We start from the raw sequence: 230686 nt of genomic DNA on the forward strand, positions 1-230686 counted from the left end.
TTTCGCAGGACTTCACGGTCTTTGGTGGTAGCTTGGGCGAAGTCCATGCGGAGAAGATCTGCAAGATCATGGATATGGCAATGAAGAACGGCGCACCCGTGATCGGATTGAACGATTCAGGTGGCGCACGCATTCAAGAAGGTGTTGTCTCGCTGGCAGGTTATGGTGAGATCTTTTTACGAAATACAATGGCATCAGGTGTCATTCCACAGATCAGCGTCATTATGGGACCCTGCGCCGGCGGCGCGGTCTACTCCCCTGCCCTGACAGACTTTATCTTTATGACACGCGATTCTTCATATATGTTCGTGACAGGACCCGACATCGTCAAAGCCGCAACGCACGAAGAAGTGGACTTTGAAGGCTTGGGCGGCGCGTCCATCCATGCAGAGAAATCAGGCGTTTGTCATATCGCCGCAGACAGCGAACAGGATACGTTGTACCTCGTTCGCAAGTTGTTATCCTTCCTCCCCCAAAACAACATGGAAGATGCTCCCTTCGTGAACAGCGGAGATGATCCACTACGAACGGAAGATGCACTGAACACGATCATCCCTGATGATGCGAATAAACCTTACGACATGCGAGAAGTGATCAGCATGGTGGTCGATAAAGGCGAGTTCATGGAAATACAGGAAGGATATGCGGGCAATATTCTGATCGGGTTTGCGCGTTTGGGCGGACACACTGTCGGCATTGTGGCGAACCAACCCGATGTATTGGCTGGCGTACTGGACATAAAATCCTCTGAAAAAGCGGGACGTTTCATCCGTTTTTGTGATGCGTTCAACATCGCAGTTGTGACATTTGTAGACACGCCCGGATACCTACCGGGCACCGATCAGGAACATCACGGCGTCATCCGTCGTGGCGCGAAGTTGTTGTATGCCTACTGCGAAGCGACCGTTCCCAAGTTGACTGTCATCACACGCAAGGCTTATGGCGGCGCGTATCTGGTAATGAGCAGTAAGCACCTCCGCGGTGATTTGAACCTAGCATGGCCCAGCGCGGAAATTGCCGTGATGGGACCTGACGGTGCAGTGGGCAAGGTCTTCAGCAAAGAACTGAAGTCTGCTCGCAACCCCGATGCAAAGAAAAAGGAATTGATCGAAGAGTACCGCGAAAAATTCGCCAACCCCTACGTGGCGGCAGAACGCGGTTACATTGACGATGTTATCGAGCCAAAGGAAACACGTCCGCGCTTGATCAATGCGTTGGAGATGTTGAGCAACAAACGCGATTCGAATCCCGCCAAGAAGCACGGGAATATTCCGTTGTAATTCCGTAGGGAACGGCAGCTGCCGTTCCCTACAAAGGTGACATTATGTTCAAAAAAGTATTGGTAGCAAACCGAGGAGAGATTGCCGTACGCATCATCCGTGCGTGCCGCGAGTTGGGAATCGAAACTGTCGCTGTATATTCTGAGGCAGACAGGCACGCGCTTCACGTCCGTTATGCAGACGAGGCATATTTATTGGGCCCTGCCCCGTCACGCGAATCGTACTTGCGTGCAGATAAGATCTTGGATATCGCAAAGAAATCAGGAGCCGATGCTATTCACCCCGGCTACGGCTTCCTCGCAGAACGCGAAGATTTTTCAGCCGCATGCGAGGAGAATAAAATCGCTTTTATTGGTCCGAAGCCATCAGCGATTGCGGCCATGGGCGATAAGATGACCGCTCGCAATACAGTTGCCGCGGCAGGAGTACCCGTAGTGCCGGGCACCGAAGGCGAAGCTGGGCTTCCCGATAATGAATTGCTCGCCATTGCACCTCAGATCGGTTTCCCGTTGCTGATCAAAGCTACAGCGGGTGGCGGTGGAAAAGGCATGAGGGAGGTAAAGTCCATTGAGGAGATGCCAGCCCTTTTACAGTCCGCGAGGCGTGAAGCGGAATCCGCTTTTGGGGATGGCAATGTCTATCTCGAGAAGTTGGTCGAAGGCGCGCGTCACATCGAGATCCAAATATTGGCAGACTCACACGGCAACGTCATCCACTTGGGCGAACGTGAATGTTCGTTGCAACGCAGGCATCAAAAACTTTTGGAAGAAGCACCTTCCTCTGAATTGGATGAGGAACTGCGCAATCGCATGGGCACAGTGGCCGTTAAAGCCGCACAGGCAGTGAATTATGTCAACGCGGGCACAATCGAGTTCCTGCTCGATAAAGACCGCAACTTTTACTTTCTTGAAATGAACACCCGCTTGCAGGTGGAACATCCTGTGACCGAAATGGTGACAGGCATCGACATCGTGAAGGAACAGATCCGCATCGCACGCGGACGTGCCCTAACCTACAAACAAGAAGATGTGAAGTTCAATGGCCATGCCATTGAATGCCGCATCAACGCTGAAGATCCCTACAACGGGTTCATGCCATCCACGGGGCGCATCACACACAGCCTGCTCCCCACCGGCCCCGGTGTTCGTGTGGATACGGGCGTGTACCCTGGCTTCGAGATCACGCCATTCTATGACCCGATGATCGCCAAGTTGATCGTGTGGGGTGAGACGCGCGCACAAGCCATTCTGCGTATGCGTCGCGCTCTTGAAGAATATCGCATCGTCGGCGTACGCACGAACATCCCCTTCCATCAAACCATGATGGACTCACATCGCTTCATGGCGGGACAATACGATACACGCTTCGTGGAAGAACGTTTCTCCATGGAAGAAGCTGAGGAATATCGCAAGAACCACGAAGAGGTCGCCGCGATCCTTGCCACATTGGTAGCACATCGCACAACAGAACGTTCCGCACAGATCGTACAACGCAACGAGCGCGATACCAGCAACTGGAAATGGGTCGGACGCTGGGAAAGAATGCACAGGTAACCGCATGAAATATATAACAACGATCAACGACAAGGAGTTTCTCGTTGAGGTGCTTGACGATCATCATGTAAGCATCAACGGAAAAACCTATCAAGTCGATTTTGAAGCTGTGAGCGGACAACCCGTCTACTCCTTGATACTCGATGGCAAATCACATGAAGCCTATGTGCGCGAAGGTGACGATGCCTGGCAGGTTTTACTGCGCGGCCGTTTGTATCCTGCCAAGGTGGAAGATGAACGCGAGAAACGCCTGCGCGTGGCGGCCGGTGGCGGCGTGGCCGAGGGCGGCGAGTATCATCTCAAAGCGCCCATGCCCGGACTCGTAGTGGCCATCCCCGTTGAAGAAGGTCAAGAGATCAAGAAGGGGCAAGTATTGCTTATTCTTGAATCCATGAAGATGCAGAACGAATTGAAATCCCCACGCGATGGTGTTGTCAACCGAATCAAGGTCAAGGCGGGGGAAAGTGTCGAACAAAAACAAGCACTGTTGAGCGTACACTAACATGCAAGAGATCGAAGCCAAATTTTATGTTTTAGATTTGGATCGGATCAGGATGCGTCTCCAATCTTTGGAGGCGCTTTTGATTCAAGAACGTGTGCTCGAGACGAATATCCGCTTCGACCTACCCGACGGCGGCCTCCGTTCCGAGGGACGTGTACTACGCCTCAGGCAGGATACCGAAGCCAAACTCACCTACAAAGGCCCCAGTTCCACCGATCAGGGAGTACTAAGCCACACTGAAATCGAATTCAATGTGGGAGATTACGATAAAGCAAAAGCGTTTATAGAAGCACTGGGGTATCAGAAACTTTTTTACTACGAAAAGTATAGAACGACATATGAGCTCCATCAGACTTCCGAAGTCTTTGTGGAGCACCCCCGAAACGGAGTGGAGGGGGCTGAGACTTCGGAAGTCTTACACGTCATGCTCGATGAGCTCCCTTACGGGAATTTTGTCGAGATCGAGGGAGAAGGTGTCGAGTCCATTCGCGCCGTTGCCAACAAGCTCAATCTAAATTGGGACACTGCCGCTCCAATCAGCTACCATTTGTTATTCACACGCTTATGCGCGAAACATCCTGAACTTGATCCAAGTGATTTATCTTTTTCCGCACTCAAGGGATTGGAAATCTCCGCCGAAGATCTATCTATCCGCGCGGCGAATGGGTGATTCTGTCAAACATTGTCAATACGTTGGAATGGTTGTATAGTTCGAATGGGAATTCCGCATATATAGGATTAGATCTACTATCTATTCAGAAAGTTTGTTCATATGAAAATAACACAAGAAGAAATTGACAAGTTACTTACTGAAAGCAAGCGATCCCCGTTGGTTCTGAAAGGGTATGACCTGACCGAAACTAACCTGGCCGGAGCAAATCTAATCTATGCGGATTTGTCAGACTCTGAATTAACAGGCGTTAATTTGGTGGGAGCTAATTTGACAGGCGCCAAACTGCTAGGGGCAGAGTTAAGTGAAGTCAAATTGACTGGAGTCAATCTGGTGCAAGCTGATTTGACCAGCGCTATCTTAGTAGGAGCTGATTTGATGGGTGCAATTCTTGTTAAAGCCATCATGAATAACGCTAAATTGCTAGGAGCTGATTTGACAGCAGCAAGAATAACAGGGGCCAGATTAACTTACGCAAACTTAATACACACTGTTCTATTGGCATCTGATTTGAGTTTTGCCGATTTGAATCATTCTGAGTTAATTTGCGCCAATCTGACAGCGGCGAATATGACAGGAGCTAACTTGGAGAACTCTAATTTGGCAGAAGCAATTCTGAACGAAAGTAGACTGGCATCAGCTAGTTTGTATTCAGCAAAATTAATCAAGGCCAGCCTGTTGTGGACTGATGCTCGTTATGCTACTCTGATCGAGGCAAATCTATCAGAAGCTGACTTGAGAGGAGTTAGATACAATGATGAGACAAAATGGCCTGATGGGTTTGATCCAATTACTGCGGGAGCGATTCACACAGAATATTAGAACGGGAAGAACTTCAATAGGAAAGTATTAGGTCAAGCCACCGCCCAACAAAGTACGCAACTGACGTGTGGGAGTCGGCGGCATTTACAAGCATTTTGGGCTTCGAGTTTTTACTGCATATCAAAAATTGTCCGCGCCACCCAAACGCCGCTAACGCAAACCGTTCAGCATGAACGGCGGGGTAATTTGGGGCTCATCTTTAATAGAACCATCAGGTAATTCATGAACAACAACATCGAACTTATGAATCTATATTGGACAACGGCTGGCATCTACCCCGGTCGCGGCAAGATCAGTCGCTTTGATTTCAGGGACAGGGTGGAAATCTCTGCGAAAGCAGGCTTCAAAGGTATCGGCATCTGGCATACTGATCTGGAGCACATCACCCAATCGCTTACTCTCAAAGAAATGAAGAAGATACTCGATGACAACGGCATGAAACACGTCGAGTTGGAGTTTCTCAACGATTGGTTTCTCGAAGGTGCGCGCAAATCTGAAGCGGACAGTCGTAAGAAAAGACTATTTGAGGCGGCTGAAATCCTGCATGCCAAACATGTCAAGATCGGGGATTTTTACAACTCAATTTGCCCCATGCCACGTTTGGTCGAGTCCTTTGCGGGGTTGTGTGCCGAGGCAGAAAAGTATGGCACATCCATCGGCTTTGAGATCATGGAATGTGCTGTAGTCAACAACATCAAAGATGCGATCACAATGGTAGAAACCGCCGGGGCAAAAAACGGCGGGATCATCATTGATATCTATCAGGTGACCAAGCTTGGGATCACATATGAGGAGATCAGCCGCATCCCGGTCAACTATTTGACAAACGTCGAGTTGAACGATGGCTTCCTCCCCACCAACCCCAAGTACGATCCCCACAATCGAAACTTCTGCGGGGATGGCGAATACGATATCAAAGGCTTCATCCAATGCATACACGGTATGGGATACACCGGTCCTTGGGCGGTGGAAGTCATTGCGGAGGGACTGTCTGCCCTACCCTTGCGAGAGATGAGCACAAGAGCGTTTAATAGCACAATAGCTGAGTTCGCTAGCTAAAACCAAAACGGAGATACCCTAGAATGAAAATTGCCTGTTTCAGCGTCGCCGCCATGGATTTCTTCCCCCAACAGAACAAATACTTTGCGGGCGGAAATTCTCTTAATCAAGCAGTCCGCTTCCACCAAATGGGATACCAAAGCGCATTCGTCGGTCCACTGGGAACCGATGAAGCTGGGGACCAAATCGCCGCGTTAATGGAATCGGAAGGGATTGATACATCTCACGCCTATCGCGTCAACGGACAAACTGCCAGCAACAAGATCATCCACGATGATATGGGCGAACGGTATGGCATTGAAGGTGCATGGGAAGGCGGTGTATACGAGACATTTCAATTGTCAGAAACAGACTGGGACTACATCAAAGATTTTGATGTTTGGTCCACACATGCAAACGGTCCCTGCTATTTGAGCGCGCTGGAGCGAAAAAGCGCATCCCAATTCATGAGCGTGGACTTTTTGCATCTCAAGGATTATGACCTGTTGGAAAAGAGTCTACGTGTTATAGATATTGCCTACTTCGGGGGAACCATGGACATGGCAGATGATCTGGCTCGAATTGCAAAAAACAATCGCGGCATAGTGATCCTCACACTGGGGGCTGAGGGCAGTATCGCTTTTGAAGGTGGCAAAAAATACACACAAAAAGCGTTGCCAATGGACAAGGTCATTGATACTACCGGCTGCGGGGATGCATTTCAATCTGCATTTACTGCATCGTATATTAAGACAAAAGACATTCAAGCAGCACTTTTGGCAGGGGCCGAATTGGGGAGAATAGCCGCGTCCAGTTTTGGTGGAATTCCCTGGAAATCATAATATTTTAAGTAAAACCGAAGATACTATTGAAAACAGTATTGAAACAACGTATACTGACACTATCCATCCGCCCCCATTTATCACTGAAAGGATACTCCATGCATAAACATCATCACCCGATCAATTGCATCGTTCCTCCGCATGTGTTGGAAGGTATTGCCACCAATGGCACAACAGCACAAAGAAGTCTTGCCATCAGCACACTCAAGATGTCAGCATCCATGCAAGGACAACGCCGCGCCCTTGCAGACTTTAATCCTGCAGCCTTTCGTGCTGCGGCAGCAGGTGGCAAAGAACGGATTATTTACGATGCAAAGAACGGATCAACTCTTCCCGGGGCTATTATCCGCAATGAAGGCGGCTCACCTTCCTCCGATGTTGCCGTCAACGAAGCCTACGATGGCAGTGGCGCGACCTATGACCTTTATAAAGATATTTATAAAAGAAATTCCATAGATGGCAACGGGATGCGCCTCGACTCAACCGTCCATTATCAGAAAGGCTACGACAATGCTTTCTGGGATGGGGAACAAATGGTGTACGGTGACGGCGATGAGAATTTACCGGCAAGTGACCGTCTCTTCAATCGCTTCACCATCGCGATCGATGTGATCGGTCACGAACTGACACATGGCGTCACCCAGTTCGAAGCCAAATTGAACTACTCACAGCAATCCGGAGCTTTGAACGAATCGATGTCAGATGTGTTCGGCTCCCTCGTAAAACAGTACCAGCTCAACCAGTCCGCACTTGAAGCGGATTGGATCATCGGCGCAGGTTTGCTGACAGCGAACGTCAACGGCTTTGGAATTCGCTCCATGAAAGCGCCGGGGACTGCGTACGATGATCCTGTGCTTGGCAAAGATCCTCAACCTGCTCACATGAAGGACTATGTCAACACCGCCAGTGATAACGGCGGCGTACACATCAACTCCGGCATACCCAATCACGCCTTTTACGTTGTCGCAACCGAGATAGGCGGTTCGGCATGGGACAAAGCCGGGCAGATCTGGTATGCAACTCTCAAAAACAAATTGGCCAGCAATTCCAACTTCCAGGATTGCGCTAATTTTACTTATCAAACAGCAGGCGAATTGTATGGCGCAGGAAGTATTCAGCAACAAGCCGTGAAGATTGGCTGGTCCGAAGTGGGTATCACTGTGGACGGTACATCCACGCCTCCTCCCCCAGCCCAATCTGGTAGCGGCTGTCTGGAAGGACTCCTACGCGCGATCGGCGCCGCACCAGCAAAGTAAAAGGAACAACCATGTATATCGAACACATTAAATTCGAACGCACTGGTGGCTTTGCGGGCATCCGCCTTGCCGCAGATATTGAATTGGACAAATTACCTGAAGACCAGAAACGCGAGATACTCGACCTGCTCGACGAAATGGACTTTGATGATCTCCCGGAAAAACTTGAAGATAAAAAATCCATACCTGACGAATTCATATACTCCATTGTGGTTGTTTCAAGCAAAAAGGAATATAAAGTAGTCGGCGGCACGTCAGTCATGCCAGACAAAATGACACCCTTGATCGAGATACTTGAACAATTTGCAAAAAGACAGGCGCGAAAAAAATAAAAAATCACCCCGCAAAATTTTGCGGGGTGATTTTTTATTACAACTTTATCGGCAGGTTTGCGCAGGCTCGTACCATTCTCCAAGGCCCGCCTGTAATTGTCGTGCCGCGTTGACGGAAGAAAGGGTATTGCCTTCTGCATCTGGCGTCACTAATTGATAGAGCGTCGAGCGGAGGATCTCAGAGGAACGCGGGTATTGACCATCCACATCGGTAAACATCCAACGAATATCAGAAGGATTTTAGTCAGCTTGGCAAAATCCGCTTCGTGCCCGATGGAGGATGTTGAAACTGGCGCATTTTTGACAAGCAAATATCTACCCGGCAAATTCTTTTGAGTTTCCTGCACGCCTTCCTTCATCAACCAATTGAGGAAAAATTCTGCTTCCTCTTTATGGGCGCTATCATTATTGATACCAACCCCTACATCCGGTTGAAAGACAACAAAGGTCTCTTTACCTTGTGGCGCAGGAGGGGCAAATACAGACCACTCAAAGTTTGCAGACTTATCGAACAGTTGCAAGTCCCAAGAACCGCCGAACAGCATTACGGCTCTCTGGTCAATAAAATATTGTTTACTGATGGTGTCATCCGTGATCTTGGAAGTCTCTTCTGGGGGAAGGGCCGCATTCAAAATGAAGGGTTTAAGATCAGAGACAGCCTGGAAAGCATCAACTATCTCACGGCTATCAAAGCATAGATGTTTCTCGGTCGTAAGCGAATACTTTTCGCGGCCTGGCGCCCCTCCTACAAAATTAACAAGGACACTTTGGAACATCTCACTATCTTGCGATGTAGCAAGCAAATTAGCAAATGGGATCTTGCCAGCTTCCTTGATCTTTTGCGAGTTGAAGAGGAGGTCTTCCCAAGTCTCCCACGTATCGGGCGAAGCTATTTCAGGGTGCCTCGCAAAGAAGTTCTTGTTGTAATACACGCCTTGCACCACACCCACATAAGGCATGGCGTAATATTGATTATCACTGCCCTTCCAAGGTTCGCTTTTGCTCTCATCGAACCTTTCAGCAATAGGCAAGGCGCCTAGTGGTTCCAGATATTGCGTCAGACGTGTATCGTAGGGATAGACAAAGAATACATCGGGGCCGGAATGTCTGCCTAATTGATCCAATAGGATCGAACGGTAATTCGCTCCCATCACTGCCTCATATTGGACATGGATCGTTTTACCGTGATCGCTGGCATATTGCTCGAACGTTTTCAACAGCGCCTTCATCGGCTCGGTATCTTCAGGTCTCCATGTGCCAAACCGCAAGGTAACAACCCCGCTCCTTCCCTGATCGGCATCAGAAGTGGATGAAGTCGTTTGTGTGTCTTTCAAATCCAGATTAACGATTTTATCGACCAACGAACCGGCAGTCTCTTTGGATGGTTCGAGATGGAAAACACCGTAATAGATGCCAACACCGCCCAACATGGCCAGCACCAGAATAAATGGATAGACGAAGCGGCCGATCATATTCAAGCTGATGCGTTTATCCTGCAACGATTTCTTCTCTTTTTCATCTTCGACTTCTTCGCTTCGCTTTTCATACCGAATGCTGATCGTCTCCAATAAAACGATCAATGCGGACATCGCATACGCGGCATAGAACAGATACTCCATCGCCACGGTATAACCGATCTCAGGAAGTGAGCTTGCCAGGTTCAAATGGAAAAAGGCGGTGGTCAATAAAGCCGTTGAGCCAACACCCAATCTTTCAGAATGGCCCAGCGGCAAGAAGAACGTGATATAAGCCAGGACAAGGGTAAAGAGTAACGGCAACAGACTTTTGATGATGAATTGAAGCGAAGTGCGTTGGACGTCAATGCCCACGTTGATAAGAGAAAACTCAGTCGTAGTATTGCGTCCAAAGTTTTGAGGGTCACCGAGAGTGGACGTAGTAGAGAATATGCTTTGCTCTGCGATCGCATCCACTACCCGCCAGCCAAACAAGGACGCATATGCCCCATTGTCTTTGAAATGTTCCATCAAAGAATTGCCGCCAGTGTCTTTCATACCGATACGATCCACCACGTATTGAACGAACGAAGTAGTAGCATTCTGGTTACGGAACTGGATCACAAGTTGTTGACGGTCGAAGGGATATTCGTAGAACAGGAATTGATTCTTGAACGTACCGGTGACTCGATATGTTTCTGTAGTGATGCCGTTCTTGTCAGTCTCTGCAGGGCGGATCAATGTTAGCGTGACCGCATCTGGGCTGGTCGCATTGCTAAAAATAATATCGGCTGGCTTGAAAGCATCGTCCTGCGAATTGGAACGATAGCGCACCCACATGTAGAAATCCATTTTGTAAGTGGAAGTCTTGATATCCACATCTTGAATGTCTACGATGTCGATGCCGGAGTACACAATGTTCGCAACATAAACATACCTGCCATCTACGGTTGTGATACGTCCGCTGTCGACTTGCTTCTTCAGGTCCTCCACCTTGAATTGTTCAGGGCGAGTGATCGGAATGAACTGGATCATGCCAGAAACAATATTGCCGTTCTGGTAAACGCCAAAACGCGGAGAACGGGATACATCATGAGAAAGGTCAAAATAGATCGAACCGGCCAATCCACGCACGCCGGTTTCGGGTGTTTCCATTTTGGAGAGTTCAGTAAAAACGGTCTCTGAGCCACCGACTTTTGTGCGTTCAAGCGCAGTTAGGATCGTAAGCGCCGCATCGTAGCCGTTCTTCACTTTATCATCTGGCACATTTTGCGCTGTAACATCCGTGCCCGATGATTTTTTCCCCATCAAACTTTGATATGCACGCTGAAAATCATTGGCATATGTGTCGGCGCTATCGAATATCAACAAACAAGTCGCAGTAACGCCATCCACAAAATAGGGCACACCCTCATTCTGACCGATAATTTCTTCCATAAACTCGGACTTGGACATCGTGCTCGCGCCCATGATCGGATACGTAACACCTTTACGCTTCAATTCGATGAGCAATGTTGCGGCAGTCTTTTCATCAGTAGCGATAAAAACAGTTCCAGGGTTACCACTGGCGGCAATAATGAACTTATTGACAATATCGGTCACATTTTGGTCGCTGGCATTTTCGCTCAATACGATTGAGCCGCCCAGCCCCTTGAAGGTATTCGTAAACTGCTGTTTGAGCGCACTACCATATTGATCGGTGGTGTAAATAACACTGGCTTTATCCTGCCCTTGAATCTTCCGAAGATAGGTGGCTAAATACGCAGCTTCTTCTTCAGCAGAATACATGACGCGGAAGGCATATGGATGCTTTTCGGTCAACTCCGTCACTGTGGGGTTGACACTGACAAATGGTATTTTGGCATTGTCGTAGGCGGTTGCCGCAGACAGGGCAGTCTCATTGGTAGAATGACCAATGACGGCAATCACATTGTCTTTTACGATCTTTCCGGCAACCGTCTGCGCTTTGGCGGGGTCGGCATCATCACCATAAGAGATCAGGTTGACCTTGAAACCCTTGTCTTTCTTGTTGAATTCGTCAACGGCCAGCAAGGCCCCCGCATAAATGGATTGTGCGTTGGGATCGCCGTTTGTGCTCGCTATCTTATCAACTACGGCAATAGTAACTGTTTGAGTAGATGTCAATTGTGATAAAGGGGCACAATTGATCAATAGGCTACCTAGAAATAGAACCAGAACCAAAATAGATATTGTTTTTGAACGTTGATACATACATTCCTCATCGGTAGGAGTTAGGGCACTAGTTTAACACCGTGAGAGGTGCGCCAAGGTGGGTTTACTTTTCAAGTGCCAAACAGATTTGACCTTAAGGCGCAGGCCAGGGGATTTTCACCGGGTCAGAAAACCCGTGCTTTTCAACGGTGTATAACAGCCCTTCTGATGGGTATGGACAACCCGCTTCGTCCTTGACCGTATAGCTGGTGGAATACTGATCGGGATAGGAATCCGTCCACCATAAATAGGCGCCGCCCTGACAGACGAACAACTCCAACAGATAACCACGATCCTTATCCTTGGTCATCTCCATGCGATCCCAACTGATCGTGACCTTATTTCCATCACGAACGGCATTTACATTTTTCGGGGGACCATACTGGTTCGCACCGATGGATTGCAAATGGAGCTCGGTCAGGTTCACCTTTGAAATATCCCCCACCACATCCACCACAGACGGGGCGACCCAACAAAAATAATTCAACTTATCGAATTTGACATACAACCATTTGCTATAAATAAACCGCCCACGGACGGTACCCGTATCGCCGGGGTATAGGTCGGCGGCATGGAGATATGCAACCGCAGGTCCATAACGACAATGCGCCTGTTTATTGACCGTCACAGATGGGAAGGAAAAAGTGGGCGTGGCGGTAATAGTAGGTGTAAAAGTCAGCGTGGGGGTGAGAGTTTCAGTAGGTGTGAAAGTAAGGGTGGGTGTAAGTGTCTCCGTCGGCGTGGAAGTCAACGTGGGCGTGGGGGTCTCTGTCCACGTATCAGCAGTGGCGGTAAGAACCTTGGCCGTTGCAGTCGCCTGGGCTTCAGGCGAAAGCAGGTTACAAGAAACTAAAAAAATGACAGTGAGCAAAAGCAGGGAATGTTTTTTCATCTCAACTCCTAAAAATTTACAACTACAAGACGCAAATAGGGGGCTATTGGAACACCGACAAAAATGCAATGATATTACGGCCTAACGCTTCGTTGGCGTACCCACCCTCCATCACAATGACTGTAGGAAGGTTAAGCGAAGCGATGCGTTTTCCGATCTCGTGAATACCATCAGTGGACACTTTGATCGTACCAAGTGGATCGTCGGCGTAAATATCCATCCCAGCAGAGACCACCAAATAAGCAGGTTTATAGCCTTGTATCAAATTAATGGCTTGATCGAGCGTCTGCAAATATTCTGTGTCGGTTGTTCCCGCAGGCAACGGAAAGTTATGATGAAACCCAAAGCCTCTACCTCTTCCGCGCTCATCGGCATATCCAATGAAACTTGGATATTCAAAATCAGGGTCGGCATGGATCGAAACGGTGAACACATCATCGCGCGGATAGAAAATATCCTGCGTACCATTACCGGCGTGATAATCAACATCTAATACGGCAACGTGCCCTTTTGAAGAAAGCAGGTTCGCGGCTACAGCGGCGTTATTGATGAAACAATACCCGCCTGCATAATCTTTACCCGCATGATGCCCCGGCGGACGGCACAATGCGAACGTGGCGCGTTCTCCTTGTATCACAGCCTGCGCCGCACTCAATGCGCAATTCGCAGAAGCGAGCGCGGCCTGATACGTCCCTTCCACGATGCAGGCGCTTAAGTCCATCATGTAATAACCTGCGCGCCCCAATAATGACTTTGGTTTCTGTGGTTCCCTTCGTAACGCAAAAGTAGCAGGCAACAGCGTAGACGAATCCCGGGGTTCAGTAGCCAACCACTCGGTCCAGGCAGAGGCGAGAAAATCAAGATACTCCTTATCGTGCACAGCGAGGATCGGGTCGAGTCCAAAATCAGATGGTTCACAAAAATCGGCCCATTGCTCATCGCGCAAGGCTTTGAGGATTTGGTCCATGCGATCTGGGTTTTCGAGGTACGGCACGCGCAGTCCCCCATCGAACACTTCAAAGGGAGGGTAGTGTTTGCGATGTGTTTCTGAATAAAAAACTTTCATTGAGCCTCCGTAAGATGTTGCTCTATAATTGTATCAATATAATGCTTGCGAAGCGGGCATGAACGGAGAAACCATGGAACTCTTTGAAACTATTCACAACCGGCAATCACTGGGAAAAGTAAAACCCGATCCATTGCCACGCGAAACAATTGAAAAACTTTTAAGCGCGGCTGTGCAGGCCCCCAATCATTACAGAGTGAGGCCGTGGCGCTTCGTTGTTTTGACAGGTACTGGGCGTGAGAAACTTGGAGATGTAATGGCCGCCTCTCAAGCGAATCGTAAGCCTGATCTGCCACAAGAGGCCTTCGACAAAACTCGAGCCATGCCGCTCCGCGCACCCGTGGTGATCGCAGTCGGCGCAGATAAACCTGCTGAAGAAAAAGTTTTAGAGATCGAAAACGTCAGTGCCGTGGCGGCCGCCTGCCAGAACATTTTACTTGCCGCTCATGCATTGGGGCTTGGCGCACAATGGCGCACAGGGGAATGGGCACGCGATGGGAAGGTAAAAGAATTTCTGGGTTTTTCAGCAGACCAACATATCGTTGGCTTTATTTATGTTGGGCAACCTGAATTTCAACTTGAACCACATCAAAGGCCATCATTCGAAGACAGGACAGTTTGGATCAGTGAGTAGAAACAAGAGCGATGACTCAACATCATCGCTCTTTTATTTAAAGTCACATCGAACCAATTCACGACTTCTCTTTTTGCTTGCGCTACTTGATCTTTTCCAAGGCTTCTTTTGCCAATGCATGCAACTCTCTATCGCCACGTTGAGACGCAATCTCTTGTAGTGCAGGCATAGTACGCTTATCTTTCAGTTCTGCCATTGCGGCGATCACATGCCTCTTGACCTCGCGCTCTGGGTCTTTCAACATCTCAAGCAGAACCAACACAACTCGTGGCTCGACGATCTTCGGAAGCACATCCACGGTATGAATGCGAATCCACATCTCTGGATGATCCAACGCTTCGACCAAAATCTCGAAGCTGGCTACGCCAAAATTAACCAATGCCTCCGCTGCGACCTTTCCTACGTCATGATGCAGGTCATATAACGCCATACCCAAAGGTTCAATAGCACGCGGATCTTTCAACCGACCAAGCAATATCGCCGCAAATTTGCGGACTGTGCCTTCCTTGTCCTTCAATGCTTCGATCAACGATTCGACTGCGGCGTCTCCCATCTTTTCGATAGCGCTTAGCAAGTCACCTGCGGCAACTTCGCGTTCATACCACCAATAGGAATCATGCAACGCTTCCATAAGGTATTGCATGGCGGCGGGGTGTCCCGTATTCCCAAGTGCTTTCGCCGCCGCCTGACGGACTTCGATCTTCGGGTCATCAAGCAAGATATTCGTAATGTCATCGAACGTAGATGGGTCTTTGAAGAAGCCAAGTCCCAGACACGCTCCGATACGGACTTCATCTTCTGCGGCTTTCAATGCGTTCAACAATGGGTCAAGCGCCTGCTTCTCACCAATTCTCCCCAAAGCAATCGCGGCACGTGCGCGGACGGTATAGTATTCGCCGTTCATCGCGTCCAACAATGCGGGGACGGCAGTCTTGTCCCTGCGAACGCCCAACACGTCAGCGATCCGCGCGCGAATGATGGGATGCGCCGTGGAAAATACTTTGATCAACAAAGGATAGGCCGAAGGGATTCGGGCGAGAATCTGCTGATAGACCGGGAGCAGGCTTTGGTCACGAGTTTGAAGCGCTTCGATCAGAACAGGAGCGGCGTCGGCATCGAGTCGAATCAATTCCTGTGCGACCTGATCGCGTGTGGTCATGTCCGCGAGTTGCGTAAGGAGGCGTTTTGCCTCGGCTTGTTTACCGCCAGTGATCCAGTTCATATATTACTTATTGTACTGTTAAAAATGATAGGCTTTAATGGAAATTCAGACGCAAAATCTCTGATATAATTTCGAACTTGGAGAGAGGAAAGCACACCGCCGGGGCTTCCCCGGTGTTATTTTGCCTGTATCCCGCAATTATTTTATTTGGAGCAACCAATGAAGAAAGAACAACTACTTGATTTGTATTACCAGATGGTATTGATCCGCCGCGTGGAAGAACGAGGCGCTGAGTTGTACCAGGCTGGCAAGATCGGCGGCTTCATGCACCTGTATATTGGGCAGGAAGCTGTTTCAACCGGTTTGATCGCGGCTCGCGAAGACCGTGATCGTGTGATCACCGCGTATCGCGATCATGGCGTCGCCATCAACTGTGGCATCTCTGCTGATTCAGTGATGGCCGAATTGCTCGGCAAAGCGACAGGTATGTCGAAGGGCAAGGGCGGTTCGATGCACATGGCTGATACGACCAAAAACATGTGGGGCGGACACGCCATCGTAGGTGGACACCTCCCCATCGCTTCAGGTTTCGCGCTTGGTGATCAGTATGCCAAGAATGATAACGTCACGATCTGTATGTTCGGTGATGGCGCGACCAACATTGGATATTTTCATGAAGCGTTGAATTTAGCCAAGACCTGGGGATTGCGCGTGTTGTGGGTTTGTGAAAACAACCAGTACGGCATGGGCACCGCAGTGGAACGCGCTTCGGCTGTGACCGAGATCCGCCAAAAAGCTGAAGGCTATGGCATGAAGAACAGCCAGGTGGACGGCATGGATGTGGTGAAAGTGTACGAAGCTTCTAAGGAAGCGATCGAATATGTCCGCAAAGAAGGCCAGCCGTATTTACTTGAAATTGACACATACCGTTTCCGTGGTCACTCAATGGGCGACCCCGAACGTTATCGCAAAGCAGAAGAAGTAAAGCAGTGGCAGGAGAATGATCCCATCGGTATTTTCAACAAGTACCTTTTGGATAAGAAGGTCGCCACCACCAAAGTGCTGGATGAGATCGAAGCGCGCGTGGAAGAAGAAGTTGTGAAGGCTGTTGAATTCGCCGAAACATCGCCCGAACCCGCGCCAGAAGAATTGTTCACGGATATTTTTGTAGAGAATTAAAAAGGGAATAGAGAATAGAGAGTGGAAACGAGTTTCCATTCATCTAATCACTATTCTCTCCCAAGAGGTACACATGGCTAAAATCACAATCCGCGAGGCGATCTCGCAAGCTCTTATGGAAGAAATGGACCGCGACCCCGCTGTCTTTATCATGGGTGAAGAAGTCGGCGTTTGGGGCGGTACCTATGCCGTGACCAAAGGCTTCTTCGATAAATACGGCGCAGACCGCGTCAAAGACACTCCCATCGCAGAAAACGCCATCATCGGCGGCGCCATCGGCGCGGCGATGGTCGGTCAACGCCCCATCGCAGAACTCATGACCATCAACTTTGGTTTCTCGGCAATGGATTACATCGTCAACCAGGCACCGAAACTACACTACATGTTCGGCGGACAGTTCAAAGTACCGCTGGTCATTCGTGCGGTCGGTGGCGGTGGACGTCAACTTGGCGCCACACACTCACAGACTCCCGATGCCATCTTCGCCCACTTCCCCGGCTTGAAAGTGGTCAGCCCCGGAACGCCAGAAGATGCCAAAGGATTGCTCAAATCAGCTATTCGGTCAGATGACCCGGTGCTCTTCCTCGAACACGCCACCATGTACCAAGTCCGCGGCGAAGTTCCCGAAGGTGAATATACCATCCCCATCGGGAAATCCAAGGTACAACGCGAAGGCAGTGACGTCACCATCGTCACCTACTGCAAAGGTCTCGAACTTTCCATGAAAGCCGCAGACGAACTTGCTAGCCAGGGCATCAACGTGGAAGTCGTTGACCTGCGCACACTGCGCCCGCTTGATATGGAACCCATCATCGAGTCCTTCAAGAAAACAAACCGCGCCGTTGTCGTCGAAGAAGGCTGGAAGTCCTATGGTGTTGGCTCCGAGATCGTCAGCCGCATCTACGAAGAAGCCTTCGATTACGTCGATGCCCCCATCATCCGCGTTGCACAAAAAGAAGTACCGCTCCCCTACAACCGCACACTCGAACAAGCCGCGCTCCCGCAGGTGGCTGATATCGTCGGCGCGGTAAAGGAGGTTTTGAAATAATGGCCGAAATTATCAACATGCCCAAACTCGGCTTCGATATGGCGGAAGGTCTTCTCGTCCGCTGGGTGAAGCAAGTTGGCGAAAACATCAACAAAGGCGATATCCTCGCCGAGATCGAAACCGACAAAGCCACCGTCGAAGTGGAATCCCACGCGAGCGGTGTTGTCTTGCAACTCATCGTGGATCAAGGCACGATGGTCCCCGTCAACGCGCCTATTGCTGTAGTTGGCGCGGCTGGTGAAAAAGTAGACGTGCCCACCACGACTGCTCCTCAAAAAGCAGAAGCCAAAACGGAAGCAACGCCTCAAGCTGCCCCAACGTCTGCTGCTCCTGCTCAACAAACCTCTGCCCCGCTGACAACTGGTCCTGTCAAAGCCAGCCCGCTTGCAAAGAAGATCGCGAAAGACAAAAACGTCAATCTCGCTAACGTGGCACCGGCCCCGGCGGACGGGTTGTCCGCAAAGATGTGGAAGCCGCTCTTTCCAGCGGAACATCGTCCGCACCCGCTTCGATACAACCCGTTATCGTTTCTCACGAGGACAAGGTCGTCGCTACTACCAAACTCCGCCAAGCCATCGGCAGACGCCTGGTTGAATCCAAGACAACCATCCCGCACTTCTATGTGACCAACGAATACAAAATGGACGCGTTAATGGATATGCGCAAGCAAGCCAACGCATATCTACCCGACAACGAAAAGCTCTCCGTCAACGACTTCATTCTCAAAGCTGTTGCGCTGACCCTCCGTCAATACCCCAATCTCAACGCCACCATCAAAGGTACTGAGATCATCCAATTCGGACACGTCAATGTTGGTGTAGCAGTCACCGTCCCCGGCGGCTTGATGACCGTTGTCGTCAAAGACACCGATCAAAAGACCATGCGCCAGATCTCTGCCGAAGTCAAAGCCATGGCTGGCCGCGCCCGCGATGGCAAGGTTAAGCCTGAGGATGTAGATGGTTCCACCTTCTCCACATCCAATCTCGGCATGTACGGCGTGGACGAATTCATCGCCATCGTCAACCCGCCCGAAGCCGCAATACTCGCCATCGCCGCCGCAAAGGAAGTCCCTGTTGTGGAAGGCGGTCAGATCACAACAGGCTGGCGCATGAAAGCCACCATCTCCGTCGACCACCGCATCAGCGATGGCGCCGAAGCCGCCCAATTCATGCAAGCACTGGGAAAACTTCTGGAAAATCCAGTTGCGATGCTGGTGTAAAAGTAAAAGCTCCGAGTTCTTGAAGAACTCGGAGCTTTTTTGATCCAAGTTTACCGCTATGGTGCGGCGATCACCAACTCCGTGGTCATCCCCACATCATCCAACGAAGTGTACCAGTAGTCGGTCGTCAGACCTTCTGTCGGGATCCCCAGGATCTCGTTGAAACTGCTCAAGTACTTCGTTCTCTCACTCGTGAACACCTTCACTCCATTCGTGCTCACCACTCGCACTGGTCCTCCGTTGATCCCATACCGCGGGAACACTCTCTGCCCAGGTAGGATCGAGTACGGTGTCGTGTTCTTCTTCACGCCTCCGATATACACATCCACTTCCGCTGTCTCCGTCTCACTTGGGTTCCCGATCACCAAGTACGTGATCATGCTGGCATCATCCAAGGAGGTGAACCAGAGTTCGGTCGAGGTTTGAGCTATCGGGTATCCCAACACTTCATTGAAACTGTTCCCATACTTCGTTCTCTCGCTCGTGAACACCTTCACTCCGTTCGTGCTCACCACTCGTACCGGTCCTCCGTTGATCCCATACCGCGGGAACACTCTCTGCCCAGGTAGGATCGAGTACGGTGTCGTGTTCTTCTTCACGCCTCCGATGTATACATCCACTTCCGCTGTCTCTGTCTCGCTCGGGTTCCCGATCACCAAGTACGTGATCATTCCCGCATCGTCATAGCTCGTGAACCAGAACTCTGTGTCCAGTTGGGTCGAGGGGAACCCCATCACTTCATTGAAGCTGTTCCCATACTTCGTTCTCTCACTCGTGAACACACTCACTCCGTTCGTGCTCACCACTCGTACCGGTCCGCCGTTGATCCCATAGCGCGGGTACACTCGCTGCCCGGGCGGGATCGAGTACGGTGTTGTGTTCTTCTTCACGCCTCCTATATACACATCCACTAACGCTGTCTCTGTCTCACTCGGGTTCCCGATCACCAGGTACGTGACCATCCCCGCATCGTCCAATGAGGTGAACCAGTATTCGGTCGTCAGTTGATCCGCGGGGAATCCTACGATCGAGTTGAAGCTGCTCCCGTAGATCGCCCGCTGGCTCGTGAACATGTTCACCCCGTTCGTGCTTCTCACTCGTACTGGTCCGCCGTTGATCCCGTACCGATCCGTTATACGCCCACTTGGTATAACGGTGTAGTTCTTTGGCGGGTTGGTGCCGATCGTTACATTAACTTTGGCATGTTCGTATTCATATGCCCCAATGTCACAGTGACTACCCTGCGGACGGGTCACCCCGCGCTGATCGGTGGTGGGACATACGCTGTCATTGCCCGCGTCGATGGCAGGAGAGCCTGCGAGCAAGGGGATGGTTTGAGTGAAGCCACCATAGTTGCCCAGAGTTCCCAACTTGGGATCCGTCGTGATGATGTTCGTACCGCCTGTATATCCGCCTTGGATTATGCTGTCAATCATAATAGTAATGCCGGCGTCGTCTTTGTTAAAAACTTGTGGCCCAGTTGGGGCGTCATTAGCCCAAAAGATGGAATTGTGTACCGTTGGACTACTGCCAGATCTATTGTACATACCACCACCAAGTGAACTTGCAAAATTATTAGCGAACGTCACATTGGTCAAAGTTGGATTACTACTACCTTCATTATTGATTCCGCCACCAAGTCCAAACGAGATTCCCTCAACAATTACGGAAGCTGAATTACCACTAAAAGTAACATTTGTTAAAATTGGATTGCTACTGAGTGAATTTACCATCCCGCCACCGGCAGCTGCTATGTTGCCACTAAATGTTACATTTGTCAGAATAGGGTTGGAATAGCTAAAGTTTTCCATCCCACCACCACTGCGGCCACCAGTATTATTTTCGAAACTTACATCTGTTAGGATAGGACTACTGGAATAATCGTTACGCATTCCCCCACCTTCAAGTGCAGAGTTATTTCTAAAAACGACATTTGTAATCATCGGAATATAATGTTTGTCTTGAATGTAAAGTAGATTCCCGTGGTTATACATCCCACCACCAAATGTGGTGGCTTGATTTCCATCAATAATCAAGTTTTTCACACTTGGGCTTCCAAGGTTATTATAGATCCCTCCCCCTTTTCCAGCATCGCCTGTACTTGTATGTGTTTCACTATATGCATTCCCGCCTGTGACTGTAAAGCCATCCAGTAGGGCAGTATTATCTGTCTCACTCCCAACCACAACATGATAGGAATTGTCGGAGTTGTTCCCCACAACGCCAATATCACCGCTCAAGGTCGTAACATTTGTTTCCCAGTCGCGCTGTGAGAGCAAAGCCTCAGTACCCGCAAAGCCTCCATAGATTGCCACGCCATTCTTGAGAGCAAAGGAAATCGCACGGTCTGTGCCCGTTGTCGGCTTGTATGTCCCTGCCGCGACCCAGATATCATCCCCACTTGATGCGGCAGACAAGGCAGATTGTAAGTCAGTATAAGCATCGATCCAGGATGAACCGTTGTTCGCACCGGTTGCATCCCATTTGACATAATGAATCTGAGGAGCAACTAATTTACTAATAAAAATATCCCTATTACCCGCACTAGTTAAGTTACTTGTACCTATTCCAGTATCAAAGTCAACTGTAGCGCCAAAATAGCCTGTTGTGTATACGTTTCCACTTTTGTCGATATCAATCCCCTGCCCACGGTCTTCTGCTGTTCCACCCATACCTCTTACCCAAACAAAGCTCCCATTGGCATCCAGCTTGCTGATAAAGATATCGTGGCCAAATATTGAAGTCAATTCATTTATCCCCGGGCCCGGGTCAAAATCAATCGTATTGTAGAATCCTCCCGTAATATATACCATTTCATTTCCATCTACTGCAAGGCCATGACTATAAATGTAACCATATATTCCACCAATATTTTTCGCCCAAACATAATACCCGTTACTATCTAATTTGCTTATGAAAGCATCTTCAAAACCTATACTGGTTAAATTACTTACTCCTACGTTGGGATCAAAATCCATTGTTTCTGAAAACGAACCTGTTGTGTACACATTCCCATTATTATCTAGTGCAATTGATGATGAATCATCACTAGTTACACTACCCATTCCCTTTGCCCAGACAAACTTTCCACTCTCATCTAATTTGCTTACAAAGATATCATCTCCCCCAACGCTCAACAAATTATTTATAGAAACATTTGGATCAAAATCACCTATACTAGAAAAAGTGCCTGTTGTATAAACATTTCCGCTAGCATCCACGGTGATATCCCGCCCTTGATCAACAGATGTGCCACCCAACCTTTTTGCCCAAACAAAGTTGCCATCACTATCTAGTTTGCTAACAAAAATATCTTCATCACCTGCACTGGAAAGGTTACTAATTCCAATACCAGGGTTAAAATCACCAGTACCAGTGAAACTACCTGTTATATATATGTTACCGTCACTCCCTATTTTGATCGCATGCCCAAAATCATAAGATGCTCCTCCAGCATTTTTTGCCCAAACTAAATTACCATTGCCATCTAGCTTGACAATGAATATGTCTTCAAGCCCTGCACTAGTCAAATCGTTGGTACCTACTCCAGGGTCAAAATCAACAGTTCCATAGAAGGATCCTATAACATAGACATTACCGTTACTGTCCAAAGCAATTGAAAAGCCGATATCCATGTTTGTCCCACCAATTCTCTTTGCCCAAATCAGTTCCCCCATTTCATCTAATTTGGTAATAAAAATATCAGTAATCCCTGCACTTGTTAGGTTACTTACATCGACGCCCGGATTAAAATCTACTGTTTCATAAAAGGAACCCGTTGTATACACATTTCCTTCAACATCTATAACAATTCCCCTACCTACATCAGTAGATATTCCTCCCATGCTTCTTGCCCAACCAAAACTAACCGAACCTGCTTGTACAGGTTCAGCCTCAAATCCTCCCAGAACTATTACCAATATAAGCATAATTCGTACAACTACAAGAACTGTTTTTTTTGCAAACATAATTTTCTCCCTGGGAGTGCTTCCTCCCTAGTGTTTGGTTTAGAAGTTCCTTTACAAGGGTAACTTCATCGAAATCATTATAGACCTCCAACTTTCACAAACACAAGGTGATGGATGTCACAGTTTGGTTACAGTAAAACAGTCCGCCTCAAAAGAGGCGGACTGTTTTACTGTTATGTTGCTCTTTGACTGTTTTCTACTCTATGGTGCGGCGATGACGAGTTCTGTAGTCATTCCCACATCATCCAACGAAGTGTACCAGTAGTCGGTCGTCAGACCTTCTGTCGGGATCCCCAGGATCTCGTTGAAACTGCTCAGGTACTTCGTTCTCTCACTCGTGAACACCTTCACTCCGTTCGTGCTCACCACTCGCACCGGTCCTCCGTTGATCCCATACCGCGGGAACACTCTCTGCCCCGGCAGGATCGAGTACGGTGTCGTGTTCTTCTTCACTCCTCCGATATACACATCCACTTCCGCTGTCTCTGTCTCACTCGGGTTCCCGATCACCAGGTACGTGATCATGCTGGCATCATCCAATGAGGTGAACCAGAGTTCGGTCGAGGTTTGAGCTATCGGGTATCCCAACACTTCATTGAAACTGTTCCCATACTTCGTTCTCTCGCTCGTGAACACCTTCACTCCGTTCGTGCTCACCACTCGCACTGGTCCTCCATTGATCCCATACCGCGGGAACACTCTCTGCCCCGGCAGGATCGAGTACGGTGTCGTGTTCTTCTTCACTCCGCCGATGTACACATCCACTTCCGCTGTCTCTGTCTCGCTTGGGTTCCCGATCACCAGGTACGTGATCATCCCCGCATCATCATAGCTCGTGAACCAGAACTCTGTGTCCAGTTGGGTCGAGGGAAACCCCATCACTTCGTTGAAGCTGTTCCCATACTTCGATCTCTCACTCGTGAAGATGTTCACTCCATTCGTGCTCACCACCCGCACTGGTCCGCCGTTGATCCCATACCTTGGGTACACTCGCTGCCCGGGCGGGATCGAGTATGGTGTTGTGTTCTTCTTCTCTCCTCCTATGTACACATCTACCAATGCGGTCTCTGTCTCGCTTGGGTTCCCGATCACCAAGTACGTGATCATCCCCGCATCGTCCAATGAGGTGAACCAGTATTCGGTCGTCAGTTGATCCGCGGGGAACCCTACGATCGAGTTGAAGCTGCTCCCGTAGATCGCTCTTTGGCTCGTGAACATCGCCATCCCGTTCGTGCTTCTCACTCGCACCGGTCCGCCGTTGATCCCGTACCGATCCGTTAGTCGTTGCCCTGTTCCTATTCCGTAGTTCCCCTGTGTGTTCCCACCGATCGTTACATTGATGTTCGAACAACCTATTGATGTATTGAATGTGCTGGTGTAGTTCTGCCCACTTGTGTTGGCTCCCAGGTTGCTGTAGCTGAGGTTCTGCGGCGCAAAGGTGTGACAGGTACTTGTTGGGGTTACTGTTCCACTCCAGCCACTTGGTACTGTGATCGTGTAACTCCCGTCTCCTTTGGAGGTTACGCTCTTGGCGACTCCATCCGTGTAGCTTAGGGTCACTCCTCCTACCCCTACATTGCCGGAGATAGAAGGGTCCGCATATTTAATTTTGTATATTTTTCCAGTAGCGTAGTCTGCTAAATACAACTCTCCTTGTTGATCTTCACCAAATGTGGTGATATTGAATGCAGTATCAGCAAGCTGAACGGGCGTGGTCCACCCTGTAGGTAAATTATTGTATGTGCTAAAAATCCTGCCACTACAAAAATCTCCATACAGATAGTAACCCTTCAGTGAAGGGAAATTAGAACCACGATAGACATATCCACCTGTGACTGAACAACCAAGGGTATGATCGTACTCAGCTACTGGAAGAATCTTTCCTGTTTGGTCACATCCGCTGGATGGGTTGTAACATAAACTACCCTCCATAATCCGCCAACCATAGTTCTGCCCACCTGTGCTGTTTGAAGGCTGAAAATCTATTTCTTCGCGTACACCCTGGCCCACATCACCGATGTACAAATCGTGAGTAGAACGGTCAAAGGAAATACGCCAAGGGTTTCTCAAGCCATAGGCCCAGATCTCTTTCTTAATGCCCGAGGTGGGATCACTGTAAAAGGGGTTTGTAGCAGGAATGGCGTAGGGTGAACCGGAGTTCACATCAATGCGCAAGATTTTTCCGAGGTGACTTTTCAAATTTTGTGCATTGTTATTGGGATCCCCTCCCCCACCACCATCACCTGTTGACCAATATAGGTATCCATCATTTCCAAAAGCAATCGTGCCACCATTATGATTCGAGTTTGTTGGATGATCGATGGTCAAAATGGTGGCGCCACTACCTGTATTGGCCAGGTCGGGATTCCCTACAGAAACAGTGTACTGTCTCAATGTCAAGACGGAGCCGTTTGAATCTCCACTTCGAGGTGCCGTGTACACAACGTAGAATTTTCCATTGCTTGCATAAGATGGATGGAAGGCAAGCCCCAACAATCCCTGTTCCCCGGAGGTCGATCGAACACTGGATTGAATATCTAGAAAGGGAGTTGACAACAACGACCCATTTTTTATGATGCGGATTTTTCCACTTCGTTCAAGAACAAACAACCGATTTGAGCCGTCACCTGCATGAGTAATGAATACAGGATTGTTCAAACCACTAGCAACTTCCTGGAAAGTTAATTTGGAAGGATCTAGAAATGCAGGGACTGCCACTACACCATCCAGAACATTACTATCGATGCCAAGTGTCAGGCTTCCCCATGTTTCGTCGTGATCGCCTTCATATTGCCGAATTCGTTGTTGATTCGCCCATACAGTATTTGGAATACAAGTTCCAAGGTTCCAAACACTCGCGCTCGGGTCGTAGTAGCCTTCTCCGATATTGTGATACCACCTTGCAGGCCAAATCACATCAGGAATATTTGTAATATTCAGAAAATCGCTTAAACCAGTATTACAAAGCGTTGAACCATATACGCCTGCCAAATTTCCGCGAGATTTTATCTGAGAAACCCACCCGTTCATAAAAGCATTAACTGCATTGCGACAAGCCGAGTCTGTACCATAGTATTCTATATCATAATAGACAACAGAACCTGTTTTGTCAGGATATGTAAGACCAAGTTCTGCGAGTCTTTCTACAGCCAGATTTGCTTCACTAACTCCCTGATTATAAGCAGTTGTCATATTGCTACTCATGCGTGAACTAAAGCCGGTACATGGCGCCTGGGGCCCCACCCATGTGGGGATAAACTGCCAGCCTTGTTGATTTAATTGTTGAAGATAGTATGCGGTCAATACATTGTTGGCACATGCCCGGCTGGATCCCCCGATATATAAATTAACGGCTTTATATGGACTGTTATTCCACCAAGTTTGCATTTGGGAGATGGATGGAATCTCACACTTGTCAAATCCCTGACCAGTAAACGTGTTGGTACTCCCAATACCTGCAAGTGTGCTTGTTATATTTGCATTTTCTATATCTAAAATCTCCAGAGCGGTAATTTCCGGTCGAACATCAGGAAGATGTACTGTTTGCCATGTAACACCTCCGTTGAACGTCTGTAGCAAACGGGTAGTTGATGAACAGGAAACAGAAGCAGGTTGATCGGTCAGAGATGAAGCGGTAACACAATCTGCCTCAACAGATTTGGCCCACCCAATATCCGTTGACACCATATCCAAGTTAACGATCGAAGAAGATAGTCCATCTGTGTTTTCAAATGTATCAAATTCTCCGTCTTTCATGCGAACAATAGTTTTTGTTCCTGAAATAACTGCAAGAAAGTTCTCGGGGTCAAGAATAGATAACGGAATAATCCCGGGCTCCGCACCTAAAGCCACCTGATATACAAGGGACCACTCATCGATTGAATTATCGTAAACATATAGAGTAAGGTTGTTTTTAAGACCCACATCTGTCGTCACTAAAATGCCTTGACCATTGAAATAATATGGTTGATAAATCACCGTAAGTGCATCCGTTTTTATCCCCGACTTTGCGTCCAGCCAATTGACGCCACCATCCTGTGTTCTAAAGATTTGATCTCCGGCTGGCCCACCAGTTGCCCAACCGGTTTGGGATTCACTAAAACTAATATTATCTGCAACCGGCAAAGTAGATCGTACCCAGGTAACTCCACCATCAGATGTTGTGAAAAGAGTACCTAAACTGAAGTTCGAACTTGTGGCTTGTTTTACAGCGATCCAGCCGGCCTGCACGTCAAACCACCCAATGCTTGCTTTCTCAGAATGAGCGGATACATCACCTTCATCAAACAAGTCTAGAGGCAGAGTCTCCCAGTTCTGCCCGTGATTGAGAGTTCGAGCAAGAGTAAAACTTGAACCGCCATCTGGATTATTGATATTCCACAATATCCAACCACTTTCTTGATCGAGAAAATACACGTCTTGTATTTTTGCATTTAATGGAATTGCAGGGCCGATTTCATTCCAAGTTTGAGCCGCATCCAATGTCCAGAATAAGTGCTCATTCGACAAAACCCAACCAGATGATGGTGTTAACAATTCAAACTGATCAATTTGAAGATTGGGTTGCATTACTGGCTTTTGCCACAATCCCTGGTCGTGCCCCACCCGCAAATACAGGAAGTATCAACAATAAAAGAAAAAATCTGCTCCAAATTCGCATCTCTACTCCGAATATGTAAATTTTTGCCGCTGAGGGGGAATATTGCTACAAAGTATTCTAACTGTTTATAGAATTATTTTGTTCCTTGTATCATCCCCTAATGGTACTCTTACGCTGACTACCCTATTAACAAGGGTAAATCTATTTTGCCATATCTGCTTTTACCTTATGAAGAATACACTTATCTACTCTCTTCAATATTTATATCGTTATGCTTATCTTAACGAACCTACAAGTTCGTCTCACCGAGAGGCGAACTTGTAGGTTCATATTACCCTTTATTACTTACGGTGCGGCGATCACCAACTCCGTGGTCATCCCCACATCATCCAACGAAGTGTACCAGTAGTCGGTCGTCAGACTTTCTGTCGGGATCCCCAGGATCTCGTTGAAACTGCTCAGGTACTTCGTTCTCTCACTCGTGAACACCTTCACTCCGTTCGTGCTCACCACTCGCACTGGTCCTCCGTTGATCCCATACCGCGGGAACACTCTCTGCCCCGGCAGGATCGAGTACGGTGTCGTGTTCTTCTTCACTCCTCCGATGTACATCCACTTCCGCTGTCTCTGTCTCACTCGGGTTCCCGATCACCAGGTACGTGATCATGCTGGCATCATCCAATGAGGTGAACCAGAGCTCGGTCGAGGTTTGAGCTATCGGGTATCCCAATACTTCATTGAAGCTGTTCCCATACTTCGTTCTCTCGCTCGTGAATACCTTCACTCCGTTCGTGCTCACCACTCGTACCGGCCCGCCGTTGATCCCATACCGCGGGAACACTCTCTGCCCCGGCAGGATCGAGTACGGTGTCGTGTTCTTCTTCACCCCTCCGATGTACACATCCACTTCCGCTGTCTCTGTCTCGCTCGGGTTCCCGATCACCAGGTACGTGATCATCCCCGCATCGTCATAGCTCGTGAACCAGAACTCTGTGTCCAGTTGGGTCGAGGGGAACCCCATCACTTCATTGAAGCTGTTCCCATACTTCGTTCTCTCGCTCGTGAACACACTCACTCCGTTCGTGCTCACCACTCGTACCGGTCCGCCGTTGATCCCATACCGCGGGTACACTCTCTGCCCAGGCGGGATCGAGTATGGTGTTGTGTTCTTCTTCACGCCTCCGATGTACACATCCACTAACGCTGTCTCTGTCTCACTCGGGTTCCCGATCACCAGGTAGGTGATCATGCCTGTATCGTCCAATGAGGTGAACCAGTATTCGGTCGTCAGTTGATCCGCGGGGAATCCTACGATCGAGTTGAAGCTGCTCCCGTAGATCGCCCGCTGGCTCGTGAACATGTTCACTCCGTTCGTGCTTCTCACTCGCACCGGTCCGCCGTTGATCCCGTACCGATCCGTTATACGTCCGCTTGGTGCAACGGTGTAGTTCTTTGGTGGGTTAACGCCTATTGTGACATTAACTTTGGCATGTCCGTATTCATATGCCCCGATGTCACAGTGACTCCCAAACGGACGGGTCACCCCGCGTTGATCGGTGGTGGGACATACGCTGTCATTGCCCGCGTCAATGGCAGAACTACCGGTTTGCAAGGGTATGGTTTGTGTGAAACCACCATAATTACCCAGGGTTCCCAACTTGGGATCGGCTGTGATGATGTTTGTTCCACCAACATACCCATCTTGAATTACACTGTCAGTGACATAAGGAACACTGGTGTCGTTATATATCTGTGATCCAGTGGGGGCACTGTTTCCCCATAAAATCACATTTTGTAATCCTAAGTTGCTATTCGCCTCATTATAAATCCCACCTCCATAAGTAGACGCCAAATTTGCACTGAACGTCGCATTCAAGATGTAAGGATGGCTGTCTTGATTCCCCATTCCGCCACCGTATACGGCTGAATTGCCGCTAAAGGTTACATTGGTCAAGCTTGCATCGCTAAAGTGATTCCACATCCCACCGCCAAAATTCGCCGAGTTATTGCTAAACACTACACTGTGCAAGATAGGATGACCATGATTGCCATCACTCACACTGTACATACCGCCACCTAGGAGCGCTAAATTGTTATCAAAAGTGATGTTACTTAACACCAGATAGCCATAGCTAGTGTATAAACCTCCCCCATATTGGTCCGCAAAAGTTCCATTTGCATTTCCAGAAGTAATTGTAAAACCATCCAACTGTGTCGAAATGTTTACAAAAGCCGCCGTAACAACATGATAAGAGTTATCACTGGTGTCATGCTCAATGCCGATATCGCCGCTCAGAATCGTGACATACTTCGAAGGGTCACGTTCAGTAGACAACATCTCGGTCCCTGCAAAACCTCCGTAAACTGACACACTATCTTGAAGTATAAAAGAAAGCCCGCGATCAGTACCAGTGGTTGGTTTATAAGTTCCTGCCGCGACCCAAATCTGCTCTCCGCTTGAGGCGAAGGCAAGGGCTGATTGCAAATCGGTATAGGCATCGGTCCAGGATGAGCCGTTATTTAACCCAGTTGCATTCCACTTAACGTAAATAATACAGCCCGGTCCTGGGTATGGGTAGCTAATTGGAGATGATGGCGGGCAAAGACCTGGGTAGGGATATGGGTAAGGATATGGATATAACAGACTCTTACCTTCATATCCATAGGCCGTGCCGGTATTTGCCGCGATACCCACAAGCAGAGCAATAATCAAAAAAGCAATTTCAAATTTTATTTTTTTCATGGGAGATCCTCCTGGTTCAATATATTTGTACATTCAGAAACTTTGTAGATGGCAACTTCGCCATCCCGAAAAACTGGTGAAGTCCAACTCGTTTGTGACAATCGAGAATCGTTAAAACTATTATTCTTACCTCCTGAATATATGTATATCTCTTTCGCCCCTGTTGCACATATTTTATTTAAAGTATCAATAGAATCCCAGTTAGTATTAAATGACAACTTGTTCGTTGGCATCTGAAGAAGCGGGCTTAACCAAACGCCAGCATCTGTTCCGTAAACTTGACCATTATTTTTGAAGGTTGGAATAAGAAAGAGAGTGTTATTTGAAAGATTCTCTCGAATCCACTGAAAGGCAAGCTCATCCTTCTTTCCAAAATAGTTACAACACACATCCGGGTATATTGAATTATGTAGCAAGAAATTGAATACCACACATCCAATAATTGCAATAGTCATACTCTGCTGTAATATTCGGTTTACTTCCAAATTTCTGATCAGTCCGCTAAATCCAAGTCCACCCATCGTTGAAAGTGGCACAAAAAGAGCCATCTCCAGGAATTGGCGATCCAACAAAGCATACTTATTTCCAATTGTTAAATTTGGAATCAACGCAACCAAGCATAATCCAAACAAAAACAAGGATATTCCAACTGATGCCGTTGGGTGTGATCGAAAGGCAAAAGGTGTGATAATAAGCAAGATGGCCCAGACAAGAGGCGAGTTGTAAAACCTTGCAAGTGGCTGTAGAAGTGGCCATAAAACAAGTACAAATAATAATGAAAAGCGTACCGTTTGAAAAAAACTCAATTCATTATTAAGTTGCAACTTACGGGAAAGGGAAAAACCTATAAAAGCTATAGCCAAACATATAATAATCCTTGTATGAATCAGAGTGATCCCTATTACAAGAACAGAAACATAGACAAGAAATTTATCTTTTTTGAGATCATTACGTAGTGCCAACCATAGCAATAACACAATGACCGGCATGGTCGATATCGCCGCCAAAGCAGGAAATTTCCCCCAGTTTACAGAGAATGACGGCATAAGCCACCCCACCGCTGATAACAACCCAGAAAAGGCAGCTCCACTCTTACTTTTTGTCAATCCATACACCAAAGCGGCAACAGAGATAGGGGCGATAACTAAAAACAATTGTCCCAATAATGGGATGGCAGTAGACAAATCCAAGCCTGATGTTAATACTAGCCATGCCGTAAGGGAGTGAAATCCATGATGATAATAATTATTCAAAACATTATTAAGAGATATTTTGACGAGATTCGCCGTATCAGGGTAAATAATCCCAACTACAATTTGATAATGAATTGGAGAGTCAGAATAAGGCGGCAGAATAATCCGTGTTAGATACGCAAGCCTAACACACAGCATAAAAATAAAACCGACACTCAACGCAAAAAAATCAGCATTGATTTTTATTTCACGTATCCTATTAAGATTTTTAAACAAGAACAAAACAGTCCCAATTAATATAAAGATACTCAATGGTCTCAATAGAGACGGTAAAAGCAAAGAAACCATTGCAACGATATAGGATAGTAAACTCAAGGTGATACACCCGACACCAACCCCCACCAATGAGTTCAATTCTGAATTAAGCTGGCCATTACTCATTAGCTTAATCGTGATCAATCCCAAACCGAATATGCATACAAAGAAAATAAATACCCCCACCTTGTAGTCATTAAGAATGGAGAAACCATCTAAAAATATATTCCACCAGATTACCAGTTTGTTCATATATTCTTTACCGCATTTGATGCTCTATAAAATCGACCTAAGCGAATACATACGTATCTCCCCGGGAGTATTCCTCCCTAGTATTTGTTTTCGAAACTACCCCACAAAGGTAACTTCATCGAAATCATTATAGACCTCCAACTTTCACAAACACAAGGTGATGGATGTCACAGTTTGGTTACAACAGTAAAACAGTCCGCCTCGTACGAGGCGGACTGTTTTACTGTTTTGTTGCTCTTTGACTATCCCCTACCCTACGGTGCAGCGATGACGAGCTCTGTGGTCATCCCCACATCATCCAACGAAGTGTACCAGTAGTCGGTCGTCAGACCCTCTGTCGGGATCCCCAGGATCTCATTGAAACTGCTCAGGTACTTCGTTCTCTCGCTCGTGAACACACTCACTCCGTTCGTGCTCACTACTCGCACTGGTCCTCCATTGATCCCATACCGCGGGAACACTCTCTGCCCAGGCAGGATCGAGTACGGTGTCGTGTTCTTCTTCACCCCGCCGATGTACACATCCACTTCCGCTGTCTCTGTCTCACTCGGGTTCCCGATCACCAGGTACGTGATCATACTGGCATCATCCAAGGAGGTGAACCAGTATTCTGTTGTCAATTGATGCACAGGAAAACCTATTACTTCATTGAAACTGCTCTGATATGTCGTTCTCTCGCTCGCGAAGATGTTCACTCCGTTCGTGCTCACCACTCGCACTGGTCCTCCGTTGACCCCATACCGCGGGAACACTCTCTGCCCAGGTAGGATCGAGTACGGTGTCGTGTTCTTCTTCACCCCTCCGATGTATACATCCACTTCCGCTGTCTCTGTCTCACTCGGGTTCCCGATCACCAGGTACGTGATCATCCCCGCATCGTCATAGCTCGTGAACCAGAACTCTGTGTCCAGTTGTGTCGAGGGGAAGCCCATCACTTCATTGAAACTGTTCCCATACTTCGTTCTCTCGCTCGTGAACACACTCACTCCGTTCGTGCTCACCACTCGTACCGGCCCGCCGTTGATCCCATACCGCGGGAACACGCGCTGCCCAGGCGGGATCGAGTATGGTGTTGTGTTCTTCTTCACGCCTCCGATGTACACATCCACTAACGCTGCCTCTGTCTCACTCGGGTTCCCGATCACCAGGTACGTGATCATCCCCGCATCGTCCAATGAGGTGAACCAGTATTCGGTCGTCAGTTGGTTCGCGGGGAATCCTACGATCGAGTTGAAGCTGCTCCCGTAGATCGCTCTTTGGCTCGTGAACATGTTCACTCCGTTCGTGCTTCTCACTCGCACTGGTCCACCGTTGATCCCATATCGATCCGTTAGCCGTTGCCCTGTTCCTATTCCGTAGTTCCCCTGGGTGTTCCCACCGATCGTTACATTGATGTTTGAACAACCTATTGAGGTGTTGAATGTGCTGGTGTAGTTCTGCCCACTTATGTTGGCTCCCAGGTTGCTGTAGCTGAGGTTCAGCGGCGCAAAGGTGTGACAGGTGCTTGTTGGGGTTACTGTTCCACTCCAGCCACCTGGTACTGTGATCGTGTAGCTCCCGTCTCCTTTGGAGGTCACTGTCTTGGTGCCTCCATCCGTGTAGCTTAGCGTTACTCCTCCTACCCCTACATTGCCACTGATTTTCAGAAGAGGGACATCAGCCTCTGCTCGAGCGATAACTTCAACTTCCCCAAGCCCCGCAATAGAGCCGCTCACAGAAGTAAATTCAATTCGGACAACTCTAGCAAGAACGTTATCGAAAGTTACATCCGTGCCATTTTCGGAAAGTGCTCCAGAAGTTTTACTTGCTACTTGAGTAGTACCTGCTGTATCGCTGTACAACCTTATTGTAGCGTTCAAAATTTTTATATTGGAGTCAGTACTTGGAATATTATATAAACGCACAGTCTTTACAGTAATAGGCACCGGGAATGCCAATTTTGCCCATTGAGAGGTTGGACTTCCTGAGTTGCTTACCCAGAATTTTTTGAAATTATCATAAGGCATTTGAAGTTTAAGGCGGCGATCGTTGATACCTGTTGACGAGCCACCGCCTGTAGAAGAGACTGTTACAGTTGCTCCCGGAGCAAGGTTCGTCCATTTTGCATCTGCCGGATTGGCAGGGACAGATATCATAGTATGACCAGCATGGCATCCAACGCAGGTCGCTACCTCACCTGTGCGACCAAAGTTCATACCCGCCACATGTGACGCTCCCGGCGATTCCTGAGGTAACAACCCTGGTCCAGTTAATGGAATCTTATAACCCTTTGATTGACTAGTGCGAAGTTGTTCAAAAAGTGGCACATTGGCAGGAGAAAGAGTCGAAAGTGAACCGTCTGGATTAATAGGCACTTCCTTTAAGAGAATCGGCCAATCCAAATTTTCAAAGGAACCGCTTTGTTGATTGCGTTGGTGGTCTATATAAAACCTAATTGTATCCGCTGACCCGACTGGAGGAGCATTCACAATATTTGCGTCTACCGGGGCATTGAAATAAACATTCAAATCGTTGAAAGTGAAAGTGCCATCAATATCATATGGTCCTTGTGCTGTAGGAGGTAAGGCACTGGCAACTTGTGTAACCTTATCAGGGAGAATTGGAGGTACAGAACGAGGACGTACCAACCTCGCCCTCAATTCAGTTGTACCGACATTATCATAAACTAAGGATAATCCGCTTCCATCAGAATTAATGGTGTATAGCCCATAATCCTGTTTTGTGTCTCGCGCCCATGAAATAACAAGGCGCCCATCTGGTAAGACTTCTGGTTCTGCGGCGTAGTTCCCGACATACACCCCATAGGAAGGAGGATTTGCACGTGCAAACTGCTGAACACTTTCATCTCTTGTTGTAATCCCTATAATGGGTATATATTCATTTACACCACGTGCATAATGTCGAATACCACCAAAACCAGCGGCTTCTGTTCCGTTTGTCATTGGGAAAAAATTGGCATAAAAACTACCATCAGAAGCAAACACCCCGCCATATGCATGATTGCTATTTTCACCAACAAAAAAGGAGTTGGATCTTCCAGTAAACTGGGAAAGCCCGGTTCCATCGGGGTTAATGGAAGCAAGATGCCACGCGTTACGCCATAAATTTGATTTACCTCCAACCTCCGTGCATTCATTACCCGAATGATTAACAGCACATAAACCATCTTTCATAATATACCCACCCTGCGGGTTGGTGATTGTAGCTAAGCTGTCGGCTCCCACACGAAGGTTGCGCCACCAACGTGAGTATACAATCCTACCCGTTAGTGGGTCAACAATAGGACGTTCCGCGCCACTACGTTCTGCAGTAATACGATGCAAACTTTTTCCGTCTGCATTTATTACATATAAGTTACTTGTACGCGCTGCTCCATACTGGCCAAAGGACGGCCACCGAGTAGACGAAAACACAATACGCCCATCCGGAAGCCATACCGGGTCAGTGTCATCGTAGGTAGTAAAGTTCGAAGCAAGATTACCAAACTGAGAGAGGTTAATGTTTCTATCTGAAAATGTAATTTGCTTTAAGCCCGTCCCGTCAACATTAATCATATAAATACGCCATGCACCAGGGTTGGTCATCGGAGCAGTTGAGTATGAACCGTTAGGTAAACCAGAAAAAATAATCTTAGTTGCGTCGTATGATACATCCGGGGCATTTACATCGATCAAATTAAGTGACGCAGCGGTAGGTTTCGATCCATCAACCAGGGTTCGCATTGTGCCATTCGCATCTCGAATAATCAACTTTCCTGGAGCCGATACTTGGAAACGCCCCCATGGTTGCACACCCGGCATTGATCCAGTAGCATCATAATAAGCGCTACCATTACTTGGAATCTTTCTGGAAACGAACACAAGGGCATAATTACCAAGAGCATTTGTTAGCTCGCTTGAGCCTGATTCAGTACCCATGGCAAAAGTTCCACTTACACTTGTTACCAGTAAAGCAAAGATTGTTATACAAAACACTAATATACGGCTTGAAAAAGCCACTTTTTGAGTAAACATACATACCTCCAATTTATAAGACTTCTATGTGGGGAAAACGACACTAACCACTAATAGGTTACAACGAAAGCAAAATTTGCAGAAGCTTTAATCACTATAAAGTTACAAACATTTTTGTAAGGAGCAACACGACCTTAGTCATCCTGTACTAAAGTACTATAAAACACATCAGTATGGCATCAAAACAGTAGAAACTTACCTGTAAGCTACTAATATTACAACCTATTACTAAATTTGTTACAACCAAACAGTCCGCCTCGTACGAGACGGACTGTTTTACTGTTGTGTTGCTCTTTGATTGCTCCCTACTCTACGGTGCAGCGATCACCAACTCCGTGGTCATCCCCACATCATCCAACGAAGTGTACCAGTAGTCGGTCGTCAGACCTTCGGTCGGGATCCCCAGGATCTCGTTGAAACTACTCAGGTACTTCGTTCTCTCGCTCGTGAACACCTTCACTCCGTTCGTGCTCACCACTCGCACTGGTCCTCCGTTGATCCCATACCGCGGGAACACTCTCTGCCGGGTAGGATCGAGTACGGTGTCGTGTTCTTCTTCACCCCTCCGATATACACATCCACTTCCGCTGTCTCTGTCTCACTTGGGTTCCCGATCACCAGGTACGTGATCATGCTGGCATCATCCAATGAGGTGAACCAGAGCTCGGTCGAGGTTTGAGCTATCGGGTATCCCAACACTTCGTTGAAGCTGTTCCCATACTTCGTTCTCTCGCTCGTGAACACCTTCACTCCGTTCGTGCTCACTACTCGTACCGGTCCTCCGTTGATCCCATACCGAGGGAACACTCTCTGCCCAGGTAGGATCGAGTATGGTGTCGTGTTCTTCTTCACCCCTCCGATGTATACATCCACTTCCGCTGTCTCTGTCTCACTCGGGTTCCCGATCACCAGGTACGTGATCATTCCCGCATCGTCATAGCTCGTGAACCAGAACTCTGTGTCCAGTTGTGTCGAGGGGAAGCCCATCACTTCATTGAAACTGTTCCCATACTTCGTTCTCTCGCTCGTGAACACACTCACTCCGTTCGTGCTCACCACTCGTACCGGTCCGCCGTTGATCCCATACCGCGGGTACACTCGCTGCCCAGGCGGGATCGAGTATGGTGTTGTGTTCTTCTTCACGCCTCCGATGTACACATCCACTAACGCTGTCTCTGTCTCACTCGGGTTCCCGATCACCAGGTAGGTGATCATGCCTGTATCGTCCAATGAGGTGAACCAGTATTCGGTCGTCAGTTGATCTGCGGGGAACCCTACGATCGAGTTGAAGCTACTCCCGTAGATCGCCCGCTGGCTCGTGAACATGTTCACCCCGTTCGTGCTTCTCACTCGCACCGGTCCGCCGTTGATCCCGTACCGATCCGTTAGTCGTTGCCCTGTTCCTATTCCGTAGTTCCCCTGGGTGTTCCCTCCGATTGTTACATTGATGTTCGAACAACCTATTGAGGTGTTGAATGTGCTGGTGTAGTTCTGCCCACTTGTGTTGGCTCCCAGGTTGCTATAGCTGAGGTTCAGCGGCGCAAAGGTGTGACAGGTGCTTGTTGGGGTTACTGTTCCACTCCAGCCACCTGGCACTGTGATCGTGTAACTCCCGTCTCCTTTGGAGGTCACTGTCTTGGCGCCTCCATCCGTGTAGCTTAGCGTTACTCCTCCTACCCCTACATTCCCACTGATGGTGTACACCAACGTTGCGGTGTAGTCCTGTGCTATTTGGTTTGTTGTCACATTGCTATAGCTTCGGTTGAGCGGTGAGAAGATATAGTCTGCCTTTGACGGCGTTACCGTTCCGCTCCAACCACTTGGTACTGTGATCGTGTAGCTTCCATCTCCTTGCGATGTCACTGTCTTCGCCGTCCCGTCTGTGTAGCTTAGGGTTACACCGGAAGCACCAACGTTCCCTGTAATTGTATATATCGCTGTGGCAGTATAATTTTGTGATGGTTGATCGGACACAACATTAACATACGTTCTACTGGACGGCAAAAAAATGTACCCAGGTTTAGCTGGCGTTATGGTCCCACTCCAGCTACTTGGCACTGTGATCGTGTAGCTCCCATTGTTAGCTGATATAACGTTCCGAGGCGTGCCATAGGTGTAGCTCAATGTTACCCCCGGTATACTCACATTACCACTAATCAAGTGAGCAGGGATGATATTAAAATTCTGTATAGTTTGAAGTGCTGTCAGGTTGGTGAAACTAGCACTCTCCGGTGAAAAAAGGTACCCTGGTTTAGCAGGTGTAATCGCACCACTCCAACCGAGAGGTACGGTGATCAAGTAGCTACCATAATTATCTGCAGTGACCGTCTTAGATGTAATGTCCACATAGCTTAACACCGCACCAGGCACACCCACATTACCTACAATAATGCCATGAGTGACCGGATGGGTTTTGAATGTCCAGACAGTACCACTATCCGCATAAACCAACTTTTGGGGAACGCAAGATGCACAAACACGAGCCTTCACCTGCCAATAGTAGGTTTTATCATAGGCCAGATTGGTTAAAGTCACGCTTGTTTTTCCCCATGTGTTCGTCCATTCTGGATCATCTGCACTACAAGCTGAGCCTTCTTTTACACAATAGCTGTAATTATCTGGCTCAGGAGTATATGCATTCCAAGATAAAACAATACTTTTCGGATCCTGGTTCGTCGCCCCATTTACAGGAGACTTTTTACCAAAAGAACCAGTCGTTGCTGATTGTATCTGCTCAAAAATATCAGGTGATGAATCAATAACATTTTTTGATTGTTCGCTCTTCCAAATTGAAATACAAGTACTAAGCAAAGAATCTGGGCATTTCAAAAACTCAACAGAAAGATATACGCCAGATTTATGAAAAAACACATAATGTATCCCATCAGGTTTTTCAAAGGCATCGTAAGAAACCCAACCAGCCTTTGCGAGTTGTGTGTTGGAATAGTAATCCAATACATCTTTAGGGAGACTCGCTATAAATTTTTCCTTAGCTTCATATCTTTCTCCCAATAAAGAAATCATATCTCCATTGGAATTAATTCTGATTTCTTGAGTAACTAAACCCATATTGTTCCAAAGCAAGCCTATATACAGAGGTGTTTCAGGCACATTTGTAGAATAGCCCTTAGCCATAACAACATAATCGCTCTGTTGGCTTCCAGGCATTAGCATCGCTAGTACAATAACGCTAGCAATCAGCACCTTTTTTAACGAGGTAAACATTGACATCTCCTTGAGATTTGAAGTTATTAGTAGCGTAGAGCCTCAAATTATGGATTGAAACCCAACATTAATCCACATAAAAATATAGTTTCTTTGTGTAAAATTTTGAGCATCCCGAAACTATATATAGCATTAGATTTTAATGCTTATGGTTCTTCCTCCTTTCACTGCATCAATAAGGATCCAATTGAACAAGTTGCCATTATAAGCATATTAGTAAACGGAAGACCTGAATTATTTGTTCCAATATAAGGACATGATATCTATCATGGTTTTACAATGACAAAAGTCCACTCTCGTAAAACAACGGTCAATCATTACCTACCCCCATCACGACTTTCCCAGTTTATGTTCATTTAAAAACTTTTCGTTTGAATTATTTTTTTATTCTCCCCATCTGACACAATAGGACATTCATCAATCACGATCGCATATAGGAACCAGCATAACAATTGGAAATTTATGCAACAAATTCCTCAACACCTTTTACGTGTGCAGCTCGATTCCGTCTATAGTTCATCAAACGTATCGTTATGTTGGCGACCTATTTCTTCCCCATCACACTCAATTGGTTGTTCTTTAAATCCAAGAGGTCTGTATCATAAAAACAGACCTCTTGCACTAAGAAATCTTCCTGCCGTTTTACGGTGCAGCGATCACCAACTCTGTGGTCATCCCCACATCATCCAACGAAGTGTACCAGTAGTCGGTCGTCAGACTTTCTGTCGGGATCCCCAGGATCTCGTTGAAACTGCTCAGGTACTTCGTTCTCTCGCTCGTGAACACCTTCACTCCGTTCGTGCTCACCACTCGCACTGGTCCTCCGTTGATCCCATACCGCGGGAACACTCTCTGCCCAGGCAGGATCGAGTACGGTGTCGTGTTCTTCTTCACCCCTCCGATGTACACATCCACTTCCGCTGTCTCTGTCTCACTCGGGTTCCCGATCACCAGGTACGTGATCATGCTGGCATCATCCAATGAGGTGAACCAGAGCTCGGTCGAGGTTTGAGCTATCGGGTATCCCAATACTTCATTGAAGCTGTTCCCATACTTCGTTCTCTCGCTCGTGAATACCTTCACTCCGTTCGTGCTCACCACTCGCACTGGTCCTCCATTGATCCCATACCGCGGGAACACTCTCTGCCCCGGCAGGATCGAGTACGGTGTTGTGTTCTTCTTCACGCCTCCGATGTATACATCCACTTCCGCTGTCTCTGTCTCGCTCGGGTTCCCGATCACCAGGTACGTGATCATCCCCGCATCGTCATAGCTCGTGAACCAGAACTCTGTGTCCAGTTGGGTCGAGGGGAAGCCCATCACTTCATTGAAACTGTTCCCATACTTCGTTCTCTCGCTCAGGAACACACTCACTCCGTTCGTGCTCACCACTCGTACCGGTCCGCCGTTGATCCCATACCGCGGGTACACTCGCTGCCCAGGCGGGATCGAGTATGGTGTTGTGTTCTTCTTCACGCCTCCGATGTACACATCCACTAACGCTGTCTCTGTCTCACTCGGGTTCCCGATCACCAGGTAGGTGATCATGCCTGTATCGTCCAATGAGGTGAACCAGTATTCGGTCGTCAGTTGATCTGCGGGGAACCCTACGATCGAGTTGAAGCTACTCCCGTAGATCGCCCGCTGGCTCGTGAACATGTTCACCCCGTTCGTGCTTCTCACTCGCACCGGTCCGCCGTTGATCCCGTACCGATCCGTTAGTCGTTGCCCTGTTCCTACTCCGTAGTTCCCCTGTGTGTTCCCACCGATCGTTACATTGATGTTCGAACAACCTATTGAGGTGTTGAATGTGCTGGTGTAGTTCTGCCCACTTATGTTGGCTCCCAGGTTGCTGTAGCTGAGGTTCTGCGGCGCAAAGGTGTGACAGGTACTTGTTGGGGTTACTGTTCCACTCCAGCCACTTGGTACTGTGATCGTGTAACTCCCGTCTCCTTTGGAGGTTACGCTCTTGGCGACTCCATCCGTGTAGCTTAGGGTCACTCCTCCTACCCCTACATTGCCACTGATGGTGTTGGCAATGTTTGCCGCACCTGAATTGTAATTTATCATTAACCTAGAGGTATCAACCGCTTCGAAATCTGAACCACGTAAAACATCAAGCTCATGAAGCTGGTCGTTATCCCAAGATTCACTAGGTGCACCAGATATATACCAATCAGAACCATTATCAGCAAGAACAATTCCGTAAGTCTTGAAAGCTTGTAAGAGGATACGGGCCTGCGGTGAAAATCCAGCAAGATCGTAACTAGCTTTTAAACGAAATCTTGCCCCGAAGGGGACAGGGGTAGAACATGTTCCATGTTGCGCTTTATGACGCGCAGGCCAAACATAGTAATTAGCTGTACAATTTACAGTAAATCGAAGGGCATGTTTAATTACACCTGTTGCCACTTCATCATAGACAGCAAGACCTGGGAGGATAGGAAGGCCTGCTGCATCAGCCGATGTCCATCCATCTGGACGTAAGTTGTTCGAGTTTAAATTCCAGATTGCACCAGAACCGCCACTCCACTGACCGTTAGCAAACGAGGCATCATATACCTCATACAACATGCAATTATCCGTGTCCACTACAAGGATGTGATGGTCACTACCCCATTCGATTCGCGGGCTGGATGGTAAAGGATATGGGCCTAAATCCGACTCATCTGGATAGTAAAAGGTAAAAGCAAATTTATTAACTACTGCCCCAGACACAGTGTTGTAAGGAATACCAATCGGCCCGCCATTCCATGTATCAGCCCCAAAGTCCATGTGAAAAGTATCAGTAGAACCAATAGAATTAATCCATTGAGTGGAGTTCGGGTGAACTGGCAAGGTATTTATTGGTACATTCCAAAAATTATTAGAGGGAAATAATTGACAGGGACCCACCTTCAAAACCGATGGAATATTGGATTTATATTCTGTAACATCAAAAGGGTTTAATAGCATCGAAATTACAGTGAAAAAATAGATAAGATTTGTCTTCATAAGTTAAATTATAAAAAGTTTTTCTCCTATATAGTAGTTGGTAAATAGTACTTCTCTACTCCCTCGCTAATCAGTTTTGTAATCTTTTTTCATTGGATAAAATACAAGGAGTTAGAGCTACTTCATAGTAAGGGCATAAAATACCGGATGTCACAATTTGGTTACAATAAAACAGTCCGCCTCTTTTGAGGCGGACTGTTTTATTGTTGTGTTGCTCTTTGACTATCCCCTACCCTACGGTGCAGCGATCACCAACTCTGTGGTCATCCCCACATCATCCAACGATGTGTACCAGTAGTCGGTCGTCAGACCTTCGGTCGGGATCCCCAGGATCTCGTTGAAACTACTCAGGTACTTCGTTCTCTCGCTCGTGAACACCTTCACTCCGTTCGTGCTCACCACTCGCACTGGTCCTCCGTTGATCCCATACCGCGGGAACACTCTCTGCCCGGGTAGGATCGAGTACGGTGTCGTGTTCTTCTTCACCCCTCCGATATACACATCCACTTCCGCTGTCTCTGTCTCACTTGGGTTCCCGATCACCAGGTACGTGATCATGCTGGCATCATCCAATGAGGTGAACCAGAGCTCGGTCGAGGTTTGAGCTATCGGGTATCCCAACACTTCGTTGAAGCTGTTCCCATACTTCGTTCTCTCGCTCGTGAACACCTTCACTCCGTTCGTGCTCACTACTCGTACCGGTCCTCCGTTGATCCCATACCGAGGGAACACTCTCTGCCCAGGTAGGATCGAGTACGGTGTCGTGTTCTTCTTCACCCCTCCGATGTATACATCCACTTCCGCTGTCTCTGTCTCACTCGGGTTCCCGATCACCAGGTACGTGATCATTCCCGCATCGTCATAGCTCGTGAACCAGAACTCTGTGTCCAGTTGTGTCGAGGGAAGCCCATCACTTCATTGAAACTGTTCCCATACTTCGTTCTCTCGCTCGTGAACACACTCACTCCGTTCGTGCTCACCACTCGTACCGGTCCGCCGTTGATCCCATACCGCGGGTACACTCGCTGCCCAGGCGGGATCGAGTATGGTGTTGTGTTCTTCTTCACGCCTCCGATGTACACATCCACTAACGCTGTCTCTGTCTCACTCGGGTTCCCGATCACCAGGTAGGTGATCATGCCTGTATCGTCCAATGAGGTGAACCAGTATTCGGTCGTCAGTTGATCCGCGGGGAACCCTACGATCGAGTTGAAGCTGCTCCCGTAGATCGCTCTTTGGCTCGTGAAGATCGACATCCCGTTCGTGCTTCTCACTCGCACTGGTCCGCCGTTGATCCCGTACCGATTTGTTATACGCCCGCTTGGTGCAACGGTGTAGTTCTTTGGTGGGTTAACGCCTATCGTGACATTAACTTTGGCATGTTCGTATTCATATGCCCCAATATCACAGTGACTCCCAAACGGACGTGTCACCCCGCGTTGATCGGTGGTGGGACATACGCTGTCATTGCCCGCATCAATCGCGGAACTCCCGGCTTGCAGTGGTATGGTTTGGGTGGAGCCGCCATTATCCGCAAGCGGACCAAGATTCGGGTCCGCGGTGGAGGCGGGGGTACCGCAATTCCAGTTATCTTCGATCAAATTATTGACATTGGTACCAATTGTTCCACCATTGAAATCATCGTGATAACAATCATCCCCTGTTACAGAATTTGCAAGGATCGAATTCGTAAGATTGAGTGTGCCAAAGTTATAAATACCTCCCCCGTGATAAACGGCTGAATTCGCAGAAAATGTACTGTTTGTAACCGACAATATGCCTGCATAAAAAGCATTATGATAATTGAAAATGGCTCCACCATTACCAGAGGAATTCTTGACAAAAGTACTGTTTGTGACATTTAAGACACTAGTTGCATCATTGTAAACTCCGCCTCCCATACCTGGGGCAGAATTTCCCGAGAATGTACTTCTCATTACCGTTAACGTCGATTCATAACTGTTATAGATTGCCCCTCCATCTCCGTCAGCAGTATTTTCTGTAAAAGTACTATCCAACACATCAAGAGTTCCGAAGGAATAAATACCACCACCATTTGCGAATACGGCAGAATTGCCTGAGAAATTGCTGTTTATTACAGTTACAACTTCCCCGTTAGCTCTCGTATAAATGCCGCCGCCATAATCCGCTGTGTTATCTGCAATTATGGAATCAGTGATTGCCATTTTACCGCTCTGACCACTAACACTGCCAACATAATAGTCATTATAAATTCCGCCACCATCAGTAGCTGCTGTGTTTCCAGAAACTGCGGTGTTTATAAGCGTCAACTCCCCAAAATTAACAACGCCTCCACCATTATTGTCAGAGTTGTTGTTCGAAACGACACAATTCATAAGCGTTAATACACCGAGGTTATTAATCCCACCTCCCCATAAATAATTGCCATTTGTGATCAAGAGACTATCCAATGTAATACCATTGATTGACTTTGTCTGCATAACTCCTACAGTATTATTCCCACTGATTGTAATTTTCGGATTCAACGCCGACCCGTCAATCGTCATATCCTTATCTATCACCAATGTTGACGCAAGAGTAATAGCTTGCCCTGAAAGTGATGGGGCAAAATTGATCGTTCCACCGGGGCAAACGTCCGCAATCGCCTGACGCAGCGACCCAACTCCACTATCGTTAGTGTTAGTAACCGTGATTGTATTTGTCGTACTCGACATGTTCACTACGAACGCATTAAAAGATGCATAAGGACCACCTGGGTTCAAGGGAGATATGTTCCCAGGTCCATTCCATGATTGTCCACTGGTGCCTGTTATATATGTGTCACATGGTGTGGCTACAACACCTTCTGCATAATCTGTTGTAGGTGATCCATAAAAAGTGTGCCATTGATATGCGGCGCTACTGTTTAAACCTAACACTGTTATGTCAGATTCATACCCATATTGACCATTCGTAAAGGTATTAAGTGGAGCAGCATTTGATGGACCAGTCCAGCTACCACTACTTGACCCCACTATGGAGATATCACCACTAGTATTCACATCAATCCCGTATGCGGTATCAGACGATGCCCCACCATAAAAAGTGTGCCACTGGTAGGTACCGGAACCATTTAGTTTCAATGCCAAGATGTCTGATGTTCCACCTGAATAGGAATGCAAGGGTGAAGTTCCTCCAACAAATCAACCTGTAGCACTGCTCCCTGCAATGTATATATTTCCACCAGTGTCAATATCCATATCCCGTGGAATATCAGCTTCACTTGTCCCATAGAATGTGTGCCACTGATAAGTTCCTGAATTATTTAACTTTATAATTACAATATGAGGGAAACTTCCGCCGCCAAAGGCACGTAAAGGCCGGGTTGAACCAGGCCCATTCCAATCTTTACTTGTCCCAACTACATATACATTTCCATTGCTATCAACACCAATACTATTAGGAAAGTCTAAATCAGACGATCCGTAAAAGGTATGCCATTGGTATACACCAAAAGCATCCAATTTTACAATTACAATATCTGCGTTTCCTGTAAAACCATTCAATGGTGAAATAGAACCCGGTCCATTCCAAGTGTCTACACTCCATCCTGTTAAAAATATATTGCCATTTAAATCTACACTAACACTTTTAGCCTCATCTCGTTCAACAGTTGTTGTTGCTCCATAAAAGGTGTGCCATTGATAAGTCCCAGCGTTATCAAGTTTTATTAAAACCATGTCCCCGCCACCAGCAAAAGTATTGAGAGGCGACGCATTACCTGGCCCATCCCAAGTAGCAGAACTTTGTCCCACTATATAAACATTTCCGTTACTATCAACAGCAATATCATTAGGGTAATCATTACCAGATGACCCATAAAAAGTATGCCATTGATATGCACCATCTCTATCCAGTTTTATTATCACCATATCCTGTCCCGCAACATAGCTATTGAGAGGCGATGTGGAATTAGGTCCATTCCATGCCGTACCACTGAACGCAGTTATATAAATATTTCCGTTTAAGTCCATGGCGATCTTGGCACTTTGGGTTGAATTAGAGCCATAGAACGTATGCCAGTCATAAGCAGGGACACTTGATATCAAGGGAACAGGAGACTGGCTATTATTAATCTTTAAAATTGAATCACCTGGGTACTTGTCTGCAGTAACTTTCCCTGCGTGAACAGGTACAACCGCAAAGACACCAGTAATCAAGGCTAAAACTAAAGCGATTCTTGTAATAATCAGATTTCGATTTTTTGTAAACATACTTCTCTCCCTGGGAGACATTCCTCCCTAGCGATTTCAAAATTGTCTTTCGTACAGACAACCCATTGGGAATCAGTATAAACCTAAGACTTTCAAAAACACAAGGTGATGGATGTCACAGTTTTGTTACAGTAAAACAGTCCGCCTCTTTTGAGACGGACTGCTTGGTTGTTGTGTTGCTCTTTGACTATCCCCTACCCTACGGTGCAGCGATCACCAACTCTGTGGTCATCCCCACATCATCCAACGAAGTGTACCAGTAGTCGGTCGTCAGACCTTCTGTCGGGATCCCCAGGATCTCGTTGAAACTGCTCAAGTACTTCGTTCTCTCACTCGTGAACACCTTCACTCCATTCGTGCTCACCACTCGCACTGGTCCTCCGTTGATCCCATACCGCGGGAACACTCTCTGCCCGGGTAGGATCGAGTACGGTGTCGTGTTCTTCTTCACCCCTCCGATATACACATCCACTTCCGCTGTCTCTGTCTCACTTGGGTTCCCGATCACCAGGTACGTGATCATGCTGGCATCATCCAAGGAGGTGAACCAGAGTTCGGTCGAGGTTTGAGCTATCGGGTATCCCAACACTTCATTGAAACTGTTCCCATACTTCGTTCTCTCGTTTGTGAACACCTTCACTCCGTTCGTGCTCACCACTCATGCGGTCCTCCGTTGATCCCATACCGCGGGAACACTCTCTGCCCAGGTAGGATCGAGTACGGTGTCGTGTTCTTCTTCACGCCTCCGATGTATACATCCACTTCCGCTGTCTCTGTCTCGCTCGGGTTCCCGATCACCAAGTACGTGATCATTCCCGCATCGTCATAGCTCGTGAACCAGAACTCTGTGTCCAGTTGGGTCGAGGGGAACCCCATCACTTCATTGAAGCTGTTCCCATACTTCGTTCTCTCGCTCGTGAACACACTCACTCCGTTCGTGCTCACCACTCGTACCGGTCCGCCGTTGATCCCATACCGCGGGTACACTCTCTGCCCAGGCGGGATCGAGTATGGTGTTGTGTTCTTCTTCACTCCGCCGATGTACACATCCACCAGCGCTGTCTCTGTCGCACTCGGGTTCCCGATCACCAAATACGTGATCATCCCCGCATCGTCCAATGAGGTGAACCAGTATTCGGTCGTCAGTTGATCCGCGGGGAACCCTACGATCGAGTTGAAGCTGCTCCCGTAGATCGCCCTTTGGCTCGTGAACATCGCCACTCCGTTCGTGCTTCTCACTCGTACCGGTCCACCGTTGATCCCGTACCGATTTGTTATACGTCCGCTTGGTGCAACGGTGTAGTTCTTTGGTAAATTACTACCTATCGTTACATCTATATCCGCACAATTTGCGCAAATCTGTGAAGTGTAGTTTTGACTTATCTGGTTGCTTTGCAAGTTACTATATGTTCTATTAACCGGTGTAAATGTGTACCCACTCTTATAGGGCACGACCATTCCAGACCAACCACTAGGCACACTAATCGAGTAAATTCCGCCCCCATCTGCTGTGACGGTTTTAGCTGTCCCATCGAAGTAACTCAGTTTTGCCCCCGAAATTCCGGCGTTGCCAGTGATGGCTCGATAACTCGCATCAATCGTATACACATCCCCACTCGTATAACTCCCATTTCCTTCCCCCTCCCCACCTAGCGGATTATTCGCCGCGTCCTTGATGCTATCATCATCCACCACATCCAAGCGGACCGTACCATTGCCAGACCCAGTATTCACCGTAACCGTGTAGACAGCGCCTGAAACAGGGGTCACACTTGTGATGGCTACACTTGTGACGCCAGTTGTGTAAAGGGCCAAGTCATCAAAGGGAGCAGTTGTGTTCACACCAGTAACGGATTCAGAGAACGTTACAGTGAAATTCACGCTGGCCAGATTGGTAGGATTAGTATTGCCACGGATGATGGATGTAACGCTTGGTGGGAAGATATCGAAATCTGTATATAAATATGGCACAGTAATATAAACATCTTGCTCTTGTTGCGTAACTAGAGTAGTGCCACTCTCATCTGTCAGCAAGATGTTGGTAAGGGTATAAGGCCCATTATGTTGTGAAGCATAGATGTCCGCGCCACTGAACTGTAGGGTTAATGTGGATGTTCCTGCGGTCACATCCTGAATCGTCAATCCATGCGCTACAAAGTTTCCACTGTCATCCACCAAATCTGCGGACAGCCCTACCTTACCATTAATCGTTGCGGTGATGCCCGTCGTGACGTTTAGATATTGATAATGGGAAAGACCTGGATATATAGATGGGGTATCAGTGTAGATATTGTTGAGACTGAAGGTGTTTGGTGAAATCTGGAAAACGAGACTTGTACCTCGTTCGAATGGTGGGCTACTGGCAGTTGTACCAGTGGTAACCAAGCGCACTTCTGCATATCCGGGAGCGTTTGGTACCGTGTAAGAAGCCTGATATTGCCCATTACCAATGGATAACAGTGAGAGAGTATCAGTGACATTATCTGACCGCAGAACATTGGCAGTGACCGTTGCGCTGGAAGGTAAGCCAGCAAGCGTGGCTGTTATGGTTGCAGTTGTACCAGGCGTATACCATTGTTTATCAAGGTTTCCAGTTATAGCAACGTTACTGTCAAACGCCGCAAAATCACTAAATGTGGTTCCACCAGTCGGGACACTCTCAGACTGCAATTTCAACTGCCAGGTTCCAGCGATTGCATTCGGGAAGTAATATGTTCCGGCATTGGTATCTTCCGAGTAAGTGACAAGGCTTGGATTGGCTGTAGCAAAAGCTGGGTTAATCGTTTGACCATTGGGGTCAACCAACGTAAGCGCCAATGTACCACTCTGCCATTGTGAGGCAAACAATGCAGCGCCTCCCTCGAGAGAAATATTACGTATGGAAACTTGTCCTGATTGCAACGTACCGTATTCAACTGGCGTGTGTTGCGCTAGTGTCGGTGTTGAAATGATCTGTGGAGAGATCATCTTTGTTGGGGCACTTTGCTGAATTGCAGATGCTGTGCTGACATTGCCACAATTCGATGCACCATCTATCAATATTTTCTTGATGCACTGGGTATAGCTCGTACTCGCTCCGCCATCGCGGATAAAGTAAGTGTGAGTGCCAAAATTGAATAGTCCATTACTACCTGGACCGTGTACTTCATCTGTCGTCCAGCGGTCAAAGGTACCCAGCGAAGTCGCCCTTCCACTATCTGTTGGTACAGCGCCATCATCTGCCCCTGGAATCAGCGCATCCATTGCTATGCCTGCCGCGCTACGAGTGAAAAGAGGCGCGTCTCCACTGATCGCATGATAAATTACATAGTTTTTATTGTTTACATCATTGTTTTTGTGATGATTCATGTTGAAAAGCATCATGCCTAGCACGGAGAAATCACACGCCGCAGGTTGATAATTCTTACAAGCTGTGCCCAGCGATACTCCGTTGAGCGGGAAAGCGAGAGCATCATCAGGCGTACCTAGGTGCGGACTACCAAAGGTGAACAAAGCCGCTACATCACCTCGATACTTTGGTCCCTCGATGTAGGCCCTTGCCACTAACCCGCCCATACTATGGGCAATGAGGATAACTTTGGATTGTTCCGGATTAAGGGCTCTGGCATTATCAATAGCATCCATAAGGTGGGAAACATTATTTTCAAGTGAGGGAGTGTAGCAGGGATTACTCACTAATCTGGCATAGGTAATTTCGTTATCGTCAGTGTAACCGAAATCGGTTTTCAACCTATCGCCCGCACCTTGAAAATAGTCTTTTGCTTCCTGCGGAGTGGTGAGGTCATACTTTGCGTTGGTACATCCAATAATTTGAGGTGGGAACCCGCGCCAGCCGTGGACAAAAACAATAGACGGTTTTTCAACACGAAATGTAAATTGATTGGCTGTGCCACCAACATCATGGCCATATTGATCTGTTGCATTAACCTGCCATGTATATTGGATTCCTCTTTCTAATACTTGTGACGTCGTATAACAATTTGACTTGATATTATGCACAAAGTCTATCAATGTCCAGTCTGATGTCTTATTAAGTTGAAAAGTATAATTGCTAGCCTCAGGAAGTCCTTGCCAACAAAATGTGGGGCTACGCGTGGATACCGTGGATTGATTCGCAGGGGAAATCAGGGTTATTTTTTTGGGCAGATACAAATTTTTCAGGTATGAGTATGCAGGATTAACAGAGATAGAGACACCAACAGAAATATATTCACTGCTTGGACTATACACCCAAAGATAATAATTTCCTGCGGGTACCCCAGACAATGTATAGAACCCAGCTGCGTTTGTTGTGGTAGAAGAAATGATAACGTTATATGGTGGTACTTGGGTTGTGAGGGCAACCTGCACATTGACTAATGGCGTAGTAGAGTAGAAAGCTGTCCCGCTGATTGTCGATCCAGTTGCCGCTAAAGCAGTAGTCGGACTTAAATTCACAGCCAATAGGCATAACAATATCACCGCACTCCACAATTTCGTGGCCTGCTGGCGAAAGCGAACAATGTTCATGGGATCCTCCTAATTGAAAAAAACATAACTTCAAAGGGATTAGAATTTCGATGAGGGCTTCATATGCTCCCTGTCCAAGTATTAGTTTAGGGAGTATGCAAGACAAATACAACTGTCATATGTCACAAATTTGATTATAACTAGGTTGCCTACTGCCCCGCAGAAACCAAAAAGTCCGCCTCCTGCGAGACGGACTTCCTTTCTGGTCACTTTTCACTATTTATTTCCCTGCTCTCCCCTTACGCCCTCTCCAACCCATGTGCTTCCAACAACTTCGCATCAGCGAGAATCTTTTTCGTATCCCCATCTGCCACGATGAGACCTTCATCCATCACAATCGTGCGGGGAAAGAGTTCCTCGACCAGTTTCATATCGTGCGTAGACACTAACATCGTGATGGGCAATTCGCGCAACAGGTTGATCAATGTCCTTCTCGCACGCGGATCGAGTCCCGCCGAGGGTTCGTCCAATACCAGTATCTGCGGGTTCATCGAAAGGACGGTCGCGATGGCGATGCGTTTCTTCTCCCCCACGCTCAAGTGGTGCGACATGCGGTCACGATACCCTGACATTCTCACATCGCTCAACGCCGCTTCGACTCGTGCACGCACTTCATCTTTAGGCAAGCCCATGTGAAGTGGACCAAATGCCACGTCCTCGAACACCGTCGGCGAGAAGAGTTGATCGTCGGGGTTCTGGAACACGAGTCCGACCATTGAACGGATGACAGGCAAATTGTCACGAGTGAGGCGGGCGTTTCCCACGGTCACATCGCCGTTGCCGGTCAAAATCCCATTCAGGTGCAACATCAAAGTGGATTTGCCCGCGCCGTTCGGTCCCACCAGCGCTACCTTTTCGCCGGGGCACATCTCGAACGAAACACCGCGCAACGCCTGATGCCCATCGTGATATGAAAAATGTAGATCCTTAACTTGTAAAACGTTTGTCATAGTCGGCCCGCCAATTGAAGCAAAAGAAAAAATAGAATTGAAAACGCCATCGTAGCGTAATCTGTGCGATGAAGTTCATGCGGATTCATCGTCTGCAAATGACCCGTATACCCGCGCGCCAGCATCGCATTGTAGACTCTGTCACTGCGTTCGTAACTCCGCAAAAAAAGTTGACCCGCCATATTGCCAGCGACTCCTGCACGCCATGCCACGCTTCCACCCGACCTCGAGCCTGCCGCGGCCGCCGAACGAGCTTCTCTTGCCCTAAGCAGACGGAAGACTTCATCCGCAAGTACAAAGAGATACCGATAGAGGAACGCGATGATCGTGGTCAATATCATCGGCACGCGCAAATGTTCCAACGCATGGACAATATCTGGGAAACGCGCTGTTGCCACGAGCAAGATCGCCATCTGCACCGAAAGCCATGAACGAATGACGATACTTACAAAACGTAGAAGACCCGCATCGGTGATCGTCAGGTCCCACATGAGGAAGCGGAACGATGTAATTGGATTCCCTGGAATAGAAAAGAGGACTGTAATCGCAACGAGCGCAAACGGGAATGCAACGAAAGAACGTCTCAAAGTGAACGTTATGCCGAGGTTCGAAAGCGCAGTCACGAACAACAGGAACAACAACGAAAGCCCAAATCCGATCCACGCACCATCGGGCAAAAGGGCATTCGAAAGGATGAACGCAACAGTCACCACCACCTTCGCACGTGGGTCAAGGCGATGGATGAAACTTTCGGTATCATGATAACGGTCAAAAGCGTCAAAGTGCATGATTATCTCCCGCGCTGAGCGGAATGAGGAGTGCTTTTTGCGACGAATGTAGTCGAAGCGCCCTTCGACTTCGCTGCGCTCCGCTCAGGGAGGAATACATTACGATATCTTCTTCTGCAGCGAACGACCAGCAAGGAAGGCGAGCGCCAGCACGACCATCACACCGATCGCACCAGCGACAATTGTCGAAATGGGGGTAGAACCGAGAAATGGAATGGTGTAATCAGGGATAACCTGATACGGTGAGGACTGACCATTTCCCAAGAATCCAATGTTTTCAGCGACTCTTTCCAGGCCATCAGGGGAAGCAGAAGCAAATGGTGAAAGCAACACAACGAACAAAGTGATGAGAACGCCCGCAACAACCCAACCTCGGCTACCTTCTGCGGAGGCTGAGCCTTCGCCAAGCAGGTCTGGCCGTGTGCGAAAGATAAATGCTAACGCAGCGACAGTGATCACCGCTTCACCAAGCCCGATCAACGCATGAATGCCCAGCATGGCAGGCACAACAATATCAATTCGAGCAGTTCCACTCAACCAGAGTTGAAGCGACGTCGTCAACGCCCCCGTCATGACAGAAAGCCATGCGGCAATGCCAGCCATAATAAGTTTTGTCTTCTGGCTTTTGCCAGCGGCAGAACGGTATAGCCCATATCCAACAGCGACCGTCAACAATCCCATATTAAGAATGTTTGCGCCCATCACGATCAAGCCGCCATCCTGGAACAACAGTCCCTGCACGGCGATGACCGCCGTCATGGCAAGCATCCCCGCCCACGGACCAAGCGTGATCGCCGCCAGTGTACCGCCCAACAAGTGACCAGATGTCCCGCCTGCGACAGGGAAGTTAATCATCTGCGCGGCAAAAATAAATGCCGCCATCACACCCATCAATGGGACTTGTCTCTCTCCCAAACTTTTATTCGTACGAGAGATCGCAACCGCCAGAATTGCGACCGTGATCGCCCAGCAGATCAAAGAAATGATGATGCTGAGAAATCCATCGGGAATATGCATCGGCTCAGGTGAATATAACATGTAAGTCTCCTCTACTAAGTCGTTTGGCACTTCGGGCACACCCCGAAGAAAGTAACATGGCTATCAATGCTTCGGTAACCGCTTGTTGTTTCAAGCAAACGATAAAGGCTCTCCAGCATTGTATGTTCCACTTCGATCTCACCCCCACAAACACGACACACAATATGATGGTGTTCACTCCCAGCGATCTCATACGTGAGGTGCCCATTGGATGAATAGGATGGACGAACCAGTCCATTATCAGCCAGGAATTCCAACGTACGGTAAACCGTCGGCTCGGTGAGACCAGGCATTTCCTTACGCGCCTTTTTATAAACATCGGCAGGTGATAAATGAATCCCTTCATGGCGAAGCACATGTAAGATCGCCATTCTTTGCGGGGTCATTCGGTATCCACGGGCACGGAGTTGAGGGGCATATTCAGAAGCGCAGGACATACACATCCTTATTGCAAGTTTTTACAATAACAAGCACTATACAGTATACATATCCCTGATAGTTCTTACATTAAAACTGCCAGCAATTTCTGCTGGCAGTTCATTATGAATTGGTTAACACAGAAGCACAATTACACCCTTCTTAACACCAACATCGTCAAATCATCAGCGGGAGGCATATCTTGCACAAAATCGAGCAGGGACTTTTCGACCACGCCGATCAATTCGTGTGCGGAGGAACAGTGATTGGCCTTTAGCGCTTCCTCAAGACGTTTTTCGCCATAGAACTCACCATCATAGTTGTAAGACTCGGTCAAACCATCGGTGTAGAACAGCATACAATCATCTTTCTCAAGCGAGATGACGCGCTGTTCGTACTTCATATTCTCTGCCGCGCCAAGCGCAACACCTGTACGCCTTAGCATTTCGAGCGAGCCATCGTTCTTCACCCATATAGGAGGGTTATGCCCCGCGTTGACATAAGTCAGTTCGTTGTTATTCATATCCAACACGGCATAAACCGCGGTGACAAACATCCCTTGTTTGGTATCAGGGATCAAGAGGTCGTTTACACGTCTCAAAGCATCTGCCGGAGAATCAGTTTCAATGACAGCGGCATGGACAAGCGTCCTCGTGAGGGCCATAAAGAGTGCGGCAGGCACGCCTTTATCAGAGACATCGGCAATGAAGAGACCGAGTCGATTCTCGGGGAGGTCGAATACATCGTAGAAGTCGCCGCCCACCTGACGGGCTGTCTTCCAACGTGCAGAGAGTTGCCAATTTTCAAACTCAGGTAACGATTCAGGCAGGAAGGTCTGTTGGATCTGGCGAGCCAGTTGTACTTCCGTTTCGAGACGTTCGCGAACCACCATCTCTCTTTGGAGCATGTCGTTTTGAATGGCAAGCGCGGCTTGTTGTGCAACGCCGGTAATGATCTCAAGCCTGCGAGACCGAAAGCGAAGTCCGCCTGCGGCTTCTTCAACGAGCATCACACCATAGAGTGTCCCTTTGACTGCGATAGGTACCGCAAACAAGAACGCACCGGGGTGGCCGAGGTTGATTTCTTGAGTTGGGTCGAGAGAGATCCAGGATTGAAGATCAGGCTTTTCGTCCAGTTGGCAGGCCCGAAGTCCAAGTTCGTTTCGGCAGGAATCCAGAAAAGCAAACTCGCCGGAAGAAAATGTGCGCGTCCAAAATTGTTTTTCATCTTCTTCACTCAACCCATATTCCTGCGTAGGGATAAAAGTTTCGTTCTCAGGATTCCATTGATATAGAACGGCACGCTCGATACCTACGAGGATCGGCATGATACGAATGATCGTACCGAGAATCTCATCGAGGTCGTTCAAACTCACAACAGCCTGCGCCACTTGCAACAATGCGGCCGAGGCATAGGCCTGCTCCTGCGCTGTATCGTAGAGACGTGCATTCTCAATGGCAACTGCCGCATAACTCGCGAAGGTAGTCGTCATGACCTGTGCTTCGTGCCCATATCTACCGGGTGTGCGATGTGCAATCGTGATCACACCCAGAGGTTGTTCACCAATTCGCAGAGGTGCGGCCAGCGCTGAATAATCGTTCTCGAAACCAGCGGTTAAACCTGTGACCCATAGAGGGTCGGTCGGTTTACGAATGATAGGCTCGGAGGAATATACGGCGGCCAATAAACCATCATAGGTTTCTTGCGAATCATACAAAGTTTGTTCAAGTTGATTTTCGTCGCAGTTGTGACAAGCCGCAAGATATAACTCATCTTCATCGAAAAGCCAGATGGCAGAAATATCCACAGGCAGGTTACGGTCGAGTTCATCGAGAATACCCTGAAGCACATCATCCACGCCCACATTGGCAGAGACGAGACCCGCCACTTCGCGCAGACTCTCCCCCACTTGCCGTCTCCATTGCTCGGAACGATACAAATCTGCGTTGTGGATGGCAATAGCAATATTATCGGCGACGGCCTCAAAGGCTATGCGGTCGTCCTTGGAAAAAGCATTAGCTTTATCCGATTGAATATCTAAAATGCCGACAACAGTCCCGTCATACAACAAGGGCACACAAAGTTCAGAGCGTGTATTTTCAGGGGGCAAGGGCGATGGGCGATACCGTTCATCTTCTTGTACATCGTGCGCAAGAATGGTCTGTCCGTTACGCGCCACCCAAGGAATGATCCCTTGTGCATCATCCAGTGAAAGTGTGTAACCAGATAACCCGATCTTTCTTGCGCCGCTCCCAGCGACATATGCGATCAAGCGACGGTTCGGATGTACCGTATACAAATTCACATGCGGATACCTAAACTGATCGTGGATCAGCGAGGCGACATCTTCCATCAACTGATTCAGGTTAAGGGACGCGCTTACGCTTTTGCTCACTTCAGCGATCAGTGTCAACTGGTTGGCACGACGACGCAAATCGCCGTATAAACGCGCACCTTCCACAGCGCGCGCGATCGTATCGGCCAGCGCTTCGAGCACTAAAAGGTCATTGGGATGAAAAGCGTTCAGGCGATCCGATTGCACATCGAGTACACCCAACACTCGACCTTCGAACTTCAAGGGGATCGCAACTTCAGAACGTGTTTCGGAGAGCACATCAACGTAACGATAGCGCTCGTCTTTTTGCACATCGGGGACTAAGATCCGCTCTCCCTGCGCCGCAACCTGCCCCACCAATCCCTGACCTATTTCTACATCCAGAACGATCTTCTTTTTACGTTGGTCTGTGCGAGGCGCCATGGCACTCGCGCGAAACCGTAAAGCCGACGAGTCGCTCCGCAATGTAAAGATGGCAACGCTGTAATATTGAAAGGTCTTTTGGATGAGTTTGGTTACACGGTTGGAAAGTTCAGTGACGCTGATAGCGTTGACGATCTGGGCGCTGACTTCGCGCACAAGGTTCAACTGATTGAGTCTAAAACGCTCCACTGCCACACGGTGCGAGGCCACCAAACCGACAGAGGCAATACCAGCAATGCCCTGCAACAGATTGAGTTCGCTCTTTTTGAAAGCGGGTCCAGTTGGGCGTGTAATTTGAATCGCTCCCAGCTTGATACCCTGTTCCTCGAGCGGGATCACAGCCCAGGTCCGTGGAGAGGCGTTGCTTTTTGTCCCCTGATTTTGTTTAACACGTAGTTCCCCGGCCTCTAGGGCACGTTGCATCCCAGCCGAGGGGCGTTGTTGTTTAAAGTCTAGCTCGTTCTCTATGTTCGGTAATCGGAATAAATTGTCCTGAAGCCAGACGCTCACTTCGCCTTTAATAAGCCGCGAAACCATCGAATGGATCTGGTCTCGTTGCGCGGAAAGCGAGGTGGCACTGACGATCTGTTCCCCCAATGCGGCAAGATCACCCCAATCAAGCGCCTGTGCGGATTGCTCAGCAGGCAACATGCCGTTCACCCCTTTCGTTTTATCATTGTGAGGGTGTTACGGTTTTTCTTTGGTTCTGCGGTATAGTGGACTTCATCCATTAGTTTGCGCATGAGAAAGAGGCCTAACCCCCCGATCTTTCTATCAGATAGATCTGCCTTAAGGTCAGGCGTGGGGACACCGGATGGATCGAACGATTCGCCATGATCTACAAGAATGATCGTAATGGCTTTATTACGTACTCCACAGGAGATCTCGAGTAATCCATTGGTGACACCTTCATAGGCGTGTTCAATGATATTCGAGGCCGCTTCATCCGTTGCCAATTGAATATTGTAGACTTCTCTATCAGTAAAACCGTTTTTACGCGCCACATCCCCGACAAATTCACGTATCTCGTCGAGGAAATCAAACTTCGCGGCAAATTGAACAGTTTGCATCGAATAATTTAAATGCCGCTCCAGTATCGTACAACTGCAAGCGGCATCCTTTCTTTAAATAAAAAGTGGATCACTCCAAACCCGCAATAACTAGAAATGCCCCACTGCTGTGAGGTTATTATCAAAGGTCTTGAACAATTCGGTGAAGCCAGCCAACTCAAGTGCTTCACGAATACGGTCTGGCACACCAGCCAATACCACTTCACCACGATTGTACTTCTTGCAGTTACGCTGAGCGGCAAGCAACGCACGGAAACCAGCACTGGACATATATTCCAATCCTTCCATGTTGACCACCAGCTTGTATTTTCCACCTTCGTTTGCGGCTTCAAGGGCCTGCGCCAACTGTGGCGCCGTAGCACTATCCACACGACCTTTCACCGTGATCATATCGCAATGTTTGAACTCTTGAACGGTAATTTCCATGGGGGATCCTCCAAGTAAGATTTGGTCCTGACCATCAACGAAAAAGATTATAACATGAGAACTTCTCGAGGCTATCAGGCTTTGTCAGCCGTTGGATCGTTGTACATGAGGGCTTTCAGGAAAAATTATCTGTTGTGTAAGCACAGTAACCAACAAGCGATGCTATACTTGGGAAGATTATGGTTGGAAAAAACTTGAGACGTTTTTTAAAGCCTCCCGACTTCGGCACGGATGAACTTAATATTGCCGCACGGGGAAATTACTATCTCGCTATGGGGTTCATCGTGATGAGTTTGATATTTCCCATATTTACATTGTTGATTGCACCTGAGCTTGTCCATCGCTCGCTCGTTATAGGCGCAACGATCATACCTGTTTCCATATTATCCATGGTACTTGTTCGAAAAGGGAAAACCCGCGTAGCCGGTGCCATCATGATTATGGCGATCTGGGTTTTTCTCACACTAGGCACCGCCTCTGCAGGTGGCATAGCCGCCCCAATGGTTATTGGATACCTTGTCATCATCATTTTCAGCAGTCTGATCGTAAACCGCAAGGCAAATATCATCATCGGAATCATTTGTATTTTGACAAGTCTTTGGATCGCTCTTGCAGAATCAAAGGGGCTCCTCCCCACTCCCATCAACTATTCACCCATCGCGCGGGTCAGCATTTATACATTTTTTTTCATACTTGTACTCCTTCTGCAGAACATCAATTTTCTCAACACACGCGTCCCCCTCAAACAGTCACAATCTAATGAAGCACGTTACCGCTCACTGCTTGAAAACATCCCTGTTACAACCTATATCGACAACACTGCTCCAGAGGCCAAAACCGAATATGTAAGCCCGCAGGTGGAAAAATTGCTCGGCTATCCACGTAATGTTTTTACAGACGATCCGCTCTTCTGGGTAAAAATACTACATCCTGATGATGCCGCACGTGTTTTAGAAAGAAGTCGCGACACTTCCCGAACCAAAGAACCTTTCGACATGGAATATCGTGTCATTGCAAAGGACAAACGTGTGGTTTGGCTAAAGGATGAGGCTACGCTTGTTCATGATGAAGAAGGTAGACCGCTCTACTGGTTGGGCGTCTGGACAGACGTTACCCAACTCAAGCAGGCCGAAAATGAACAGGCTGATCTTGTAAATGGAATGACTCGACGCACCATACAGCTACAAACAGCGGCTGAGGTCTCACGTGCGGCAACATCCATTTTGGATATCAACGAACTCCTTCCAAATGTGGTTGAACTGATTCGAAATCACTTTGAATATTATTACGTGGGCATCTTCCTTGTGGATGAAGAAAAAGAATGGGCCATTCTCAGTGCGGCTACCGGCAAAATGGGAGAACGCATGATCGAGTCGGGGCACCGCCTGAAAGTGGAGGAGTCATCCATGATCGGCTGGTGCATTCAAAATAAACAAGCGCGCATCGCACTGGACGTTGGAGAGGATGCCGTCCGATTTGCCAATCCTCTTCTGCCACTGACTCGCTCCGAGATCGCACTGCCACTCGTCGCACTCGGAGAGATCATCGGTGCCATGACGATACAATCAGAAAAGCCCAGCGCATTCTCGCGTGTGGATATCACAGCCTTGCAATCCATGGCAGATCAAGTAGCAAACGCGATAGAAAATGCACGGCTCTTCACTGATAGGGTCATCCTCAACAAGGAACTGGAAGCACAGAATGCCGAATTAGAGAGATTTACGTACACGGTTTCACACGACTTGCGCGCCCCTCTTGTCACAATACGCGGCTTTCTTGGCTACCTTAAACAGGATGCAGAGTCCGGCGACTTAAAGCGTTTCGATAGCGATTTAACTCGTATCGGCCGGGCAGTTGATAAAATGCAATCGCTACTTAATGAATTGCTGGAACTCTCACGCATCGGGAGGATCGTCAACCCGCCTGTGGATGTGTCGTTTAAGGAAATTGTTCGAGAAACGCTGGACCTGCTTTCGGGTCCGCTTGAGGCGGGGAATATACGGGTAGATGTGATCGGGGACTTCCCAATCGTCCATGTGGACAGACTCCGTTTGGCAGAAGTCATCCAAAACCTGATCAATAATTCAATCAAATTCATGGGTGATCAAACAAGGCCCACAATCACCATTAGTGTGAACGGGGTCGATATAGATGGCAAGCCAATATTTGTCGTCCGTGATAATGGAATGGGGATCGAACCACAATATCACGAGCGTATCTTCGGCCTTTTCAATCGGCTTGACCCAAATATTGAAGGCACAGGAATCGGCCTGACACTGGTAAAGCGGATCATTGATATTCATGGAGGTCGTATCTGGGTTGAATCAGAGTTGGGCAAAGGCGCGGCATTCCTATTCACTTTGCCAACCCCAGAAGAAGACGTGTAACTTTTAAGGTATACCCATGAATTCTAAAAACGATTAGAATTGCCAAGAGATTATGAACAATCGCAAGGAGAGCTCAATGGTTGGAGAACCCATCCTCGTTATGCTCGTCGAAGATAATGTAGATCATGCGGAGCTGGTCATTCGCACGTTGGAAGAACACAGGATCGCAAACAGGGTCCGTCACTTTCTTGATGGCCAATCAGCTTTGGACTATCTCTTCCATCGGGCAGAGTTCTCCGATCAATCCAGCAACCCACGCCCACATGTGATCCTTCTCGACCTGAGGCTTCCACGCGTGGACGGAATAGATGTACTGAAAGCCATCAAAGAGACAGATGAGTTAAAGGCCATCCCTGTTGTTGTATTGACAACATCAGAAGCTGAAAAGGATGTTGCGCGAGCGTATTACAATCACGCCAACAGTTATCTGGTCAAACCCGTGGGCTTTGAAGAATTCAAGAAGTTGATGGACGATCTTGGATTTTACTGGCTGGGCTGGAATACCAATCCCCATAGTAAAGAATAAATAATAAACGGTACATCATCGGTACACGGTACAAACTTCTATGATGGATAGCACCATCCACATCCTTTTGATAGAGGATGATCCTGCACACGCAGAGCTTATACAGCGCTCTTTTGAAGATCGGGGGGATGAATCGAGGTTGTCCATTGCCCATACGCTGGCAGACGCCCGGGAATATCTGAAAAATTCTCAACCAACATTGATCATTGCGGACTGGCGACTGCCAGATGGAGATAGTAGCGAGCTATTGCAAGACGATCATAGTAGCGGACCAGTTATCCCTGTCATTATCATGACAAGCTATGGCAACGAGCGCAATGCCGTAAATGTGATCAAGGCGGGTGCGCTCGATTACATTGTCAAGTCGTCTGAATCGATGACTGACATGCCCCATATCGCAGAACGTGCCATTGAGCAATGGAAAACCAGCAAAGAGAAAGAACAAATCCAGATCGCACTCACCGAGAGCGAATCACAATTCCGTTTACTGGCTGAAAACTCATCAGATATGATCTCGCGTCATGACGTGAAAGGTATCTTCCATTATGTATCCCCGGCCTGTCATACCCTGCTCGGGTATGAGCCCAACGATCTGATCGGAACACCGGTGGTGCAATATATTCACCCGGAAGATGCAAAAGAGTTGAGTGATCTGCTCGCCACACCCAAATGGGACGATATCACTGTCACATTGGATTACCGTGCACGACATAAGAACGGTGAATATATCTGGATCGAAACCACCGCCCGCTTGTTCTTTGATGAAATAAATAACCGTCAGGAATTTCAGGCGTCTTCCCGTAATATCACTGAACGTAAAGAAGCTGAAGAAGCTCTTCAACGTGCGCACACAGACTTGCAAGAAGCTTATGACAAGACAATCGAAGGCTGGGTACTTGCCTTAGACTTGAGAGACCGCGAAACAGAAGGGCATACTCAACGCGTCACAAATATGACGGTAAAGCTTGCCCGCGTACTAGGGTATACCGAGGAGGAGATCGTACACATCCGCCGTGGAGCCCTTTTGCACGATATGGGCAAGATGGGTATACCCGATGAGATACTGCAAAAGCCAGGTCCGCTCACGGATGATGAATGGGTCATCATGCGAAAGCACCCCGAAATGGCCTACCAGATGCTTTCCCAAATCAAATATCTGAGAGACGCCATCACCATCCCCTATTACCATCATGAACGCTGGAATGGAAGTGGGTATCCTCACAAACTCAAAGGCGAGGACATTCCTCTCCATGCCCGTATGTTTGCAGTGGTAGATGTGTGGGACGCCCTTTCAAGTGACCGTCCTTATCGCAAAAAAATGCCACCCAAAGAAGTGATCGAATACCTGCAAAAAGAAGCAGGACGCCTCTTTGATCCACATATTGTGGAAATATTTATCCCCTTGATCACTACAGGCTAAAACACGGCGCTCCATTTCGGAGCGCCGTTTCCTTATATCTACAACACTACGGATGGACGCAATCGATCTCCATGGTGTTTGCAGTGTCCACATAGCAATAGGGTAGCCCCAGGTTCATTTCTATAATGGTCTGCGGCCAAGGAAACGGCTCCGTAAGGTTCAAAACAGGATATGTAACACGTAAAGTTTCAAGATACCAAGGAAAGTGCAGGAGGTCAGATGCAACAACGAACAAGTCTGGCCGCTCATGCAAGGCATAGTGGTAATACCATAAGCTAAAGACTGCTCCGTCCCCTTTCACAAATAGAATGGCTTGTGAAGGCGCTTGCGCAAACACCATTTCTACGAATTGATCGGCGCGCTTATCATTAGATGCGTCCACTTTAGGTGCAACGTGAATAGCATTGATGAACATGAATGAAATGACGACCGTCCCTAAAACAACCTTTACTATTAACCGTCGATCAACCAGACCGAGGATTCCATCCATTCCCACCCCGACCCAAGCCGCAAAACATAGGAATGCAGGGATAAGATACATTTTTGAATCGACTGTATCGTACTGAAGCGAAAAGAGGGAAAAAGTAATGGCAATCCAAAGGGTGCAAACATAGAAACGAGAACGTTGAAAAAAATAAACCACACCCATTAATCCAAGACAGATCCCCGGTAAGGAAAAATTCTCAAGCAGGAGGGATGTCCATGCGGCAATTCGGTGAATAAAAGAACTTACAGGAATTAATAATTGGTCCCAATACAGTTGCCCTGTCACAAGCCAAATCAACCCATCGAAGGTTTGAGGGTTGCCCCAATTCACAGGAGGAAAAGATGATGCTCGAAAAGGTAGAACAAGATACACTGTCAGGCTGACAAAAACCCATAGAGATTGATTCAGAAAAACGGTCCATTTTTGACGCGTGGAAGTAGATTGATCCAGAACTATATCTGCAACGAAGATCGGAATGAGAAATATACTGGTCACATGATTTCCCAGAGAAAGGCCAAGGAATAACCCACGCCAACGATATATATGTCTCATATTCTTTGATTGAGTATATAAAAAGAGAAGAACTGCCATCAATAAAGCATGTAATGCATACACCTCTGTAATAACAGCTTGAGACCATATGAGTGGGGCTAGTCCAAAAGAAAGCCCAGCTACCAAACCAGCGAATTGGGGCCATTGTCTTCCTTGTGCGGCAAGGTATTGAGCCACTAAGGCATACAAAACAATGGATGCTAACGTCATACACATGGCAGACAAAAGATTTGTCCGATATGCGAGTGAGCCAACAGGAATCGCTTGAAAAGTTCTGGCGAGGATCAAATAAACAGGATACCCTGTTGGATGTGGCACTCCCCCAATTGCGGCCGCTGTAATCAAGTCCCCACCATCTGAACCATCATTTGCCCAAGTGAGACCCGGAGCCATCGTTGTAATATAAATCGAAAACAATACAACGCCCAACAATACGGGCGGTGCTGATCGAACAAGGGAAAAACTCCGATTCATAGTTATCTTGATTTTAACCATAAAAGGCCATCCATTTGGGACGGCCTTTTATAAAATTCATGGATGTCAAAGTTGAAGTTGGTTATTTATCTTTTCCACCGGGTGTATACATACCAGTGAATTGAGCAGGCGCGCAAACCATCCCGTTTTCTGTAGTGGACTCTAAAGCGGTCCACTGTGAGGCATAATCCGTCAGGTCGCCAAGATAATAGTAGATCGTCATTTCTTTATCGGGGCGGGCCGCGAAGCAAATAGTCCAATTACCATCGTCTGCCGTTGACTGTTCCCAACGCACAATGTCATTATCCTCGTAATGGAGCACGTGACAACCCGGCTGGTACAGCAATCCATTTTCGGTTGGGAATGTAAGATTTGTCTCCCTATCAACCGGATCTCCATTCACAGGGTCTTGTACATGCACCTGATCTTGGATGGTATTTTTCTTATGTTCTACGATCAACGTACAAATTCCACCGACAGAATAACGACCTGACTTTGTAATAGTAACAGAGTTAGACGGAGGCACAATACTTCCTGGGTTTGTATCGCTAGCCAGACTATTAACATCTCCCCCTACCCCTTCACTTATAGGAGGCTCGCTAGCAGGTGCATATTCGCCAGTATATAAAGCGGAAGCACAAGCAAGTCCATTTTGATGGCTGGTTGCAAGTGGTGCCCACACCTTCGGTTGAGCAGAATCAAGGTAATAATAAATTACAAGGTTGGCTTCCGGACGCTCCCCAAAGCAAACAGACCATTGTCCATCTTCTGTGGAGACTGAGTCCACTACTTGATTTTCCTTGTAATGCACCACGTGACATCCTGGCAAGAGCAGGGTACTCAAATTATTTGGGGCATTGTAAGGGATGTCGCTAGAAAGGCTTACAGGCACATCAATATCAACATCATCGCGAAGTCCTGTATTCTTATAATCCACCTCAAACGCACAAACACCACCGAGATAATAAATCCCATCTTCTGCAATCGAAATCTTGTCAAACTGCTGGCTTGGGGCTCCCAACTGATCTAGCTTTAAAGGGCGGGGACCTTCGGTTTTGCTCGGAAAACGTAACGCACTGGCCCAAGTTGGGTCAGTACTGGCAATAACGGTTACAGAAATCACCAAGGCGATTACAACAAAAAAAAGTATCCTGTTTTTCATTTCATCTTCCTTATATCGAAATATAAATAGTGCATAAATTGTATTTCATAATGCCAAAAACAAACTTCGGATTTGGAACGAGTTCAAGGAACTTCGAAAACAAGCTCGAATTCCAAGTCCGTTCTAAGGTTGCTTGGATAATAAACTACATTGCCGTTCACTTGAGTTCCATCGGGAACACTAAACAGGGCTACATCGTCCGGCAAACGAACTTCAATATCAATCGGAATAGCCATAGTGCCGGGTTGTTTCTTTACCGTGAGACGATATACAACTTGTCGAGTTCCCGGGCGAATAGATAACGTATCCATTGGAAGCACATACCGGAGCTTGGTGGTCACCGTTTGCCCTCCCGGCACAACTTTTAATAGGCCATAAGTTGAAATACCATCTAAATCCTCATCCAAGGTGTCTACACGGGCAAAAACATCTTGTCCACGTAACATCCACTCGGCTGGAATGGATTGAGGGTTGGACTGCAACAACCTGCTTTGCCCTCGAGTGTAAATTCGCAGATAATCCCAATAACAACGATCAATCGGATAACTCTCCTGACCATCCAATGAAACTCTATCACGCAACCCACAAGGGATTAAGCCTGAGGAAGAGTTCATATGCTCAATAAGTACTTGGGCTACTGGCGTAGTCGGATTTGTCAGGTCAATACTATAGGTAAGTTTAGTAGACACCACAGAATTAGTTTTATTAAAGCCAATATTCGAATCCACTACCATTAGGAAGTCACCATCAACAGGTTTGATAGCACCATCCCAATTATGACGAGCCAGCAAGTTCGACATTTCTTTATTATCAAGCTGAATCATTAAGTGACGTTCATCCAACACTCGAACTATAAAATCAGCAAATTTACGAACTGGCACATCGCCAGAGAGTATTTTCTTCAACAAAGCGGATGAAATCCTATTCATAAACAATTTATTATTCCATCCAGGAATTGCCAGGTCTTCTTCCGTCTTTATCTTTGACTCGCGCATGAAAGGTACAACTGTATTGGCGTCAACAGGCTGATCCGCACCTTCTACTTCAATCGGACCTACGACTTGCAGTAACTCAACCAACATATGCTGATCGAAAGCAATCACCCCATCAACGGAATGGCCTTTTGCATACGAATACAAATACTCCGCATACAGCACAGATCTTGGAAAATCCGTAAACCAGTTTGCATCTCTAAATACCATCACCGGGCTATTCATGTATTCATTCAATTGCCAGGGCGCGCTAGGATAGGGCTGATCCCAATTATCCATATCCCCAGAATTTTCAAAATCCATACCGCCGAGTTGCCCATCCTGCACAACTACCGAACTTGCTGCAGTAATAAACCCACCCGTTGGACGAAGTTCATCCTCATTTTGCACCAAAAGCAAATATGTTTTGGGGCCTTCATCAGATGCACCTGCAACTTGCGGCAATTCAACAGCCAGAGTTAACCCATCCCGCATCAAACCAAGCAAAGGATCAACTCTATTTATAACCAAATCCTTTACTCGAGGGGACAATTTTTCAATATTTAATTTTTCTCTGGCAGTCAGTGCGTTTTGTAACTGATCGGACGCAGTATTCATCTGTGGCGCGATCTGATTCAAAAGATTGAGGAGTCTGGGAGGGTCGAAACTGATCTCACCTGAAGAATCCAATACATCGTCCAAGAGAGGCGCGCCTGCCTGATACGTCATATCAGCAGAAGTCAGCATCGAATCGGCCATCTCGATCAACGCAGGGGCGGAAATCATATCTCCACCATAAGTTGGCACCCAGCCCAACAAGGAGGTCATCCATAAAAAAGGACCTACCTCTTCTCGTAAAGCAGAAAAATCCTGGCGCGTTTTTGAAAGTAATGCCCCTGCATTTTTCAATTTATCAATACTTGGAGTCTTGGACACATCCTGAAGTTTATAAATGTCATCTACAACAACTCGTGCCAAACCGTACACATGTAAAGCTTTTATAACGCCCAACGTGGCAAGAATCAAAAACAGACCCAGAATACCAAGCGCAATCCATCGGCGCACCTTACGAGGTTTCTTCTTCGGAGAAGAAGCAAGGGAAGCATCTTCAACTTGGCGGGATAAATATTGTTCACGCACTTGAATAGCGTGCGTCAGTTGTTCGATTCCTTTTCGGTGCCAATCACTCAATGTACTATCTGGCGCTACACCCGATTCGCGCCCGATCAATATATAAGGCTCAAATTGAGCCTGAGTTAATTCGTCTGCACGCCCATATACAAAGAACAAAATAGCCCTGTCAATATGAGCCCAAGCATTACGCAAAGAGCCTGGCGCTACAACACCAAACTTGGCAGGCGCAAAATATTGCGCAGCAAGCAAACCGAACTCAGCCCAACGCGTGTCCAAACGAATGCCACGCCGAGGTGGAATCCCCGGCATAGTTTCGCGAAATACTGCAGAAACAGCATGGATCAGTTTTTCGCCGGGAGAACCTTGAAAGTCACGTGCAAGATCTAACACAAAACGAGCAGATACCCAGGGATGAGAATCTAATTTATGCGGAGCTTGAATGTTTTCAAGGATTTTTCTAAGTTCAACGGTGTTCATCGAAAATTTCTACGGGATAAATTTGCAAACAGAAATAAAAGGGACTTGTTCTATCTAAACTTTTATTGATATCGTCCACATAAGACGCAATGAGAGTAATTACTGGATCATCAAAGTGCGAGGCCAATTCTACCAGTTGATGGAGTCTTTAATAAAAAGATGGCGTCCTTTTCATGGACGCCATCTTTTTATCTATTTTACCGTTACTCTACACTTACCAATACGGCACGTACTACTACGCGTTTCTTATATGTGTTCGTTGCCTCGTCATACTCCTTACAGGTAACGAGCGTCAACCATGACTTCGTTTCATGATTGAAAATAGATGCATCATTCGGGTTGACCACCTTGTTGGCCCGCACTTCATAAACATACTTTTTGCCGTATGCATGAATTACGATCTTATCGCCATATTTGAGCGTGTTGAGTTTTACAAATGGACCTGGCAACCCGTTCGCGCCATAAACATGACTAGTAAGCACACTGTTGCCACTCCAAGTTGGGAACGCGCTTCCTTCCAACCATCCAGCCTGATTCCCCAACCAAGCTACATTCCACTCTCCATTGTTTAGCGACACGCCTACGACCGGCAGGTTGATCCCTAATGCAGGAATCTCCACTGTCATATTTCCAGCTTGTGAGTAGTTTTCTCGTCTCACTTTGCTCAGGTCAGTGACTACATTAGGTGCAAAGCCAGTAGCGGGTACCGCTCCATTGAATACACCAAGTACAAGTGTATCGCTCGTACCATACACATCCACCTGGCTGGCAGGGTCATAATCACGTTCAGTTGAGAAGGCGTTACTGGTCTGAGGCGTGCTCACATCCCCCGGTAGGCTGGTCCAAGCAACATTAGCTATGTTGGAAACACCACCAGGCGGCAGAGACATAATCCTCACACGGAAGGTTACACGTCCATTCCCACCGCCCAAGGCAAAACTATTCCATATTGCACGAACAGTACGCGTACCTGTATCATAACTGCAAGTGGTCGCATCTTGCGCGCCAGATGTGCACTCTAATGTTCCAGTCACCAGTTCCAATTCAGTAGGAAGGGCATCAGTTACCAAGACATCATAAGCATTCGTCTCGCTGTTTGCTGTATGTTGAATATTCAAAGTGATCGTAACTTCTGAGCCTACCGCTACCAATGTTGTGTTGGCTGTTTTTGAAATCGAAAGGTCAGGCTCTACGATGTTGACAGCAGCCCTGACAGGGGTTAATGGGGTTGAGCCTAAGATGAGTTGGGCACTATTATTAAGTGTCAGACCTGAAACATTATCAGCGTTATCCAAAACCACAGCTGTATAAACAAACGAAAGGGTCTGATCTGAGCCGGAGCTATTTGTCAATGTGCCCAAATCAAATGTCACACGACGGCCATCGTCTACCGTGGTGGTTCCGGGGTTATCCGACACCGCATTATCACAAACTGTAGTTAGAGATCCAACGGAAGTGGTTAATCCTGTTCCAGTAATGCTGACACAATCCATAAAGGAAAGTCCGCGATCCATTGTATCCACCATTTGGGTGTTATTAAATACCCCAGGTGGAACGTTAATATTGACTGTATACTCAACGATCTCACCAATCGCTACATCTGTGCCAACTGTAAACGTCTGGTTACTACCGCTGACAGATTTACCCAAACTCGGGTTGTCTTGCGTTGGCGTGACTGTTACGCTGGCATCATCGTCTTCATCGGGTGTCCGCGGTCCATTGTTCGGAGTTGAGTCTGGGTCGACCTCAAGCGCCGCTGTGATCTCGGCATAGTTCGTGTACGGCCCCGGCACATTGACAGAAACCGTGAGACCCAACGTGGCGCTGGCTCCAATAGCAAGAGGATTGGTCAGTGACCATTCTCCGGTAGCGTTGTTATATGAGCCGTTGAGCGTGTTATGGGACACATAAGTAAACCCGGCTGGGATCACATCAGTGACAACCACACCTGTGGCAGGCACCGTACTGGTCAACGCGTTCGTCACCGTAAGAGTGAAGGTTATATTCGTAGCAACGAGTGGTGTTGTGATATCAACGGTCTTGGTGAGGGAAAGATCCACCTGATCGACTAATGCGGTGATCGTGGCCGTGGCCGTGTCGCAGTTCGTCGCGTTCAATACTTCACAGATCTGGTACGTCACCGTGTATGTCCCGGCTGCCGTGCCTGCCGGTACGCTCAGGGTGCCATCCGCGTTGATCCCTACACCTGTCAGTCCACCATCCGCTGTGATGCTCGGAGTGACATCCCCGTTGGCAAAGGCTGCACCGTTCAATGTGTCGTTGCTGTACACCGTCGCGGTCGTCCCACCCGTCAGGCCGTTCACAGGCGTCGCGCTGTAGTCGTCATCGTTCGCTACGATCACCGCCGGGTCAACCTGGATGGTCACATCCGCTGTATCGCAGTTCGTTGCGTTCAATACTTCACAGATCTGGTACGTCACCGTGTATGTCCCGGCTGCCGTGCCTGCCCGGTACGCTCAGGGTGCCATTCGCGTTGATCCCTACACCTGTCAGTCCACCATCCGCTGTGATGCTCGGAGTGACATCCCCGTTGGCAAAGGCTGCACCGTTCAATGTGTCGTTGCTGTACACCGTCGCGGTCGTCCCACCCGTCAGGCCGTTCACAGGCGTTCCGCTGTAGTCGTCATCGTTCGCTACGATCACCGCCGGGTCAACCTGGATGGTCACATCCGCTGTATCGCAGTTCGTTGCGTTCAATACTTCACAGATCTGGTACGTCACCGTGTATGTCCCGGCTGCCGTGCCTGCCCGGTACGCTCAGGGTGCCATTCGCGTTGATCCCTACACCTGTCAGTCCACCATCCGCTGTGATGCTCGGGTGACATCCCCGTTGGCAAAGGCTGCACCGTTCAATGTGTCGTTGCTGTACACCGTCGCGGTCGTCCCACCCGTCAGGCCGTTCACAGGCGTTCCGCTGTAGTCGTCATCGTTCGCTACGATCACCGCCGGGTCAACCTGGATGGTCACATCCGCTGGATCGCAGTTCGTCGCGTTCAATACTTCACAGATCTGGTACGTCACTGTGTATGTCCCGGCTGCCGTGCCTGCCCGGTACGCTCAGGGTGCCATCCGCGTTGATCCCTACACCTGTCAGTCCACCATCCGCTGTGATGCTCGGAGTGACATCCCCGTTGGCAAAGGCTGCACCGTTCAATGTGTCGTTGCTGTACACCGTCGCGGTCGTCCCACCCGTCAGGCCGTTCACAGGCGTTCCGCTGTAGTCGTCATCGTTCGCTACGATCACCGCCAGGTCAACCTGGATGGTCACATCCGCTGGATCGCAGTTCGTCGCGTTCAATACTTCACAGATCTGGTACGTCACTGTGTATGTCCCGGCTGCCGTGCCTGCCGGTACGCTCAGGGTGCCATCCGCGTTGATCCCTACACCTGTCAGTCCACCATCCGCTGTGATGCTCGGGTGACATCCCCGTTGGCAAAGGCTGCACCGTTCAATGTGTCGTTGCTGTACACCGTCGCGGTCGTCCCACCCGTCAGGCCGTTCACAGGCGTTCCGCTGTAGTCGTCATCGTTCGCTACGATCACCGCCGGGTCAACCTGGATGGTCACATCCGCTGGATCGCAGTTCGTCGCGTTCAATACTTCACAGATCTGGTACGTCACTGTGTATGTCGGCTGCCGTGCCTGCCGGTACGCTCAGGGTGCCATCCGCGTTGATCCCTACACCTGTCAGTCCACCATCCGCTGTGATGCTCGGAGTGACATCCCCGTTGGCAAAGGCTGCACCGTTCAATGTGTCGTTGCTGTACACCGTCGCGGTCGTCCCACCCGTCAGGCCGTTCACAGGCGTTCCGCTGTAGTCGTCATCGTTCGCTACGATCACCGCCGGGTCAACCTGGATGGTCACATCCGCTGGATCGCAGTTCGTCGCGTTCAATACTTCACAGATCTGGTACGTCACGTGTATGTCGGCTGCCGTGCCTGCCGGTACGCTCAGGGTGCCATCCGCGTTGATCCCTACACCTGTCAGTCCACCATCCGCTGTGATGCTCGGAGTGACATCCCCGTTGGCAAAGGCTGCACCGTTCAATGTGTCGTTGCTGTACACCGTCGCGGTCGTCCCACCCGTCAGGCCGTTCCCAGGCGTTCCGCTGTAGTCGTCATCGTTCGCTACGATCACCGCCGGGTCAACCTGGATGGTCACATCCGCTGGATCGCAGTTCGTCGCGTTCAATACTTCACAGATCTGGTACGTCACTGTGTATGTCCCGGCTGCCGTGCCTGCCGGTACGCTCAGGGTGCCATCCGCGTTGATCCCTACACCTGTCAGTCCACCATCCGCTGTGATGCTCGGGTGACATCCCCGTTGGCAAAGGCTGCACCGTTCAATGTGTCGTTGCTGTACACCGTCGCGGTCGTCCCACCCGTCAGGCCGTTCACAGGCGTTCCGCTGTAGTCGTCATCGTTCGCTACGATCACCGCCGGGTCAACCTGGATGGTCACATCCGCTGGATCGCAGTTCGTCGCGTTCAATACTTCACAGATCTGGTACGTCACTGTGTATGTCCCGGCTGCCGTGCCTGCCGGTACGCTCAGGGTGCCATCCGCGTTGATCCCTACACCTGTCAGTCCACCATCCGCGGTGATGCTCGGGTGACATCCCCGTTGGCAAAGGCTGTATCGTTCAATGTGTCGTTGCTGTACACCGTCGCGGTCGTCCCACCCGTCAGGCCGTTCACAGGCGTCGCGCTGTAGTCGTCATCGTTCGCTACGATCACCGCCGGGTCAACCTGAATGGTCACATCCGCTGTATCGCAGTTCGTTGCGTTCAATACTTCACAGATCTGGTACGTCACCGTGTATGTCCCGGCTGCCGTGCCTGCCGGTACGCTCAGGGTGCCATTCGCGTTGATCCCTACACCTGTCAGTCCACCATCCGCTGTGATGCTCGGAGTGACATCCCCGTTGGCAAAGGCTGCACCGTTCAATGTGTCGTTGCTGTACACCGTCGCGGTCGTCCCACCCGTCAGGCCGTTCACAGGCGTTCCGCTGTAGTCGTCATCGTTCGCTACGATCACCGCCGGGTCAACCTGGATGGTCACATCCGCTGTATCGCAGTTCGTTGCGTTCAATACTTCACAGATCTGGTACGTCACCGTGTATGTCCCGGCTGCCGTGCCTGCCGGTACGCTCAGGGTGCCATTCGCGTTGATCCCTACACCTGTCAGTCCACCATCCGCTGTGATGCTCGGGTGACATCCCCGTTGGCAAAGGCTGCACCGTTCAATGTGTCGTTGCTGTACACCGTCGCGGTCGTCCCACCCGTCAGGCCGTTCACAGGCGTTCCGCTGTAGTCGTCATCGTTCGCTACGATCACCGCCGGGTCAACCTGGATGGTCACATCCGCTGTATCGCAGTTCGTTGCGTTCAATACTTCACAGATCTGGTACGTCACCGTGTATGTCCCGGCTGCCGTGCCTGCCGGTACGCTCAGGGTGCCATTCGCGTTGATCCCTACACCTGTCAGTCCACCATCCGCTGTGATGCTCGGAGTGACATCCCCGTTGGCAAAGGCTGCACCGTTCAATGTGTCGTTGCTGTACACCGTCGCGGTCGTCCCACCCGTCAGGCCGTTCACAGGCGTTCCGCTGTAGTCGTCATCGTTCGCTACGATCACCGCCGGGTCAACCTGGATGGTCACATCCGCTGGATCGCAGTTCGTCGCGTTCAATACTTCACAGATCTGGTACGTCACTGTGTATGTCCCGGCTGCCGTGCCTGCCGGTACGCTCAGGGTGCCATCCGCGTTGATCCCTACACCTGTCAGTCCACCATCCGCTGTGATGCTCGGAGTGACATCCCCGTTAGCAAAGGCTGCACCGTTCAATGTGTCGTTGCTGTACACCGTCGCGGTCGTCCCACCCGTCAGGCCGTTCACAGGCGTTCCGCTGTAGTCGTCATCGTTCGCTACGATCACCGCCGGGTCAACCTGGATGGTCACATCCGCTGGATCGCAGTTCGTCGCGTTCAATACTTCACAGATCTGGTACGTCACTGTGTATGTCCCGGCTGCCGTGCCTGCCCGGTACGCTCAGGGTGCCATCCGCGTTGATCCCTACACCTGTCAGTCCACCATCCGCTGTGATGCTCGGGTGACATCCCCGTTGGCAAAGGCTGCACCGTTCAATGTGTCGTTGCTGTACACCGTCGCGGTCGTCCCACCCGTCAGGCCGTTCACAGGCGTTCCGCTGTAGTCGTCATCGTTCGCTACGATCACCGCCGGGTCAACCTGGATGGTCACATCCGCTGGATCGCAGTTCGTCGCGTTCAATACTTCACAGATCTGGTACGTCACTGTGTATGTCCCGGCTGCCGTGCCTGCCTGGTACGCTCAGGGTGCCATCCGCGTTGATCCCTACACCTGTCAGTCCACCATCCGCTGTGATGCTCGGGTGACATCCCCGTTGGCAAAGGCTGCACCGTTCAATGTGTCGTTGCTGTACACCGGCGCGGTCGTCCCACCCGTCAGGCCGTTCACAGGCGTTCCGCTGTAGTCGTCATCGTTCGCTACGATCACCGCCCGGGTCAACCTGGATGGTCACATCCGCTGGATCGCAGTTCGTCGCGTTCAATACTTCACAGATCTGGTACGTCACTGTGTATGTCCCGGCTGCCGTGCCTGCCGGTACGCTCAGGGTGCCATCCGCGTTGATCCCTACACCTGTCAGTCCACCATCCGCTGTGATGCTCGGAGTGACATCCCCGTTGGCAAAGGCTGCACCGTTCAATGTGTCGTTGCTGTACACCGTCGCGGTCGTCCCACCCGTCAGGCCGTTCACAGGCGTTCCGCTGTAGTCGTCATCGTTCGCTACGATCACCGCCGGGTCAACCTGGATGGTCACATCCGCTGGATCGCAGTTCGTCGCGTTCAATACTTCACAGATCTGGTACGTCACCGTGTATGTCCGGCTGCCGTGCCTGCCGGTACGCTCAGGGTGCCATCCGCGTTGATCCCTACACCTGTCAGTCCACCATCCGCTGTGATGCTCGGAGTGACATCCCCGTTGGCAAAGGCTGCACCGTTCAATGTGTCGTTGCTGTACACCGTCGCGGTCGTCCCACCCGTCAGGCCGTTCACAGGCGTCGCGCTGTAGTCGTCATCGTTCGCTACGATCACCGCCGGGTCAACCTGAATGGTCACATCCGCTGTATCGCAGTTCGTTGCGTTCAATACTTCACAGATCTGGTACGTCACCGTGTATGTCCCGGCTGCCGTGCCTGCCCGGTACGCTCAGGGTGCCATTCGCGTTGATCCCTACACCTGTCAGTCCACCATCCGCTGTGATGCTCGGAGTGACATCCCCGTTGGCAAAGGCTGCACCGTTCAATGTGTCGTTGCTGTACACCGTCGCGGTCGTCCCACCCGTCAGGCCGTTCACAGGCGTTCCGCTGTAGTCGTCATCGTTCGCTACGATCACCGCCGGGTCAACCTGGATGGTCACATCCGCTGGATCGCAGTTCGTCGCGTTCAATACTTCACAGATCTGGTACGTCACTGTGTATGTCCCGGCTGCCGTGCCTGCGGTACGCTCAGGGTGCCATCCGCGTTGATCCCTACACCTGTCAGTCCACCATCCGCTGTGATGCTCGGAGTGACATCCCCGTTGGCAAAGGCTGCACCGTTCAATGTGTCGTTGCTGTACACCGTCGCGGTCGTCCCACCCGTCAGGCCGTTCACAGGCGTTCCGCTGTAGTCGTCATCGTTCGCTACGATCACCGCCGGGTCAACCTGGATGGTCACATCCGCTGGATCGCAGTTCGTCGCGTTCAATACTTCACAGATCTGGTACGTCACTGTGTATGTCCCGGCTGCCGTGCCTGCCGGTACGCTCAGGGTGCCATCCGCGTTGATCCCTACACCTGTCAGTCCACCATCCGCTGTGATGCTCGGAGTGACATCCCCGTTGGCAAAGGCTGCACCGTTCAATGTGTCGTTGCTGTACACCGTCGCGGTCGTCCCACCCGTCAGGCCGTTCACAGGCGTTCCCGTGAAGTCATCGTCCACCGCATCGATCGGTGCCGCTGTTACGTTAACACTTACTGTAGCCGTATCACAAATTGAGGGATTGGCTTTATCACAGATCTGATACGTGACCGTGTAAGTGCCAGCCGGAGTGCCTGCCGCAACATTCACCGAACCGTCAAGCGGATTCAACGTCACGCCTGCATTGGTGGTTGAGACTTGAGTTAGATTTATATTTAATAATGTAGCAGGGTTGCCGTTCAATGTATCGTTGATCAATACATCTGCAAACGACTGACCGCCAGTGTAGCCATTCACAGACGCACCAGTATCATTCACAGCATCAATTTCGATCACTGTATCGGTATCCGTTGTGGTTGCAGGAGTCGGATCAGTGGTGCCTACTGGCGGCGTGGACGTGAATGTATTTGCCACTGTGCCAGTCGTGGCGGTGACGTTCGCCGTCACCGTGAAGCTGATACTGCCGCCGTTCGGCAGGGTCGGCACCACCACCGTCCCTGCTTCCAGGTTGGTGATGTTCATCTGCCCGGCACCTGCTCCCACCGTCGGACAGACCGCTCCGCCCGCAGGCGTGCATGCCCCAATGCCAGTCTTCGATAAGCCTGCCGCAACTGCATCGCGGATCGTGCTGTTGTTCGCGGCGCTCGGGCCGTTGTTCGTCAGAGTTAATGTATAGGTGGTCGTGCCACCTGCGTTCACATTCGCGGCGCTGTCGGTCTTGGTCACCACCAGGTTCGCGATCGGCGTCACCGTGTCGGTATCTGTCACCGTCGCGGGACTTGGGTCGGTCGTGCCGGCAGGCGGCGTGGCGGTGAAGATGTTGTCCACCGTGCCGCTTGTTGCGGTCACGTCAACTGTGACCGTGAAGCTGATACTGCCGCCGTTCGGCAGGGTCGGCACCACCACCGTCCCTGCTTCCAGGTTCGTGATGTTCATCTGGCCCGCGCCTGCTCCCACTGTCGGGCACACCGCTCCGCCCGCAGCCGTGCATGCCCCAATGCCGGTCTTCGTTAATCCCGCTGCCGCCGCGTCGCGGATCGTGCTGTTGTTCGCGGCGCTCGGGCCGTTGTTCGTCAGAGTTAATGTATAGGTGGTCGTGCCGCCTGCGTTCACATTCGCGGCACTGTCGGTCTTGGTCACCACCAGGTTCGCGATCGGCGTCACCGTGTCGGTATCTGTCACTGTGGCGGGACTTGGATCCGTGGTGCCGGCAGGCGGCGTGGCGGTGAAGATGTTGTCCACTGTGCCGCTCGTTGCCGTCACGTCCACTGTGACCGTGAAGCTGATGCTCCCGCCGTTCGGCAGGGTCGGCACCACCACCGTCCCTGCTTCCAGGTTCGTGATGTTCATCTGGCCCGCGCCCGCTCCCACTGTCGGACAGACCGCTCCGCCTGCCGCCGTGCATGCCCCGATGCCGGTCTTCGTTAATCCCGCTGCCGCCGCGTCGCGGATCGTGCTGTTGTTCGCGGCGCTCGGGCCGTTGTTCGTCAGAGTTAATGTATAGGTGGTCGTGCCGCCTGCGTTCACATTCGCGGCACTGTCGGTCTTGGTCACCACCAGGTTCGCGATCGGCGTCACTGTATCCGTATCCGTCGCCGAGTTATTTCCAGGCAATGGATCGCTTGTACCTGCAGGGGTTGCCACAGACGCAGTGTTCGCCACAGTACCGCCCACCGCTGTTACATTCGCATTGACCGTAAAGGTCACACTCCCGCCACTTGGCAAGGTCGGGATTACGATTCCCGCACCCTGCATCAATGCCACCGTTGTAGCTGGAACAGCCGGACATGCCGCGCCGCCCGTCGCTGTTCCGCAGGTCACGCCAGTTGCGGTCAATCCTGCAACCGCCGGATCAGTGAACACTGCATTATTCGCGGCAGATGGACCCGCATTCGCGACAACGATTGTGTAAGTCGTTGTGCCACCTGCGTTGACTGCGGCGACACCGTCAGTTTTTGTGATGCTCAAATCCGCAGCCGCTACCAGCAAGGTCGCTGTATTTGATGTGGGACCAATGCCCGTTTGGGTCGAACTGACTGCCCCGGTTGTATTATTCTTTACACCCGAAGTAGTCCCAGTGACAGTAACATTGAAAGTACAGTTTGCGCCACCGGCAAGAACTCCGCCAGTGACAGTAATCGTGGTTGTAAGTGTGATGACCCTGTTATTCGCAGGACCGCCACAGACAGTCGCATTTCCATTGACTGCCGTTAGTCCAGCAGGTAAAACATCAACGAAACTAATGTTGTTTAAAGCCGTAGTGTTGGGATTGGTAATTGTAAAAGTCAATGTTGAAGTTGCACCTACACCAATGGTTGTTGGCGCAAAGGATTTAACCACATCGGGCGGTAACGAACTGACAGTCAAACTAGCGGTGGCTGGGTTCACATTCGATAATCCGGCCGTAACAGTTTGGACAGCATTAGCCGCAATTGTGTTCGTCACAGCAGGTCCGGGAGTGGTGGATGTTACATTAACAGTAATGGTACAACTGCCGTTGGCAGGCACACTGTTGCCTGCGCCGGTAAGCACAACAGTGCCGGTACCAGCCACCGCTGTTACAGTACCACCGCAGGTAGTCGCGCCAGCGGGTACCGCGGCGTTGGTAACTCCGGCTGGGTAGGTATCTGTCAATGCATTGGGGTTGGTCAGCGCCACAGCAGTAGTGTTAGGGTTTGTGATGACAATGGTTAATTGTGAAACGCCGCCAACTGGAATACTGGCAGGATTAAATGATTTAGCCACCGTGAGTGGACTGTTATTCACGTTGAGGGTACTGGTAGCGGCGACAGTATTCACACCGCCACTGGTCGACAGCGCACCAGCCGGAATCGTATTGAGATACGCGCCTCCGCCTGCGCCGGTCACCTGAACACTCAAGGTACAGTTGCCGGCCGCCGGAATCGTGCCGCCGCTAAGCGAAACAGAAGTTGAGGTTTGACTCGCAGTACCACCGCAGGTTGTCGCGGCAGTCGCAGCGACAGTAGTTAGTCCGCTGGGCAGGTTATCCGTTACTGTCGCAGAAGTCAGAGCCGCAACAGACGGATTGGTCAATGTAATTGTTAGCGTGGATGCCACACCCGGGTTGACCGGACTCGGCACAAAAGCCTTGGTAACTGTCGGTATGACCGCCGGTAGTGTGATGGGAGTTGGAATGTTATTATTGCCCGAATTACCATCCCCATCCGGGTCGGAGTTAATACCGTTTTGCGAGGTATCGTTGACAACATTGCCGGTTACTGCGCCTGTGCCAGTGCCGTTCGCCGCGTTATTATAAGTGTAGGGTCCACCAGCCGGCGGAGTAACCCGCACCGTAAACGTGATCAGTGCGGTACTGCCAATGTTTAAAGTTCCGGTGGTGAGTAAATTCGTATTTGCATTTCCATTGAAACCGGCATTACCGGCAATGGTTCCGCCTCCCGGTGAGAATGTAACTACCGGAGCAACGGTTACATTAAAAGTAGTGCCTGGGATGGCGCTAAAGACCGTAGAGAGGTTATCGGTTACCTGTACATTCGTCAACCGATCACTGCCCATGTTGACAACCCGGACTGCCATCTGTACATCGTAAGCAGGACCGGCAACAACAGTAACATTCGTAACGGTTTTGGCAACACCGATACAAGTCTGGTTGGGAATGGTGGGGACTATGATCGAAGTATTCCCCGCCGCACCGGAAGTTGCGCCATTGGGAAGAAATTCGGTTAAAGCAGTTGAACCGGTCTGTCCATTTGCACCACCATTGACAACAATCGGAACAAAGCCACCGGAAGTTGCCACAACGCCACCACTGCCGCCGCCGCCAGGACCTTCAGACTCGGCGAGGGCAATCAGTTGGTTGCCGCCTTTGCCGCCATTCGCACTAATTGAAACACTGCTCAAGGTTGTCGCGCCGACGATTACAGAACCGCCGCCACCACCACCACCCGGCGCGTCATTATGACCAGGGACGGTATTTGAGCCAGTTTGGCCGCTCGCATTAATCGTTCCAGTTCCAGTGACCGTAGGAGCAAGGACAAAGACGATTCCGCCGCCCGCTCCACCATTTGCATTGGCGTTATCGTTACCATCGCCCGCGCCACCGCCACCGCCAAAGAAAATATGATTGCTAGTGTCCGCGCCAACCGGTAAGCCAATCAACGGACGACCACCCAAACCGCCTCTTTCCTGCCGGTTATCACCGCCCCAGCCAACCAGTCCAGGCGCACCAGCCGCAGTTGTGGCATTAAGATTAGCGGCAGAATAGGTGTAACCACCGCGACCACCGCCAGAGGAAGTGGTTGCGCTCGTTAAAGTTGGATCAAAACCCCAGGCAGTGACCCACCCTGCAACACTGTTATTCGGGTTACCCTGACCATTCCAGGCAATTCCGTTATATCCATTGGCGCCGCCGCCGCCGCCCGCATTATGAGCGTTACCGCCGCCGCCGCCATTGGCAGGGGCTCCACGTCCATAACCACCTGGAAAAGCGCCGCCTAAAGCATCATAATCTGCTGTAAAACCTGCAATGCTTTCTCCTTTTTGAGCGCCAGAGTTTTGTCCACCGCCTGCATCCGTAAAAGCATAATCCGGCATAGTCGCCGGGAAAGCAGTTGTGTTGTTTTCACGAACACCGCCACGAAAACCCATGCCGACCACATTAATACTACCGTTTATAGTGACTGTAGTTTGAGCCACCACTGCCGCCACACCGCCCGTGCTTCCATTCCAAGCCGGCGCACCAATGGATGCTCCGGCATTGATGGTCAACGTGCTATATTGCGGCACACGGATGACTTGAACTTTCCCGCTGGCAGTATAACTGCGCTGTAAAAAAGGTCCGCATGGAGAGAGATTGATCGTATTGCCGCTGACGCTGTAGACAGTTGCAAATTCATAATTTCCCGCGTTGTTGTAAGCGGTAACTGCACCCCAAGCCGCAGTGTTGACACTGGTGTCAATGCTTGCGCCCTGCATTTGAATGATCAGGATCAAGTCACCGGGCGCTACATTCAGCGCCGCGGCACTAGCCACGCTCAGGCTTGTACTCCCCGCCGCCGCATTAGCCGCCAATGACGTATATCTATTAACGATTGTGTTGGCAACGGTGATTGTCACTGCACCATCATTACCGGGCGAAGATGCTTGCGCAGATTGTGGTGTCAGGAAGAAACTAGCCAATAGTACAACGATCATGCCCGAGCGTAGTAATGATGCGAAATGTTTCATAGTCACAAATTCCTCTTCGATGAGTATTGAATCTTTTGCTTAAATCAAACTATCCGACATGCGGGTCGGTTTCGCTACTTGCTCGCCTGAACCCTTACCTGATAACACGTGATGAAGCATCAGGAGAAGCGACCAGTTCAAGATCCAGGGTCTACGCATCCGCTTTATATATTTAATTGCAATATCATAGCTATTGTACGACGCAAAAAATGTAGATGCAATGGCTAAAACTTTCAATCTTGTTAACCGCTAAAAGACATGTACATACAATCAAGCAAGTTGACATCACCTCCCTGTTCGAGTATGCTTGCCCACGTCCGGGCAGGCCCGGCGCGGCAGAGCCTGCCAAACCCCGCCAGGGTCGAAAGACAGCAACGGTACGGGAGTGTCTCTGGGTGCCGCCGGTCACCTGCCCGGATATTCTTATGAAAGCAACCCGCATCCTACTCATCCTCATCACACTTGCAACAGGCATCGGGCTCGGCCTCGCCTATGGCTGGTTCATAGACCCTGTTGAATACTTTGACTTAACTCCCGACACACTCAACGCAGGCTACAAAACCGATTATGTTCTGATGACAGCCGAAGCCTACCGCGTCGAACAGGACCCCGGGCTGGCCGCGCGCCGATTAGCCATCTTCGGCGCCCAATCCCCCTCTGCCATCGCAACCGAAGCATTAGACTACGCCCGCCAAAACAGCTTCCCCGATTCAGATATCGCCATCCTACAGGAACTCGTCACAGCCATGCAAGCATGGAGCGGGATACTGCAATGAAACGATTCCCTTGGGACATATTGCTCGCGCTTCTTCTCGGACTTGGGGCTGGTCTGGCCTACGCATGGATGATCTCTCCTTTGCATTTGACCGATACAAACCCCGCCGTTCTGCGCGCCGACTTCAAAGATCAATTCCGTTCCGCAATCGCCGCATCCTATACCGCCACCGGCAACCTGCCTCGCGCACAGGCAAGGCTCGCACTATTAAATGACAACAACCCAACAGAAGCCTTGAACGCCCAAGCCCAAAGAACGATTGCCAGCGGACAATTCGCCCAAGCCGATCAACTCGCTGCCCTCGCCTTCGCCCTCGAAAACGGAACCGAATTCATTCCATCTACAGCCGCGCCAACGCTTGAAAACTTTGAACCCGTAAACGTTGAACCGATCATTTCCCCATTCCCATCCCCTGCCGATATTCCCTTCGATGTCACTGAGACACCGCAAGTTTTTGAAACACCCATCGCTGAAACACAAACCACAACCCTAAGCTCACCCACCCCTCGCCCCACACGGACCGCACTCCCCACACAGGGAGCGCCATTCCAATTGAGCGCGCTCGATACCGTCTGCGACGCCAACTTGCCGGACGGACTGTTGCAAGTTGTAGTTCTTAATCCCAATCGCAGACAACTCGCGGGCATCAAGATCATCGTCACATGGGATACCGGCGGCGAGGAATTCTTTACTGGCTTGAAGCCGGAACTCGGCAACGGCTATGCCGACTTCCTGATGCTCCCGGATACATCCCATGCGGTGCAACTAGCACTGGGAAGCGAGATCGCCACCGACCTCATCCCTCCCACCTGCCAAACCCCCAGCGGAGAAAACTTCCTCGGCGGTTACAAAATTACTTTCCAGCAACCATAACTCCGGCAAGTTCTATTGTCCAAGTCGTTAGTTAAAAAAATACCGCCGCAGATTTTTTCTGTGGCGGTGTCATTTTTAAAAAATCAACTTACGGCATCGGGTTGCCATTTGCCCAATCATTTCCCAATCGCACTTCCACATCCACTGTCTGCGCGGGGTCAGGTTGTATTCGTATCTGCGTGCTGGATGAGATGCCAAACACAGCCTGCAAATATTTCAACGTATACAGTTTCGGCGAGTACAAAAAGACAATCGTATTATCATACGCGCGGTCTGCCGGGCCTACTTCAGTCACTGCCATGCCCTGCGCAAGGAAATAATTGCCAGTGGTCACATCCAGACCCTGCGTGAACGAACCATTCAAAATACGAACACGCGCCGCATCGGACTTCATCAATGTTGTCGGATCACCCTGCGCCGCCAACGGGCTGAGCGGGCCACCAGAAGTGAATATCTGATCGCGCAATTCACGGATCTTATCCGGGAACGGTTTCATGATACTGGCATTCTGTCCGCCTAAGCGTAGTGTTATCGAGAGAAGCCATGGTGTAATCGATCACACCTTGCTTGATACTTTCCACAGGGATATCTTTTGCAAGCACAGCCAGTTGAATACCCGTTTCGAAAGGCATATTGGTCTTAATACCCGCTGAGAACTCTTCGTAGAACTGACGCGCTTTACCAAGCAATACCGGGAAATTGGCAGGATCTAAGACTTGATTACGAATACCTAAAATTACTTTTTGCTGACGCTTGGCGCGGTCAACATCGCCGCCTTCGGTCTTGCGAGTACGTGCATACGCAAGCGTCCTGGCACCATCCAAATGACGATAACCGCCAGCAGTAAGGATAAATTTATCTTTACCAGAACCAAGCGGGTCAAGCCTCAATTCCTCATCGGAATAAATATCAATACCGCCGATCAGGTTAATGAACTCAATGAACGTATAGAAATCGATCTGTGCATAATAATGGACCGGCACACCCAGGAATTGCTCCACCGTTTTCATCGCAAGCGCAGGACCGCCGCCCGGCAATTTGCTTCCTTCGCCGGAGGAATATGCAGTATTGATACGGCTGTACCCAAAGCCCGGGATATTCACCCACATATCGCGCGGAATGGAAAGCATGCCCGCTGTTTTGGTAAGGGGATCGATCGTGAACAGGATCATCGTATCGGAACGCGGCGCGCCTTCGCCTGCCGTCCAATCGCGATAGTCCAAGCCGATGAACAGGATGTTGATGCGGCTCGCTCCATCCCATGCGGGAGGGATATCCGATTCGGGGACGACAGGCACCGGCGTGGGTAATTCTTCCACACTGGCAACCGGGGTTCCTTCATCGTTCAATACAGGACCATCCAAACCGGCAGTGACCGTCCCGCAATCGGAGGGTGTTGCGCCGGGTAAGGGCGTGATCGTCCAACAGGTGACGAGGTTGCGCACGAAATAGAATCCTGCCACTGCCAATGCAACAGCAATGATCCAGAAAATGATTGGTCCCACAGAGGGGCGTTTGATGTTTTTGAGAAAGTTCATATTTTTCATACCGGTTTTATATATACCATATCCAGGCCAAGGCGTTCCAAGCCTTCCTTTGCCCAATGTTGTAACAACACAGACTCTTCTTCCATCACTTTCATCATGATCGGGATGGCACGCGGGTCTTTGATCTCTGCCAGCGCGCGTAACGCATGTATCCGCGCAGACTGCTTTCCACTCTTCACAACTTCAACGAGGGATGGGACAGCCACGCTCCCGATCTTGACCAACGCATTCGCCGCCAGACTTGCAACCATGCCATCTTCATCGCTCAATGCCTGGACGAGAGGCTGGGTCGCGCTTTCATCGGGTTTGACAGCCAGCCCAAGCGCCACACACTGACGAACTTCCGGGGAGGAGTCGCTCAATAGAAACGGGACCAGCCATTCGGTCCGAGAGTGAGGCGAGGTTGCGAGGGTGCGTAATGCCCACCAGCGAGAGTCCACATTTGAAGAGTGGGATAAATCCAATAATGCGGGAATCGCATCTTCACCCAGTTCGATCAGTGAAGCGACTGCGTCTTCGGCGCGTCCTTCGTCTCCACTGGTCAGGTCGTTCAGCAGACTCTGTAATGCGCTCACTTTATTTCGAGGGCGGCGGGACGGGCAATTCGCTTTCGGCGGTGTTGACCCATTTATCGCCTTCGTCGATCAGCATCACGGGGATGTCGTCGATGACCGGGTATTTGCGTCCGCAATCGTTGCAGATGAACCAGACATCCTTGTGAAGTTTGAGTTCGCCGCCTGTGGTGCGTACACAATTCGGACAGCGTAGAATTTCTTTGAGGGTTTCGTTGACCATGTTTACTCCATTTCCAAACAGCGTGGGATTTTACCATCGTAACGACTGAAGTCGGTACTACAAATTATGCTCAGCCGCCGTCCTCGGCGGCGTTTTCCGAGTAAACCCTGCGCTGAGGACGGCGCAGGTAGCAACCGACTAAAGTCGTTACCACAGAATTTGCCAGCTTGTTCTTTCGCCAGTTTTTCAGGGTCTTTCGAGTCGGGTCCATATTCGCAGATAGCCTGCCAGGGTTGATAATGGGTTGTGATCTGGTCCTGCAATAGTACGCCGCCATCGCGCATAACTGTGCGTGTGACGGTGACATCTGCGCCGTTCGCCGCCCAATCCACTTGCTTCATATCGTTCTTTTTGAGATCGGAGTTCTCTTCGTAAACGGGCGAGGGCGCCGGGACAACATTGACGGGTCCTGTTGTTTCCCATGTGGTGGTACGTCCGTCGCTGGTGGAGTAGAACTTCCAGGTGAGCGAACCGTTGCCCATGTAGGTTTCCATCAGAATCCAATAGGGAGTATCGTTCTTGAATTTGAAATCAACGAGGGGGAAAATAGACCGTTGCATCCAAGCCCGCAAGGGATGGGTCAACCGCTCCGCTGATGTCTTTTTCATAATAAGATACGCGATAGGCATGCGAGTAGCGTTCCACGATGGGGAAGCCGGCGTTGAATGCCGCGCGGAATAACGTTGTGCTGACCTGACACACACCGCCACCCACGCCCTTGATCGTGCGTCCGCCATAAATGATCAGCGCTTCGGCAAATCCATTTTCAAGACTCACGTCGCCCATTGTGGCGCCCATTGAGAAGGTTTCTCCCGGCGCAACCAACACACCATGAAAACGCGCGGCGGCCGCTTCGATGTTTTGAATACGTTCCGCGCTCGAACCGTAGAAATAAGAAGTTTCCTGCCCGATCAACTCTGTGATTCCCAATTCAGCGCCGGTGATGGTAGATGGAATTTTAGGTTGATCTACCTTGACGATCAATTGCACGGTATGTTCACCACGCAACAATGATTCATTGATAGCCTTTACAGTCGCATCCACATCCAAGACCAAACCGGTTTGTGATTGTTCAATTGGCTCAAGCTGACGGGTTTCATCGTTGAAAATAAATTTAGCATTCTTGGCTGGGCGATCTGTGCGGGTTTTGACAGGCTCCAGCATATCAGCCAGTCCCTTTGTATTGAGAACCACCTGCACACCATCAGCCGTGTTTTGCACACCAAGCATATTCGCCAGTATTTGCACATCGTACACAAACGGGCCGGGGTTGCTCTCGCTGTTATCTGGCAAAACAAGGGTCAGAGGCTGGCTCAATATGCCACGCGCCACGTCAGCCTGCGCGCTCACATCGACAACCTGTGGCTTGAGTTCCTGAATCACGAGTTGCACTTCGCCATCGCTGAACGTTTGCAATTGTGCGCCAAGATACACGAGCGTGGCATCGATCTTGAGTTCCCGCCCGGTTTGGCCGGGTGTTGCAACCACATTCGTACCTTCCAAACTCAGACCACCTTCACGCATGGGCTGATCTACTTGCACACTGATCTGACGTAAATATTGATACGCAACTCGTTGATCGAAAACAATAACAGGCTGGACGTTCGTCCCATTGCCAAGGGCCTGCATTTGACCGGCCAGCGCACCGAATATCCCACCGCTTCTTCCAAACCGATAGGCTGATACAGCGCTGGACGACGGATCAAAGACCATGCCTAATTCTGCCGGAGTCGCCACCCAAGCCTTTTCACCATCCTTGAACAAAATCTTCCCAGTGATGGGATAAGACAAGGCTTGGTTCAACTTCACCGCCGCATCGGACGGATTCATACCAGAAAGATCAACACCCGCCACAGAAACACCGGGGAAGATGCGTCCCGCGTAAACGAGTTGATAGCCCACGGTCCATACGATTAAAGCAATAAAGAACAGGGTTATGCCGCTAATAAGGGCGGCAACAACCTGTGGTATGACAGGAGTGCGTTCATAAGGTTGGGATACTGTAGCCATTACGGAAAATTATACCTTGCGTAAACCGAATCAAATTAACTTGTGATGAGTATCAACTTAACGGAGTATGGAAATTATTTGTTCCCATTAAACTTCAAACCAGGGACGATCATAGGTGTTACAGATCTGTAATCTGCATATTCCTGCCCAAACTCACGCAGAAGCTTTCGTTCTTCGAAAAAGGCCCCAACAAAGATATAAACTGTCAGCGCAACGTAGACTACAAATGAATTGACGGTCACACTTGGAGAAAGCCAGAGAATGAGCAATCCAAACGTATACAGAGGATGACGCATAAAACGGTAAAAGCCTTTCGTCACCAGCTTGCCAGCTTTCTCGTCCTCGAACAATTGACGTAACCCAACGAACGAGAGTGTGTCCGTCTGTAATACAGCAATAAATAGAAACGCCACACAGAACCCCTGCCCCGCCAACATGAGATAGCTCCACGGAGAAGGGACTTGATACAAGTCGTTGTTTGGCAAAGTCGCCATCAAATACAGGATCGGAGCAAAGCTAATCGCAGAGAAAATATTATAGGACAAGCGATAGGCCCGCATAAAGCCATTACCCAACCTACGGCGGAGGAAGTCCTTGAATGCCATCGAGGCCATCACAGAATGGACAACACCCCACAAAATAACGGCAAGAATCAACCAGAACATAACGCCTTTCATTTGGAGTCGCCAGCTTGCTCCCGCGTTCGCCAGCAAGCTGGCGACTCCAAAAAATCACTATTCGCCAAAAGCAGACAGTTCGATGGTCTCTGCACCGGTTCGGACGAGGTAATACGGAACCCAGGCGACACCAAAGAGATTGATGAACACGTCCGTTTTCTTGGGAGCAACAGTGACCTCGGATGTGTCACTCACTACACTACCCCATTTACTATTAAGTTCTTCTGCAAGACGCAGACGTTCTTTATCAAGGTCGGCTAACTGCTGTTTGAACTGCGCGATCGCTTCGATGGATTCATCCACATCGGCTTTAGCTTGTTCGGTCATGCGGTGTTTCGTCAAAGATGACGACAGCTTGCGTGTACTGCGACTGCCCGTGAACAACCCAAGGACGTTTTCGGCATGAGTGCCCATCGCTTCCATCTTCCTTTGAGCAAGCTCCGCCTCATCCTGACGTAGTTCCCGCTCCTCACGGCTGAGTTTATCTTCGAGCGTTGCGATCTGGCGGTCAATCTTCGCGGCAAGTTTATTGAACTCTGCATCGCGGGCAGTTCGGGCGGCCTCAGCACAAGCCCGCATGAATTCGGCCTGTGTGACATCGGGACCTGCAAACACTTTGAGTGCCTGATTCGCCCGTGCAGTAACAGATGAATTCCTCTGCACCCAATCGGCAAAGTCCTTTTGAAGCGCGGTCATTAACTTTGCATCATTCAAGGGTGTATCAATTGTGCCAAATCTTGATGAAGGCACAGGTGATGGGTCGGTATTTTCAAGCAATTTGCCATTGAAGGCATATTCTTCCCATCGCACGGAACTTCGCTTTTCAGGGGCTTGGATAAATGCCGCGCGAGAGACCTCGCTATCCACACCGAGTTTGCGGTCGAGAAGTCTCACTTGGGCAGAGGCGACCAAGGCTGGACGGTAGATGACACCCTCGATCTGCGCTTCGGATGGCATGGGTTGATTCGCGGCTTTGAATGCTTCAGGTAAACTGTGATTTTGCGGAAGGAAATATTCCTTGATCGCGGCAGGGACAGGAGGTTTGGTTTGACTGCCGTCTGATTTTGGATTTACGATTTGCGATTGACGATTTGAGACCCTTTGAGGGGCCGTAGCCATAAAAGAAGGGGATTCTGATACAGGCGTAGAAAAGGATTGAGATGGAGGCAACAGGCTTCGGTTGAGTCTGAGGCGATGCCATCGCGTTGGCAAGTTTATTGAGTGCGGGAATCTGAGTCCGTGTGAGAGGGCCAGCGAGGTAGTTCATCGTCCAACGGGTTTGAAAAAGTTGAGGTGCTTTCTCGTGGACGTTATGCAAAATGAAAACGCGTTTACCAAGCGTGGAGATCAACTTATCAAAGGTATTTCGCGGAACGCCGCCTGCCGCACTTTCGAGCCCATCGAGCAGACGGTTCTTATCCTGTTCGGTTTGGAGTTTGCCAATGAACCATGTGCCCGCGTTGGAGAGGGCCTTGTAATCCACGTCCACAGGGTTTTGGGTGGCGAGCAAAAGGCCGAGGCCAAAGGCACGCGCTTGTTTCAACATACGGAGAAGAGGCTGCTTGGAGGCTGGGTTGCGTGAGGGAGGCAGGTAACCAAAAATTTCATCCATGTAGAGGAGAGCGCGCAATGATGTTGCGCCGCTTTGGGTGCGCATCCATGTTTCGACAGATGCCAGCAAGAGCGTGACAAAGAACATACGCTCAGCATCGGAGAGATGGGCGATATAGAAAATATTGTGGCGCGGACGTTTATCTTCGGTGTAAAGCATGGAGCCAATATCAAGTGGCTGGCCTTCGCGCCATGTTTCAAACGCTGGTGACGCAAGGATATTGTTCAAGACCATCGCAAGTTCCATGCGATCTTTGGCAGGGAAGAAAGTATCGACGGGGAAAGCGCCAAGTTTATCGAACGGAGGCGTTTGGGTTTGCAGAATGAGTTCGGTCAGGTCCACGCTCTTGCCCTGACTCCAGGCATTCTCGAAAATATTGGCGAGCAGAATATGTTCGCGCGAACGAAGGGGATCGATATCATCATAACCAACAAGCCCAAGCAATGCTGTGACTGTGCTCGCGATCTTCTCACGCAACACTTCACGATTTTCATTCCAAGGGATTTCGGGCGCGGCGAGCGATGATAAAACACTAACAGGAATGCCCGCGTCAGAGCCGGGCGTAAAGACGGAAAATTGTGCGGCGTTCTTGAGCGCCAACACACGTTCCTGTGTGATGCCCCACTCGTTCAATCCATTGCGCCAATTCAGCGACGCTTCCATCGAAGCCTGTTCGATTGTCTTTCCTGCGCGGCGAGCCTGTTCTGCGTCAAGCCAGGGTTGAAAATCTTGCGGGGCAAGATCAGGAAAGTGCAACAATAAATTCGTGAGGTCGCCTTTTGGGTCGATAATTATGGCAGGGATGCCCTTCAATGCGGCTTCTTCAAGAAGCCCAATGCACAAACCTGTTTTACCCGAGCCGGTCATACCGGTGACAACTGCATGGGTGGTCAGGTCAGCGGGATCGTAGGTTGCTTGTGTGTTCGAAACAGTTTGCTTGATAGGGTCGTACGCGCGTCCAAGGTAAAAGTTTGCGTCGGTCATTGTGTGTCTCCTGCGCGAGTTGGTTTATACAAGAAGATGATACTTGTACCTGATTTTATACCCGTCACGGGCATTATATACCATCGCACAAGGAACTGACTTTAAAAAATTTGCGGAGGGGTCGCCTCCGCAAATTTCATCAATCATCTCCACCGCCACCAGATCCGCTTCCCCCTCCACTGTCATTGCTATTGTCATCATTACTATTGGAGTCATTGTTATTGCTGTCGTCAGAGTTGGTATTACTATTCGTGTTGGTGTTGGTATTCGTATTTGTGTTCGTGTTTATATTGGTGTTTGTGTCGTTATCACCAGAGTCAGAACCACCACCCGACCCACTTTTCTCGAACTCGATCTTCGTGACAATAAACACGCCATTTGTATTGTAATAGCCTTCCACCTTTGCCGCCGCGCCAACACTTGGAGTGCCTTTGACTTCCGCCGTGGCAATGTTCATCAAGATGCCGTTCACCACGATGAAATCATTTTCGATGGAGACAACCTTGCCTTCTATGGATTTATCTTCCGTCTTGGTTGCTTCAACTTTGACCTTTGTCGGGACGGGGGTTTTGGATGTAGGAACAACAGTCGCTTCACCTTCGGACTCGTTGTCTGAGTCCTCCCCACCGGACTGATCCGTCTCTTGAGATTGATGAGCGCCATCATCCTCGAGATCTTCCACTTCCGGCACGATGGAACCGGGAGAAACCAACTCAATCCGAGATGCATCGATACTCTTGTCGCTTCTCGTCTGGCCTTGTATACGCACAGCATCACCAACTTGTACTTGCGGGCTTGGCAGAATGGTGTCAGATGAGATCACAATTGTTACACCGGCCACCCGCCACTCGGTCCCGTTTTGACGCGTGACATATCCAGAAAAGTCCACAGGCACAGAGCGTCCCGCTGTGAAGAGTTCATGCACTTCGTCCAGACGTTCAGTCTCATGCTCGAGTTCTAATTCTCCACGACGAGTTGGGTCGAACGTAAAGAGCAACAGCACGTCCTCCCAAGTACGCTTGACGGGATAGAGATTATCGCCAGGCAAAGTGTTTGATGATGCACGGACAAGCCCCGTACTACTCACGAACAACATTGTCACGACCATCAAACTCACCAACGCACGTCGCAACGGCACGGACCAAATACGGCGGGAAGCCGGGGAATTCTTCGCCTCACGCATCTCAGAAGCACGCTGAAGCAATTTTGCGCGATTCCTTCGAACCACTTCCTGTGAAGGAGCAGGCACAGCCATCTCTTTTGCCTTTACAGACGTTTCAAGGATAGGACGAAGTTCATCGGCCAATTCAGGATAACGGAAGAGAACGGTATCTACATCCGCGCCTTGTTCGATCTCATTTAAACAAACTTCTAAAGCTTCATATAAATTATTCATAACTCACCTCCCCAATCATTCGCTGGAGCGATGCGAGCGCTCTAAATTGGAGGGCCTTCACGGCATTTACTTTTTTCTTCATATACAATGCAGTTTCTTCGAGGGAATATCCCTGATTAAACCTCAAAGCTAAGACGTGTTGTTGTTCGTCGGTCAACTGGGCATAGGCCTGTTGCACAACCCGGTTTTGTTCACGTAAATCCACTTCAGCGTTGACGCTCGTAACCGCATCGGGCATCGCGTCTGACAATGCTTCTGTGGGCCTGCGATACTTGCGGCGCAAATGATCGTTCACAGCGTTGGAGGCTGTGGCGATCAGCCAACCTTTGAGGTTGGTCTGCGGTCCCTGCCCTTTTTGCGAGGCTTCGAGCAAGCGCATGAACACATCGCTGGCAATATCCTCCGCAACGGCATCATCGTTCACCCGGTAACGGACGTAACGATGGACCTCAACAAAATATTGATCGTATATGGCGCCGATGGATTGCGAATCCAACTTTTGCAACCCTTTCAATGCGCCTTGTTCTTCATAAGACATGGTTCGAGTATTCCCTCGCATTATGCTTGCTATAAAAAATGGTACTGCAACTTGCATTTTAGTATAACATCCCAAAAGAAAAACTCACGGCAATGCGATCACTTCATAGATGACAGCCTGGTCGTCACGATACACTTCTTTTAGCCCGGGATCCTTGGCGGCGGCTTTCATAAAGTTTCCATGCTTCAAGTCGGTATGCACATATTGCGAACCAAATACACTGGCAATAATTTTCGATGGGGCATCCACATTTCCTTGCGTGACAAGAACCCATTGATCGTACAGATCCGCATCATACAACTGCATATACGTTGGGTCGAGACCGATCAAGTATGTATTGTGCGTGTTGTAATAGAACAAACGCGGGAAATCATCCCAGTCTGTCTGAAAGACGCGTGACCCAGCCGGGGTATTGGCTTCCAGCCAATGAGACGCTCCCGCATACAGTTCATATGATTTGGATGTATCAATCGCTTCACGCGCCCGAGGAACTGATCTGGCGATACTGACAGCTACAGCCACCGACAACAGAATCGCGGGCAGGTTCGCGAGAATCCGCTTGAGGGGAGACTCGGCTGAAGAAACGGAAGCAGGTTCAGGGTCCATGAGAAGAGGCGACCATGCGAAAGCAGCGAAGACCAACGCGAACGGCGGGAAATATTCCACAAACCGGCGCGCTTGCAAGAGCATGAGTCCAAAAAGCAATGCAACGAGCAAAGAAAAGGCGGTCCGCACATCCATTTTTTTACCGGAGAGTCCAAGAGCAAACATCCCGCTGACCAATGCGATGAGCGATGGAAATGAGTTCTCAAGGATTTGTTTCGTATCGTACGGGAACCACTCGTTGCCAACCCGGACAGATGTAGCTTCTGTCAACTTCGGCAACATGTGACGATATGAAAAAATAATGTTGTCTGGAAAATATGGATTGATGAGCATGCCAAGCAAAATACCGCCCGCGACAAACAGTAAAGGCTTATATTCAAGGCGATGCTCGATCAATGCAACCGCAAGGACATATAAAACAGCAAACGCGATCAGGAGTGGAAAAGCATCGTACATCCAAACATAAATAAACGACAGAACAGCAAGATGCTTATTTTTTTTTCAACAAGCCAGAGCACTGCAAGCGCAAGCACGGCAAGAGAAAGCGACCCAGCGCGCGTCACGCTCATACGATAGAGGAACGCATCTGAAATTCCCAACAAAGCCAACGCCCATAACCATGCATACGGCACACGTTGACGATGAAAAAGAAACCACACGACAAGAAATGCGATACTTGAAAAAATAACGGCGGCCCACTTGGCACCGACGCGCAGATCAGCAAAATACGTAAAAGGGATCAGTGCCACATGGAAAAGAAAATGATGATCGTAATATTGCTGTTGATTCAAGATCGAAAGTGGCAACCAGGGGAAATCAGGTTTCAATCCTTCTGTGCGCATGAGCCATGCCAACTTGATGTGATAGAAGCCATCGTTATCGGGCATATCAGGCGTGGCAAATTGGATGAGAGCCATACATAGTACGAACAGAAGAAAAAGTCCGATGGCGGGTAGAGTAGAGTGGAGTCGCTTTTGCATATTGTTGTTCACATCTTGGAGAATAGGACATCTGGAGTGTTCTCCAGATGTCCCATTTGTAATTATCTCACCTATGACTAAAGGTTAATCGTTGTTGTTTGAATTCGAGTTACTGCCACCACCGCTATCATCATCGTTACTGTTCGAATTACCGCCAGAGTCATTGTCGTTGTGGTTATCTTCATTGGAGTTCTGGTTGGAGTTGTCATCACTACCATTTGAGTTGGAGTTGTCGTCACTGCCATTGGAATTGGAGTTATCGTCATTGCCATTACCATTGGAATTACCGCCGATTCCTGTGCCAGCAGGCTTTTCAATCTCACGGATCGTGAAGGTTCCATCCGCGTTGACGATCACATGGATCTTGACCTGATCGCCAATTGCTACAATGTTCTTGAATTCAGTGAAGTTCGCCAGATTATATGTTACACCACCGATCGTGATCGTGTCAGCTGTAATGGCTTCCACTACGCCGAAGAGTTCCTGTTCAGGGCCGGTAGGCGCATCATTGCTGTTGGCATTGCCATTTCCATTGCTGTTATCGTTGGTATTATCGTTCATGTTGGCATTCGCGTTCGCATTTGCATTGTCATCATTGGCGTTCGCGTCATTGGAATTCGCATTGCCGTCGTCGGGGCCTGAGCCTTCGATCTTCAAGACCACAACCGAACCATCTGATGAGACATTAGCTTCCACTTTTACAGTGTCGCCAACCTGAACGTTCGAAGCCGCGAGCACACTTGCATCCACGGAAACCTGTTGCCCACTGATCACCAACTGACCATCGCCAATCGATTCGACAGTCCCAGTGAAGACAACCTCACGCGATTGTCCGCTTTGAGAGTTGTCCACATTCTTGGGGGCAACGCCCGCTCCGCTACACGCATTCAATAAGTAAGCCCCTATAACTAAGACCGACATGATGAAACGTTTTGACTTTAACATTATGAACCTCCGAAATTAAGTTTGAAACTGATTACATCTCAATAGTCGTCGGAGGTAGGGAAAGGTTACGGGCAAATAAAAAAACCTCCCGCGTTTTGCGAGAGGCGAAAATTGTCATGCAGATGGGTTGTCGAGCCGTATCCCGTGTCCACGCACGGTATCGATATATTGGTGAGAGGGATCAAGTGAAGAGATGCGATCTCGCAGGCGGCGGATCAACGCATCAAGGGCCTGGTCTGACACTCCGGCAGATTGATCTTCTCCCCATACGATTGCCACAAGGTCAGGGCGGCTCACCACCTCTCCTTTATTCTCATACAGTAACCACAACAACTTGAACTGTTGCGCAGAAAGAGGCGGGACGATCTGCTGATGATTGACCCACACACGACGCGACTTCAAGTCCATCATCAAACGTCCAGACGGAGGCGTACCTTCCACCAACGGAGTCGTTGCGTCAGAGATCAGGAACACAAATTGCTGGGCCATCGCAACAGACAACATGTCACCATCCTGCAATACGACAGGAGCAGTTAGAGAGGTTCCGTTATGATGCGTGCCGTTCTTACTCCCAAGGTCTTCAAGGATCACACCCTCGGCAGTCGGCGTCAGACGTGCATGATATCGTGATATCTGGCGGTCTGAGATCACCACATCGCAGGTTGGCTCACGTCCTAATACAATTGTTTTGCTTAACTGCCAGCGCTGACCTTTCAAAGGCCCTTCCTGCGCTACCAGCAATGGAGAATCTTCCTGTGTCATCATGAATATCTCTTTTTCAAGGAATAATAACCCGAATACATGTGGTCGTATATTATAATACTATAGTAGAAACACAAGCATTTGCGCAGGAACACGCCGAAACCAACTTGCGTTCAATGCTAAGCAACAAAGCGATCCATCTATATAAGGAGAACGAGTGCTCCCACCCCTCAAGAATGAGGAGGTTTTGCGCGGCCGCTACAAGATCCGTGAACGGATCGGTCAAGGCGGCATGGGCTCAATTTACCTTGCCGACGATATGCGGCTCAAGGGACGTCAGTGCGCCCTCAAAGAGGTCGAATACGACCGCGCCCTCCCGGAAAATATAAGAGACGAAGCCCGCGAACAATTTTTACGTGAGGCTACTGTTCTCGCGCGCCTCGATCATCCTAATCTGCCTAAAGTTTCTGATTTCTTTTCGAACGGTCCACGCGATTACCTCGTGATGGATTACATCCCCGGCGAAGACCTGCGCACGTTGATGCTCGAAGCGCGGCGCAACAAAAAATACCTACTTGAAAAGGAAGTTCTCACGTGGGCAGAACAGATCGCCAATGCCCTCACCTTCCTCCATAGCCAGGAACCATCCATCGTGCATCGCGATATCAAGCCAAGCAACCTGAAACTCATGCCGCACGGATTGATCAAGCTCGTGGACTTCGGACTCGTAAAAATTCTTGCACCCGAAGAAGTCACCATCACCATCATTCAAGGACAGGGAACCGCGCTTTACACTCCTCTTGAGCAATATGGAGGAAGCGATGTACACACCGACATCCGCTCGGACATCTATGCATTCGGCGCTACGCTGTATCACCTGCTCACCACCGAATCTCCAGCGGACGCACGCAAACGCTTCCTTGCGCCCGAAAGCCTGATCCCGTTACGACAGATCAATCCTACCCTGTCAGCGCGGACCGAAAAAGCAGTCATGTGGGCCATGTCCATGCACCCGGATGAACGGCCTCACTCAGTTGAAGAATTCAAAGAAGCCTTGATTGGGAATCGCGAAACGCCGATGCTTTCCTTTTCCCCTCGTATAAACTTGCCCACGCACTCAGTCATGGATAATCTCTCGAATCCTCCCGAAGCCACACTTGCGTGGAGTGCGGCTGTGTTATTCCTGCTCAGCCTTCTTGCGACTTTGATTCGCTAGGCCAGCGGAACCAAAGCCACGTAAGTAGTATTCCCAACGCTTCCCCCGCCAACGTAAACAATAGAACACCAAACGCACCGCCTGATTCGGAGGAAATCCATTCAGTTGAGTTTGGCAAACCTAAAGCAAGATAGTTATATGCACTAAAACCACCAATCAACATGCTCAATGCAAACCGCAATCCCCAACGCGGTGTAATGACCCTACTCACAGCCCAATACGTAAGCGCGGCGCTCCCAAACACTCCCAACAAAACAAGAAGCCAGATACTCGTTCTAGGATACCCATCCGGTGAGACGAAACTGTTCTCAACCATCACTGTCGGTGTGAGAGTGGGAGGTTCCGGTGTCAACGTTACTTCGGGCACAACAACAGTCACAGCAACGCCGGTATCTGTCGCATCAAATTGCAAGACCTGCGAGACCAGCGCTGGTTCGCTGACAGCATGAATCTCCACTTTGCCAGGTTTATCAATAACAAAAGATGCACGTGCGATGCCATCGGTTGTCGTTGCATCGACCTGTTGAAGGATACTCCCTGTCTCATCCCGCGTGGACATGGTAAACCGTACCACTGTCGAATCAGGAACAAGATGATGGTTATGATCAAGTATAGGTCCAGCCTGAACCGAGATCGAATCCCCAATGGCATAAAACGGAGTTGCTGTCACTTCGGGTGTGAGCGTCAGGCTTGCTTCCGTTGTAGGCGATTGTTCTTGAAAGGGTTGTAGCGGAATGACCTGGCTGGGATCGGGAGATGTCTGCGCGATCAGGTCATATCCAACTGCGGGGATGGAAACCGGGGAAGACCCTTGCACAGAAACCGATTGGAAGAGAATGCGTGCCGCCACATCCACGGAAGCAGGTTGTTTGCTGTACAGCGCATAATACGCTGTGAGCTTGGAAATATCCGTCGCATCCAAATAATAAGGAGCCGTGAACGAGAACAAGATCACGTTCTTTGTGCGGATCAGATTTGGTCGTTCAGAAAAGAGACGGCGAAGAAGAGCGATCTGGTTGCCCCCCACATCAGAGAGAGAGATGACAACCCACGAAGCATTATTCAATGCAGGTTCGATGTCCGTTATGGTCGTCCCATCGAGAAGTGCGCTCACCTCGCTCAATGCAAACGAACTGACACGATTCCTGAGAATCTGCCCACTACCATCAGGGCCATACAAGCGTAAAACGGTTTTCTCGAAAGCATCCACTGCAAAGGAGTCAAACTCTTCGCAAGTGCTACATTGTTTATAACGTACTACGTCGGTCAGGAAAACGATCCGCTCGCCTGTGCTCGGTGGAACAGGCAATAACGTATTCAACTCTTGTGCGTCAGGGCTGATCAACGTTGCGGCATCGCGCGCAATATCAAATGCAACCTGCCCCGAAGAACCAACAAGAGCCAATTCATTTTCCGAAGGAATCACAGTATCTATATTCTGGTCTGGATACATCTTCAGTTTATGCGTGAGTATTCTGGTAACAGCCGCATCCACCAACTTGGCAAAAACCGTGTCGTTGCGATACTCCTGCGCAAAAGAGGAAAGGATCCGCAGGTTAACAGAGTAGGTATCTTTGAACTCATCAGAGATAATATTGCCGAGATAGAGAATGTCATTACCGGCAAGGAAGGCATCGCGCGCCACCAAGCGAGGCGAAAAACTTTCCCCACCCAAAGAATAGAACTCCTTTACTGCTTTACCTCCCAGATCATCACTGATGATCAATCCACCGTTTCCACGCCATGTAGAAAATTCAGGCAATGCAAGAATGGCCGACAAAGCAGGTGCATCAAAACTGACAGGTCTTGTGGTCGCACGGATATTCCCCTGAAATCCCTGATAACGAATATGTGAGACAAGCAGGCCATCCACATTTGACTGTGGGTCTGTTGCACTTGTCACCGCAACAAAAGGCTTCAACTCGATCAGTTTCAACTGTTCCAACGATTTACGAACCGTGGCAACTTCCTCTTCCGGTGAACGATCTGAACTACCACGCCCGGGGAAATGCTTGGCCACTACGATCATGCGCCCATTACTGCCTTGATGTAAACCGGTAACGTAGGCCTGTCCCATTTTGCCCACCCAAAATGAGTCACCACCGAAAACACGTGTCCCCAAATCACTGCGAGCAGAAGGGTTAGGCGACTCGACCACGTCGAGGGATGGACCAGCATACAAATTAAAACCAATCTTTGATAGCTCATTTCCCAACACCGAACCTACATGCATGGCATTTTCAGTTTTCCATGTTGCGCCGATCGCCATCTCGTTTGGCAAGGGCGTCATACCGTTCAATATTTGATCGTTCGGAACCCCATCCCCCTCCTGAGAAACGCCAATGAGCAACGGCACATATATATTATTCGGCAAGGTATCAGAAACCGCCGTATTCCATTCGATGTTCTGCAAGCTCTTGATCAATTGGTGAGCGGAAGTCACAGTGCCCGGCCCGCCAACAAAATTATCGTTTTCTGCGGAAAGCATCACTCCGCCAACGTGCTGGTTAGCGATCAGATCATAGATCTGCGATGTTTCACCTGTATCCGTTCCACGAAATGTCACAATGAATAATTGCCCCACACGTTCCTCAGGCGTCATGGAATTTAACAATTCCAGAACCTGCGGGGATGGTGTAGGGGTCTGGGCCTGCGCACCAGCTACAGGTCCAAGAAGAGACACGATGAACGCCAACAACATCAGCCCACGAAGAAGACGATTCAAATTCATGCATCCCCCGCCATCTGAAAAGCGCGTCTCTTCTGGTCTTTGAACTGGTCGCTGTTTCGAAAGGTTTGACTTAGCTTCATCACTTGATTTCCCCGCGCACCTTCACTGCCAACTGCGGATCATCTGTAAAGATCGCATCTACACCCCAATTGAACAATCGTCGCATATCTTGCTCAGCATTTACCGTCCATACATGGATACGCCTATTCAAACGATGTACACGCTGAACCTGTTGATGTGTTACATCTTTTATATAAGGATGCAGGGCATCGTATTTACCAAATGCAAAACCGAACGAACGTGGCCATGCACCAAGCACTCCGCCCAATGCCAGCAAACCAATTGGAACTTCAGGTAGGTAACTGCGTGCTCGTGAAAGATTAGCCGCAAAAAAGGATGAAAACAATACCCGCTTCTGCAAACCAAATCTCTTTACCAACATACACACGGACTCAACTAAATGGTCACGCGGCGTATTGTAATTTGTGAGTTCAACATTGATGAATGTGCGCTTGCCCACCGACTCGAAAACTTCTTCAAGTGTGGGGATCTTCTCACTTTTGAATTTCTCCGAAAAGAAAGCGCCAGCATCCAAAGAACGCAAATCCCCCAACGACATATCTCTTACACGTCCATGCGCACCGGTTGTACGATCTAAAGTAGCATCATGGATGACAACAACACGTCCATCTGTTGTTAATTTGGCATCAAGTTCAACGCCATCTGCACCTTGTTCAACAGCAAGTTCGAATGCGGCAAGAGTGTTCTCCGGCGCATGAGCCGATGAACCACGGTGGGCAAAGATGATGGGATGAGGAAGTGTTTTGAGCATGGCAAAAAAATTACGGATCACGCACTACGAAAAAGTGATGCGCAATCCGTAATGCATATGAAAATACACCGATTAAATATCCACGAAATAGGCCTGCGCCGCACGATCCAGCATATCGCGGGACATGGTCGGCGGAACGGCAAGATAACTGGAAATATCCAGGATCTGGTCACACAAGTCACGTGGATGAGACGCACGCAACTTTCGGTTACGTTTGATATACCACTCTTGCAAAAGGTAGGCTAACCCCTGGTCACTGTACTCCACCTTTTTACCTTGAGCAACACGTTTAAAGATCTCGCGATATTCCTCATACGAGGGATCGCCAATCTCGATCTTGTGGCGCAAACGACGCAGGAAGGCTTCATCCACGAGGTCTTTTGGCGGGAGGTTGGTCGAGAATACGATCAAAACATCGAAGGGCACTTCAACCTTACGTCCGTTATGAAGCGTAAGATAATCCACACGGTTCTCAAGCGGAACGATCCAACGGTTGAGCAGGTCACGCGGACGTACTTGTTGTCGTCCAAAGTCGTCGATCAAGAAGATGCCGCCATTGGCTTTGACCTGAAACGGCGCTTCATAGAACTTGTGGACATCATCATACACAAGGTCGAGGCCTTCAAGCGTCAACTCACCACCCGTCACAATGAACGGACGGCGAATCTTTATCCAGCGTGGGTCACGGCGCGGATTGGCACGCAAGTTACCGGTACCAGAGGCAGAAGGTGTTCCATCTGATTCTGGCGCAAGCGTATGGCTGACTTGGTCATATACTTTAATGACCTGTCCATCAAGATACAACGCATAAGGAATATAAATGGACTGGGTCAAAATGAGGTTGCCAAACGCACGCGCAACGCTCGTCTTACCGTTACCTGGAGGGCCATACATGAAAATAGACGTACCAGAGTTAAGCGCAGGGCCTAATCGTTGAAAAGTATTCTCAGAAATGACCATCTGCGAAAGCACCTGACGCATCGTACGCGCCGTAACGGTCATACGTCCCGTCTTTTGGCGGCGCATCGCCTCGTTGTACACTTCAAAAGGAACCGGCGCAGCGCCAGCATACTGACTTCGATCCAATGCTTCACGGGCACGGGTGATACCGGCCCCAGTAATACCGTAGGTATAAGCACCTTCACCCAACCCACCCTGCGACGACTTCACCTCGATCAATTTTTCACGTTTCAGAGATTCAAGAATACCATCAATGACACCTGCAAACGGAAGCGCCATATACTCTGCGATCTTGAACCCGCTGATAAATCCTTGGTTATACAGGATCTTTAAGGCGAGGTCTTGAAGCCAGAGTGCGTTTAAACCAGTATCTTCCACAGAATTGATCGGCGGAGGGGCAAATACACTGGTACTACCTACAGGTCGCATAAGATTGTTGGTCATAATACCTCCCAAAATGGGATAGGGGTAATGTGAGATATTTGAATTATAGCACGCCAAACTTTTAATTCAATTCGGTTATGAAATATCGTATATAATCTGCAACGCTATGAACCTATCCGTAATCATCCCCGTATACAATGAAGTAACAAACATCCAGGAGATTATCAAACGTGTGCAGGCCACAAAGCTTGCTGATGAGATCATCATCGTAGATGATGGCTCACAAGATGGTACACGCGATATTTTGAAAACACTGGACGGCAAAAAGAAAGTCCGCGTAATTTTGCATGAGAAGAATCAAGGCAAAGGTGGAGCTGTTGTCACTGGTATGAAAGCCGCAAAAGGTGACATTCTATTGATCCAAGATGCCGACCTCGAATATGACCCGCGCGACTACCCAGCCTTGCTCCAACCAATCAACGAAAAACTGGCAGAAGTTGTCTACGGTTCGCGGTTTCTGGGTTCAGCGCATCGCGTTACTATGTTCTGGCATCAGGTTGCCAACAAGCTACTGACTTTCATGACTAACATCTTATACGACTCGATCCTGACGGATATGGAAACAGGGTATAAGGTCTTTCGTCGCGAGGTGGTCGAAGGCATGAATATCCGCTCCAAACGCTTCAACTTCGAGCCGGAATTCACCGCCAAGATCCTCAAGCGGAAACACCGCATCTTTGAGGTTCCTATTACGTTTAACCCACGTGATTATTCCGAGGGAAAGAAGATCAAACTCAAGGATGCCTTCGAAGCAGTTTGGGCGTTGATCCGCTATAGGTTTTTCGATTAATGAGCACTGTGCTCGAGCAGATCGAAAAAGAGTTTCAACTTGCCGAACAGGCACGCGCAAAAGGGAATGAGGGACAAGCCCGAGTCTGCGCAAGGCGCGCGGCAGGTATAGCTATTCGGGACTATCTGACTCGAAAAGGGACTCCCCCTCGAAGCGCCAGCGCATATGACTTGTTGAATCTGCTCAAGGATGACCCGCTTCTTTCCTCAGACTTGAAACTGATCGCTGACCATTTGACCTTACGCGTCACTGAAGAATTCAAACTTCCTATCGACGCAGACCTCGTGGCAGATGCACGAAAGTTATGTGATGAGTTGTTGAAATGAATGAACCCCGCCGCAAGCGGACGGGGTATCGTCCACTAGTGTATAGAACGTTTACACAGTTCTCTCACGCCGCAAAGCGGCGGGGTATTGAACCCTTGATAGGAATAAATACACCCCGAATTTTTTCGGGGTGTATGTTTTATTACGCAAGACGATCACACGTGTTTTCTTCCAGTCAAATAATAGAAAGCGCGGGCAATTGTAATAAGAGCCAATAATCCAGACATCACACCGCCAAATACAAGGAACATTCGCTTCCAGTTACTCAAGCGGGAAACGATTTCTTCGCGGTCTGGGAAGTGGATCCGTTCACGTAAACGGTGGATCATATCTCTCGAAGGCTGAACCGGCTTCAAGGTCCGTGCGAGATGCGTTTCGAGAGCAAGGATCACATCATCAGTATCATCGTCGGACATTAAGGTTTGTTTAGATCGTGCCATTTTCTTTCTCACTATATTTATTGAATTGGATATAAGATCAATCCTACAGTTCCAGGCCCAAGATTCGCGGCGACTGAGATGGACAGTTCACTGATCATGGTCTCTTTATGGTTGAAATGACCTTTAGCTTGTTCCAAAAGTTCTTCGCCAGATTTGGGGTCACGTGCATGGACAACTGCAAGGTATACCGGCTGATTGCCATATTCTTCTCTTGCCATTTCGATCACGCGATCCAAAGATGCTTTGCGTGTGCGGACTCGTTCTGCCATGTTCAGGTCACCATTACTCAACACAGCAATTGGTTTAACATTGAGCAAAGAAGCGAGTGCGGCCTGCAATGTCTTCACACGGCCAGACATTTTGGCATATTCCAAAGTATCAAGCGTCAGAATAACCCGGACCTTATATTTGATCTCTTCAAGGTATTGCACGATCTCTTCCACGCTTTTACCTGCGCGTTCCAACTTACGTGTTTCGCGGCACATGAGACCAATGCCAAGTGAACCAACCGCTGAATCTATCGGGATAACTTTGAACTCATCTTTAACTTCTTCTGCCGCAGAGATGGCCGAAGCGTAAGTGCCTGAAAGTTTAGCAGTGACGTGAATGGAAAGGATCGTATCGCCTTTTTGCGCGATCTTGCGGTAGAACTCCACGAATTGATGAGGGGAAGGCTGGGCTGTCTTTGGAATACGTTTACTTTCATCAACAAGCTTGTAAAAACCCTCATTGTCCAATTCGATGCTTTGAAGGTAGGTCTTCTCGCCAAACAGGATGTTGACGGGGATCATATCGATCCCATACTCTCTGCCCCACCCTGGCAGGATATCAGCCGCACCGTCAGTTACGATTCGAAGCATGTTAATCTCCTTCGAGGTTGATATTTTGATCACCTAACTGGTCGCGCAAGGCCAGTAACGTACGGTGATACAAACTTTTCACTGCTCCTTCACTACGTCCCATGATCGCGCCGATCTCTGCATTCGACATGTTCTCAACAAACTTGAGGATGAGAAGATTCTGTCGTTCCGAGGGCAGGCGTCGGATGAGGCGAAGAAGCGCATCCTGTTCCTGCGAACGGACAAGATTCCGCTCGGGGTGGTCACCTTTTGTCGGCAGGACCGGCAGTTCATCCAATGGGATTTCCTGCTTACGGCTTCGATCTCGGTGCCAATTTGCAACCAGATTGTGGGCAATGCGATACAACCAGGCAGAAAATGGGATACCGCGGTCTGTATAATTTTTTATATGGTTCATTGCCCGTTGGAAGACACGGGCAGTCAGGTCTTCTGCATCATGCAGATTGCCTGTTCTGTAATACACATAGTTGAAGATACGATCCACATAGCGTTCATAGAGTTGACCAAAGGCATCCCGGTCACCTTGTGAAGCCAGTGAAAGTACTTCGTCTTCCTTGAACTCAGTTTCCTGCACAGATCAATCCTACCGCAGGGTTATTACAAATAACCCCAACGGATTTGAGAAGTTACACATGAGTATAACATGCGCGTTATAAATCCATCCCGAAGGCGTCCGAATTAGCGATTGGTATAATTAAGGTTTAGCGTTTGCACAAAACCGTTTCATAACTAAAACATTTGTGCTAAAATACATCTCCTCGAAGGAGTCCCATGTCATCCAATATCATTCGCGTGGTTGGTGCACGCGTCCATAATTTGAAAAACATCACGGTTGAGATCCCGCGCGATAAGTTCGTGGTTATCACTGGCTTATCGGGTTCGGGAAAGTCGTCACTGGCGTTCGATACGATCTTTGCTGAGGGTCAACGCAGATATGTTGAGTCGCTTTCCGCGTATGCGCGTCAATTCATCGGGCAGATGGATAAACCCGATGTGGACTATATTGACGGCCTCTCCCCCGCTGTATCCATTGACCAGAAGTCCACGAGTCACAATCCGCGTTCGACGGTTGGTACGGTCACCGAGATCTACGATTACATGCGTCTGTTGTTCGCGCGTGCAGGTATTCCGCACTGTCCCACTTGCGGACGTGAAGTGGTCAAGCAATCGGCACAGGAAATTGTAGACAAGGTCGCGGGGCTTGAAAATGGTACACGCATTTTGATCCTTGCGCCGCTGGTTCGCGGGCGCAAAGGAACGTATCAAGCTGTCTTTGAGGAGATCCGCAAAGCGGGTTTTGCTCGTGCCCGCGTGGATGGCACTGTCCACTCACTCGATGATGAAATCGAACTCGACCGTTACAAACAACACACCATCGAAGCAGTGGTAGATCGCCTTGTGATTACTAAGGAAGGCGAAAAAGAAGAAAAGAAAGCCGCGCTCACCCGCCTGACCGACTCGATTGAAACCGCGCTCAAGTTTGGCGAGGGATATATCACGGTCAACCTCGTGGACAGTAAAGAAGACATTGCGTTTTCCGAGCACCTCGCCTGCCCTGAGCATGGCGTCAGTATCAATGAAGTGGAGCCGCGTACTTTTTCGTTCAACACACCACAAGGCGCCTGCCCAGATTGTCAGGGACTAGGCTCAAAATTGGAAATAGACCCGGAGCGCATCATCCCGGACCGAGACCTGTCTCTCAACGAGGGAGCGATCGTCAGCCTTGAGTGGGGACCGAAAGAGGAAGGCGGATATTACTGGCAATCATTACAGAACGCCTGTCATGCTTATAAGATCGATATGGATAAACCCATCCGCGAGTTGAAGAAAGAACAAGTCAACCTTGTTCTTTACGGCACAGGCGATAAGCAAATTCAAATGACGTATAAGAACGCAAACGGCAACGAGTTCAAGTTCACACGTGCCTTCGAAGGTGTTATTACAAATCTTGAACGCCGTTATCGCGAAACCAACTCCGAATGGATGCGTGAGAAGATCAGTGAATTCATGTCTGATCGTCCATGTCCATCTTGCGGAGGGAAACGTCTTAACCCGGCCGCATTAGCCGTGACTGTGGACGATATCAACATCGTGGAAGCGAACTCATGGCCCGTGTTGCAAACGCTTGAATGGGTCAAGAAGATCTCCGGTAAAGGGTCGCCTCTCACATCCAAGCAAAAGACGATCGCAGAACGCGTTATCAAGGAAATCCATGAAAGGCTGAACTTCCTTGTGAACGTCGGCCTTGATTACCTGACTTTGAATCGTTCGGCCGTAACACTTTCCGGCGGCGAAGCACAACGCATCCGCTTGGCAACACAAGTTGGGTCACGTTTGGTCGGTGTGTTGTATGTATTGGATGAACCGTCCATTGGGTTGCATCCACGCGATAATGCGAGACTGTTGACCACGCTCAAAGGGTTGCGTGATCTTGGCAATACAGTGCTAGTCGTTGAGCATGACGATGAAACCATCCGTGAAGCGGACTGGATCATTGACCTTGGCCCCGCCGCTGGCGAGCATGGCGGCCAAGTCATTGCAGAGGGAACGCCTAAACAGATTTTGGTGCACCCGAAGTCATTGACAGGACAATATTTATCGGGGCGAAAGCAGGTTGAGGTCCCGAAAAAGAGGCGTGAAGGGAATGGCAAGAGTCTCAAGATCGTTAATGCGTCCGCAAACAATTTAAAGGGAATCGATGTCGAGTTCCCGCTTGGAAAATTGATCTGCATCACAGGCGTAAGCGGCTCCGGCAAATCCACTTTGATGAGCGACATTCTGTATAGCTCGCTGGCATCCAAACTGATGGGCGCGAGGACGATGGCAGGCGAACATGAGCGCATCGAGGGAATTGAACATCTCGATAAGATCATCAACATTGACCAGTCACCCATCGGGCGCACACCACGCTCGAACCCTGGGACGTATACCGGGCTGTTCGATGAGATCCGCAAGCTGTTCGCAGAACTCCCTGAAAGTAAAGTGCGCGGATACAAGCCTGGTCGTTTTTCGTTCAACGTACACGGTGGGCGGTGCGAGGCTTGTCAGGGGCAAGGTGAATTGCGCATCGAAATGCAGTTCCTGCCCGATGTATATGTGCCCTGCGATATTTGTCACGGCAAGCGTTTCAACCGCGAGACCTTACAGGTGATGTTCCGCGACAAGTATTCGATCGCGGATGTGTTGGATATGACCGTTGACCACGCGCTTGAGGAATTCCAGAACTATCCGCAGATGCAAAACAAGTTGAAGTTGTTGCAGGAAGTAGGCCTTGGGTATGTACGCGTCGGTCAACCCGCCACTACACTCTCCGGTGGCGAGGCACAACGTGTGAAGCTTTCGAAAGAACTTTCGCGCCGCGCTACAGGGCGAACACTTTACGTGTTAGATGAACCGTCCGTTGGCTTGCATGCAGCAGACGTACACAAGTTGATCGAGGTGTTGCAACGGCTGGTGGACACGGGTAACTCCGTTTTGATCATCGAACACAACCTCGACATCATCAAGGTCGCAGATTGGTTGATCGACCTCGGCCCCGAAGGTGGTGACAGGGGCGGCGAATTGATCGCAGAGGGAACACCCGAGCAAGTAATGAAGGTCAAGGGCTCGTATACGGGGAAGTATTTGAAAGAGCACATGAAATAAGACGAACAGTTCCCGCAAATATTTGCGGGAACTGTATTTTAAATCCCTGCGTTTAACAATCAATTTTCAGGTAGAATTATTTCACCGCATGAGGTGGGAGTAATTCTCATCTTGTTGCTGAATTTCAAAGGAAACTAAATATGTTAAATCGAACACCACCACCTAGCAAACCCAGCACATCCAATGTGATCAATTCCTATCGCAAACGCCGCCTACAACGCGGACCCATCCTGTTATATGGTGCAATTGCGTTGATCGTTATTGGACTTATTGCCATTGTCATTTCCTTCATGGGAGGCAAAGGCAACTCACCGCTCAATACCATATTCGCTACAAAAACCCTAACCCCCACTACAACATTCACGCCGACCAACACAAGTACACCGACTGCAACCACAACCGTTACACTGACCCCAACAGCCACAATCACCCCGTCACCAACACGGGCATCATCCTACACGCTCGTGGAAGGCGATACCCTACAAGCGGTTGCTGAAAAGTTCGATCTTGGCCCCGATGGTGTTTTATTGCTTCTTGAATACAATACACAAATTGTAGAGGCAGGCGGACTGTACTACGTTGGCGATCCGCTTAAAATTCCACCAGCTGGTACTAAGCTTAGCACCTCCACCCCTCTCCCGGCCAACATCGGACGTGGCACCAAGATCGATTACAAAGTTCTGCCCGGCGACACACTGGCTGGTATTGCGGCCAAGTTCAACAGCAAGGAAGAAGACATTATCTCCGTCAACAGCATTACAGATGCCAATGCGCTCCAAGTGGGACAAGAACTCAAGATCCCGGTCAACCTTGTGACGGCAACCGCTACGCTTCCTCCCACGTCGACGCCTGTTACGCCAACTGTTGAGGGACAGCCCACTTCGACCGTGGCCGCCGCAGTCACTACTGCCGCTGGCACCCCCGCACCTAGTGGAAACGCTCCAGTGTGTAACCCAACACAAGACGAAACAGCTGTAGCCGCGCTTGTGAAACTCATCAACGACGCCCGCACCACTAGCGGATTGGCCGCCCTAACCCTTAACCAAAAGCTGACCTCGGCCGCCAATGCACACGCTGTGGATATGCTCTGTAACAACTATTTCAGTCCGCTTGGGTTGAAGGATAATTCAACAGTCAAACAACGCGTTACAGCACAAGGCTACACCGCTTCCACTGTGGCTGAGAATTTATACGCTTTGCAACCCAGCTACGGCATGACCGCACAAGCGGCCTTCAACTGGTGGAACAAGAACAAGGAAGCGCGCGAGAACATGCTCAACCCGAACGTGGCAGAAATGGGCGTCACATATGTCTCTGACGAGAACACCCTGTTTGGTGCTTATTTCGTTGTGACGTTTGCCAAACCCTAAAAGTAGATACGACCTAATGAGCGCTTTTTCTGGACAAATCAGGAATGCTCATGTAAAATACCGCTCTTGTGACCACTAGATGGTTGTCACGTACTTAAGTAAAGCAGGAAATTTCGGAGGAAGACCTTGGCTAACATTCAGTCCCAAATCAAAAGAAACAAGCAGAACGAAAAGCGTCGTTTGAGCAATCGTCTTGGACGCGGTTCTGCCCGCAGTGCCGTCATCAAGGCTCGTGCCGCTTTGGAAGAGAACAAACCTGAGACCAAAGAAGCTGTGCTTCTCGCGATCAGCACTCTCGATCAAGCCGCCGAGAGCGGTGTGATCCACAAGAACAACGCCGCCCGTCGCAAAAGCCGCCTGATGAAGAAGCTCAATTCTCTCAAATCGGCCTAATCGGTTAATTTGTTCGAGCAAACTGCGGGAGTCGAAAGACTCCCGCTTTTGTTATCCCCCCTCCCAGCGAAGGCAGGTGGGACTTTGATATAATCCAAAAACAGGATTACTCCGCTTATGTTTGAACAAGAACAACAACTCATCGAAGAAAAAATAAAAGCGTATTGCGCGGCCAATGATATCGCGCTCGCCGAACTCAAATGGACACCCATCCCCTTCTCGGGCGAATGGGGTATTGCCACGTCATTCTTTCAGACCGCGGCCAATGCCGCCAAACTCGGCAAGGGAAACAAGGTCCCAGTGCCGCAAAAGGCCCAGGAAATCGCAGAGCAGGTCAAAAGTCAGATCGGAAGCGTGGAGGGTGTCAGTCATATTGAGGCGGTGAAGGGCTATCTCAACGTCTATTACACAACATCTGATTATGCCAAGCGCGTTGTGGATGAAGTGCTCGCCTCAAAATCAGACTTTGGGCGTGGTTCGTCGAAAAATGAACGCGTCATGGTCGAGTACGCTCAGCCGAACACGCATCACTCATTTCACATCGGACATTATCGCAACACGATCCTGGGCGAAGTGTTGGCGCGTCTCGTTGAGTTTGCAGGCTTCGATACGATCCGCGCTTCGTATCCCGGCGACTTGGGGCTTGGCGTTATCACAGTGATGTGGATATACGATAAGTTGTACAAAGGCCAGGAACCCGAGGGCATTCACGAGCGTGGTCAATGGCTGGCAAAGTTATATGTAGAAGCAACTGCATTGCTTGAAAAGAAGGAAAACGAAACACCTGAAGAGACCGCGCAACGCGAGGCGTGCGATGCCGAACGCCGCGAGATGTATCGCAAATGGGACGCAGGCGACGCAGAAGTGCGTGAGTTGTGGCGCGTGACCCGTGAGTGGAGTCTTGAGGAATTGCGCGATGTGTTGAAAATGATGGACGTGAAGATGGATGTCTGGTTCTACGAATCAGAAGTGGATGAACCATCAAAAGCCATCGTTGAAGAGTTGATCGAGAAGAACATCGCCGATGATGAACGCCCAGACGGTGGCGCTGTGATCGTAAAGATCGACGAGAAACTCGGGCTCACAAAAGAGAAATACCGAACGAACGTCATTTTGCGCCGCGATGGAACAACGCTGTATCTGACTAAAGACCTTGCGCTCGCCAAAGAGAAGTTCGAGAAGTATCACGTTGACCGCTCAATCTATGTAGTGGATGTGCGTCAGTCCCTGCATTTGCAACAGGCGTTTGCCATTTTGAAGTTGTGGGGCTTCCCACAGGCAGAGAAGTGTCATCACTTGGGATATGGCTTTGTAAGCCTGCCAGAGGGAGCCATGTCTGCGCGGCGTGGACGTGTGGTGTTGTTTAAGAACGTTTACGACGAAGCCATCAAACGCGTGCTGGCAGTCGAATCAGAGCGGAGTGGAAATATCCCCGAAGCGGAACGCGAAGCTATAGCTACACAAATTGGTCTGGGCGCACTGGCCTACTCCATGTTGTCTGTGGACAACAACAAAGACATCGTCTTCGATATGGACGAAGCATTGTCTTTTGATGGCCGAACTGGTCCGTACATTCAGAATGCACACGTAAGAGCAAACAGCATTCTAAAAAAAGCAGGAACATTCAATGCCGCAAACTCAACTTTTGACTATGAGCTCACCAAACACGAGATCGAGTTGATCGAACGCATGTCAAAGTTCCCCGATGCGGTACAGCAAGCCGCGAACGAATATCGTCCGCTGGTGATGGCGCAGTATGCGTACGATCTGGCAAATGCTTTCCATTCGTTCTACCATGCCGTGCCAGTCATGCAGACGGAGGATGAAAAAGTCCGCAGTGCCCGCTTGCAATTGGTGATGGCGGCAAAGCAGGTCATTGCAAATGCGTTGAGATTGTTGGATATTCAATCGCCCAATGTGATGTAAAAAAGAAGGTCGCGTTTGAAACGCGACCTTCTTTTTAGTTTATGGTGTCCATTCCACCTGTAAATCATCTGTCAACGTAATAGATATTTCTCGAATAGTGACAGCGAGCTGTCCAGTGGGATATCCACCTTTACACAATTGAGTGTAAACAAGAGGCTCTTTTTCAACTTTATAGACATCCGTTAACCAACATTGGTATTCGTCACCATGAATATCCATTTGAGCGACCAGTTCCAAGGCTGGGTCGGCTTCGACGATAAATCGGTAACCCATTTCATATCCTTGTGAACCATCAACGTAGTTATGGTTTTTTGCTACGTCATCGAAAGTTGCAGTCTGGGCGGAGACAATCTCGAATTCATAACCAGCAATAGTGAAGGTTTTATTCAAATCCCATTTTTGACCATACTCTGGATTCTCGCCAACATCAAAGGTAAAGGTCATCTCTTCGGGGGTTGCCTGTGGTGGATCTGTATACATTGGCATGTAGTAAGCAATGGCTTGATCTATCACCACAGTCAACGGACCAGGTGCCGGCTTACCTTCAGATATGAACTCGAAAGAGCTACCGACTTTATGCTCGAACGGTTGCCAGACAAATGAACCGATCATGCGGAATTTTTGTCCCAGCGAGTCGATGACATAGACACTCTGCGGCATAATGGAAATTAGCGACGGGTCAGGATTCTCAACGTTGAGGTGGAAGTACAGCACAGTGTTGGAATCAGTGGGGATGATCCGCTCGAGGGTCATGTCCACTTTGGGAGTTGAAACAGCTTCAAGCAAGGGCGAGGCGGGAATGTCATCTGTGACAGCAGGCTGTGTTATTTCAATAACAGGTTCCCCCACAACGGTCCCTGATGGGATGTCAATCAAGGGAAAAGAGAGTTCCCAATTTTCAGGGATGACACTGAGGCGAGCCTGCGGAATACAGTCGAGCACAAAAGTTAGCGTGTTCACATCCGCAGGGACAACTGCATCATATGCAGGTTGCATGGCAAAAACATTTTGCGGATATTTACCAGTGTAATCACGTTCCAGCACGGTACCATCAGGTAGGCGTAAACGTGCATCACCTGATTTGTTGTACATACTGCCAGGGTTGACGCCGCCACAAAACGCGGTCGGGTTGGAACCATCTGTAGACTGCCAGCCATCATTCTCAGGCGCAATACCAGCCACTTCATATTGCAATTCCACATGGTCGGGGTATACGAACACATGCGAGATGGTCAACGTGACTCCATCGCGGGTCGTTGAAACAGGCTCTGCCAACATACGTAAGCCATTCGTGGTTTCGACCAAACCTACATCAGGCACATAACCGAACACCCGTCCAAATGCCGCGGAGATTGTCGGCACACTTACAACAAGGATGGTGAGCACAAGGGCGAAAGCCATTGCCCAAGCAGGTCTAAAAAAATTTGTTTTCATTTGTACTCGTCTCCTTACCAGTTCATTGCGTAATCGAGTTGTAAACTCAGGTGTCGCGTTGGGCGTCTTTAACGCGTTGCGAACCTTCTCTTCAAACTCAGGGGATGGATTCAAATCGTTCATGGTCACTCCATCTGGCTCTTCAAACGCGCCAGCAATCGGTACACGGTTTTCTTCACAGCATCTTCGCGTTTGCCAAGCAAGTCCGCGATCTCTACAAATGTCAGCTCGGCCACATATCGCAGGCGGATCAAGTCCTGCTCCTCTTCATTCAGTTGCTTGATGAGAAAGCGGACCTTGCTCAACTCCTCAGCACGGATCAACGTTCCAAGTGCGTCTTCGCGCTCAAGCAGTTCGCCAGCCGCCTCCAACCCAACCTCTCGCCTGTTCCTGCGCAAATGATCGTACATTTTGCTTCGAGCGATTCGAAACAACCATGCTACAAATTGGCCCTGCTCTCGATACCGAGGTAGCGCCTCGTACGCCGTGATGAACGTCTGCGACGTGACATCTTCTGCTTCGTGAGCATTTCCCAGACGGCTATATAGATAGCGATAAACAGACTGGAGGTAACGGTCATATAACCTGCCAAATGCGGTTGGGTCGCCTTTAGCGGCAGTGACCAAGTCAGGGAGCTCGTCTTGATTCATTTGTATTGTTTTCTCTGCTCTAAATCCTAACATGCAGTTCCTTTCTCTCGCGAGGTATCTAATAATGTAAATGCATTCACAGAGAAAACGTGCAGAACAACAAAAAGGGACAATAACTGTCATACTAAAATAAGGCTAAACGTTACTTCACTAGCAGGACAATTTCTTTTAGATTAGATATTAACTATCGGAAATGTCATCGTGGGTAAAAACGAAGAGCTCAAATCCCACTCCGAGCCCCTTCGGACTTTGTCCTCATGATGACATGCACAGGAGTTTCCTATGCCGATTAAAACCATCATCATGGGCGCCGCAGGGCGCGATTTTCACAACTTCAACACCTTCTTCAGAGGAAACAAGGACTATGAGGTTGTGGCATTCACTGCCACTCAGATACCAGACATTGAAGGGCGCCTCTATCCGACCGAACTGGCTGGTCCGTTGTACCCAAGCGGAATCCCCATCCGGGCCGAGGAAGAGCTGGTTGAACTCATCAAGCAACACGGTGTGCAACAGGTCGTGTTTGCCTACAGCGACGTGCCGCACGAATACGTGATGCACAAAGCGAGCCTTGTCAACGCGGCAGGCGCAGACTTCCGTTTGATGGGTACAAAGTACACACAGGTTAAGTCCACAAAGCCTGTTGTGTCAGTTTGTGCTGTTCGGACGGGATCAGGCAAAAGTCAGACAACGAGGCGCGTGGCTTCCATCCTGCAAGGGCTGGGCTTCAAAGTCGCGGCCATCCGTCACCCAATGCCCTATGGAAATTTAGTCAGGCAGGAAGTACAACGTTTTGCAAACTATGATGACCTCGATGAACACGAAACAACCATTGAAGAACGCGAGGAGTACGAACCTCACATTGATAACGGTGTGATCATTTACGCAGGCGTGGATTACGAAAAGATCCTGCGCCAGGCTGAACAGGAAGCGGACATCATTCTATGGGACGGCGGTAACAATGACTTCCCATTCTATGTTGCCGATCTACAGATCGTAGTGGCTGACCCACATCGCGCAGGACATGAGGTTGCGTATCACCCCGGCGAAACGAATGTAAGGCTCGCCGATGTATTTGTCATCAACAAAGTAGATACCGCTGACCCCGAGAAGGTAATTCAGGTGCGCGAGTCACTGCGCAGGCTGAACCCGAATGCAGTACAGATCGAAGCCGCCTCCCCACTCTTTGTCGATGACCCCGATGCGATCCGTGGTAAGCGCGTGTTGGTGATCGAAGATGGACCAACATTGACTCATGGCGAAATGGCCTATGGCGCAGGCTATGTTGCGGCACGCAGATTCGGCGCGAAGGAAATCGTTGACCCACGTCCATTTGCAGTCAAATCCATTGCGGCGACGTATGTGAAATATCCCAAGACCGGGCCCATCCTGCCCGCCATGGGATACGGCGAAGCGCAAATGAAAGATCTAGAAGAGACGATCAACAAATCGGACGTGGATATGGTCGTGATCGGCACGCCCATCGACCTGACACGCGTCATCAAGATCACAAAACCGTATCAGCGTGTGCGCTATGAATTACAAGAGATCGGCCAACCCACCCTGCAAGACATTTTGATCAAGAAGTTTGGCAAGAAATAGCAATAACAAGGCAATCCGCATAAAACGGGAGACGGATGATAGAATTTGTCCGGCTCCCGTTTTATTCATGCGGCACATTACATAACGAGATGAATGCATGTTGAAAAAAGTAATTCGATGGTTTCAATCACCAACATTCGACGGGGACGAAGAAAAGACGCGTAAAGCCGCGTTGTTGAACGTGGTGATCAATGCCTGTCTTATTGTATTACCTATTATATTTGCAGGGGTCTTTTTCAACGCCAAAACTCTACGATTTGAGACAACTCTTGTCATTGTTGCATGTGTCTGGCTGACGATCCTTGGTGTAAGGTACATCTTGCTTTCTGGTCAAACTACCATTGCAGGTCTGGCAGTCGTTACCATTCTATTTGCAAGCATCACATTGGAAGTCTATAACATTGGCACTTTGCGCACACCGCCAATTGCTGGCTACATTGTTGTGATCATTATCGCCGGGCTATCCATCAACCGTCGCGCTGTGCCGTGGATGACTTTCTTCAGCAGTCTAGCTGTCAGCTTGTTGTGGATAGCAGAAAAATACGGACTTCTCCCCACCCCCAACCAGATTGTCACCATTACACAACCGATCCTATTTATAACAATATTTTTGATCGTTGCAATCCTGTTTTCCCTTGCCCTTAAGAACATCGACAAAGCTCTGGCACATGCTCAAGAAGAACTCAACGAACGCATGCTCGCCAAAGAACGCGAAATCAACCGTCGTGAAATGATGGAGAGAGTAATTCGTGTTGGAAAAGCTGTTGCAGAGAAAACTCCCGATCTCCGCACCGCTGTATTTAAAATATGGGATGGTGTTCGAAATGGCCTTGATTTTGACCGTGTCGCCACCTTTCTTTATGATCCTGAGACCAGAATGTTCCAAGGTAGTTATGGTACAGATCGCTCAGGGAATATGTCTGAAGAGTGGGAATTGAAGTTTGGGATAGACGAAGGGAGTTCTTTTTTTCGCATTGTTCTCAGTCAACCCGATAGCTTCTTCTTTACTCACGATTACGAAACCGAACGTGGCCTTTTAAATAGGCCCGGCCATATTATGCGGGGCGTTAAATATTATGCAGCGGTTGGGGTTTGGGCAGGCGATAAACCTGTAGCGATCATCTGCGTGGATCAATTGTTATCTGGGCGGATCATATCTGATGAACAATTAGATGCATTGCGTTTCTTTGCAGGATATGCGGGGCTGGCGATAGAGAATGCCTATCTCAGCGAGCGTGAGCAACACCGTCAGAAAATGATGGAGAAGGTCATTCAAATCGGCAAGGAGGTTGCTGAACAAGTCACCGATTTTCGCACTACGTTATTCAAGATATGGGAAAGCATTCGAAATCACATTGACCTGGATCGTGCGGCGATTTTTCTATATAACGCAAACGATAGCACCATGCAGGGAAGTTATGGTACAGACCGCTCAGGGAATTTGTCTGAAGAATGGCACATGCGCTTTACACCCAGCGAAGATGGTTTTCTGCAACGTGTGATCAGCCGTCCCAATGGGTTCTACCATGCAAAAGATTATGAATTGGAATTGCGCTCCGGACTTTCTGTAGATGATGCCATGAAAGGGGTCAAACATTATGCGGCAGTTTCCTGTTGGAGTGGAAATAAACCCATAGCGGTCATTTGTGTAGATCAGCTGATCTCTGGTCGTGTCATTACAGAGGAGCAATTGGAGGCATTGCGATTATTTGCGGGATATGTGGGCCTGGCAATTGAAAATACCCGCTTAGTCGAACGTGAACAATACCGTCGAAAAATGATGGAAAAGGTAATTCAAATCGGCAAAACGGTGACAGAGCAAACGAACGACTTGCACGCCACACTTCTTCATATACGAGATAGCGTCCGAAACGAGATCGATCTTGATCGAGCCGCTGTTTTCATCTATGACAAGGACACAGATACACTGCGAGGTAGTTATGGCACAGATCGCTCAGGTAACATCACTGAAGAATGGGATATGAATTTCACACCTGATGATGGCGTGTTCCTGCACAAAGTAGTCAACCTACCCAATGGAGTTTTTCATACAGAAAATTATGAACTTGAATTTCAATTTGAGATCCCTTCAGACGATGCCATGAAAGGTGTTGCACATTATGTGGCTGTTGCCTGTTGGAATGGAGATAAACCCGTAGCAGTCATCTGTGGAGACCAACTCCTAACCGGAAGGGTCATCACAGACGAACAATTGGAAGCCCTGCGGTTATTTGCAGGATACGCCGGGCTTGCCATTGATAATGCACGTCTCAACACCGAATTGAAAGGTCGCATGCAAGAACGCGAACAATTCATACAAGAACTCGGCAATCGCAACGCGGAACTGGAACGTTTTACTTACACCGTATCACACGATCTTAGAAGCCCCATCATAACCATCAGAGGTTTTATCGGGATGCTGGACAAGGATATGAGAGAGGGGCAAAGAGAGCGAGTCAAGCAGGATATGCAACGTATCTCGAACGCTACCGATAAAATGGCGGCATTGCTCTCAGACCTGCTCGAACTCTCAAGGATCGGACGCCTCGTCAACCCGCCCGAGGAAATTGATCTTGTCCAATTGGCCCATGACACACTGGAAACTGTGGATGGCCGACTCCGTGCCAAAAACATTTCCACAAACATCTCGCCGAATCTCCCTCGCGTCAAAGGCGACCGAGTCCGCATTGGCGAAGTGTTGGAAAACTTATTGGATAACGCCGCCAAATATATGGGCGAACAAAAAGATCCACGTATTGAGATCGGCGTAAAGGACAAAGATGGCGAACAAGTCATCTATGTAAAAGACAATGGCATGGGTATTGATCCGCAGTATCTACAAAGGATCTTTGGTCTGTTCGAAAAATTGGACCCAACCAGCGAAGGCACAGGCATTGGTTTGGCCCTCATCAAACGGATCGTTGAAGTACATGGTGGGAATATCTGGGCAGAATCAGAGGGAAAAGGTAAAGGCTCAACTTTCTGCTTTACTATTCCCAGCGACAGAAATTAAACAAGTAGGCCTGCCAGATTTCCTCATGACCTGGTGAAATCTGGCAGGCCTTTAACTTTTACAACTTCAAGAATACCGCCGCAACCGTAAAGACTGAAGCCAGCACGATCACCACCGAACTAACAACAGCAAAGTTTTTCTGAAAACCATTATTGACAAACTCCCCCATCAATTCACGATTACTGGTCAGGTTGATGAGGAAGTAAAAGACCAACGGCAAAGCAATGGCATTGATGATCTGCGTCACCAGGGCAACCTGAAAGAGCGTCACGTTGCTGACAAGCACAAATACAGTTGCGACCAACAATTGGGCAATATACAGAATATAGAATGTCTTACTCTCCTTGAACGAGTCGTTCAAACTGCCAGAGAGGCCGAAGAATTCAGCAAAGGCATAGGCCGTTGAAAGCGAAACGATCACAAGCCCCATAAAACCCGCGTTGAGAATGCCAACCGCAAAAAGTTGTGAAGCGAGCTTCCCCGCAAAGGGAGCAATCGCCATCGCGGCGCGTTCTCCTGAATCCAATACAATGTGATTGGCGAAAAGAGTCGCGGCCGTAGCGACAATCATGAAGAACGAGAAGAAATCTGTGAGGAAGGCACCCCAGTAGGTTTCCATCTGGGACAACCCCACTTTGCCTTTTTCGATCTTCTTGTCATATGCAAAGCTACTGATGAAGAACTGTCCCCAGGGGGTGATCGTGGTTCCCAGCACGCCCATGCCGATGATCAAATAATCCTTCAGATAAGAGGGAGTGAACGTTACACCATGAGGGTACACCAAATTCGAAAGCGCTAATCCCCAATCAGGTTTAGCCTTGACCGCCGAGAAAATATAGACGAAGAAAAAAACACATGCGAACAACATGATGGACTGCGTGATCTTGTAGTTGCCGCGTGTGATCAACACAAAGGCAATGATGACGATCGCGATTACTGCAGGAATGGGTGGAATGCCGAAAATACCACTAGTCGTTTTTACAGCGGAAAGTTCTGTGATGAGCGTGCCAATGTTCGCCAGCAACAGCGTACCAAAGATAAATACAGAAGCTCGCACGCCATATCGCTCACGGATCAAATCCGCCAGCCCACGGCGGGTGATAACGGTCAGGCGCATGCCCATCTCTTGTGTGATCGCCAACAATAATGTGATAACTGGCAGTATAAAAAGGATCGGGTAACCCAGTTTCGCACCGGCAATGGAATAGGTTGCAACACCACCTGCATCGTTATCTGCCATGGCGGTGATGGTCGCAGGCCCAAAGACCGCGAGAATGAGCAATATTTTTTTCCACAAGGACGACCAAAACGATCGATTGCGGTTGATGATGGTTGTGGTGTTCATAGGTATTGGTCTCCTTTCTAACGATAAAAGCGCGGCAGGCGTTTCTTCCACGCGGTGGGAATGATCTTATCGAGGGCATCATCTGCAGTGACAATGCCATGCATCACATTTTGTTCGTCCACAACAGGGATGGCGATCAGGTCATACTTCGTGATAACCTGTGCAACTTCATCCTGGTCATCGTTCAAATTGACACTCTTCACACGGTCTTCCATGAATTCTTCCACACGCGCATGAGGGTCAGCAAAGATCAAATTGGACAAGGAAAACACACCCAGCAAATGATCGGTTGTATCGGTGACGTACACATAAAACAGCGTCTCTGCATCTGTGGCGGTTTCGCGCAAAACCTTGATGGCTTCTTCAGCAGTAACGTTAGGCGGTACACACGCATATTCGGTCGTCATAATACCGCCCGCAGAATCTTCATCATACGAGAGCAGTTTCTGCATCTCATCCGAATCTTCTTTGTTCATCAAGGCGAGCAAATCGCGACTGCGCTCTTCGGGCAACTCTGCCAGCAGGTCAGCGGCTTCGTCTGGTTCCATCTCTTCGAGAATGTCTGCTACTTTTTCATTGGACATGTTCTCGATCAGATCAGCCTGAAATTCAGTTTCGACTTCCATCAACGTATCAGCGAGCTGTTCCATGTTGAGGGCTTCGAGCAACTGTCCGCTTTCGAGTTTGTTCATGTCGCTGAGAATTTCAGCAACATCGGCAGGATGTAATTCAGAAATACTTTCGACCGGTACGCGTAATCGCATAAAGGGATCGTGGCGCAGGAGTTCCACATCGTCCCATGAGATAAATATCTGCGGGGCTGGCAGGCTGAAGGTCGAAATGAGGCGTTGGGTTAATCCTGCAACACCCAATCGGCGCAGAATCCCCATCATGCCAATATCCACATTGCCCACGTATAAAGTCCCATTGACACGCACCAATTCCAGATCGTTCACACGTACCACGCGCGCGCCATCTGTATCAATGATCTGTTTATCGAGAACATCACGCGAAAGAAAAATATCGTTGTCCGTCGGGTGATATTGTGGAATATCCTCCACGTGACATCTTAACGGGATCGAGGGCGCGAACAACGCCATCACCATTGCATACGGCACCATGATGATTTTGTTCCTGTCCTTGATCACCACCGCATCCACAATGGGATGAACGGCATCCGCAAGCTCGCGTGCGATCAGATCTTCCAATTTCCCAATGTAATGACCATCCATATCGGTGATGGTGTGACCGAGTATTTCGCTCAAGAAAGCCATAAGAACCTCCGTGTTATTTTCAACTTACCTTATCTTAGCCAAAGAGAGCAATGAGTTCTTTGAGTTTTTTTCTCTGGACTCTCTGTGGCTGTGTGGCAAACATTTGACTTTGTGACGGAGACGAAAAAAATCGCCTCCGTTTGAACGAAAGGCGATTCATACTCAAGCTGTATCCTGTTTCTGTTCCCCCAAACCTTGGCCACACCGATTTATTTCACGGCGCACTCACACACAGGCAGAGATGACCCAGCAAACACAGGTAAACAGAACGATACGAATCGATTTTTCGTTCGGAAAAGAAGTTTCGTTTATTACTTCCCGCGTCCACGCGAGCATCTCCTTGCATCATGTGTTTAGTTTTGCGTTTGCTTCACATGCTGGCAAAATGAAAACCTCCCGTTATAGAACCAGGAGGCATGGACCAAGTGTGTAGCAAAACACCGCCTCACTGGTTGAGCTTCAGCACTGTACATCGTAGGGAATTGCTTCCCAGCCACTTTGAGCAAAGCCTTAATCCGACTCCGCCTGGTCTACCCCTTGGCGTCTTTCGACGTTTCAGGGCAATGGCCTGTGTATCATACAGCCGCCTGGCCTAACGAGGACTATTCAAGTTACATGAGCGGTTATACACCCGCTTAATAAAGGTTGTCAAGAATTTCACAAAAGGTTGAAAACAAGCACTTCATTCTACATGCAAGACGCGCATCAACACTTTACGCACATGCGGACGTGAGCGATGCTCGAAGAGATAAATCCCCTGCCATGTCCCCAGCGACAAATTCCCCGCATCCACTGGAACCGTGAGGCTGGTGTCCGTCAACATCGCGCGGATATGGGATGTGGCATCATCTGGGCCTTCGAGATCGTGTGTGTACCACTGGTCCCCTTCTGGGACGAGGCGCTCCATAAAAGTTTCAAGGTCAGCACGAGCAGTTGGGTCCCAGTTTTCGCTCAACACTAGCGATGCACTCGTATGTGGCAGAAACAGGAAGCACATCCCTTCGCGCACATTCCAAGTCCGCAACTGCGCACGGACAGTTTCGGTGAAGTCATACAGTCCCTTGCCATGGGTGGAGATTTCGAGTGTAGTTTTGTGCCAGATCATAATGAGGGGATTATAGCAGTGTGACGATATAAAGTTGCAAAATTCTTGAAGAAACGAAGTGACAGTCACCTCGCAGGTGACTGTCACTTTTATTTTCCTACACTATATGTATTTCAGCTTACTAAAAAGATTTCAAACTGACCGTAAATATCGTACCCTCGTTTAATATACTTTTGACGTGAATTGTTCCACCAAGCTCTTCCACAATTGATTTTACGATATAGAGGCCAATTCCACTGCCAGGGATCTCAGCGATGGTCACGTTTTTGGCGCGGTAGAAGCGCTCGAATAAATGAGGGATGGCTTCGTCAGGGATTCCTACACCATGGTCCCTGATCTCCACTTGAACACTGGGACCGTTTTGCGAGACACTGACATCAACTGAACCTCCCGCCGGTGAAAATTTAGCCGCATTGTTGAACAGATTGATAAAAACCTGCTGTAACCCGCTTTTATCTCCCAAAATTTGTACAGGTTCCGACCCGGTCAAAAGTTTAATTACAACCTTCCGCTTATTGGCAATTGGCTTGACTGCTGTCATCGATTCTTCCAAGACAGGTATCAAATCCATTGGAACGGTTTCCAGCTTCATCATACCGCTCTCGAGCCGTCCTGCGATCAATAGGCGGTCGATCAGAACCTTTTGGCGATTCAACTCCCCTACCAGAGTGCGCCAGTATTCGTCCAATTCTTCAGGTGTGCCACCTTCCTGAATCAGGTCAACCATAAGAATCGCTGATGTCAACGGAGTCCGCAACTCATGGGAAGCACGGTTGATAAAGTCAGACTTCATCTCGTTAAGCTTTACCTGTTCCGTAATATCCCGTATGACGATCAAAGCCTCGTCCAGGTTAATGGGGTAAAGTCGTGATTCATACGTGCTGTTGCTATAAGGGAGACGGAATCCTTCTACAAAATGAGATTTTGTAAATCCCTGAGTATTTGACTTTCCAATGATCGTTGCGACAATCTCTTCAGGCCAGGTTTCTGACAGTTTCTTTCCGGAGATCATGTCACGATGAACATACAACGGATGTTCTGCATTAGCACTGTAATCAAGAATTTCCCCGTCTACACTTATGCGGATCAACAGGTCCGGTAGAGCGTTCAACATGATCCGATTGCGCATCTCATTGAGTTTGATCGTCTCTTCATAGAAATTTCTTTGTAACGCTGAACCGATCAAATCAGCGGCCGTCTGCGCCGCATCCGATTCTGATAATGACCACAACAGGTTCTTCTTCTCATCAAAGAATCCCAGGTACCGCCATAAGCCGGGGTGACCGTCAATCGGAACAGAGACAAACGACGGCATGAAAGAAGCGTCGGTTTGGCCATTCGCATCTCGCAACGAAAAGTGTTTTCCGCGAGTATTCAATATGTCTGGCACAAATGGGTTAATTACGGCAGATAGATCAAAGGCCGGTATGCTTGCGTCGGTCCACTGATATAAAATTTCAACATATGGCTTCGCGGAGAATGTATTAATCTCAAATATGGAACAACAATACACACCCATTGCCTGCCCCAGAGACTCCAACACTTCAGGGATCTGAGTATGTATGTTTAATGCACGTAGAAGTTTTGCTGTTGCTGTATTTAGAACCGAAAGAATCTGAGCCTGCCGCTTAAGCATTTGCTCGGCAGATTTTCGCTCGGATATATCGCGTGCAATACTTTGAATATAGGATGGATTGTTTTGCGCATCATAGATCACCGATGTGCTAATCTCGACAGGGAGAGTGGAACCATCTTTACGCTTTAGAATACGCTCATAGAGATTTGACTGTCTTTCAGAAACCTGCCCATGACCCAACGCATCATCCTGCGACATGATGTTACTAACAGGCGTACCCAACAATTCGTGCTCTTCATATCCCAAAAGGCTCAAAGCCTGTTGGTTTACTGCTATATAGCGAAAGTCCATACTAATGATAAAAACGCATTCCCCAGTTTGCTCAAACAAAGCGCGATAATGAAAATCATCCCCTAACAATCCATATTGCAATCCGGTACGCGTTTTAGACGGTACAGACACCTTCTGCAAAGGAATGGTCTTTTCATCCATATGAAATATCTTCGGGTCCAACCCCCGGCAAGAATGCTTCTACACAAAAACCTGTTGGTGTATCAATAAATGAGACACCACCGCCCAAATTCGAGAACACGGCCTTGGCAATAGTCAAGCCAACTCCCAAACCTTCATACTTCCGATTATCGCCTCTACTAATCTGGTAATTTCGCTCGAAAACCTTTTCATACAAATCAACAGGAATACCTGGCCCTTTATCTTTAACAACGATCCTTGTATCCCCATTGAGTTCTGTTCTTATGGCTAATATTACTTTCTCATTATTCGGGCTAAACTTGAAAGCATTGTCTACAAGGTGTACCAAGGCATGCACAAATTCACGGCGCGGCGCTTTGATCTCACCTTCGACCTTAATGTCTGTTACAAACTCCAATTCCTTTGTCTTATATCGTTCCAGACGTTTTTGAGTCGGCAAAAGAATATGATTGTTCACATCAATGGATTGTCGAATTTTATTGAGGCTACCATGATCAATATTTGTCAGCATAATAAAGTCAGTGACAAGTGATTCGAGACGGTCAACATTGGTCAATGCAGAGCGTATAAATTGAGTCTGTTCCTCAGGATCGTTGAACTTATTATTAATAAATAGTTCCAAAGGCATGATGATATTCGCCAACGGAGTGCGCATTTCATGCTGGAAATTTTGAAGGATCTCCTGCTTCAATTTAGCCATATCTTGATTGGCGCTCTCCCACGCGGCATCCCGACCTTTTGTCTGCTCCACCTTCACACGCCTTAATACCGCCTCGATCCTTACCAGCAATTCTTCAACGACAAAAGGCTTTGCGATGTAGTCATCAGCGCCATCGCGAATCCCAGCGACGCGGTCATCCACGCCATTTCGAGCCGTCAAAAATATAAACGGTATGGACGCAAGCTTTGGATCCTGACTCATTAGCCTGCGCAACTCAAATCCATTAGGAGGCGGCATCATAACATCCGAAAGGATGAGATCAGGCAACACTGCAGTAGCAATTTGCAAACCTTCGGCCCCATCAGAAGCCGTGACTACATCATATCCCTGGCGCTTTATTTTCGCGGCTAAACCCAACCGTAAGGCTGGCTCATCGTCAACGATCAAGATTGTTGAATTTTTACTCATGGGCCTTTTCCCGTTTTTTTACTTCTTCAGTTTGATGGAGGCTTTGTGTTGTCCCCATAGATTTACCAGCGATTTTGGGGCTGTTATCTACGAACATAATATAAATATTTGCCAGAGAAATCAAGTCGCCGGAGTTAAGAGCACAGGCATCCACTCTCCGTCCATTTACAAAAGTCCCACTAGTCGAGTTTTTATCGTGCAATACGTAGCTCCCATTTTCATTGATGATCTCAGCATGAAAACGGGAAAGAAATTCCTCATGAAAGACAATGTCATTATCTAAAGCACGGCCAAATGTTGTAATCTTTTTCTCTAACGGAATGACCTGTTTATTAATAACAAGAAATACGCCTTGATGATAGGGTGTTTCGTTATTGCTCATACCATAAATGATAAGTCAGGGGTATGGCATTGGAAATACAGGGATTCCCCATTCCAAATACAGGGACTTTACAAAAACGATAAAAAAGCACCGTTTTTAATGCTTTTTACACTTCTTTCTTTTTACCGAAGCCAATGATCCCAGCAAGCAAAATGGAAAAAGCGATCAACAACGCGGCAACAACTGTGCTATTTTGCTTGATCTGTGAGCCCAATGGCACCGAAGGGATCGTCACTGTAACCGAGGGAGTGTTCGTATGAAATGGGATTGCAGTTGGGTAGCTCGTGGAAGTGGACGTGATCAATACCAACGGAGTATCTGTTATCGGTGCAGGTTGCGTGGCTTTTTTCTGGATAAGAAGTTTCCAACCAGGGACAATATTATCGTCGGGAAGCCCGTTCAATCGCTTGATATCTTCGATATGCACATGATACAGTTCAGCAAGAGTCCATAAGGTCTGGCCATATTGCACTTCGTGGATGACATCCCCATCCAGGCGGGCCGTACTAACAGCAACAGGGACAGAGTATTCAAACGGTACACCGCTTGCCGCAGCCACTGTCCCCATACCAGAATATGCAACTTGCGTCTGTACAATTCCCGTCAACATAACGGAAGCACCATATTGCATCTGTCCGCTTTTGGTCTGAAGGGCAGTCTCAAGGACTGCGATCCCCCCTGCAATACCTGCCCCAATATCACTGCGATAGGGCGAAAGCATGGTGTTGGTGTGTATATCGTCACTCAACCACATAGCTACCGCGTCGCTTGCAGTTCCGGCAGGGCCCCAGTTCTCAGAACGATATCCATCCAGTGACAAGTCACCCGAAAGCGGATATCCAAGAGAAAGTAACCATTGCCCTAATGTCAGTCCGTTAGGGCGCCAGTGTCCGGGCATACCATTTGCGATCCCCTCTGCTTCCGTTTGCGCAACTTGCATCAAGACTGGATGAGCGTTTAACGCATTTAATCCGTGTTCCAAGCGTAAAGCATTGACCGCCTCAATCAAACTCGCAGGCGTGATTGGGATGAGGTCAGGCGTCAATGTTGTTGTTGGTTCAGGCTCTTGAGCATAAACCGTCTGCTTATGAATGGGAGTTATTCCAGCAAACAGGATCAGAATTACAGAAAGAAATAGAAAACAAGTGATTTTACGCATATAAACCCTACAATTATGCCTGTTTATAAATATGTTACACCAAAAGCAAAAAAGTAACAGGGAGATTTTTGTTTGCTCGCTTATAATAAGGTTCTTACTTCACTAAATACAGTAAGGGTGCCTCTTTTAGCTCTCCATCCATTCTCGTTAAGTCGCCCCTACACTACTCAAAAGGATATTTATAAATGACAACTCTTGCACCAACACTTTCCAACCGCTACTTCCCTCGTACGACGGAATGGGTTCGTAGTTTGTTCCTCATTGTTCTGGGTAGTTTGCTCCTCGCAGGGCTGGCTCAGATCGAGATCCCCCTCATGCCTGTACCCATCACAGGGCAGACTTTTGGCGTTCTGCTCATCGGTGCAGCATTAGGGTCAAAGCGCGGCGCGGCTACAATGATCCTCTATATCACCGAAGGCGCGATGGGACTTCCCTTCTTTGCGGGCGGTGCAAGCGGACTTGGTATTCTCACCGGTGCGACAGCTGGCTACCTCGTTGGATTCGTCGTGGCGGCTTATGTTATAGGTTGGCTGGCAGAACGCGGGTTGGAAAGAAGCGTACGTACTTCCATCATCCCATTCCTCGCAGGCACGGTCATCATTTATATATTCGGCGTTGCATGGCTGTCCACAGTGGTGGGCGGCTTGGGCAAGGCTATCGAGTTCGGTATGCTTCCGTTCCTGTTCGGTGATGCGGTCAAGTTAATTCTTGCTTCACTGGCATTACCCTCGGCATGGAAGTTAGCAAAGGAATAAATGTTCACAGACCAGGTAGAGATTTACGTTCGATCAGGCAAAGGCGGCGATGGCATGGTGCACTTCCATCGCGAGAAGTTCATCACGCATGGCGGGCCCGATGGCGGCGACGGCGGTAAAGGCGGCGATGTTGTTTTTGAAGTAAGGCACACGCTCAACACGCTTTCGGCCTTCAGCCAGAATCAAAAATTCAAGGCAGATGATGGCGTTAAGGGCGGGCCTTCGCAAAGGTCTGGCAAGTATGGCAAGGACCTCGTCATCCCTGTGCCGCCCGGCACGCTCGTGTATGACGCGGATACCGGCGAGCTCATCGGTGACCTGACCGAACGCGGGCAACGACTCATCATCTGCAAAGGCGGGCGCGGCGGACGCGGGAATCAACACTTTGCGACTTCGAGGAATCAAGCGCCTCGCACTGCTGAAAAAGGCGAACCCTACGAAGAGAAACGCGTCAAACTGGAATTGAAGCTGATCGCTGATCTTGGGCTGATCGGCGTCCCGAACGCTGGCAAATCCACATTGCTCACTGCGCTGACGAATGCCAAGCCGAAGATCGCTCCATATCCATTCACAACACTCGAGCCGAATCTCGGTGTGGCTGAAATTGACGTGAACACAACTGTCGTACTGGCGGATATCCCCGGTCTCATTGAAGGCGCCTCAACAGGCGCAGGGCTTGGGCATGACTTTTTGCGTCACATTCAACGCACACGTGTATTGATCCATTTGCTCGATGGCTTATCCGATGATCCCATCGCAGACTACAGTCAGATCAATACCGAGTTATCTCTCTTCGATCCGAATTTGGGGAAGAAGCCTCAGGTAGTAGCGCTCAACAAGGTGGACCAGCCCGAAGTCCAGGAAAGACTCGAGAAGATCCAAAAGGAATTCAAGAAGCGCAAAGTGGAGTTCATGACCATATCCGCTTTGGCACGCACGAACACACGCGACCTGTTGATCAAGGCATATCAGATCTTGCAAGAAACACCGATGCCAGAAATTGTCGAATTGCCGATGCCGGTCTACAAACCAAAAGAAGACCCGCGCATATTCGAGATCACACGTGAAGGTGAGAATGAATGGCGCATCAGTGGTGTTGCCATTGAACGCGCCGCGAAGATGACCTACTGGGAACATGACGGTTCCGTGCGCCGCTTTCAAAAGATCCTTGATACGCTCGGCATCAAAGATGCTTTGCGTAAAGCAGGTGTGCAGGACGGCGATACGGTAGCCATCAATGATTTTGAATTGGAGTGGCAGGAATAGCAGGCTGAATGCCCGAATCCACTTTTCACGAATTGCTCGAGGCATGTGGACAGTCAGGTTGCCCGGTCTGTCGACTCGAGTCTCGTACGTTGGAACGATATGTTGGCAATCTTTTTTATGAAAGCGTCAACGATGTAAAAACTCGTGAGCATTTGCGTGGGAGTCTGGGGCTTTGCCGTGAACACGCCCAACTCACCGTGGATAAGAAACTGGGCAACGCACTTGGCTTCGCGATCATCTATCAAGATGTGATCAAGAATATTTTGCGAGGCATGGAAAAGGATGCAACACCGCCAACCAGCACACGCCGGTTGGCTTCCTTCTTAAAACAAATGCCAGAGCAGGTCAGTGCCGCAGTGCAACGGGTTATATATGCGCTCACGCCACACAAGCATTGCCTTGTCTGCCAGCAACAGGAAAAAGCTGTCCAAATTTTTATTTCGGCATTGGTAAGCAGTTTGAGCGACCCTGAAACAGCCAAAGCATTTCAGGCTTCAGATGGACTTTGCATTCCACATTTGAAGAAAGCCCTTGAATTAGTACGAGACTCTTCCACCTATGATCTATTGCTCTCGGTAAATCGAGAAAAATTGGAAAGCCTGAATGCGGAACTGGCAGAATACATCCGCAAGAGTGACTATCGCTTCCAGCATGAAGGTTTTGGCACAGAGGGTGATTCGTGGCGGCGTGCCGTCAACAAATTAACAGGGGATAGAATATACAAGAACAAAACGTCTGAGGAATGAACATATGACACCATCCAGGCAACGCGTATTGATCATTGGCCTTATCGTTCTGGGAATTCTGACCGTGGGCTTTTTTGGCCTGCGCGCCATCCACGCGTTTCGAGAATTTCGCAGGCATGGACCTCCCCCTCCTTTCGGAGCTGCCGAATCTCAAAAAGTTGAAACAGATGTGGAACTGATTCGTGACTGGATGACCATTCCCTATATTTCCATGACCTATCATGTACATCCTAGAGATCTCTTCAGAGCGCTTGACATTGATCCCAAAGGCAATGATGAGAAAAGCCTCAAACAATTGAACGACGAATTCTTCCCAGATCGATCGAACTATGTACTTGAGACGGTTAAAACCACCATCTTAATAAAACAACCTCCCACGCCACCAGCCACTCCGTAGAATGAACTGCACATGTCTGATTTTATACTCACTCAAATCATCAACTATGGCGCCCCGCTCATTGGGTTGATCGTGTTCATCGGCGCCTTGGGGATTCCGTTACCTGGAACATTGACCATTATTGCGGCCGGGGCATTCGCCAAACAAGGACTGCTCACCTGGAGCTCAGCCGCATTGATCGCACTCACATTTGTTGTGGTTGGTGATTGCCTCAGCTATGCCATGGGACATTATGCTCGTGAACCTATTCTACGCCGTTTTCAAAACAACAAAAACTGGACACAGGCCGAGTCAACCTTCAAACGCTGGGGTGGCATGGCTGTAGTGTGGAGTCGTTTCCTCGTCACTGGTATCGCCATCCCAGTCAACTTGATCGCAGGCACAAGCGGATACGGCATTCGCCGTTTCCTCCTCTATGACTTGATCGGTGAAGCGATCTGGATCTTCGGATATGGTGGGTTAGGCTATCTATTTGGCGCAGAATGGGAAGTCATCAGCAATTTGATAAACAATGTCAGCGGTCTTGCATTGGGTCTTGTCTTTTTAGCAATAGGCGTGTGGCTGGGGGTAAGAAGATTGAGAAAAAACAGCCTAGCTACTTCTTCAGCAGAATCGCCAGACGCGACAGGCATACAGTAAACTGGCTGTCTCATTTTCCAACCGAGCGGGATTATCCATATGAAAGACCCAAGGACCCATGGATGAATCCCTGAGGCACGAAAGTGTTCCTTACGCAATGAAGCTCAACAAGAGCAGGTCAGAAGAGTCATTCGAAAGCATTTTCCACGAGTATTGGTCATCGATCCACCGATTTCTCTCCCGCATGGTCATCGACCCGGCAGAAGCGGAAGACCTTGCCCTGGAAACCTTTTACCGACTCTATAAGCACGATCCTGCTGAACAGGATGGTTCCAATACGCGCGGCTGGCTCTTTAAAGTTGCCACAAACCTCGCATTGCAATCCATTCGAAGTTTCAAACGACGGGAGCACTACGAGACCAGCGCAGGCAAAGATGCATTAATTGAGATCCACGAAGAGCAGCCACCCAGAATTTTCGCAAAAAAAGAGGAGCAGCATCTTGTCCGCATGGCACTTGGTCAAATGAACGCACGCCAGACAGAGCTTTTGATCATGCGCCATTCAGGCATGGCCTACAAAGAGATCGCGGACGCACTGCAACTGTCCCCAACATCCATCGGTCCACTGCTCTTACGGGCAGAACGCGAATTCGAGAAGCAATACCGGAAACTCGCCCAGGAGGAAGAAAAATGAACAAACATCTGAACGACGGTCAATTACGAGCAGCCCTGGATGACGAACTGGATTCTGTGGGACTCACCCACCTTGAATCCTGTTCACATTGTCAGATGCGAAAACAAACGCTTCAGACTCACTCAAAGCTGGTCGCTGACCAACTGACTTTTCTCTCCTCCGAAACAAAAGATACGGGTCTTTCCTCATCTTCTGCCTGGCTTCGATTCAAAGAGTATCAACTTACCAAAAAGGAGACAAACATGTTTAGAAAGTTATTCGCATCACCGCTTGTGCGATATGGTGTTCCATCAATGCTGATCCTGGCGCTTGTCTTTGCATTTCCTGGAACACGGGCACTTGCAAGTGAAATTCTTAATCTATTCCGTGTGCAACAAGTAACTGTCGTCCCTGTCGATTTTACGGGCATGGAACGATTGAGCAGTATCAATGGCCCTGATGTCAGTCAACTCATTTCAGATTCGATTACAATGAATCAAGAACCCGGTGACCCGGTACAGGCGCAGGATGCAAGCCAGGCCAGTCAATTGACAGGTTTCAACGTGCGTGTTCCACAGGATATGACTCCATCCAGTATTTATGTAACGGGAAGTTCAGCATTCACCTTCACCATAGACCAAACCAAAGCACAGGCACTTCTTAATGAAGCTGGTCGCAGTGATCTCATCCTGCCCAATGCACTTGATGGTGCAAGAATATCCGTAGATATTCCATCCAGTGTAAGCATTGGCTTTGGGAACTGCCCTCCCCCAAGCAGTGATATGGAAGATTCTGAATTTGGCCCGGGCATCCGTCGCAGCTACGCAGGCTGCATCATCCTTGCTGAGATCCCAAGCCCGAGCGTTTCTGCCCCCGCAAGCGTTGACGTGACACAACTTGCCCAGATCGCTCTCGAATTCTCCGGCATGACCAGTGAACAGGCCGCAGCTTTCACCAGCACCGTCGATTGGACATCCACACTTGTCGTCCCGATCCCGAAGAACGCATCCACCTACGAACAGGTTGCTGTTGATGGTGTGACCGGCACACTCATTCAACGCACCCGCGAAGATGCCCCGCAATTCGCACTCATCTGGGTGAAGAATGGCATCATCTACGCCATCGGCGGAGTTAGTGATAATTTACAACAGGCACTCGACATCGCAAATTCACTTCCATAGGAAATTGGATCTTCGTGGCCAACGCAATCGAAACAGAAAGGCTTAGAAAAGTCTTCGGCGATTACGCCGCAGTGAAAGGCCTCACCCTGCAAGTCATGCAGGGTGAGGTGTTCGGTTTCCTTGGGCCCAACGGCGCTGGGAAAACAACATCGATGAAGATGTTGCTGGGGTTGATCGAACCAACATCCGGTTCAGCCTTCCTGCTTGGGAAACCGATCGGGAATCGCAAGGTCATGTCTCAAGTCGGATTTCTCCCTGAACATTTTCGTTTTCAAGAATGGCTGACTGCGGCTGAATTTTTATTGCTCAACGGTCAATTACTCAAGATGACCAAAAAGAATCTCAAGCAAAGGATGAATGAATTGCTTGAAAGGGTGGGACTCTCCGATTTTCGCGATAAACAATTACGTACATTCTCAAAAGGGATGCTGCAACGAATTGGGTTGGCACAGGCTCTGTTGAACAGACCAGCTTTGGTTTTCCTGGATGAACCGACCTCAGGGTTGGACCCGGTCGGTCGTCGCCTCGTCCGTGATGTGATCCATGAAGTCCGCGCGCAAGGGACATCCGTATTTCTGAACTCGCACTTACTAAGCGAGATCGAAGTGACTTGTGACCGGGTCGCGTTCATTCGCCACGGCGAAGTGGCGCGCATACTGGACTTATCATCATTGTCTGCCGACCAAACAAGCGTAACCATCCGTGTTGCCAATTTCTCCGCAGAGTCATTGGGCGGACTCTCACAATGGGGCAAGGATATGCAATTGGATGGCGAGTTTATTCATATGATCATCCCAAGCGATTCTGTCCTGCCTGAGATCACGCGGTATCTTGTGGCGCAACATGCAGAGGTGTATGCGATCACGCCGAACCGCATGTCATTGGAGGATATTTTCATCGAAACTGTCGGCAAGGATGGTGGGTTATGAATGCGATCTGGATACTTACAAAGTTAACTTTCCGCGAAGCAATGAGGCGGCGCATCATGTTGGCGGGGCTGGTACTGGGAATAGCATTCATCGTCATTTATTCGCTCGGTCTGCATTTCATTCTTGAACAAGTAGCCCTTGCTGCAAAAGCCGCTATCGCAGAGAATCCTTCTGTTCCGCAAAGTGCACAGAACATCATCGGTGTTGAAACCATGAACGGTTTTTTGATGGCAGGGCTGTATGCAGTGACCTTTCTGTCCATCACAATGGCTGCGTTGCTTGGTGCCGATACGCTTGCAGGTGAGATCAATTCAGGTACCATACAAACGATCGTCACAAAACCGATCCGTCGTGCAGATGTCGTTTTGGGGAAATGGTTGGGGTTTGCAGGGTTGCTCGGGCTGTATGTTTTGCTCATGGGCGGCGGAGTTGTCTTGAGCATGTTCCTGCAAACGGGCTACACCCCCGATAATCTATTGGCAGGGTTGCTGCTCATTTACATGGAAGCAGTACTCATCATGTCGGTCACAGTGACATGTTCCGCAGCATTCCCAGCGTTGGCCACAGGCGGGATCGTTTTCGGCCTTTACGGCCTATCCTTCATTGGCGGCTGGATCGAACAATTCGGCGCAGTATTTCACAATCAGACGGCTGTCCAGATTGGGATCTTTACAAGTTTGATCATTCCAAGTGAATCATTGTGGAGACGTGCCGCTTTTGAAATGCAAACCCCATTGGCCGGGGTATTGGGAATATCACCTTTTGGGGCAGTATCTGTTCCAAGTGTATTGATGGTGGCATATGCAGGTCTTTACCTTGTCGTCACATTGGTTTTATCCATCCGTATTTTCCAAAAACGCGACCTGTAGAGTCATTCCTTATTTGACCTTGCCTTCATTTCTTGCGGCAACAAACTTGCGTAAATAAATTCATGGGTTGGGGTTAGGACATTCAGTACACGCCCCAATCGGATGACTGCGCCTGTTTGTGCATCCAACTCCGATGGCCGTCCTTCCATAATATCCTTTTGCATCGAAGCGACCATGGACGGTAAACCATCAATGCGTTTCATCAACGAATCTACAAGGTCGCTTGCCAACATCACACCTTTCGCCCACCCAACATTCACAGCCTCAGTGATCGCAGATTTGAGCAACGCGCGCGATTCAGGTACAGCCCGAAACACATCGAACGGTTGGCGTGTCACTGCGCCCACACCACTCGTCGAACAAATAAAAACAAACTTCTCCCACATCGCAACTTGAATATCATTCGGAACTTCCACAATGATGCCATCCATCGCAGAAAAAATATTCTGCAATGCAACCACCCTTTCACTCTTCTCATTGTCCAACTCTCCAAAAACGATCACAGGCTTGATCGCCACATGCGTAATATGACCCGGCCCGGCAACAAACGAACTGATCCTGCACATGCCACCAAGTACGCGTTCACGCCCAAACGCATTGACAAGTAAGTCAACATGTTCGACTCCGTTCAGCAAAGGCAGGATCATCGTCCGCTCCCCCACAAGATGTTTCAACTGTTCAATGGATTCGTTCAACTGCCAGGCCTTTGTTGAAACGATGACACAATCCACTTCACCAACGGACTGCGGCATGGCAGTCGCCTTTGCAGGTTTTACTAAAAAATCGCCGCCGATCGAATCGACCTTTAGACCTGCCTCCGTTATGGACGCCAGATGCTTCCCTCGGGCAATAAACGTTACATCCTGCCCAGCCTGTGCAAGCTTCCCACCAAAGTAACCGCCAACCCCACCCGTTCCAAAAATCGCAAATTTCATCATCGCCTCTTAAATCAAAGGGCGGACGTTGAAACCAACATCCGCCCCGAAAGTTATAACTATCTTATCACTACTTGCCTTCGCGTCCCATCGCATCCATCACAGCAACGGCCGCGATCTGCACTATGGCATTCACATCATCGCCCGTCTGCAATACATGGACCGGTGCGCCCATTCCAAGCAGGATCGGTCCAATTGCTTTGGCGTTCCCCAACCGGGCCAGCAACTTGTAAGCGATATTCGCCGACTCAAGCGATGGGAACACCAACACATTCGCATCCTTGACCTTGCTGAACGAATAACGTTGCTCAATGATATCGGTCACAATGGCCGTATCCGCTTGCATCTCACCATCCACAACCATATCCGGGCGGCGAGACTTTGTCAGTTCAACGGCACGCCGCACTTTATCCGAAAGAGGATGAGGCGTGGAACCAAAATTTGAGAATGACAGGAACGCAACCCTCGGGTCCAATTCGAGGCGCTTGGCAAAATCCGCCGCGAGACATGCAATGTCAGAGAGATCTTCCGCAGTTGGGTCAATGTTGACCGTCGCATCCGTAAAGAGATACACACGGTCATCTACGATCATAAGATACACACCCGCCGCACGGGCCGCGCCTTTATCCGTATGATGGATCTGCAACGACGGACGAATAACATCGGGATAATCATAGGTGAGACCCGAAACGAACGCATCCGCATCGCCGAGCTTGACCATCATTGAGCCGAATACATTCGCATCGCGGACTTTCTTGGCCGCATCATTAATTGTCACGCCTTTGCGATTGCGAAGTTCATAATAGGCCTTTGCATATCGTTCCTGATCTTGATATTGGCGCGGATAAATGGTCTCAGGTTTGAAATCGAGGCCCAATGCAGTGATATGTTCCTGAATGACCTCTTCGCGCCCGATCAAAACAGGAGTGGCAATGCCTTCTTCCTGAATTTGATACGCCGCGCGAATGACCTTCTGCTCCTCACCTTCCGCAAAAGCGACACGCTTCGTACCACCTGAAGAACGCGCCTTGTTTTGGAAGAAGTAACGGACTTGTTCACCCTTGCCCTGACGGAACGCAAGCTGTTCACGGTACTCATCAATGTCAATAGGCTTGCGTGCCACACCGGTCTTCATCGCCATCTCAGCAACGGCGGGCGCTTCCCACAATAACACACGCGGGTCAAGCGGCGTCGGAATAATGTAATCACGTCCGAACTTGATACTCTCACCGCCATACGCACGAATGACCGAGTCGGGCACATCTTCTTTTGCCAATGCGGCCAGCGCCTTCGAAGCCGCGAACTTCATTTCCTCATTGATCGCACTGGCACGCACGTCCAATGCGCCACGGAAAATGAATGGGAAGCCCAACACATTGTTTACTTGATTTGCATAATCTGAACGACCCGTCGCGATGATGACATCTTTACGCGCCGCTTTCGCCAATTCAGGTTTGATCTCCGGGTCGGGGTTGGCCATCGCAAAGATGATCGGGTCGCTTGCCATGCTCTTGACCATCTCCGGCGTCAATACATTCGCTACAGAAAGCCCATAGAACACATCTGCATCGCGGACCGCGTCTGCCAGCGTGCGATGACCCTTGTCATCCACTGCAAGGCGATCCTTATACTTATTCATGCCCTCTTTGCGGCCCTTGTACACGACGCCTTTGGTATCTACGAGCATGATGTTCTCGCGCTTTACCCCCCACTTGATCGCAAGTTCCGCGCACGAGATCGCAGAAGCGCCTGCGCCTGAGATCACAATACGGATCTCTTCATGCTTCTTACCGACAATTTCCAATGCACTCGCCAACCCTGCAGACGAGATGATCGCTGTTCCATGCTGGTCATCATGAAACACAGGAATATCCAGCATCTTCTTCAATTCTTCTTCGATGTAAAAACATTCAGGAGCTTTGATATCTTCGAGGTTAATACCGCCAAATGTCGGCGAGATCGCCGCCACCACTTTGATAATCTCATCCGGGTCGTGTGAATTTACTTCAATATCAAATACATCAATATCTGCAAACTTCTTGAACAACACCCCCTTCCCCTCCATCACAGGCTTGCCCGCTAGTGCACCGCGGTCACCAAGCCCCAAGATCGCTGTGCCGTTCGAGATCACAGCCACCAGATTTCCCTTCGATGTATATTCGTAGGCATTCGCAGGGTCTTTTTCGATCTCCAACACTGGTTCAGCTACCCCCGGCGAATACGCAAGGCTCAAATCTCTTTGCGTATCCATCGGCTTGGTCGGCACAATCGCTATCTTGCCGGGCTTGCCTTTCAAACGATGGTATTCCAGCGCATCTTCTCGCGTGAACTTAGCCATAGGACCTCCTAAACGGGAATATGATAGAAGCAACGAAACTACTTCTTATTATATGAGAATTATCTAGTTCTGTTTGTCACAACTTTGTCCCGTGCCCTGAGCCCAAATTGACATGAAAATATCACGTTAACAAAAGTTAAAAAGCCATGTATAATTATCACATCCGCAAGGATGGACTCGCTAATTTCTGCCGCTTTTGCGGTCTCGTTGTAAGAACTTCTGGATTGAGCATAAGAGCAAGAACCTCCCCCGGTTTGGGAGTTAATCGGTACTCGAAAGGGTACCCTGTGAAGTCAAATTAGGAAAAATTTTGAAGAAGTATTGGACTTCCACCCCTCTTAACCTAATCACCCGACCTGACCTAGTCAATCGTCTCGTGATTTAATCTGCCCTCAGAAAACGCTTCTTGCGTGGACTTTGGGTTTGCTCAGCCTACCCAGACATTTCTCATCCCGTTACTACGGGATCTTCGACAGCCGAGACCGTCAGACGGTCTTCGGCTGTGTGCGTTAAAAATGAGAAAAATTACTGCTATTGAAGTGCAAAAGAAACGTTCTAATCGAGTAAATATTTACCTCGATGGGGAATTTGCCTTCGGACTGGAACGCATTACCGCCGCATGGCTCAGAGTTGGTCAGGAGTTGGAAGAAAAGAAAATTGAGCAGTTGCAAGCCGAAGATGCGCGTGAACGGGCGTTCCAACAGGCGTTACTCTTTTTGAGTTACCGCGCCCGCTCCGAATCCGAGATCCGAAAGAATCTGCAAAAACATGAGATTCCCGAATCGGTGATCGAGGAAACCATCGAACGCCTCCGCAAGGATGGGCTTGCCAACGACAATCAATTCGCCCGTGCATGGGTTGAGAATCGAAGCACCTTCCGCCCACGCAGTCGCCGCATGATGGCAATGGAACTTCGTCAAAAAGGACTCGACGATGAGTCAACGAAGTCCGCGCTTGAAGACGTGAATGACGAAGCTCTCGCGTATGAAGCGGCCCAAAAACGGGCACCCAGATTCAAAAGTCTGGAATGGAACGAGTTCAGAACAAAACTATCCGGGTTCCTCGCCCGTCGCGGTTTCTCCTATTCGGTGATCGCACCTGTCGTCACCCGCATTTGGAATGAAGCACACGCCGAGGAACAACATTTTGAAGAAGAGGACCTAACATGAATTCAATCGTGATATTGATAGAGAATATACTCGTCCTGATCGTGGGTGTGATCGCAGGGTACTTCTTCCACCGTTATCGTGTGGAACAACAAAGAAAAAGCCAGCAAAATAAAGCAGATGCCATCCTGAAAGGTGCCAACGAACAGGCTCGCCTGATCGAAAGTCAGGCACGGGAAAGCGCCACCAAGATCATTCAAGCCGCTGAATCTGAGATCAAGGAACGACGCATTGAGCTCAATAAAGAAACCGAGAGACTCGATAAGCGCCGTTCTGAACTCGACAGCCGCGTAGATCGCCTCGAGCAACGCGAACAAACTGTCAACAAGCGCCAATCCCAAGTGGATAAGCGCGCTAACGAGATCGACAAGTTGCATGAGGACCAGGTCAAGAGACTTGAACAGATCTCGCAAATGACCCAGGACGATGCAAAGAAAGACCTCTTTGCTGCTGTTGAAAAAGAAGCCCGCAGTGACATGGCGCGCATCATGCGCCAGATCGAAGCTGAGGCACGCGAGGAAGGCGAGAAACGCGCCCGCAAGTTGATCGCAGACGCCATCCAACGTGTTGCATCCGAACATGTGGCAGAAGTAACTCGCGCTGTGGTTACCCTCCCCAGCGAAGAAATGAAGGGACGCATCGTAGGCCGCAACGGACGCAACATCAAAGCCTTTGAGCAAGCCGCCGGTGTAGATGTGATCGTAGATGATACGCCCGACTCTGTCACCGTCTCCTGTTTTGACTCGGTCCGCCGTGAGATCGGTCGCCGTGCGCTCGAAAAGCTGATCCTTGATGGACGCATCCACCCCGCACACATCGAAAAGGTTGTGCAGGATGAAGCCAAAGCGGTTGAACGGATCATCAACGAAGCGGGCGAACAAGCCGCCTATGATGCCAATGTTTCAGGCGTACATCCTGAAGTCTTGCGCATGATGGGACGTCTCAAGTTCCGCACATCATACGGACAGAACCAACTTGCCCACGCAGTTGAAGTCTCCAAGCTGGCTGGTATCCTTGCCGCAGAAATCGGCGCCAATGTCGAACTATCCAAACTGGGCGGCTTCCTGCACGATATTGGCAAAGCCATGGATCACAACCAGGAAGGCACACATGCCATGCTTGGCGCGGAATTCTGTAAGCGCTATGGTGTGAACGCAAAGGTTGTAAATGCCATCGCTTCCCACCACCACGAAGTGGAACAGGAATCGATCGAAGCGATCATCGCCGAAGCCGCAGACGCCATCTCAGGCGCACGCCCGGGCGCACGCCGCGAAGATCTTGAAGCCTATATCAAACGCATCCGCACGCTTGAAGAACTGTCCACCTCCTTCGACGGCGTGGAACAAGCCTTCGCCATTCAAGCAGGCCGCGAAGTGCGTGTCATCGTCAAACCTGAAAAGATCGACGATCTCACCTCCGCCCGCCTCGCAAGAGACATCGCCAAAAAGATCGAAGAAACCATGCAATACCCCGGTCAGATCAAGGTGACCGTGATCCGTGAAACACGGTCCACGGAATTTGCGAAGTAAAAGATTAAACCAAAACGGGCTGTCAGTTTGACAGCCCGTTTTTGATTCAAAGAGCAAGCGTTACTTTACATCGATACTCGGCAAGACATTGTTGTTCGTAAAGATCAGGTTGGGAGATGTCCCCTGAGGGGTAAAGATGATCTTGTCTGTTTGTTTGATAGCCGAGGCATTGGCAAGCGCGACCTGAAGGCTTACGTAAGAAGGATTCTTTGCATAAAGTTCAGCAAGAGCAAGTTCTTTAGCCAGATCGACAAGAGCTTGTTCGGCAGCAACTTGCTGTTGGGCCTTCGTCAATTCCAATTGTGATTGGGCATTGATCGTCTCTTGTTGAATAACTGCAAGTTCAGCCTCTAATTGTTGTTGCTTCAACTGTTGAAGAGTGACTTGTTGACGAGCCTCTTCTTGCAACCTGGATTGCTCCACACGGATCCGACCTTCTTCAACCGCCTGTTGTGCTAAGGCTTCTTGCTGTGCTTTTTGAGCATCTTGTTTTGCTTTTTCAGTGGCTAAGCGACTTTGTACGATGGCATCCAACCCAGCTTGCACCTCGGGGGAGATCTTGATCTGAGGCACAGCGACGTTACGTACTTCCAAACCCAGCGGCTGGGCCAAAGCACTTAACTCATCATCGATACAAGTCCGCAACGCATCGCGACCAGAGCCAATGACTGCCTCATCAAATTTTTTGTCACCCACGCATACTTTCATTGCCTGTAACGTGAAAGCTGTCATACGTTGTTGCAGGGATTCATCATTCAGATAAATATTTCGATATCGTGAATAGTTGGAGATCACAACATCCGCTTCTCTTGGGCGGAATACATCAGCTGTCACTTCCAAGCCAATACGCTGTTTATCAATGGTAATGAGTTCGGGGTCATCCACTGTGATGGCAACTGCGCTGGTCTTGATCTTGACAAGTTGAACAAACAAACCAATATCATACGCAATACCGGGCTGCTTTATACTTCGAATCTCACCAGCTTCAATGGCAACGCCCACCTCGTCGTTGTTGATCACTTCAAAATACCAAAACGACCGGACCAATACAGCAATGGCAATGACTGCAACAACAATCACCAATCCCCAAAGCAGTCTTTTAGGGAATGTAAATGGAACGGAACGCATATTATTTTCTCCTCGTGGTTGTGGGTCTGGGTTTTGTCTCTTCATGAGCTTCCTCACCATTAATAATGAATACTACGATTCTATCAGCAATCTCCTTCAGCAAAATATACGAGAGTCTGGCAAAAAGGTTTTAGAGTAAGGCTTATTTCTCCAAGGGTCAAAAATTCACCACCCCCGGCCTGAGGCTCAACTCATCGATCAAGTTATTTAGCTCATCATCCGTCAACCGCCTCCCCTTTCCAGCATATGCGGTTAACGCGGCTTCCATCATATTTGTACCAAATGAACGGCCATCATACCGTGGCGTAGTTGTGATGATCGTCTTTATGCCACACGATTTGAGCAGTTCAATATTTTCCTCGGTGGTGGTGTTCGTCACTACAGTCTTGCCAGATAAATTCTTCGGCATGTATTTCCGCATGAACAGAAAATCACCCACGAGCAAATCCGATTCTTCAAAATATTTGGTGTACTTCGGCTCATGCTCAGCGCCATCACTGCCATAAAAGAGCATGCTCATGGGAAAGTAGCTGACAATCGGCAACATGACTCGCACGACTCTTTTGAAAGCGGGGATGCCATAGATCGGGATCGGGAGGCCTAAAGCGACCATCAAATCTCCGAACACGGTTCTTTCTGTGACATCGGAAACTGCCTGCATCAACCCAAGCCGGTCTATGGCAAGTGGCGCAAACGCCTGCTTGAAGTGGATGTCTCCAAGTTGAGTTTTGGCTAATTGAAATACGCGACGCTCAAGGGTGTGCTTGAGACCGCGACCATCACAGAGTGGAGTCTGCGTCACGCCGGAGACAAGTTTCAGGGCGGCATGAAGCGGATATTCTTTATCGTCGAGCCGCAGGTATAAATCCACACCACCAACGCCAAAGGCATCCACTTTGCCATCTAAATCCAGATACATCTGACGGGCTTTGGCAATATTGCCGTCCATACCCATGCGTTCGACCTGAACTTCAACCCCATTGAAGTTAACAACAATTTTCTTATCCCGTTTCGAACTCCCCAAACTGATACTGACTGCACGTTTCATATGCCCTCCCAAATCTATATTCCTTCTAAAAACGGATTACTTACCTTCTCATTCCCTACTGTTGTCATGAGACCATGACCAGAAAGAAGACGTGTGTCATCGGGCATCGTAAAGATCTGTTCTTTGATACTCTTCAACAGAGTCTCCCAACTGCCACCGGGCAGATCGGTGCGACCGACGGAACCATTGAAAATCAAGTCACCGCAAAAGCAGACTTTTTCAGAAGCAACATATAACACACAATGACCTGTCGTATGCCCCGGAGTAAAGCGGACTTCAAACTCATAACTACCCAACTTCAAAGTTTGTCCGTGGGCAAAGTCGATCGTTGGTTCGGGGCCGGGGTCAATGTTGAAGCCGAAGAGTGCGCCTCCGCCTGCGGCCCGCCACAGCACATGATCGTTCGGATGCAACGCCACCAAGGGCAAAGGGTTCAACGCATCGGCAATTGCACCTGCTCCGCCGATATGGTCAAAGTGTGCGTGCGTATACCAAAGATGACCGATACGCCAGCCACGTTTTTCCGCGGCTTGCAAGATAATATGCCCATCCCATGCCGGGTCAATGACAACTGCTTCTTTGGTTTCGGAATCTGCAACAAGATACGCGTTCGTTTGTACAGGACCCAGTGTAAAAGATACGATTTCAAACATGGACAAGCCTCCTCGGGAGAATAATACTAATTAAGACTGAAACAGCTATAAGTCCAAGAGAGAGCGTATAAATCGTCATCGGATCATTCTTGTAAATGAATCCCGCCAGCGGAGGAGTCAAAATAAAGATAACGGCGCTGACTGTCTCCATAACCCCATAGGTAAGTCCCATTTGTGATTCGTGGACAAGTTCGCGCGCCTGCGCCATCGCCAGCGGACGTCCCGCGCGGAATCCGCCGAGCAAAAAATATCCGAGCGCAAAAACCACAAGGCCTGTGCCACGCAACATAATGAACGCAAATGCCGCCACCATCAACTGTGACAGAATAAAACCACGATACGGATTTGTGCGGCTCAAGAAGATCGCAGATAACGCATTCCCCAAAGCGCCCAACGTAAAGACCACACCCACATTGCTCAACGAAAGTCCACGCACATCTTTCAAAAAATTCGGAGTGAAAGGTTGTGCGAGATACATCGCAAAGATCGCAAATGCCAGAATGCCAAGATAACTGAGGAAACGTGTGTTCTTCATCAAGCCGGTGGGTGGCGACTCGGGATCGTGACGATCTATCGGTTGCTTTTCAACAAAGAACATAAAAATAGTTGACACGAAAAAAATACATGCGGCAACGGTATAGACCGTGCGTAAACCATAATGTTCGCCGATCCATCCACCCGTAAGAGGGCCAAACACCATGCCGGTATTGAATGTCGCGGTCGTCAATGAAAGCGCCATGCCAACAGACCACTTCCCACGCGCCGCGGTCACATAGCTACTCAATGGTGATGAAACGAACGCGGTCAAACCATAGATCAACATGCCAACGACGAACCATGGCAACTCACGCGCAAACGCCATGATGATCGTTGCCGCGAGTCCCATGACCCATGCGATCACCAACAGCGGCCTGCGCCCGAAGCGGTCTGATAATCTCCCTGCGGGGATATGTGTGATCGCCATCGCCGCGCCGAACGCGCCCAATATCAAACCGATCTGTTGCTCATCACTTCCCAATGATTTCAGGTAGATGGGTTGAAAATTAAAAAACATGCCCTCGCCAAATCCCCAAGTAAGCAGGGCGAGAGCCACAAATAACAGATTACGATTCAAACGCGGCCTCCCACACGCTGGATAAATTCCAACGCTGATTCAAATACCTGACGATGAGCCGCATCACGCGTAACGACATGGCCTGATCCCGTTATATAAAGCTTTGTCTTATCTGACGCATTTTTCAGATCGCCGTAGATCAACTCCATATTTTCTGGCAACACATACGGGTCATCCTTCGAATGGATCAATAACACAGGCACATCTATTTGAGGCAAAGCCGCGCGCATTTCCCCGAGAAGTATATTCAACTCCCCGATCGAACGAACAGGATTCATCGGGTACGCAACGTGATCCTTCCATGCTTGCTTATCAAACCAACTCGCGCCTGGCTCTCCGTCACTTTTCGGCATATAGGCAACGATCTTACTGATCCATTCAATGTGCCGTAAGCGTGAGTCATCTTGTAATTTATATGGCGTAGACATTGCCACAACACCTATTACTTTTAGTCTGGTAGACGTCAACAACGACAATACACCGCCCATCGAAAGCCCAATGAGAAAAATATTTTCACTTACACCGCGCAAAAGGTTATACCCATCTTCCACCGAAGCCAGCCAATCGGTATAGCGCGAGCGGATCATATCTTCTGGGTCAGTGGCATGCCCTGTATTACGCATGCAAAGGCAGGTATAACCCTGCTCATGCAAATACTCCCCCATCAAACGCATCTCTTTGGGTGAACTGGTAAACCCATGCACAAGAAGACAGGCAGGCTTGGAACGATCACCTAGAAAGAAAAAAGGCTCCGCAGTGGGAATGATCTGTGACATACGTTGGATTATACAAGAACGGTGGGACGGATGTGAAACAAAACGGATAAGCGTTTTCAATTCCGCTTATCCGCTATATCCATCACTTCATCCAAGCAGGTCGAAGCGAAGCTACCTTCTTATACATCGGGCACGTTTTTACATGCGCCCCCTGCAAATACCCCGTAGACATGAGAAACTCGTTTACGATCTCGCCGCCCGTAAAGACAAAGGTTTTCTTGAATAGCTTTGTCCAATCGTCCTTCGTCAGTGGATGATGAGCATCCAGCCAGCCTTTGAAGGAGCCAAACTCTTTTTGCAGTGCCTGGATTCGTTTTGCATTTTCAATGGCGGCATTAACCTTCAAGCGATTGCGGATGATCCCTGCATCAGCAAGAAGACGGGCACGGTCTTTCTCTGTAAATTTGGCAACTTTATCTATATCGAAGTTACGATACGCTTTGCGGAAGTTATCCGCTTTTTTCAGAATCGTGATCCACGAAAGTCCTGCCTGATTGATCTCAAGAACGAGGCGTTCAAAGAGCAGGTTATCGTCGGTGATAGGGAAACCATATTGGGTATCGTGATACTCTCGATTGAAAGTATCTTCGGGGTGAGAATTGCAGTAATCGCAGTAGGTGGTCATTCTCCAAGTTCCTTCCGTAATTGGTCTTTTATATCCGAAGGCAGGTCCTTCCAATGAATATCCATTAATGCAGCTTGCAATCCCCACAACATGTTGAGAGTCACTTTTTCAGGGTAGGCTGCTTTGACCTGCTTATACGTCTCCACCACTCCAAGACTAGCAATATCGTCCAATGTATGAATCCCAATAGATGTAAGCCAATCTCTGCTTTTCGGTCCGATATTCTTCATAGTTGTATCTCCATGAGAGGCAGAATACGTTGATGATCCTCGATCATATAGCTTGCCTCGCCAACTTGATGCATTCCCATTTTCTCATAAAAGCCTACAGCGTTTGGGTCCGCTTCGAGCTGGAGTACCAGATGTCCCTTTAAGCGGGAGCGGGATACAGCATGGAGAAATAATTGTTTACCAAGTCCCAGCCCCATATGCTCAGGAAGCACCCATATATTTTCGACCCAAGCCTTGCCCTCTTTTTCCTGAAGAGTGTAAAAGCCAACAGGGCGATCATCCACTTCAGCAACCCAACTCTCGTGTTGTTGGAAGTAATCAGGGGAAAATGTCAGTTGAGGTTTCCATATCTCCAGCCAACGACTGGGATACTGCCAGTGAGATTTGGCAGAAAATGCGATAAGAGATAACGTATCGGCATCTTCTGGGGAGGCAGGGCGAATCTTCACGCTCATACCAGCTGGCTTTTACGAACCCCAAATATCTTTTGTAGATCTTGCTTAACCCAAATAGGAAGAGATGCAGCCAGCAAATAGGCGAAGCCCGGGAGCATAAGCCAGTGAATAATATCGTCAAAGACAACGATCCTATTTATCGATTCTTAAACGGGATAAAAGGCAGGTCGATCAAAAAAACAAAATGCCAACAGGATAATGTGATAGCGAGCATCATACCCATCGCAATATGGCGATGAGTCTTGTTCTCAGCATAAAACCATTCTGATAATTGAGGAATAACAAATATCAGGAATGCCAAACGATAGTCCCAGTTATTTCCTAGCAAAAAGGTGCCCATATAAATGGATGCTCCCATGCGAAAGGCAGTCAAGTTCCGTTCGGAAGCTACAGGCAAAGATTGGGAATTGCGTATCGCAGGGATCACGCCGATAAAGATCAACAAAAGACCCAAGCCTTCAAATGCGACCTTCCATAGGGGAGATTGAAAATAAGATGCAAAACGAGTAAGCAACACAAAGGTTCCATATGACATCATTTCCCCACGCCAGGTGGTAGTCCAAGCGGCCCTTTGACTCTCCCAGGTAATAAAGCCATATATCAACAGGATCATCACACCAACGGCCGAAAAAAGGAAAAAGCGCCGTTTTGATTCCCGAAACAATACTGTAATCCCAAAGAACGGAAATATCTTCACGATCGCGCCAAATATAAGCAACCCCATTGTCAGGTTGGTAGAGTAATCTGCCGCAAGAATAATAAGCGCACAAATGAAGAAGACGAAAAGGTCAACATTTCCTCTTTCATACAAAAGCATGGATGCTGGAGAAAAAACTATCAGCAACATCCAAAATGCACTCGTAACCGAAAGCCTTTGAGGGAATAGAAAAATGCCCGTAAAAAATAGAATGAGCATGACGATGCAGATCCAAATCGTATCATCTTGAGAAATGAAGTTTACATAAAAGAACAACCGCCAAAATGCTGGATAGTTGAAAATCCGCCCACCGGGCTCGAATGGATTTTCAACTGTTGGTTCAAATCCATTACGAAAAGACTCGGCACTGCTGGGGATGAGGCGAAAATCCATAAAAGGCAATTCTTCGGTCTGGACTCCCCATAGTTGCCAGGTCTTGTTGTATCCATAGTTTTTGAACATCAGAAGGAGAAATAGCCACATCAAGATTGTGGCAGAGATCAAAACGATACGTCCAGTATTCTCACGTGTAAAACCAAGTCGTGTCATCGTACACCGCCTGTAATTTTCTGAAGATCACGTTTCAGCCATTCTGGAAAGGACGCAACAAGTAAATATGTAAGCCCGGGCAACAACAGCCAATTAATGAGTTCGTCCACAATAAATATCCGATTCACTGAATCTTTTAAAGGGATAAACGGTAGATCAAATTGCACACGGAAACTCCAACAGGTCAAGAACAACAAGATCAGTGTGCCAATTGCACTCCAGCGGTGCCCTTTGTTTTCAACCCAAAGCCACTGGGACAGTTGAGGCACGACAAAAATCAGGAAGGCTAACCGGTAATCCCAATTATTACCTAGCAAGAAAGTCCCAACATAGATCGAAGCACCCATACGAAATGCGGCTAGGTTTCTCTCGTGTGATGCCAGCAAAGTATTCGATTCGCGGACGGCCAAGATCCCGGCGACAAGAATCAGAACGAGAGCAAGTGCTTCAAAAACAAGTTGCCACTGTCCATATGAAAACAGACCCGGGAATAATTCCAGTAAATAGTTTCCCAGTCTTGTGATTAAGACAAATGAACCGTAGGAAGCACCGTTACCTCGCATAGTGGTATTCCACGCCGCGCTTTGGCTTTGGAACGTCAACAATCCATAGACGATAATGAAGACAATGCTGATAATTGCTAACTTATAAAATTTCTGCTTTTGTTCTTTTAACAAAACAGTCAACCCAAACAATGGAAACATCTTCACTATCGCGCCAAACATGATCAATCCTGCTGTTAAGTTTGCAGAGTATTCCGTTGCAAGGATAATCATTGCGCAGATAAAGAAGACAAACAGGTCAGCATTTCCCCTTTCATACAAAAGCATGGAGGCTGGAGCAAAGACGATCAACAGCGTTAATAGCGCACTGAAAACAGATATCTTTTGCGGGAACAACATGATGCTCACAAAATACAGAACAAGCAAGGTCACAACAATCCAGACCGTGTCATCTTGTGTAATGTTGGTGTAAAAGAACAGACGCCAAAAGGCTGGGTAATTAAAGATGCGTTCGGTAGGGTCATACGGATTTTCAATCGAAGGCTCATATCCGTGACGAAACGATTCAGCGCTTCCTGGGATCAACCGAAAATCCATAAAGACCGGCGGGTGTGGACCAACCCCCAATAACTGATAGGTATCTCCATACCCATAAAATTTAAATAATATCCCCAATATTATCCACATCAAAACAATCCCTGCAATAAGCAGGGATTTACCTTTGTTTTCACGAATCCAATTAAATAGCATTACCCCACCACTTTGATCTCACGCGGCATATCGGACAGTACATCAGCGCCGGTTTCTGTGATTACCACATTATCTTCAATGCGGACGCCATTTCTGCCAGGCAGGTAGATTCCCGGTTCAACAGTGAATGCCATGCCAGGCTCAAGGATTTGCATATTGTCGCCGCGCATGTAAGGCTCTTCGTGACCTTCCATGCCAATGCCGTGACCAGTGCGATGTGTGAAATATTTTCCGTAACCAGATTTTTCGATCACATCTCGTGCGGCAATATCCACACTCGCGCATGGGATGCCCGGCTTCGCGGCGGCGCGGCCTGCGGCGTTCGCATCTTGCACGATCTTGTGAATCTTTTGATATTCATCATCCACCTCACCCACTGCGAAAGTGCGCGTGAGATCAGAGATATAACCATCGTAAGTAGCGCCCCAATCCACCACAAGCAAATCGCCAGCTTGAAGTTTTCGTTCACTGGGCGAGGCATGCGGATTGGCTGAGTTCGGTCCGCCCGAGACAATGGGCGCGAACGGCATCTCAGGTTCAGAACCGTGTTTGAGCAATTGCATCACCAATTCAGATGACAATTCTTTTTCGGTCATGCCGATCTTGATCAATGGGATGGTCGCTTCAAGCGCCGACTGCGCGATCTTAACCGCTTTGCGCATCGTCTCTACTTCATTCTTCTCTTTCCTCAAACGCAAACCTGCCAACACATCGCTGGCATCAGGATAATCTGCTTCGGGAGCAGATGTCTTTACGTAACTGTATTCCAACAAGCGGAGATTCCGTGGCTCGACGCCGATCCGCTTCCCATCAAGGCCGAGGGCCTGCGACGCGCTTCGAAAGGCCTTATCCCACTCGGATGGTTTTTCCGGGTAGGCAAAGACTTGAAGTTTGTAAGGCAACGAAGCGACTTTCTGTAATTCAAGTTCCGGTAACACAATAGCCGGGACTTGATCTTTTGCGAACAGCAAAACAACTGGACGTTCCATCAAGTGAAAGTGGAGGCCGGTGAGATGCGTCAGTGTGGGACCGGGATTCAGAATAACCGCATCCAGGCCAGAAGTCTGTAATGAGGCGTTGAGTTTATCGAAGCGGGTTTGCGTCACAAGAGTCTCCTAATTCAGATGATGATTGCGTTTTGAAAAGACGTACAAAATCCAATCTACTACAACAGGGAACAATGTATCGAAGCCAGTGATAATGCGAAAATACCAAGGAATAACAAGACTGCGCACAGGGCGTTTTGCCACGCTCACTACACGGCTTGCTACATATTCAGATGAGAGATGCGGATACTTAAAGCGTTTGACGGTGTCGCGTGATTTTGTATGACCAAGCCGTTGACCGAACTCGGTAGTTGCGGGGCCAGGATAAATGCCGCTGACCTTGATACCAAGCGGAGCGACCTCACGACGAAGCGCATCGGTAAAAGCACGCACACCATATTTACTGGCGGCATAGGTTGTGATGAGTGGCGAGGCAATGAGACCCGCCACCGATGACATGTTGATGATATGACCCGCACGCTGTTCGATCATGTGCGGAAGGACAGCGTGTGTAACAAGCATGGTACCCGTGAGATTGACTTGAACGATGGTTTCGATACCGCGTTCAGGATCAAGCTTTTCAAACCAATCCATACTGCCATAGCCAGCATTGTTGAAGAGGATGTCTATCTTTTCATAGAGATCAAGCGTGGTCTGTACCATCACTTCAATCTCAGCGGGCTGGCTTACATCCACAGGGATGGCCAAAGCTTCGCCGCCCTCGTTTTGTATTTCAGCAACCAATGCTTGCAAACGGTCAAGCCGACGTGCGGCAAGCACCACCTTGCATCCCTCTTTCGCAAAAAGACGCGCGGCATCTTCACCAAACCCCGAAGACGCCCCGGTGATGAGAACAACTTTATCTTTTAGATCTGCAGACATGAAACCTCGTAACACGTTGAAAATCAAACGTCAAAGATTGCTCGATGCTCAACCTTTGACGTTTGATTCAGTTAATCTATTCTTCTTCGCTCTCTTCGCTCTTTTGTTTCTTCGGCCGTGGTGGCTCGATCACAACTTCGGATGATAGGGCGATCTTCAAAACATCGTCCATGTGTTTCACTGGGAGAATCTTCAATTCAGATTTCGCCGTCTTGGGCAAATCCACCAAATCTTTCAAATTCTTTTCAGGCAGAATGACCGTCTTCAACCCGGCGCGGTGCGCGGCTAATACCTTCTCGCGCACGCCGCCAATCGGAAGCACGCGTCCACGCAGAGTGATCTCGCCGGTCATGCCTACATGACGATAGCCCGGACGACCTGTAAGTGCAGAAATGATGGCAGTTGCCATCGTAATACCGGCAGACGGTCCGTCTTTCGGAATGGCACCTTCCGGCATGTGTACATGAATATCCATGCGCTCAAACACTTCGGAATCAATGTTTAATTGCGCCGCACGCGATTTGATATACGTCAACGCGGCCTGCCCAGATTCCTGCATCACTTCGCCCATCTGCCCGGTCATTTGCAAACCGCCCTTGCCTTCCAGCACTGCCACTTCCACCGGCATGATCTCGCCGCCGTTCTCCGTCCACGCAAGCGAGGTGACTACGCCTACTTCATCCGTACGCTCGGCCTCAGACTGGAAGAATTGTTGCGGGCCTAAAAGTTTTTCAACCGCTTCGATCGTAATGAGAGTCGGGAACTTCTTCCCCTCCGCTTTCAAACGCGCGATCTTACGGCAGACTTTACCGATCTCTCGCTCTAAATTGCGGACACCAGCTTCATATGTATATTCACGAACAATGCGACGGATCGCCTCAGACTCAAACTGGAGGTTGATCCCGTCCAATCCATTTTCTTCAATCTGACGAGGGACCAAATACCGATTTGCGATCTCAAGCTTTTCCTCTTCGATATAACCGGGAAACTCGATCACTTCCATACGGTCGAGCAAGGCAGGAGGGATACTGCCGAGATAATTAGCCGTTGTCACGAACATTACTTTCGAAAGGTCAAATGGCATTTCGAGGTAATGGTCGCTAAAGGCGTTGTTCTGTTCGGGGTCGAGCACTTCCAACATGGCCGAGGCTGGGTCGCCGCGGAAATCGGAATACAACTTATCGATCTCATCCAACATGAACAGCGGATTCGACGTCCCAGCCCGCTTCATGGTTTGGATGATACGCCCGGGCAATGCGCCGATGTAGGTGCGGCGATGCCCACGGATTTCAGCTTCATCGCGCACACCGCCAAGCGACACACGCACGAACTTCTTGCCCAGTGCTTCGGCAATCGAACGTCCGAGTGAGGTCTTACCCACACCGGGAGGCCCAACAAAACACAGGATGGGTTGTCGTTCTTTCTTCGGCTTCAACGAACGGACAGCAATATACTCAAGGATACGTTCCTTGGCTTTCTTGAGTCCGTAATGATCCCGTTCAAGGATCTTGCCTGCGTTCTTCACATCGAGATTATCGGGCGTGAAGTTCGACCACGGCAATTCCACGATCCAATCAAGGTATGTACGGATGATTCCCACTTCGGGGGCCATCGGCGGCATCTGATTTAACCTATCCAGTTCTTTGAGCGCCACAGCCTTTGGTTCAGCAGGAAGATTTGCAGATTCCAGCCTTGTCTTTAAGTCAGTGGCGTCTTTTGTGAAGATGTCGCCTTCACCCAATTCGTTTTGAATTTGGCGCATCTGCTCGCGCAAATAAAACTCACGTTGACTCTTATCCACTTCATCCTGCACGCGCGAGTGGATCTCATCTTCAAGCTCCAACACATCCACTTCCTGCGCAAGGATCTTATTCAATGCCTGCAAACGTCCGCGCACATCGAGCAACATCAACAAACCTTGCTTGGCCTCGTAATTCAAAGCCAGCGACGTAGCGACCATATCGGCCAACCAGCCAGGCTCAGAGATGTTCATTGCGAAAAGATGTGCTTCATCGGGGATCGTGCGATCCAACTGCACGCAACGGTCGAACAGATCAAGCACCGAGCGCATGAGAGCCTGCGTTTGGCGGTCCGCAGTTTGAGGTTCAGAAACGACGCGCGCTCGCACTACAAGATAAGGCGTCGTGCGGACAAACTCCACAACTTCCACGCGGCGGCGTCCTTGCACGAGAGCAGAGTGCGAGCCATCTGGCATAGCAAGCAACCGCCCCACTGCCATCTCCACACCCACAGGCAGAAAGTCTTGCACGCCGGGTTTATCCTGATCGGGGTCAGTTTGCGTAAGACCGATAATGGTCAGTCCTTTGCGCTGTGCTTCTTCCACGGCAAGCAGTGAAGCCTCGCGCCCTACAAAGATCGGCGAGACCATACGCGGGAAAATGATCAGATCGCGCAACGGCAATACCGCGGCCTCGATCATGCCATTGGCATCGGGCTCGCGATTGGGAATGCGATACAACTCCTCTGTACGTTGCGAGAGGGTCAGGTCGAAATTATCTTCTTCTTCGTTCCATTCTTTTGGATGACTCATCTGTTCTCTTATCGGGCACGTGTTGTGCCCCTACCTTTATAAACGGATATGACCTATGCTACCATCTTTTGCGGAGTTCTCCAACGCCCGCATCTTGCGGACTCAACGAACTAACCGCCTCAATCCCAACTCCAGATTGCTTCGTCAACTGGAGGCTGTTCTTCCGCTTTGGCTTTTTCCCTGTGCGCCCACGCATTGCCAACATCACCTGCGAACGCCACACTCCCAGCCGACAATACAACTTTCTTTTCGCCTGCCAATTCGATCGCTCGCTCCAATGCGCCGGCAACCTGCTCAACAGATTCAACCGCGATGCCGAGATTTCTCACCTGTTCCGCAATGGATTCAACCGAAGGCGCGCGCGGATGATCTGCTCGTGTTGCGATCACACACTCAAGCCTTGGTTTAAGTTCTTCCAAAATACCTGAAATATCCTTATCTTCCAAAACACAGAATAACAAGATAACAGGTTTACCGGGAAAATACTCGTCAAGCGTTTCCCGTAAACGCAAAGCAGAATCTCGATTGTGAGCCGCATCGATCACAACAGGCGGATCGCGGCGCACCACTTCGAAGCGGGCCCGCCATTTTACCTGAGAAAATCCCTTTTGGATGGATTCATTGGAGAGCGCAATGCCACTTTCTTTGAGGGCCGCATATGCAACTGCCGTATTCTCAATTTGGTGCTCACCCAAGAGCGGAATCGTAACGATAAGTTTTGAAGAAAAGCCTGAAGCAAGATACAGCGTCTGACTCTCCAATGATGCGCCCAATCTTCCATATGTTACATCTTTTCCTACCAGTGTAAATTCACAACCGCCCTCTCTGGCTACACGCTCCAAGACCTCAAGGGCTTCATCTTTTTGCGGGGAGGAAACAACGGGCACACCTTGTTTAATGATGCCCGCCTTCTCGCCTGCGATCTTCGCCAGCGTATCACCCAGCACAGCCATATGATCGTATGAGAGCGAAGTAATCACCGAAACCTTTGGCGTGACAATATTCGTCGCATCCAACCGACCACCCAGCCCGACTTCGATCACGGCGGCAGTGCATCCCTGCTTTGCGAAGGCGAGGAGCCCAAGCGCTGTTGTAATTTCAAATGTAGTGAGTTTGGCAATCTTCGCAACAGCGGGTTTGATCTCTTCAACCAACTCAACCATCAACTCATGTGAGATCGGTTCGCCATTGACCTGTATCCGCTCACAGTAATCGGTCAAATGTGGAGACGTGTATAAACCAACTCGATATCCACCCGCCCGCAACGCCGACGCACATAAGGCACTGACCGAACCCTTGCCCTTCGTCCCTGCTACATGGATGATGGGATATGTGTTTTGCGGGTTGCCCAATTCCTCCATCAACGCGAACATGCGGTCAAGGTTGAACTCCGCCTTCGCAAGTTCGGAGGAATGTTTCAGGCTATAATCCACAAACGAATAAAGATAATCTAAGGCTTTGCTGTATTCGGCTTCGATGTCCATGCGAGGGATTGTAATCGGCGGGCATAATGAATGCAAGGATATATAAATTCAGAGGATTAACATGAGGTTTCAAAAATTCTCCTATCGATTTGCGGAACAAGTTCTAAACAGTAGACTAGCAATAAAACAAGAGATTGAGGATGTGGTAAGCGACAAAATCCTTAAACCAGAAGGATTATCACGTCCTCATTTCAATGAAGTCTTACGATCTTTATTTATTTCAAAAGGCTGGGAAGATCAACCTGCAGTATTTGACGAACAGGGCGACCCTGCTGCAAGAATGGACTTCTTAAAACAAAGGGTTGGAATTGAAGTCGAATTTGGACATGCTTCTTTTCTTGGGATTGATTTGCTCAAATTTCAAGTATCGTCCTACTCAGGTTTAGATAAAATTGACGTTGGGGTGTATGTTGTTACAACAAAAGAATTCCAGCGAAAAATGAAGAATGAATTTAACCAAAACTGGGAGGGAAGTTTAACTTTCGAAAAAATTGTTAAATACCTACCCCATTTTAAGAGCGCAATCCAAGTACCTATTTATGTCATAGGCATAGACTTATAAACAATGCTCGCCACCCTCTCCATTCATCTCCATCTCCCTGCTTGTGCTTCTCTCAAAGAAAAGCGTGGACGGATCAAGCCGCTCATTTCCCGTTTGCACCGAGAGTTCAACGTCTCTGTGGCGGAGATGGATTTGCAAGATAAATGGGATGAGGCCGTCATTGGCTGTGCGATGATCGGGAATGACCATACCTTTTTACAGTCCGCGCTGGGAAATGTGGCAAAATGGGTGGAAGGCAATTGGTCAGATGGGGATGTTTGGGATATGAAGACAGAAATCGTTTGAACGTTTTCACGTTTCAACGTTCGAACGTGAAAACAAGGAGAACACATGGACTTAGGACTTAAAAACAAAGTTGCACTCGTCACCGGCGCTTCACGCGGACTTGGATACGCCACTGCTTTACTCCTTGCGAAGGAAGGGTGCAAGGTTGCGGTCAATTCGCGGGATGATGGGAAGATCAAAGCGGCGGCGGAAAGAATAAACAAGGAAACAGGTACACAGGTAGTAAGTTTTGCTGGCGATGCAAGCGATGCATCCGTGCCCGAAAAGTTGATCCAACACACAGTGGAGGCGTTTGGTGGGCTGGACATTCTGATCGTCAATGCAGGCGGGCCTCCGCGGGCGCATTTGAATCGTTTGATGAGACGGCATGGCAAAAGGCGGTGGACACATCCTTTCTGGCGCATGTCCGCTTGATACGTGCAGCGCTCCCCCACTTGCGGAAGTCGTCCACGCCCAGTGTGTTGACGGTGACATCGTTCACCGTCAAACAACCGCTGGCTAACCTTGTATTGTCGAACAGTGTCCGCGCGGCAACGGTCGGCTTGACCAAGTCGCTGGCGCTGGAACTTGGAAAAGATGGTATCCGTCTTAACTCCATTCTGCCAGGTTGGACGGAGACGGAACGAGTCACAGAGTTGATGAAGGCCCGGGGAACCGCGAACCAAACCTCGGTTGAGGAAGAGACGCGTAAACAGTCCGCAGAGATCGCTCTCGGGCGAATGGCTCAACCGGAAGAGTTCGCAAATGCCGCTGTATTCCTCGTCTCCCCTGCCGCTTCGTATATCACCGGCGTGATGTTGAACGTGGACGGTGGAGTTGTCAAAGGATTGTTTTGATGCTTCGACTGGCTCAGCACAAGTTTACGATTTTAGATTTACGATTGGAGAAACGATGGAAGAGAAAAATTGTTTGAATTGTGGAAAGACGGATGAAAGCGTTCCGTTGTTGAACTTGGTTTTCAAAGGGGAAGCGAAATATATTTGCGCGCAGTGCCTGCCGATCTTGATCCATAAAGTGCATCTGTTGACTGATAAACTACCAGGCGTGGAAGTTCCGCCCACCGCACATTAACTACAATGAGCAAATTATCGTTTCTCGCACGCACATCTTTATTAGTCGCATCCTTCTTCTTTATAGATAAGGTGCTCGCGTTCGTGCGCGTGGGAATCATCTCGCGTCAATACGCGGATTCGGTGGGATTGCTCGATACGTTCAACGCCGCAAATAACCTGCCTGATGTTCTGTTTGCGTTGATCTCGGGCGGCGCATTGGCGATGGCATTCATCCCATTGATGAGCGATTACCTCACCACAAAAGGACGTGCCGCCGCGTGGGACTTGTTCTCACGTGTTGCCAATCTTGCCTCTGTTGTGACGGGCTCCTTTGCCATTCTCATTGCCATCTTTGCCAAGCAGATCGTCGAAGCGCAGGTTGGCATTGCACCTGGGTTCGGTGAGGAACAACGCACTTTGCTCGCTGAACTCATGCGGCTCAATCTTATCGGCACGATCATCTTTTCGATCAGCGGGCTTGTAATGGCAAGCCTGCAAGCCAACCAGCATTTTCTTTTGCCTGCAATGGCGCCCATTTTGTACAACGTCGGCCAGATCTTTGGTGCGATCTTTCTTGTCCCTCGTTTTGGGATCCACGGTCTGGTCTATGGCGTCATTATCGGTGCCGCGTTGCATCTACTTATTCAGATCCCTGGGTTGTTCAAGTATGGCTTTCAATGGACTCCCGCACTCGACCTTCGCCACACAGGTTTGTTGGATGCACTTAAATTACTTGGTCCACGCTTGGTGACGATGTTCGGGATCCAACTGATCGTGATCGCGCGCGACAACCTCGCATCACGGCTTGACCAAGTTGGCGCAGTAACTTCGCTCACGTTCGGCTGGATGATCATGCAGGTACCTGAGACTTTGCTCGGGACAGCCATCGCTACTGCCATGTTGCCGACTCTTGCCGAGCTCGCCTCACGCGAAGATTGGCATGAATTTCGCTCGACAATTGAACGCGCCCTGCGAGTTTTGATCGCCCTCACCATCCCTGTTGCGGCCGTGATGGCGGCAGGGATCAATCCGCTTGTGCGCGCGGTCTTCGGCTTTGACGAGGCCACGTCCACGCTCATCACATGGACAACCCGCGCCTATCTGCTCACATTGACGGGCTTCTCCATTCAAGAGATCGCGGCTCGTTCATTCTATGCCCGCAAGGAACCGATGTTCCCGTTATATGCGGTGCTCATTCGCCTTGCGATCTTCCTCGCGGTTGGCATTACAGGCATTACGCTCTTTAGACATGTAGGCGCACCGATCATCGCGTTGGCAGAACTGGCATTATTGATCGAAGCCATCATCCTCTTCATCTGGCTAAGCAACAAGATGCATGAACCCATCGTCGTGTGGAGCGCAATCGGCAAAGGCGTAGTCGCGGCCATTCTCGGAGGCGTGACAGCCTACAGCTTGGCAGTGATCGTGCCCGGGTCCGCAGTATTGACCGCTTTATTGGGAATGCTCGTTGGTGGACTCATCTGTCTGCCCATCATCTGGTCTGAAATTAAATTGCTATTAAAACTCTAAAAATAAGGACTGTTATAATACCGCCCATGATTCAAAATACTAACTCTGAAGGCACTCAGCCAAATAAACCTGTCACCCCGCAAAAACCAAAACGCGGGCGTAATTTCCTGTTCAACACACTCGGGGTACTTATCCTGTTAGCCATTACGGTCTTCAGCGGGTATCGCGCGGGCATCAACGTGCGCCAGCAAACTCGCGACACTACCATCATGAAGCAACTGGGAGAACAGTTCCAGAATGCACTGGTAGATTTGCAATTCGGTCGCTACGAGATCGCCAAACAACGTTTGGAATGGATTATCCAGAACGACCCGAACTTTCCCGGCGCGCAGGAAAAGCTGACCGAGGTGCTGGTGCAGATCAACCAACAGGAAAATTATGTAGCACCCACGGCCACACCATCACAAGTCCCCACGCCCGATTTCAGCGGCGTTGAAGATGCGTTTACGAAGGCCAAACAATACATTGACGCAAAAGATTGGGCCACCGCGCTCACGGCACTCGACGAAGTGCGCAAGCTTGATTCCAATTATCAGACTTCGCAGGTAGATGGCATGTACTACTTTGCCTTGCGCAATCGTGGATACGATCTCATCACGCAACAAGGCAACCTTGAAGGTGGGATCTACTACCTCACACTGGCCGAACGTTTTGGGCAGTTGGATAACAACGCCAACGGTATTCGCGAAGGGGCACGCTATTACATCCTTGGCGCATCCTTCTGGGAACTGGACTGGAAACAAACCCTGTATTACTTCAATCAGGTTTACGGTGGTTGGTCTGGCTTGTGGGATGGCACGATGACAGCGTCTGAACGATTTCGGGTGGCATCCATGCGGTACGGCGACGAACTCTACGCCGACGATCAATATTGCGATGCCGTCGCACAATACGACAACGCAATGGCAATTGCCCCTCTCGATAAAATATCCGCACCAAATTATGACGAGGCGTACGTGGGTTGTAACCCACCAACACCGACCATCGACCCGAACAGCTTGATCACACCTACCGTTCAAGTGATCGTGACTGAACCATCCGCCACTGAACCACCCGCTACTGAACCGCCTGCCACAGAGCCACCTGCCACTCCATGACACATCCACCCTCCTGGGTTATTGCAGTCACATACTGGCTTCACCTGCTTGCCACCGTTGCATGGATCGGTAGTATCACCGCCACATCCATTCTCTTTTTGCCCGCCGCGAAGAAGGCTTTGAAGCCAGTTGATCATCTTGCCCTCATCGACGAAATGCAAAAAAGGCTTGAGCCCATCGCATGGTTCTGCATGAGTCTCTTACTTCTCACAGGCCTTTTTCAGATGAGCATCAACCCACACTATGATGGCTTTGCATCCACAAGCACACAATGGTCAATGGCGATCCTGATCAAACATATCCTCGGTATCTTCATGGTCGTCGCCAGCGCCATCCAAACATGGGAAGTCATCCCCTCCATTCGCAGATTGCTTTTAAACAAAAGCAAAGCCAATGAAGAACAGATCATCCAACTGCAAAAGCGCGAGACACTCCTCCTACGGATCAACTTCGGACTCTCCATTCTGATCCTGCTCGCCACATCCTTCGCCCGCGCATCATAGACAACTTATTTGAATCAAAACAGCCGCCTCTTTTATAAGGGACGGCTGTTCCTGTTTAATAAACTGTATTCAAACTGACGGAGGTTACGGCACGGCGATGTTAAAGTCAAACTGTTGCGAGGCAACGTAACCATTCTTGAAGCGGGCGCCAACTACCAAATAAACTGTGGTCTCGCCGTTCGGCATTCTCGAAGTCTCAGACTTGGCAACGTATTCCACTGACAGAAGCGCTTCGGTGCCTGCACCTGCACGTTCGCCACCATTGCCCTGACCAGCAACCACACCCTTACCTGCATACTGGAAGCTGGGGCGAGCGGCCACCCAAGTGTACTCTGTATCGCTGGTGACTTTCACAATAGCCGTGTAAGACTCACCGACATTCATTGTTGTGGGCAATCCCTGAACCAATTCAAACGTAACATTAGGCGTAGGAGCTGCAGCTGTTAGCACACCGGTCATCAGGACCATCACTAGTGCCAAACCGACAAAGGAAAATATTTTTTTCATGTTAGCCTCCGCGCCATATTATGCATGAGAAATTCGCTAACATGATCGTATCTTGCATAAAAGTAAAGCTTAAAAGGTTACAGAGAAATCAGCGAAGGAGCTAATACACCGGTGAGATCATAGGCCATTGCACCCGTGATTCGCACAGGCACAATATCACCGATCTTTGCATCGCCTTCGATAAATACCATGCCATCAATCTCAGGCGCATCGCGATAGGAACGCCCAATGGAGATTCCTTTATCCTTGCCTTCCACCAAAACGTTCAACGTCTTGCCAACATACGACTGATTGACCTGCATCGAAATACCTTGTTGTAGTTCCATCAATTGTTCGAAGCGTGCCTGCTTCACTTCGGCAGGGACCGGGTCACCCAACGGCTCACTTGTTGTGCCGGGCTCGAACGAGAATTGGAACGTCCCTACACGATCAAAGCGGATCTCTTGAACAAAGTCCACCAATGCTTGATATTCCTCATCCGTTTCACCAGGGTATCCCACAATGAATGTGGTACGAATGGACAGATCATTGATCTTTGAGCGCATCTTGCCAAGTGTTTTATGAACCCATTCAATATTTGAAGGTCTCTTCATGCGGTACAACGTTTTAGGATGAGCATGTTGTAATGGCATATCGAGGTATGGCAAAACCTGCTTGCTCGAAGCCATCACATCAATAAGGCGATCTGTCACATAGCCGGGATACGCATACATGATGCGAATCCAATCCATATCAGGGACACGAGTCGTCAACTGCTCTAACAGAATCGCCAACCCATCTTTCATTCCAAGGTCATGTCCATAATCGGTTGTATCTTGAGCGATCAAGACCAATTCACGCACACCCATATCCCGCAAGCGACGTGCCTCATTCAGGATGGATTCCACCGGACGCGAGACAGCCGTCCCTTTGATGAGCGGGATCGCGCAGAATGCACATGGCCTGCGGCAACCATCTGCTACTTTGAGGTAAGCACTTGCCCCCGCCACAGAGACACGCATCGCATCATGCTCATCTGAACCAACTGTCTTGGCTTCATCGGGCAAATGATACACAGGTTCAGGGTGTGGACCTTTTCGAATCTCGCGTACCACCTGAACAATATCCATCCAACGACGGGTGCCGAGAACCCCATCCACACCGGGGACTTTCTCTGCCACTTCTGAGCCATAGCGTTGAGTCAAACAACCCGCCGCGATGAGGATCTGATTCTTCTTTTTCCCATCCGCGAGTTCGCGCAACACATTGATCGATTCTTCTTTTGCAGGACCAATAAAGCCACAAGTGTTTACGATCAATACGTTCGCACGTGAGGGATCTTCCACGGCACTGTATCCATCACGGAGAAGCAATTGTGCCATCGAATCCGAGTCAACGGTATTCTTGGCGCAACCCAATGAAACAAGATGAAAGGTATTTTTTGTCACTGATAATTTTTCCTTATAACGATAAAACTATTGTGCCGGTGTCCTTGATGGGATAGGCGTAATGGTCGGGGGTACAGTAGGGCTGGGTGGGACGGTTTCTGTAGGCGTTGGCGATGGAAGCGCCGTCGGTGTAATGATTCCATCTGCACGATAGATATTACTCACGACCTGCCCAAACGTTCCCATCAAGCCGAGGTCGCGTCCGTTATAAGCAACGCGGATAGCTGCGCCGCTTCCTACCAGGACTTCGATCTGACTCTCCGCCTCGAACAGATACGCATTCCCCGGGATAACCCTGCCTTCAAATGCCGTTTTGTCATCCACGATCACACGCATATACGTCCGTTCGACTGCTACCAAATTAACCTGCACGCTGACGTTGATATTCACCGTTGGAATGATAATGGTCGGCGTAGCTTCGCCTGAAAAAGATTCAACAGGCAAAAAGGTCGGGGTCGCCGTAAAAAGCGACGGATCGGGTGAAGCCAACAAAATATCCGAAATGGATGGTGCCGTAGGTTGTACATCACGTTCATTCTGAACGGTCAACACGTAGTTGATGCCCCAGATCGCGAACCCTACAAGTAAAACAGCAACACCGATGCCAAAGATCATATCCCCTGCCACAAAGCTACTGAGTGACATATTCGAGGAAATAATCGGTTGGTTCGGCTTACGCGCAGGCTGTTGCGGATTCTTCTCACGATGACGCGCTTGCAATGCATCGGCAAAACGGAGCAGGATGGCATCCACATCCATATCAAGGAAGGAAGCGTAATTCGATAACATGCCGCGCGTCTGCACAGTGGATGGAAGCCTGTTCATGGCGCCATCTTCGAGCGCTTCAATATAGTGCGCCTTGACATGTGTGTTGCGCTCCACTTCGGCGATGTGTAAGCTCAATGTCTCGCGGCGGTTACGGAGTTCAAAGCCGATCTCTCTGAAAATCTCATCAGAATGTTGAAGATTAACTGGCTGGGAAATGGGCTGAGTAGCATCAACGGGAAGTTGTGTCTGCTCAGGTGATTCAGGAGATTGAACTTCTTCAGTTACAGGCGCTTCTTGTGATTCACTCTTTCGATTGATCCGTGTTGAAATGACAGAACTCAGCCGGTTCAACCATGTCTGCCACAAGCCGTCATTGACATCAGCATTGGGTTGCACCTCTTCCTGAACAGCCTCAACTGTTTCGTCTATAACGGGTTCAGGTTGTGAAGGAGCAGGTTCTTCTGTAATAGCGGGTTGAAGTTCAACAACAGGCTCAGGTTCGGGTATTACTTCCGTCTCAACTTTTTTACGTCCGCGGCGTTTGGGTTTGACTGGCTCGGGTTGAGGTTCGGCCTCTTGGACAGGATCAAGTGTCGGTGGAGGAAGAGGCGCATCTTCTTGAACAGTGATAGGCTCAGGAGTTGAAGGCACCGGTTGGGGAGTTAAGTCCGCAGGCCCGATGATCTCATCACTGGGTGTTTGCGAACGTAATTCATCCAACAATCGGTCAATATCAAGCCCGAGGTATTCGGCATAGTTACGCATGTAGCCACGGGCCTGCACAGGTGAAGGCATCGACGAGAGATCGTCGGCCTCAAGCGCCTGCAAATACACGACACGAATGCGCGTGGCTTGAAACGCCTTTTCAAGCGTGATCTGTTTTTCTTCACGAACAGCTTTGAGTTTTTGGCCGATGGTTTGCGTCATACTACGTTTGGAATAAACGAAACATCACCAGCACCCCATCGAACGGGAATGAACTGGTGATGTCATGGGCAGATGGGAATGAGTTAGGCTTCGGTCGATTCAGCGGCAGGAGTTTCAGCCTGCGCTTCTGCGGCAGGTGCTTCCGCAGTTTCTTCTTCGAACGCTTCACCTTCGCGGTGGACGACAATCTTGATTTCAGGGACCAAGTCCATGGTGAGGCGGACGTGAGCGGTGAATTCACCGAGGTTACGAATGGGTTGCATATCCACCTGATGCTTCTTAACTTCGAAGCGGGTCTGTTCAGAGATGGCGGTAGCAACATCTTGTGTGGTGATGGAGCCATAGAGTTTGCCGGTATCACCAGCCTTGGCGCCAAAGCTCACAACGATCCCGTTGATTTGATCAGCCAGACCCTTGAGCTCAGAGTTCTGTTCTGCGCGGCGGATCTCAGCCTGCTTGCGAACCTTTTCGATCTGCTTGAGCGCGCCTGCAGTGGCGAGCACAGCCAATCCCTGCGGGAGCAGGAAGTTGCGGCCGTAGCCATCGGCGACCTTTTTGATATCGCCCGCGCGGCCCAATTTGTAGACATCTTTAACAAGCATTATTTTCATTGTTCAAGCCCTTTCGTGCTTTTAGAATTTTTACTCGAGCGAAGGGTACTACGCTCGGCGGGGTATTCTACCACGATTCTCAGAGTCGAAAGTCGAACGCCAAAGCATGGTTTGGATGTTCCAGCCTCAATTTTTGCCCTTCTTTAGATATTTTTCTCCAAAAGATCCATATACGCTCCTTCGAGAAGATCGCTTCTTTCGACCCCGAGGCTGGTCATCAATCGAGCGGCTATTTCCTCCCCATCTGCATCGCTCTGCCCCTCTCGCATGACGACTTCCAATTCCATAAATTGACCTAGGCCCTCGACATCGTCCAAGTGAACACGCGTCTGCCCGACAAGATACAGGTAACGTGTCTTTTTCACTACTCCTCGAATGCCGTATGCAAGTTCCAAGACTCGCTTGAGGTTCTCAGGGTCGGATGTATGGGCAATGTGATATTCCGAACGCTTGGGCCCCTCTTGATCAGGGCGGGTGTAATAGATGAGTTGCGCACGGTCAGGTGCAAAGACACGTAATTTCAAACGTCCTTGTGGAACGCTGAAGAAAGTATCCTCTTGTGGAATAACTTCCACAGAAGTGTCGCTTATTTTTTCAGCGCGGGCTTTAATCTCAATAAAATTTCTTGCATAGGCTTTGATCTCAATGTTAGATGGCATGACATTATTTTACTGGGTTTAGCGAGATGATGGCAACACATTTTTATAACACTGTGAATTTCTCAATATAAAAACATTCAAAATCAGTACAGACATATCAAACAAACATAGCATCAATGGTTTATACAAGTGAATAAAAAATCTCTACCACAATTTATATACAAAAAATTTGGATAACAATATCTATTTTGAAAATGTAATGTACTTATCAGACAAGTTAGCTAACACGCCTGCAAAGTTAAATCACTAAAAGTGTTGATATAGTAGCGGCAATAATTTTATTACATAAGGAGTAATAACAAATGTTCAACTTTCGTTCGTCCAAAATGTTAGTCATCGTATTAGTAGTTCTGGTCTTCGCAACAACGGCTTTTGCTTTTGCGGCAACCAACACCGTTCCAGCCACCTACGCTGGTGAAGGCTCCAGCACAACCAGTGGATACACCGTCACCAACATCGTGTACAACCTGAACGCTACCACCCCATCCAACATTGACAGTGTCACATTCTCATTGAACGCCGCCGCCAATACAGTGAAGATCCGTTTGGTGACCACAGGATCATACTATTCCTGCTCCGCCACCAACGCTCCCACCAACACCAACTGGAGTTGTACCACCACAGGCGCAACGGTCTCTGCGGCCAACGAACTGCGCGTGATCGCCACCGAGTAATCCACGCAGGGAACTGCCCCTTAAAGAACAAAGGACCCGCAGACACCACAAGGGAACTGCGGGTTCTTTGTTGCAAAATCGAAACCTAAAGAATGACATTGTATAAACGATTTTTCCCCAATATTACATCAAGCTTCTGGTTCGTCATGATGATCGTGATGTGGCTGGCCTTTGCTCCACGGCAGGCAGGCGGTATGGCATCTTATATCATCGTGATCGGCAACAGCATGGAGCCTAATTTTCATATTGGGGATCTGATCATCGTCCATGAAGAACCGCGATATGAGGTAGGCGATGCAGTCGTTTATGACAACCGCGAGCTTGGCAACTTCGTCTTCCACCGCATTATCGCAGAGAAGTTGGGACGTTTCACACTTAAGGGAGACAATAATTCCTGGACGGATACCTATGAGCCAGCACAACAAGAAGTGCTTGGGAAATTATGGGTATATGTTCCCAAAGGCGGCAGTTTCATTCAAATAATGCGCAACCCTATTGTGATGGCCCTAACCGCAGGCTTACTGGCTGGGTTTATCACGATGGGATTCTTCAAAGGCAAATCGAAAGGCAAAAGACAGATGAACAAAGAGTGGTTTGCTTCGATCAAACAAAAATTACAAACACGGTTAATGAAGGCCGACAACCCTGAACCGTCGAATCCATATACATCTGACCAAGGACATGTAGTAGTGACAATGTTCTTTGCGTTGGGGCTGGTTGCCTTCGTATCTTTCATCCTCGGAATTATTTCCTTTTCAAGACCCGCAACCCGCTTCGCAAAAAACGATATTAGCTACGATCAGTTGGGGTTTTTTATCTATACGGCATCTTCCTCTCAGGGAGTATACGATTCAGGCACTATTCAAAGCGGTGACCCGATCTTTCCTAAATTAACATGTGTGGTTGACATGAACTTTCAATATACGCTTGTGAGTCAACAGGCAGAGAATATTTCAGGGACCTACCAATTGACCGCCACTATTGCAGAAACAACCAGTGGATGGCAAAGAACATTAGCCCTGCAAGATGAAGCGACGTTCAAAGGCAACACCTTTGGCACGAATGCAAAGCTTGACTTGTGCAAAATGGAAAGGCTGACACAAGCCATGGAAGAAGGCACAGATTTTCATCCAGGCGCGTATACGTTGACCATCTCTCCCAACATCAAGGTAGCAGGCACGATCTCAAATCACGCTTTGGAAAGCACATTCAATCCCGCGCTTGCTTTCACGTACGACCGTATTCATTTTTATCTGGTCAACGATGAAGAACAAGGGACTTTGTTGAATGTGAGTGAGACAGGCGTTATCAGCAACGAAGAAGAACAGGCCAATACTGTAAAGTTCTTCGGCAAAGAGTTTGCCGTACCCGCGCTTAGACTGATCGCCGTGATAGGCTTGATCCTTTCATTGGGCGGTTTGTTGTTCTTAGGGTCAAAACTGCAAGCACTCTCCAAAAGCGACCCATCGCAATTCATTCGTGCAAAGTTTGGGTCAATGATGATCGACATTCAACATGCCAACGTAGTTGATTCAAAAACGACTATTGATGTATCGTCCATTGATGATCTGGGCAAGCTGGCAGAGCGTTTTAATGCCATGATCCTTCACACTGAATTCAGCGAATCACACGCCTATTACGTTCAGGATGAAGGGACAACGTATCGATTTGTGATGGGGCGTCAGGAAACAGGATCAAATGTCCCGAAGAAAGATGCGGGGAAGGAGTTGCAATGAAGACATTTATCCCTCGTCTTGTGATCGGTGTAGTGATCGCGCTGGTTGTAGTCAGCACTCTTTCTGCATTTGCCGCTGTGAATGTTGTGCCAGTCACCCACCTTGGACAGGTGATCAACTCAGTCACAGCCAATGCGCTCAAACCATCAGCCTGTTCCGCCATCAATTTGACAACCGTGGTGGTTTGCACCGGCGGGAATTGCGACGGAACTGGTTCGAATGAATTATTGTTAGGCACTGCAAATGCCGAAAGGATCAGGGGGCGTGGCGGCACAGACTGCCTAGTTGGCGGAGGAGGCGACGATCAATTGGTAGGCAATGGTGCCAGTGACATTTGCATCGGTGGGCCGGGGAATGACACCTTTACCACCTGTGAAACGCAGACCCAATAATTAAAGAAGACAGACAATAAAACAAGCCAGCCTTTTGAAGGCTGGCTTGTTTTATTGTGCACGTAAGGAGGACTTTCACGCACCCCATTGGGTGAATCCCCCCATACCCATCATCGGGTAAAAACATACAATATCCAACAGAAAACCATGACGAAAAGTCTGTTCACTCTGTTCATTTTCTGTGTCGCCATCGGGATCATTATTTTCCCGGTCTATGCATTTGCCTCTACCGATTCAGGGCCACAGGCATCAGGCGAGGGTATCGGTACGATCAGCGGCTGGGTAGTCTCCAATGTGGAATATCAATCCTCGAATGATCCATCCCTTGTGGGGGGAGTAAGCTTCGATCTCGATAAAGCGGCTGGTAATGTTTCAGCAAAAATCAGCTCAACTTCACAATATGCAAATTGCTCGAACGTATACGAATACCACTGGCGCTGTGACTTTCCAGCGGGGATCAGCATTGCCAGCATGGACAAACTCCACGTTATCGCAACAGGCAATTAATTCACATTCATAAACCCAAATATGCGCCACATACCGCGCATCATCTTGTGACCGAAATCTGGATTCATGAATTGATTCGGACACGACCCCGGAATGACAGCGATGCCATTCGCTTTGCATTTCTCCACCGCATCCTGTGAAACGCTGGTCATGCCTGCCGCAAGGCCGGGCTTGGTACCCATCATGCAATGCATCCAAATGTGTTTGACGCCAAGCTCTACGCATTGTTGGACGAGTTGATCGGTCACTTTCGGGTTGGCCAAGATGAAAACCGCATCGGGTTTCTCAGGGATGGATTTCAGATCGGGATAACATACAACACCATCATAAGAGGAAATACGCGGGTTAACCGGGAAGACCTGATATCCACCCTCCTTGAATTTTTGATACGCCAAGTTACAACCTGTTTCGCGTTTATCCGAAACACCCACCACTGCGATCTTCTTCTGCGAGAGAAAACCCTGCACCATCGTATCTAGCTTTGCCATAATCCATTCTCCTTACTCATTTCAAATATAGACATAATCCATTCTACGCACGAGAGAACGAAAAGTTCGTTATCTTTGGACTAAAATGCCTATTACAAAAATCACTACTTTAAACTAAAAGAGGAAGAATGAGTATTCAGGACGCTTACAACAAATGGTCGGATATCTACGATACGAACATGAATCTGACTCGTGACCTCGATTCAAACGTAACCCGAGGCCTGCTCGCCAATCGACGGTTTGATTCCATCCTCGAGCTGGGATGCGGAACCGGCAAGAACACGTTGTTCTTCGCGGAGGTCGGGATCCATGTCCATGCGCTCGATTTTTCGCAAGGCATGATCGAGAAGGCAAAGGAGAAGGTCAAGGCCGGGAACGTCCGTTTTGAGACAGCGGATTTGACAAAACGCTGGCCGTGTGAAGACGTGGCGTACGATCTCATCTCGTGCAACCTCGTCTTGGAGCATATCGAGGCACTTCCCCACATCTTCCATGAGGCCACACGGGTATTGAAACCCAACGGGATGTTCCTCCTCAACGAATTACACCCGTTTAAACAATACAGCGGATCAAAGGCACGGTTTGAGCAGGCAGGCGGGACGGTCGAGGTGGAGGCGTTCGTCCATCACATCTCTGATTTCACCAATGCGGCTGAAGTCAGCGGACTGACATTGGTCAAGCTGAACGAATACTGGCACGAGGAAGATCAAGGCAAGCCGCCGCGATTGGTCTCGTTCGTATTCGAGAAGCGTTCGGGATAATATTTCTCTTACAAAACTCTTATCGTCAGGCAAATGGTTCCGATTAAAATATTTAGCGATCACAAAGAATTTTTGCGACATTCCGTTTTTCAGGAGGCAACATGACCGAAACCACTCAACAGTTTACGTTTAAAGCAGAGACCAAACAACTGCTTAATATCCTGATCCACTCTTTATACAAGGACCGAGAAGTATTCCTGCGGGAATTGCTTTCAAACGCGTCAGATGCGTTGAACCGCATGCGCTTCGAGATGGTCACCAACCAGAATGTACTCGATTCCAAAGCGGAGCTGAGCATCCATATCGAGGTGGATAAAGACAAAAACACACTCGTCATCACCGACACCGGCATCGGCATGACACGCGATGAGATCATCGAGAATTTAGGGACAATCGCTCAATCTGGCGCGCGGAATTTCATCGAAGCGGCCAAAGGCAAGAATGACGACATTTCCAAGGTGATCGGGCAATTCGGGGTGGGATTCTATTCTGTGTTCATGGTGGCCGAATCGGTACGGGTGATCTCGCGTTCGTTCAAGCCTGAGGCGGAGGCGGTGAGTTGGTACGCTACCGGCGAGGATAATTTCATTATCGGCGCGGCAGACAAAAGCGAGAGAGGGACGCGGATCGAAGTCAAATTAAAAGAGGATGCCTCTGAATTCGCCGAAGAATATCGCCTGAAGAATATCATCCACAAACATTCTGATTACATCGGCTTCCCCATTTACATGGGCGATGGCAAGGACGCGGTCAACAAGCAAACTTCGCTGTGGCGCACACCACGCAAGGATGTGACTGACGAGCAGTACAAAGAGTTTTACAAACAGACCACGTTGGATTTCGAAGACCCACTCGCACACATCCACATGGTGACCGATGCACCGGTGCAGTTGTATGCGCTGTTGTATATCCCCGGCAAATCGGAACGCAGTATGTTCTCACTGCGCAAAGAGGACGGGTTGAAGTTGTACACGCGCAACATTTTGATCGACGAATACAACAAGGACCTGTTGCCCGAATACCTGCGCTTCGTGCAAGGCGTGGTGGACTCGGAAGATTTGCCGCTCAACGTCTCTCGTGAAACTGTTCAAGCCAGCGGACTGATGCCCAAGCTGAAGAAGGTGTTGACAGGCCAGGTAATGCGCGAGTTGGAGAACATGGCGAAGAACAAAGCCGAGACCTATCAAACGTTCTGGCAGGAGTTCGGCGTGTATCTCAAGCAAGGCATCGCCGCCAACCCAGCGGACGCCGATACGATCAATCCGTTGTTGCGCTTCAAAACCAATTTAAATCCTGAAGTGTGGTCATCATTGGAAGATTATGTGGGACGCATGAAAGATGGGCAGAAGGAAATCTTCTACATCGTGGGCGAAGACCCGAAGTCTGTGTTGCGAAGCCCACATTTGGATTACTTCCATTCACAGGGCACAGAAGTGTTACTGCTCACCGACCCGATGGATTCGTTCATGTTGATGGGCTTGCGCAAGTACAAGGATTTCGATCTGAAGAACGTATCGCAAGCGGAAGTGGACACAACTAAAAAGACAGAGAACCAACCCGAAGAAGAGAAGATCCCCGATACGGATTTCACTTCGCTGGTGGAGCAGTTCAAAAAGGTGTTGGGCGAACGCGTGACCGATGTGCGCGCCAGCAATCGTTTGACCCAGTCTGTGGCGCGGTTGGCAGATGCAGATAACAACGTCAATCCCGAAATGCAACGTGTGTATAAGTATCTTGGTCAGGACTATGACGCGCCCAAGAAAGTGTTGGAGTTGAATCCGTCACATTCCATCTTGAAGAACCTACTCGGCCTTGAAGTTGGCTCAGAACTGCAGACCATCATCATCGAGCAAATTTATGATAGCGCCCTACTCGTAGAAGGACTACACCCCGACCCATCGAGCATCGCTCCTCGTGTTCAACAGATCATTGAAGCGGCGCTGGCGCGTAAAGCCTGAGCCGCATAAAGACTAACCACGGAGACACGAAAACACGGAGAAAATCTTTGAAAAACTCCGTGACTCTGTGTCTCTGTGGTTAGGACGTGACTTTCTTCCCCACTCTATTTCAACCTTTGCAAATCAATAATCTTTTTTCTCCCGCCACCCGGTGATTAATTTTAACAGGAAGGTCTATTACACTGGAATTACCAGAAAGGAGTACCCATGAGCGAAAAAAGAAAGTCGAAGCGGAAGAAGATCATGGCGTTCACGCCCGTATACAACCCTACGAGAACGGTTCTGTATGGCTACATCGGGAATCTGACCATGATGGGGGCGCTGGTGATCGGGGAAAAAGAACTGGAGGTGGGGGCAGAATCTGACCTTCATCATTGACTTCCCTGAAACTCCTGAGTTCTCTACCCATAAGATGAAGGTCATGGCCAGGGTGATCTGGAACAAATGGGAACCAGTTGACAGTTCAGGATGTCACTGCTGGCTAAAACCGAAGGGGAAATTTTCAAATGGGGGTTTCCCCGCATTCTTTATTTTTTCAACTCGACAGTTTTTATATTTTCCTTGACACACTCCTGCAACGTAAAAAAGTTTTACTGGTGCTATAGTAGGCGCATAAGACAACATCCGATAAAGGCAAAACCGGTGAAAGCCGGTGACGCAAAGCCATGGGTCTACCGTCATACTAGAGATGACCACGACCGCCAGGCCGCCGAAGATCACAAAGTTTTTTTGTGCGAATTTGGCCTGGCTACTACAGCCAGGTTTTTTATTCGGATGGCATGTCTACCTTGAGAAAGTTCGTTTCACAAGCGCGGATCGACAAAAGCCTGTCCGCAAACAAAAGGAGTATTGCCATGTTTCGTAATTTCAAAGTTCTATTGATCGCGTTTGCCGTCCTCGTCCTTGCAGCAAGCAGCTACGCTTTCGCTGCAGCCATCACAGGTATCCCAGACAGCAAAGCAGGTACAGGTTCGGGAACTGTCACTGGGTACGTTGTCAGTAATGTTGCCTACACATTCAATACAAGCGATCCGACCCTTCTTGACCAGGTTGATTTCACATTAGACGCGACAGCTACCTCGGTAAAGATACAAGTAAATACTGTTGCCGGTGACTGGTATACCTGCACTAATGTTTTGACTGATTGGACCTGCATCACAACCAGCCCACAAGCGACGACCGCCACCATGGACACGCTCACGATAGTCGCCAGCGACCATTAATCGGTAAGATGCAAACAAATAAATCTTGATCCGATGGTTTTGGAAATACGGCCTGACCTCTCGGTCAGGCCGTATTTCCAAATAAACAACTTGTCCATTTCATACCTACCCACTGCAAGGCTAACATGAAACAATCTCAGCGTCGGCCATCCATTTTTTTGAACATCATCCTGTTTGCAGGCCTGGTGGTTATGTGGATTGCCTTCGCCCCTACCAAGCTTGGCGGGCAGGCATCCTATGTGATGGTGAATGGCATCAGCATGGAGCCCAACTACCATACTGGCGACCTGGTCATTGTCCGTAAAGCGCAGACATATCAAGTTGGTGATGTAGTCACTTATCGTGATGCCATCCTGGGCGATTACATCATTCATCGCATCATCGCCATAGGGCAGGATAAGTATGTATTCAAAGGCGATAACAATTCGTGGATCGATGTGTATCGTCCAACACAGGAAGAAATTGTCGGCAAACAGTGGATCTATATTCCAAAGCTTGGAAATTTTTTCAAGTGGATGCGTGTACCACTGCACCTGGCTCTCATGATCGTTTTGCTCGGAGGTGTTCTTATGAAAGGTATGATCAATTCAGAAAAACAGGGAAAGCAAAACCGCCCATCAGAAGGCTTTGGCGGGATGCTCGAAGGCGGTCTCTATCTCTTTGGGATATGTACTTTGATCTTTCTTGGGCTGGCTGTTTTCGCTTTCATTCGTCCATCGACACGCCCGGCAGATATGATCAAGTATCAGCAGGAAAGTCATTTCTCCTATTCGGCCACCGGCACACCTGTCCTCTACGACTCAAATGTGGTGCAATCCGGCGAGCCGGTCTTTCCCAAACTCGCTTGTTTCCTCAACGTTGATTTTACTTATAGCGTTTCAGGTGACCAACTCCAGGGTGTATCAGGAGCGCATCAGCTCGTGGCACGCGTCATGGACGAACAGAGCGGCTGGCAGCGCACCATCCCCGTCAACCAGCCAACCGCCTTTAGCGGGAATACATTTACTTCCGCATCCATCGTTGACCTGTGTCAGGTTATCGCGCTGGTCAATACATTGGAGCAGGAAACCGGATTACGTGCCAATACGTATACGTTGGAGATCATCCCGCAAGTGAAGATAACAGCCAATGCGGCTGGGACACAGATCACCGATTCATTCGACCCCAAACTTGTATTCCGTTTCGACGATGTTCACTTCTTCCTTTTCACTCCCAAGGGGCAGGATGATCCACTGAATTTCTCTCAACAAAGTTCGGCACAGAACCCCAACGTAGCGGCAAGCACCATTTCCATTCTCGGTTGGGAGCCGACAGTTTCAAAGGTCCGAACGATCGCATTGTTCGGGCTGGCAGTATCAATGAGCGGAATCATCCTCCTCGGGCTTCAGGCATTTGCAACGGCACAGCACAGTCAGGAAGAATGGATCAAATTAAGGTACAACGCATTACTGGTAAACGTCTACGAACGGGACATTCAGCCTGCGTCCACGCTCATAGATGTCACCACTATAGATGAATTAGCAAAACTGGCAGATCGGCATAACACCGTTATTCTGCATATGACCCTCAACTTCCTGCATTGTTATCTTGTTCAGGGCAACGGGGTTACATATCGCTTCGTGTTCAGCGCTGGGAAAAGCAGCGCTCCTCTGATCGAACCACCGCGCAGGGAAATGGTCAATTACGCAACGGACATTAAGCGAATGAACATCGTAGAGGCGCAGCCTGTCGACGACACACGCATTCGGTATGCAGTTAACAATAACGTTTACAGAAATAATGACGGATACTCTGAACCGATAAAAACAGTGATCATGAGGAAAATAAAAATATGAAAGTACCGTTCTCTATAAAATTCTTCGCGTTCGGTGCATTTACATTGATCCTGGTCAGTGTTGTTTCTGCTTTTGCCGCAGGTATCAACGTACCGGACACGAATGTTGGGGCTGAGTCGATTCCCGTCTATGCGGAAGATATCAAACCACCCGTTTGTGCTGGGATCTATCTGACGAACATCGTCAGCGGGTCAGGCACAGTGACTGGAACATCGGGCAATGACCTAATCATTGGAAGCACAGGTACAGACTCTATCGACGGCCTGGGTGGAGACGATTGCATCCTCGGCGGAGGAGGTGATGACATTTTGACCGGCGGTGATGGGAATGACATCTGCCTCGGTAGTTCGGGGGTAGATACGTTTGACACTTGCGAGAGCGAGATCCAATAACAAATGACGACTCGTTTCTTATAGTCTCAAATAAAATAAACGGACTCGAAAACACCTCGAGGTTTTCAAGTCCGTTTTTAAATGCGATGTATCGTGAAACTGCTAACGTTCGAAGAACATGGTGATGCCCCATCGTCCCCCGAATCACTGCCGGGGAAGTTACACCCCGTCAGTGCCATCAGCAAAACCAAAGTAACCTCCTATATGTTCACTCTGTAACAATGGCTCTTGCTTTTCGTTCTGCATATTCAGCCGAAGTATCTTCATCCAAAAAAAACTATACATAAGTACTATAAAAAGGTTTTTACAAAAAACCATGTTAAGATTTTAATATGACAAAATTTGTCGCACACAAAATCCTATTAATCTAAAAGGAGAGAACAATGAGCTTACTAATATGGATTATCAGCGGTATCATCGCGGGCTGGCTGGCTGGCGTCATCGTAAAGGTGGCGGCTTCGGCTTGATCGGTGACTTGATCGTCGGCTTGATCGGTGGTTTGATCGGCGGTTGGCTGGCTGGCCTTTTGGGATTACAAGCCACGAGTTGGCTTGGACAGATCCTGGTGGCAGCACTCGGTGGTGTTGTATTGGTCCTTGTCATCAGGGCAATACGCCGCATCTAGTTTCTACAAAAAAGGACTCGCAGTTCAAACTGCGAGTCCTTTTTATTTAATATACAAGATCTCATTCAAGCATTCGAAGCACCATCGGGCTGAAATACGGGATGAGCCAGACCAGCCAGACAAAAATGCTGAACTTGTGGAAATTCACGATCATCTTCTCGTCCTTCTTCACAAGGACGACAGTCGCCCAGAGGGCATGGACGAACATCAGGAGGATCGCAAGCAGGCCCGATATGCCGTGGACATCGAAACTCATGCCGCCCACGTAATCGAACATCATGCCCGTGCCCCATGTATCGCAGACCAGCCCCAGGTAAAAGAAGACCGTGTGCCAGATTTTGAGTCGCCCTTGCAGGCGCTCACTCCACACACCGATGGAATAAAGGATCAAAGCCGAATTGATCACGATTACAGCGAGGGGATTCATGGATGGTTCCTCCAAAATTATTTTTTACATCGAGAGAATTATAGTGACCTCCCCCCAAAGCGGACTGTGTCAAACATCACGTAAAGTCAGTTCAATTGCTCGTGTTAGGCAGTGTTGGCCTCCCCGACTTGGGGGAGGTTAATACTCGCCAGATGGGTGTTCCGAGTCTTTAAGGGTTACTATAAAGTAAAGGAGATAAGAATTTCAACCAACCCCATAACTAATAAAAGGAACTCACAATGACAAAAGAACTAACCCTGCACGATATGTATGTTGAGCACTTGAAGGACATGTATAGTGCCGAAAATCAGATTCTCAAAGCCCTGCCGAAAGTTATCCAAGGCGTCACTTCTTCTGAATTGAAGAAGGCTTTGGAAAAACATCTCAAGGAGACGGAAGGCCAAGTTGCCCGCATTGAGCAGGTTTCTCAATCTTTGGATGTCAGTCCGCGCGGGAAGAAATGCGCAGGCATGGAAGGCGTTCTTGAAGAAGGCAAAGAAGCCCTCGCGGAAGAATATGCTTCTCCAGACTTGATGGATTCAGCCTTGATCGGTGGATGTCAAAAAGTTGAGCATTATGAGATCTGTGGTTATAAAGACCTGATCCATATGGCTGAATTGTTAGGTGACAATAAAGCCGTTGACCTTCTGACGAAATCACTTCATGAAGAAGAAGCTGCCGATCAAAAACTGGCAGAGTTGGGTGAGAACATGATCACCCCTGAAACTATTCAAGCGATCTAAATTTTAGAGGCTAAGAACAAGAACTCCCTGGATGAACACCCAGGGAGTTTGTTTTTTATAAGATCTCCCTCAAATACGACAGTTAAATTCTGGCCGCATAAAAAGTTTTCATGTCGCATTTGGCGCGTAGCGGGCAGGAGGGTGCATCACCATCTCTCTCCACGCCATTCCTTGCGCAGACAAATAGCTACTCGAACCAAATCGAAATCGCCAACTCGAATTACATGTTGCCAAGCAATTGCTTGTTTGAAATATATCTTGATAGACTTTCAGATATTAGATTAACGGTAGCAGTCATATCGTGTTTATCATAAAGAATATACTGCAATGCTCTTATTTGAATGGGAGTATCACATTCATCCATCTTCACAGGAATGATAGGCAGCTTCTCATCTTGAGCCATAATGATTTCGTTCTCACAAACTGCGACTGGGCAGCAGAAGGGGTTAATATCACAAGAAACGCGCCTGCATTCTTTATGGCATTTTCAAGGACTTTGGTCCACTCCTCTCCGGGGTTAATATTGAAGACATCCAGCCAGACATCAAATCCCTTATTTTCCAATTCGCTCGCTAAAGCTCGGACACGGTCTCTGTCTTCTCGTGAATAAGATACAAAAGCATATTTACCTTTAGAAAATCTTATCGCCCGTCTTTCAGTTTCTGTTAGTTTCGCGTCATGTTTTGTATCTTCGCCAGGCACAAATATGCTTGATGGCAAGTTTATACCAGCAGTATTGATCTTTTCCATCAATCTATCGGATGGAGGGCCGTAAGACTTAAACTTCCGAAGTATCTTGCCATATTGAAATCATGCTCGGTAAACACCATAGAGTTCTTTCAAGAGAACCTGACCGTCGCGATTAGTTTCATCAAGAACTTCAACGATCTCTTTTATCACTCTTGTTCCATCACTCAAGCGTTCTTGATAAACGATCAGGTCAATGGAAGAACATATCAGATTACCGATTTTGGTACGGGGCAGGTTCGGTTTATCTAATTGAATAAACGTTTCTAGTCTATTGACAGCATCAGCGGGAGACTTAGCCACGACCCTTAATAGTGACCCTGAAAAATTATCGCTGACATTGGTCAAAGCGTCATAAGCATCAGAAAACAAGAATTCTCCCAAAAACAGGCGATCTCCTCTTAGTTTTCCAGTCAAAGCCAACAGCTTTATAAAAGAATTCTCGTCCATCAAATCATTTTGAGCAATCAGCTTAATTAGATGATTGATACGAAGTGAATAATTGTTTTCATATTCAATAGAGATGACCCTCTCGTCGCCTGGCACAAAACTGGACAAGACATTTACTATCGTATCCGCCCCCGCCCCCTGATATCCACAGACCAGAATATTTAATCGGGCTTCTACGGAAGCCTTTAGAAATTGCAACATATCGGCTGATACAGAACCCCATTTGACAAGTTGCTCTATGGTTATCGGTTTTCTGACAACGCGACGAATCGACACCGAGGGTGAATTGGGAGTTACCGGAGGAAACAGGATGATCACCGTCGAATTGTCCAGCAATGCAAACGTTGTAACAGGATTTTTGTCAGATGGCAGTGGCGCGTTATTCCTTGCGCAAAGGCGGTCGACAACATGCTGTAGATGAGCTTCATTCAAAAAGGAGAAGGGAGCTCTTTGCATCTTCCCTTTACTTCCAAAATAGATCTCTTGAAAATTATTTACAAAGATCTCATATATCGAATCGTCTCTTAGTAAAACATCTAACATCCCCAGCCCGAAATAATGATCAACAAGTTGATTCAATAGATCATCCAATTCGGGCTCAGTGAGCGAAAGTTGTTCTTCTTTGACAAGTCTTCCCAAAGCCACTGACAGATTCCTGGTTGCACTCTCAATATCATTAATGGAATCAATTTCCAGTATTCGAACAAGGTCAGATTCAAGTTGAGACCAGAATTGCAGTCCGCCTGGCTCATAAGAATCAAAATCGACCGATATATTTAGGCGCGTATGCAAGTCATGAAATATCTTTCGAACTTGACCGTCATCCAAAGAATTTACCGACTCTTCTGAATCAATAGGCATGCTATTCCTCGTTCACTTTCAAACCAGCGGATTGAAATATAGATTTAGAATCTATCCGAATATTCTGCTCTCGGCGGCGAGAGCAATTTTAGGATCGAAATACAGGCTTATATCATAGCTAAAAGCAACAAGGATTCAAGTAACATCTGTCCCACATATTCATCCAAGTATCACGACAATATAGGCGTGGCTCTCGTCTCCCCTAAGGGAGGGGAAGCCTAAACCCTCTCCATTTGGAGAGGGACAAGTCATCATGCCGATCATAACCGCCACCAGGGTGAGGTCCATCACCCTCTCTCCACGCCTTTCCTCGCGCGACGTTGCTTCGTTCCTTTTTCATCCAAATTTTTCTCATGCAGTTTCATCAATTCTTTGAATGCCGCATCGCGAATACCATTAAATCTTCTCCTTTGCCTGATATCTACAACAAAGAACAAAAATGCAAGGACAAAACAAATATAGAGAGCTGTTGATGCCCAATCCTTTGCAACAGTATGGCTTAACCACATGGACAAAGCAATCCCCAAAGTAGGCAGAGAAACGATCAACGATGTAAATAATGCAAACGCACTATATTGCAAGTCAATTTCCCTATGCAAATACTGTGAGCCATATTGTTGCAAGACAAAGTTCATCTGGTCATATTCAGGCTTGGCATCACCCAAAACATTGAAATCGATATTCAACTTTTTGAGAATAGTATTTATCACGCTTAAGAGAAATCCCTGTATCAATCTATGCATCAACAACCCAAGAATATAGGAAGCAAACACAATTAACAAAGAAATCAGTCCGATATAATCTTTCATATTTTTCATGAATTCGAAATCGTAAATTTCGCCCTTGTTCATAATAAGAAAAACGCTTGCTAATAAATACACAAAACCCGCAATGACAATTTCAACCCAAAGTGTTGGAGGTAACATCTTAATTTCCCTTTCTAATTAAGTGAAAAATTGAAACAACCATAACTCTCATTCCATTCAGTGAGCTTCCTCTCTTTTAGGAGATGGTTGGGGTGAGGTCAGACTCAAACCCCTCTCCCGTCTCCCCTAAAGGGGAGAAGCCCCGACCTTCTTCAACCTAAACTATAACTTGGAAATTCAACCCGCCCATCAATCAGAAAAGGGATCGTCATCATACCATCTCCCTTTAGGAGAGGGACAAGTCAACACGCCGATCATAACCACCACCAGGGCGAGGTCCCTCACCTTCTCTCCACGCCTTCCCTCGCACACAGATAACTGAGCTACTACAGAGAATAATGAACTAAGTCTGAGGCTTCCTTGAAAGAGAGTCGTCTTTCTTCCATTTTTTTAATTGCATCTAAATAATCTTTTGGAGTGGGTATACCCGAAAACGAGACAGTTACATCATAACCTAATCGTTTTAGGAGGATATTCATTTTGGAAAGAATATCAGTTCTTAATACCGCTAGTGAATGACTAAATCGCAACATTCGATAAAACATAAAATATTCAAGTGCATGTTGATTATTAATTGCCATTCGCATGTCCCACCCCCATTTATTCGTAGCCTGTAGAATTTCTGCATCAATGCGCCTGTGAAACTTATTAAATTCAAACCCATAGTACTCTTTTTGGCTCATGACGATATTCGAACCCAATAGCGATGCGTCTTCCAATTTTCCCAAATTATCACTTAGTGCGATAATGCCTTTGATATTCCCCAGTTCTTTGGGCGTCTCTAGAATCCATATTTTTGACTGCGGAACTGCAATGTATTTTTTATTTCCCTCGCGTCTATCTTTTGGAATCGCTTGATAATAAGTTCCCCAAAATTTAGTCACCCTTCCCTGAACTGGTTTCAAGACAAATAATGATTTAGACATGTCACCGTCTTTGAGAGTGGCATCAACAATTTCAAAAAAGCACCTGCCACCTCTCCCAAGCAGAAAACCAGATACTTCACGAATAAAACCAAAAACCACATTACTCAGTGGCTCATACGAAGAGCTATCGCTGTAAGGTAAATGAAAAAGCGTTTTCAACTCTAGTTCTAATGAGTCGTCACTAACAATTGCTTCAAAAGATTTCTTGTTTCTGGAAGAATGTGAACTAAAAGGCGCTATGTTATTTGTCACATCTTCAGTAAACATGTGGGAATATAAGCCACCCATATCTTTATAAAAGTAATCATGCTCTTCAGGAACATTCCACAGTGTAAGCGGATGATAGTCTAATTCTTTTTCTCGCATACAATCTTCTCCTATCCATTACTTTTCTTCTTTCGTTTTTTCTTCCTTGAAATCGACTCTGTTATTTTATGTCTAATTCCAAAATCTAAGCCACTAGCTTCAGGCAACGTGCTTAAGAATATATCAATAAACACTTCATCTGAATCGTAAACTGATGAATAACGGTCGTGGGTACCACCAATTTCTCTGATAAGTTCGCTGGGATGATCAATAATACTTAATCCAATTGGCACTACCCCCCTTTCAATTTTTTCATGTTTTCTAGGCAACAACCGCATACTCGCGTTGAACTCAATTTCCCATTGAGAACGAGAGAAATCACGATTAGTTGCCCCAAAACTAAACTTCTTGTTTTGAATCAACATAGCCAATCTTTCCAAATATTCTCTTCCTTGTTTTTTTACTAAATCATCCCAAGCAACTTTGCAGGGTTTCCAAAGCTCTTCGTTCTGATGATATTCCGAATAAATTAAAGAATAACCACTAACATCAAGCAAATCCATAATTGGCTCTGTAAGCAAAAGCAGAAACTGCTCAGGGCGAAGATTTTGATTGTTCACCCTAATCTTTTCAAATGTCAGTAGTATTCCACCAAAATACTTTGGAAATAATGTGGCAAAGTACTCAGCATTATTTGCTCGCAAACTTTTTAAACACTCCTCACCTGCTAAAACCACGCCCTTACCAAAGTAATCAGGAAAATCGGAAGGCTCTTTCCATGTAAACAGACCTCCTAAATGAGAAACTTGGGCTACCACCATCCTCTCACGAAATGATGTTAATTTTTCTCTATATTCTTCCCAATTCCACTCAGCCCAAGGCAAATTCTCTATTGAGCGCTCTTTACTTAACTTTTCATCAACCCCTTTTACTACTGATAACAGATGGCGCGATTTTGCTTCTAATTCCAAAGCAGAGGAAGCAACAATTGATACTTCCACAAATCTTTTCCCATCTTCATATGATTTGATAATCTTTTCAACAAAATCAACTCCATCCAGTAAAATCTTATTAGAAACCTCTTTCAAGTAAAAAGAGTATTCTTGAAGAACTAGCTCTGTTATATACCATGAGGGTGATACGACTTGTCCCTCAACACTTATTTCAAAATTAAGACCATTGTGAATATCTTCCAATCTTTTTAGAAGTCGAAAGGGAAGATCAAGAGTATACGGTGCATTTGGCTTACTCCAATTTTGACTTGAAATTTTTTTCTTCAAATCATCAAAGTCGATTTTTCCTAAAGAGTTGAATAGATCAGCTGCTAAAGTAGTCAACAACGCCACTAAAACCTGCAAGGCACTCAATTTTGTTCTTATATCTTCACCATTCCACTTTGATGGTGCTGATATAGGATCGGAAAGCAGTTTGTCTACAACTTCTTTGTATTTATGAAGAAAACCAAAAGCACGCTTTATCTCGCCCACTCTTCCAGCAGCACTAAATTGGTCAAATATTCTTGCTAGAATAACTTGAGCTGTCTCCCATTGGTTTTGCTCTATTGCATACAAAAATACTTCTATTTCCAAGTTTTCAAGTTTTTCCTCTAGCCATTCTTGATTAGGTTCTATCTGTGGTTGTAAATCTGTCTGAGTTATATTGGCAATTCGAACCATATGTTCTGATGCCATATACCAGTCTTGGAATTTAGGCGAATATAAAAACCATCGGCTTTTCGTAGGAATCGATCGTTTAATCCATAGGTACCTCACATAGAGATTCTGAATTTGAGAAAAGGTCTCACTTAATGTGCCTATGAGATGTTTTTCGGACTTTGATAAATCAATTATTCCCTGGAAACCCATTAGAGCATTTTCTGCTTGTTTCCGATAATGTTCTTGAAAAGAAGGGCTCTGAAATTCGAAACCCGATTTTGAGCTATATGATGCCCATTTAATTATTTCGGATTTTGCTTGGTCAACTAATGGGCTTGTATCAAGAAAGTTAAAGACACTCCACCCTAATCTAACAAAAAACAATATTGAAAGACAACCTAGAATAGCAACGACCGAAATTGATGAAACGAGTCTACTGTCAAATACAATACCGACAAAAAGTAACTCCAGACAGATAAGTGTAAAGAATACAAGAAATCGAACAGAGAAATGGCTAACTTGTTCTTGTATCACCAATAAGAATACAGTCCTTGGAGATTTTGAGTACAAGCCACTTATTACTGTGTTTAGCCCTGTAAAATATAAAGACAGAAAAATTCCAGTGATACTCGCTGCTGCTATTAGAAAGTTGTCGTAGTTATCAACGTAATCAGGTTTGATGTCAGGGAATGGCAGAAGAATCAAGGCTATAAGGCAAAGAACAGAAAAAATAAGCGGTGCTAGTGAGGATTGAACTAGCAATCGAAAAATAACGGTATCCCGTTGGGCGTAACGAATAGACTCTTGGACTTTATATAGCCTTTTGCTGAATTCAAATTTTGTTTTCAGCCATCGAGATTGCGATTGCCAATAAGAAATTTTTGACAATCGGTTTATCTGATTACGCTTAGTTGGTCGATTAGACATCAATTCCTCGTTATATTACTAAAACCCTTCCGCTACATACTCGCCCCATACGCCTCTCAGCGTATTGCAGATCTCACCGAGCGTGATGTCGTTCTCCACGCATTCGATGAACAACGGCATCAGGTTCTCGGTCCCTTTGGCGGCGGTCACTAATTTTCCAAGCAACTCGTCCACTCTTTCCTGCTTTCTTCTTTCCCTTAACTCCTTCAATCTTGCCCTCTGTCCAATTTCAATCGCAGGGTCAACCTTCAAACGTTCCAACGTCATTTCTTCTTTCACCGTGAATTGATTGACTCCCACCACCACCAGTTCCCCGCGTTCAATGGCTTGTTGCGCGGCGTAGGCGGCGTTCTGGATCTCGTTCTGCATAAATCCCTTCTCAATAGATTGCAACGCACCACCCATGTCGTCGATCTTGGCGATGTATTCCTGCGCGCCTTTTTCGATCTCGTCCGTGAGATATTCGATCAGGTACGATCCCGCCAGCGGATCAACCGAGTCCGCGACGCCTGATTCGTAGGCGATGATCTGTTGCGTGCGGAGCGCCACACGTACAGCTTTTTCGGTCGGGAGCCAGAGGGCTTCATCCATGCTGTTGGTGTGCAAGGATTGCGTCCCCCCGAGGACGGCGGATAAAGCCTGAACTGTCACACGCACCACGTTGTTCTCTGGTTGTTGTGCGGTGAGGGTCGAGCCAGCGGTCTGCGTATGGAAGCGCAACTGCCAACTGGCTGGCTTCTGCGCCTTGAACCGTTCGCGCATGATCTTCGCCCACAGTCTACGAGCCGCGCGGAACTTCGCCACCTCTTCCAAAAAGTTGTTGTGCGCGTTGAAGAAGAACGAGAGTTGCCCCGCGAAATCGTCAATGTTCAAACCCGCCGCGAGCGCCGCCTCTACATACGCGATCCCATTTGCGAGCGTGAACGCCACTTCCTGCACAGCGGTCGAACCCGCCTCGCGGATGTGATAGCCTGAGATCGAGATCGTGTTCCAATACGGAACGTCCTTCGCGCAGAACGAGAAAATGTCCGTGATGAGCCGCATCGAAGGCGCAGGCGGAAAGATATACGTGCCGCGCGCCACATACTCCTTGAGAATATCGTTCTGGATCGTGCCGCGCAGTTGACGCATGTCCGCGCCTTGTTTCTTTGCCACCGCAATATACATCGCCAGCAACACGCCCGCAGGCGCATTGATCGTCATCGAAGTCGAAACCTTATCGAGCGGGATCTGATCGAACAACTGCTCCATATCTTTGATCGATGAAATGGACACACCCACCTTCCCCACCTCCCCCGCCGCGATCGGATCATCCGCGTCATACCCAATTTGAGTTGGGAGGTCGAAAGCGACCGATAGCCCCGTTTGGCCTTGTCCTAATAAATAGCGATAGCGTTTGTTGGAATCTTCCGCTGTGGAGAAGCCTGCATATTGTCGCATCGTCCAAAAGCGTGACCGATACATCGTCGGCTGGACTCCGCGCGTGTAGGGATATTCGCCGGGGAAACCTAATTTATTTATATAGGATTCCTCCGCACTGAGCGGAGCCGTAGGCGAAGTCGAAGTGCCCGAAACGGAATCAACCTGTGAGGGAAGTCCGAGGCGCGGCACTTCGAGTCCAGAGGAATATTCGAAGCGTTCTCTCCGCTCCTTGAATTTGTCCAATGATTTCTTAAGCGTGGATTCTTTCCATTTGTTGTATTGATCTTGTATTCCCATGACGACTCCAATTTATTAACCACGGAGTCACTGAGACACAGAGTTTTTAAATACTCTTCTCCGTGACTCTGTGTCTTAGTGATTGGCTTTTTTCCAAGTATACAGGCAAATTATCCAAGCAACGAAACCAGACAAAGACAGGATGAATTCACGACGAATGTCATTTGTTCTCCAACAACGAAACTGCTAGACTCATCGTATATATGGCAGGAGGCTCCTCATGAAAATCATTGCATACATCGCGGCCGCGATCCTGATCTTTTTTGGCGTATTGTTCGTTTGGGGTTCAGGTGGAAATCAAGGCGGCGGTTGGACCTGGGTCTGTGGCGGGGCATTAAGTGTCTTGTTCGGCTTCGGCCTGATCTGGTTTGCCAGCCGTCAGCCCGCTTCTACAACGGGGAACACAACCAACGTCACTCTCAAAGTGGACCTGCCTGCGCAGACCAAGATCGAATCTATGAATTGCAAAAACTGTGGCGGCGCCTTGAAAGCCGATAACATCAAAATGCTCGCAGGCGCACCCACTGTGGAATGTCCGTTTTGCGGCACCACGTATCAACTGACTGAAGAACCAAAGTGGTAAACACGTTCCAAGTCAATCAAACCTGAAACTTGAAACGTGGAACCTGGAACTCTGAAGTATCAAGGAGTGCTTATGAAACGAAATCTTGCGATCCTGCTTGCTTTGATATTATTGTTGAGCATCACGGCAACTGCCTTTGCGCAATCTGATTACTACTTCGGCGTAGATACAGAAGTTGTGCATGTGTATCTAAACGAAGATGGCACGATGAGCCTCGATTACACATGGCGCTTTGTGAACCAAAACGGTGCGCATGTCATCGACTATGTAGATGTTGGCCTTCCCAACAACGATTGGGACATAAACACCGTGACCGCAGATGTCAACGGTTCACAGGTCAGCGTTTCTACCAGCGATTACCAAGGAAGTGGCAGTGGCTTCGCTATTGTGTTGGGGTCGAAGAGCATTCCTGCTGGCAGGACTGGAACGGTCCATGCCTATGTTGGGAAGATCAGCAATATCATTTATCACGACAGTGAAGACAACAACTACGCCAGTAGTGCCTTCGCGCCCACATACTTTGGCAGTCAATATGTCACAGGCACAACCGACCTGACGGTTACATTCCATTTGCCGCCCAATATGCAACCCGATGAGCCTCGTTGGCATACTGCACCAGCAGGCTTCCCCTCCGAACCACAAACCGCATACGATGACCAGAACAGGGTCACATATACATGGCGCAGTACGAACGCAAGTGCCGCACAGGAATATGAATTCGGCGCATCGTTCCCGAAAAGCTACGTCCCTGCCGATAGCATTGTCACTGTGCAGTTACCTTCCTTCTCCATTTCACCAGATGCCATCTTCGGCACTCTCTTCTGTGGCTTTTTCGCCTTCATGTTCCTTGGCGTTCCAGGCCTTACAGCATACGCCAATCATCGCCGCAAACTACAATACCTGCCTCCGCGTATCTCCATCGAAGGGCATGGCATCAAGCGCGGACTCACCGCTGTAGAAGCCGCCATCCTCATGAATGAATCGCTCGACAAAGTGATGACCATGATCCTATTCGGCGTCATCAAAAAGGGAGCCGCGCAAGTGGTCACCCGTGACCCGTTGAAAGTCGACTCCATATCGCCATTGCCCGATGGCCTTCACGAGTATGAGATGGGCTTTCTGAAAGCATTCCAGGAAGCCGATGTCAAAGTGCGCCAAAGCAAACTAAAGGATATGACGGTCAGCCTTATCCGTTCAGTCTCTGAAAAGATGAAAGGCTTTAGCCGCCGCGAAACGATCGACTATTACAAGAGCATCATGCAAAAAGCATGGGACCAAGTAGAACAAGCCGATACCCCCGAAGTGAAAAGCCAGAAATTCGAACAAGCGCTTGAATGGACCATGCTGGATAAAGACTACGACGATCGGACACGCCGCGTATTTCATGGTCCTGTGATTGTGCCTACGTGGTGGGGACGTTACGATCCGACTTACCCGCGAATTGGTTCAGCCTCGAGCGGCCTTCCCTCATCTTCGATGTCCATGCCCTCCGTGCCACATCTCCCCGGCTCAGACTTTGCATCGTCTGTCGCAACAGGCGTGCAGACCTTCTCACAAAAGGTCATTGGCAACGTCACAGACTTCACGAATCGCGTTACGAACGTAACCAACCCTCCTCCTCCCCCACCCAAAAACAGCGGTGGCAGTGGCAGCAGTGGCGGACGTTCCTGCGCCTGTGCGTGTGCCTGTGCCGGTTGTGCCTGCGCCTGCGCCGGTGGCGGCCGCTAGCTCTTAGCTAAGAGCTAATTGCTAACAGCCAAGAGCTAATCGCTAACAGCTAATAGCTAATAGCCAACAACTTTATAGGTGAAACATGTCTCTCTTTACCGACCTCTTCAATCGTAAATCGTCTATCGTCCATGGTCCATCGTCTGGTCTTTATCACTACACCCGCGAGACGGAACACGAGAAATCGCGCATCCACTTGCGGATCGACCCAGACGGGCACGGCACGCTTATCGTCAACGCCAGCAGTGTCATGCACTTGAACCCGACAGCGACTTTTATGGCATGGATGATCCTGGAAGAGAAGAGCGAATCAGAGACGGTCAAGGTCTTGTCCAAAAAGTGGAATGCGCCACGCAAGCAACTATCTGAAGACCTTCAAACCTTCAACCTTCAACTTTCTGAACTCATCCGCCCTGATGGTGCTTGTCCCGTTCACGAGCTTGATCTTGAATCGCTCATGCCATTCAGCACACGCCCCTCCGCGCCCTATCGCATGGATCTGGCCGTCACCTATCGCTGTAACAACGATTGCGCCCATTGCTACAACGCCCGCGAGCGGAACTTCCCTGAGCTCAGCACCGAGCAATGGTTCAAGGTTCTCGATCAGCTTTGGGCTTTGGGTGTTCCGCATATCGTCTTCACCGGCGGCGAAGCCACATTACGCAACGATCTGCCAGAGTTGATCAAACACGCAGAATCGAATGGGCAGATCACAGGTCTCAACACGAACGCCCGTAGGTTGTCCGATATGAGTTATGTGCAAAAGCTCGTAGATGCAGGTCTTGATCATGTGCAGATCACAGTCGAATCATGTGACGAAGGGATCCACGATGAAATGATGCGAGCCAAAGGCGCATTTAAACAAACCATCGCTGGCCTGAAGAATGCATTGCAAAGCAAATTGTATGTGATGACCAATACCACCATGCTCCGCACGAACGTCCACACTATCCCCGACACGTTGGATTTTCTCGCGGATATCGGCGTGCCCACGATCGGGCTGAACGCACTCATTTATTCAGGCCACGGCCTCACCGTAGGCACAGGTCTGCGTGAAAGTGAACTGCAACCGATCCTCGATACTGCCACATACAAGACCGCCCAACGTGGGCAACGCCTCATTTGGTATACGCCCACGCAATATTGTGAGTTCGACCCCACCGCAAGCAACCTCGGCGTCAAAGGGTGCACTGCCGCACTGTACAGCATGTGTATCGAATCCAACGGGAATGTTCTACCCTGCCAATCGTATTACCATCCGCTTGGCAATATGCTCACCGACTCGTGGGATTCGATCTGGAACCACAAACTCTCGGTCCAATTGCGCGAACGGCAGAACTTGCCCGCCAAATGCGAAAGCTGTTCGCTCGTCACTGAGTGTGGCGGCGGATGTCCGCTCAATTTCGAAAATCATCGCGAAACTTTTGGCGTGAACAATGAAGTTGTTCCGCTGGCTGTGCTGAATTAATCAACGTCTGGAGACACTATGAAAATCATCAATCGTCTTGCCGACCGTTTTTCAAAGATCCAACCTCTGCCTGAAGGCACGCATCATCTGCAAGCCATGCAAAATGAAAGGCCCTACCGCTTGCACCTGCGCTTGCAAAAAGATGGCTCAGGGATTTTGATCCTCAACGCATCCACGATCATGCAGTTGAATCCCACCGCCGCGGAATATGCATTCCATTTCATCAAAGGGACGGAACCCAATGAAGCGGCCAAACAGATCGCCGACCGCTACCGCATCAGTAAAGGGATGGCTCTCGAGGATTTCAACGACTTCGTGGGACGCATCCAAACTTTGATCTCGACTCCAGACCTCGACCCCGTCTCTTTTCTGGACTTTGAACTGGTTCAGCCTCATTCAGCCGATCTCACCGCCCCACTCCGCCTCGATTGCGCGCTGACCTATCGCCTGCCTGCGAACACCCAAGCCGAATACGCCCCCACCAAACGTGTGGATCGTGAACTCACCACAGACGAATGGAAAGCCATCCTCGATAAAGCATGGATGGCGGGCATCCCTCATGTCACATTCACAGGCGGCGAAGCCACCTTGCGCGATGACCTGCCCGAGCTGATCAAACATTCCGAAGTGAATGGCCAGGTCTGTGGGCTTCTTACCGACGGTTTAAAACTCGCCGATAAAAAGTATCTTGACCTACTATTACAAACCGGGCTCGATCATATTCTCTTTATGCTTCAACCTGATAACACCGCCTCATGGTCGGCACTCGAAACCATCATGCCTGAGGATATCTTCGTCACAGTCCATGTCACATTGAATAATGACAATGCAAAAGATATGCAGAAAACACTGGAGCGTTTGGCAGGCTTGAATGTGAAAAGCCTATCTCTCTCGATCTCTGAGAACACCCCACGCGAGGCATATCAAGAGTTACGCAACAAAGCCGCCGAGTTGGGATTGGCGCTAAAGTTCGACCTTCCCGTTCCTTATTCTGCGGATAACCCGGTTGCATTTGAAACGCAAGAAGATAATGTCCCTGTGGGAGCGGGCAAGGCTTGGATGTATGTAGAACCCGATGGCGATGTGCTCCCCACCCAAGGGATGGCAGATCAAATCCTTGGCAATTTGCTCAAGGATGAGTGGAAAGATATTCACCGTTAGAAAGCAAATCTCATGTTGAAAAAAGGTTTGGACTCCGGTGTAATTTATTTTTTGATCGCCATTGTATTTGCCATAGGAGCGATCAGTAAAACCATTTCAAGTGATTCGATCATCCTTGCCATGCAATGGCTTTGCGCTGTGGTGCTCGTTATCCTCGGTATTTTGCGTCTGAGAAAGAACACCGTTGGTTAACTGGCATACCCGCTACACCCAGCAAGCCAAATGGACTCGCGACCTGCGGGCGTATGTCTTCAACAAGATCCAGTTGAATTCATCAAGCCGCATACTTGAGGTAGGATGCGGCACGGGGGCTATCCTTTCAGAACTGCCACATCATATCTCTCTTCACGGCTTGGATATTAACCCTGTCTCACTTGCCCAATGTCAGGTCCATGCTTCAAGCGCTTCGTTGATTCGAGGCAATGCGTTAGCACTCCCTTATGCAAACCATTCGTTCGACGTCGTCTATTGTCACTTTCTTTTGTTATGGGTGAAGGAACCGTTGCAGGCTTTGTTCGAAATGAAACGTGTGACAAAACCCGGTGGGCACATCATCGCATTTGCCGAACCTGATTATGAACAACGGATCGATAAACCCGATGAACTCATCCCTTTAGGAAAGTGGCAAACCGAATCGTTGAAGAAACAAGGAGCTGACCCAGGCTTTGGGGCGTATTTAGCCGAGTCCTTTTTTCAGGCGGGGATAGAGATCATCGAGACAGAAACAATTCGAAGCGTAGGAAATGAAGCGTCTGCAAAAGAGCGGGAAAAAGAATGGGCTGTGCTTGAAGCCGATTTGGCGGGAATGGCTTCCAGTGAAGAGATCCAAAAAATGAAGCTTGTAGATGAACAGGCATGAGAACGCGGTGAGCGTGTTCTATATGTGCCAACATATTTCACCTGGGGCATGTCTAAATAATCCATGCTACACTTAAGGCATGGAAATTTGTTATTTACTTGCCTTCCCTGATTCAGAGGATATAACGCGTCAGCCCGTGGAGCAATTCAAAGGGTTGAAAGATGCGCCCTATTTCCAACCGATCGATATTGACCTTGTTACCGTAGGCATTGAGACCATTGTGGTCGAAGGATATGCTGTTTCGATCACACGTCAACGATATGACGGTGTTGTTCAAATCGTGGAATGTCATTACGACCTCAGCGACCCGTTTGCCGCCACTGTATTGCATGATCGAAAAAAGATCGAGGATGTTCTTAAATCCCGTTACATTCCTGAAACCTATCGCCAGAATGGGCTGTTCGAGGAATACACCATCCTGCTTGTGAACGAGGCCAAACCCACGCCTGATAAGTGGATCGAGAAGAATGCACTCGCCATTTCCAATTTCATCCGATCACAACGTGAAATATTCGAGAAGACCGAGATGGAAGAGATCCTGAGTTCGCGTGCCCGTTACTCTGCCATCGAACTCACCTTGGTGGATTGGGAAGGGGCCGTCATCATTGCTCCCAACAATGATTTTCAATCGGATATCGTCCTGTTCAAGATCGGTAATTACCAACTGCTCCGTTATCGTATGCTGGATATTTCCATCGAAGACTTGCTCGATAAGATCAACGAATCCTTTTTCAAAAACAGACGCCGTCCACGCGCTACCCGCGGTATGATTCGCCAGATCGCTGAACATAAGCTCGAGGTAATGATCAACTTTGAACGCGTGGAACAAAACCTGCTCTTCATCGGCGATTGGTACACCACCAAACTTTACGAGATCATTCACAATGAGTTCTATCTCAAAGACTGGAAGGAAAGCGTCAAGACCAAACTTGATAATCTCGAGAACATCGTTCAAACTATTCAAGAAAATTTTGCCCTCTCTTTCGAAACCCTCATGGATCGTCTGCAAATGCTTGGCTGGGTTCTGTTATTGATCGGGTATCTTTATCTTTATTTCCTTGACGCAAAATTGATCAAACTCCCATGACTTCTTTTCGCAAACATACATTTCTCTTCGCCCTCACAGCGCTTCTTCTCTCGACTTTAGCCTGCCGCGCCGCCACAGACATTTTCTCCCCTGAGGATGAGTCTGCCACTTCTGTTCCCGTACCAACAGAAGTTATTTCCATTCCCACAACTGTCGTCGAAGGACAGACCTGCCCTGTCCTCCTTTCCGATATCATAGATGCGGCCGCACAAGAAGGAAGTGATACCGAAGCACAAGACGAACAATACATCGTCACTTACACTGTCGATGGCGATCAGATCAGCGACCCACAATACGAATCCGTTTCCAGTGACCTGCAAGACGAACAGGAAGATACCGCATCGCAGGAATTTGTGTGGAGCTATTTCACATCGCTGATTCCCGAAGAACAACGGGGTTTCATCACTGAATACGATGTCACCACCGATGGCGTTGATAACACGTTGGCCGCCGTCACACAAACTCAAAACGACCCGAACAACTGGGCACTCGAAGTAGATATTCTCGACATCAAAGACACCCGCAACCTGACGTTCACTCTCATCCACGAATTCGGCCACTTGCTCACGCTCAACCCAGATCAGGTGCCGCCCAGCATCGAGGTCTTCAACAACCCTGATGATGAAAGCGTGCTGGAAAGCGAAGTTGCCGCCTGTCCACAGTACTTCCCCGGTGAAGGGTGTAGTACATCGTCGTCGTATATCAATGCTTTCTACAATCGCTTCTGGCCAGACATCCACGATGAATGGAGTGCGATCAGTGATGAAACTGATGAAGAGGCTCGCTACGAACTGCTCGATAATTTTTATTCTTCATATCAAGATCAATTTGTCACATCATATGCGGTGACCACCCCTGAAGAGGATATCGCTGAGTCATGGACCTACTTTGTCCTCACGTCGAAGCCACAAGGCGACACGATCGCCGATCAAAAGGTTTTGTTCTTTTACGAATATCCCGAACTTGTGGAATTACGAGGAACTATTCTCAGCAATATCTGTGAATCCTTCCCTAAATAATGAGCGAACTAAAACGTCCCATTTCCGAATCCTATTGGGTAGAACCGGGTCAACTGCTTGCAGGTGAATACCCGGGGCGCTACACATCCGAAGAAACCCGCCGTCGCCTTGATGCATTGCTCGAAGCGGGTTTCGATACCTTCATTGATCTGACACGCCCCAACGAAACCGTACCGTACATCCGAACGCTGTTGGAAGAGGCGAAGATCTATGATGTCAAAGTAAAACATCACAACTTTCCTATCGGCGATTTTGGTTTACCAACTCCTGAGATCATGCTATCCATTCTCGACACGGTCGATGAGGCGCTCAAGAATGGCAAACGAATCTACATCCACTGTTGGGGTGGCATCGGGCGAACGGGCACAACAGTAGGTTGTTATCTCGTGCGTCGGGGTAGAACAGGCGAAGAAGCGCTGAATCAACTTGCAGAGTGGTGGCGAAGCGTGCCCAAGAGTCAGATCCACCGTCATTCGCCAGAAACGTTGGAGCAGGTGGAATTCATCCGCAATTGGGCAGAACATGAAAACAAAAGTAGAGAAAAAGGCGCATAGCATCGTCTGAAGTAAACAAACATGTTAAGTCTGTCTTAAGGGCGCAGGGGAAATACAAAAAAGCAGTATAATTTTTCACGGAGCAATCAGACATTGGAAACCACACAACCTGAAATACAACCCGAAATTCAAGAGCAAACTGAGGCTGAACCTCAACAAGCAGAAAATTGGAAACGCTTTACACTCGACATTCTCGAGACAATCATCCTTGCTGTCGTTTTATATTTTGGCATTAACGCCGTTTCGGCCCGTGTACGCGTCGATGGTTTAAGCATGAACCCTACACTACAGAACGGTGAATATATACTGGTCAGCCGTGTAACTTACAAGACCGGTCAGCCACAACGAGGCGATATTATCGTCTTCAGTCTTCCCACCGATCAACGACAGGATCTCATCAAGCGCGTCATTGGCTTACCGGGCGAAACCGTCAGCGTGCAGGATGGCGAGGTTAAGATCAACGGCTTTGTACTTCAAGAACCCTATATCGCACAGCCGCCTATCTATAACGGTGAGTGGACCGTTGGGGATAATGAGCTTTTCGTATTGGGCGATAACCGCAACGACTCCAAAGATTCGCATCAGTGGGGTTTGTTGCCGCAAGAAAATGTAATCGGAAAAGCCCTATTGATCTACTGGCCCCCCTCCGAATGGAAATTCATCAATCACACCGCCGCCGTGTTCGACCTCAAGCAGGTACAGTAAAGTGAACGAATCTCTTTCGAAACTCACAGATAGTTCCATACCGTGTCATGAATGTCCTGCAGGCGTCATGCACAACCGCCACATCACCTACTTTACATGGCTGGGCGAGGAACTTGTCACGGTTCAAAACTTCCCAGCATGGGTATGCGACCTGTGCGGGAAACGGGAGTACGATGAACGTGCCATTGCCATGCTTGCCATGCTTCTCAACCCGGAAGCGGGCAAACCCACCCGCCGCGTCAAACGCGTACCTCAGCCTGGTTCTCGTAAACGAAATGTTCCGCCGCCTCCACTTGACTGACGGTTGATAACGACAAGGAAAAGATCATGGATTCATCTCAACGCACTTATCGTTTTCTCCCTGCCGATGTATACACCGCTGGCTACCGTATCGTTGGTAAGATCATGGTTGCCGCCAACGGTATCATGGGCGTCATGAACGATTCGACAAAGTCCCATCTTGAGATCCATGATGCCAGATTGGCACGCATTCATATGCCAACCAAACTGGTTGACCACTATGAGCTAGTGCGCCTCGTCAAGTCACAGGTGAGTGCGGTCTGCGCGGCACGGCGTGAAGATCTTGGACCCACAAACATTGTGCGTGGTGGATATTCCAATATCGTAGAGCTTCAAGCGCGTATTGCCACGAATATCTTTGAGGTTGATGGCAAACTTCAAGTAGCTGGACGTTTTGATTTCGTCACTTTGATGTCTGATAAAACGCGCAACTTCATCCCCATGTTCGATGCGACACTCACGGCCATTATGCTCCCCAATTTGAAAGTAGAAAGTGCGGGCATCTTGTTCAACCGTGAAAAAGTAGATATGTTGGCCTTTGCCAATCAACGGGCAAAAGAAGAGAAAAACGCTTGACCGTTACACGGTGGGATGATAAAATCCGCCCGCTTAAGAAATGCCCCCATCGTCTAGTGGACTAGGACGCAGCCCTTTCAAGGCTACGACCGGGGTTCGAATCCCCGTGGGGGCACTTCACAAGAACATGCTTTGTGCATGTTTTTTGTTTAATCTTTTATCACTTCATTTTGCCAAGTCTGATCAATGACCACCCAAGCTCCATGACTGGCATCCCATGTTTCTTGTAGCACCCCACCAAAAGTCTCGATCCTTACAATCAACGCATCCTCGATCTTATCCAGCACATGATGGTCTTGATGCACCATAATCGTGACACTAATCGTACCAGAGGCAAGCGGCAGTTTTTCTACATGACAAGTCAGCTTACCGGAAGAACCCATATCCATTCCATTGCCTACGCGTAAGCTGTTACACATCCGTGCCACCACCTCCCCATTGAGTGTTTTGAGTAAAATTTCAAACTCAATAGGTTTCTCAGAATGTAATTGTTGCTTCTTATATTCGATTCTGAAATTGACGGGCATACCGCTCGTGAGAGTTTCAAGCAAAACCCCGCTATCATCATAGATCCCAAAGTTGGTCACTTCAATGCCTTGAGGCTTGGCGCCCTTGCGCCCTGCACGAAGGTTATCCACCACACCTTCTCTGACTCCAGAAATATAATGTTCAATAGCAGATTGAACCGATCCTACCGGAAAGGTAACAGTCCCATGCTCCAAAACCAGAGCTTTGTTACAAAGCGATGCCACTGTGGTCATATTATGACTGACAAACAGGATCGTACCGCCATCATTGGAAACATCCCTAATCTTTTGGATGCTTTTCTCGCGAAAGGAAGCATCTCCCACTGATAACACTTCGTCCACCAACAACACATTCGGTTTCAAGTGGACTGCAATGGAGAAAGCAAGGCGAACCTCCATACCAGAAGAGAATCTTTTTACAGGTGTCTCCAGAAACTCTTCCACACCGGAGAAAGCAACGATCTCATCAAACTTTTTTCTGATCTCCGCACGCGGCATCCCCAAGATTGCTCCGCTGGTAAAGATATTTTCGCGTCCGGTCAACTCAGAATGAAAGCCGGTACCCACTTCCAACAACGAACCGACTCTTCCATACACAACAGCCCGTCCCGATGTTGGCTCAGTCACTCTGCCCAATATCTTGAGCATGGTACTCTTGCCTGCGCCATTTCGCCCGATGATCCCGATCACATCTCCCTCTCGCGCTTCAAATGAGACATCTTTCAGTGCCCAAAAATCGACCTTCTTTTCCTTTACCGGTTTTCCACTAAAGCGGTTTACAACGCGAGCAATATCATCTGCAAGCACACCTCGGTTCTGCCACCAGCCAAGTCCAACACTGGGGCGGATGCGATACAGTTTCGATAAGTTTTCAACTTGAATAAGTTTGTCTGCCATTAAATCACATCCGCAAATTTGCGTTCAAGGCGATGAAAAACAGCCAAGCCGAACACAAATAAAATAGTGCTGATAACAAATGAGTATAGGATCGAATCCAAAGGAAATTTCATGGTACCAAATAACGCCCAACGAAATCCATCGATGATCCCGACGAGGGGGTTGAGGTCGTAGACCCAGCTCCACGAAGGCGGAATCAGATTCGAAGAGTAGGCAAGAGGCGAGGCATACATCCAAACCTGAATAATAAAAGGAAGGACGTAAGTGAAGTCGCGGTAATACACATTCAGGGCGGCGAACGCAATTCCCACGCCAACCGCCAAAAGCAAGGTAAATAGCAACAAAAAAGGGATAGCCAGCATATTGATCGAAAACGGAATCTTATAAATAACAAACAAAACCAGCATGATACCGAAAGAAATCAAAAAATCAATCAAAGTTGAAAGAGCACTCGCAATCGGTATGATGATCCTGGGAAAGAATATTTTTGTAATTAGGCGGATGTCCCGTGTTAGGCTAATGCCAGATCGTTGCAAAGATTGCGAGAAAACGCCCCATGGCAACAACCCAGCAAATGCGAACAACTCGTAGGACACGTTATCTGATGCAACATTCATCAAACGACCGAAAACAATCGTAAAGATAGCCGTCGTCATCAATGGCTGGAGCACTACCCACGCCACCCCCAGAAATGTTTGACGATACCGCAGTTGTATCTCTCGTTGGGCCAAGATGAAAAAAAGTTCACGATAAGCCCAAACTCCCTTCAAGTTTATGCCAAATAAGCCTTTTGCTGGCTCAATCACGATCTTTGGCAAGTTCGAATTCGATTTTTCCAATTTAAACGGGGCTCCTTGAAACATTTGAAAATATGATACTGGTAAAACTTGACACTAACCAAGATTATAAAGCACTGTTCTCATCGTTAGCCCGTGTAATAAACGACACTTTACATAATACTTGAATAAAAAAATCAGACCAGCAAAGGTCTGATTTTTTTATTCATTACAGACTATCGTAGCACTTACGCTCTATCCCTATACAAAGCAGATAACGCCGCGCCGATGGCTTGTGAAAGGTCACCTAATGCCGCAGGAACAATAGTAATGACATCACGTTGGAAGGGCCACAGATATTCACGTGCAGTAGAACGCACGATACTCAAGTAACGTTCACGGAAAGCAGTGGTGGTCGCTTCGGGATCCATCAGGCCACCACCGATAACTACAAACTTGGGATCAAGGGGCATGGCTAAATTGGCAACATGTAAGCCCATGGCTTTGGCTTGGAAATCAAATATCTCAACAGCAAGCGGGTCGCCCTTTTGCGCAAGTCCGCGCAACGAGAAGGCACGTTCCTTCATGCTGAGCGAGGATTTTGCCAGTTCATGCTCAGGGTATTTTTCCAATTTATCAGCGAGCAAATTAGGAAGCCCCGCAAGACAAGTATACATTTCGATACAACCCCAGGTACGTCCACAACCACATGTATAAGGTTTGGCATCCAACAAATGCAAGAGAGCAGGCATGTGACCAGCTTCCATGCCAGCCAGCGTATCACCACTTAGCGCAAATCCATTTTCGTCAATATAGGCACAGCCTAGACCAGAGCCGGGGGCCAGCAACACAACTGTCCCTTTGTTGTTGCCGCGCGCATGTTGCGCTTCCGCTACACCGCCCATATCGCCATCGTTGCCAACAGTCAATGGAATGGCACGTCCGGCACGTTCAGATAAGGCATTGCTATAGGCAGTATGTACATCAAAGCCAGTAAAACTATCCGGCAGGTTGGCTGAGTGATCGAAAACACCATATCGTTGAAATGGACCTGGGACAGCCAGCCCTACCCCGCCGACTTGATCCCATTTGAGAGAATTCATAGCGAGGTAGTTATCGATCGCTTCCACCCAACTGCGGACAACTGCTTCGGGACCGCTCGCTGAATTGGTGGATGCTTGCAATAGTTTTGTCGAGATGGTTGAACCGTCTCTCCAGACCCCGCCCACCTTGGAAGTGGTTGCGCCGCCGTCCGTGCCGATATAAATCACTTTGTTCATATGCTGTTTTCTGCTTTCCTATACGATTTTTATTTGCCTTATAGAACAGGCCGTATTTTACTATTTGAACGGTCACATGTAAATTTGCAAAGGCTTACTTCTGGCTAAAATATTCCTGATATATGTCATCTCTAACGAAAACAAGGCCGAAGTGATTTCTAAAGACCAACTGATATCCTTCAATATCACCCGTATCTGCATCACGATAAAAGAGCTGGCTTCGGGCAAACGATTCAGGGTTAATACCCTGAACGCCCGGGGTAAGATAATCATAAATGCGTTGTTGCATTACCATCAACACTTCAAAATCGCGTGAGCGGATATAGTCATAATCCAAAGGCTTGAACACTGCTTCTGTTGTCCAGTTTGCGGTACGAGGGAAATACATACGGACATCACGATATACAAAAATACCAGTATCAGGCAAAGGTTTAAGCACATCTACGGCGAGATCATAGAATTGCAAAGCAGGTTTATCCTGCGTCTTGTTTAAATAGCTGAAATACCTTTGAACATCAGATACAGTAAAAGCTGAGAGTTGAAGCACGATCGCTAGACTAAATACAATTTGCGAGATGATGCCAATGTTTTTCGAAAATGGAGATTTAAGTAGCGACCGAAAATCAGGAACTTCATCAGGCAAATACGCCATCATTGTAGAAAACAAAGGCAACGCTACGGGTATCCAATATTGAAATTTGAAGTTCGTGATCCAAAACACGAGAACGGACAATGGGATCGCCCATGTGATGATAATGATATTGAGTAATCGATTCTTATCCTTCACGATTCCATGCACACATGCAAACAGAGCCAGGAGCAGGAAAAGACCGTTCCCAAAATATCCAGTGAGGTCGGGTAGCGAGATCAAGAAGCCCTTCGGATACAAGACCCAGTATCCTGAATACAACTCCACTGATTGTCTTTCCATGAGGGCAAAGTAATCTTTTCGAACTCCACTATAGACCAGAGTTGGGTTGGCAAATAAATAGGCGGCGAACATGCACGCGATAAAGCCCAATCCCATCAAGAAGAGCTTCCATAGAGATAACTTCTTAATGAAAAATCCCAACAGCAAATAGACGGCAATGGTCAGGAAGAAATAAAAGCCTATACCCTTTGTGCCTGCAGAGAATCCGCACATGACGGCCGCAATATAAAAATTAGAACCAAATCGCAGTTCATCCTTGTTCAAAAAATAGATCACAAGCACGGATAATAACGTCACCATGCTATCGGGGTGCCACCAGAAATTATTGCGCACAACCGCAGGAATACTCAACAGCAACAATGTCAGCACTAGGGATTTGTAAGACTTGAACCCTGTTGTCATATACACCAGAAGTAGAACAGTCATCAGCATGGGTAACACACTGATGACCTGCCTCAAAACAACCATGACTAGTGATATGTCGTTTATTAAACCTAAAGGTACAAGAGGAAGCAAAGACACAGCCGATACAGCAAAATAGGGAAACCCATAAAAATAGTACTCATAAAAAGCGAAATTGATGAGTGCCTGCTTCACAGAATCAGCCGGGGCGATCATATCGAAAACATAAGGCAGTGGGACAGATTCGTCAGGCTCAAACACAGCGACCATTTCAATATTCTTGGCGCCAACACGATTCGGGGCAATAAAGACAATAAAATAACAAACACAGGTCAACAGAGATAACCAAAAAAACGCACTTGAATTCTTCAACGCCATTTTCATTACAAATGATCCTTTTAAAATTCGCCTTTGAGCAACTCATCCACCATGGACGCAGGGACCTGCACAGCGACCACCTCCCCACGCACGGTAACGATGCCATTCGCAACAATCCATTCTTCGATGACAACCTTGCGCCCTTTATGTTCCTTTACTTTGCCACGTACTTCCAACTCAACGCCGAGCGGTGTGGGCTTGAGATAATCCACATGCAAAGAGGCGGTTAGAAAGCGAGTATTGGGTTCAGAGTTCGGGTCTTGTTCTTTGGCGGCTTTATAAGCCACTGCGGCGGCTGTACCTGTGCCATGACAATCAATCAGCGAGGCAAGCAACCCACCATAGACATATCCCGGCACAGAGATGTGATAAGGCTTTGGCATGAAGTGACAGGTCGATTCGTCACCGTCCCAATACGATTTGATTTGGTGTCCATGCTCATTAAGATTGCCACATCCGTAGCAGTGAGAAAGAGAGTCGGGGTAATAATCCTGAAAGGCTTTCTGAGTCATGACATTCCTTTACCACTACAAAATACACAGGGAGAAAACTCTATTGAAACAGAATCAGCCGTCCCTTAATTGCGAGGCGGGAGACCAGTTGAGAACCCTGCTAAAGGCGGAGTTGGCGTCAGAGATGGGGTTGGGCGCGGTGTGGGAGCATCCCCTTGTAAAACAAATTGACCGACGACCTTATACTCGAGTCCCACGAAGATCTGCACTTGATACGTACCGGGCAAAAAGTCTTCAGGGGTGGCTTGCCATTCGGTGAAGCCATAACCACCCAACTCACCATCCCACGGAATCGTTTCGTAATGTACCAATTGACCATCGCGATACCACAAAGCGGTCCATTGCGCTTTGGGCGTCATCTGATCATACGTAAATACGGCACACATATAGTCGATGGGATTTTGAAAAATAGTATCGGCTGTGAATTCATTGAAGTTCGAACAATCGAGCGTGAAAAAAAGCGGACTAAATACCGCGCCGGGGTTGGGTGTGACATCGCTTTCAAATAACGCTTCAATCACAGGTGGGATGAATGGTGTGGGCGTGATAGTGGGCGTATCGGTCACAGACGGCGTGTCGGTGATCGTGGGAGAGAGCGTGATGGTGGGAGATAATGTGATGGTGGGAGACAACGTGATGGTGGGCGAAAGTGTGATGGTAGGTGATGGTGGAAAATATTGATAAGCAACTGGCTCACCGAAGATGGAGAGCAGGATGGCTAACCCGATCAACATAACCCCACCCAGGACTGTGAAGATCCCGCCTCGTTGACGCTGGCGTTTGATTCTATAAAAAGTCAGTTTCCTCGCTGACAGCCATGCGCGGTAGCCTGAGCGGAAAACGATCAGCCCCCCGATGACTAGTAACGTGATTGCGGCAATGATGCCTGCACGAATATCCATATAAGAAATTATAGCATGCAGGGCAAATTCGCGAATTTGCCATGTGGATATTTGCTATGGCTTCGGTGTGGCCGTGACTACCAGCGCCGCTCCAGTTCGCGTGATGCGTGGCTCGACCCATAAGGCGCGGTCATCTGTTGGGGAACCCAAGGAAAGAACCGTAATCACGAATTTGACATCTTTACCGGCCAGCGAGGTCAGGTCGAGGTCTACATCGAAGGTCTTGCCTTCATATTGTTCACCGAAAGCCCAGAAGTCATGGACAATGCCATCTGCAAGTTGATAGTCCACGCGCAAGAGAACACCACAGGAGGTTGCTCCATATTCGCAGTTGACCACAGTACGGAAGTGGTCACCACTTTGCACTTTGAAGGATGGGTATACACCACGAATATATCCATTCGATATGTTCTGCGGAACAATCAATACATTGGGGACAGACTTGGTTGTACCATCTTCCAGCTTTGCAGAGCTTTGTTTCAAAATGAAACCGTTGACATCCTTATCCTTACCCGGGCATGGCAACACACCTGAACCACTTGACCATTGTGCTGAACAAGCATTGGTAGCGAGGTCATATGCCACGCCAGAGACCGACGGCGCTTTCACAACAATATCCACCCAGAAGGGACGATTGGCAGTGAGGGTTGTGCCAAATATTTCTCCCTTGTCATTGCGGATCTGCCAATTGCCGCGATATTTACCTTCAAAGAGAGGTGCTGTGAAATTCATCGGCAGGTCAATGGATTGGCCCGGTGCAACTTCGGCTGGCAGGTTGATTAGGTTCTTTCCACCCAAGGCATCACCGCTCACGAGCACAAGACGATAGGAGGTTGTCCACGTGCAGGTGCCGGCATTCCTCAGACGCCAAACTTTAGTGAAGGTACTGCCGGGCGCAAATACAGAACCATCGGGGATGTTCAAGTCGGCTACAAATTCGATGCGATCACACCCACGATTCGGAGTCGGTGTGGGAGATTGGAACGGGGTCCGTGTGGAAGTTGGCGTACGCGTGGGTGTGTTGGTCGGCGTACGAGTCGGTGTGAACGTAGGCGTAGCTGATGGTGTAAGCGTGGGAGTAAATGTAGCCGTGTTAGTCGGTGTACGAGTCGGTGTGGATGTTGCCGTGAAGGTTGGCGTGCGCGTGGGCGTAAGTGTTTTCGTCGGCGTGTTGGTCGGTGTATGAGTCGGAGTGAACGTCAACGTAGGTGTGGATGTGCTGGTAGCCGTAAAAGTTGCTGTCGGTGTATTCGATGGCGTCTTGGTTGGCGTGAAGGTTTTCGTCGGCGTGTTGGTCGGTGTACGCGTCGGAGTCAACGTCAACGTAGGTGTGGACGAAGGAGTTTGAGTCGGGGTGTTGGTCGGCGTAAAGGTCAACGTCGGTGTATTTGACGGTGTCTTGGTTGGCGTGAAGGTTTTCGTTGGCGTGTTGGTCGGTGTGTTCGTCGGAGTGAATGTCAACGTAGGTGTAGATGTATTGGTAGCCGTGAATGTTGCCGTTGGGGTGTTCGACGGAGTCTTGGTTGGTGTGAAGGTTTTCGTTGGCGTGTTGGTCGGTGTGTTCGTTGGCGTGAACGTCAACGTGGGCGTGGATGTATTGGTAGCAGTGAAGGTTGCCGTCGGTGTATTTGACGGTGTCTTGGTTGGAGTGAAGGTCTTTGTCGGCGTGTTGGTCGGTGTGTTCGTTGGCGTGAACGTCAACGTAGGTGTGGATGTATTCGTAGCAGTGAATGTTGCCGTCGGGGTATTCGACGGTGTCTTGGTCGGAGTGAATGTCTTCGTTGGTGTGTTCGTAGGCGTGCGTGTCGGAGTAAACGTCAACGTGGGTGTGGACGATGGAGTTTGAGTCGGGGTATTGGTTGGTGTGAAGGTTAACGTCGGAGTTAGTGACGGAGTCTGAGTCGGAGTAAATGTTTTCGTTGGCGTGTTGGTCGGTGTGTTCGTTGGAGTAAACGTCAACGTAGGCGTGGGTGTATTGGTGGCCGTGAAGGTCGCCGTTGGTGTATTCGATGGTGTCTTGGTCGGCGTGGAAGTTTTCGACGGCGTGTTAGTAGGCGTACGTGTCGGGGTGAACGTCAACGTAGGTGTGGACGATGGAGTTTGAGTCGGGGTATTGGTTGGCGTAAAGGTCAACGTCGGGGTCAGTGACGGCGTCTGAGTCGGAGTGAAGGTTTTCGTTGGCGTATTGGTCGGTGTGCGCGTTGGTGTGAACGTCAACGTGGGCGTGGACGATGGAGTTTGAGTCGGGGTATTGGTTGGCGTAAAGGTCAACGTCGGTGTCAGTGACGGCGTTTGAGTCGGAGTGAAGGTCTTCGTCGGTGTGTTGGTCGGTGTGTTCGTTGGTGTGAACGTCAATGTGGGTGTGGATGTATTGGTAGCTGTAAATGTCGCCGTTGGGGTATTCGACGGAGTCTTGGTCGGCGTGAATGTCTTCGTTGGCGTGTTCGTAGGAGTTTGTGTCGGAGTGAACGTCAACGTGGGCGTGGACGAAGGAGTTTGAGTCGGGGTATTGGTTGGCGTAAAGGTCAACGTCGGTGTCAGTGATGGCGTCTGCGTCGGAGTAAAGGTCTTCGTTGGCGTGTTGGTCGGTGTGCTCGTTGGAGTGAACGTCAACGTAGGTGTAGATGTATTGGTAGCAGTGAATGTTGCCGTCGGAGTGTTCGACGGGGTTTTGGTTGGCGTGAAGGTCTTCGTTGGCGTGTTGGTGGGCGTGTTCGTTGGGGTGAACGTCAACGTGGGTGTGGATGTGTTGGTAGCAGTGAATGTTGCCGTCGGGGTATTCGATGGCGTCTTGGTCGGAGTGAAGGTTTTCGTTGGCGTATTGGTCGGTGTGCGCGTTGGTGTGAACGTCAACGTGGGCGTAGATGTATTGGTGGCCGTGAAGGTCGCCGTTGGTGTATTCGATGGTGTCTTGGTCGGCGTGAAGGTCTTCGTTGGCGTGTTAGTAGGGGTTTGTGTCGGTGTAAACGTCAACGTGGGCGTGGACGAAGGAGTTTGAGTCGGGGTATTGGTTGGCGTAAAGGACAAAGCAGCTATAACCAGTTGTGCCTGAGCTGTCCGTGCAAATGCCGTAGATGTCGCTTTCACATTCTTTGTCGGGGTGAATGTCAGTGTCGGAGTCAGCGAAGGAGTTTGGGTTGGCGTGTTAGTAGGCGTACGTGTCGGGGTGAACGTCAACGTGGGCGTAGACGAGGGTGTTTGAGTTGGAGTGTTAGTTGGCGTAAACGATAAAGCAGCCATAACCATTTGCGCCTGGGCTGTTCGCGCAAATGCCGTGGATGTCGCTTTCACATTCTTTGTCGGGGTGAATGTCAGCGTCGGAGTCAACGAAGGGGTTTGGGTTGGGGTGTTGGTCGGCGTGTTCGTTGGAGTAAAAGTTAACGTAGGCGTAGATGTATTGGTAGCAGTGAAGGTTGCCGTTGGTGTATTTGACGGTGTCTTGGTTGGCGTGAAGGTCTTCGTTGGCGTATTGGTCGGTGTGCGAGTCGGAGTGAACGTCAATGTAGGCGTGGACGATGGAGTTTGAGTCGGGGTATTGGTTGGCGTAAAAGTCAACGTCGGAGTGTTTGACGGAGTCTTGGTTGGGGTGAAGGTCTTCGTTGGCGTGTTGGTCGGTGTGCGAGTCGGAGTGAACGTCAACGTGGGCGTGGACGTATTGGTAGGCGTGAAGGTCGCCGTTGGTGTATTCGATGGTGTCTTGGTCGGAGTGAAGGTTTTCGTTGGCGTATTGGTTGGTGTGCGCGTTGGAGTGAACGTCAACGTGGGTGTAGACGATGGAGTTTGAGTCGGGGTATTCGTGGGAGTGAAGGTCAACGTCGGGGTATTTGACGGTGTCTTGGTTGGTGTGAAGGTCTTCGTTGGCGTGTTGGTTGGTGTGCGCGTCGGAGTAAACGTCAACGTAGGTGTAGACGAGGGTGTTTGAGTTGGAGTGTTAGTTGGCGTAAAGGTCAACGTCGGAGTCAGTGACGGCGTCTGAGTTGGAGTAAAGGTCTTCGTTGGTGTGTTAGTAGGTGTGCGAGTCGGTGTGAACGTCAACGTAGGCGTGGAGGATGGAGTTTGAGTCGGGGTATTCGTTGGAGTGAAGGTCAACGTCGGGGTATTCGACGGAGTCTTAGTTGGGGTGAAGGTTTTCGTTGGCGTGTTGGTCGGTGTGTTCGTTGGAGTAAATGTCAACGTAGGCGTGGATGTATTGGTAGCCGTAAAGGTCGCCGTCGGGGTATTTGACGGAGTCTTAGTTGGGGTGAATGTCTTCGTTGGCGTATTGGTTGGTGTGTTCGTTGGGGTGAACGTCAACGTAGGTGTGGACGATGGAGTTTGAGTTGGAGTGTTGGTAGCCGTGAAGGTCGCCGTCGGGGTATTTGACGGAGTCTTAGTTGGGGTGAATGTCTTCGTTGGCGTATTGGTTGGTGTGTTCGTTGGGGTGAACGTCAACGTAGGTGTGGACGATGGAGTTTGAGTTGGAGTGTTGGTAGCCGTGAAGGTCGCCGTCGGGGTATTTGACGGAGTCTTAGTTGGGGTGAATGTCTTCGTTGGCGTGTTCGTAGGAGTTTGTGTTGGTGTGAACGTCAACGTGGGTGTGGACGATGGAGTTTGAGTCGGAGTGTTGGAAGGCGTGAAAGTTGCCGTCGGTGTGTTCGATGGCGTCTTGGTCGGAGTGAAGGTTTTCGTCGGCGTATTAGTAGGCGTGTTTGTTGGAATAAAGGTTGCGGTGTTCGTTGGAGTCCGAGTCGGGGTGTTGGACGGAGTCTGTGTCGCTGTAGCAGTTTTGGTCGGAGTCTGACTCGGTGTCAAAGTGGAAGTAGGAGTCCGCGTGGGAGTCGAAGTCGCAGTGAAGGTAGGCGTGAAGGTGAACGTCGGAGTGAATGTTGCCGTATTGGTTGGGGTAAGAGTCGGTGTCGCGCTCGGTGTGTACAGCGGATCGAGACAGACAGGGATCGAGTCAACACGCGCGGCAGGTTCGCGGGTATCACCGTATTGATCATAGATCTTGACGAATTGAATATCGGGGAATTGTTTGAGGTTGAGGATCAACGGGCGTGTGATGTTGTAGAGCGTGCCATTGGATTGACAGTTGCCCGTGAGGTAGACGTGCGCAACACCATCAGCATATTCGAGTTTGCTGTAACCAGTGAAGCCATTGAGGATGAGGGCGATGCCTTCATTGCGCTCGACACTGCTGGGACCTTTGAAAAATTCGTTGAGGACGCCGCCGACCAGGTTTTGGGCTGATGGGACGAAGCGCGTCACTGGGACCTCATAAGGCAGTTTGCCATTAATGAGCTTGTTATTGTCTGTGAAATAGATATTGACCTTCACATACAGAGGCGTACGCGTGGGCGTGGGAGTCCGTGTGGGAGTTGGTGTGAGGGTACGTGTGAAGGTGGGCGTAATGGTCGGTGTTTGTGATGGCGTGCGCGTGATCGTAGGTGTAAAGGTTTTGGTTGGTGTCTGCGACGAAGTCACCGTAAGGGAAGGTGTATTTGTAGCAGTCTTCGTGAAGGTAGCAGTAAAGGTCGCTGTCGGGGTGAGCGTGGAAGTGGCAGACGGTGTGAAGGTTGGAGTAGACGTCTTCGTTGGTGTATGCGTTGGCGTGCGTGACGAAGTCCCCGTAGGGGAAGGGGTCACTGTCTTTGTGGGAGTTGAAGTCGGTGTGCGGGACGAAGTGGCTGTTGGAGACGGAGTTTGCGTTGAGGTCGCCGTATTCGTTGGTGTGTATGAAGGTGTAATAGTTGATGTAGCAGTAAAGGTTGGCGTAGACGATGGCGTCCCCGTTGGGGATGGTATTTGAGTCAACGTTGATGTGGAGGTAGCTGTCTTCGTCGGTGTTGAGGAAGGTGTTTGTGTTGAAGTCGCTGTATTCGTTGGTGTGCGCGAAGGCGTGACTGTCGACGTAGCAGTGAAGGTTGGCGTTGAAGATGGTGTTTGAGTCGGCGTTGATGTGGATGTAGCGGTCTTCGTCGGAGTCAACGACGGGGTTTGTGTAGATGTGGCAGTGTTCGTAGGTGTGCGCGAAGGTGTGACAGTAAAGGTCGGTGTGAAAGTCGATGTAGCAGTGAATGTAGATGTGGCCGATGGTGTCTGAGTCGGTGTTGGCGTGGATGTAGCTGTCTTCGTCGGAGTCAACGACGGAGTTTGTGTCGATGTGGCAGTGTTCGTAGGTGTGCGGGAAGGTGTGACAGTAAAGGTCGGTGTAAAAGTCGACGTAGCCGTGAAGGTTGATGTAGACGACGGGGTCTGCGTTGGTGTTGGCGTGGATGTAGCTGTCTTCGTAGGAGTCAACGATGGGGTTTGTGTAGATGTAGCAGTATTCGTAGGTGTGCGCGAAGGCGTGACAGTAAAGGTCGGTGTGAAAGTCGATGTAGCAGTGAATGTAGATGTGGCCGATGGTGTCTGAGTCGCGGTCGCTGTGTTTGTAAATGTAGCAGTGGGCGTGCGTGTGGGCGTAGACGTAAACGTTGAGGTCGCTGTAAAGGTTGAAGTGGATGTAAATGTGGCTGTGGAGGTAAACGTCAGCGTTGGCGTGAACGTCTTTGTCGGTGTTGACGTGTTGGTTGGCGTCAACGTAATCGTTGGAGTAAAGGTCGCTGTCTTAGTGGGTTGACGCGTGGCAGTTGCGCGAGGTGTATTGGAAGGACGTACTGTTGAAGTAGGTGCTGGCGTCTTTGTTGGGCGGACCGTGGAAGTAGGAAGCGGTGTATTGGTGATCGTGGGCGTGTTGGAAGGAGTCCGCGTTACGGTTGGGGTGAATGTGGCGGAAGGCGTAAAGGAAGCAGTCGCTGTTGAGGTTTGCGTGCTGGTAGATGTTGCAGACGGTGTAGGTGTTTGTGAAGGAGTGAAGGTAACTGTCGGCGTGGATGTTGATGTATTGGTGGGACGTGGCGTGGATGTAGGAAGCGGTGTCTTTGTTGCAGTCGGTGTGTTAGATGGAGTCCGTGTAGGGACTGGAGTAAATGTAGCAGACGGTGTGAATGAAGCCGTTGCAGTGGATGTGTTTGTAGCTGTAAAGGAGGGCGTGATTGACGGCGTTTGTGTTGGGGTGGACGTTGACGATGGTGTAAACGTCAACGTGGGAGTGAACGTATTGGTCGGTGTAAAGGTTGAGGTGCTTGTTGGGCGTGGCGTGGATGTGGGGCGTGGAGTCGAAGTTGGACGAACCGTTGAAGTAGGCAACGGTGTCTTTGTTGCCGTCGGCGTGTTGGATGGAGTCTGTGTGGGAACGGGGGTAAATGTAGCAGACGGAGTGAACGAAGCCGTTGCCGTGGATGTGTTTGTAGCTGTAAAGGATGGCGTGATTGACGGTGTTTGTGTTGGAGTGGATGTTGATGATGGCGTAAACGTCAACGTGGGAGTGAACGTGTTTGTCGGTGTAAAGGTTGAGGTGCTTGTTGGGCGTGGCGTGGAGGTGGGACGTGGAGTCGAAGTTGGACGAACCGTTGAAGTAGGCAACGGTGTCTTTGTTGCCGTCGGCGTGTTGGATGGAGTCCGTGTGAGAGTTGAGGTCGATGTTGAAGACGGTGTTGAGGAGGCAGTCGGTGTGCCTGTAAACGTTGGAGTAAAAGATAGTGCCGCAATCGCTTGTTGTGCTCGGGCCGTCCGTGCAATGGAGGTGGTTGTATTTCTTACGTTGGGTGTCTGCGAGGCGGTCTGCGTAGGAGGCGCGGTTTCAGTTATGGTTGTAGTCAATGGGATGGGTGAAGCGGCCTCAGTGACGGTCGATGCTGGTGTCGCTGAATCAGTTTCGGTTAAAGAAGGAAGCGATGTGGATGTCTCAAGAGGAGATGTCCTTGATTCGAGAGTCCGTGTTGGGAGTGGTACATCCGTATTTGTAGGTTGTGGCAATAGAGCAGCAGTTGGGATCGGGGTCGCTTCCACCTGGACCGTTGGGCTGGGCGCCGGTGAAAAGAGTCTGTTCGCCACTGACGGCCCAAACAAAGCCGATGTCGCCGTGATTACAAATAACACGAACGATACGATCAGCCATTGCCATCCCGTCACCATGCGGGCGCGGCGTGTGCGATAAAAAACAACCGTGCGAGCCGACTGGATCGAACGGATGCCTGCGCGCGCGGCCAATAATGCCAGCAATGCAAACAGAACAATAACGAGAGTGATACCCGCACTTATGCTCATAAACGTCAGGATTATACTGCCTAAATCAACTGGCTCTCGAAGGTTTTTGTATATGGTCTTCGAGGATTTTTTATACCCCACCAGTACAAAAGATTACGTATGTCATGAGAGATTTATGGTTACAATAGAACCATGAAAGAACTTGTTTTCCTCAAGCTTGGCGGATCACTCATCACAGATAAGACTCAACCGTATACCCCACGGCTTGATATTATGAAAGACCTCGCCGTCCAGATCGAGACCGCGCTTCGTGCACGTCCGGGGATGCGTCTTGTGATCGGACATGGCGCTGGTTCTTTCGGCCATGTGCCCGCCAGTGAGTATCGCACACGTGATGGTCTTCCTCCTCGCGCAACTCCACTCACCCACCGTGAGCGTGATGACTCAGAGGGAAATTATTGGCGAGGCTTTGCAGAGGTTTGGTATCAGGCTTCAGCATTGAATCGATTCATGATGAAGGCTTTGCACGATGTGCATGTACGCACCATGTCTCTTTCGATGGCATCCAGTGTGATCGCAAGCAACGGAGATGTATCCGTTTGGGAAACGACTCCGCTTCGTATGGCTTTATCGGCAGGCATTGTGCCTGTTATTCATGGGGATGTCGTTTTCGATGAGGTCCGTGGCGGTACGATCCTTTCGACCGAAGACCTGTTCGGGCATTTGGCACGCGCTCTCAACCCAGATCGCATCCTACTTGCGGGTCTTGAACCCGCAGTATAGGCAGATTTCCCCTTACGAAAAACAAAGTTAACCAAGATCACACCGCAGACATTTCATGCCGTCAACATGGGCGTGGGCAAAGCAGAAGGAACAGATGTCACCGGTGGCATGGACTCCAAGGTCCGCCAGATGCTGGGCTTGGTACAGACTGTCCCGGGTTTGACAGTACAGATCTTCTCAGGGAATGAACTTGGTAATCTCGTAAAGGCATTGACCGGTGATGTCTTGGGAACGCTAATCACTGCCGCATAAAGTGCTACGGTCATTTTTTCAGTGGGGCGAAAGTGACAAAGATAGGACGGAAATCAATTGTCTTTTTGGCTGAAGTTTTTGATAATGGTCTAGTGCATGTATTTTGCGCGCCTGCTCTCATGTAATTTCATGTCAACCATAAGGAGAAGATATGGCACTCAGAAAAGCAACTGTCAAAAAGTCTGCAAAGGTAGGAAAGATGGCCATCAAAAAGCCCGCTCCCAAAAAGATCAAATTCGCATACACCCCAACAAAGATCAAATTACTCAAGCCTGTACCGTCTGATATTGATATTGCACAAGCAGGGAAACTCAAACCGATCCTTCAAGTCGCAAACGAACTCGGGATCAAAGAGAGCGAACTTGAATTATTCGGGCCGCACAAAGCCAAGGTCAAGCTTGAAATTCTCGACCGCCTCGCCAAGCGCCCGAACGGCAAATACATTGATGTCACCGCCATCACCCCCACCCCACTCGGCGAAGGCAAGACCACAACGACCGTGGGGTTGAGTCAGGCACTTGGTGCACATCTCGGCAAAAAAGTCATTACGGTCATTCGCCAACCATCGCAGGGACCGACCTTCGGCATCAAGGGCGGAGCAGCTGGCGGCGGATATTCGCAGATCATCCCCATGGAAGATTTCAACCTGCATCTGACCGGTGACATCCATGCCATCACAGCCGCACACAACCTTTGTTCCGCCGCGCTCGATGCACGCATGATGCACGAAGCAAAAACGCCTGAAGACGAAAAACTTTTTAATGCGCTTTGTCCGCCTGATAAAAAAGGTAACCGCAAGTTCTCTCCCAGCATGTTGCGCCGTTTGAAGAAGCTTGGCATCGACAAGAAAAATCCAAACGACCTGACGCCCGAGGAACGCACACGCTTTGCCCGCCTCGATATTGACCCGAACGGCATTCAATGGCGCCGCGTGATCGACGTCAACGACCGCTTCCTACGTGAAATTCAAGTGGGGCTTGGCAAGGAAGAAGTTGGCTTCGAACATCGCTCAGGTTACGACATCACAGTGGCATCTGAGATCATGGCGATCCTTGCATTGACCACAGGACTTAAAGATATGCGTGACCGCCTTGGCCGTATGGTAGTCGCCGTCAACAAACACGGTGAAGCTGTCACAGCGGAGGATCTCGGTGTCGCTGGCGCATTAACCGTCCTGATGAAAGACGCGATCAAACCCAATCTCATGCAAACACTCGAAGGGACTCCTGCCTTCGTCCATGCAGGCCCATTCGCTAACATCGCACACGGACAGTCCTCCATCATCGCAGATAAGATCGCGCTCAAACTTGGCGATTACGTCATCACTGAATCAGGTTTCGGCGCCGATATCGGCATGGAAAAATTCATGGACATCAAGTGCCGCTACTCCGGCCTGATCCCGAACGTTGTCGTGCTGGTTGCCACTGTCCGCGCACTCAAGATGCACGGCGGCGGCCCCAAAGTCGTTGCAGGCAAACCATTGGCACCTGAATACACCGACGAGAATCTCGATCTGCTCAGCAAAGGCCTGCCTAACATGGTGCAACATATCGAGAACGCGCTCAAGTATGGCGTCAACGTTGTCGTTGCAGTTAACTCGTTTGCCAACGATACACCTGCCGAAGTCGAACTCGTCCGCAAGGCTGCTCTTGAAGCAGGTGCGATGGATGCAGTTGTGTCACGTCATTGGATGGAAGGCGGCAAGGGCGCTGTGGCTCTCGCTGAGGCTGTTATCAAAGCCTGCGAAAAACCCAGCAAATTCAAATTCCTGTATCCGCTCAACGTCTCCATCAAAGAAAAGATCGAGACCATCTGCCGCGAGATCTATCGTGCCGACGGCGTAGATTACACCCCTGAAGCAGAAGCAAAGATCGAGCAATTCACTAAACTTGGTTTTGGCAATCTACCATTGTGTATGGCGAAGACTCACCTGTCGTTCACCGACAAGGCGGATCAGAAAGGTGCACCGCGTGGCTTCCGCATCACGATCAGTGATATCCGCGCCAGCGTGGGTGCAGGTTTCCTCTATCCATTACTTGGAACCATGCGTACTATGCCAGGTTTACCAACACGCCCTGTCTTCTATGATGTAGATCTCGATCTCAAAACGGGTAAGGTGCTCGGCTTGTTCTAGATCAACGAAAACCCCAAAGGCAGTGATTATCAGACATGCCTTTGGGGTCTCTTATATTGTTTTGCAGAAACCAAAACGGGACTTATAATTTTAATTATGGATACACAATCGCTGACGATCATAGAGGCCCTCAATAGCCTGCGCGAAGGGGACATCACGCCTCAAGATTTAACTGAAGCCTGCTTCAACCAAATCAACCGTCTCAACCCGACGATTAACGCCTACATCACTGTTATCGATCCACAAGAAGCGATTGATGCACAACATCCGCCCGTCAATACATCCCCTTTATACCGGGCATTACGTGGAGTTCCCATCGCAGTCAAAGACCTGTTCGAAACAGAAGGGATCCGTACCACTATCGGCTCGAAATTCTTTGCAGATAATATTCCTGACCGGGATGCATTTGTTGTGGAAAAGCTTCGTCAAGCTGGCGCGATCATCAATGGCAAAACCAACACCCATGAGATCGCACTCGGTATCACAGGGAATAATCCACACTATGGAACAGCACGCAATCCGTGGAACACGGAACGCATCCCCGGCGGTTCATCAAGTGGGTCGGCTATTGCTGTAGCAACCGGCATGGCCTTGGGCGCACTCGGCACAGACACCGGCGGTTCGATCCGTATCCCGGCTTCGTTATGCGGAATCGTCGGCTTCAAACCCACCCGTGGACGTGTCAGCACGCGCGGTGTATTCCCCCTCTCATGGAATCTCGATCACGTCGGCCCACTCACCAAATGCGTGAAGGATGCCGCGTTGATGTTGCAAGTTATTTCTATCTACGACCCAATTGACCCATCTTCCATCAAGATGTTGACCGGCGATTACATCGGTCATCTTGTGGACGACATGGAAGGGCGCAAGATTTCAATCGGTTCAGGCGATTTCATTGAAACATCGGATCCTGAAGTATTGAACGCTGTCCATAATGCCGCAGAAGTTTTCAAGTCGATGGGCTGTAAAGTGGACAAGGTCAACGTAGATTGGATGCAAGATGCCGCGCTCGCCAACAAGAACATGACTCAAGCTGACGCTGCGGCTGTCCATCGTGAACGATTGAAGGAACATCCTGAATTCTTTGGTGATGACGTCCGACGCAGGTTGGAGGATGGAGCCAAGCTCACTTCAACAGACTATATCCTCGCAAGGCGAACCCAGTCCGAGGTCCAGAAAAGATGCGAATTGTTCTTTGAGTCCGCTGACTTTTTGATCATCCCCACTACACCCATCGCCGCACCCGCCATCGAAGGTCATGATGCGGTTGAACAGGCGGGGTTACTCACGCGCTTCACCGCGCCGTTCAATCTCACAGGCTTGCCTGCATTATCCATCCCATGTGGCTTCACAAAAGAAGGACTACCCATCGGCTTGCAAATCATCGCAAAAGCCTGGTGGGATGCGAAAGTGTTGAACGCAGGCTATGCGTTCGAGCAGGCGACCGAGTGGCACAAGAAACACTCTGTAATTTGATTTCTTAAACACAAAGGACACCAAGGTCTCGAAGGAAATTCTTTTTTCTTCCTTTGTGCTCTTCGTGTCCTTTGTGTTAATAAAGATTTATCCCCGTTGATACAATGCCATCTCCCACACAAACAACCTGCGGACCGAGATCTTCCGCAAGCCTTCCCTATTTAACAAAGATTCCATTTCATCCACAGGGTGGACAAACACACGGAACGGATCGTTTCGCACACGTTGAAAAAAATTCGCAATCGCAATCGCCATGCGGATGTACCAAACCTCGCGCGGATACGTGAGTGCAATGGCTTTCCGACTCTTGTTAGACACAGCTTTCAACAATTCACGAAAATTCGGGTAACAACAAACCACGCGGTCAAGCGTGACAACATCTACCTGCGGAAGTCTATCGGCCACATCGGTGAAATCAGCGTGAATGAATTTCACCTGTTCACTGTGCCCAAGACGTTTAGCCTCTTCTGTAGCAACCTTCAAATACGCAGACGATGCATCTACATGAGTCGCTTCACGCGCCACATCCTTCAACAACTCGTGGTGGATCGTCCCGATCCCACCACCCACATCGAGTAACGCAACATTCTTCACCCCTAATGACCGTACCGCTTCGAGGATCAACTTCGTCTGCTTCGCAGGTCCGCGCCTACGATAGTCTTTAAGATTGGCTTTCGCTTCCTCTTCACCGAAAGTATTGTTTTCCATTTCACAGCAACTACAGGGCATAAGTTTCTTCCTTTTGGCTTTAGCTTTGGTTATTGAACATAAACAATCAAAACTATCTAGACAGGAAACAAATCTTATTACAAAGCTATTTCTGCAAACAACCAATCACTTGGCTGACCGCACCTTGCGGCTCGCTTTGCGTGACCGCCAGCACAGGCACCTTCGCAACCGAATACACATCACGTACATCACCAACTTTCCAATGCCGCGGCAGGATTCCTACAGCGTTGGGCTCAGCATTCAAAATATCGGACATCTGCTGTGGGTTGACCGCCATTTTCGCAGACGAAGAAACGCTTCGTCCTTTCATCACGAATTGGTCAAACACATTGAGCACATCATCCTCTGGAGCATACACCCACACCTGCACAGACGCGTCTCCCAGCCCGGCAAACAACATCTGTACCTGCTCAAGCGTTAGATTTTGAACAGGGCTTTGTCGGTGGGTCACCACTAGAACTTCCTCTTCATCGATCTGATATGCAAAAGACGATAAATATTTCGGCTCCCCGATCTGTAAACGGATATCGGCAGTGGCTGGCGAATCAGCTAATCGGATGGTAGCTACAGGCTTGGCACACTCATAAAGGTCAGACAACCAAGACGTGGCGGCAGGCGAGGCGTAGACGGTCACCTGCTGTAAATCTACCGTAGGGGGTGGCGTTCCGCAAGAAGATAAAGCCAAAATGATAAGTAAAAGAAGAGATCCTGTTCGTATCCTATTAAACATGCCCGGATTATAAGGCGCAATTGTTTGAATTACGAAAATGATATACACCGCTCAAAAAAATAGCTTAGAATAAGTTTTGATGCATGCACCAGCGTATCCCACTGCCCCTCCAAGGTTACTCTCGGCTGAAACCATACGAGCCGAGATTCTCAAAGCGTTTGCAGAGAGGGTTACAGGCCAGATACAAGTTGTCTTTCAAAAAGAGAAGTCCATTACCCTTTTCGTAGTGAGAGGGAAATTGGTTCATTTCTATATTCGTAACCATCGCGTGGTTGACCCGAATTGGGTATCTCCATTGTTCGAATATGGACGTGGTGAACTGAGTATCGAACCCTTACATCCTCTTGGGCTGATGTTCAAAAAGATCGTAGTCGAAAAGATCGGTAAGGTCGAAGTACAACCGTCCGATACAAGCCAACTCAAGATCATGTTTGATCTGGCCGAACACAATGCTGGTCCCACGCTCTTTCACATACGATGGGAATCGGCCGAGGGCTTTGTGCTGGTAGCAGGCAGAGATATTCCACTTCGAAGTGCAGTGATGACGAACAAAACTGGAAGCGTAGAAGGTCTAGTTGCGATGAACCAGATCACAACGTGGAATGAAGCGGGATGTAAAGTCGCCGTGTATCGCGATAATATCCAAAGTCAGGCATGGTTAGAAGTCCACCTTAACATCCTTTTTAATTATTATTGCTCTACGATCCTAAATCAATATGGACAATTGACTGGCAAAGTAATGGTCCGCTCGATCGCGTGGAAGGTTCACACGATGGCTATGGATCGAGGCTGGAATATCGAAACACAAGAAAACAAAGTCAGAGATGCAACCATCTTCACCAGCGCGCGAAAAGCAGGAGATGTCTACAAACAGGTCATCGCTGAGGTTGTCGCGCATATTGAGCCTGTCATCGGCCATGCATTAACCCAAAACATCCTGACACAATCACGCAATGCAAGTAAAGGGGTATATAAAACGATTGCCGAAGTGTTTGGCCTTCTTGGCACTGGAGGAACTTTATGATGAATTTCTTCAGAGGTCGTGAACGAGGTATCGCCTTTATTCTCTTTGCTGCTATTACAGCTCTTTTTATCTGGGTTTATGCTTTAGCTCCGTTTAGCGAATTAGCAAATGCGATCATCGTGAATTGCATGACCGCCCTCACTGCATTGATCGCCGCCGCGCTTCTCACGCGCATCCTATTTTATTTTCAATCTGATGAGCCGCCTTTCTTTGTATGGACGGCATTCGCAGTTTGTCTTTGGCTATGGACCATTGCTGAGGGGACATGGGGTTTTCTTTACACAACCGTAGGCGAAGTACCCATCTTTAGTTTTGCAGATCTTTTGTGGCTTGTAGGGTATGTGGCATTGACCGTTTCCCTCGTACACCAATATCGGCTCGTATTTCCCGGTCAAACATACACGATCCGCTGGGCCGCGACCGGTGTGTGGATGGCGATCATCGCTGTCATTGAAACCATCCTAATCGCAACCCACAGCACGGCACCATTCGAAGATTTCTTCAGATATTTCTACACATTTGCCGATACCGCAGTTGGGCTTTCAGCGCTCTTTCTTGTATACACTTTCCGCGGGCGCGCCCTTGCCATGCCCTGGCTTACGATCTCATCGTTTGTCGTTACCGACATCATCTACATCCGCCTCACTAACACTGGCGCCTACGATTGGGTGATGAGTGGCATATCGGTAGCTTTAATTGCGGATACACTATACTTAATCGCTTATTTGATCGTCGCTTGGGGATTGCTGGGACAATATCTTCTCCTCAAAAACAGCGCGAATCCTTCTTAACTGGAAACTGATTCTTCTTAATTCACCAATCCATCCCTGAATCTTTTCCCCACAAAAAAACACAGGTGACAGTTACTTTTGCAGTAACTGTCACCTGTGTGCTTACTTCCGATAAACGGTCACCAATTCCGTAACAAAACCGAGACCAATTTCACACGCTGTTCCAAACTGTCTGCAAAAATATATTCACGCTCCGAATGATATCCTTCACCAATTGCGCCCAATCCATCCAACACAGGGACACCTAACGGCGCGACAAAGTTCGCATCCGAGGCGCCACCTGTGCCACCAGCCTTAAGCTCGACACCGATCGTTGTCGACACAATCTCTTTCGCCTTCTCGAACGTAACTTTCATCATCTCATCGAACGGCATCGGCGGACGATTTAATTCGCCTATAACTTCAATGGAAGTGCCATCCAATACCGGTGTAAGTTTCTTCATTTCTCCTTCGAGCCGTTCCCATTCGCCGGGTTGCATCACACGCACATCTACTTCGATAGAAGCCTCCTCAGGAACAACGTTCGAAACCGTCCCACCTTGAATCACACCCACATTAAGCGTAGTTTGTTTGGAATAATCTGTAAGTTTTTGGATCGCGATCACTTGATGCGCCATCTCTTCAATGGCATTCCGCCCCTTTTCATGATCACCGCCTGCATGTGCGGCACGTCCCTTTACTTTGACATCGAACTCCCCCACTCCCTTGCGCCATGTCTTGAGCGAACCATCCACAAGCGCCGCTTCAAACACAAGTACCAACGTGGATTCTTTCGCCAATCGCTCAATGTGTCCGCGCGAGGTATGACTGCCGATCTCTTCATCGGACGTGCAAAGCAAAGTAATGGGGCGATTCAATCCAATCTTTTGCGCTTCTTCAATCGCGGCAAGAGCAATGACAATACCTGCCTTCATATCAAGTACACCGGGGCCAAAGATTTTTCCATCCACTTCACGATACGGTATACGAGGAAGCGTACCGAGAGGAAAGACCGTATCCATGTGGCAGAGAAGCAGGATCGAAGGCTGATAACTGGAGGATGATGTCTGAATCGGCGCAAACCGCGCGAGAATATGATTCCCCGTTTCGGTGTTCGGAATCACATCAACCTGTCCACCAAGTTTGCGGGCTTCTTCAGCAACGATGGCACCGACACGGTCAACGGCGGCTTTATCATGCGAGGGAGACTCGGTTTCAACGAGGAGTTTAAAAAGGGATTTTGTATTCATGGTTCTTTCGGTGGTTGGGTATAAAGGTATCGAAACCACCAGATCACTTACTTCAGAAAAAACACGATCAGTACCACCACTGCACAATAGGCGGCAAAGACATATAACGAGTGCTTGCTCAAATAATTAATTAACCACTTGATCGCAAACCAACCCACGATGGCCGCAGTAACAAATCCCACCGCGAGCAAAGGCAGGAAGTCCCCAAGGTTCGGCATCTTAAGCACATCGAGCATTTCATATCCACCCGCCGCCAGCATGACCGGCACCGACATCAAAAACGCAAACCGCGCCGCAGACGGGCGGTCCAAGCCGCGGAACATGCCGCCGCTGATCGTTGTCCCGCTACGGGATGCGCCGGGGAAAACTGCGATGACTTGCATAACGCCGACAACCAGTGCATCAAACCAAGTCATCGAGTCGAGAGTTCGATTCTTTTGGGTGAGCCATTCGGCGAGGGTCAACAAGACAGCCGCCGTGAATAGACGAATGGAGGCTTCGAGCATGGGCTGTTTGAAAAGGGCTTCGACAGCATCCTTCAACAAATAGCCAGCCAAAAGAGCGGGGATCGTCGCAACAATGATGTAGATTCCTAAGTTTCGCTCGAGAGTGACATGTCGAAAGTCTAAAGTCGCTTTGACGATGGAAAGCAAGTCTTTCCAGTAAAAGGCAAACAATGAAACGATAGTTCCAAGTTGGACGATGACAAGGAACGAGAACATAGCATCATCAGCAGGGATATTGAGAATCCTTTGTGTGATGAGCAAATGGGCAGTCGATGATACAGGGATGAATTCGGTCAGTCCCTGTATGATGCCGAGGAGGAAAGATTGAAAAAGAGTCATGGTTATCCTTGAGAAATTTGTTTACGCTTGGCATTGTTCGACCACTGACCAAGTAATTCCGGTACACGCGTCTCAAACGAACCATCTGCGATGTAAGCCCGGATCTGCTCCATCAACCGTATCAATGCTCGTAGGTTATGAATTGAAATGAGTGTTCCAGCAAGTAATTCTTTTGCGACTATCAAGTGACGGATATATGCGCGTGTAAAAGTCTTGCAGGCATAACAATCACAGGTTTCATCTATCGGTCTTTCATCACGCGCAAAAGTAGCGTTCATCATATTCAATCGTCCTTCGGGAGCGAAGGCGGAGTGGTGACGGGCTAATCGTGTTGGCAAAACACAATCGAAGATATCAACGCCACGAGCAACGCCATTGATGAGGTCTTCAGGCGTACCAACTCCCATCAGGTAGCGCGGTTTGTGTTCGGGCAATAGCGGTGTGACCACATCGAGCGTATCATGCATCTCTTGTTTGGTCTCACCTACAGAGAGGCCGCCGATAGCAATGCCAGGCATACCGAGAGAAGCAATAAATTTCGCTGATTCAGCTCGAAGATCCGCTTGAACGCCGCCTTGGACGATGGCGAATAAAGCCTGGTCGGGGCGAGTCTGCGCTTTGAGGGAACGTTCCGCCCAACGATGAGTCCGCTCCATGGCAAGTTTGCTGTAGGCTTTGTCGTTGGGGTCGGAACATTCATCGAAAGCCATGATGATGTCTGCGCCGAGGTTCTCTTGAATCGCAATGGATTTTTCGGGCGTAAAGCGATGCGTCGAACCGTCAATGTGACTCTTGAAGGTTACACCCTCGTCGTCAATTTTGCGGGTTTGTGCGAGCGAGAAGACTTGAAAGCCGCCCGAGTCGGTCAGCATGGGGTTTGGCCACTGCATGAACTTGTGTAAGCCGCCCATATCGCGAACGAGTTCATCGCCAGGGCGAAGGTAAAGATGATACGTGTTGCTCAAAACAAGCGAGGCATTAATGTCCTTGAGATGCTCAGGGGTGAGAGTCTTTACGGTCGCTTGCGTACCAACAGGCGCAAAGACTGGAGTAACGAGAGCACCATGTGGTGTGGAGAAAACCCCTGTGCGGGCGCGGTTGTTTTTGGATGTAATGGTAAATTCAAACATTGGCATGATTATATAGGGTCGTCCACTATTTGTGTTCCTGAAATTCAAATTATATTATCTCTGGTTTCGACAGAAATAATGCTCAGTGCAAGTTATAATGTTTTCATTACACCAGAAACTTGATTTGGAGAGTTGCGGGCAATGTCGTTAACGATTAATTCGATGAAAAACTATTGGAGCGAAAAAAAATCAAAGCAATTTTTAGTATTTTTATCCTTTATTTCATTAGTGGGTATGAGTATGGCAATTTATATTACCTACCCCTATGGAGCAGGAGTATCAGGTGACGCCGCGAGAAACCTCTCAGTCGCACATAGTTTATTAAAAGGGAATGGTTTTTTTGACTTATTCGGCAAACCATTAGTATATTGGCCTCCTCTTTATTCAATCCTTCTTGCCGGGCTGGGAGTTATTACACACGAGGATGTTTTTATCGGGGGATGGTATCTCAACGTTGCATTGTATGGTTTAAATATTTTTTTCTCAGGGGTCCTTCTCTACAGAATATTTCGAACAAGACTGTTGTATGCAGTCATAGGATCCTTGCTCACATTACTATCGATTTCATCTTTTCGTATTCATGTCAATATCGCTTCTGATCCTTTGTATATCGCATTTTCACTACTTTTCTTGATTGCAACTTGTCAATACGCCGACACAAGATCAAGCAACTCTTTACTTGCCATGGTTATTTTTTCCGCATTGGCGACACTGCAACGATATGTGGGAATAACCTTAATTGTAGTGGGCGTCTCGCTGATCGCACGTCAAAACTGGGGAAATTGGAGAAAAACCTTTTTAGATTCTCTAAAATTCAGCATTTTATCCAGCCTGCCGATTGCGGCATGGATCTTTTGGCACAACTACTTGAAATATGGAGCCATCGCAGGAAACCCCTACAACACGTTCCTGCCATCGGAAAATGTAAGAGCATCATTGATAAAGATCATTCGCTGGTTCATACCCTTTCAATTGCTCCCCGATTTTTTAGTCACATACCCGTGGGTTCTTCTTATTGGTTTAGTATTGGTATTACTTTTAATCAATAAAATAAAAGACTGGAAAACATGGTGGGATGCTATATATTCTCCTTATATTCTTCCAATCATTATGTATTTCATCGTATCGTTTATCGGGTTGACTTATACAGTAGCCACCTTCGACCACAAGGATATTGAATCCGACCGATACTACATAACTATTCTATTACCCGTCTTGATCATGATATTCATCACATGGGAACAGCTTATTTTTCCCCACATAAAGTTAAAGCCACAAGTAGTAGATAAAATTTTATTCGTTCTATTCATGATATGGTCTATCTATCCTTTACACGGATTTCAAGAGTTTATATCGGAGTCACGTCAAATTAATGGCGTAACAAGTTACAACACCATTAATTCTCATGACTTACGTAATTCAGAAACGCTAAAACAACTGAACAGCCTGCTTTCAAAAGACGATACTGTAGCTCTGTATAGCAACGATCCTCTGAGCGTTTGGTTCTATACACATCACGACGCATTCCTCCTCCCCAAGCTCCATAAGGAAACAACACCTAATGATGCCGAAGCGAAGAAACTCGCGAGCTGGCCTCCTCAGGCTGGGTATGTTATATGGATCAAGCCGGATACTTTCAAAGAGACATCCACCCCTGATGAGCTATCGCAAATAGCAAAGCTAGAGTTGCTTTATACAAACCCTGATGGTGAAATCTATTTTATTCGGGCAAACAATGGGGAAGGGATGCCGTAAATCTTCGTTTGACAATCCAATTGAGGGAAGTACAAGGTGTTTTCAGCAAAAATACCCATCTTTTTGGGTAATTAACAGTAAATCCTATATCTCTATTCAAGCTGCAGGTAACATACCTGCGGCTTGTGCATAAATTCTATGTTGAAGATGGTCTTTAGGTGCGACAATGATCCTGTATTCCGTATTATCCCTTTCCCCAGTTGTACTTCACCGCACAATTGAACTGGATTATAGTTGGAAAATCAAATCTACTTTTCGTGGAGCAATATGGCAACTACAAAATCAAGAACGATTTACATCGGTGACACACTGCAAAAACAATCGGGATGCGAAATCCAAGGCGAGTTTGTTTCCTTGCTGGATGACACCTTCTACAAGATCAAGAATTACGATGCCATGGAGCCATTTTTTATGAGCATCGTGAGCAGTTCGAATCACTGGCTCTTTATTTCAGCTACAGGTGGGCTTTCAGCGGGACGCGTCAGCGCAGAGCAGGCGCTTTTCCCGTACTACACTGTCGATAAGTTGACGGAAAACAGCGAACACACTGGCAACAAATCCGTTTTGCTAGTCACGCGCAACGAGCGGACAAGTTTGTGGGAACCGCTTTCAGAACGACATCAGGGGAACTACAACATCGAACGAAACTTGTACAAGAATGTTGCTGGCACCGCATTGATCTTTGAAGAGCACAATCACAGCCTTGGATTATCCTACCGTTATGCCTGGCGCACCAGCGATATCTTCGGCTTGGTCAAAACTACGTGGTTATTGAATACAAGTACATCCCCTTGTCAGGTTGAATTTGTGGATGGGATTCAGAATCTTTTGCCCGCCAATATCACTTCGGTGACTCAAAACACATTCAGCCCTCTTCTGGATGCATACAAGCGCTCCGAACTGGACCCTGAAACTGGTCTCGCCATCTTTGCCTTAAACTCCACCTTGACCGATCTCGCCGAACCCAGCGAGTCACTGCTCGCAACTACAGTCATGCAGTTGGGACTCGATCAAGTGGACTATTTGATTTCGTCTCAGCAACTTGATCGGTTTCGGACAGGCGCAGGTATTGAAATAGAAACCGAAGTCCGTGGTCAACGTTGTGCTTATTTTGTTCACGGCACCGTGGATCTTGTTCCAGACGAGGAAAAGTTTTGGCATGTTGTAGCAGACGTCGGTCAAGACAGTGAAGCGATTGTCAGCTTGTCAAAAAAACTAAAGGAGAAACGGTCAGAGTTGTTTGATGCGCTTGAACGTGATATCAAATCCAACACTGTGAACCTTGAAAAGATCGTCGCCAGCGCAGACGGGTTGCAAATAACGAGCGATCAGCTTTGCACAGCACATCATTTTGCGAATGTGATGTTCAACGTGATGCGTGGCGGGATATTCACTGACGGATACAAGGTCCAAACTCGGGACTTCATCGAATTCATCTCTGTTCGTAATCAGACGGTCCTGAAAGAAAATGCCACGTTCATTTCTGGGTTGCCATCTGAAATGAACATCCTTGAACTGCAAGCTCTAGCAGAGACAAATGGTTCCGCAGATCTGATCCGTTTGACTTATGCCTATCTGCCTCTGTCGTTTAGCCGCAGACATGGCGACCCCAGTCGGCCATGGAATCGTTTTGCGATCGACATCAAGAAAACGGACGGCTCTTTGAAGTTGAGCTACGAGGGGAACTGGCGCGATATTTTCCAGAATTGGGAAGCGCTTGCATTTTCTTATCCTGAATACATTGAGAGTATGATCTGCACGTTTTTGAACGCAACAACCGCAGATGGATACAACCCGTATCGAATTACCCGTCAGGGAATTGACTGGGAAGTTCCAGAACCTGACAACCCTTGGGCAAATATCGGTTACTGGAGCGACCATCAAATTATCTATCTCCAAAAGTTGATGGAGATCAGCACGAAGATTCACCCAGGCAAGCTTCAATCATTTCTATCTCAACCGATCTTTAGTTATGCCAACGTGCCGTATCGCATCAAACGATATGAGAGCCTACAAAAGGATCCATTCAACACCATTGACTTCAACTGGGAACTGGAACGAGAGATCGAAGCACGCGTGAAAACACACGGCACAGACGGCAAGCTGGTCTATTCTCAAAATGGAAGCATACTGCACACAACGCTGACAGAAAAATTACTCACGCTGTTACTTGCCAAACTAGTGAACTTTGTCCCTGAGGGCGGCATATGGATGAATACCCAGCGTCCCGAGTGGAACGATGCCAACAATGCACTAGTCGGCAAGGGCTTGTCTGTTGTAACACTATGTTATTTGCAACGCACGATTGTTTTTTGTAAAGAGTTGTTGAGGCAAAGTGATCTCGCTTCAGTTCAGGTGAGCGTGGAAGTTCAGAAACTATATTCGCAGATATTTCAAATCTTGAACGAATTCAAGGACACACTAACAAGTTCCTTTAGCGATAAGCAACGCCGCTCAATGATGGATGCGTTAGGTCAAGCGGGAAGTAACTATCGCTGGGATATGTATTCCCAAGGTTTTTCGGGAGAACTTACGCAAGTAGCGGTCTCAGGTATAGTAGCATTTCTCGATCTGGCACAGGGCTACGTTGAACATTCTCTCCGTGCCAACAAACGTAATGACAATCTCTATCATTCCTACAATATCCTGCACCTCAAAAACGGATCGGCATCCGTCAGCCCGTTGTATGAAATGCTGGAAGGTCAGGTTGCCATTCTTTCATCAGGGCTGTTATCGGGAGAAGAATCGCTTCTGCTTTTGGAAAGTTTGAGGCACAGTCAACTGTACCGTCCTGACCAGCATAGCTACATTCTCTATCCCGATCGAAAACTGCCTGGCTTTCTCGAAAAGAACACTATGACGCCAGATATGGTCCGTGGACTAGCATTGGTGGCGGCGTTGGAGAAGGCGCAAGATAAATCCCTGATCGTTAGAGACGAAGAAGGCAACTATCACTTCAGCGGAAATATCCGCAACTCAAAAGACGTAAATCGCATTCTTAATGTTCTAAAGAGCCAGCCTCAATACGCCGAGTTGGTCAAAGCTGATGGGGCAAAAATCGAGACCTTATTCGAAGATATCTTCCATCACGATCAATTTACGGGGCGTTCGGGAACCTTCTTTGCCTATGAGGGACTGGGCAGTATTTACTGGCACATGGTTTCCAAACTTTTGCTGGCAGTGCAGGAAACGATCATTCGTACAAGGGACGATGCATCCACGCCTGGGTTGATGGAAAAATACACAGGCATTCGCAAAGGGTTAAGTTTCAACAAGGCCCCCGATGTCTACGGCGCCTTCCCCACCGACCCTTACTCACACACTCCAAAAGGACAGGGAGCGAAACAACCTGGCATGACAGGCATGGTCAAGGAAGAGATCCTGACTCGCCAAATGGAACTCGGATTCTCTGTTGAGGACGGCAACATTGCCTTTGACTTCCTGTTGTTGGATAGAAACGAATTCCTTGCGAACGCATCAGAGTTTACCTATTGGGATGTTAGCGGAAAACAACAGCACATGGCAGTGCCAGCAGGCTCCATCGCTTACTCGATCTGTCAGGTTCCGATCATCATCCAGAACGCAAACGAGACTTGTATCCAAGTATACCGAACTGATGGAAGCATCCAAAAGGTTGATGGTCACGTTCTGGATTCAGTCAACAGCAGACATATCTTCCAACGAGATGGTAGTGTGCATCACCTAGTTGTATCCATTGCCCAAAACAAGTAATCACAAATTTATCTTTACACGTAAAGGAAAATACATGCATCAACAATCACTAGCAGGTCAATGGACATTTCGACAACTCGACACAAACGAATGGATGCCTGCCACAGTCCCTGGCGGCGTACATACGGACTTGCTCGCCCTTGGCAAAATCCCTGACCCATTCATAGGAGATAACGAAAAGCAGGTGCAATGGATCGCTAATGCTGACTGGGAATATAAAACCACATTCAAGGTTTCGTCTGATGTTCTAAAAGAAGAAAAACAATTTTTAGTCTGCGATGGACTCGACACATTAGCAGAAGTTTCTCTCAACGGAAAACTTCTTGGCAAAACAGATAACATGTATCGTCAATGGACTTGGGGTGTGACAAGTGCATTCAAGGAAACGAATGAACTCAGCATCATCTTTCGTGGACCTGTAGCATATGTCACCGCCAAACAAAAGGAAAAGTATTTGAGGAGTCCAGGGGAAAGCATTCCAGGCGGCGGACATCTCCGTAAGGCACCGTGTCACTTCGGCTGGGATTGGGGTCCCATGTTACCGCCAATCGGTGTATGGAAAGATATCCGCATTGAAGGATATACAACAGCAAAGATTGTAGACGCCCATGTAAGGCAGTATCGCGATGATGATGGCGTAATCGCGATTGGTGTGGATGTAAAAATCGGGGCATTCACACTAGATCTAGATACACTTTCACTGACATTGACTCTGATCGCACCTGATGGGACGGAACAAACGTTAAAGGAGAATTGGGCTGATCGGAAGTCAATAGGCATAGTTGTGGATGATCCGAAGCTATGGTGGCCGAACGGCTATGGCGAGCAGAATCTGTACCAGTTAAAGCTAACACTCGAGACGGGGACATCCGTATTGGATTCGCGCACATATCAAATCGGCTTGCGGACGATAGAGCTCAAACGCGAGCCCGATGAATGGGGCGAGTCGTTCACGTTCGTCGTCAATGGCGTGCCCGTGTTTGCGAAAGGATCAGATTGGATTCCCGCTGATGCATTCCCGACACGCATCACCGACACACATTTGGAATACCTCATCAAGAGTGCCGCCGACGCACACATGAACATGTTGCGCGTTTGGGGCGGCGGCTTGTATGAAAGCGAAAGTTTTTACGATCTGTGCGACCGCTATGGATTGCTCGTGTGGCAAGACTTTACGTTTGCGTGCGGCATCTACCCTGAAGATGATGCATTTGCAGAGAACGTGCGCATCGAAGCGATCGAGAACGTGCGACGGTTGCGACATCGTGCATCGCTCGCGTTGTGGTGTGGCAATAACGAAATGGAACAAGGCTGGGTGGATTGGAAATGGAACGATCCACAAAATGTGGAAGTCCAAAACTTGAAGGCTGGCTATGACCGCATGTTCCACCATCTGCTTCCCGCCGTTGTTGCGAGTGAAGATCCTGATACTTCGTATTGGCCCTCATCAGCTTCATCGGGCATTCCATTCAGCGAACCCAACGGCATGCAACGCGGCGACATGCACTATTGGGATGTGTGGCACGGGCGCAAACCGTTCACCGCCTATCGCACCACGTATCCACGCTTCATGAGCGAGTTCGGTTTTCAAGCATTGCCGCCATATAAGACCATCCAAACTTATGCGGCGCCCGAAGACCAGAACATGACATCCTACATCATGGAACACCATCAACGAAGCGGCTCGGGCAACGGCTTGATGATAGGTCAAATGACCGACACCTTCCGCATGCCGAAAAACTTTGAGTCGCTTGTGTATCTCAGCATGTTGCTCCAAGCCGAAGGCATTCGTTACGGCGTCGAACATTGGCGTCGGCACCGCAATCGTGTCAGCGGTACGCTCATCTGGCAGATCAACGATTGCTGGCAGGTCGCTTCGTGGTCGTCGCTCGATTACTTCGGACGTTGGAAAGCGCTTCACTACGCCGCAAAAAGATTTTACGCACCAGTCCTTCTCTCGGTGGAAGATGACGGCACTCGCATGGCAATTCATGTCACAAGCGATCTGACTTCAAGCTGGGATGGACTCGTCCGCTGGCGATTGGAAGATGTGGCTGGCAACGTAATCATCTCCGACGAGCATCGCTTCACTGCCGACCCGCTGGCTGATACGCCCATCCAAGCCTTTGACTTCGCTGACAAAGTGAACGACACTAACAAACGCAAAGTGGTCTTTGTGGCAGAATTATGGAAAGGCGACAAAAAGATCGAGACCAGCGTTTCTTACTTCGCCCCCATCAAACATCTGGCATTGGCTGATCCCAAGCTCAAAGTAAATGTCTCTTTGAAAGACAATACACTTACCTTCGATGTCTCCGTCCAATCCCTAGCACCCTTCGTCGAACTCGCCCTAGATGGCGTGGACGTGGTCTTCAGCGACAACTACTTCGATGTCCCTGCGGGGCAATCTACAAAAGTTACTGCCCCTCTGCCCAAAGGCTGGACACTTGAGCAAGTGAAGAAGGCACTGCACGTGAGGTCATTAATCGACTCATATTAGATACTTAACCACAGAGACACTAAGACGCGGAGTTTTATATTTCTCAGCGTCTCCGTGTCTCTGTGGCTATAGTGAAAGAGAAATCCGCAGGCTCAACACCTGCGGATTTTTGTTCTCACTTCTTCGCTTTTGTCTTCTTCTCTTCAAACAACTCCCTATTCTTATAACTCGCCGCAAAGACAGCTTCCACTTCCTTGATGCGTATCTTCCGAAACCGCTGGACAATGATAATGATCGCCAACAAATACGCCGCCAGCAGGATAAAGAAGCCGATCACCCATTCACCAATAGCGATGTGCAAAGCGATCGTCACGATGATCATGATGGACGCCAACAGAAGCGCATAAAACATCCCTGCGATATAGCGAGTGAGTGCTTCCACCGCATAGATCTCATCAGAGACATGTTCATCATTCGAACTAACCACCAGTTTACAGAAGTTGAAGAACTGCTTATTCTGATTACTATCCCGCTTACGCTTTGCCCAAACCTGATTGTAGAAGTGAAATGCTTCAGGAGGCAAATAACCAGCGGCTACTTCCCCGACCCAACCAATATAAGGAAAGCCTTCTGTAGCAAATAAACGATAGGTGGGTTTACCAGCTTGGTGATTCTTTTCACGCGCATTCTTATCAAAAGTCCGCAACCACCAGGCTGACAATTTATCCAACGCATCGGTCTTCAAGAGTCGAAGCAAGATGCCGATCAAATACCCAAAACAAATGGACACAATAACATCGAGCACAGAGTTCGATGCAAGGGAGGCAAGCATGTTCTTTGTATGGTCATCAAGTGTGGGTATGGAAAAAAGCACAGCGCCAATATTCAAGAGCAAAAACACGCCGGGCACGAATATCTCAAAAATACCCCTCGTTCCGCCAATGGTCGGAATGTTCATAGTGTTTTTACCTCCATACAAATACCAACCATACATCCGTATGGTTTCTGCATTTTAGTATAGTGATTCAATGCGTAAAAAACAATATGTCATTTTTCCATACTTTCCCCATAAGTGTAACAAGTCGGGTATTAGCCTTGTTTAGTGACCTGTCTTCTCGTGCTCCTCAATATCCGTCAACAACAGGTCCAGAGCGCCCACAGAGATCATCAACTCGCGCAATGAGATCAACATGGAAACGATCATCAAGATCAAAGCAATGGCAAAACTCCATTGGCCAGCGACGATCCAACCTGCAAAGAGCGCAAACATACTTACCACGCACATCAACAAACTCATCACGCCAAAGATCTGCATGTTACGGATCAGGTACACGCGGAAACGCAAATTGGAGATCTGCCCCAGCAGGTTCTCACTTTGATCCTCTTTATAGCGATCATGCAAATTGCGGATAATGGTAGCGATTGTCAAAAAACGGTTAGTGTACGCAAGCATCAACAGCGACACCGTTGGGAACAACAGAGCAGGGGTTGTGAGATTAATATCCATAACTGGGATTATATCCAAACGTTTGCGCCGTTTCTATACACAATCTTTACAAACTCTTATTAATGCCTTTATTTGTAAAAAATACAATTTGTGCATCAAATTCTTTGGAGAACACAATGATTACTCTTTTTGGCAAACGGATACGCCTATTTCGTCCACGCAGCATTTGGATACGAAGGATCGTCCAATGGTTCTTCTTTCTGCTCATTACATTGATCGCGGTTAACCATACATTAGTAGAAAACGGGGTTGGCATACCTTTCCTTGCAAGCGCATCACTGCATGCGGTCTGTCCGTTTGGCGGGGTGGAGACACTGTATACGT

At 48.8% G+C, this 230686-nt stretch carries 194 protein-coding genes, 1 tRNA gene, 1 other RNA gene, 4 pseudogenes and 2 riboswitches (2 of these 202 only partly in view); of the genes and pseudogenes, 84 read left to right on the top strand and 116 right to left on the bottom strand.

Annotated features, from left to right (window positions below):
• From IPP66_21605 to IPP66_21645, 9 genes are all read left to right on the top strand, one after another.
• On the top strand, positions 1–1280 hold the 3' portion of the coding sequence (locus IPP66_21605) for an acyl-CoA carboxylase subunit beta (GenBank protein MBK9927877.1). It extends 271 nt beyond the left edge of the window; the window shows 1280 of its 1551 coding nt (coding positions 272–1551); its start codon lies beyond the left edge, outside the window; its stop codon occupies positions 1278–1280.
• Between the two features lie 44 nt (positions 1281–1324).
• Complete coding sequence (accC, locus tag IPP66_21610) at positions 1325–2833, top strand: acetyl-CoA carboxylase biotin carboxylase subunit (protein ID MBK9927878.1); 1509 nt, start codon at positions 1325–1327, stop codon at positions 2831–2833.
• Positions 2834–2837: 4 nt separating this feature from the next.
• Positions 2838–3335: a biotin/lipoyl-binding protein gene (locus IPP66_21615; protein MBK9927879.1), complete on the top strand. Its 498-nt coding sequence runs from the start codon at positions 2838–2840 to the stop codon at positions 3333–3335.
• A 1-nt stretch (position 3336) separates the two neighbouring features.
• Positions 3337–4005 (top strand): class IV adenylate cyclase, encoded by a 669-nt coding sequence (locus IPP66_21620; protein MBK9927880.1) that lies wholly within the window; start codon positions 3337–3339, stop codon positions 4003–4005.
• A gap of 102 nt (positions 4006–4107) precedes the next feature.
• Positions 4108–4827 (top strand): pentapeptide repeat-containing protein, encoded by a 720-nt coding sequence (locus IPP66_21625; protein MBK9927881.1) that lies wholly within the window; start codon positions 4108–4110, stop codon positions 4825–4827.
• A gap of 222 nt (positions 4828–5049) precedes the next feature.
• A complete protein-coding gene (locus tag IPP66_21630) occupies positions 5050–5886 on the top strand; it encodes a sugar phosphate isomerase/epimerase (GenBank protein ID MBK9927882.1) in 837 nt (278 codons plus the stop codon).
• Between the two features lie 23 nt (positions 5887–5909).
• Positions 5910–6707 (top strand): carbohydrate kinase family protein, encoded by a 798-nt coding sequence (locus tag IPP66_21635; protein ID MBK9927883.1) that lies wholly within the window; start codon positions 5910–5912, stop codon positions 6705–6707.
• A 98-nt stretch (positions 6708–6805) separates the two neighbouring features.
• Positions 6806–7963: a M4 family metallopeptidase gene (locus IPP66_21640; protein MBK9927884.1), complete on the top strand. Its 1158-nt coding sequence runs from the start codon at positions 6806–6808 to the stop codon at positions 7961–7963.
• A gap of 11 nt (positions 7964–7974) precedes the next feature.
• Positions 7975–8295, top strand: a complete 321-nt coding sequence (locus tag IPP66_21645; GenBank protein MBK9927885.1) for a hypothetical protein — start codon at positions 7975–7977, stop codon at positions 8293–8295.
• Between the two features lie 149 nt (positions 8296–8444).
• On the opposite strand, the gene IPP66_21650 is transcribed toward IPP66_21645, so the two are convergent.
• From IPP66_21650 to IPP66_21660, 3 genes are all read right to left on the bottom strand, one after another.
• Positions 8445–11981 carry an extracellular solute-binding protein gene (locus IPP66_21650; protein ID MBK9927886.1) on the bottom strand — a complete coding sequence of 1179 codons (3537 nt, stop codon included), beginning with the start codon at positions 11979–11981 and terminating at the stop codon, positions 8445–8447.
• Between the two features lie 94 nt (positions 11982–12075).
• Complete coding sequence (locus tag IPP66_21655) at positions 12076–12873, bottom strand: hypothetical protein (GenBank protein MBK9927887.1); 798 nt, start codon at positions 12871–12873, stop codon at positions 12076–12078.
• A gap of 43 nt (positions 12874–12916) precedes the next feature.
• Complete coding sequence (locus IPP66_21660) at positions 12917–13939, bottom strand: histone deacetylase family protein (GenBank protein ID MBK9927888.1); 1023 nt, start codon at positions 13937–13939, stop codon at positions 12917–12919.
• A gap of 73 nt (positions 13940–14012) precedes the next feature.
• Between IPP66_21660 and IPP66_21665 the strand changes: the two genes are divergently transcribed.
• Positions 14013–14573, top strand: coding sequence for a nitroreductase (locus IPP66_21665; GenBank protein MBK9927889.1), 561 nt, complete (start codon positions 14013–14015; stop codon positions 14571–14573).
• 82 nt (positions 14574–14655) lie between these two features.
• Here the strand turns inward: IPP66_21665 and IPP66_21670 are convergent, their stop codons facing one another.
• Positions 14656–15795, bottom strand: coding sequence for a HEAT repeat domain-containing protein (locus IPP66_21670; GenBank protein ID MBK9927890.1), 1140 nt, complete (start codon positions 15793–15795; stop codon positions 14656–14658).
• 159 nt (positions 15796–15954) lie between these two features.
• Here IPP66_21670 and pdhA point away from each other — a divergent pair, with 159 nt between their 5' ends.
• The 4 genes from pdhA to IPP66_21690 all read left to right on the top strand — a co-directional run bounded on the left by pdhA (position 15955) and on the right by IPP66_21690 (position 19181).
• Positions 15955–16914, top strand: a complete 960-nt coding sequence (gene pdhA / locus IPP66_21675) for a pyruvate dehydrogenase (acetyl-transferring) E1 component subunit alpha (protein ID MBK9927891.1) — start codon at positions 15955–15957, stop codon at positions 16912–16914.
• 73 nt (positions 16915–16987) lie between these two features.
• Complete coding sequence (locus tag IPP66_21680; protein ID MBK9927892.1) at positions 16988–17962, top strand: alpha-ketoacid dehydrogenase subunit beta; 975 nt, start codon at positions 16988–16990, stop codon at positions 17960–17962.
• A complete protein-coding gene (locus tag IPP66_21685) occupies positions 17962–18588 on the top strand; it encodes an E3 binding domain-containing protein (protein ID MBK9927893.1) in 627 nt (208 codons plus the stop codon). Before IPP66_21680 ends, IPP66_21685 begins: the two co-directional genes overlap by 1 nt.
• 14 nt (positions 18589–18602) lie before the next feature.
• Positions 18603–19181: a 2-oxo acid dehydrogenase subunit E2 gene (locus tag IPP66_21690; GenBank protein ID MBK9927894.1), complete on the top strand. Its 579-nt coding sequence runs from the start codon at positions 18603–18605 to the stop codon at positions 19179–19181.
• Between the two features lie 56 nt (positions 19182–19237).
• On the opposite strand, the gene IPP66_21695 is transcribed toward IPP66_21690, so the two are convergent.
• The 21 genes and pseudogenes from IPP66_21695 to IPP66_21795 all read right to left on the bottom strand — a co-directional run bounded on the left by IPP66_21695 (position 19238) and on the right by IPP66_21795 (position 58675).
• A complete protein-coding gene (locus IPP66_21695; GenBank protein ID MBK9927895.1) occupies positions 19238–23149 on the bottom strand; it encodes an SBBP repeat-containing protein in 3912 nt (1303 codons plus the stop codon).
• 201 nt (positions 23150–23350) lie between these two features.
• A complete protein-coding gene (locus IPP66_21700; protein MBK9927896.1) occupies positions 23351–27718 on the bottom strand; it encodes a PQQ-dependent sugar dehydrogenase in 4368 nt (1455 codons plus the stop codon).
• A 376-nt stretch (positions 27719–28094) separates the two neighbouring features.
• Positions 28095–28259 carry a hypothetical protein gene (locus tag IPP66_21705; protein ID MBK9927897.1) on the bottom strand — a complete coding sequence of 55 codons (165 nt, stop codon included), beginning with the start codon at positions 28257–28259 and terminating at the stop codon, positions 28095–28097.
• Complete coding sequence (locus IPP66_21710; GenBank protein MBK9927898.1) at positions 28225–30492, bottom strand: hypothetical protein; 2268 nt, start codon at positions 30490–30492, stop codon at positions 28225–28227. The genes IPP66_21705 and IPP66_21710 overlap by 35 nt, the downstream gene beginning before the upstream one ends.
• Positions 30489–32252 (bottom strand): hypothetical protein, encoded by a 1764-nt coding sequence (locus tag IPP66_21715; GenBank protein MBK9927899.1) that lies wholly within the window; start codon positions 32250–32252, stop codon positions 30489–30491. The genes IPP66_21710 and IPP66_21715 overlap by 4 nt, the downstream gene beginning before the upstream one ends.
• A gap of 254 nt (positions 32253–32506) precedes the next feature.
• Positions 32507–36169, bottom strand: a complete 3663-nt coding sequence (locus IPP66_21720; GenBank protein ID MBK9927900.1) for a hypothetical protein — start codon at positions 36167–36169, stop codon at positions 32507–32509.
• Positions 36170–36575: 406 nt separating this feature from the next.
• The gene (locus IPP66_21725; protein ID MBK9927901.1) at positions 36576–36740 is read right to left on the bottom strand and encodes a hypothetical protein; all 165 of its coding nucleotides are present in this window, start codon (positions 36738–36740) and stop codon (positions 36576–36578) included.
• Entirely contained in the window at positions 36737–39289 is a 2553-nt protein-coding gene (locus tag IPP66_21730) for a hypothetical protein (GenBank protein ID MBK9927902.1), read from the bottom strand. Before IPP66_21730 ends, IPP66_21725 begins: the two co-directional genes overlap by 4 nt.
• An 843-nt stretch (positions 39290–40132) precedes the next feature.
• Positions 40133–42265, bottom strand: coding sequence for a hypothetical protein (locus tag IPP66_21735; GenBank protein ID MBK9927903.1), 2133 nt, complete (start codon positions 42263–42265; stop codon positions 40133–40135).
• Positions 42266–42718: 453 nt separating this feature from the next.
• A complete protein-coding gene (locus IPP66_21740) occupies positions 42719–43333 on the bottom strand; it encodes a hypothetical protein (GenBank protein ID MBK9927904.1) in 615 nt (204 codons plus the stop codon).
• The gene (locus IPP66_21745) at positions 43330–45627 is read right to left on the bottom strand and encodes a hypothetical protein (protein MBK9927905.1); all 2298 of its coding nucleotides are present in this window, start codon (positions 45625–45627) and stop codon (positions 43330–43332) included. Before IPP66_21745 ends, IPP66_21740 begins: the two co-directional genes overlap by 4 nt.
• A 21-nt stretch (positions 45628–45648) precedes the next feature.
• On the bottom strand, positions 45649–46719 hold the full coding sequence (locus IPP66_21750) for an SBBP repeat-containing protein (protein ID MBK9927906.1): 1071 nt from the start codon (positions 46717–46719) through the stop codon (positions 45649–45651).
• Between the two features lie 199 nt (positions 46720–46918).
• Positions 46919–47374 carry a hypothetical protein gene (locus tag IPP66_21755; GenBank protein MBK9927907.1) on the bottom strand — a complete coding sequence of 152 codons (456 nt, stop codon included), beginning with the start codon at positions 47372–47374 and terminating at the stop codon, positions 46919–46921.
• 2804 nt (positions 47375–50178) lie between these two features.
• Positions 50179–51228, bottom strand: a pseudogene (locus tag IPP66_21760) (hypothetical protein).
• Positions 51229–51467: 239 nt separating this feature from the next.
• Positions 51468–52178, bottom strand: coding sequence for an ATP-binding cassette domain-containing protein (locus tag IPP66_21765; protein MBK9927908.1), 711 nt, complete (start codon positions 52176–52178; stop codon positions 51468–51470).
• Positions 52175–52966, bottom strand: coding sequence for a cobalt ECF transporter T component CbiQ (gene cbiQ, locus IPP66_21770; protein MBK9927909.1), 792 nt, complete (start codon positions 52964–52966; stop codon positions 52175–52177). The genes IPP66_21765 and cbiQ overlap by 4 nt, the downstream gene beginning before the upstream one ends.
• 99 nt (positions 52967–53065) lie before the next feature.
• The gene (locus IPP66_21775) at positions 53066–53983 is read right to left on the bottom strand and encodes an energy-coupling factor ABC transporter permease (GenBank protein ID MBK9927910.1); all 918 of its coding nucleotides are present in this window, start codon (positions 53981–53983) and stop codon (positions 53066–53068) included.
• Between the two features lie 35 nt (positions 53984–54018).
• The gene (locus tag IPP66_21780; protein ID MBK9927911.1) at positions 54019–54390 is read right to left on the bottom strand and encodes a transcriptional repressor; all 372 of its coding nucleotides are present in this window, start codon (positions 54388–54390) and stop codon (positions 54019–54021) included.
• Between the two features lie 182 nt (positions 54391–54572).
• Positions 54573–57830, bottom strand: coding sequence for a GAF domain-containing protein (locus tag IPP66_21785; GenBank protein MBK9927912.1), 3258 nt, complete (start codon positions 57828–57830; stop codon positions 54573–54575).
• A 5-nt stretch (positions 57831–57835) separates the two neighbouring features.
• Positions 57836–58249 (bottom strand): ATP-binding protein, encoded by a 414-nt coding sequence (locus IPP66_21790; protein MBK9927913.1) that lies wholly within the window; start codon positions 58247–58249, stop codon positions 57836–57838.
• A 90-nt stretch (positions 58250–58339) separates the two neighbouring features.
• Positions 58340–58675 carry an STAS domain-containing protein gene (locus IPP66_21795; GenBank protein MBK9927914.1) on the bottom strand — a complete coding sequence of 112 codons (336 nt, stop codon included), beginning with the start codon at positions 58673–58675 and terminating at the stop codon, positions 58340–58342.
• 194 nt (positions 58676–58869) lie between these two features.
• Here IPP66_21795 and IPP66_21800 point away from each other — a divergent pair, with 194 nt between their 5' ends.
• The 3 genes from IPP66_21800 to IPP66_21810 all read left to right on the top strand — a co-directional run bounded on the left by IPP66_21800 (position 58870) and on the right by IPP66_21810 (position 63008).
• On the top strand, positions 58870–61062 hold the full coding sequence (locus tag IPP66_21800) for a PAS domain-containing protein (protein MBK9927915.1): 2193 nt from the start codon (positions 58870–58872) through the stop codon (positions 61060–61062).
• Between the two features lie 76 nt (positions 61063–61138).
• Positions 61139–61588 (top strand): response regulator, encoded by a 450-nt coding sequence (locus IPP66_21805; protein ID MBK9927916.1) that lies wholly within the window; start codon positions 61139–61141, stop codon positions 61586–61588.
• 40 nt (positions 61589–61628) lie between these two features.
• The gene (locus IPP66_21810) at positions 61629–63008 is read left to right on the top strand and encodes a PAS domain S-box protein (protein MBK9927917.1); all 1380 of its coding nucleotides are present in this window, start codon (positions 61629–61631) and stop codon (positions 63006–63008) included.
• Between the two features lie 46 nt (positions 63009–63054).
• Here IPP66_21810 and IPP66_21815 read toward each other — a convergent pair whose 3' ends face one another.
• From IPP66_21815 to IPP66_21900, 18 genes are all read right to left on the bottom strand, one after another.
• Positions 63055–64521 carry a DUF2723 domain-containing protein gene (locus IPP66_21815; protein ID MBK9927918.1) on the bottom strand — a complete coding sequence of 489 codons (1467 nt, stop codon included), beginning with the start codon at positions 64519–64521 and terminating at the stop codon, positions 63055–63057.
• Between the two features lie 82 nt (positions 64522–64603).
• Entirely contained in the window at positions 64604–65683 is a 1080-nt protein-coding gene (locus IPP66_21820; GenBank protein ID MBK9927919.1) for a hypothetical protein, read from the bottom strand.
• 83 nt (positions 65684–65766) lie between these two features.
• Positions 65767–68265, bottom strand: a complete 2499-nt coding sequence (locus IPP66_21825) for a DUF4012 domain-containing protein (GenBank protein MBK9927920.1) — start codon at positions 68263–68265, stop codon at positions 65767–65769.
• Between the two features lie 203 nt (positions 68266–68468).
• The gene (locus IPP66_21830; protein ID MBK9927921.1) at positions 68469–70706 is read right to left on the bottom strand and encodes a sortase; all 2238 of its coding nucleotides are present in this window, start codon (positions 70704–70706) and stop codon (positions 68469–68471) included.
• Positions 70687–71007 carry a hypothetical protein gene (locus tag IPP66_21835; GenBank protein MBK9927922.1) on the bottom strand — a complete coding sequence of 107 codons (321 nt, stop codon included), beginning with the start codon at positions 71005–71007 and terminating at the stop codon, positions 70687–70689. The genes IPP66_21830 and IPP66_21835 overlap by 20 nt, the downstream gene beginning before the upstream one ends.
• 69 nt (positions 71008–71076) lie before the next feature.
• The gene (locus tag IPP66_21840; GenBank protein ID MBK9927923.1) at positions 71077–71307 is read right to left on the bottom strand and encodes a hypothetical protein; all 231 of its coding nucleotides are present in this window, start codon (positions 71305–71307) and stop codon (positions 71077–71079) included.
• The gene (locus IPP66_21845) at positions 71288–71608 is read right to left on the bottom strand and encodes a hypothetical protein (protein ID MBK9927924.1); all 321 of its coding nucleotides are present in this window, start codon (positions 71606–71608) and stop codon (positions 71288–71290) included. The genes IPP66_21840 and IPP66_21845 overlap by 20 nt, the downstream gene beginning before the upstream one ends.
• A 68-nt stretch (positions 71609–71676) precedes the next feature.
• Complete coding sequence (locus tag IPP66_21850; GenBank protein ID MBK9927925.1) at positions 71677–71907, bottom strand: hypothetical protein; 231 nt, start codon at positions 71905–71907, stop codon at positions 71677–71679.
• Positions 71888–72502, bottom strand: coding sequence for a hypothetical protein (locus tag IPP66_21855; GenBank protein ID MBK9927926.1), 615 nt, complete (start codon positions 72500–72502; stop codon positions 71888–71890). Before IPP66_21855 ends, IPP66_21850 begins: the two co-directional genes overlap by 20 nt.
• A gap of 68 nt (positions 72503–72570) precedes the next feature.
• Positions 72571–72801, bottom strand: a complete 231-nt coding sequence (locus IPP66_21860) for a hypothetical protein (protein ID MBK9927927.1) — start codon at positions 72799–72801, stop codon at positions 72571–72573.
• Positions 72802–72869: 68 nt separating this feature from the next.
• Positions 72870–73400 (bottom strand): hypothetical protein, encoded by a 531-nt coding sequence (locus IPP66_21865; protein ID MBK9927928.1) that lies wholly within the window; start codon positions 73398–73400, stop codon positions 72870–72872.
• Positions 73401–73468: 68 nt separating this feature from the next.
• Entirely contained in the window at positions 73469–74299 is an 831-nt protein-coding gene (locus tag IPP66_21870; GenBank protein ID MBK9927929.1) for a hypothetical protein, read from the bottom strand.
• Between the two features lie 69 nt (positions 74300–74368).
• A complete protein-coding gene (locus IPP66_21875; GenBank protein ID MBK9927930.1) occupies positions 74369–74599 on the bottom strand; it encodes a hypothetical protein in 231 nt (76 codons plus the stop codon).
• Between the two features lie 69 nt (positions 74600–74668).
• Positions 74669–74821: a hypothetical protein gene (locus IPP66_21880; GenBank protein MBK9927931.1), complete on the bottom strand. Its 153-nt coding sequence runs from the start codon at positions 74819–74821 to the stop codon at positions 74669–74671.
• The gene (locus tag IPP66_21885; GenBank protein ID MBK9927932.1) at positions 74802–75200 is read right to left on the bottom strand and encodes a hypothetical protein; all 399 of its coding nucleotides are present in this window, start codon (positions 75198–75200) and stop codon (positions 74802–74804) included. The genes IPP66_21880 and IPP66_21885 overlap by 20 nt, the downstream gene beginning before the upstream one ends.
• Positions 75197–75499 carry a hypothetical protein gene (locus IPP66_21890; protein ID MBK9927933.1) on the bottom strand — a complete coding sequence of 101 codons (303 nt, stop codon included), beginning with the start codon at positions 75497–75499 and terminating at the stop codon, positions 75197–75199. The genes IPP66_21885 and IPP66_21890 overlap by 4 nt, the downstream gene beginning before the upstream one ends.
• Entirely contained in the window at positions 75480–75800 is a 321-nt protein-coding gene (locus tag IPP66_21895; GenBank protein MBK9927934.1) for a hypothetical protein, read from the bottom strand. Before IPP66_21895 ends, IPP66_21890 begins: the two co-directional genes overlap by 20 nt.
• Positions 75797–81496, bottom strand: coding sequence for a DUF11 domain-containing protein (locus IPP66_21900; protein MBK9927935.1), 5700 nt, complete (start codon positions 81494–81496; stop codon positions 75797–75799). The genes IPP66_21895 and IPP66_21900 overlap by 4 nt, the downstream gene beginning before the upstream one ends.
• Before the next feature lie 54 nt (positions 81497–81550).
• Positions 81551–81666, bottom strand: a riboswitch (cyclic di-GMP riboswitch).
• A 149-nt stretch (positions 81667–81815) separates the two neighbouring features.
• On the opposite strand from IPP66_21900, the gene ffs reads away from it, so the two are divergent.
• From ffs to IPP66_21915, 3 genes are all read left to right on the top strand, one after another.
• Positions 81816–81914, top strand: an RNA gene (ffs, locus tag IPP66_21905) — signal recognition particle sRNA small type.
• Positions 81915–81921: 7 nt separating this feature from the next.
• A complete protein-coding gene (locus tag IPP66_21910; GenBank protein ID MBK9927936.1) occupies positions 81922–82272 on the top strand; it encodes a hypothetical protein in 351 nt (116 codons plus the stop codon).
• Positions 82269–83144: a hypothetical protein gene (locus tag IPP66_21915; protein ID MBK9927937.1), complete on the top strand. Its 876-nt coding sequence runs from the start codon at positions 82269–82271 to the stop codon at positions 83142–83144. The genes IPP66_21910 and IPP66_21915 overlap by 4 nt, the downstream gene beginning before the upstream one ends.
• An 88-nt stretch (positions 83145–83232) precedes the next feature.
• Here the strand turns inward: IPP66_21915 and IPP66_21920 are convergent, their stop codons facing one another.
• The 15 genes from IPP66_21920 to IPP66_21990 form a co-directional block, all read right to left on the bottom strand.
• Complete coding sequence (locus tag IPP66_21920) at positions 83233–83640, bottom strand: LytR C-terminal domain-containing protein (protein ID MBK9927938.1); 408 nt, start codon at positions 83638–83640, stop codon at positions 83233–83235.
• Positions 83621–84682 carry an LCP family protein gene (locus IPP66_21925; protein MBK9927939.1) on the bottom strand — a complete coding sequence of 354 codons (1062 nt, stop codon included), beginning with the start codon at positions 84680–84682 and terminating at the stop codon, positions 83621–83623. Before IPP66_21925 ends, IPP66_21920 begins: the two co-directional genes overlap by 20 nt.
• A 5-nt stretch (positions 84683–84687) precedes the next feature.
• Entirely contained in the window at positions 84688–85266 is a 579-nt protein-coding gene (locus tag IPP66_21930; GenBank protein ID MBK9927940.1) for a HEAT repeat domain-containing protein, read from the bottom strand.
• A gap of 1 nt (position 85267) precedes the next feature.
• On the bottom strand, positions 85268–85486 hold the full coding sequence (locus tag IPP66_21935; protein MBK9927941.1) for a Trm112 family protein: 219 nt from the start codon (positions 85484–85486) through the stop codon (positions 85268–85270).
• A gap of 2 nt (positions 85487–85488) precedes the next feature.
• The gene (locus IPP66_21940) at positions 85489–86046 is read right to left on the bottom strand and encodes a hypothetical protein (GenBank protein ID MBK9927942.1); all 558 of its coding nucleotides are present in this window, start codon (positions 86044–86046) and stop codon (positions 85489–85491) included.
• Positions 86018–87496 (bottom strand): VanW family protein, encoded by a 1479-nt coding sequence (locus tag IPP66_21945; protein MBK9927943.1) that lies wholly within the window; start codon positions 87494–87496, stop codon positions 86018–86020. The genes IPP66_21940 and IPP66_21945 overlap by 29 nt, the downstream gene beginning before the upstream one ends.
• Before the next feature lie 74 nt (positions 87497–87570).
• On the bottom strand, positions 87571–88161 hold the full coding sequence (locus IPP66_21950; protein MBK9927944.1) for an isoprenylcysteine carboxylmethyltransferase family protein: 591 nt from the start codon (positions 88159–88161) through the stop codon (positions 87571–87573).
• Positions 88162–88230: 69 nt separating this feature from the next.
• Positions 88231–89130 carry a hypothetical protein gene (locus tag IPP66_21955; GenBank protein ID MBK9927945.1) on the bottom strand — a complete coding sequence of 300 codons (900 nt, stop codon included), beginning with the start codon at positions 89128–89130 and terminating at the stop codon, positions 88231–88233.
• 25 nt (positions 89131–89155) lie between these two features.
• Positions 89156–90769 carry an ATP-binding protein gene (locus tag IPP66_21960; protein MBK9927946.1) on the bottom strand — a complete coding sequence of 538 codons (1614 nt, stop codon included), beginning with the start codon at positions 90767–90769 and terminating at the stop codon, positions 89156–89158.
• A gap of 139 nt (positions 90770–90908) precedes the next feature.
• Positions 90909–92165 carry a hypothetical protein gene (locus tag IPP66_21965; GenBank protein ID MBK9927947.1) on the bottom strand — a complete coding sequence of 419 codons (1257 nt, stop codon included), beginning with the start codon at positions 92163–92165 and terminating at the stop codon, positions 90909–90911.
• Positions 92158–92703 carry a sigma-70 family RNA polymerase sigma factor gene (locus IPP66_21970; GenBank protein ID MBK9927948.1) on the bottom strand — a complete coding sequence of 182 codons (546 nt, stop codon included), beginning with the start codon at positions 92701–92703 and terminating at the stop codon, positions 92158–92160. Before IPP66_21970 ends, IPP66_21965 begins: the two co-directional genes overlap by 8 nt.
• Before the next feature lie 84 nt (positions 92704–92787).
• On the bottom strand, positions 92788–93765 hold the full coding sequence (locus IPP66_21975; GenBank protein ID MBK9927949.1) for a hypothetical protein: 978 nt from the start codon (positions 93763–93765) through the stop codon (positions 92788–92790).
• The gene (locus IPP66_21980; protein MBK9927950.1) at positions 93741–94289 is read right to left on the bottom strand and encodes a hypothetical protein; all 549 of its coding nucleotides are present in this window, start codon (positions 94287–94289) and stop codon (positions 93741–93743) included. Before IPP66_21980 ends, IPP66_21975 begins: the two co-directional genes overlap by 25 nt.
• A gap of 84 nt (positions 94290–94373) precedes the next feature.
• Positions 94374–95234, bottom strand: coding sequence for a hypothetical protein (locus tag IPP66_21985; protein ID MBK9927951.1), 861 nt, complete (start codon positions 95232–95234; stop codon positions 94374–94376).
• A 114-nt stretch (positions 95235–95348) separates the two neighbouring features.
• Positions 95349–95999 (bottom strand): FHA domain-containing protein, encoded by a 651-nt coding sequence (locus IPP66_21990; protein ID MBK9927952.1) that lies wholly within the window; start codon positions 95997–95999, stop codon positions 95349–95351.
• Positions 96000–96228: 229 nt separating this feature from the next.
• Here IPP66_21990 and IPP66_21995 point away from each other — a divergent pair, with 229 nt between their 5' ends.
• Positions 96229–97152, top strand: a complete 924-nt coding sequence (locus tag IPP66_21995) for a serine/threonine protein kinase (protein ID MBK9927953.1) — start codon at positions 96229–96231, stop codon at positions 97150–97152.
• Here the strand turns inward: IPP66_21995 and IPP66_22000 are convergent.
• The 3 genes from IPP66_22000 to IPP66_22010 form a co-directional block, all read right to left on the bottom strand.
• Complete coding sequence (locus IPP66_22000; protein ID MBK9927954.1) at positions 97124–99883, bottom strand: hypothetical protein; 2760 nt, start codon at positions 99881–99883, stop codon at positions 97124–97126. The genes IPP66_21995 and IPP66_22000 overlap by 29 nt on opposite strands.
• Before the next feature lie 79 nt (positions 99884–99962).
• Positions 99963–100736 carry a glycerophosphodiester phosphodiesterase gene (locus tag IPP66_22005; protein ID MBK9927955.1) on the bottom strand — a complete coding sequence of 258 codons (774 nt, stop codon included), beginning with the start codon at positions 100734–100736 and terminating at the stop codon, positions 99963–99965.
• A 51-nt stretch (positions 100737–100787) separates the two neighbouring features.
• Complete coding sequence (locus tag IPP66_22010; protein MBK9927956.1) at positions 100788–102104, bottom strand: ATP-binding protein; 1317 nt, start codon at positions 102102–102104, stop codon at positions 100788–100790.
• Between the two features lie 121 nt (positions 102105–102225).
• Here IPP66_22010 and IPP66_22015 point away from each other — a divergent pair, with 121 nt between their 5' ends.
• Complete coding sequence (locus tag IPP66_22015) at positions 102226–102909, top strand: glycosyltransferase family 2 protein (GenBank protein ID MBK9927957.1); 684 nt, start codon at positions 102226–102228, stop codon at positions 102907–102909.
• A complete protein-coding gene (locus IPP66_22020) occupies positions 102909–103235 on the top strand; it encodes a hypothetical protein (protein MBK9927958.1) in 327 nt (108 codons plus the stop codon). Before IPP66_22015 ends, IPP66_22020 begins: the two co-directional genes overlap by 1 nt.
• 155 nt (positions 103236–103390) lie before the next feature.
• On the opposite strand, the gene IPP66_22025 is transcribed toward IPP66_22020, so the two are convergent.
• Genes IPP66_22025 through IPP66_22035 form a run of 3 tightly spaced genes read right to left on the bottom strand, consistent with a single transcriptional unit; the run spans position 103391 to position 105109 of the window.
• On the bottom strand, positions 103391–103675 hold the full coding sequence (locus IPP66_22025) for a hypothetical protein (GenBank protein ID MBK9927959.1): 285 nt from the start codon (positions 103673–103675) through the stop codon (positions 103391–103393).
• Positions 103676–103692: 17 nt separating this feature from the next.
• Positions 103693–104535 carry a DegV family protein gene (locus tag IPP66_22030; protein MBK9927960.1) on the bottom strand — a complete coding sequence of 281 codons (843 nt, stop codon included), beginning with the start codon at positions 104533–104535 and terminating at the stop codon, positions 103693–103695.
• A gap of 1 nt (position 104536) precedes the next feature.
• Positions 104537–105109 carry a sigma-70 family RNA polymerase sigma factor gene (locus IPP66_22035; GenBank protein ID MBK9927961.1) on the bottom strand — a complete coding sequence of 191 codons (573 nt, stop codon included), beginning with the start codon at positions 105107–105109 and terminating at the stop codon, positions 104537–104539.
• Positions 105110–105306: 197 nt separating this feature from the next.
• Between IPP66_22035 and uvrA the strand changes: the two genes are divergently transcribed.
• The 4 genes from uvrA (at position 105307) to argS (ending at position 111869) form a co-directional block, all read left to right on the top strand.
• Positions 105307–108180, top strand: a complete 2874-nt coding sequence (uvrA, locus tag IPP66_22040) for an excinuclease ABC subunit UvrA (protein MBK9927962.1) — start codon at positions 105307–105309, stop codon at positions 108178–108180.
• A gap of 140 nt (positions 108181–108320) precedes the next feature.
• Positions 108321–109550: a LysM peptidoglycan-binding domain-containing protein gene (locus IPP66_22045; protein ID MBK9927963.1), complete on the top strand. Its 1230-nt coding sequence runs from the start codon at positions 108321–108323 to the stop codon at positions 109548–109550.
• 126 nt (positions 109551–109676) lie between these two features.
• A complete protein-coding gene (rpsT, locus tag IPP66_22050; protein ID MBK9927964.1) occupies positions 109677–109943 on the top strand; it encodes a 30S ribosomal protein S20 in 267 nt (88 codons plus the stop codon).
• 117 nt (positions 109944–110060) lie between these two features.
• Positions 110061–111869 carry an arginine--tRNA ligase gene (gene argS, locus IPP66_22055; protein MBK9927965.1) on the top strand — a complete coding sequence of 603 codons (1809 nt, stop codon included), beginning with the start codon at positions 110061–110063 and terminating at the stop codon, positions 111867–111869.
• A gap of 39 nt (positions 111870–111908) precedes the next feature.
• Here argS and IPP66_22060 read toward each other — a convergent pair whose 3' ends face one another.
• Both IPP66_22060 and IPP66_22065 read right to left on the bottom strand, forming a co-directional pair.
• Positions 111909–113303 carry a hypothetical protein gene (locus IPP66_22060; GenBank protein MBK9927966.1) on the bottom strand — a complete coding sequence of 465 codons (1395 nt, stop codon included), beginning with the start codon at positions 113301–113303 and terminating at the stop codon, positions 111909–111911.
• Between the two features lie 125 nt (positions 113304–113428).
• The gene (locus tag IPP66_22065; protein ID MBK9927967.1) at positions 113429–113953 is read right to left on the bottom strand and encodes a sigma-70 family RNA polymerase sigma factor; all 525 of its coding nucleotides are present in this window, start codon (positions 113951–113953) and stop codon (positions 113429–113431) included.
• Positions 113954–114235: 282 nt separating this feature from the next.
• Here IPP66_22065 and IPP66_22070 point away from each other — a divergent pair, with 282 nt between their 5' ends.
• Positions 114236–115555, top strand: coding sequence for a GTPase (locus tag IPP66_22070; GenBank protein ID MBK9927968.1), 1320 nt, complete (start codon positions 114236–114238; stop codon positions 115553–115555).
• Positions 115556–116810: 1255 nt separating this feature from the next.
• A complete protein-coding gene (locus IPP66_22075) occupies positions 116811–118568 on the top strand; it encodes a GAF domain-containing sensor histidine kinase (GenBank protein ID MBK9927969.1) in 1758 nt (585 codons plus the stop codon).
• A 58-nt stretch (positions 118569–118626) separates the two neighbouring features.
• On the opposite strand, the gene IPP66_22080 is transcribed toward IPP66_22075, so the two are convergent.
• The 7 genes from IPP66_22080 to IPP66_22110 all read right to left on the bottom strand — a co-directional run bounded on the left by IPP66_22080 (position 118627) and on the right by IPP66_22110 (position 127030).
• Entirely contained in the window at positions 118627–119913 is a 1287-nt protein-coding gene (locus IPP66_22080) for a divalent metal cation transporter (GenBank protein ID MBK9927970.1), read from the bottom strand.
• 17 nt (positions 119914–119930) lie between these two features.
• Positions 119931–121187, bottom strand: coding sequence for a magnesium transporter (locus IPP66_22085; GenBank protein MBK9927971.1), 1257 nt, complete (start codon positions 121185–121187; stop codon positions 119931–119933).
• A 682-nt stretch (positions 121188–121869) separates the two neighbouring features.
• Positions 121870–122292 carry a YjbQ family protein gene (locus IPP66_22090; protein ID MBK9927972.1) on the bottom strand — a complete coding sequence of 141 codons (423 nt, stop codon included), beginning with the start codon at positions 122290–122292 and terminating at the stop codon, positions 121870–121872.
• Positions 122293–122413: 121 nt separating this feature from the next.
• Complete coding sequence (locus IPP66_22095; protein MBK9927973.1) at positions 122414–124360, bottom strand: PAS domain S-box protein; 1947 nt, start codon at positions 124358–124360, stop codon at positions 122414–122416.
• Positions 124353–125489 (bottom strand): hybrid sensor histidine kinase/response regulator, encoded by a 1137-nt coding sequence (locus IPP66_22100; protein MBK9927974.1) that lies wholly within the window; start codon positions 125487–125489, stop codon positions 124353–124355. Before IPP66_22100 ends, IPP66_22095 begins: the two co-directional genes overlap by 8 nt.
• The gene (locus tag IPP66_22105; GenBank protein MBK9927975.1) at positions 125482–125871 is read right to left on the bottom strand and encodes an FHA domain-containing protein; all 390 of its coding nucleotides are present in this window, start codon (positions 125869–125871) and stop codon (positions 125482–125484) included. The genes IPP66_22100 and IPP66_22105 overlap by 8 nt, the downstream gene beginning before the upstream one ends.
• 106 nt (positions 125872–125977) lie before the next feature.
• The gene (locus tag IPP66_22110) at positions 125978–127030 is read right to left on the bottom strand and encodes a LysM peptidoglycan-binding domain-containing protein (GenBank protein ID MBK9927976.1); all 1053 of its coding nucleotides are present in this window, start codon (positions 127028–127030) and stop codon (positions 125978–125980) included.
• Positions 127031–127215: 185 nt separating this feature from the next.
• On the opposite strand from IPP66_22110, the gene IPP66_22115 reads away from it, so the two are divergent.
• The 9 genes from IPP66_22115 to IPP66_22155 all read left to right on the top strand — a co-directional run bounded on the left by IPP66_22115 (position 127216) and on the right by IPP66_22155 (position 134425).
• Positions 127216–127785, top strand: coding sequence for a biotin transporter BioY (locus tag IPP66_22115; protein MBK9927977.1), 570 nt, complete (start codon positions 127216–127218; stop codon positions 127783–127785).
• Positions 127786–129051 carry a GTPase ObgE gene (obgE, locus tag IPP66_22120; GenBank protein MBK9927978.1) on the top strand — a complete coding sequence of 422 codons (1266 nt, stop codon included), beginning with the start codon at positions 127786–127788 and terminating at the stop codon, positions 129049–129051.
• 8 nt (positions 129052–129059) lie between these two features.
• The gene (locus IPP66_22125; protein ID MBK9927979.1) at positions 129060–129797 is read left to right on the top strand and encodes a hypothetical protein; all 738 of its coding nucleotides are present in this window, start codon (positions 129060–129062) and stop codon (positions 129795–129797) included.
• Between the two features lie 4 nt (positions 129798–129801).
• Complete coding sequence (locus IPP66_22130) at positions 129802–130194, top strand: hypothetical protein (protein MBK9927980.1); 393 nt, start codon at positions 129802–129804, stop codon at positions 130192–130194.
• Between the two features lie 12 nt (positions 130195–130206).
• The gene (locus IPP66_22135) at positions 130207–130833 is read left to right on the top strand and encodes a DedA family protein (protein ID MBK9927981.1); all 627 of its coding nucleotides are present in this window, start codon (positions 130207–130209) and stop codon (positions 130831–130833) included.
• A gap of 58 nt (positions 130834–130891) precedes the next feature.
• Positions 130892–131467 carry a sigma-70 family RNA polymerase sigma factor gene (locus IPP66_22140; GenBank protein MBK9927982.1) on the top strand — a complete coding sequence of 192 codons (576 nt, stop codon included), beginning with the start codon at positions 130892–130894 and terminating at the stop codon, positions 131465–131467.
• On the top strand, positions 131464–132627 hold the full coding sequence (locus tag IPP66_22145) for a hypothetical protein (GenBank protein ID MBK9927983.1): 1164 nt from the start codon (positions 131464–131466) through the stop codon (positions 132625–132627). The genes IPP66_22140 and IPP66_22145 overlap by 4 nt, the downstream gene beginning before the upstream one ends.
• A 95-nt stretch (positions 132628–132722) precedes the next feature.
• On the top strand, positions 132723–133556 hold the full coding sequence (locus IPP66_22150) for an ABC transporter ATP-binding protein (GenBank protein ID MBK9927984.1): 834 nt from the start codon (positions 132723–132725) through the stop codon (positions 133554–133556).
• Positions 133553–134425 carry an ABC transporter permease subunit gene (locus IPP66_22155; protein ID MBK9927985.1) on the top strand — a complete coding sequence of 291 codons (873 nt, stop codon included), beginning with the start codon at positions 133553–133555 and terminating at the stop codon, positions 134423–134425. The genes IPP66_22150 and IPP66_22155 overlap by 4 nt, the downstream gene beginning before the upstream one ends.
• Before the next feature lie 2 nt (positions 134426–134427).
• On the opposite strand, the gene IPP66_22160 is transcribed toward IPP66_22155, so the two are convergent.
• Together IPP66_22160 and IPP66_22165 are read right to left on the bottom strand one after the other, a co-directional pair.
• Entirely contained in the window at positions 134428–135360 is a 933-nt protein-coding gene (locus IPP66_22160) for a 2-dehydropantoate 2-reductase (GenBank protein MBK9927986.1), read from the bottom strand.
• Positions 135361–135430: 70 nt separating this feature from the next.
• Entirely contained in the window at positions 135431–137698 is a 2268-nt protein-coding gene (locus IPP66_22165; GenBank protein ID MBK9927987.1) for an NADP-dependent malic enzyme, read from the bottom strand.
• Between the two features lie 515 nt (positions 137699–138213).
• On the opposite strand from IPP66_22165, the gene IPP66_22170 reads away from it, so the two are divergent.
• Positions 138214–138867 (top strand): RecX family transcriptional regulator, encoded by a 654-nt coding sequence (locus tag IPP66_22170; protein ID MBK9927988.1) that lies wholly within the window; start codon positions 138214–138216, stop codon positions 138865–138867.
• The gene (rny, locus tag IPP66_22175) at positions 138864–140393 is read left to right on the top strand and encodes a ribonuclease Y (GenBank protein MBK9927989.1); all 1530 of its coding nucleotides are present in this window, start codon (positions 138864–138866) and stop codon (positions 140391–140393) included. The genes IPP66_22170 and rny overlap by 4 nt, the downstream gene beginning before the upstream one ends.
• 60 nt (positions 140394–140453) lie before the next feature.
• Here the strand turns inward: rny and IPP66_22180 are convergent, their stop codons facing one another.
• The 14 genes from IPP66_22180 to IPP66_22245 all read right to left on the bottom strand — a co-directional run bounded on the left by IPP66_22180 (position 140454) and on the right by IPP66_22245 (position 154884).
• Positions 140454–141566, bottom strand: a complete 1113-nt coding sequence (locus tag IPP66_22180; GenBank protein ID MBK9927990.1) for an SPFH domain-containing protein — start codon at positions 141564–141566, stop codon at positions 140454–140456.
• Between the two features lie 112 nt (positions 141567–141678).
• Positions 141679–142569: a quinate 5-dehydrogenase gene (locus IPP66_22185; protein ID MBK9927991.1), complete on the bottom strand. Its 891-nt coding sequence runs from the start codon at positions 142567–142569 to the stop codon at positions 141679–141681.
• Between the two features lie 14 nt (positions 142570–142583).
• Positions 142584–143222, bottom strand: coding sequence for an MBL fold metallo-hydrolase (locus tag IPP66_22190; GenBank protein MBK9927992.1), 639 nt, complete (start codon positions 143220–143222; stop codon positions 142584–142586).
• Complete coding sequence (locus tag IPP66_22195; protein ID MBK9927993.1) at positions 143215–144336, bottom strand: MFS transporter; 1122 nt, start codon at positions 144334–144336, stop codon at positions 143215–143217. The genes IPP66_22190 and IPP66_22195 overlap by 8 nt, the downstream gene beginning before the upstream one ends.
• Positions 144333–145112 (bottom strand): alpha/beta fold hydrolase, encoded by a 780-nt coding sequence (locus IPP66_22200; GenBank protein MBK9927994.1) that lies wholly within the window; start codon positions 145110–145112, stop codon positions 144333–144335. The genes IPP66_22195 and IPP66_22200 overlap by 4 nt, the downstream gene beginning before the upstream one ends.
• An 82-nt stretch (positions 145113–145194) precedes the next feature.
• Positions 145195–145737 (bottom strand): DNA-3-methyladenine glycosylase I, encoded by a 543-nt coding sequence (locus tag IPP66_22205; protein MBK9927995.1) that lies wholly within the window; start codon positions 145735–145737, stop codon positions 145195–145197.
• On the bottom strand, positions 145734–145967 hold the full coding sequence (locus IPP66_22210) for a TfoX/Sxy family protein (protein MBK9927996.1): 234 nt from the start codon (positions 145965–145967) through the stop codon (positions 145734–145736). The genes IPP66_22205 and IPP66_22210 overlap by 4 nt, the downstream gene beginning before the upstream one ends.
• A complete protein-coding gene (locus tag IPP66_22215; GenBank protein ID MBK9927997.1) occupies positions 145964–146422 on the bottom strand; it encodes a GNAT family N-acetyltransferase in 459 nt (152 codons plus the stop codon). The genes IPP66_22210 and IPP66_22215 overlap by 4 nt, the downstream gene beginning before the upstream one ends.
• Positions 146423–146558: 136 nt before the next feature.
• The gene (locus tag IPP66_22220; GenBank protein ID MBK9927998.1) at positions 146559–147668 is read right to left on the bottom strand and encodes a hypothetical protein; all 1110 of its coding nucleotides are present in this window, start codon (positions 147666–147668) and stop codon (positions 146559–146561) included.
• The gene (locus IPP66_22225; protein MBK9927999.1) at positions 147665–148921 is read right to left on the bottom strand and encodes a hypothetical protein; all 1257 of its coding nucleotides are present in this window, start codon (positions 148919–148921) and stop codon (positions 147665–147667) included. The genes IPP66_22220 and IPP66_22225 overlap by 4 nt, the downstream gene beginning before the upstream one ends.
• Entirely contained in the window at positions 148921–150027 is a 1107-nt protein-coding gene (locus tag IPP66_22230; GenBank protein MBK9928000.1) for an aminopeptidase P family protein, read from the bottom strand. The genes IPP66_22225 and IPP66_22230 overlap by 1 nt, the downstream gene beginning before the upstream one ends.
• Before the next feature lie 9 nt (positions 150028–150036).
• Positions 150037–150849 carry an SDR family oxidoreductase gene (locus IPP66_22235; GenBank protein ID MBK9928001.1) on the bottom strand — a complete coding sequence of 271 codons (813 nt, stop codon included), beginning with the start codon at positions 150847–150849 and terminating at the stop codon, positions 150037–150039.
• Between the two features lie 76 nt (positions 150850–150925).
• Positions 150926–153289, bottom strand: coding sequence for an endopeptidase La (gene lon / locus IPP66_22240; GenBank protein MBK9928002.1), 2364 nt, complete (start codon positions 153287–153289; stop codon positions 150926–150928).
• Positions 153290–153519: 230 nt separating this feature from the next.
• Positions 153520–154884 carry a bifunctional folylpolyglutamate synthase/dihydrofolate synthase gene (locus IPP66_22245; protein ID MBK9928003.1) on the bottom strand — a complete coding sequence of 455 codons (1365 nt, stop codon included), beginning with the start codon at positions 154882–154884 and terminating at the stop codon, positions 153520–153522.
• A 55-nt stretch (positions 154885–154939) separates the two neighbouring features.
• Here IPP66_22245 and IPP66_22250 point away from each other — a divergent pair, with 55 nt between their 5' ends.
• The 7 genes and pseudogenes from IPP66_22250 (at position 154940) to IPP66_22280 (ending at position 159913) form a co-directional block, all read left to right on the top strand.
• Positions 154940–155446 carry a restriction endonuclease gene (locus IPP66_22250; protein MBK9928004.1) on the top strand — a complete coding sequence of 169 codons (507 nt, stop codon included), beginning with the start codon at positions 154940–154942 and terminating at the stop codon, positions 155444–155446.
• 3 nt (positions 155447–155449) lie between these two features.
• The gene (locus IPP66_22255; protein ID MBK9928005.1) at positions 155450–155731 is read left to right on the top strand and encodes a DUF503 domain-containing protein; all 282 of its coding nucleotides are present in this window, start codon (positions 155450–155452) and stop codon (positions 155729–155731) included.
• Positions 155732–155776: 45 nt separating this feature from the next.
• A pseudogene (locus tag IPP66_22260) lies at positions 155777–156567 on the top strand (SDR family oxidoreductase).
• A 55-nt stretch (positions 156568–156622) separates the two neighbouring features.
• Positions 156623–156802 (top strand): hypothetical protein, encoded by a 180-nt coding sequence (locus IPP66_22265; GenBank protein ID MBK9928006.1) that lies wholly within the window; start codon positions 156623–156625, stop codon positions 156800–156802.
• A 5-nt stretch (positions 156803–156807) separates the two neighbouring features.
• Positions 156808–158313: a murein biosynthesis integral membrane protein MurJ gene (locus IPP66_22270; protein MBK9928007.1), complete on the top strand. Its 1506-nt coding sequence runs from the start codon at positions 156808–156810 to the stop codon at positions 158311–158313.
• A 1028-nt stretch (positions 158314–159341) separates the two neighbouring features.
• Positions 159342–159407, top strand: a pseudogene (locus IPP66_22275) (XRE family transcriptional regulator).
• Positions 159407–159913, top strand: coding sequence for a CopD family protein (locus IPP66_22280; GenBank protein ID MBK9928008.1), 507 nt, complete (start codon positions 159407–159409; stop codon positions 159911–159913). The pseudogene IPP66_22275 and the gene IPP66_22280 overlap by 1 nt, the downstream one beginning before the upstream one ends.
• 84 nt (positions 159914–159997) lie before the next feature.
• Here the strand turns inward: IPP66_22280 and IPP66_22285 are convergent, their stop codons facing one another.
• The 5 genes from IPP66_22285 to IPP66_22305 all read right to left on the bottom strand — a co-directional run bounded on the left by IPP66_22285 (position 159998) and on the right by IPP66_22305 (position 164812).
• Entirely contained in the window at positions 159998–160420 is a 423-nt protein-coding gene (locus IPP66_22285) for a hypothetical protein (protein MBK9928009.1), read from the bottom strand.
• Positions 160421–160497: 77 nt separating this feature from the next.
• Complete coding sequence (gene rimO / locus IPP66_22290; GenBank protein ID MBK9928010.1) at positions 160498–161847, bottom strand: 30S ribosomal protein S12 methylthiotransferase RimO; 1350 nt, start codon at positions 161845–161847, stop codon at positions 160498–160500.
• A gap of 27 nt (positions 161848–161874) precedes the next feature.
• On the bottom strand, positions 161875–163542 hold the full coding sequence (locus tag IPP66_22295) for a DUF4115 domain-containing protein (protein ID MBK9928011.1): 1668 nt from the start codon (positions 163540–163542) through the stop codon (positions 161875–161877).
• 83 nt (positions 163543–163625) lie between these two features.
• Positions 163626–164144 carry a 50S ribosomal protein L9 gene (locus IPP66_22300; GenBank protein ID MBK9928012.1) on the bottom strand — a complete coding sequence of 173 codons (519 nt, stop codon included), beginning with the start codon at positions 164142–164144 and terminating at the stop codon, positions 163626–163628.
• A gap of 152 nt (positions 164145–164296) precedes the next feature.
• Positions 164297–164812 (bottom strand): class IV adenylate cyclase, encoded by a 516-nt coding sequence (locus IPP66_22305; GenBank protein MBK9928013.1) that lies wholly within the window; start codon positions 164810–164812, stop codon positions 164297–164299.
• A 302-nt stretch (positions 164813–165114) separates the two neighbouring features.
• Here IPP66_22305 and IPP66_22310 point away from each other — a divergent pair, with 302 nt between their 5' ends.
• From IPP66_22310 to IPP66_22325, 4 genes are all read left to right on the top strand, one after another.
• Positions 165115–165486: a hypothetical protein gene (locus tag IPP66_22310; protein ID MBK9928014.1), complete on the top strand. Its 372-nt coding sequence runs from the start codon at positions 165115–165117 to the stop codon at positions 165484–165486.
• A gap of 92 nt (positions 165487–165578) precedes the next feature.
• Positions 165579–167222 (top strand): signal peptidase I, encoded by a 1644-nt coding sequence (locus IPP66_22315; protein ID MBK9928015.1) that lies wholly within the window; start codon positions 165579–165581, stop codon positions 167220–167222.
• Positions 167219–167614: a hypothetical protein gene (locus tag IPP66_22320; protein MBK9928016.1), complete on the top strand. Its 396-nt coding sequence runs from the start codon at positions 167219–167221 to the stop codon at positions 167612–167614. Before IPP66_22315 ends, IPP66_22320 begins: the two co-directional genes overlap by 4 nt.
• 147 nt (positions 167615–167761) lie before the next feature.
• Positions 167762–168121: a hypothetical protein gene (locus tag IPP66_22325; protein MBK9928017.1), complete on the top strand. Its 360-nt coding sequence runs from the start codon at positions 167762–167764 to the stop codon at positions 168119–168121.
• On the opposite strand, the gene IPP66_22330 is transcribed toward IPP66_22325, so the two are convergent.
• Positions 168118–168609, bottom strand: coding sequence for a CoA-binding protein (locus IPP66_22330; protein ID MBK9928018.1), 492 nt, complete (start codon positions 168607–168609; stop codon positions 168118–168120). The two genes, IPP66_22325 and IPP66_22330, sit on opposite strands and share 4 nt — an antisense overlap.
• 128 nt (positions 168610–168737) lie before the next feature.
• Between IPP66_22330 and IPP66_22335 the strand changes: the two genes are divergently transcribed.
• The 7 genes and pseudogenes from IPP66_22335 (at position 168738) to IPP66_22365 (ending at position 175403) form a co-directional block, all read left to right on the top strand.
• Positions 168738–169370 carry a methyltransferase domain-containing protein gene (locus tag IPP66_22335; protein MBK9928019.1) on the top strand — a complete coding sequence of 211 codons (633 nt, stop codon included), beginning with the start codon at positions 168738–168740 and terminating at the stop codon, positions 169368–169370.
• A gap of 101 nt (positions 169371–169471) precedes the next feature.
• Positions 169472–171328 carry a molecular chaperone HtpG gene (gene htpG, locus IPP66_22340; GenBank protein ID MBK9928020.1) on the top strand — a complete coding sequence of 619 codons (1857 nt, stop codon included), beginning with the start codon at positions 169472–169474 and terminating at the stop codon, positions 171326–171328.
• Between the two features lie 207 nt (positions 171329–171535).
• Entirely contained in the window at positions 171536–171706 is a 171-nt protein-coding gene (locus IPP66_22345; protein MBK9928021.1) for a hypothetical protein, read from the top strand.
• Between the two features lie 244 nt (positions 171707–171950).
• Positions 171951–172042: riboswitch (cyclic di-GMP riboswitch) on the top strand.
• 140 nt (positions 172043–172182) lie between these two features.
• The gene (locus IPP66_22350) at positions 172183–172551 is read left to right on the top strand and encodes a hypothetical protein (protein MBK9928022.1); all 369 of its coding nucleotides are present in this window, start codon (positions 172183–172185) and stop codon (positions 172549–172551) included.
• Between the two features lie 125 nt (positions 172552–172676).
• Positions 172677–174386 carry a signal peptidase I gene (locus IPP66_22355; protein ID MBK9928023.1) on the top strand — a complete coding sequence of 570 codons (1710 nt, stop codon included), beginning with the start codon at positions 172677–172679 and terminating at the stop codon, positions 174384–174386.
• Positions 174383–174778, top strand: a complete 396-nt coding sequence (locus tag IPP66_22360; GenBank protein MBK9928024.1) for a hypothetical protein — start codon at positions 174383–174385, stop codon at positions 174776–174778. The genes IPP66_22355 and IPP66_22360 overlap by 4 nt, the downstream gene beginning before the upstream one ends.
• Before the next feature lie 383 nt (positions 174779–175161).
• Positions 175162–175403: pseudogene (locus IPP66_22365) on the top strand (GlsB/YeaQ/YmgE family stress response membrane protein).
• Positions 175404–175464: 61 nt separating this feature from the next.
• Here IPP66_22365 and IPP66_22370 read toward each other — a convergent pair.
• Positions 175465–175830 (bottom strand): TIGR03987 family protein, encoded by a 366-nt coding sequence (locus IPP66_22370; GenBank protein MBK9928025.1) that lies wholly within the window; start codon positions 175828–175830, stop codon positions 175465–175467.
• A 239-nt stretch (positions 175831–176069) separates the two neighbouring features.
• Here IPP66_22370 and IPP66_22375 point away from each other — a divergent pair, with 239 nt between their 5' ends.
• A complete protein-coding gene (locus IPP66_22375) occupies positions 176070–176573 on the top strand; it encodes a ferritin-like domain-containing protein (GenBank protein ID MBK9928026.1) in 504 nt (167 codons plus the stop codon).
• A 366-nt stretch (positions 176574–176939) separates the two neighbouring features.
• Here the strand turns inward: IPP66_22375 and IPP66_22380 are convergent, their stop codons facing one another.
• The 6 genes from IPP66_22380 to IPP66_22405 form a co-directional block, all read right to left on the bottom strand.
• Positions 176940–177323 carry a toll/interleukin-1 receptor domain-containing protein gene (locus IPP66_22380; protein MBK9928027.1) on the bottom strand — a complete coding sequence of 128 codons (384 nt, stop codon included), beginning with the start codon at positions 177321–177323 and terminating at the stop codon, positions 176940–176942.
• A gap of 60 nt (positions 177324–177383) precedes the next feature.
• Entirely contained in the window at positions 177384–178631 is a 1248-nt protein-coding gene (locus tag IPP66_22385) for a CpaF family protein (GenBank protein MBK9928028.1), read from the bottom strand.
• A gap of 287 nt (positions 178632–178918) precedes the next feature.
• The gene (locus IPP66_22390) at positions 178919–179512 is read right to left on the bottom strand and encodes a hypothetical protein (GenBank protein ID MBK9928029.1); all 594 of its coding nucleotides are present in this window, start codon (positions 179510–179512) and stop codon (positions 178919–178921) included.
• A 371-nt stretch (positions 179513–179883) separates the two neighbouring features.
• Complete coding sequence (locus IPP66_22395) at positions 179884–180849, bottom strand: hypothetical protein (protein MBK9928030.1); 966 nt, start codon at positions 180847–180849, stop codon at positions 179884–179886.
• A gap of 11 nt (positions 180850–180860) precedes the next feature.
• On the bottom strand, positions 180861–183371 hold the full coding sequence (locus IPP66_22400) for a hypothetical protein (protein ID MBK9928031.1): 2511 nt from the start codon (positions 183369–183371) through the stop codon (positions 180861–180863).
• A gap of 18 nt (positions 183372–183389) precedes the next feature.
• Positions 183390–185090: a methylmalonyl-CoA mutase family protein gene (locus IPP66_22405; GenBank protein MBK9928032.1), complete on the bottom strand. Its 1701-nt coding sequence runs from the start codon at positions 185088–185090 to the stop codon at positions 183390–183392.
• A 220-nt stretch (positions 185091–185310) separates the two neighbouring features.
• Between IPP66_22405 and IPP66_22410 the strand changes: the two genes are divergently transcribed.
• From IPP66_22410 to IPP66_22470, 13 genes are all read left to right on the top strand, one after another.
• Entirely contained in the window at positions 185311–185673 is a 363-nt protein-coding gene (locus IPP66_22410) for a hypothetical protein (protein ID MBK9928033.1), read from the top strand.
• 72 nt (positions 185674–185745) lie between these two features.
• Complete coding sequence (locus IPP66_22415) at positions 185746–187401, top strand: hypothetical protein (protein MBK9928034.1); 1656 nt, start codon at positions 185746–185748, stop codon at positions 187399–187401.
• Between the two features lie 85 nt (positions 187402–187486).
• Positions 187487–188869, top strand: a complete 1383-nt coding sequence (locus IPP66_22420) for a radical SAM protein (GenBank protein MBK9928035.1) — start codon at positions 187487–187489, stop codon at positions 188867–188869.
• 18 nt (positions 188870–188887) lie between these two features.
• On the top strand, positions 188888–190030 hold the full coding sequence (locus IPP66_22425) for a radical SAM protein (GenBank protein MBK9928036.1): 1143 nt from the start codon (positions 188888–188890) through the stop codon (positions 190028–190030).
• 12 nt (positions 190031–190042) lie between these two features.
• Positions 190043–190222: a hypothetical protein gene (locus IPP66_22430; GenBank protein ID MBK9928037.1), complete on the top strand. Its 180-nt coding sequence runs from the start codon at positions 190043–190045 to the stop codon at positions 190220–190222.
• The gene (locus IPP66_22435) at positions 190215–190889 is read left to right on the top strand and encodes a methyltransferase domain-containing protein (protein MBK9928038.1); all 675 of its coding nucleotides are present in this window, start codon (positions 190215–190217) and stop codon (positions 190887–190889) included. Before IPP66_22430 ends, IPP66_22435 begins: the two co-directional genes overlap by 8 nt.
• Positions 190890–190968: 79 nt before the next feature.
• Positions 190969–191976, top strand: coding sequence for a hypothetical protein (locus IPP66_22440; GenBank protein ID MBK9928039.1), 1008 nt, complete (start codon positions 190969–190971; stop codon positions 191974–191976).
• Entirely contained in the window at positions 191973–192995 is a 1023-nt protein-coding gene (locus IPP66_22445) for a hypothetical protein (protein ID MBK9928040.1), read from the top strand. Before IPP66_22440 ends, IPP66_22445 begins: the two co-directional genes overlap by 4 nt.
• Entirely contained in the window at positions 192995–193549 is a 555-nt protein-coding gene (locus IPP66_22450) for a dual specificity protein phosphatase family protein (GenBank protein MBK9928041.1), read from the top strand. The genes IPP66_22445 and IPP66_22450 overlap by 1 nt, the downstream gene beginning before the upstream one ends.
• A gap of 93 nt (positions 193550–193642) precedes the next feature.
• A complete protein-coding gene (gene lepB, locus IPP66_22455; protein MBK9928042.1) occupies positions 193643–194254 on the top strand; it encodes a signal peptidase I in 612 nt (203 codons plus the stop codon).
• A gap of 1 nt (position 194255) precedes the next feature.
• Entirely contained in the window at positions 194256–194555 is a 300-nt protein-coding gene (locus tag IPP66_22460; GenBank protein MBK9928043.1) for a YgiT-type zinc finger protein, read from the top strand.
• A gap of 26 nt (positions 194556–194581) precedes the next feature.
• Positions 194582–195130, top strand: coding sequence for a hypothetical protein (locus tag IPP66_22465; GenBank protein MBK9928044.1), 549 nt, complete (start codon positions 194582–194584; stop codon positions 195128–195130).
• A 42-nt stretch (positions 195131–195172) separates the two neighbouring features.
• Positions 195173–195245: transfer RNA gene (locus IPP66_22470), tRNA-Glu, on the top strand.
• A 34-nt stretch (positions 195246–195279) separates the two neighbouring features.
• Here IPP66_22470 and IPP66_22475 read toward each other — a convergent pair.
• From IPP66_22475 to IPP66_22500, 6 genes are all read right to left on the bottom strand, one after another.
• Positions 195280–196554 carry an ABC transporter ATP-binding protein gene (locus IPP66_22475; protein MBK9928045.1) on the bottom strand — a complete coding sequence of 425 codons (1275 nt, stop codon included), beginning with the start codon at positions 196552–196554 and terminating at the stop codon, positions 195280–195282.
• The gene (locus tag IPP66_22480; GenBank protein ID MBK9928046.1) at positions 196554–197393 is read right to left on the bottom strand and encodes an ABC transporter permease; all 840 of its coding nucleotides are present in this window, start codon (positions 197391–197393) and stop codon (positions 196554–196556) included. Before IPP66_22480 ends, IPP66_22475 begins: the two co-directional genes overlap by 1 nt.
• A 185-nt stretch (positions 197394–197578) precedes the next feature.
• The gene (locus IPP66_22485; protein ID MBK9928047.1) at positions 197579–198610 is read right to left on the bottom strand and encodes an ROK family protein; all 1032 of its coding nucleotides are present in this window, start codon (positions 198608–198610) and stop codon (positions 197579–197581) included.
• 94 nt (positions 198611–198704) lie between these two features.
• Positions 198705–200327: a hypothetical protein gene (locus IPP66_22490; GenBank protein MBK9928048.1), complete on the bottom strand. Its 1623-nt coding sequence runs from the start codon at positions 200325–200327 to the stop codon at positions 198705–198707.
• 14 nt (positions 200328–200341) lie between these two features.
• Complete coding sequence (locus IPP66_22495) at positions 200342–200833, bottom strand: PaaI family thioesterase (GenBank protein ID MBK9928049.1); 492 nt, start codon at positions 200831–200833, stop codon at positions 200342–200344.
• Between the two features lie 65 nt (positions 200834–200898).
• A complete protein-coding gene (locus IPP66_22500) occupies positions 200899–201192 on the bottom strand; it encodes a hypothetical protein (protein ID MBK9928050.1) in 294 nt (97 codons plus the stop codon).
• A gap of 61 nt (positions 201193–201253) precedes the next feature.
• Between IPP66_22500 and IPP66_22505 the strand changes: the two genes are divergently transcribed.
• Entirely contained in the window at positions 201254–201514 is a 261-nt protein-coding gene (locus IPP66_22505; protein MBK9928051.1) for a hypothetical protein, read from the top strand.
• Positions 201515–201789: 275 nt separating this feature from the next.
• Here the strand turns inward: IPP66_22505 and IPP66_22510 are convergent, their stop codons facing one another.
• Positions 201790–208296: a hypothetical protein gene (locus IPP66_22510; GenBank protein MBK9928052.1), complete on the bottom strand. Its 6507-nt coding sequence runs from the start codon at positions 208294–208296 to the stop codon at positions 201790–201792.
• A 43-nt stretch (positions 208297–208339) separates the two neighbouring features.
• Here IPP66_22510 and IPP66_22515 point away from each other — a divergent pair, with 43 nt between their 5' ends.
• The 5 genes from IPP66_22515 (at position 208340) to IPP66_22535 (ending at position 214450) form a co-directional block, all read left to right on the top strand.
• Positions 208340–209755: a hypothetical protein gene (locus IPP66_22515; GenBank protein MBK9928053.1), complete on the top strand. Its 1416-nt coding sequence runs from the start codon at positions 208340–208342 to the stop codon at positions 209753–209755.
• Between the two features lie 242 nt (positions 209756–209997).
• Complete coding sequence (locus IPP66_22520) at positions 209998–210588, top strand: hypothetical protein (GenBank protein ID MBK9928054.1); 591 nt, start codon at positions 209998–210000, stop codon at positions 210586–210588.
• Between the two features lie 66 nt (positions 210589–210654).
• Complete coding sequence (locus IPP66_22525) at positions 210655–210840, top strand: hypothetical protein (protein ID MBK9928055.1); 186 nt, start codon at positions 210655–210657, stop codon at positions 210838–210840.
• A 199-nt stretch (positions 210841–211039) separates the two neighbouring features.
• Complete coding sequence (locus IPP66_22530; GenBank protein ID MBK9928056.1) at positions 211040–212974, top strand: formate--tetrahydrofolate ligase; 1935 nt, start codon at positions 211040–211042, stop codon at positions 212972–212974.
• A gap of 96 nt (positions 212975–213070) precedes the next feature.
• Positions 213071–214450, top strand: coding sequence for an amidase (locus IPP66_22535; GenBank protein MBK9928057.1), 1380 nt, complete (start codon positions 213071–213073; stop codon positions 214448–214450).
• A gap of 87 nt (positions 214451–214537) precedes the next feature.
• Here the strand turns inward: IPP66_22535 and IPP66_22540 are convergent, their stop codons facing one another.
• The gene (locus tag IPP66_22540) at positions 214538–215158 is read right to left on the bottom strand and encodes a methyltransferase domain-containing protein (protein ID MBK9928058.1); all 621 of its coding nucleotides are present in this window, start codon (positions 215156–215158) and stop codon (positions 214538–214540) included.
• A gap of 106 nt (positions 215159–215264) precedes the next feature.
• Positions 215265–215813: a hypothetical protein gene (locus IPP66_22545; protein ID MBK9928059.1), complete on the bottom strand. Its 549-nt coding sequence runs from the start codon at positions 215811–215813 to the stop codon at positions 215265–215267.
• A gap of 175 nt (positions 215814–215988) precedes the next feature.
• On the opposite strand from IPP66_22545, the gene IPP66_22550 reads away from it, so the two are divergent.
• Both IPP66_22550 and IPP66_22555 read left to right on the top strand, forming a co-directional pair.
• Entirely contained in the window at positions 215989–216933 is a 945-nt protein-coding gene (locus IPP66_22550; protein MBK9928060.1) for a hypothetical protein, read from the top strand.
• Positions 216930–217724: a hypothetical protein gene (locus tag IPP66_22555; protein MBK9928061.1), complete on the top strand. Its 795-nt coding sequence runs from the start codon at positions 216930–216932 to the stop codon at positions 217722–217724. The genes IPP66_22550 and IPP66_22555 overlap by 4 nt, the downstream gene beginning before the upstream one ends.
• Positions 217725–217843: 119 nt before the next feature.
• Here the strand turns inward: IPP66_22555 and IPP66_22560 are convergent, their stop codons facing one another.
• Genes IPP66_22560 through tgt form a run of 3 tightly spaced genes read right to left on the bottom strand, consistent with a single transcriptional unit; the run spans position 217844 to position 220934 of the window.
• Complete coding sequence (locus tag IPP66_22560) at positions 217844–218953, bottom strand: M20 family metallopeptidase (GenBank protein ID MBK9928062.1); 1110 nt, start codon at positions 218951–218953, stop codon at positions 217844–217846.
• Between the two features lie 47 nt (positions 218954–219000).
• On the bottom strand, positions 219001–219798 hold the full coding sequence (uppP, locus tag IPP66_22565) for an undecaprenyl-diphosphatase UppP (GenBank protein ID MBK9928063.1): 798 nt from the start codon (positions 219796–219798) through the stop codon (positions 219001–219003).
• Positions 219799–219800: 2 nt separating this feature from the next.
• Entirely contained in the window at positions 219801–220934 is a 1134-nt protein-coding gene (tgt, locus tag IPP66_22570) for a tRNA guanosine(34) transglycosylase Tgt (GenBank protein MBK9928064.1), read from the bottom strand.
• Positions 220935–221069: 135 nt separating this feature from the next.
• Here tgt and IPP66_22575 point away from each other — a divergent pair, with 135 nt between their 5' ends.
• From IPP66_22575 to IPP66_22585, 3 genes are all read left to right on the top strand, one after another.
• The gene (locus IPP66_22575) at positions 221070–222683 is read left to right on the top strand and encodes a hypothetical protein (protein ID MBK9928065.1); all 1614 of its coding nucleotides are present in this window, start codon (positions 221070–221072) and stop codon (positions 222681–222683) included.
• Positions 222684–222950: 267 nt separating this feature from the next.
• Positions 222951–226415 carry a hypothetical protein gene (locus IPP66_22580; GenBank protein ID MBK9928066.1) on the top strand — a complete coding sequence of 1155 codons (3465 nt, stop codon included), beginning with the start codon at positions 222951–222953 and terminating at the stop codon, positions 226413–226415.
• A gap of 34 nt (positions 226416–226449) precedes the next feature.
• Positions 226450–228915 carry a glycoside hydrolase family 2 protein gene (locus tag IPP66_22585; GenBank protein MBK9928067.1) on the top strand — a complete coding sequence of 822 codons (2466 nt, stop codon included), beginning with the start codon at positions 226450–226452 and terminating at the stop codon, positions 228913–228915.
• A 115-nt stretch (positions 228916–229030) separates the two neighbouring features.
• Here IPP66_22585 and IPP66_22590 read toward each other — a convergent pair whose 3' ends face one another.
• Positions 229031–229813, bottom strand: coding sequence for a hypothetical protein (locus tag IPP66_22590; protein MBK9928068.1), 783 nt, complete (start codon positions 229811–229813; stop codon positions 229031–229033).
• A 141-nt stretch (positions 229814–229954) separates the two neighbouring features.
• Complete coding sequence (locus tag IPP66_22595) at positions 229955–230362, bottom strand: DUF2721 domain-containing protein (protein MBK9928069.1); 408 nt, start codon at positions 230360–230362, stop codon at positions 229955–229957.
• Between the two features lie 116 nt (positions 230363–230478).
• On the opposite strand from IPP66_22595, the gene IPP66_22600 reads away from it, so the two are divergent.
• Positions 230479–230686 carry the 5' end (the start) of a 4Fe-4S binding protein gene (locus tag IPP66_22600; protein ID MBK9928070.1) on the top strand. It continues 647 nt past the right edge of the window, so the window shows 208 of its 855 coding nt (coding positions 1–208); it begins with the start codon at positions 230479–230481; the stop codon falls past the right edge of the window.

The organism is Candidatus Defluviilinea proxima (assembly GCA_016721115.1).
Taxonomy (GTDB): domain Bacteria; phylum Chloroflexota; class Anaerolineae; order Anaerolineales; family Villigracilaceae; genus Defluviilinea; species Defluviilinea proxima.

Excerpts from the sequence above, each read along its gene's own strand:
- IPP66_22220 (MBK9927998.1), bottom strand. The coding sequence starts at position 147,668 with ATGACACGACTTGGTTTTACACGTGAGAATACTGGACGTATCGTTTTG.
- IPP66_21945 (MBK9927943.1), bottom strand. The coding sequence starts at position 87,496 with ATGGCTACAGTATCCCAACCTTATGAACGCACTCCTGTCATACCACAG.
- IPP66_22590 (MBK9928068.1), bottom strand. The coding sequence starts at position 229,813 with ATGAACATTCCGACCATTGGCGGAACGAGGGGTATTTTTGAGATATTC.
- IPP66_22110 (MBK9927976.1), bottom strand. The coding sequence starts at position 127,030 with ATGCGTAAAATCACTTGTTTTCTATTTCTTTCTGTAATTCTGATCCTG.
- IPP66_22330 (MBK9928018.1), bottom strand. The coding sequence starts at position 168,609 with ATGGCAAAGCTAGATACGATGGTGCAGGGTTTTCTCTCGCAGAAGAAG.
- IPP66_22130 (MBK9927980.1), top strand. The coding sequence starts at position 129,802 with ATGACACCATCCAGGCAACGCGTATTGATCATTGGCCTTATCGTTCTG.
- IPP66_21815 (MBK9927918.1), bottom strand. The coding sequence starts at position 64,521 with ATGAATCGGAGTTTTTCCCTTGTTCGATCAGCACCGCCCGTATTGTTG.
- IPP66_22560 (MBK9928062.1), bottom strand. The coding sequence starts at position 218,953 with ATGAATACAAAATCCCTTTTTAAACTCCTCGTTGAAACCGAGTCTCCC.
- IPP66_21915 (MBK9927937.1), top strand. The coding sequence starts at position 82,269 with ATGAAACGATTCCCTTGGGACATATTGCTCGCGCTTCTTCTCGGACTT.
- IPP66_22140 (MBK9927982.1), top strand. The coding sequence starts at position 130,892 with ATGGATGAATCCCTGAGGCACGAAAGTGTTCCTTACGCAATGAAGCTC.
- IPP66_22370 (MBK9928025.1), bottom strand. The coding sequence starts at position 175,830 with ATGAATCCCCTCGCTGTAATCGTGATCAATTCGGCTTTGATCCTTTAT.
- IPP66_22485 (MBK9928047.1), bottom strand. The coding sequence starts at position 198,610 with ATGAACAAAGTGATTTATATCGGCACGGACGGCGGCGCAACCACTTCC.
- IPP66_22440 (MBK9928039.1), top strand. The coding sequence starts at position 190,969 with ATGGAAATTTGTTATTTACTTGCCTTCCCTGATTCAGAGGATATAACG.
- IPP66_22265 (MBK9928006.1), top strand. The coding sequence starts at position 156,623 with ATGGAAGAGAAAAATTGTTTGAATTGTGGAAAGACGGATGAAAGCGTT.
- IPP66_22355 (MBK9928023.1), top strand. The coding sequence starts at position 172,677 with ATGAAACAATCTCAGCGTCGGCCATCCATTTTTTTGAACATCATCCTG.
- obgE (MBK9927978.1), top strand. The coding sequence starts at position 127,786 with ATGTTCACAGACCAGGTAGAGATTTACGTTCGATCAGGCAAAGGCGGC.
- IPP66_22210 (MBK9927996.1), bottom strand. The coding sequence starts at position 145,967 with ATGAAGAATATCGGACCGAAAAGCAGAGATTGGCTTACATCTATTGGG.
- IPP66_22550 (MBK9928060.1), top strand. The coding sequence starts at position 215,989 with ATGCATGCACCAGCGTATCCCACTGCCCCTCCAAGGTTACTCTCGGCT.
- IPP66_21655 (MBK9927887.1), bottom strand. The coding sequence starts at position 12,873 with ATGAAAAAACATTCCCTGCTTTTGCTCACTGTCATTTTTTTAGTTTCT.
- argS (MBK9927965.1), top strand. The coding sequence starts at position 110,061 with ATGTTTGAACAAGAACAACAACTCATCGAAGAAAAAATAAAAGCGTAT.
- IPP66_21985 (MBK9927951.1), bottom strand. The coding sequence starts at position 95,234 with ATGTTAAAGTCAAAACGTTTCATCATGTCGGTCTTAGTTATAGGGGCT.
- IPP66_22500 (MBK9928050.1), bottom strand. The coding sequence starts at position 201,192 with ATGACGCCCAAAGCGCAATGGACCGCTTTGTGGTATCGCGATGGTCAA.
- IPP66_21665 (MBK9927889.1), top strand. The coding sequence starts at position 14,013 with ATGGAACTCTTTGAAACTATTCACAACCGGCAATCACTGGGAAAAGTA.
- IPP66_22360 (MBK9928024.1), top strand. The coding sequence starts at position 174,383 with ATGAAAGTACCGTTCTCTATAAAATTCTTCGCGTTCGGTGCATTTACA.
- IPP66_22430 (MBK9928037.1), top strand. The coding sequence starts at position 190,043 with ATGTTGAAAAAAGGTTTGGACTCCGGTGTAATTTATTTTTTGATCGCC.
- IPP66_21900 (MBK9927935.1), bottom strand. The coding sequence starts at position 81,496 with ATGAAACATTTCGCATCATTACTACGCTCGGGCATGATCGTTGTACTA.
- IPP66_22070 (MBK9927968.1), top strand. The coding sequence starts at position 114,236 with ATGCCGATTAAAACCATCATCATGGGCGCCGCAGGGCGCGATTTTCAC.
- IPP66_22025 (MBK9927959.1), bottom strand. The coding sequence starts at position 103,675 with ATGGCACGATCTAAACAAACCTTAATGTCCGACGATGATACTGATGAT.
- IPP66_22125 (MBK9927979.1), top strand. The coding sequence starts at position 129,060 with ATGCCCGAATCCACTTTTCACGAATTGCTCGAGGCATGTGGACAGTCA.
- IPP66_22520 (MBK9928054.1), top strand. The coding sequence starts at position 209,998 with ATGAAAGAACTTGTTTTCCTCAAGCTTGGCGGATCACTCATCACAGAT.
- IPP66_21970 (MBK9927948.1), bottom strand. The coding sequence starts at position 92,703 with ATGTCTTATGAAGAACAAGGCGCATTGAAAGGGTTGCAAAAGTTGGAT.
- uppP (MBK9928063.1), bottom strand. The coding sequence starts at position 219,798 with ATGACTCTTTTTCAATCTTTCCTCCTCGGCATCATACAGGGACTGACC.
- IPP66_22190 (MBK9927992.1), bottom strand. The coding sequence starts at position 143,222 with ATGTTTGAAATCGTATCTTTTACACTGGGTCCTGTACAAACGAACGCG.
- IPP66_21765 (MBK9927908.1), bottom strand. The coding sequence starts at position 52,178 with ATGACAAACGTTTTACAAGTTAAGGATCTACATTTTTCATATCACGAT.
- IPP66_22060 (MBK9927966.1), bottom strand. The coding sequence starts at position 113,303 with ATGAAAACAAATTTTTTTAGACCTGCTTGGGCAATGGCTTTCGCCCTT.
- IPP66_22375 (MBK9928026.1), top strand. The coding sequence starts at position 176,070 with ATGACAAAAGAACTAACCCTGCACGATATGTATGTTGAGCACTTGAAG.
- IPP66_22185 (MBK9927991.1), bottom strand. The coding sequence starts at position 142,569 with ATGAAACGTGCAGTCAGTATCAGTTTGGGGAGTTCGAAACGGGATAAG.
- IPP66_22525 (MBK9928055.1), top strand. The coding sequence starts at position 210,655 with ATGGGCGTGGGCAAAGCAGAAGGAACAGATGTCACCGGTGGCATGGAC.
- IPP66_22490 (MBK9928048.1), bottom strand. The coding sequence starts at position 200,327 with ATGAAAATGGCGTTGAAGAATTCAAGTGCGTTTTTTTGGTTATCTCTG.
- IPP66_22150 (MBK9927984.1), top strand. The coding sequence starts at position 132,723 with ATGCAGGGTGAGGTGTTCGGTTTCCTTGGGCCCAACGGCGCTGGGAAA.
- IPP66_21720 (MBK9927900.1), bottom strand. The coding sequence starts at position 36,169 with ATGGGTACTGAATCAGGCTCAAGCGAGCTAACAAATGCTCTTGGTAAT.
- IPP66_21685 (MBK9927893.1), top strand. The coding sequence starts at position 17,962 with ATGGCCGAAATTATCAACATGCCCAAACTCGGCTTCGATATGGCGGAA.
- IPP66_21735 (MBK9927903.1), bottom strand. The coding sequence starts at position 42,265 with ATGGACTTTGGGGCTGATACATGGAATGGCGGGCCGATTGGTATTCCT.
- IPP66_22170 (MBK9927988.1), top strand. The coding sequence starts at position 138,214 with ATGAGAAAAATTACTGCTATTGAAGTGCAAAAGAAACGTTCTAATCGA.
- IPP66_21640 (MBK9927884.1), top strand. The coding sequence starts at position 6,806 with ATGCATAAACATCATCACCCGATCAATTGCATCGTTCCTCCGCATGTG.
- IPP66_21690 (MBK9927894.1), top strand. The coding sequence starts at position 18,603 with ATGGACGCGTTAATGGATATGCGCAAGCAAGCCAACGCATATCTACCC.
- IPP66_22530 (MBK9928056.1), top strand. The coding sequence starts at position 211,040 with ATGGCCATCAAAAAGCCCGCTCCCAAAAAGATCAAATTCGCATACACC.
- IPP66_22020 (MBK9927958.1), top strand. The coding sequence starts at position 102,909 with ATGAGCACTGTGCTCGAGCAGATCGAAAAAGAGTTTCAACTTGCCGAA.
- IPP66_22345 (MBK9928021.1), top strand. The coding sequence starts at position 171,536 with ATGAGCGAAAAAAGAAAGTCGAAGCGGAAGAAGATCATGGCGTTCACG.
- IPP66_21660 (MBK9927888.1), bottom strand. The coding sequence starts at position 13,939 with ATGAAAGTTTTTTATTCAGAAACACATCGCAAACACTACCCTCCCTTT.
- IPP66_22205 (MBK9927995.1), bottom strand. The coding sequence starts at position 145,737 with ATGACCACCTACTGCGATTACTGCAATTCTCACCCCGAAGATACTTTC.
- IPP66_22335 (MBK9928019.1), top strand. The coding sequence starts at position 168,738 with ATGAGTATTCAGGACGCTTACAACAAATGGTCGGATATCTACGATACG.
- IPP66_21630 (MBK9927882.1), top strand. The coding sequence starts at position 5,050 with ATGAACAACAACATCGAACTTATGAATCTATATTGGACAACGGCTGGC.
- IPP66_22425 (MBK9928036.1), top strand. The coding sequence starts at position 188,888 with ATGAAAATCATCAATCGTCTTGCCGACCGTTTTTCAAAGATCCAACCT.
- IPP66_21680 (MBK9927892.1), top strand. The coding sequence starts at position 16,988 with ATGGCTAAAATCACAATCCGCGAGGCGATCTCGCAAGCTCTTATGGAA.
- IPP66_22415 (MBK9928034.1), top strand. The coding sequence starts at position 185,746 with ATGAAACGAAATCTTGCGATCCTGCTTGCTTTGATATTATTGTTGAGC.
- IPP66_22595 (MBK9928069.1), bottom strand. The coding sequence starts at position 230,362 with ATGGATATTAATCTCACAACCCCTGCTCTGTTGTTCCCAACGGTGTCG.
- IPP66_21920 (MBK9927938.1), bottom strand. The coding sequence starts at position 83,640 with ATGAAACCGTTCCCGGATAAGATCCGTGAATTGCGCGATCAGATATTC.
- IPP66_21785 (MBK9927912.1), bottom strand. The coding sequence starts at position 57,830 with ATGTTGCCTGCTGAGCAATCCGCACAGGCGCTTGATTGGGGTGATCTT.
- IPP66_21750 (MBK9927906.1), bottom strand. The coding sequence starts at position 46,719 with ATGTTTACAAAAAATCGAAATCTGATTATTACAAGAATCGCTTTAGTT.
- IPP66_22145 (MBK9927983.1), top strand. The coding sequence starts at position 131,464 with ATGAACAAACATCTGAACGACGGTCAATTACGAGCAGCCCTGGATGAC.
- IPP66_22310 (MBK9928014.1), top strand. The coding sequence starts at position 165,115 with ATGTTCAACTTTCGTTCGTCCAAAATGTTAGTCATCGTATTAGTAGTT.
- IPP66_21645 (MBK9927885.1), top strand. The coding sequence starts at position 7,975 with ATGTATATCGAACACATTAAATTCGAACGCACTGGTGGCTTTGCGGGC.
- cbiQ (MBK9927909.1), bottom strand. The coding sequence starts at position 52,966 with ATGCACTTTGACGCTTTTGACCGTTATCATGATACCGAAAGTTTCATC.
- IPP66_21615 (MBK9927879.1), top strand. The coding sequence starts at position 2,838 with ATGAAATATATAACAACGATCAACGACAAGGAGTTTCTCGTTGAGGTG.
- IPP66_22015 (MBK9927957.1), top strand. The coding sequence starts at position 102,226 with ATGAACCTATCCGTAATCATCCCCGTATACAATGAAGTAACAAACATC.
- IPP66_22270 (MBK9928007.1), top strand. The coding sequence starts at position 156,808 with ATGAGCAAATTATCGTTTCTCGCACGCACATCTTTATTAGTCGCATCC.
- IPP66_21715 (MBK9927899.1), bottom strand. The coding sequence starts at position 32,252 with ATGAACAAACTGGTAATCTGGTGGAATATATTTTTAGATGGTTTCTCC.
- IPP66_22165 (MBK9927987.1), bottom strand. The coding sequence starts at position 137,698 with ATGGCTAAGTTCACGCGAGAAGATGCGCTGGAATACCATCGTTTGAAA.
- IPP66_22305 (MBK9928013.1), bottom strand. The coding sequence starts at position 164,812 with ATGCCATCTAACATTGAGATCAAAGCCTATGCAAGAAATTTTATTGAG.
- IPP66_21950 (MBK9927944.1), bottom strand. The coding sequence starts at position 88,161 with ATGTTCTGGTTGATTCTTGCCGTTATTTTGTGGGGTGTTGTCCATTCT.
- IPP66_21795 (MBK9927914.1), bottom strand. The coding sequence starts at position 58,675 with ATGGAAATTACCGTTCAAGAGTTCAAACATTGCGATATGATCACGGTG.
- IPP66_21825 (MBK9927920.1), bottom strand. The coding sequence starts at position 68,265 with ATGAACACCGTTGAACTTAGAAAAATCCTTGAAAACATTCAAGCTCCG.
- IPP66_22585 (MBK9928067.1), top strand. The coding sequence starts at position 226,450 with ATGCATCAACAATCACTAGCAGGTCAATGGACATTTCGACAACTCGAC.
- IPP66_22385 (MBK9928028.1), bottom strand. The coding sequence starts at position 178,631 with ATGCCTATTGATTCAGAAGAGTCGGTAAATTCTTTGGATGACGGTCAA.
- IPP66_22215 (MBK9927997.1), bottom strand. The coding sequence starts at position 146,422 with ATGAGCGTGAAGATTCGCCCTGCCTCCCCAGAAGATGCCGATACGTTA.
- IPP66_22090 (MBK9927972.1), bottom strand. The coding sequence starts at position 122,292 with ATGATCTGGCACAAAACTACACTCGAAATCTCCACCCATGGCAAGGGA.
- IPP66_21820 (MBK9927919.1), bottom strand. The coding sequence starts at position 65,683 with ATGAAAAACAGGATACTTTTTTTTGTTGTAATCGCCTTGGTGATTTCT.
- IPP66_22080 (MBK9927970.1), bottom strand. The coding sequence starts at position 119,913 with ATGAACACCACAACCATCATCAACCGCAATCGATCGTTTTGGTCGTCC.
- IPP66_22315 (MBK9928015.1), top strand. The coding sequence starts at position 165,579 with ATGACATTGTATAAACGATTTTTCCCCAATATTACATCAAGCTTCTGG.
- IPP66_22535 (MBK9928057.1), top strand. The coding sequence starts at position 213,071 with ATGGATACACAATCGCTGACGATCATAGAGGCCCTCAATAGCCTGCGC.
- IPP66_22065 (MBK9927967.1), bottom strand. The coding sequence starts at position 113,953 with ATGAATCAAGACGAGCTCCCTGACTTGGTCACTGCCGCTAAAGGCGAC.
- IPP66_22295 (MBK9928011.1), bottom strand. The coding sequence starts at position 163,542 with ATGACGCAAACCATCGGCCAAAAACTCAAAGCTGTTCGTGAAGAAAAA.
- IPP66_22405 (MBK9928032.1), bottom strand. The coding sequence starts at position 185,090 with ATGGGAATACAAGATCAATACAACAAATGGAAAGAATCCACGCTTAAG.
- tgt (MBK9928064.1), bottom strand. The coding sequence starts at position 220,934 with ATGCCAATGTTTGAATTTACCATTACATCCAAAAACAACCGCGCCCGC.
- IPP66_22105 (MBK9927975.1), bottom strand. The coding sequence starts at position 125,871 with ATGAGCAATAACGAAACACCCTATCATCAAGGCGTATTTCTTGTTATT.
- IPP66_22155 (MBK9927985.1), top strand. The coding sequence starts at position 133,553 with ATGAATGCGATCTGGATACTTACAAAGTTAACTTTCCGCGAAGCAATG.
- IPP66_22410 (MBK9928033.1), top strand. The coding sequence starts at position 185,311 with ATGAAAATCATTGCATACATCGCGGCCGCGATCCTGATCTTTTTTGGC.
- IPP66_21965 (MBK9927947.1), bottom strand. The coding sequence starts at position 92,165 with ATGAATAATTTATATGAAGCTTTAGAAGTTTGTTTAAATGAGATCGAA.
- IPP66_21975 (MBK9927949.1), bottom strand. The coding sequence starts at position 93,765 with ATGTACGATGCTTTTCCACTCCTGATCGCGTTTGCTGTTTTATATGTC.
- IPP66_21700 (MBK9927896.1), bottom strand. The coding sequence starts at position 27,718 with ATGCAACCCAATCTTCAAATTGATCAGTTTGAATTGTTAACACCATCA.
- IPP66_22100 (MBK9927974.1), bottom strand. The coding sequence starts at position 125,489 with ATGAGTAAAAATTCAACAATCTTGATCGTTGACGATGAGCCAGCCTTA.
- IPP66_21790 (MBK9927913.1), bottom strand. The coding sequence starts at position 58,249 with ATGCAAACTGTTCAATTTGCCGCGAAGTTTGATTTCCTCGACGAGATA.
- IPP66_21635 (MBK9927883.1), top strand. The coding sequence starts at position 5,910 with ATGAAAATTGCCTGTTTCAGCGTCGCCGCCATGGATTTCTTCCCCCAA.
- IPP66_22495 (MBK9928049.1), bottom strand. The coding sequence starts at position 200,833 with ATGACTCAGAAAGCCTTTCAGGATTATTACCCCGACTCTCTTTCTCAC.
- IPP66_22445 (MBK9928040.1), top strand. The coding sequence starts at position 191,973 with ATGACTTCTTTTCGCAAACATACATTTCTCTTCGCCCTCACAGCGCTT.
- IPP66_21990 (MBK9927952.1), bottom strand. The coding sequence starts at position 95,999 with ATGATGACACAGGAAGATTCTCCATTGCTGGTAGCGCAGGAAGGGCCT.
- IPP66_22245 (MBK9928003.1), bottom strand. The coding sequence starts at position 154,884 with ATGGACATCGAAGCCGAATACAGCAAAGCCTTAGATTATCTTTATTCG.
- IPP66_22420 (MBK9928035.1), top strand. The coding sequence starts at position 187,487 with ATGTCTCTCTTTACCGACCTCTTCAATCGTAAATCGTCTATCGTCCAT.
- IPP66_21980 (MBK9927950.1), bottom strand. The coding sequence starts at position 94,289 with ATGCAAAAGCGACTCCACTCTACTCTACCCGCCATCGGACTTTTTCTT.
- IPP66_22395 (MBK9928030.1), bottom strand. The coding sequence starts at position 180,849 with ATGCGAGAAAAAGAATTAGACTATCATCCGCTTACACTGTGGAATGTT.
- IPP66_21935 (MBK9927941.1), bottom strand. The coding sequence starts at position 85,486 with ATGGTCAACGAAACCCTCAAAGAAATTCTACGCTGTCCGAATTGTGTA.
- IPP66_21710 (MBK9927898.1), bottom strand. The coding sequence starts at position 30,492 with ATGAAAAAAATAAAATTTGAAATTGCTTTTTTGATTATTGCTCTGCTT.
- IPP66_22450 (MBK9928041.1), top strand. The coding sequence starts at position 192,995 with ATGAGCGAACTAAAACGTCCCATTTCCGAATCCTATTGGGTAGAACCG.
- IPP66_22180 (MBK9927990.1), bottom strand. The coding sequence starts at position 141,566 with ATGAAGAGACAAAACCCAGACCCACAACCACGAGGAGAAAATAATATG.
- IPP66_22280 (MBK9928008.1), top strand. The coding sequence starts at position 159,407 with ATGACACATCCACCCTCCTGGGTTATTGCAGTCACATACTGGCTTCAC.
- IPP66_22085 (MBK9927971.1), bottom strand. The coding sequence starts at position 121,187 with ATGGCTTTCTTGAGCGAAATACTCGGTCACACCATCACCGATATGGAT.
- IPP66_22300 (MBK9928012.1), bottom strand. The coding sequence starts at position 164,144 with ATGCTTGTTAAAGATGTCTACAAATTGGGCCGCGCGGGCGATATCAAA.
- IPP66_21620 (MBK9927880.1), top strand. The coding sequence starts at position 3,337 with ATGCAAGAGATCGAAGCCAAATTTTATGTTTTAGATTTGGATCGGATC.
- IPP66_22000 (MBK9927954.1), bottom strand. The coding sequence starts at position 99,883 with ATGAATTTGAATCGTCTTCTTCGTGGGCTGATGTTGTTGGCGTTCATC.
- IPP66_22575 (MBK9928065.1), top strand. The coding sequence starts at position 221,070 with ATGTCGTTAACGATTAATTCGATGAAAAACTATTGGAGCGAAAAAAAA.
- IPP66_22555 (MBK9928061.1), top strand. The coding sequence starts at position 216,930 with ATGATGAATTTCTTCAGAGGTCGTGAACGAGGTATCGCCTTTATTCTC.
- IPP66_22225 (MBK9927999.1), bottom strand. The coding sequence starts at position 148,921 with ATGCTATTTAATTGGATTCGTGAAAACAAAGGTAAATCCCTGCTTATT.
- rny (MBK9927989.1), top strand. The coding sequence starts at position 138,864 with ATGAATTCAATCGTGATATTGATAGAGAATATACTCGTCCTGATCGTG.
- IPP66_21810 (MBK9927917.1), top strand. The coding sequence starts at position 61,629 with ATGATGGATAGCACCATCCACATCCTTTTGATAGAGGATGATCCTGCA.
- IPP66_21780 (MBK9927911.1), bottom strand. The coding sequence starts at position 54,390 with ATGACCCCGCAAAGAATGGCGATCTTACATGTGCTTCGCCATGAAGGG.
- IPP66_22200 (MBK9927994.1), bottom strand. The coding sequence starts at position 145,112 with ATGTCACAGATCATTCCCACTGCGGAGCCTTTTTTCTTTCTAGGTGAT.
- IPP66_21730 (MBK9927902.1), bottom strand. The coding sequence starts at position 39,289 with ATGATTTCTTTATTGGGAGAAAGATATGAAGCTAAGGAAAAATTTATA.
- IPP66_22160 (MBK9927986.1), bottom strand. The coding sequence starts at position 135,360 with ATGAAATTTGCGATTTTTGGAACGGGTGGGGTTGGCGGTTACTTTGGT.
- IPP66_22075 (MBK9927969.1), top strand. The coding sequence starts at position 116,811 with ATGATGGAGAAGGTCATTCAAATCGGCAAGGAGGTTGCTGAACAAGTC.
- uvrA (MBK9927962.1), top strand. The coding sequence starts at position 105,307 with ATGTCATCCAATATCATTCGCGTGGTTGGTGCACGCGTCCATAATTTG.
- IPP66_22325 (MBK9928017.1), top strand. The coding sequence starts at position 167,762 with ATGACGAAAAGTCTGTTCACTCTGTTCATTTTCTGTGTCGCCATCGGG.
- accC (MBK9927878.1), top strand. The coding sequence starts at position 1,325 with ATGTTCAAAAAAGTATTGGTAGCAAACCGAGGAGAGATTGCCGTACGC.
- IPP66_22540 (MBK9928058.1), bottom strand. The coding sequence starts at position 215,158 with ATGGAAAACAATACTTTCGGTGAAGAGGAAGCGAAAGCCAATCTTAAA.
- IPP66_21650 (MBK9927886.1), bottom strand. The coding sequence starts at position 11,981 with ATGTATCAACGTTCAAAAACAATATCTATTTTGGTTCTGGTTCTATTT.
- IPP66_21805 (MBK9927916.1), top strand. The coding sequence starts at position 61,139 with ATGGTTGGAGAACCCATCCTCGTTATGCTCGTCGAAGATAATGTAGAT.
- IPP66_21670 (MBK9927890.1), bottom strand. The coding sequence starts at position 15,795 with ATGAACTGGATCACTGGCGGTAAACAAGCCGAGGCAAAACGCCTCCTT.
- pdhA (MBK9927891.1), top strand. The coding sequence starts at position 15,955 with ATGAAGAAAGAACAACTACTTGATTTGTATTACCAGATGGTATTGATC.
- lon (MBK9928002.1), bottom strand. The coding sequence starts at position 153,289 with ATGATCGAGGCCGCGGTATTGCCGTTGCGCGATCTGATCATTTTCCCG.
- IPP66_22285 (MBK9928009.1), bottom strand. The coding sequence starts at position 160,420 with ATGAAAAAAATATTTTCCTTTGTCGGTTTGGCACTAGTGATGGTCCTG.
- IPP66_22475 (MBK9928045.1), bottom strand. The coding sequence starts at position 196,554 with ATGGCAGACAAACTTATTCAAGTTGAAAACTTATCGAAACTGTATCGC.
- IPP66_21955 (MBK9927945.1), bottom strand. The coding sequence starts at position 89,130 with ATGCCATCCGAAGCGCAGATCGAGGGTGTCATCTACCGTCCAGCCTTG.
- IPP66_21925 (MBK9927939.1), bottom strand. The coding sequence starts at position 84,682 with ATGAACTTTCTCAAAAACATCAAACGCCCCTCTGTGGGACCAATCATT.
- IPP66_22320 (MBK9928016.1), top strand. The coding sequence starts at position 167,219 with ATGAAGACATTTATCCCTCGTCTTGTGATCGGTGTAGTGATCGCGCTG.
- IPP66_22350 (MBK9928022.1), top strand. The coding sequence starts at position 172,183 with ATGTTTCGTAATTTCAAAGTTCTATTGATCGCGTTTGCCGTCCTCGTC.
- IPP66_22380 (MBK9928027.1), bottom strand. The coding sequence starts at position 177,323 with ATGGAAAAGATCAATACTGCTGGTATAAACTTGCCATCAAGCATATTT.
- IPP66_22135 (MBK9927981.1), top strand. The coding sequence starts at position 130,207 with ATGTCTGATTTTATACTCACTCAAATCATCAACTATGGCGCCCCGCTC.
- IPP66_21625 (MBK9927881.1), top strand. The coding sequence starts at position 4,108 with ATGAAAATAACACAAGAAGAAATTGACAAGTTACTTACTGAAAGCAAG.
- IPP66_22400 (MBK9928031.1), bottom strand. The coding sequence starts at position 183,371 with ATGTCTAATCGACCAACTAAGCGTAATCAGATAAACCGATTGTCAAAA.
- IPP66_21960 (MBK9927946.1), bottom strand. The coding sequence starts at position 90,769 with ATGACCGACGCAAACTTTTACCTTGGACGCGCGTACGACCCTATCAAG.
- IPP66_21940 (MBK9927942.1), bottom strand. The coding sequence starts at position 86,046 with ATGCAACGGTCTATTTTCCCCCTCGTTGATTTCAAATTCAAGAACGAT.
- IPP66_22010 (MBK9927956.1), bottom strand. The coding sequence starts at position 102,104 with ATGCGACCTGTAGGTAGTACCAGTGTATTTGCCCCTCCGCCGATCAAT.
- IPP66_22235 (MBK9928001.1), bottom strand. The coding sequence starts at position 150,849 with ATGTCTGCAGATCTAAAAGATAAAGTTGTTCTCATCACCGGGGCGTCT.
- IPP66_22045 (MBK9927963.1), top strand. The coding sequence starts at position 108,321 with ATGTTAAATCGAACACCACCACCTAGCAAACCCAGCACATCCAATGTG.
- IPP66_22115 (MBK9927977.1), top strand. The coding sequence starts at position 127,216 with ATGACAACTCTTGCACCAACACTTTCCAACCGCTACTTCCCTCGTACG.
- IPP66_21910 (MBK9927936.1), top strand. The coding sequence starts at position 81,922 with ATGAAAGCAACCCGCATCCTACTCATCCTCATCACACTTGCAACAGGC.
- IPP66_22030 (MBK9927960.1), bottom strand. The coding sequence starts at position 104,535 with ATGCTTCGAATCGTAACTGACGGTGCGGCTGATATCCTGCCAGGGTGG.
- IPP66_22255 (MBK9928005.1), top strand. The coding sequence starts at position 155,450 with ATGCTCGCCACCCTCTCCATTCATCTCCATCTCCCTGCTTGTGCTTCT.
- IPP66_22095 (MBK9927973.1), bottom strand. The coding sequence starts at position 124,360 with ATGGATGAAAAGACCATTCCTTTGCAGAAGGTGTCTGTACCGTCTAAA.
- IPP66_21995 (MBK9927953.1), top strand. The coding sequence starts at position 96,229 with ATGGGCTCAATTTACCTTGCCGACGATATGCGGCTCAAGGGACGTCAG.
- IPP66_21740 (MBK9927904.1), bottom strand. The coding sequence starts at position 43,333 with ATGATCACGTACCTGGTGATCGGGAACCCGAGTGAGACAGAGACAGCG.
- htpG (MBK9928020.1), top strand. The coding sequence starts at position 169,472 with ATGACCGAAACCACTCAACAGTTTACGTTTAAAGCAGAGACCAAACAA.
- IPP66_22465 (MBK9928044.1), top strand. The coding sequence starts at position 194,582 with ATGGATTCATCTCAACGCACTTATCGTTTTCTCCCTGCCGATGTATAC.
- IPP66_21775 (MBK9927910.1), bottom strand. The coding sequence starts at position 53,983 with ATGCATATTCCCGATGGATTTCTCAGCATCATCATTTCTTTGATCTGC.
- IPP66_21695 (MBK9927895.1), bottom strand. The coding sequence starts at position 23,149 with ATGTTTGCAAAAAAAACAGTTCTTGTAGTTGTACGAATTATGCTTATA.
- IPP66_22580 (MBK9928066.1), top strand. The coding sequence starts at position 222,951 with ATGGCAACTACAAAATCAAGAACGATTTACATCGGTGACACACTGCAA.